Origin of the sequence: Nostoc sp. (assembly GCF_036917315.1) — a bacterium.
Taxonomy (GTDB): Bacteria; Cyanobacteriota; Cyanobacteriia; order Cyanobacteriales; family Nostocaceae; genus Nostoc.
The window spans coordinates 115,343-346,028 of record NZ_JBALDR010000013.1 but is presented as its reverse complement, the minus strand read 5'-3'; the positions used below and the strand labels follow the sequence as shown (position 1 = coordinate 346,028).

Below are 230,686 nucleotides of genomic sequence, written 5' to 3'. Positions count from 1 at the left end.
AACAACGGAACACCGTCGAACCTCTGCTGCTGTTAGAAACAGAGCATCAATACCTGTGTTTGCAAGTCGATCAGATTTTAGTCGAGCAGGAATTAGTAATTAAATCCCTCGGCAGAGTCTTGACTTTACCTAGTTACATCCAAGGCTACAGCGTGTTAGGCAATGGTAGTCTGACCCTAATCGTTGACCCGTTAGAGTTAGTTCGGCAAACTTGGGAGACAGATATGATGCCGACTTCCCCAGCATCAAGTCTTGCAATATTGCCCACGTCTGAGCCTGTTCTTGCTCTAGAGGCGCAGCAATCCGCAACTATAACGCAACCGCAGCAACAGCCGATAGAAGTCAATACAGCCGTTGCTCAACCTAACCGACTGACAGTGTTAGTCGTGGAAGATTCGGTTGTCCAAAGGCAAAGTTTGGTGCAGACGCTCCAAAAAGCCGATTATCAAGTGTTGCAAGCAGGCGATGGTCGAGAGGCGATCGCGCAATTGGTGCAACACAGTGATGTCGATCTAGTGATTTGTGACATTGAAATGCCACGTATGAATGGATTTGAGTTTTTAGAACACCATCGCCAAGACGAGCGTTTGTCCGGCATTCCTGTGGTGATGCTGACTACTCGTAGCGGACAGAAGCACCGCCAATTAGCTTTAGCTCTAGGGGCGAAAGCTTACATGACCAAACCCTATTCAGAACAGAGCTTTCTAGCGGCGATCGCTGAACTGGTTAATACGTGAGATAAGGCAGGGAGCAGAGGGGCAGGGGAGCAGAGGGGCAGAGGGGCAGGGGAGCAGAGGAGCAGAGGGGCAGAGGAGCAGAGGGGCAGGGGGGCAGAGGGGCAGAGGAGCAGAGGAGTAGAGGAGTAGATGAAGATGGAAAAAGAACCAATTAAAAATCATCAAGACTTGAAAGTTTATCAAATGGCATTTGATGCAGCCATGAAAATCTTTGAACTCTCTAAAAAGTTTCCTGTCGAGGAGCGGTATTCATTAACTGATCAGATTCGTAGATCGTCACGTTCTGTTTGTGCAAATCTAGCTGAAGCTTGGAGAAAGCGTAGATATGAAGCAGCTTTTGTGGCTAAACTCAATGACTCTGAAGCAGAGGCAGCAGAAACACAAACATGGATTGAATTTGCTGTTAAGTGCAATTATTTGGATGTTGAATTAGGCAGAGAATTATATGGAATCTACAATCGGATCTTAGGTGGTTTGGTAAATATGATTACCGACCCCTCACCTTGGCTAATGAAACGTTAATATTCTTTCTCCCCCGCTCCCCTGCCCCCCTGCTCCCCTGCCCCCCTGCTCCCCTGCCCCTCTGCCCCCCTGCTCCCCTGCTCCCCCGCTCCCCTGCCCCCCTGCTCCCCTGCCCCCCTGCCCCCCTGCTCCCCTGCCCCTCTGCCCCTCTGCCCCCCTGCCCCCCTGCCCCCCTGCCCCCCTGCCCCCTAACCACAGTTTTCAACACCGACCGACTTATGCTTAACACTCCCTTTCCGTTTAAGCGATTATCTGGCGCTGTGAGCGAACGCGACTCATTACGAGTCGTTGTTTTTGCGATCGCAGACTATTTATTTGCCCTGCCAGTTGGTGCAGTTCTCAAGGTGATGGCTTGTCCCCCTATTAGCAGTACGGTTGAAAGTGGTATTGGGATGGTTGATTTGGGAGCGCAAACCATTACGATTGTGGACTTGCGCCAGAAGTTCATTCAGCAAGTACAAGGCCAACAGGCGCATCAAGTTCCCTCTGCGGTTGACACTTCAGGGCGCTTCTTACTTCTGACTCAAACGCGGACTGGGGAAATTTGTGGCATTCCTGTGGACAAGCCCCCTGCCTTAATCGATATTCCTTTAGAAGCAGTGCGTCCGGTGCCGTGGTCTTATCGGCAAGTAGCGGAGTTAAGCTGTGTTAGCCACATGGCTGTTTTGCCTGTAGCACCGAACGAGGAACCACTCAAAGTACTTCTTTTTGGTATGAGCCAGATATTGGCTGATAAGTTGGGGTTGCCCGGAACAACTCCAACCTTGGCTCCTGGGCTGACATCAGGCGAACAACGGCAAAGATTTCTCCGTTTTTCCTTGGGGAATCAAGGAAGTGGATTGCTACCATTTGACTCAATAGTGGACATTATTCATCTTGCTAGCCAAGAAATTTCCCCAGCCCCGGCCTTACCAAGTTGGATTTTAGGTTTCTATAATTGGCAAGGACAGATGCTGCGGCTGGTTGACTTGGAACATTTGCTGGGTTATGCGCCGCTTTTGAAGCGGCAGTCACGACCAGAAAAGCCAATGGTTCTGGTTATCGAGCTGCAAAATCAGGTAATCGGGTTTTTGGTGGCTCATGTCTACGATGTAGAGTGGCAGGATTTACAGCAAGCACAATCGGCACCAACCGACTTTTCCCCAAACAAACTGCTAAATTTTGTTCGAGGTATTCTGCCAGGCGATCGCTGGATTTTAGACACCAGAGCGATCGCCCAGACATTGCAATGGCAAACCCACTGATTTAACTTGATGCTGCCAAGGAGTTTTCTGTGACGATCGCAACTTTAGACCCTAATTCTGAAACCCAGCCTGTTGAAAATGAAATCCAGATAGAAGAAATTTTGGCTAATGTGGCTCTAATCAAAGCAGTCTTTCAATCTGCTAAGGGGCCAAAGGTCGCTCAATTGCAGCAGAAGGTAAGTCAAATCGAAGCTTTTATCCAAGCTTTGGCTAAGGATTCGCCCAGTGACAATGATGAAAATGTTCGAGGGGTTTTTCAACTCCAGCGAGAACAACTTGCGGCCATCGATCGGCAAATGCAGCAGACAAAAGGTCAAACTGCACTTTTGGAGGTTACAGTCACCGCCCTGCGAGATGTTCTCAACGCCGATCGCGTCCTGATTTATCGTTTTGAGGAAGATAATCGCAGTCGGGCGATCGCTGAAGCTATACAAGCGGGTTGGACATCCTTGCTCAACCAATCCCTACCGATAAATTTGTTTGTTACTATCGGTGTTGGCGACGGACAAAACTCGCAGGGCAACCTCACTGAAGTATTAGAACTAACTCCCCGCCAACAGCAATTTTGGCAACGCTTTCAGGTACAAGCTAGCCTGTGTTTGCCCTTGATTGTCAAACAACAGCCTTGGGGTTTTTTAGTTATTCATCATTGCCTTCAACCCCGACAATGGCAGGAAGCAGAGCGCAGTTTGCTACAACAAGTAGGAATGATGTTGACAATTAACTTGCGCTGGGCTGAAATAGTAGCTCCACCTGCTCAACAGCTTGAATCCCTCGATCGCTCACAGTTACTAGTGCCATTGCAGCAGGTGAACCAGGCTGTACAAGAAGGAGCCAGAATCGCCGAGCTTGCCAACGAGCATTTAATGTCTATTCAAGATACTGTTGCTATTACTAATAAACAGCTGCAATACCTTGGTGAATTTTGTCAGCAAGCTTCTGGCTTTGTTCGCCTTGTGGAAGGCTTGAGTACCAAAATTCAGGTTTTGTCCCTGAATACAGCCATTGAAGCCACAAAAGCTAACGACCAGGAACAAGTTTTGTTGGCTGCTGCCGAACAGGTGGAAATTCTCGCCCGTCAAGCCCGCGACAGCACCCTAAATATAGAGGAATGGTTCCAAGAACTCCAGGTGGCAGCAGCAGACGTTGCTTCTGCTATCGAACCGTGCGATCGCCAAATCAATGCGGGGCTGGAGTCAATCGCGCAAATCCAAGAGCAATTTAGAGCGATCGCCGACATCGCTGCTTGTACCCTCAAATCAATGTCGAAGCCATAGAATTGTCACAAACCCATAGAAACTGAGAGTTGTTTTCATGAGTACCGATTTTGTCCCCCAACCGCAGAACGACGATCGCTTTCTAGAAGAAGCGATCGATCTGTTACTGTTCTTGGAGCAGGAGTTGCCTAACTATACAAAAGACAGTAACCCTGGTACAGCTTTGGCTCTCATGGAAGCTGCTCGCTCTCTGCATTCAATTGCCATAACAGCCGAGCTAGATGCCATTGCCATAGTTGCGGCTGCACTAGAAGAGATTTTTCAGCTTCTGCATCAGTATCGAGCAACTGTCAACGTCCCCATCGCCTCCCTGTTGTCAGAAGGATTAGATTGCCTACAGATGCTGTTGATGGCATTTTTAACAGCCTCGCAAATTGACGAAGTAGAAATTCTAGAGCGGATGTCTGCCATTGTTGCTAGTCTACAAGCAGAGTTTGGCGATTCCCAGGAAACAAACCTTGAGACATCGCTAGAGCAACCGCAGGAACATCAACCAGTTATTCAGTTTGGCGATCGCTTGCCCAAGGTAGAATCTTCTGCGGAGCAAGTTATCGTTAAAGACAAGGAAAGTCTTGACAGAGAACTAATAGATGAAACTAGCCCCCAGTCTGGCAGCCTTGTTCACGTAGATACCGAGCAGCTTCCCATCAAGGTAGGGGAACTAACAAACCTGGAGGAGTATGGGGAAGAAGATTTTCATGCTTGGTTGGGGGATTTTTCCCTGCCTAATGAAATATCTGAAGCATCCCTAGTTAAATCTGTTCGCGATCGCCATCCACTCTCTTTGCAAGAATCCATTTCTACCATTCTTGCAACAAATATTCCAACCGCCACACCCATCAATCTTAAGCATCTCGAACAACTAAACGCGCTAATTGCAACATTATTAACTACATATAATCAGCAAGCCTGTCAGGAAGAACAACAGCAACATACGATCGGGCGGTTGCTCCGACAAGTTAAACGATTACAACACCTGCTGGATAATCTACAGGAATGGTCAGGACGTTTAGCAGCAATTTCAGATACCCTTTCTCCCCTAGCTGCTTCTCGCTCTCAGCAATTATACAGTACTCTGCAATCTGTTTTGGCTGAAGCGTCTCAGGTGGCATCAACTGTTCATTCACTTAATAACAATCATCATCAACTCCAACAAGAACTGATACAGCAGGAAAAGTTGCTTAACCAGTCTTCCAATTTAGTCAAAAAAGTTACAACTATTCCTTTAAAAGCAGCCTTAGAACCGTTGCATCGGCTTTGGTCTCAGTTACAAGCTCTACAAGATAAGTCTGCTAGACTACATTTACAAGTTAGCGATATCCAAGTCGATCGGGCATTTAGCGATCGCCTCCATGCTCTCCTGTTACATATAAGTTGCTATTTACTAGAGCAAAGTATTGAGTCTTCCCAAACACGCCAACAGCTAGGTAAAAATAGCAACGGTATTATTGAAATTCAGGTTTACCAGCAAGGAAATCAACTGATTATTGATGGCTGTGATGATGGCGCAGGACTTAACTTATCTCAAATCTATCAACAAGCTTTAGCCCAAGGACTCGCCCTGACAAAACCAGGGGATATCTTACAAGAACTGGTAATTGAACCAGAGGTTTCATCTGTTTTATGCGATCGTGCTGCCTTAGAGTTAGGAGTAGAATTAACTGAAGTTTGCAAGCAATTAACAGCTATTCAGGGAAGAATAGTATTGAAGTCTAAAGCTGGACATGGTACAGCCTTCTCGCTCCAAATTCCCCTCGATCAAAAAATTGCTCAACTTATCGTCTGTCAAGCTAACTCCAGAGTCTATGCATTTATTGCCGATTCTGTAGAGCAGATTTATCTATCCCAGTCCGAACAAATCATCCAAACTCAAGCGGGACGCATGTTATTATTGCAGTCTTCTGGCAGATCCAGTGGCTTCCTTAGTTATGCTGATGAGCATCTAACAACAGAAATACTCGTCCCTATCCACTTATTGACTGATGTGCTGATTTGTCCTAACTACCTTCCCGCCTCAGTTACCACTTACAGCACAGATACACTAAATGCTTTCAAGCTGGATAAACCTTTATTAGTATTTCGTTACTTAGACAAACGATGTGCTTTAGAAGTAGATTGCATCATCGGCAAGCAATCCGCTGCGATCCATCCTCTGGGGGAAGCAATCCCAGTTGCTGCTTATATCCAAGGAAATAGCATTCTTGCTAATGGGCAACTTAGCCTGGTTTTGGATGGTCATCTTCTCACAAAATCTCTAACTTGAACTCAATAGACCTCTTGCATAAATCAAAAATAAGAAAGAACCCCAACCCCTCCCCGCTCTTCGGGAGGGTTTGGGGGTGGGGTGTTAGGGACTTTTGCAAGAGGTCTAATACCTGCCGAAAAAAACTAGAATCGCAAAGTTTGCTAGAGAAGTTGTTGCTCAAGAGTAGCCAAGTAAGCTTCGGGAGCAAAGCAGTCATTGTAATTTTCCTGTTCAAAAAATTCGGTTTTTTACATTTCTGCTAGATAAGTTGTGCAGTTCTGTGTTGGCTTGCGATCGCCTTTGACGCTGCGCGCGATCGCTAAAAATGTTTGCTGTGAAACACCACTTGCGGCTTAGTAATAGTGAGGAGAGTCGAAACACTGCCTCCTACCTTCCTCGATAGCGTATTTGCCCTAGCTGGGTTGACAAAAAGTGCGTCATAACACGCGTTAGAAGATTCAACTTTTTCTACAAGCTTGCTTCATCAAGATACGCTTGTTTTTATACACTTCTAAAGTTCCAGACTGCGGGTTATCTAACGTGCCATCCCACACCCAATATTCATAAATTCCATTCCGAAACTTATACACTCGAACCCCTTCTGTCGCTTGGCTAGTTCCTTTACCCAAACTTAAATTACCGTTGCGATGGGTCGCGCGATAGAGCAGTTCACCGTTCGTATAATTCTGCCAAATATTGATGTTATAACCATTCTGGCATTTTGTACTCAGGATGATGCCAGCAGTAGAATCAGCAGCCGCTCTTAAGGAGAAATTAGCTAATATACTGATTGGCAAAGCAAGGAGTAACGCGGATCTGTTCAGTAGTGTTTTCATTATTTTCAAGAGTGTTGTGAAATTAATACTTGTTTAGCATTCCAGCAAGCCTTTATTTCACATCCTGACGACGACTTTGCTCCTGAAAGTAGTCGCGCCAGCTTTCAGGTAAGGCTTCAAGTTGAGCAGCTTGGTGAAGTAACTCTGGATTGTTCTGCTCACGAGTATAAAGCTGAGTGATATTAGCAACAGTAATATTGTTGTCATCCCGGCTCACCAACTCTAAAGTGTCTCCGGCTCCGACTTCGCCCTCTTGCAAAACACGAAAGTAAAATCCGGTGCGGCGACTTGCAAGAAATCGTTTTACCATATCAGGTCGTCCAAACCGAATGCCCAGTTTGTAGCAGGGTAGGCGAGGTTGTGTCACCATCAGTTTTACAGTGCCGATACGAAAGCGATCGCCAATATTCACGTCTTCTTCTCTGAGTCCAGCCATCGTGAAATTTTCACCAAAGATGCCTAACGGTAGCTCTGTGTCAGGCAATTCATTTCGCCAATAATCGTAATGCTCGAATGGGTATACATAGACTGCTTTATCTACTCCGCCATGAACGGTGAGATCGGCTTGTCCATCACCGTCTAAATTGAGTACGCGCACCATGACGCGATCGCTAACTGGCTCTTTAAAAATCCCAGTGCTAACTGTTTTCCCTTTCCAGGTTACTTCACGCGGTAGTCCCACGTTTACAGAAATAAGTTTCATCTTTGGCTTAGTTGTTGCAGCCATAAGTTCTACTCCCAATTGTTGGCAATTCCAAAGTCAATAATTTTGACAACACCAATAAATAAGCGGATATTCGTGAATCATACAGCTTTCTGAAATGAGGCGATCGCGTTTGTGCATTCTCCAGTTATGAATACTGCACCCAAACAAGCAGAAAACGTGGATGTGTGCCATGAATATGTCGGATATTGTGTAATTCATCGGCAACAGTAAAACTACTGACTGCTTATTAGTCCCTTGATTTTCAGCTAAGTAATTACACATTGCATATTTTAGGAGGATGTGAAAACGATGATTATCGTCATGAAATCCGGTTGTCCTCGACAAGAAATTGAATTACTATTCACAGAACTTTCGCGCTGGAAGATTGTCCCAGAAATCTCTGTAGGTAAACACAAAGTAGCAATTGGTTTGGTTGGCGATACAGCAGAAATTGATGTGCAGCAAGTGCAAAATTTAAGCCCTTTTATTGAGCAAGTACTGCGAGTAAAGAAGCCATTCAAACGAGCTAGTTTAGAATTTCGTTATGGTGAACCCAGCGATGTAAAGGTGTCTACACCCTCCGAAACGATCGCCTTTGGTCAAAACCATCCTGTAGTCGTAATTGCAGGCCCCTGTTCTGTCGAAAGCGAAGAGATGATTGTAGAAACTGCGTTGCGAGTCAAAGCCGCAGGTGCAAAGTTTCTCAGAGGAGGTGCTTACAAACCACGAACTTCACCCTATGCTTTCCAGGGACATGGAGAAAGTGCTTTAGACTGGTTAGCAACAGCTAGATCGGTTTCTGGCTTGGGTATTATTACTGAGGTGATGGATGGGGCGGAATTAGAAATGGTGGCATCAATCGCAGATATCGTGCAAGTTGGTGCCCGCAATATGCAAAACTTTTCCCTTTTGAAAAAAGTCGGTGCAACAGGTAAACCTGTCTTACTCAAACGTGGTTTGTCTGCCACTATTGAAGATTGGTTGATGTCAGCTGAGTATATTTTGGCAGCAGGAAATCCCAATGTGATTTTATGCGAACGGGGAATTAGGACTTTTGACAGAGAGTATACACGCAATACTTTAGATATATCTGCAATTCCTGTTTTGCGTAGTTTGACTCACCTGCCAATTGCTGTCGATCCCAGTCACGGTACTGGGAAATCGGAATTGGTGACACCAATGGCAATGGCTGCTTTAGCAGCTGGTTGTGATTCGCTAATGGTCGAGGTTCACCCTAATCCTCAAAAAGCCCTTTCAGATGGGCCTCAGTCGCTCAATTTTGCCAGCTTTGAAGAATTTATGAGAGAAATGGCTCCCTTGGGCAAATTTTTTGGTCGCTGGCAAGAACAGAAATATACAAAAAGTATCGAAACTAATTCTCTACTCCCCTTAACAAATTGGAAGATTGGGGTTCTTTAATAATTGTCAACTCGTCGGTCAAGGTTAAAAACTTTAGTCATAAACTCTCAAAAACATGGATACACTTCGCTTAAATAAAAACACTGCCAACAAAACTGTCTTTCCTTTTGTATATGGTTCTGATGAGGCTGTAATTGTAGGCGATCGCAATCTCACTGTTGAAGAAGTAACTAGTGTAGCGCGCTATGGCAAACAAGTACGTTTAACTGACGATCTAGAAAAATTGGCTAATATCCAAGCATCCTGTGATTTTATTCGCCATGCAGTTGAATCTGGCGAACCTATTTATGGGGTGACAACTGGTTTTGGTGGTATGGCAAATGTGGTGATTTCTCCTGAATCTGCGGCTTTACTACAAAATAATTTGATGTGGTATCACAAAGTAGGTGCAGGAAAAAAATTACCTTTGGCTGATGTTCGGGCTGCAATGCTTCTACGTGCAAACTCCCACATTAGTGGTGCATCAGGGATTCGTTTGGAAATCATCAAGCGGATGCTGATATTCCTCAATGCTGGTGTTACACCTCATGTCTGCGAATATGGTTCAATTGGTGCTAGTGGTGATTTAACACCTTTAGCATATATTACCGGAGCATTGATTGGTTTAAATTCTAGCTATACCGTTGACTTTAACGGTGAAGAAATGAATGCACTAACAGCACTGAAGAAACTCGGTTTAGAACCATTACAACTACTACCGAAAGAAGGGTTGGCGATGATGAATGGCACATCAGTGATGACGGGTATTGCCGCCAATTGCGTCTATGACACTAAGAATATTTTAGCATTAGCAATGGGCGCTCACGCCTTAGCTATTCAAGGTTTAAATGGGACTAATCAATCATTTCACCCATTTATCCATCAGCTTAAACCACATTCAGGACAAAAATGGGCTGCTAACCAAATGCTCAACCTGTTGGAAGGTTCACAGTTAGTTCGAGAAGAGTTAAATGGTTCTCACAACTATCGCGGTGAAGATCCGATTCAAGACCGTTATTCACTACGTTGTTTGCCTCAATACATGGGGCCAATTGTCGATGGAATTGAGCAAATTCAAAAACAAATTGAAGTAGAAATTAACTCTGTAACTGATAACCCACTTATTGATGTAGAAAACCAAGCCACTTATCATGGTGGCAATTTCTTAGGGCAGTATATTGGCGTAGGCATGGATCAATTACGTTACTACATTGGGTTGTTAGCTAAACATTTGGATGTTCAAATAGCCTACTTGGTAGCACCAGAATTTAACAATGGACTTTCTCCATCTTTAGTTGGTAATAAAGAGCGGAGTGTAAACATGGGTTTGAAGGGATTGCAAATTACTGGCAACTCGATTATGCCTCTGTTAACCTTCTATGGAAATTCCATAGCCGATCGCTTTCCTACCCACGCAGAACAATATAACCAAAATATCAATAGTCAAGGTTTTGCTTCGGCAAATTTAGCGCGTCAATCAGTAGAAATCTTTCAACAATATATAGCGATCGCCTTAATGTTTGGCGTGCAAGCAGTTGATTTACGCACATATAAAACTGTAGGACATTATGATGCCCGCATCACCCTCTCGCCAGCAACCAGAAATTTATATCTAGCAATCCGCAATGTCGTCGGACAAGCACCTTCTCCCGACAAACCTTACATCTGGAACGACCACGAACAAGCCCTAGACGAGCACATCGCCAGAATAGCCAGTGATATCGCCAATGGTGGACAGATTGTGCAAGCAGTTAAGGATCTTTTGTTGACTTTGCACTCTTAATACCAATGATGGACGCGCTAAACCATATTTAAGTACAAGAAATAAGAAAGAAGTTAAAAAAGTTTAGCGCAGCCTCATAAAGAAATAGTATAAGTTTCAATTTAGCCATACTTGTACCAATTCGTAATTCAGTAAATCAAATTTATTTAGGGTTTTAAGATTTGCATCTCTAGGGGCACAAAATCTTGCATCTTTGCTTTTAAAGAATTGGTATTGATTTAAAAGCAATAGTCTATGTCATTAAATTTGAGGGATAAGATAACGAACCGCAAAGGCGCGAAGTACACGTTCGCGGAGCGTCTCGTAGAGAAGGAAGAAGGAGAGAAGAGAGTTTGAAATTTGATTCACCTATCAGAATTAATGCGATAGACCACTAGATGCAATCTCAATCTCTAATTAACAATCATAATTTTTTCAAATTGGAGACAAAATACAATGATTAAACAAAGTATCTACCAAAATGCACCTAAAAAACCTCCTGGCCCACCCGGTTTTCCAATTATTGGCTGCTTTCCCCAAATGTCAACAAATCCGCTGCAATTCCTCATCAATGCAGCGCGTGAGTATGGTGGCGTTGTCCATCTAGGGTCAATCGGCCCGCAACAACTTTACTTGGTTGCCGATCCCGATTGTATAAAATATGTCCTGCAAGAAAATCCTCAGAACTATACAAAAGGTGAAAATTTCCAGGACATAAAACTAGTAATTGGCGAAGGCTTGGTAATTAGCGAGGGTGACTCATGGCGTTCCCAACGTCGCCTCATGCAACCATCTTTTCACCGCCAGCAAATCGCCGCGATGGTCAATGACATGACCCAGCTTACCGCCGAGATGGTAGAACGCTGGCAAAAAATTCCACCTGGTGCAACCCTCAATATCTCTGCGGAAATGCTAGTGCTGACACAGAAGATTCTCCTGAAGACGACTTTGAGTATCGATGCTGATAGCGACACCAGCGAACTAATTCAGGCTTGGAATACTATCTACAACTTCCTGAGCGATCGCTTGTGGGCTATCATTAAGCCACCGATTAACTTTCCCACGCCAAAAAACCGCCAGTTTCAACAAGCAATCAACACTCTCCGTACAATTGCCAACAGTATCATCCAACAACGCAAACAAGGCAATCGTACCACTCATGACATACTTTCAATGTTCATGAATACTCAGGATGAGTCTGGCGAGGGCTTGAGTGACCAGCAATTACATGACCAGATAGTTGGACTCTTTTCGGCTGGATTTGAGACTTCAGCAGCAACACTTGGCTGGATCTGGTACTTGCTTTCTAAGTATCCCACTGTAGAACGCCAGCTACAGACCGAACTGACTACGGTATTGGCTGGTAGAACTCCGACCTTCGAGGATTTGCCCCAGCTGAAATATACCAAAATGGTTGTCCAAGAGGCAATGCGACTTTATCCGGGTGCTTGGGTTTATGCCCGTAACAATTTGGGCGATGATTTAATCGGCAGCTATCATATCCCAGCTGGTTCCATGCTTTTGCTCAGTCCCTTTGTTACGCACCGCCTCCCTGCTTATTGGGATAATCCTGAAGGCTTTGATCCTGAACGATTCACCCCAGAACGCTCTGTCGATCGTCCCCGTTATGCATACTTTCCTTTTGGTGGCGGCCAACGCCAATGCTTAGGTGACATCTTTGCATTAACAGAAATTCAGTTGATTGTAGCAATGGTGTGTCAACGTTTCCGCCTCAATCTACTGCCGGAACATCCAGTTGAGCCGCAGCCATTGCTAACTCTGCAAACACGCAAAGGCATCCTAATGACATTGCAGCCACGAACTGAACTCGATAACATCAGTCAGCTAAATACTCAAAAGACATTATTAACAGCGAATTCTTCTGAGCAATGACTGTGAAAGTAGACAAAGCTAATGAAGTTAAGTGAATCTTTTTAGCCATGAATATTACCCAACACATCGAGCGGGGTTGTCAACTATTTCCTGACAAAATCGCTCTGATATTTGAAGATAAATTTTTTACTTACAAACAGCTTAACCAACTAGCAAATCGTCTAGCTAATAGTTTAAGTGGATTAGGAATTAAACAAGGCGATCGCGTGGCTTTGTTTTTGCCAAATATTCCTGAATTTATCATTTCTTATCTTGGCATTCTCAAAATTGGTGCGATTGTCGTCTCAATCAATGTCATGCTGAAAAGTAATGAAGTTAGCTACATTCTCAACGATTGTGCCGCTAAGGTAATAATTACCACAGAGTCACTCGTTGAAAATGTACCAGAGGCAGATTTACCCGAACTGCAACACATTTTGATTGCAGAAGGTAGCGCCAAAAAGGGAATTGATTTAGCAAAACTGATGGAAAGTGCTTCTAGCAATGCATACGCTATTGAAATAGAACGCCATACTCCTGCTAGCATCATCTATACATCGGGAACAACAGGTTTTCCTAAAGGAGCAACACTTTCTCACGGCAATATAATTTCTAATATGTATTCCCAAAACCGTTGTTGTGGAATGCAACCGAATGACCGATTACTGCTTTACTTACCGTTATTTCATTGCTTTGGTCAAAATGCTATTCTCAACGCAGCCTTAAACGTCTGCGCCACAATTATCCTAAAACGTCGATTTGATCTTGAGCAAATACTTAACGCGATCGCGACTCATCAAGTAACAATGTTTTTCGGAGTACCAACGGTATTTATCAATCTTCTAAATAGTGATTTATCTGGCTACAATCTCAATAGTATACGTTACTACTTTTCAGCCGCCGCACCGATGCCAATTGAAGTTGCCCAAACTTGGCAGGATAAGTATGGAAAAGTCATTAATGAAGGATATGGTTTAACTGAAACATCACCATGTGCATCTTATAATCACGATTTGAAATACAAACTTGGTTCCATTGGCGCTCCAATTGAGAATGTCGAAATGAAAGTGATTGACGATAATGGTAATCAGGTAGAGCTTGGTGAATTAGGTCAGATAGTAATCCGAGGGCCTAACGTCATGCTTGGTTATTGGAATCGCCCATTGGAAACTGCGGAAGTAATTAAAAATGGCTGGTTTCATACTGGCGATATTGGTCTGGTAGATGAAGACGGTTTTTTCTACATCGTTGACCGCATGAAAGACATGATTAATGTGTCTGGATTTAAGGTATATCCGACTGAAGTTGAAAATGTCATTTATCAACATTCATCTGTTGCTGAGGTAGCTGTATATGGCGTTAAAGATGCTATCAAAGGTGAGATAGTTCAGGCAAATATTATCCTCAAGCAGGGTTACAGAATTAGTGAAGAACAAATCCTCAAATTTTGTGCTGAAAGAATGGCAAAATACAAACTTCCTTGTGCCATTACTTTTGTAGATTCCCTGCCAAAAAACCCCAGCGGTAAAATTATCAAACGATTTTTGCGCCAGCAATCAAGCTCTGAATTAGCTGTTGTAAACAACTGAATGCTAAGTGGATCTAAATATTCAAGAAAGATAGGAAAACAAAAAATAGAAATTAAGGTTGGCAATTGTGAATACTAAATCTATCAACAAAAATACTAATTCTTCTCAAGCTTTGGGAACAAAAATTAACCTCTCATCTAATCAAATTCCATTTGAAACTTCAACTGGATCTTCCATTTTCTCTCCTGCATCGCTGCATGAAAAATCTCTAGAGTCAGAATTAACCCCTACGGTTGCAGAGGCTCTAGTTGAGATCCTGGAAAATTTAGGAGTTAACTACGCATTTGGTGTTTCAGGAGGCGGTATTGGGCCGTTATGGGCAACATTAAACCGTAGCCGCATCGAATTGCTTCACTTTCGCCATGAATCAGGAGCAGCTTTTGCCGCTACCGAGGCTTATTTTGCCAGCGATCGCCCCGTCGTGGTATTCACTACTACAGGCCCCGGTATCACTAATGCTCTGACTGGGCTTTTTGCTGCCCAAGGGGAAGGAGCAAAGGTAATTTTCTTATCGGCTGCAACCTCAACCGGAAATCGCGGGCGCGGAGCTTGTCAAGAAACTAGCGCCCACACAATGCCTTTCTCAGGAATTTTTACATCAGGCCCGCTATTCAATTACGCAACCATATTAGAGTCTGGAGATCAACTACCAGAAATTTCTCGCAGACTTGCCCAAGGTTTAGCACAACCAGGGAGTTTTGTAGCTCATATTAGTGTTCCCACGCCAATACAGACGACGCCATTAAAAGTACAGTTACCTCAATCAGCATTTTCTCAATCTGTACCAACTGCCAGCGAAGAAGCGATCGCTGAATGTGTAAAGTTGTTATCAGCAGAATCCTTTGCTATCTGGGTTGGCTTTGGGGCGCGACACGCCGCAGAGGAAATCCGCCAGTTGGCAGAAAAAACTGGGGCGGCGGTGATGACATCACCTCGCGCCAAAGGGATTTTTCCAGAAGATCATCCCCAATTTATCGGTGTCACAGGCTTTAGTGGGCATCTATCTGTCCTGAAATATATGCAGGAACAACGACCACAACGCATACTAGTGTTGGGAACGCGCCTTGGTGAGCCGACTTCATTCTGGAGTCCGGCGATGATTCCTGTTAATGGGTTTGTGCATATTGATATCGACCCACAAGTTCCAGGAGTGGCTTATCCATCAGTAGAGACTCTCGCTGTTCACTCGGAAATCAAAGAATTCCTCAAAGCTTTATTAAAACACCTTCCAGAGCGTCTTAATTGGTTTCCCACTTCCTCACTACCGCGTCCTGAAGCCTACACAAATACTCAGCGCCCAAATGGCTTAGTGCGACCCGAAGTACTGATGGATGCAATTCAACGGCTGATTATTGAGGGCAGTGATGCCTCAATCTTAGCTGAAGCAGGTAACTCTTTTGCTTGGGCAACTAATTTACTGCGATTTAACCAACCAAATCGTTACCGGATTAGTACTGGTTTTGGGTCTATGGGTCATGCTGCCACGGGAGTAGTTGGTACGGCATTAGGGCGAAAAAGTAAAGCCGTGGCGATTGTTGGGGACGGAGCAATGCTAATGAACAACGAAGTTAGCACAGCCGTGAAATTCCAGATTCCAGCTGTCTGGATTGTCCTCAACGATGGACGCTACAATATGTGCGCCCAAGGAATGGCATTGCAGGGGTTAAGTGGGAACGTCCCTATAGATACGGAGATACCGAGTACTAATTTTGCGGCGATCGCTAGAGCTATGGGAGCTGACGGTATCTGTGTTAATACTGAGTCTGACTTGGAAGCAGCCTTAAAAAAAGCACTTACCTCTACTCTTCCATTCATTGTTGATGTGAAGATTGACCCAACCCGACCCGCGCCTATTGGAGGTCGCATTCAGAGTCTGATTAAGCAAGGAGCCATAGAAGCCAAAACAGGGCGTTCTTAAGTCTGTGCATCTATGTAAATCATTTTCCAATTCCATTGTGTAACACCACAAAATCAAAAGGAGATTTGTCATGACAATATTAGAACCAGTAGGTATTCGCGCAGTCTCAGTTAACTTTCCTAGCATCATCCGCACCAACGATTACTACAGAGAGAATTTCCCCAAGATGGTTGCTGAGGCTGAACAAAAAACCCTAGCTAAACTTTTTGTACCCGATAATGCCACAGTCGATAGTGACGATGATATCTGGTCGCAAGAGGTAGCACCATATATGTCAGACCCCTTCCGTGGTACTGTCGAGCGAAGGGTGTTAGCTGCTGATGAAACTTCCCTTTCACTAGAGTATCGTGCCGCTCTCGATGCCCTCGAAGCCGCAAAGCTATCTCCTGAAGACATCGATCTCATGCTCGTTACTTCACTGTTTCCAGAGCAAATCACACCTGGTAATGCTGCCTTTCTCGCTGGAAAACTGGGACTACAAGGTGCGGCGTGGAATATAGAATCAACTTGCACTTCAGTGTTAGTTTCGCTTCAAACAGCCTGTTCTTTGGTGCAAACAGGACAGTATCGCAATGTGTTAGTGGTTGTCTCAACTACGTATTCACGCTATACCGACGAAAATGATACTCTAGCATTTTTATCGGGTGATGGTGCTGGAGCCTTTGTAGTTGGTAAGCTGAAACCAAACCAAGGTATTCTCGGTACGAAAATTGCCAATACCTCTGCTACCTGTGGAGCCTTCTATAATGAATTCACCACCGATGAGCATGGCAACGTCAAAATGTTCATCCGAGGCGGCAAGGGTGCAAGTAAGATGTTTAACGAGACGACGGTGAAGTTTATTCGTCTATGTTGCCACGGTGCGATCGCAGATGCTGGACTCACCTTAGATCGAATCAACTTTTTTGTTTTTAATACACCCAGTGCTTGGTATTCACGAGTTTGCATCCGCGCTCTAGATATTGAACCAGAGCGCACAATCAACATCAATCCTCTATATGCGAATATTGGGCCAACCTTTCCCGTTGCTAATCTCTATCATGCCGCCCATGCAGGTAAAATTCGTGAAAACGATTTAGTTCTTGTCTACACAATGGGTTCGTCATCTAATGCTGGTGGTTGTGTGATGCGTTGGGGCGATGTCGCGCTAGGCCCTGCTCCTGCTCCCTCAGTCAGCCTTTCTCAACTAGAGGATAGAATTCCGATCCGTCACTAGAATTCTAGTTATATATCAATTTGAGATTGTGCATAAAACTGTATTGCTATTCCTTTCACAATACAAGGATTATACACTTACAGATGGTATTTTTTGAACCGCGTAGGCGTAGCCCGCCGTAGGCATCGCTTACCAAACAATGAAATTCCCAGCATTCAAGTATAGCTATATTGCGAGATAACTAAAATGGCTTTGTTGAAGAAATTCTCGATGGCTTCTGCTATCAGCGTCGCAGTATTTTTAGTTTTAGAAATGGTTAGCATAAATCGAGTCGAAGCTGCTCTTTTTAAATTTACTTTCGAGGGTAAAGGAGCAAATGGTTACTTCATTTATGATGATTCAGCTAATAAGATAGAACCTCTTGGTCTAAACTTTCCTCTTGCTGAGTATGATGGCTCAGTGGAAAAGTATTTTGTTAATGCAGGGGATATTCTGGCTCAGGGAACAAAAGGATCGCAGCAAGATATACATGATGAGGCCAGAAATATTGTTTATCTTGGACGTGCTGGTAACTTGGGCTACGATGGTGCCATTGATGACTTTATTCTTTACGTTCCTCCGGCTGCTCGTGGGCAGCAATACGGTTTGTCAATTCGCTTTAGTTACCCAGAGGAAAGCTTTTCAGATTCTGTTGCCTTACGAACGAGCGTACCTGATACCGCTAGGCTCAGAGTTTACCCATACTGGGACTTTCCTAATACGACGGGAGACTACACCTTTGAAGGAACTGTTAAAACAAAAATCGAGCAAATACCCGAACCTGCATCAGTGTCTGCATTACTGGGAGTGGGTGCTTGGTTTGTCTTCCGTCGTCAGCGCCGACAATTATTATCTGCACAAGATTAATTACACTGAGCCAGTTTACTATATTTAGGTCTTTTTCTATTAGTTTCTTCGGTTTTGTACCATAAATTTCAGGGGTAAATTCGGCTCTTAATATGTGAGCTTTTCTAAAACCGGATTTACAGCAGATTTCAAATTGGTGAGGTACACGACGATTCCTCTGCTACCCAGGTATAAAGAGTGTTTTACTCTTGAATTCTGAATTCTGAATTCTGCTGTATGAAATGGCGGAAACTAACGCTAACAGTTTTCACAATGAGGCTTTTCTGGTTAGTTTCAGGAACTAATTTAGCAATCAATTTTTTAGAAAGGTAATAAAAATGGCTCTATTGAATAAATTATCGCTTTCTGCTATTCCAAGTGCAGCAGCATTACTCATGTCAGTAACATTAAACGTCAATCCTGCTCAAGCATTGTATAAATTCAGCTTCGAGGGTGAGGGAGCGAACGGTTACTTTACTTACGATGATACTACTATAGGAACTCCGAATTCACCGAACGCTACTACATATTTGGAAGGTGGATATGATTATAAATTTGATTTAGGCGAGAAGGGAGTTTTTCGAGGAACTGTTGGTAATCCGATTGTTTTTTTACCTCGTCTTGAAGATGGTATTACAGCACCTGAAACTGACGATTTTCTTTGGGAGGTACGCGCTCCTCAACGAGAACCAGCATCCCCCTTCGCTTTGGTGAACTATTTTCATTACCCAAAGGGTTCATTTGAGGGATCTACCGCTATACGAACAACAGTCCCAGGTACTGCAATCCTTGATGTCTATCCAAATGTGGACTTTCCTAATTCAATAGGTAACTTGCTGTATACAGGAACTGTCCAAACCCGAATTGAGAAAGTTCCTGAACCTGCATTGTTACCCGCATTGTTGGGAGTAGGTGCTTGGTTTATCTTTCGTCGTAGACAAAAATTAAGTATTTAAGGGCCAAATCAATATGGATCAGATCGCATTTCTTACACATACATATCAACAAACTAATATGTCAGCGACACTCGGAGAATGGAGAGTGCGGGGACTCCGGGGTGCAACTACAGTTAGCCACAACTCACCACAAGCGATCGCAGAAGCTGTGGATGAGTTATTGAATGCCTTAGAAGTCAACAATCCGCTAGATCCTGCCGAAATCGTTAGTGTCACTTTTTCCGCCACTCCTGACTTAGATGCAATATTTCCCGCGGCGGTGGCGCGTCGTCGTTCGGGGTGGGAGCAAGTTCCTCTATTGGATGTGCAACAAATGCAGGTAAACAGTAGCCTTAAATGTTGTATTCGAGTCCTAATTCACTTCAATACCCCTATACCTCAGAATGCATTACGCCCGATCTATTTGCGCGGCGCTGCACAGTTACGCCCAGATTTAGCGATATTCAGCCTGCCCTTAGACATCGCTCTTTGATGCGGCAAACAAATTAATCATATATTTGAAAAGTCTTATGCTTCCAGAAAAGCTGAAAAAAATTGACCAACAACTCATTGATTTACTAGGTAAAAGAATTGCCGTTTTAGCCGAATCACAATCGATTTCTTTAGAGGAGCAAATTACTAATTTTGCATTTTCCTTAGTGCAAGCTGGTGTTCCAGAGCCAATGTGGAAAAATCTAGTTACAGGTTGTACCTCTGTCGTTGCTAGTAGATTTTCGCCTCCAGCTAACACTAAGCCACGACGGGTTACTCTAGTTGGCGGACGGGGGATGATGGGGCACTTCTTCCAGCAGAAGTTATCAGATGACGGTCACTACGTCAGTATTCTCGATCGCGGTGATTGGGAACAAGCAGAATTGCTGCTAGAAAAAGCAGATTTAGTTTTAGTCTGCGTTCCGATTGAACATACAATAGAGGTTATTCATAAACTTAGTAAATACCTTTCTTCAACTACTGCTTTAGCTGACATTGCTAGTATTAAAACTCCAATATTACAGACTATGCTTGAAGAGCATAGTGGGCCTGTAATGAGTTTGCATCCAATGTTTGGCCCAGGTATCAAATCTTTCTTGTCTCAAAAAGTTATAGTCTGTTCTGGTCGTAGAGACGATGCCTTCCAATGGCTTCTAGATTTGATTCAAAATGATGGTGGCAAACTTATTGTATCTACACCAGAAGAACACGACCAAATGATGATTGCTGTTCAAGCAATCCGTAACTTTAAAAGCTTTAGCCTTGGGGTTTTTCTAGCAGAAGAAGAGATTGACATCCGTCGAAGCTTAGATTTTTCTAGCCCAATTTTCCGTCTAGAAATTGACATAGTTGGCCGCTTGTTTGCTCAGTCTGCACCTCTGATAGTAGATATTATGCTTGCTACATCAGAACGTCGTGAAGCCATTAAACGACTAGCAGCCACTTATAATCGGTTGGCGCAATTAGTTCTTCAGAACGATCGAGATAGCCTGATTCGGGAGTTCAAAACAACCCATAGCATTTTGGGAGAAGAAATGAACTCGGCTGTAGAGGAAAGTACACGGATGATTAACACCCTGAGTACACTTTTAGCAACTAGGGATGTCGAACAAAAACAACCATATTTTCTTAGTAAACAAAGTGCGATGCCTTCTCTGCGTTCGCGCAGCGTGTCGTAGACAGACGCTACGCGTAGCTTGCTTCCCCGTAGGGGTACGGCGGGCGTAGCCATCGCTAATCAACCTATAGCATTAGCCGATAAGAGTTTCAGAGAGTTATTGCATAAGTCCAAGACCTTGTAGACTCAACGCTAATTTCTACAATACAACCAAAAATGTTAACCAGAAAGCAATTTTTAACGATGAGCGCAGGTTTAGGAGTAGGAATTCTGCTTCCCGAAGTACTTAAAGCCAAGAGAACCTATGCAACTTCGCCTCGATTCTCAAAATTTACCGAGTCTCTGCCCATTTTCTACCCGATTTCACCACCTAGTACCTTAGATATTGCACCAGGTAAACACTCGTTCCACAGCAGCTTAGGGTCTTTTACCACCTGGGGTTACGGCGGATTGTCTTATCTTGGCCCCACTTTTGAAGTAACAAGGGGAACGCCAGTTAGGATTCGGGCATTCAACAAACTCGGTACTCATCCATTAGCTGGGTCAGTTGATACAAGCTTACATGGTGTCAATGCGTCTGACATCACTAACCCACGGACAGTCATACACTTACACGGCAGCAATACCGAGCCTGACAGCGACGGTTATCCAGAAGACACGTACCTGCCCGGACAGAGCAATGTGTATAACTACAACAACAATCAAGAAGCCGGGACACTCTGGTATCATGACCATTCCCTTGGCATGACTGCATTGAACCTCCAAGCTGGGCTGGCTGGGATGTATCTGATTCGGGATGAGGACGATCCTATAGGTGGCAATGGCCCTCTTGGTATCCCTGCTGGAGCGCCCTATGAAGTACCTTTGATACTACAAGATCATTCATTCAATTCTGATGGTTCGATGTCGTTTCCAGCTAAATGGGATCATGAGTTTTACGGTGATGTTGCTGTCGTCAACGGTAAGGCTTGGCCAAACCTCAATGTTGACCGAACTTTGTACCGCTTTCGCATCGTCAACGCTTCAAACTCCCGATTCTTCAGACTGAAGCTGTCGTCAAATCAGCAATTAATTCAAATTGGCTGTGACGGAGGATTCTTGAACGCTCCAGTATATTTGTCTAAGTTACTGCTGGGGCCTGGTGAACGAGCTGATGTGCTAATCGATTTTTCTACAAGTCTGCCAGGAGATAAGATTGTATTGCAAAATGACGCTGCTGCACCGTATCCCAAGGGCTTGGCTACGGTTATTGACCAGGGTTACTTTAGAATGCCAGAAATCATGCAGTTTACGGTGAGTCGTGGTGCTGCTGTTCCTAAAGCGATTCCCATACGGCTGCGAGTAAACAATCCATTGATAACAAAGATTGCTACCAAACCAGTAAGACAGCGCAACTTGGTTTTAACAGATATTTTGAACTCTAACTTTCAGGTGTTAGCGATGATGCTCAACGCGGTTTACTGGCATGAAGCAGCCAACCACCCAGAATTGAGAGAGCAACCAAAAGTAGACACAGTAGAGCAGTGGAATTTCATCAATCTACAGCCATTCGCTCACACAATGCATCTGCATCTAGTGCCATTTAAAATCCTCAACCGTCAATCAATTAATGATACTGCCTACTCCGCAGCATACAGGGCTACTGGGCCGCGTAAAGTACTTATGCACCATGCACCTGGTGGAGATACAGTGCCTTATGGTTATCCACCACTCGACCCTACTCCCTATTTAAAAGGTTTAGCAAAACCACCAGCAGCGAACGAAGCTGGTTGGAAGGATACTGTGGTAGTTAATCCATTTGAGGTTGTTCGTCTGATAGTTCCCTTCGGTGCTAAAGCCACAGCGAATTTACCTTTTGGCAATTCATTTACTGGACGCTTCGTGTGGCACTGCCACATGCTTAATCACGAGGATAACGACATGATGCTACCTTTTGACGTGCTGCCGTAGCTCCTACCAATAGCTATTTGTTACACAAATAAGTAGTCATAAAAAATCCTTGTTAATAGTGGTTTGAAATAAAAGGGAAAATGGAATGAATTTTGATAAAAAGCTCGCAGTTACCATCACTAGTACAGTCTGCCTTTTAACAACTATGATGGCTCCTGTTTCAGCCGCAATTTTTAATTTTTCCTACTCTGGTACGAGCGTACTTGACCCAAATGATATTATTACAGTTGCAGGAAAATTCACAACTAACCCCTACGATTCAGCCACAAATAGTTATGAAATTGTAGATATTACTGGCACAAGAAATGGCAACCCAATAGAGTCTTCATTATCTCCAGGATCATTCCTTGACAATGACAATCTCTTATTAGCTGAAACTCAGACTTTGGATGAATTCGGATTTGCTTACACCGTAGCAGGAGCGTCATATAATGTGTTTTACAGTTATGACTACTTAGAAATAGGAGAGCAAGGTTATTATACAGGTTATCCCCTCACTTCTTTTTCTATAACACCTGTCCCTGAGTCTTCGTTAATGTTAGGTATATTAAGTATAACTGTTTTAATGGCTATCAAAAAAAACAAACGGTAGGTTTGCTCATTTGAAAAACTCGATAATCCCAACTCAGACGTTGCTGATTAGGGTCAAATGATAGAGACAATTCATCAGCAACAGTATCACCTAATTCACTAAAATCAACCAGATGGCAAACAAACTTTGGAGGCTACTTCATATAGTTGTATCTAGAAGTTTAAAATATCTAACGATTCTTCTATTTCTAAATCTAATATTATTTCTCGCGTATCTTTGAGTGCTTCTAGTTTACCTTCTTTACGATAGATGTCTGCCGCTTTTTGAAAATCTTCAATTGCTCCCTGTTTATCTGCAATTTCTAAACGAGTATTACCACGGTTATAATAAGCATCAGCATAATTAAAATTAATCTCGATTGCCTGAGTATAATCTTCAATTGCGCCCTCAAAGTCTCCTAAATCTGAACGAGCATTCCCACGGTTGTAGTAAGCATCAGCATAACTAGGATTAATCTGGATTGCCTGAGTATAATCTTCAATTGCACCTTCAAAATCTCCTAAATCTGAACGAGCATTCCCACGTTTTTTATAAGCTATGGCATCTTGAGGATTAATCTTGATTGCTTGAGGAAATCCTGGCTGAGAGCCTAATAAATAACGAGTAATTCCACGGTTTTTATAAGCATCAGCATAATGAGGATTAATTTTAATAGCCTGGGTATAATCCTCAATTGCTCCTTGGTTATCTCCAATATGAGAACGAGCTTCAGCCCGATTTTTATAGGTTACGGCAACATTAGGATTAATTCTAATAGCTTGAGTATAATCATTAATCGCTTCCTCTAATCGCCCCAATTGATAGAGAGCTAAACCTCGCTTATTGTAAGATTTAGCATCATGAAGGTTTACCTGAACTGCCTGTGAATAATCTGCGATCGCAGCTTCATAATCTCCTATTTGATAGTGAGCTAAACCTCGTTTATAATATAAGTCAACATCACCATGATTAACTTCTAAAGCTTGATTGTACTTGGTAATTGCATTCGGATATTCTCCTTTTTGAAAATATTCATCACCCAATTTTATGTAAAATCTATTTAAATCTTCATCACGATATTCAGGTTGAAAAGAAGATTTGATTACCTGATGAATAGTTGGTTTCGATGAAATTTCCTGTTTTGGGAGATATTTATAAATAGGTGGTTGTTGCCGAGAAGAATTATTTAGAGAAGATTGTAACTGTTCTAGATAACACCATAAACCACCACCATACAGTAATTGTTCAATCCCAAAAGAAATTTTACCAGTTTTCAACTTAATCATTTTGGTTGGGAGAAAGCCAGCCAAAAAAAGGTGATACTCAGATTGTGCTTCACTCACATCTTCTTGAATTAAAATGCAAACTACAACTGCATTTTTTTCAACCTCTTCAGAACTAATTGACCATCTAACTCTGTCAATGCGACCATGACGAGATTTAACTTCGATACCAATAGATGGGTCAGAAGTCAAGGTAAAATCTATATTACCATCGCCGCCAAATCGTTTTTCATAATCGACTTCGGTAATAAAATCAGCTAAACGTTCTTTGACAACTTCCTCACCCAACTTCCCTTTGAGATAGCTAAGAAAAACATCACGCACTGGTAAAACACGCTTATATTTTTCAGCCATCTGCCAGCAAAATTCCCGTAGTGCCTTTAATCTCTCTCCAGAAATTATAGTTAATTCACTATATTGACCTTCTGTTTCACAATGAAGCAGACAACCAGATGCTAACCTTTTAATAAAATCAGACTGTAGCGATCGCAGTAGTGTAATCCAGTCCATTTATATTTCTGCGAATCTTTTGATGAGATTATTCTATTAAAATATCCATTCGGCGTAAAGCTTTTAATTAGCTCTTTAGGCGCAGGCATGTCTAATTATGCCAGAGTTTTGAAGAGTTGGGAGAGTGCGATCGCTGGGAATAATACATGAAATATTAATTACCTAACCACCAAGATCGCAAATGACCCAAAATCAAAACCCCAAGCCTTTCACCGACTCCAGTCCCCCCTCCTCGCTTGCGGGCTATGCGTTACCCACATCTTTCTTTACAATCTTGAAACCCATGTTCTATAACCTTCTTAGACATTGAGAATTTAGGTATACTTGACAAATTCGCTTTTAATCTTCTCGCTAAAACTGCGTTTTTATTGAGAATGAACAACGAACGAATCAGGGTTAGAAAAACCTGAGTCAATACTCTCGCAAATGTTAAGAAAGATCCGGGTAATGGATAGGCTTGCGGGGAGGGGGTTAGGTTGAACAGCAGGTGTAGCTACAGCTATATTCGGTATTTTAGGATTTATTGCTGTCTGTGAATTTTGTACTACTACATCAGGAATACCAACCAAAAGTTTATCATCGCCAGTAGTTTGGTAAATTCGTTCTTCAATGGCGACAAAATATTTCGGACGTAATTGAGGAGAGAGATAATCTGCGTAGATGCGAAGCAGCTTGTCGTCAGACATCGCAACTATTAGTCTCCCATGTACTCCTAGCCATAATTCAGGATCTTCTAAATACGGGTTCATTCCTGGAAATGGATAAGCCATAACAAATATCCCAAAACCAAAATTTTAAAAGTAATTCTCATAGCCCCCTCTCCTCGCAAGCCTATCCATTAGTCACATCTTTCTTTACAATCTTGAAACGCTTATTTTGTAAGCATCTTGAACACTGAGGTGTCAAACATACTTGACAGATTGGCTCTTAGTCTTCTCGCTAAAATTAGGTTTTTATTGAGAATTGACGACGAACGAATCAGGGTTAGAAAAAGCGTGAGTGAATACTCTCGTAAATGTTGAGAAAGATCCGGGTAATGGATAGCCTCGCAAGCGGGGAGGGGGTTGGGGGTGGGGTTCTAAGAACAACTAGTAAGGGCTGCACCACATTGTTCTTCCCTTGTCAACCAACCCTTAACACCTTGATATTCTACCTGCGCCCAATCTCCCTGACAGCCTAACAATTTGACGGGCGTATTAGCAGGAATTCTTCTCAGTTTTTGGCTTTTTTGACTGCTACTAGCATAGAAATCTACGCCATTAGTACCGTAGCCTCGCGTTGTTAAGCCTAACTTTGGCACGAATACCCATCCAGTTCCTTGAAAACCATTGCTAGCATTAGTAATCTGCACCCAATTTCCAGCAGCACCAATAACCTGAACTGTTTCCTTAATGGGTATTTGTCCTATAATGACGTTATTTGTACTTGCACCACTCCGCACATTTAACCCTTGGGAATCTGTATCGGTGACGTAGGCAAAAATATCGCACTTTTGAGAATTACTTGATTTTGCTAAACTTATTTCACTAGCTATACCGATATTGAGTATCACACTAATACAACTGAATGCCAATCCGATCGCTAACTTTGATGCTGGATTTTTCACTTTTTTTGTCATAATTTCTTCAAGTTTCTGGCATCAGTACTCAAGGCTGGAGTCTTATTGATATCTCCGAATCTACATAAACTTCAAGACGCGATTTATCGCGTCTCTACATTAGGGTTTTGTTGCTCTATCTAAACTGTATTGATCTATAGTTACTTCATATCATAGCCAAACAAATTCGGGTCTACTTCTCCTAACTGCAACTCTGCCAAACCATACTCCGCCCATCGTCTCTCTACCATCGCCGCCACATCTGGGTCAGATTCTAAAGGCGAACCCCATTCATGGTTTGTTTCCGGCGGAATCTTTGTAGTCGCATCAATTCCCATCCGTCCACCTAAGCCAATTTTCTCACTAGCAAAATCCAAGGTATCAAAAGGTGTATTCGGCAAAATAAAGACATCCCGCACTGGGTCAACTTTGGAACTAATCGCCCAGACAACTTGACGCGGATCGCGAATATTTATGTCTTTATCCACCACAATTACAAATTTGGTGTATGTAAATTGTGGTAAAGCACTCCAAAACGCTAAAGCCGCCCGTCGCGCTTGTCCCGGATATGCCTTATCAATGGAAATAATCGCCGCTTTGTAACTCAAAGCTTCCATTGGTAGGAAGAAATCGACAATTTCTGATACTTGTTGCCGCAGTATGGGCGTATAAATACGATTTAGCGCGATCGCCATCATCGCTTCTTCTTTGGGTGGACGACCGCTAAATGTTGTTAAGTAAATCGGATTTTTCCGGTGCGTCATACACTCAAAGCGTACCAACGGCGAATCTTCCACGCCGCCGTAATAACCCATGTGGTCGCCAAAAGGCCCATCTGGTAACACTTCCCCTGGTGTAATCGTTCCTTCTAAGACAAATTCTGAATCTGCGGGAACTTCCAAATCTACAGTTTTACACTTCGCCAGCTGCACGCCAGAACCGCCGTAAAGTCCGGCAAACAGCCATTCTGATAAATCTACAGGGATGGGTGTAGCTGCTGCCATGATAATTAGAGGATCTACACCAAGTGCGATCGCAACTTCTAATTTCTTCCCACGTTCCGCTGCTTTTCGCAAATGCCTCGCCCCACCCCGCACCGATAACCAGTGAACCGTCATCGTATTTTTAGATTGTAGTTGCAAGCGATACACACCTACATTTGGAGTACCAGTCTCACAATCCTTGGTAATTACCAGTCCCAGCGTGATAATCTTGCCAGCATCACCAATATAAGGACGTATCAAAGGCAACTTATTTAAATCTAAATCATTACCTTGAAGCACAACTTGCTGACAAGCGGGGAAAAAGTCTCGTCCTGGTTTCGCTTTCACCACATCAAACAGCACTTTACCAAAATCTATCGCCTGGGAAATTTTCTTCGGCGGTTTTGGCTGTTGCAGCATACTCAATTTTTTCCCCAGAGTTTCCAACTCCTCTGGATGCTGCATATTCATCGCCCAGCAAATCCTTTCCACAGTTCCCATCAAATTCACTGCTACCGGGAAGGAAGCACCTTTGACGTTTTCAAACAACAATCCTGGGCCACCTTTTTGCAGCATCCGGTTGGAAATCTCAGCAATTTCCAAGTCTGGGTCAACTAAAGCAGAAATTCGCCGTAATTGTCCTCTTTCTTCCAAAATTTTAATGAATCCCCGCAAGTCTCTCGCCATTGTTCTAATAAAGCTGATTATTTAAGAAGTGTGAAGCGCTTTCTTATATTATGGGGCATTGGGGATTGGGCATTGGGAAGAGGCAAACAAGAAATTTGTTCAATCATTCTCCCTTGTCTTCCCTGTCTCCCCATTCGGGAAATTGTTGATTTTAATTCAATACAGTTCAGATAGAGCAACAAAACCTTTATGTAGAGACGCGATTTATCGCGTCTTGAAAGACCAATTATCTAGGTCGAATAACTCTTAACCCAAGCCTATTGGGTTTTAATTAGAAATTAACCTATTTAGTAACTTTTCTTAACTGTGTTTTCCGAAGCATTTAGTTATTCTATTTAGGGATACGCAATTATTTTTTACAAATAAGCGCTAACCAATCAAACATGGCCAGAATATACTATACCTTCCTGGCAGGCGGCCTTGTTATATAGTCCCTGCTGGGTTTATTTGTTATAAGCTTTAAGTTTATTTCTAAATTTTCGTGAGTTTGCGTTAGCGTAGATCGACTCAAACATTTTTCCAACATCATTGAACGAAGAATCTTACACTTAAAAAGTGTGAGATATTCAAGTAATAATGTTGACTTTACCAGTATCAATATCGTAACAAGCACCAACAATTTTTAGTTTACCTTCACCGAGCAATTTAGCTAAAATAGTTGAGCTTTCCTGCAATTTTTCAGTCTGATACTGAATGTTGGCTATAACTGCATCTTGCATATGATCGCCAGTTCTGAACTTTACCCTTTCTACAGATGGTTTGATACCCTCAATAATCAAACCAATTCTACCAGGAAGTGGTTCGTTTTTGATTGCTTCTGCGACTGCACCACATCTCCTATGACCCAAAACCATAATCAACTGCGAACCCAATACTGCTGTAGAATATTCCAGACTACCTATAACCGTGTCACTGACAACATTACCAGCAACTCGTACAACAAATAAATCTCCAAGTCCTCGATCGAAGACAATTTCCGCAGGTACTCTAGAATCTGCACAGCCTAATATGGCGGCAAAGGGATACTGAGCTTTCGCAACTAATCGTAAGCGTTCTAGTGATTGATCGGGATATTGACGTTTTTGATGGATAAATCTTTGATTACCATCAAGCAATCGTTTGATGGCTTCATTCGGACTGATTGAATTAGGGTTAATTGGGTGAATATCAGCAACAGCAGTTTGCTCTGTATTCCAAAAGCTATCACCAAAAGTAGTAGCTGCAATACCTACGACACTGGCGAATTTCAAGAAATTACGTCGCCCGACAAATCCATTAATTCGACTCATCAATCTACCTGACAACAATAAAGCTGTTCTCAAGAAGATATCAGATTTAACTAAGATGCAAGAGTACTTGATTACACGGTTTAAGAGTCATTTAATATTCGTGTGTTTTAGAGTGGTTATAATCCAGTCCCTCTTAGCGATGAAAGCAGATGAACAAGCGAGCAAAGATAGTCGTTAAAGCTGCTTGTATCGCTCCTTGTCTAAATTCTAATAATCAATAAGATCGGAATTTATTTAAAATCTTTCTGTGGATAAATTTTAGATAGAGTATAATTCATAATCCATGAATAAAAATGGGCTATACCTCGCTCTAGCAACAGAAGTAAAACAGTCTTGACACTTAGTTTTTAGACTTATATTTTGTATTTAACTCACTTTAATATTCTGTAAATATAGGGATATTATCTTTTAAGATATTAGTCAGTATTCAGACGATACATCTAGCTATTTAAGAGGATGTTTGAAAAGTATTGGGCGAATATAATTCGGTAATACACAAACTCTCGTCCACTTCCGTAGACTAATAAAAAACAAGGGTTTTGCCTGTGTAGCCGAGATTTACAATTGCCGAGTTAGTAATAAATTAGACTTTTCAAACAACCTCTAAAAGCGTAAGCGTAGCTCGTTTGGTGTTTGCTTCCTGATTCACTCAAGCACAAAGCTCTGTTCTGACGTTCATTTTCAAAAGTTTGTGGTTGACTGAAATTGGTTCTCTGACTAATGATGTATTTTTTCTAGTCAAATTTAAAGCACTTTTATCTAAACTGAGGTTAGGCATCTCTTGCCAGCAGTGACGGCAGAACCAGTAGGTTTCTTGTAAACGAATGTGACGAAGCATTTGGTTAGAACAGCAAGGACAGTTTGTCATAGTATTGTTGTTTTATTAAAAAAGTTAAACACAAATAAGTAGTTTGCTCTTGGCTTAACTACCAATAGCTTTAATTTATAAACAGAAAATAAAGAACTAATAAAGAAATGACAGTAGTTAAAAAACTTTAGAAAATATTAACAATTACTTGATTAGCGTCGGGTAGCAAGAACCGCAGGCATCACTCACTCTCTAAGAGGTTGTTTTAAAAGTGTTTGGCTGTGATTTTAATTGCGTTGTTACCCCCCTTAATCCCCCCTTATAAAGGGGGGAAACCGGAAAATCTAGTTCCCTCCCCTTAGAAAGGGGAGGGTTAGGGTGGGGTAAACAAATATTTGATACACTACTACAGACTTTTCAAACATTCTCTAAGACAGTCTATTTATACAAGAACGATTACGCCCGTTTGCTTTGGCTTGATAAAGGGCTCGATCTGCTGCCTGAATCAAATCCAAAGGAACCATATTAGATGTGGGAATCACTGTGGCAATTCCGATACTCAAAGTGACGTGGTGCTTTACAGGCGATGCCATATGGGGAATATTTAGCTGTTGGATAGCTTTATGAATTTCTTGGGCAACGTGAAAAGCCCCATCACTAGCAGTGTTAGGTAAGATGACAACAAACTCTTCTCCGCCATAACGAGCAGCTAAATCTCTAGAACGTTTGACACTTTGTTTTAAAGCTTGGGCAATAAAGCGCAAACAATCATCTCCGGTCGCATGACCATAAGTATCGTTATATTGTTTAAAATAATCAATGTCGCATAAAAGTAGTGAGACAAAACCTTGTTCTCGTAAAAGATATTGCCAGACAGAATTAAGCTTAAGATCAAAACATCGGCGATTGGCGATTTGAGTTAATTCATCTACCATTACCATATTTTCAAGCTGCTGGTTGGCACGCTGCAATTGTTGATAAAGTTCTGATTGCTGAATAGCGATCGCTACCTGTGTTGCCAATTGCTGAAGCAGTTCGCTTGCCCAAGGTTGCCACTGACGCGGGGCGCTGCAATGATGAGCAACCAAAAGACCCCAAAGGCGATCGCCTTGTAAAATTGGTACAACTAGCTTGGCTCTGACTTGCAACTGTTCCAATAACTCTACATGACAAGAGGCAAATCCGGCGGTGTAGATGTCTGGAGTAACTCTGAGCGTAGTTTCTTGATAAGACTGTCCCTGTATTTTTACAAAATAGCTGTCTGTAATTTCCATATTCAAAATCGATTGCCAACCTGCTGCTATAGACTCCGTGACAATCACACCACTCCAATCACGGTTAAAGCGATAGATGATGACGCGATCGGTTTGCAGAAAATGTCGAACTTCAGCAACTGTTGTGTTTAAGATTTCATCCAAGTCCAAAGATTTACGGATATGTTGAGCGATCGCATAAACCATGCGTTCCCGTTCTGTTTGCTGTTGCAGGGCAATTTGTGCCTGTTTGCGGTCTGTGATATCTGTAAATGATGTCACCACCGCAGATGGTTTTGATTCATTGGATTCAAACAGTGGCTGAGAATTGATTGAAATCCAAGTCAAGCTGCCATCAGGTTTATGAACTCCCATAATCACATGAAATTGAGGTTTTCCAGTGCGTAAGGTGACAATGGCGGGGTGAGTTTCATCTGGAAAAGAAGTACCATCTTCATGAATCGCTCGCCATCGCGGATCGATGGAAGTTCGTCCCATCATTTGATCGGCTGTTAACCCTAAAATTCTTTCGGCACTGTCATTACAGGCGGTAATTCGCCTATCGGATTGCTGTAGGACAATACCTTCTGCCATCACTGTAATTACAGAACGATAGCGTTGTTCGCTTTCTCGCAGCGCTTCTTCCATACGCTTGCGTTCAGTAATATCAGTATGAGTTCCTAGCATCCGTAGGGGAAAACCATTCTTTGCGCGACTCGAAACTTGACCCCGATCTAAAATCCACTTGTAGGTTCCATCCTTGCACTTAATCCGATATTCGCTGACATATTGTTGGGTTTCACTGGACAAATGCTTGATAATCTCCTCGTAAACCCTCGCCTTATCATCGGAGTGAACGCGTTGTTCCCATTCACTGAGGGTAGTTCCAATTTCATGCTCTGCAAACCCTAACATTTCTTTCCATCGTCGGGAAAAAAAGACTTCGTTAGTTTCAGCATTCAAATCCCAAACTCCGTCGCCATTTCCTTCCAAGGCATACTGCCATCTTTCTTCACTGGTTTTGAGTGCGGCTTCGATTTGTTTACGTGAGGTGATGTCTTCAAAAATGTATAACCGCCCAAAGTATCGATCCTGAATATCCCGAATTTGACTGGAAAAGCGGCGAATCGTTCGCCCATCGACAAATAAAATCTCATCCTCAATCGTGCAACGATTTTCTTCAGACTGCAACGGTTTATAGGATTCGACAAATGCCGATGCATCGACAATTGAAGATATACAATTAGGAATGATATCATTATTTTTTAAAGCACCCAAACGCATTTGGTCTTCTAGATGTTCGATGCCCCAAATTTTACAGAAGTGGTGATTGAAATAGAGGATTTTATCGGTACGATTGTCAACAACAAAAAATCCCAGCAAAGAAGTTTCAGTCATAGAACGCAGCAAAGCTTCCCGCCAGCGCAATTCTGATTCTGTACGCTGGTGTTCTTCTAGTGCAGCTTGTTGCTTGGTAATATTGTTTTCGTTGACGAGGATGATGGAGTTACCCGTTACGGGATCGCGGGTGCATCGTATATCCATCCCATGCCATTGAATTCCCTCAGTAGTAAACACCTGAGCCTCTATGCTGAACGCCTCACCGAAATTAATCGCTTTCATCGCTTGTTGTCCAACACTCTTGTCAACAAAGTGACTCAGGAAAATATTCTCAGATGACGAGTTAGGGTACAGGGTATCCCGATAACAGCGCAGGGCTGCCGGGTTTTGCATCAAAGGTACACCATCCATCGTGTAAAGGGAGACGATCGCTGTGGTGTGACGTAGGGCTTCAATCGATCTGAGTGTTTCTCGATCGATCTGATTGATAATTTCTGTCGATCCTTCAACCAGCATCGCCATTCGCCCTTCTTCAATTTGAATTCCAGAAAAGATGCAGCGCAGAGAAACAGGTTTTCCTTCTGGGTAAAATGTCCAGTTTTCAGTGATGGCTTTCCCTTGCTGAAATTCTTGCAAATAGCTTTGCATTCGAGTCTGAGTAGACACAGAAACATCACTGAAGTTGCGACTGAGCAATTCTTCTCGACTTTGAGCATTCCAAATAGGCAGAGCGGATTGATTCGCCCACCACATCTGCAAGTTTTGAATATCATAAATCCAAACTGGAGTTTGTAATCGGTCAAATGCAATCAAGTCTGCAACTGATATATTCTTTGGCAATGCTGTTCTTGTGATAATGGAACCTCTAAAATTCTGATACAGAGTTCTTTTGATTGACTTCAACTTTGGCTGAACTGTCAAATTTTTCAGGTTTTGATTGAGTTGCAGCGTTAGTTTTTGGCAGGATGTAGCCCTTTGCTGATGGCGTTCTGTTTCCCCAAGAGCGATTCCTAGCTCTGCGCCTATCAGTTGGAAATACTCAATTTCTAAAGAACTCCATTGACGCGAGCCACTGCACTGGTGAGCAATTACTAAGCCCCATAAATGAGGATATGTACTAGAAACTCCATCAATTTCTTGATTGTTTACTAAAATTGGTACTACTAAATTAGCTCGAATCTGCAAGTCTGTTAAGAGTTTTTTGTAACAAGGGTCAAGGGTTGTAGTATGAATGTCTTCAATGACACCAACGCTTCCATCTCGATATCGCTCTACCCATGTCGTATTGAAGCAAGGATCGTAAATTAATTGCCCTAGAATCGGTTTCCATCCATTACTTACAGACTCTTCTGCGATAACTCCATCTCCATCGGAAAAAAAGCGATAGATAATGGCGCGTAGGCGTAGCCCGTCGTAGACATCGCTTTCTAAAGTTGTTCTAACTTCGCTGACAATAATCTTGAGAATTTCACTCACTTCAAGTGACTGATGAATTTGATCGACCAGCATCCTAATTCGATCGAGGATTTGCTTTAAATCAATTTCAGAACCCGATAGACGATTGAAGAGCATAGTAATAATCTATGTATATGCACTTAGTTAGCTGTAAAATTTTTCTCTGGTATTTAATTTTATGCCAAATTCCCTAAAACGTTAAGTTCAATTCAACCTTAAACTTGATATAGCAATCCGAATTGAAACGTGAGAAAATGTATAGGCAGAAAGTAAGTATCTATAAGTGTTTCAGCGATTTTCTTTCTGACTAATGATTTAGGATTGCTGTAGTTGGTAATAACTTCAAAATCCAACCAATTGCTCAAAGGCTAAACCTCGATCTTCGGACTGCAATTTATAGCAATTGTCATTTGCATGAGATACATGCTAGGGACGCAAGGCGGAATTAAAAATTAAAAATTAAAAATTAAAAATTAAAAATCAATACAGCCTAAGCATTTCATTGATTTGGAATAGGTGGTTTATTTACGCCGTGCTGTACTAGGGACACACAGCTAGTTATGCGTCTCTAGGAATTTTTTGTACTCCAAGTAATTGCAAATCCTGTTATATATTGGATGTTTTACCCATTCTTGTTTAATCTTTTAGTCAAGTAAAATCCCAACCCAGCAATTGAGCAACTTGAGCCGGGAGGGTAACTGGATTAAAGGGTTTGAGAATTACACCTGCGACTTGATACTGTCGCAAAATTTGCGAATCCAACCATCGCGCTTTCGCACTGAGCAACACTACAGGAATAGCTTGAGTTTCTGGATGATCTCTTAGTTTATTCATAAACTCAAAACTAGCCAGATCGCGGATTGAGATATCTAATACAATCGCATCAGGAGTATGGTGTACTGCATTCTGCAATCCTTCTAATGGAGAATCTGCTGTCACCACATTCCAACCAGCTAAATCTTGGAGGCAAAATTTTACTATCTCACGGACATGCAGTTCATCATCAATGAGCAATATCGTTTTACCGATTATATTTACCTCCTCTAGCATGTTCATTTGATTTCATATACCTTTCTTAGTTACAGATAAAAGGTTTTTATCTCTAACCAAAAAAAATACATTACAAAAATAAAAAACTAATAAAGATATAGATTTTGTTACAAAAATTAACTATTAATTGTCCCACCCCAGAATCTCACTAACTTCGTTGCAAATAGAGGTGGGTTCAAAAGGTTTGGTGATAATCCCGGCAATTCCCATCTGGGCAAAACGGGCGCGATCGCTCCCTTGGACTTTCGCTGTTAACAGAATCACTGGAATTCCTTGGGTTACTGAATTTACCTGAAGTTTTTCGTAGACTGCAAAGCCATCCATGTCAGGCATAGAGACATCAAGTAGAATCGCATCAATAGGTTCTGTCTGGGCGATTTTTAGTCCTTCTGACCCTGATGCAGCAGTCAGGGTGTCCCATCCTCCCAAGTCTTCTAAACAAGCTTGTACTAATTCGCGGATTCGTTCTTCATCATCCACAATTAACAATTTTTTAGTCATTTGTCATTTGTCATTTGTCATTGGTTATTCTCCCCTGCTCCCCTGCTCCCCTGCTCCCCTGCCCCTCTGCCTAATTTCCCGGCATTGGTAGAGTGAAGAAAAACGTGCTGCCAACACCAAGAATGCTTTCAGCCCAGATTTGCCCACCGTGCCGATCAATAATACTACGGCAGATTGCCAATCCCAAACCTGTGCCGCCTTTGGTGCGAGAATCAGAGGCATCTACTTGCTGAAATCTTCCAAAAATTGCTTCTAACTTATCTGCTGGAATACCTCGTCCTCGATCCGTTATTTGGAATAGTACGCGGTCTGTTTGCTGTTGGACACTGAGAGTAATAGTAGAATCGGCAGGCGAGAATTTAATCGCATTACCTAACAAATTGGTGAGTGTTTGCACAATAGCATCAGCAGCCGCCCAAACTTGAGCATTGGTAGGGTGGATCTCAAAAGTAATATTTTGCTGATTGGCGATCGCTTGCACTACGGCTACTGCTTGTTGAACTAAATCAGCCGCATTGCAGGTGGTTTTTTCTAAGACAGCTCGATCCGATTCTAAGCGTTCCAAATCGAGAATATCGTTGACAAGACGCACTAGGCGATCGCTATCGATGGCTGCAATCTCAATCATCCGCTTGAATTTATCTGGTTTTTTGTCGTAGATACCAGTTTGTAGTAAACCCAATGCTGCGCGAATAGCAGTTAAGGGAGTGCGGAGTTCGTGACTAACGATGCCAATAAACTCACTCTTGATCAGATTAATCTGTTCTAGTTCGGTGATATCTTCCGCAATCCCAGCAATCCGAACTAACTCGCCTAGTTCATTTTTGATCGGAAATGCGCGATCGCGAATCCAACGAATTGAACCATCAGGGCGAATAATGCGATATTTGTTATCATAGTGCCCTGTTCTGAATTTTTCAATGAATTCAATTTCGACGCGCTGACGATCTTCTGGGTGAATTGCATCTAACCAATTTGAATGGTTATGATACAAGTTTTCACAACTGTTTTGCCAGATCGTTTCATAGGCATTACTCACGTATAGAACTTGTTGATTGCGAATATCTTTGATCCAAAATATTGCTTGGATGTTTTCTGCCATCTGACGAAACTTTTCTTGGCTCTCGCGTAAAGCTTCTTCGATGCCTTTGCGCTCAGTGATATCTTGGTGAACCGCAACCAGAACGTCGCCGTAGTCGGGATGCCTGAATACAGAAGCGGTCACACTACACCAAAATGGCGTACCATCTTTTTTAAGATTCTGGACTTCGTAGGTAGCTTCAGTATTTTGTAAGATGGCAGACAGAGTGGCTTGATTTACATTTTGAGTAGTTACCGATTTGGTGACACAGTTCACAATCGAAACGTGTTGACCGTTGAGTTCACCAGAGTCATAGCCAAACATCTGCTCAAATTTCGGATTGGCATAGACAATGATTGCATTATCAATTTTCACTAAGCAAATGCCTTCCCCCATATTTCGGGTGATTACAGCCTGAAGCTCCAGCATTTGCGACTGTTCTAAAAGTGTGAGTTGGGTTTGTTGCTGCTCTATAACTGTTTTTCGCAGGCGATCGTTCGTCTCTGTCAGTTGGGCAGTGCGTTCTTGCACCCGTTGCTCAAGTTCGGCATTCAGTTGTTGTAGGTCAATTTCTGCCTGTTTGCGCTCTGTTAGTTCTGTCTGTAACTGTTTGAACAAAGCTGCTTGCTGGATAGCAATGCTTACCTGCGCTCCCAACTGCCGCAACAGAGTAATTTCTGAAGATTGCCACTCACGAGGAGTCTTACATTGATGAGCTGCCAGTAATCCCCACAATTCATCTCCTAAGGAAACGGGAACGACTAGATTTGCCCTCACTTGGAGACTTTCCAAAAATGCAACGTGACAGGGACTAATTCCGGCAGTATAAATATCAGTTTTCGCAGTGACTAAGCCTTGTTTAAAGGGTTCGACGTTCTCTTCACCAATGCAAGGGTCATGAATTTGGAGTGGTAAAAGAGCCATCCATTCTGGTGCAACAGACTCAATAACAATCGTTCCACCCCAACCTGGATAAAATTGGAAGATAGTGACGCGATCGCACTCCAGAAATTGCCGCACTTCATCAACAGTAGTTTGCAAGATATCTTGTAAATTGAGCGATCGCCGGATACGCTGGGTCATCTCCATCACTAAGCGCTGTTGCTCAAATTGCTGTTGCAGCGTTTCTTGTGCCTGTTTGCGTTCGTCAAGAGTCATCCGCAATTGCTCGGCATTTTCCTGAGACAATTGTTGGTTGAGTTGGTGAATCTTCTGTCTGCTGTACTGAAGATTGCCTGTCACCAAGTTAATTATCAAGGCAACCAGTAGGAAAAGACCTAGCCGCAATATATCTTCTGGTTGATTAATCGCCAGCTGATATCGAGGGGGAATCAAGTAATAATCAATTGCCAGTGTGGAAAGGACAACTGTAACGATCCCCGATCGAAAGCCACCATACCAAGTACTTGCAACGATTGCTATGTAGAAAAATGCCCCAATAGTTCGAGAAATCAGCGGTTCTAGCCAGAGTGACAGCAAAAGGGCGATCGCTGTGGAGCCAATAGCAACACCATACTTCAATAATCGTGGATAATTCCTCATCATGCTTAACTTCTACCTGCCTGAGAGCGCCAGCGCGTTCTTTGAATGCGGCTCAGTACCCGTGTCACAAGTTCTGGCCCTAGCACTGGCTTGCTGATAAAATCATCGGCTCCGGCAGCAAAAGCTTGCTGAAGGAATTCTGCTTCGGTATGGGCTGTAACTACTAAAATCGGTAAATCTCCCCACTGGGCATCTTGGCGCACGACTTTGCACAACTCTAATCCGTTCACTATCGGCATTTCTAAATCTAACACTACCAAATCAGGAGATGTTGCAATCAGCACCTGCCAAAATTGTTGTGATTGGGAAAGAGTTGTTACTTCCAGCCCCCAAGGAGTTAACAACGCCGATAATCCAGCCAGTATTACAGGGTCATCATCTACGATTAAAACTTTGGCTTCAGAAGTTTGAGGTTGAGGTAAGACACGAGCGATTGCCTGAAAAATCTCCTCGGTTGTCGCCGGTTTATGCAAAAATTGTCTAGCTCCTAAACGCGAGACTGCCAGTCGATCTGCTAGGGTATCTCGTCCTGTAAAAACAATTACTGGGATATTTGGCGATCGCTCTACTATCTCGCTCAATAATATTAATCCATCTTCCTCTGGTGTTGTAAAACTTAAATCTAGTAAAACTGCGTCAGGAGTTTTTAAAGAAAATAGCGATCGGGCTGTTGCTAAGTTTGGTGCAACCTTCATCCTGATGCCCCATGAGTCGGCTTCTGCTTGTAACTGCTCCGTCAGCGTCGTATCATCATCTATTACTAACAGACGATAACTTTGCTCGATCGGGAATTTTTGAGCGGTGGAAGTGATAGCAGGCTTGGTTAACTCTTGCTGTAATGCTGTTACCAGTTGCGAGAAATCAGAGATTTGATCGGAAGATAACGAGAAATCTCCAAGCAGCAAATGCTCTATTTTCCGTGCTAGCCGGGAACCCTCTGGATAACCAAACGACCCCATTGAACCTGCTAGCTTATGGGCTTCACGTAATGCCTGCTGATGTAACTCTTCATTTAAATTCCCGGCTAAGAGTGCAGTTTTTGCCCGATCCAGTACCACAACCTGTCCGGCAAAGGAATTACGAAAGCGCTCCAGCACCCGATTTACAGAAGTCATATCTTTGGGGCCGGGTTTTTTCTTTCCATCTTGATTCGTTTCCCCAACAGAGATGGAGCGATTAGGTGCAGGCTTGATCCGATAGCCCATACCATATACCGTTTCTAGAAAATCTTCTGCTAGACCTACTGTTTTCAGTTTCTTTCGCAAGTCTTTAATATGAGTCGTAACTGCATTTTCAGTCGGTGTATCATCAAATCCCCAAAGCCGATCTATAATCACTGCACGACTAAAGATCCGGTCTGGGTTTTGCAAAAACAACTCCAGCAGTTTGTATTCTTTTGCTGTCAGGGGAATTTCCTGCTCATTACAAGTTACTCTGCCGGCACTTGGATCTAAACAAAGATTTCCCCAGGTTAAGGTGGATGATGAGATTGCCTCATTGCGTCGTAATAAAGAGCGAATTCTGGCTAATAATGCTTCTGGGTTGAATGGCTTAATGACGTAATCATCTGCTCCAGCATCTAACCCTGCCACAATATCTGCATTAGAATTTTTCCCTGTTAACAACAGAATAGATTTACGGTAGCCTTGCTTTCGCAGTTGCCGACACAAGGTAATCCCATCCAGTTTCGGAATTAGCCAGTCCAGCAAAATCAACTCATATTCAGTCGATAGCGCTAGTTCTAATCCAGCTTGGCCATTGCTGGCGATGTCGATAGTATAACGATTTGCACTCAACAACTCGAAGAGCGCTGTACTTAGTAATACGTCATCCTCTACCAACAAAATTTTCATAAGTTCTATCAAAAGAAGATGCTTATGGCATCTTCGCGATCGCAGGATACACCCTCTGCGCGGTCAAACTTTTATATAATTTTAATATATTGTTACAAACAACACAATCAAGTTAATTTAGATTTTGCAATCTGACATAATTGCAATGGACTATGGTAACGCTGCCTAACGGACCGACGTTCAGCGGCCGGTTAGCCGCAGCAAGTCAGGCCACCTGATAGAACTCCTGCGCCTGTCGGAGGGCGCGCCCGACCGAGAAGTCGGCGAAGTCGGAGTCACATCGGGTGATGTACTCCAATGCATCGTGTGCCGGGTCACTGCCGTGGGCGCGGAGGAACTCCTTGGTCCGCTCCAAACCCGCTCCACATAGGAACTGCACGTCAATCCCGCAGTGTGTATCGAAGTTGCACGACTTTGCCTCCCAAACCAAGAGGGAGTCTTCGACCACACCCAGCGAGAAAAGCTGGGCGCACAGGAGGCGCATCAGAAACTGGTCGCCGACCTCATTGGCCTCAAGTCGGATCTGCTCACGCAGTGCCGCGACAATCGCCGAGCGGTCGGCTTGCTTCGCCGGGAGCCCAAAGCGCCTCAGCGCCTCGTCGACACCTTCCCAACCGTCATCCATCACTGCTATCCCCGACTTATATCTGTGTCAGTGTATTTGTACTATATATTTTCTGTTTGATTTCTAGCCAGTTGTGGTGAAGCGGTGACGCTTGTGCTACATCCACCTTAAGGTGGTTGGGAGAGCGTGAACGTCAACAACTGGCCATTGGGTGGGATTTTGAGACGGGAATTGACCCCTTGTAGAATTTTCTCAATGTCCCTGTAACCCTGTTGATATATAAATTAAAACTGCAACAGAAAAATTTTGGATGCCAATTTGCCGAAAGCACTCAACACAATAAACTTCTTACATAAACGCTATATATATTTAGAAGGATCGGCTAGATTTGCAATCATACCTTGTATGGTAGTTCTGCACGCACTTTCAGATTTCATCGACTGCGATTTTGCGATCGCTGACTCATTTTGTAGCTATTGGTACGAAGGGCGTTGTCCGCAAAGTGGCGTTCGCCTAAAATTACCCCGCACTTCAATGTCAGAAGCGATCGCCCACGGACTAATACAATATCTTGCCAACAATGACTGTTATTCTCGTGAAGGGAAGATGTATGGAATCCTATTGGTTGAACTGCCTAATGGCGAACAACGGGTACTAAAAGCTTTTTCCGGTCTTTTGAATGGTTGCAGTGTGGTTGAGGGCTGGGTGCCGCCAATTCCCGGACGAGATGAAGTTGCTTTCGAGGAAAGCCGTACTTTGGCACAGTTGGACGCGATTAAGCAAGAAATTATTACCTTGAAGCAACTAACCGAACGCCAGCAGTATGAAATCCTGTTTAATGACTTTGAGCAGCAGTTGCAAACAATGAGCGATCGCCATCGCCATTGCAAACACCAACGACAGGAAAAACGTCAGCAAATCTGCAATACACTCACTCCCGAAGCGCTTACTATTGCCCTTGAACAACTTGACGAAGAGAGTCGTCAGCAGGGAATTGAGCGACGACAACTTAAACGCCAGCAAAATGCCGTATTACAGCCCCTACAACAGCTAATTGCAGCGACGGATGCGCGAATTAGTGAACTGAAACAACGGCGCAAAGCGCTTTCCCGTCAATTGCAAGCTCAGATGCACGCTAGCTACAGCCTGACTAATTTTTCCGGGCGATCGCAATCTTTACAACAATTGATGCCAGGAGGTTTGCCCACTGGCACAGGAGACTGTTGTGCCCCAAAGCTGCTTCATTATGCGGCAACACATAATCTCAAACCCCTAGCAATGGCAGAATTTTGGTGGGGTGAGTCTTCTGTAAATCAGGATAAAATTCCGGGAGAATTTTATGGAGCCTGTGCCGAGCGATGTCAGCCATTGATGGGGTTTTTGCTCTCAGGGTTAAGACCTAACCCCCCAGCCCCCTTCCCTATCAAGGAAGGGGGAGTAAGAAGCCCCTCCCCTGATAGGGGAGGGGTTTGGGGAGAGGTCACTTTACCGATTATTTATGAAGACGAATGGTTGATTGCTGTCAACAAACCTGCTGGACTACTTTCGGTACCTGGGCGTTATCGCGATCGCCAAGATAGTGTCTTGAGTCGCTTACGTCATTTGTTACCTGATGGGATGGCGCTTATATCTGTGCATCGCTTAGATCGAGAAACTTCTGGGATTTTGTTGTTGGCACGCGATCGCCAAACCCATCGGCAACTCAGCCAGCAGTTTCAGCTACGCCAGGTTCACAAGGTTTATGAAGCCATACTTTCGGGTGTTTTGACAGTCAAGCAAGGTGTGATTGACTTGCCATTGTGGGGAGATCCTGAAAATCGCCCTGAGCAAAAAGTTGATTGGCAGCACGGTAAACCCAGCTTGACACACTTCCAAGTAATAGCGAGAGAAGGGGACTATACCCGCGTAGAATTTACACCACTAACAGGACGCACTCATCAGTTGAGAGTTCATGCAGCTGATGCGCGAGGACTTGGGATAACTATTTTAGGCGATCGCCTTTATGGATGCAGTGCAGTTACTAGTCGGTTACATCTACACGCCAGAGAACTTCGCTTCGAGCATCCGCAGTTGGAAAAAACCTTGCATTTACAAGCAATTACGCCATTTTGACGAGTCATATTACAGCAGATTTCAAGTTGGTGAGGTACACAAGCTAAATCTGTTACCCGTTTTACTCCTGAATTCTGCTGTATATCAGCTTGATTCCTTGAAATCCCAAGAACCCCAAAGAGATAAAGCGTAGCTTTATCTCCCCTAACAGCTAGCCTATTGCTTTTTAAATTTGTATGTGATAATTTCTGGTTGTAGTAAATTCAACGGTTATCCGACCGACTTATAGTACTTACAGAAATTAATATAACTGCTAAGAGGCTTCCCAATAAAAATATCCAACTACAAATGATTGTGAGACACCTCGCAAAAGTGGATGATTTATTCCTTGGAAATACCCGAATGAGCGTAAAAAAAAGACGAGAGTGCTGGAGTTGACCTCTAGATTCTCATTCTTGTCTTCTCCTTTTATAAAAGGAGCAGAGGAAAAGTTGCATACAGTACGTTTTTCCCCTCTGCCCCTCTGCTCCCTGCCTCCTGTGCCCAGTCCCCAATCTGGCGATCGCAAATTTAAAATTTAAAATTGTATGACTAAAGTATTCATTCTCGATGCCAACAAACAACCGTTACATCCAGTACGCATCAGCCATGCTAGGCTGCTATTGTCGCAAGGTAAAGCTACTGTATTCCAGCGATATCCTTTTACTATCATTCTGAAGGAGTCTCTTTCCCATCTAAAACTTGAGCAACTTGGCTTTAAAATTCATCCTGGTATTAAAATAAATCGTAATTAAATTACGAATTACGAATTAGTTAATCTTAGTCGCCTCCTAAACAGAGGTATATAGATGACGAACCACACTATTTTAGAACCGTTACCAAAAGACCAATGGTTTATTGAGAGCCAGAAACTACGATCCTTTGTCGCAACAGCGCGGGAAATTAGCGCTAGCACTGTTGACGATCGCACCCAAACTCTCGCTAGACTAGAACCCTATTTTCAAGAACTCCTTGCCCAACAGCAATGGCTACCCCAAAAGTTTGCCCAAGTCAATCCCGAAAGCCGGATGGGTGGCGGTATTGGTCAGTGGCTGCTTTATCGCGCTAAAGACCGTTCCCTGTCAGTATTCAGTTTGGTGATTCCCCCAGGCTCAACGACTCCCGTCCACGATCATCTAGCCTGGGGATTGATTGGTTTATACAAGGGTAATCAAGAAGAAACAGTCTATCGCCGTGTAGATAGCGGTGATGCCGAAGGACACGCACAATTACAAGTAACTGAAGTGCGTAGCCTTCAACCAGGGGATATCTACCGTCTCTTACCCCCAGATGGTGATATCCACGCCGTCAAAACCACATCCCAGAGCGCATCTGTATCCATTCATATCTTGGGTAATGATACTGGTTGCGTCTTGCGTCACCAGTTCATCCCAGAATCTCACAGCGTCAAATCCTTTCGCTCTGGATATTCCAACGCTCCCTGTAAAGAAGAGGAGGAAAAAGAACATGGCCAACTATATTAGACCAAAACCCCCAGTTTTCGAGCGAGTTGAAGACGAACGCCTGCACCGCAAGCAACGCCTCGCCGCTGCCTTTCGCCTGTTTGGTAAATTTGGCTTCAGCGAGGGAATTGCAGGCCATATTACGGCTCGCGATCCTGAGTTTACAGACCATTTTTGGGTCAATCCATTCGGGGCATACTTCGGTCATATCCGAGTTTCTGACCTGATTCTAGTTAACAAAGAAGGTGAGGTGGTTAAAGGCGATGCTGAGGTAAATCAAGCTGCTTTCGCCATCCATTCTCAGATTCATGAATCTCGACCTGATGTCATCGCAGCAGCTCACGCCCATTCACTTTATGGTAAAGCCTGGTCTAGTTTGGGGCGTCTCCTTGACCCCTTAACTCAAGATTCTTGTGCTTTTTATGAAGATCATGCCCTGTTTGACGATTTTACAGGTGTTGTTTTAGAAACTTCTGAAGGGCACCGACTAGCGCAAACCTTGGGGCCAAAGAAAGCCATAATCTTACGTAACCATAGTATTTTAACTGTGGGACATACAGTCGATGAAGCTGCCTTTTGGTACATTAGCTTAGAGCGATCGTGCCAAGGCCAACTGTTGGCTGAAGCTGCGGGTAGACCTACTACTATCAAACACGAAACAGCCCGTTTAACACAAACTCAAGTGGGGTCACATGTAAGTGGGTGGTTCAGTTTCCAGCCCCTTTACGACCGAATTGTGCGCGAAGAACCTGATTTGCTAAATTAGTACTGGGTTTTTTGGCATTGGGATAATAGGCGGGGAAGTATCAAGTTAAGCCACTTCCCGCTATTGTGATGTCAATTTGATCTAAATTTATTTATATACTCCGGTAAACCTATAAGTTTATAGTATTGCTATAGTTCAGAGAAATCATTTTGATGATTAACCAAATCTTTCGCCGCTTAATTCCCAAGTGGATATCGTTGATAGAATTCAGAAATATCCCGTTTAACAACCAACATAAATTATTCTTTTCTTTTCCTTTGCCAATAGTGGGGGCTTTTGTTACAGGTCTTTGTCTGAGCTTGCTATTTGCTGCTTGTTCATCGACATCTACTGTTAATACCTCTAATCCCAGTGCCACATCTCAGGGTAATCCTGCTTCTAGTAAAGCAACAGTAGTCAGATTTGGCTATCAAAAAACGACCGTTTTGTTGAGAGCTAAGGGTGTTTTAGAAAAGCGTTTAGCACCACAAGGTATTACTGTACAGTGGACTGAATTTCAAGCGGGGCCACAACTACTAGAAGCGATGAATGTGGGTAGTATTGACATTGGCCCTGTGGGAGAATCACCGCCAATATTTGCCCAAGCAGCGGGGACATCACTAACTTATGTTGTTGGTACTGCGGCTACTCCGGCTAGTTCCGCAATTCTTGTTCCTCAAAATTCGCAAATTCAAAAAGTTACTGACTTGAAGGGCAAAAGAGTTGCCTTTCAAAAAGGATCTAGTGCCCACTTATTGTTAGTCCAAGCTTTAGAAAAATCTGGATTAAAATATACAGATATTGAACCTAAATATTTGGCTCCGGCTGATGCCCGTGCTGCATTTGTAAAAGGGAGTGTAGATGCTTGGGTAATTTGGGACCCCTTTTATGCAGCGGCTCAAGAGGCGACTAAAGCCAGAGTCTTAATTGATGGCACAGGAATTAATAAACAGGGAGGATATTATTTGATGACCCGCAAATTTGTCACTGAAAATACTCAAACTGTCAAGGCAATAGTGGAGGAAATTAAAAATCTTGAAGAATGGTCTAAACAGAATCGAGAAGAGGTAGCAAAAACTCTTGCACCTGTGTTAGGAATTGACTTGGAAACGATGAAAAAAGCAACTAATAGGCGGACTTTTGGGGTTGTACCAATTGACGACAATTTGATAAATCTACAACAAGGTGTTGCAGATACATATTACAAATTGAAGTTAATTCCCAAAGAGGTAAATGTAAAGGATGCAATGTTGACAAAAGAAGAATATGCTGCGTTTTCACCAAAAACTTAAATTAGTACAATGAATCGGCTGTAGGTGCATAGAGATGTATCCCGGATTTCTCACGCATAGTGTAGGCTTCAGGAGAAGAGGAGTGTGGGGAGTGTGGGGAGTGTGGGGGGTGTGGGGGGTAAGACTTCTTCCCCATCCTCCCACACCTCCCACACCTCCCCTCCTACACCTCCTACACCTCCCACACCTCCCCACCCCTTGGATTTCTCACAAGTGAGAAATCCAGGGTATGCCCCTACAGATGAAATTGGTATTAGTAGCAAATTTGGAAATGTAAATCTTGGAATTGATTATGACTAATCCTACAGAACTACTGCGATCGCGCTACGGTGAAATTCCCTTCAATCCCGAAATTGCATGGAATGATTCGCTAACAGCACTACTATCTCACCGTTCAATTCGGTCTTATCTAGCCGATCCTTTACCACCGGGAACTCTGGAGTTGCTAATTGCAGCCGCCCAATCTGCATCTACTTCCTCGAATTTGCAAACCTGGAGTGTGGTAGCAGTCGAAGATCCACAGCGCAAAGAGGAGTTATCCAGGCTGGCGGGAAACCAAGCACATATTAAGCAGGTTCCTTTATTCTTGGTTTGGTTAGCAGATTTGGCGCGTCTAAGTCATGTTGCTGACAGTCGCGGTATATCTCACGATGCGCTGGAATATTTGGAAATGTTTGTGATGGCGACAATCGATTCAACGTTGGCGGCGCAAAATGCCGCAGTTGCAGCCGAGTCACTTGGTTTAGGAACAGTCTATATCGGTGGAATCAGGAACCATCCGCAAGAGGTAGCACAGATATTGAATTTGCCCTCCTCTGTATATGCTGTATTTGGGCTGTGTGTGGGTTATCCGAATCCGGAAGTAGAAGCGGCGATTAAGCCAAGGTTGCCCCAGTCAGCTGTGCTGCATCGTGAAACTTATAAATTGGCAGAGCAAGAAGAAGCGATCGCTCACTACAACGACATCATCAAAGAATTCTATACTGAACAAAAGATGAATGTTCCTGGCGATTGGTCAGAACACTCAGCCCAACGCATCGCCACTGTAGAATCATTGAGAGGACGCGATCGCTTGCGTGAAGCTCTCAATAACCTTGGCTTCAAGTTACTGTAAACAACAAGAATCAAGATTATGGATTTGCAACTCCGTGGCAAAGTCGCCTTAGTGACAGCTGCTAGTAAAGGTTTGGGCAAAGCTACAGCGAGGCAATTTGCCCGTGAGGGTGCAAAAGTTGCCATCTGCGCCCGCAGTGAGTTAATTGACAAAACTGCTGCGGAGATTGCAAGCGAAACAGGAACAGAAGTGCTATCTCTGCGTGCGGACGTTACTAGTCAAAAAGATATTGAACGTGTAAGAGAATTCCAGAAAATAAAATATACAAATCATAAATATGCATCCTGTATATCTTGAAGAGCCTGGGTTCATTACTAGTCAAGTTGAATACACTTCCGGCCGGCTTCTGCTGCTGCTTGGGGGGTATAGTACAGTCTTTGTTCGCCAAATACTGCGCCATCAGCACTAACTAACCGAAACTCCCAGAAATATCTCTGTGTGTTAAACACAACTAAAGTAAAGCTTTGAATGCCAACCACAGAGTAAATTTTGATGATAGACATAATGGTATTTAATCTATCTCTTTCAAGATGTTATGTGATGGGCTGATTTATTTGGTTAAGAGAATTACAACATTTTTAACAGAAGCAAAGTTAGTGATGATTAATAGTATTGCTCCTCTCATTCAATAAGAAATGTTAAAAGATGAGTTTATTTAAAAACTAGACGTAAGTTAACGTGGGGAATTACCAATGATGATCTAGTCACACAAGGAAGTACCAAAAGCAAAACGTTGTTAGGGTTGTTTGCTGTAATTGTAGGTAATCGCTCAACTCACAGGTTGCAAAATTTTTCTCCCACCAGTCCAGCATTGCTCGTCACCTTTAGCACCCGATTTTTCTTACTGTACCGTATATGCTGTGCTGTTACTTAAATCCTTTGCTAGTAAGCTTTTCAAGACTTAACGGGAAAAGTCAGATTGATAAACTGCTTCATAGCCATCTACCATTTTTGGCACACTAAAACAATTCTCGACATGCTTACGACAAGCATGACGATCTAGTTCTGCCACTTTGTTAACGGCATTAACACATTCAGAAATGCTGTTACAGATGAAGCCAGTTTTTCCGTGGACAATTACTTCGGGAACTGAACCCAAATTCATGGCGATGACTGGTGTTCCTGCTGCCATTGATTCTGTCATTACCAAACCAAATGGTTCTCGCCAAGTAATCGTAAATAAAGTTGCTACTGCACCCCCCATCAAAGCATTCTTTTGAACATGGTTAGCTTCACCCAAATACTGAATTTGCTGACCATCAATTAAGGGCTGAATTTCTCGCTCAAAATACTCGACATCAACGACATCCACCTTAGCTGCCATCTTTAAACGCCAACCAGCCTCTTTTGCAATCTGTATTGCTAAGTGCGTTCCCTTTTCTGGTGCAATTCTTCCCAAAAAAGCCAGATAAGGTGGTTCGTCCGGCTGAGGATGAAACTTATGACTACTGATATCAATGCCATTGTAGACAGTTGCTACATAATTCAACCCTAACCTAGATTCACGTTGGGAATTGGAAATACTTACATAGGGCTGGTTTTTGGCATATTGAAACATCTTTTCGTTATCAGGGGTAAAGATACCATGTAATGTGGTAACTGTCGGTGTCTTTACTAAATTCGCATAGGGCAACGCACTACAGCCTATATGTGAATGAATTATGTCAAAGGTTTCTGCTTGCTCATATACCAAAGCCAGTTCCAACATTTCATAGATGTTACACTCTTTGATGCTTGAATCTAGTCTCAAAGCATAAGGATGAACTGATTGCAGCTTTGCCAAAGTTATTGAATCTCCCGATGCAAATAGCGTTACTTCATGCCCTCGCCTAACTAATTCATCGGTCAATAAGCCCACAACTAATTCTATTCCACCATAACCAGGAGGTGGAACTCTCTCCCAAAGAGGAGCAATTTGAGCAATCCGCATAGAAACTCCTAAAAACTTAAGACTAGATGTCACTCAGCAGAATGGCTGGCAACAGTCAATTCCTACTTGGGTAGGAAAAGCGAATGCCTCCGGCACGCTACGCGATCGCAGTTGATAGATTAGATGCAGCTTTACAAGAGATAGACAAGGGAGAAGTAGGTAAACTCCCCCATCAAGGAAGCTTAACTAGCTAACGATGTCAACCTCCTCAATGGTGGGCGGCTAGGCAAAAAGCTCGGAAGTCTTCTCCTCCAGTGGGTATTGACCGCGCCAGTGCAACAGATAAGAGTCCAGCCGATCGGTATGAAGTCGAGCGAGCGATTTCTCGCAGGCTACGATCGTCCCTCTCCGAGAAGCATTTCCAGGAAGAACCTGGAAACCAGGAAAGCCCGATCGCGCCGAGGTGGTGGTCGCCTCTGCGACCACCACCTCGGCGCGATCACCGTTATCGATGTACCAGGTTCCTTGACCGATCGCTGCCACCTCGCGCTGCGTGGAACCAAATCGATGTTGTTCCATACCTGTCCTCCTGATTAACGCTCCGAGTCGAATGGCACTAAGAAAAGGGAAAATCATTGAGGCAGCAGGGGTGCAGTGTTTCGACTACGCTCAACAACCGGAGCGGAGGAGCAGGGGAGAAAGAAGAAATTTTAGGCATTGCGTTCAGATATTTAGAAATTCCCCTCTGCAATCCCTACGCTGCTTACCTTTCAGCTTAACTTAGTGCCATTCCGCTCCGAGTCCTCACGCCATCTGCGGTACCTGCCCTGCATGGCTGAACAGCTCGATCATTTCCCGATTGAAGGCTGGGATGTCGTCTGGCTTGCGGCTCGACACGAGGTTGCTATCAACTACAACTTCCCGATCTACCCACTGGGCACCTGCGTTCTGGAGATCGGTCTTGAGCGACGGCCATGAGGTGATCTGCCGTCCGCGCACCACATCTGCCTCGATCAGAGTCCAAGGTCCGTGGCAGATCACCGCTACCGGCTTGTCAGTATCGAAGAAGGACTTTATAAACTCGATCGCCTTAGCTTTAGTCCGAAGTTGATCTGGATTGGCAACACCACCGGGAAGCAGGAGGGCATCATAGTCGGCTGGATTTACTTGATCGAGGGGGACATCTACCGGGAAAAAATCCCCTTTGTCATAATGGTTCCAGCCCTGAACGCGATCGCTCTTAGGTGAAATGATGTGGGTTTGAGCACCTGCTGACTCAAGGGCTTGCTTGGGTTGAGCCATTTCAACTTGCTCAAAGCCATCTGTAACCAGAATGGCAACTTTCTTATTTGTGAGTTCTTCTGTCATCTCTACCTCCTAAAGTATTGGCTAGTAGTCTGCCAAGGTAACTTTGCGTGGTGGCAAGCAGAGGTGCGGAGGGGCAAGGGGGAAAGAACTTGTACAAATCTCTCCTCTGCTCCCCTGCTCCCTTGCTCCTCTGCCGACCTCCACAAGCGCAATTTTGGGTTGGCGAACTACTAGACTTGGTTTTTTCATGTTCTTGTGGGGTTTTAGGCAGCCTGACCTGGCTTGAGCACGATCTTGATACAGTTGTCCTTCTTGTGCTTGAAAATTTCGTAGCCGTGCGGTGCTTGTTCTAGCGGCAGACGATGGGTGATTACAAAAGATGGGTCGATATCGCCATTTTGGACGCGATCGAGTAACGGGCGCAAGTACCTATGAACGTGCGTTTGTCCCGTTTTAAATGTTAAGGCTTTGTTCATGGCAGCACCCATCGGTATCTTGTCTACGAAGCCACCATATACGCCGGGAATCGACACAGTGCCACCTTTGCGACAAGCCACGATCGCTTGCCGTAGCACAGGGGGGCGATCGGTTTCTAACCGCACTGCCTGTTTTGCTTTGTCATAGAGTCCCTCTAGACCCATACCATGTGCTTCCATTCCCACAGCGTCAATGCAAGCGTCAGGACCACGCCCTCCTGTCATTTCCTTCAGGGCTTCGCCCACATCGACTTCCTCGTAATTAAGGACTTCTGCCTTGCCATCTTTCGCCATTTGCAGGCGTTCGGGAACTCGATCGATCGCAATGACACGTTCAGCACCTAACATGTAAGCACTCCGAATGGTGAATTGAGCCACGGGTCCACAGCCCCAGATAGCGACAATATCACCGGGCTGAATATTGGCGTTTTCCGCTGCCATGTATCCAGTGGGGAAGATATCTGTTAGAAACACGACTTGTTCGTCTGCTAGTCCATCAGGAATCTTGAGAAGGCCGACATCAGCAAAGGGAACGCGGGCGTATTCTGCTTGCCCTCCAGCGTAGCCACCCATCATGTGGGAGTAGCCAAAAAGACCAGATGGGGAATGACCCATGAGTTTTTCAGCTATCCAAGCATTCGGGTTAGAGTTATCGCACAGTGATGTTAACTGGCGTTGGCAGAAGAAGCAGTTGCCACAGGCAATGGGGAATGGAACAACTACGCGATCGCCTATCTTGATATTTTTGACGGCACTGCCCAATTCAACGACTTCACCCATAAATTCATGACCCAGGATGTCTCCCTTTTCCATTGTGGGAATGTAGCCGTCATAAAGATGTAAATCAGAACCGCAAATCGCCGTTGTCGTGATTTTGACAATAGCATCACGCGGATTAATGATTTTCGGCTCGGGTACGGTTTCGACCCGCACGTCGTTGGTACCTTGCCAGCAAACAGCTTTCATTGCGTTATTCTCCTTTTTTTATCTGGCACTAAGATGTAAAGGGGAAGAGATAACAAGCTTTCTTAACATCTTGGCGCACATTAAAGTTCGCTCACTGGTCAGGGTTTGAGTAAGACCTTGACGCAGTTGTCTTTTTTATGCTTAAACAGTTCAAAGCCTTGCGGTGCTTCTGCTAGAGGTAAGTGATGCGAGAACACAGCCGATGGATCGACTTCGCCCTTCAAAACATGCTCTACCAACCGAGGAATATACTTCTGACCGTGCATTTGTCCGGTTTTGAGTGTCAAGCCTTTGTTCATGAAAGCACCCATCGGTACCTTGTCGATAAAGCCAGCGTAAACACCCATGACTGATAGGGTGCCGCCTTTGCGACAAGCTAACATCATTTGCCGTAGCACATGGGGACGATCTGTTTCTAGACCCACTGCCTGCTTGGCTTTGTCATAGAATCCTTCCGGCCCCATCCCGTGGGATTCCATGCCCACAGCATCAATACAGGCATCAGGACCACGACCACCAGTCATTTCTTTGAGGGCTTCCCCCGCATCGACTTCTTCGTAGTTAATGGTTTCCGCTTTCGCAAAGTCCTTAGCCACTTGCAGGCGGTAGGAAAAGCGGTCAATCCCAATCACGCGCTCCGCACCCAGTAGATAAGCGCTACGCATGGCGAATTGTCCGACCGGGCCACAACCCCAGACTGCTACTGTGTCACCGGGCTGAATATCACATAAATCTGCCCCCATGTAGCCTGTGGGAAAGGCATCGCTGATCGGCAGCAGTTTTTCATCGGGGATGTCTTTGGGCACTTTGAATGCGCCAAAATCAGCAAATGGCACGCGGACGTATTCCGCGTCGCTACCAGCATAGCCGCCGAATAAGTGGGAATAACCATAAATTCCCGATGTCCCAAAGCCAAACAACTTCTCCTGCATCCAAGCGTTGGGATTTGAGTTGTCGCACAGCGACCACAACTGCTGATTGCAGAAGAAACAATGACCGCAACCGATCATAGAAGAGACAACTACGCGATCGCCCTTTTGCAATTTCTTGACTTCACTGCCCGTTTCGACGATTTCCCCCATGAACTCGTGACCGAGAATGTCACCTGGTTGCATGGTTGGGATGTAGCCATCGTAAAGGTGCAAGTCAGAACCGCAGATGGTGGTTGATGTAACTTTGACAATGGCATCACGCGGGTTGAGGATTTTTGGATCGGGAACTGTTTCGACCCGCACATCGTTAGTACCGTGCCAGCAGACTGCTTTCATATTAACTAACCTCCCTTTGGTTGACCTTCGGTTGTGGCAATTTCGCCAGCTTCCGCTATCATTTTGAAGCGACGCAGATCGTCACCGATTTGCTGTTCTGGTTCTTTGCCAAAGAGTTTGGCGATTGCGTCTCCAATCGCTCCACCAGGCGGGTTATATTTCGTGACAACTTTTACCTCAGTACCGCGATCGCCGGGTGCTGGCTGGAAGCGTACAAAACCAGAGTTGTCAACATCTGCACCTTCAACCGAAGCCCAAGCAATCAATTCGTTTTCCCGATCTTCAATGATGTCTGCATCCCATTCAATACTTCCACCTAACACCCCACTGGTCGTCCAGTGCGATCGCTTCTCGTCGTCTACCCTCACCTCTTTGAGATGCTTCATGAAGCGTGGCAAGTTATCAAAGTTACGCCAAAAGCGATAAAGTTCCTCTACTGGTTTGTTAATGGTTAAAGTCTTTTCAACTTTGACCTGTTGGTTCATGACTGTACTCATGACCATTACCTCTTGTGGTTGGTATATGTGTTTTAATTATCAAACTTGGAGTTATCAAACTTGGGACAAATTGATTTGTCCTAACTCTTCTCTTGCTTAGAGTTGTAGTTAAAAAAAAATTACTTTTACTCTTTCAATAGTCTTAGTTTTTCAATAAATTGATACTTCAAAAGTAGTAATTGGCATTTACAATATTTGTATACAAAAATACTTAGTTAATTTACAAAACAGTATTTTACTAGGCTGGACATATACAGAACGGGTAGAAGAATTGATCGATGCCCGCATTGCTAAAAGTGGTGAAACGAAAGAAGCAGAAATTGCTAGAATCAATAGGACAGTCCCTCTGGACCGTATGGGGACACCAGAAGAGTTTGCCAATGTTGCGGTATTTCTGATTTCACCAGCAGCCTCATTTGTGAACGGAGTCATGCTGCAAGTAGATGGCGGAATCATTCAAAGCACATTTTGAGCGGCTTGATTGAGCGAACAGAATTCAGGAGTCAGGAGTCAGAATTCAGAATTCAGAATAAATTATCTACGACTGGCGGCTAGCGAGTCATCGTACCCTTACGCAGTTTTCGTCCTGCTCCCTGCCCGGTTGTTGAGTTTCGACTACGCGGCAGTTGAGCGTAGTCGAAACTCAACTGCCGCTGTAGTCGAAACACTGCCCCCTGCCTTCCTCGACAAACTAACTTTGACTACTTTCATCATTTCTTCAAATGTTCTAAATAGACAGCAACCAGTATCATAATGCTGTTACATCTTTGTTAAGAATAGTTACAACTTCTTAACACAAGGAAATATTTCTGATGGAAGTCTCACTTGAAAAGAATGCACCACATCGGGTTGTTATCGTTGGTGGCGGCTTTGGTGGACTGTATACAGCAAAAGCTTTGAAGAAAGCAAATGTAAATGTTACTCTCATTGATAAACGTAACTTTCACCTATTTCAGCCGCTTTTATATCAAGTTGCCACAGGTACGCTATCACCTGCTGATATTTCTGCACCATTGCGATCTGTATTCAGCAAAAGCAAGAATACAAAAGTGCTGTTGGGAGAGGTAAATGATATCGATCCAAAAGCGCAACAAGTTATTCTGGGTGATGAAGTAGTACCTTATGACACATTAATTGTTGCCACAGGCGCTAACCATTCCTATTTTGGCAAAGATAACTGGAAAGAATTTGCTCCTGGTTTGAAAACTGTTGAAGATGCCATAGAAATGCGTCGCCAGATATTTTCGGCATTTGAAGCGGCAGAAAAAGAAACCGATCCCGAAAAACGCCGTGCTTTGTTGACTTTTGTGATTGTCGGGGGTGGGCCCACCGGTGTAGAATTATCCGGGGCGATCGCAGAATTGGCATACCAAACTCTCACAGAAGATTTCCGCAGCATCAACACCTCAGAAGCGAGTATTTTACTATTGCAAGGGGGCGAGCGCATCCTCCCACACATTTCACCAGAATTATCGAAAGTAGCAGCAGAATCTTTGCAAAAGTTGGGTGTGGCTGTCTACACTAACACCAGAGTGACAAAGATTGAAGATAACATCGTTACTTTCAAACAAGGCGATGAATTGACAGAAATTAACTCAAAAACTATTTTGTGGGCAGCTGGTGTTCAAGGTTCGCCTATAGGGAAAGCCCTAGCAAAAAGTACAGATGTAGAGTGCGATCGCTCTGGACGTGTGATTGTAGAACCGGACTTGTCTATCAAGGGTTATAAAAACATTTTTGTAGTGGGAGATTTAAGCAACTTTTCCCATCAAAATGGTAAACCCTTACCTGGTGTTGCACCTGTAGCCAAACAACAAGGAGAGTATGTAGCTAAACTGATTAAACGCAGGCTTAAAGGTGAGACTTTGCCACAATTTCGTTACAATGACGTAGGTACTTTGGCGATGATTGGGCAAAATTTAGCTGTTGTAGATTTAGGCTTAGTCCAACTCAAAGGTTTCATTGCTTGGCTCTTTTGGCTAGTAATTCACATCTACTTCTTAATCGAGTTTGACACTAAAATAGTAGTAGCAATTCAATGGGGATGGAATTATATTACTCGTAATCGTCGCTCTAGATTGATTACAGGTAGAGATGGTTTTGTAGAAGGAAAAACTGTTAACAAGAGGGTGCAACAGCCTTCTGGCACACCTCTTTAACTTCAGCGATGACACCCGATAGGACTCGTATTGTGTCCTGCTAAAGACTTATCATTTAGACCGCAGGGGGCAGGGGAGCAGAGGAGCAGAGGAGCAGAGGGGCAGGGGAGCAGAGGGGCAGGGGAGCAGGGGAGACAGGGGAGCAGGGGGAAAGAGGCTGTGTAGCGAACGCTATAAACCCTTTAAATTATTTACTGTCATAGCTGGCGATCGCCACAATCGTAGATAAGGGAACTTCTGCAAAATACTGTTGCTGAAATTGTTCTTCTCGAACAGCAGCTAAAAATCGTGCAACTGCTTCGTCAGCAAGATTTTCGGAACTATCGTTTGGATTCCAGGTAATTTGTAAAGAACGGTCTTGTCGTTGAACTGTGAACCCTAAGTATTTTAAAGCTTTGATGCCGACAAGTAAAGTTTGGTCGCTGATGCCGATTTTCTCTAAAAGTTGTCCGCGGGTAACTAGTTGATTTGTGCGACTGAGATATTTGGCAATTCCGACAAGAGTCAGCCAAATTTGATTAGGTGGTTGATGCTTAGGTTTAGACCAAGCGATCGCTAATTGTTGCTGATTCTCAAGCCCAGACGTAGAGCGACTTATCGCCAAACATCGCCGCAACCACATACGTAAATCATCCCAATTCGTGGGACAATCTTCAATAATTAGTCCTGAGTGCTGAGTGCTGAGTGCTGAGTGTTCCTGATTCCGTAAGTCTAGGATGTAGGGTGGATGCTGAGTAGTGAGTGCTGAGTTAGCAGAAGAACGCACGGCAATTAATCTGATTTCATAACGTTTTTTGAAGGTGTTGTAGTCTAATTCTGCTATGCAATCACACCTTCCTATGGGCAATTCATCTTTGTAGTGTCCCCACCATAAGCCAGGAAAAGCACTTCTGCTAGAGTCATCCCGAATATCAAACTCAGCTTTAATGTACTGTACCTTTTTCCCTTGCCAATCCTGCTGATTGCGATGCCAAGAATTTTCAAACCAGCAGTTTTGAATTAGCAATTTCGGAACAGGATTACCCATTCCACAAGGTTCTAGCAGTTTCAGTTCCAAAAATAACTCTTTCCCCAAGTCTGCTACCGTTACCGTCAAGTCTGCTTGCACGGTTGGCGTTAGAGTTGTACTACCTAAAGATTGCCGCAACTGCTGATTAATCGCCGCTGTAAATAAAGGAATATTTTCCACCAACAAACTCAAACCAGCTGCAAAGGGATGTCCCCCAAAGCGGTGTAACAAATGTGCTTGCTCTTTCACCAGCTGATATAAATCGACAGAATTCACCGAACGAGCGGAACCCCTTGCAAGCAAAGAAGAAGAATTGCTCCCCTGCTCCTCTGCTCCCCTGCTCCTCTGCTCCCCTGCTCCCCGGTCACTGAGCGTAGCCGAAGTGCTGCTCCCCTGCTCCCCTGCTCCTTCCGTACTCAACAAAATCGTCGGGCGTCCTGTTTCCTGTGCTATCTGTCCGGCGACTAAGCCCAATACACCCGCAGGCCATTGGGCATCTTCTAGGACAATAACGCTGGTGGTTGATAAATCTAGTTGAGTAAGTTTCTGCGCCACTTGTGCTTGCACATCTTTTTGTAAAGATTTGCGGCGGGCGTTGGCGAGTTCTGTGACTTCGGCGAGTTCGTTACAACGTTTGACATCCCGACTAGTTAATAATTCCACGCAAAAACTGGCATCACCTTGGATGCGACTAACGGCGTTAATTCTTGGCCCCAAACCAAAGGAAATATCTGTGGGGCGATCGCCACTTTTCTGGCACAATTCTAATAATCTTCCTACCCCTGGCCGCCGCCGTGCTGCTGCTGGCTGTTTAAAATCTTCTTGCAGTCGTTGAATTCCCATCTGTGCTAAGTAGCGACAATCTCCACTTAACTGCACTAAGTCGGCAATTAATCCAACTGCAACTAAATCTAATAAATCCTCCAACGGATATTTTGCAACATTGGGCAGACTTTGATATACTCCTTCCACCAACTTATAAGCTACCGCCACTCCAGAAAGATTAAATAACTGATGTTCCTTTGGAAAATAGCGAGGATTGATAATCGCTGCAACCGGTGGGCGTTCGGCTGGTAAAGTGTGATGGTCTGTAACTATTACATCTATACCTAGCTGTTTGGCATAAATAATTTCTTCAACATTTGTGCTACCTGTATCGCAAGTAACTATTAATTTGCAACCTTGTTTTGCTAAGTTATCAATCCCTTGATTATTAAGTCCGTGGGATTCTTTCAGGCGATTGGGAATGTAGTAAACTAACTGAGTATTTTGAGCGAAAAACTGCCCCAATCCATCCCAAAGTACCGATGTAGAGGTAATACCGTCGGCATCGAAGTCTCCCCAAATGGCAATTTTCTCTTTAGTATTATATGCTTGTTGCAAGCGTGCGATCGCCAGATGCATTTCTTGCCCAAACTCAAAGGGACTTGCTGGTTGATAAGTTTTATAGTTAATAAAAGCTGTTAATTGTTGGCGATCTTTAATACCCCGTTGCCACAACAACTGCGCTGCATACAGTCCACTTGATGCAGGTGTATACTGTTTTACTGCTTGGATAAACCACTCTGGTGGTTGTTCAGTTGCTGTTATAGTCCACTGCTGTTGTTCTGGCATATAAATAAAGTTAGGAGTGAAAACTTTTAAAATACAAGGCTGTGTTAAAGCATTAAAGATGGCTAATACAAAATCAAAAATATTTTCAGAAAGTCAAGTCCCTAAAATCATACGACTTAAATCTCATCGTATCTATAGGATTCCTTCTTTTCTATTCCCTCCAGAAATAGATTCAATAATCAAATCGAATTACTATACCTGCAAAGATTCAGCAGACGGCGGAATAATTTCAAGACCATATTTTGAAGCAGCAGCCAAAGCTTTTTCCATGTCTGCGGGATTAACGCTAGGTAATTGCGTCCTCTCTGAGACTGGCACACCTATTTCCCTAAAAAACTTTTCTAACCCTGCTGGTGTGAACCAGCAAAGTAATTTTGCTGGCTTTGTACCGATATTTGTAAACCTGTGGAGTTGACCTTTAGGAGAGTGAAGAAAGGTTCCAGGAATTGCTAAGATAATCTTCTCATCAAGCTGAAATTCCAATTCTCCCTCTTGAATATAGAAAGCTTCATCTTCATGACTATGAATGTGGGGAGGTGTACCGTTTTGTGGTTGAACGGCGATTTCAATTAGAGCATAAGCTTGACTAGTTTCTTCACCTACCGCCTTAAAGGTATACAAATCTCCAAGCACCCAGTACGAAGAACCTTGTCCTGGTTGCTGTAATATTCCTTGTAAATTGACTGTCATAGTGATTTACTTGTGAGATGCTTTCTAGTAATTAGGTAATTTGTCGCTCAATAGCCATTGCCTATTATCTACTTCTGAATTACCGAAAAATTGCTAATTTATAATTCATAACCACTTTTCAAGTAATTTTACTACATTACTCCCCACTCTCCACTCCCGTTGTATGCAAATAGGAGTTGTCTCTAGTAAAATCTTTCTATCAACTCACATCTTGTATTTCAACGATTAAAATCGCGGCTACCCAAACCAAGCTTGCGGAAACAGGCTGCAAAACCCATGCAATAGGCATCCATGAGCAAAACCAGTGATGACGAAATTTTGTTGCACAAGCAAACTTGGCATCGTGAGCGGCAAATAATATCACGTTTATCTTCTTTGAACTATCGAACTGGCGAACTGGGTAGTTATTTACACAACATTGCTTGCGGAGTCAGCGAACTCATTGGAGTTGACTGGACGGTTGTTACCTTTTGCCAAGAGGGCTTTGAAACTGTTCTAGCCAGTAGCCTTGAAATGGGCGAAGGCGAACATATTTATTCATTACATGGTTTACTAACTGGTACTGTTATCAAAATGGGTGAATCATTAGCAATAAAAGATGCTCAAAAACACCCAGAATATGGACAGGCTCCAGAAGGTTATTGTGCATATTTAGGGATACCATTGCGGACTGCTGAAAGTGAAGTGATTGGTACTATCTGTTCTTTTAATCGTCTACCACGTGATTTTACAAAAGAAGACATCCAGATTGTGGAATTGTTTGCTGAACGAGCTGCAACAGCAATTGAAAACTATCATCTCTATCAACAACAGTGCAAATTTAATCATATTCTAGAAGCTGAGGTAGAAAAACGTACCGCAGAATTACAAGCAGCCCAAGCAAAGCTTTTAGAACAAGAAAGACTGGTAGCAATTGGTGAATTTGCTGCGATGATTGTGCATGAAATTCGTAATCCTTTGACTACAATGCTCATGGGATTGAAATATTTCCGAAAAACCATTTTAACTGAATCTGCTCAAGAACGATTAGGATTGGCACTGAGCGAAGCTAGTCGTTTAGAACGTCTATTAAGTGAAATTTTGCTCTATGCCAAACCTCAAGTGTTACAACTTTGTGAATTGAACGTGAATGAATTTATTCATGAGTTGCTTGTATGCATTCGTGAAATGCCAGAAGCTCTAGAACGACAAATTGAATTTATTCCGGCATTGCCTACGGTAAAAATATTGGGAGATAAGGACAAACTTAAACAAGTATTTATCAACATTGTTCGCAATGCTTGCGAAGCAGTTGCAGCAGAAGATATCATTAAATTGAAAGTAAATTGTTCCAATATAGATAAAGTTTGTATTAATGTCCACAATAGCGGTGAGCCAATTCCATCAGAAGTTATCACCAAACTTTTTCAGCCATTCTTCTCTACAAAACCTTGTGGCACTGGGCTAGGACTTGCTATTACCAAAAGCATCGTCAATGCTCATAATGGGGAACTGTTAATCTCTTCTGACCTCTTGACAGGAACTACTGTGAGTGTTCAATTACCTGTAGTTCTTAAATGAAATTTTAATTGATATAAACACCAAGTTTTGGCAATGATAATATTTATTATTTTTATTTGCAACTTGTGAGCTAAATCACACTAGTAACCTAAGCACCGAAATAAAATTCTATGTGTGCATAAAATATTACATATAAAATGATGGAATTACTTCAACTAATGTTGGTGTTAGGTACAGTAGTTGGTGTTACAGATGGTAACACAATTTTGGTTAAAGATAATACAGGACAAACAACTATAGTCAAGTTAGCGTGTATTAACGCACCAGAGGCAACTGACAAGCGCTATGGTTTAGCAGCAACACAAAGGCTAAAACAGCTATTACCACCTCAAACTCCTGTTGTGATTAGAAGCACAGAACAAATTAAAAGTGGTCGTCCAGCGGGTGAAGTGTTTGTAGATAATCGGTCAGTAAATCTACTTTTGGTAGAGTCAGGTAATGCCGTCGTTGACCAAGAATCTTTACAAAATTGCTATGAGAGCAAAACCCAATTTTTAATTGCAGAAGCTAATGCTAAAAATAAGCATTTGGGTTTGTGGCAACAATCAAAATTATTGAAGTTACATACCAAGTAAGTGCTGACATATTAAGAGATGGGGTGCAATTACTGTGGTAATCATAACTAATTGTTTATGCGGACATAATATAAGTGGGTAAAATCGATTACTTTGCTGCGTTTTTAATATCATCAATCAACTCATCAATCCTTGATTTAGTAGTGTTCCAAGAACACATAAAACGTACTCCTCCCACACCAATAAATGTATAAAACTGCCAGTTTTTGGCTTTTAAGCTGTGAATGACTTCTTCAGGTAATTTTACAAATACGGCATTGGCTTCTCTAGGAAACATCAAGTCAACACCTTCTATATTTAATAGTTGATTTTCTAAGTATTCAGCACATTGATTGGCATGTCTGGCATTTTTTAACCAAGCACCAGTTTCTAATAAACCCAACCAAGGAGCCGAAATAAATCGCATTTTTGAAGCTAGCTGGCCTGCTTGCTTGCATCGATAATCAAAATCTTCTGCTAGCGCTTTATTGAAGAAAAGAATGGCTTCACCTAATGCCATTCCATTCTTGGTACCACAAAAACACAATACATCCACTCCACTTTTCCAAGTAATTTCAGCAGGGCTTTTATTCATAGCGGCAACTGCATTTGCAAAACGAGCGCCATCCATGTGAATCTTTAAGTTATATTTGTTTGCAACTTCTTTAATACTTAAAAGTTCTTCAATAGAATATAAAGTTCCTAATTCAGTTGATTGCGTAATGCTAATAACTTTAGGTTTGGGATAATGAATGTCAGTACGTCTGGTGACAATTGACTCTATAGACTCTGATGTTAATTTGCCATTTTTACCGTGAGCAAGTAGCAGTTTAGAGCCATTAGATGCAAATTCAGGTGCGCCACATTCATCTGTTTCTATGTGAGATGTTTCATGGCAAATGACACTGTGATATGACTGGCAAAGAGCAGCTAAAGATAAAGAATTTGCGGCTGTACCGTTAAAGGTAAAAAATACTTCACAATCAATTTCAAAGAGTTCCCGAAAATAATCTGCTGCTTTTTGAGTCCATTCATCATTTCCATAAGCTGGAACACTACCTTGATTTGCCCTAATCATATATTCCACTGCTTCAGGACAAATACCAGAAGAATTATCACTTGCAAACTGCTCTAATTGGCTACTCATAATTTCTACTTTGATTTTTAACAGTAATTTTTACAATACTAGTAAATAATTTTTGACTTTGCCAATTCTCAGATTGGCAGATAATGCTATTAACCTTTATAATTAATCATTTATGAAAAACCGATTTTTGGCTTACATAAAATTTGGAAGTCTGAATTTTTTGATTTTTACAACTTAAACCGGATTTTTATATCTTGTATCAACCTACTTAATTAGCTTTTTTGGCTGTAACTTTTCTCTGAATTAGTTATAACTTTAAGTAGTATAGTAATACTATTAAATGACTTTGCTTATGTCTACATAAAACTGGAATATTATTTTCACACCACTGAGATGTTTAATTACTACGGTGTCTTCGTCAGCCTTGGGTTGAGCGTATTTTGAGACGTTAAACATCGCAAATAACTAAATATTATGCTAAAAAAATAAAGTTTGCTAATCAGAATGCTAATTGTCTACTTATAATATACTATACAATAATTTCCTACTAATAAGTATGAAATCACTATTGGGCATATTTGTCCATTGTTAGTTCTCAGTAGTCATTTATTTATTTTCTACTGACTAATGATCGATGACCAGCGATCAATACTTCGGCTGCGCTCAGTACAAGTGACTAATAACTAATGACTGAACCATTGATTGAACTGAAAGGTGTTTCTAAGTCCTTTGGTAGCCATAAAGTTCTAGATAATGTAGACTTGACCGTTTACCGGGGAGAAGCACTGGGAATTATTGGGCCATCAGGGACTGGGAAATCAACTATCTTACGAGTAATAGCGGGGTTACTTAGTCCTGATGAAGGAGAAATTTATGTGCAAGGAGTGCGGCGAGAGGGTTTGATTGAGGATGGCGGCCAGCAGGTTGGCATTGGTATGGTGTTTCAGCAGGCGGCGCTATTTGATTCGCTGACAGTAGAGGAAAATGTGGGATTTTTACTTTATCAAAATTCAAAGCTGTCGCGATCGCGCATCCGAGATTTGGTAGAAGAAAAGTTGGAGATGGTAGGTTTACCAGCAATAGGCCACCTCTACCCAGCCGAACTTTCCGGGGGAATGCGCAAACGGGTAAGTTTTGCCCGTGCGGTTATGTCTAACCCTGATAATCCCAATGAAGGGCCAGAAGTTCTACTATACGACGAACCAACGGCTGGACTCGATCCCATTGCCTCAACAGTCATCGAAGATTTAATCCGCCACTTGCAATGTTTACATGGAGTTTGTAGTACATACGCCGTTGTTACCCACCAGGACAGCACTATCCGCCGTACATCTGATAGACTTATATTTCTCTATGAAGGTAAAGTGCAGTGGCAAGGTACAGTTAGTGAAATATACAACACAGAACATCCCTTGATCAGACAATTTATCAGTGGAAGTGTTCAAGGCCCGATTAAAGTCGCCGGCTAGAAACTTAAAAGCCAGGAGTAAAGAGTTAAATTTAACTACTAACTCCTAACTTTTAACTCCTAATTGGTTATTGGTTGTTGGTGGAGGCAAAAAAATGCGAGGTCTTATGACAAGTCGCTTCGCGTCTGGGCGAACATTTAGAGAAGGTTCTGTGGGGTTATTACTCCTGCTAGGACTAGGGGTATTTGGATTACTCTTTCTGTGGTTAAATAGATTCACCGCTGCTGGCCGTTCATACAAAATTATTGTAGAATTTGCTAACGCTGGCGGAATGCAAAAGGGAGCAGCAGTTCGCTATCGTGGCGTTAAGGTAGGAACTATTTCCCATGTTCGACCAGGCCCAAATGCCATTGATGTAGAGATTGAAATTGCCCAAACTGACCTCATTATCCCCCGTAATGTAGTAGTGGAAGCTAATCAAAGCGGATTAATTAGCGAAAGTATTATCGACATCACACCAAAAGCAACTTTGCCTGCTGGGGTTGTGACTGCTAAACCCCTAGATAAAAGTTGCGATACCAGTCTCATAGTCTGTAATGGCTCGCGCTTAAAAGGTCAGGTTGGCATCAGTGTCGATCAACTAATTCGCAGTTCAACTGAGCTAGCTGGTGCATACAACGATCCAAAATTTTATAGAAATGTCAATAGGGTTCTAGAAACTACCACAGGCGCAGCATCCAGTTTTAGTGAGCTAAGTCAGGATTTACAAGGTTTGACCAAAAGCCTACAACTACAACTTAATACCTTTTCCGCTACGGCTAATTCAGTGCAACGGGCGACAAACCAACTTAATGCATCTGCAAATCAAACAGTAAATAAATTCGGTGCAACTGCAACTCAAGCAAATCGGTTGCTAAACAACCTGGATAATTTGTTGACAACAAATCGTTCGACGCTGGTTGGTGCGTTGAATAATATCACCGAAACCAGCAACCAATTGCGTGTTACAGTCAGTAGCTTATCACCGTCTGTCAATCGATTGACTCAAGGAGAATTACTCAATAATTTAGAAACGCTTTCAGCAAATGCAGCCCAAGCCTCAGCTAATTTACGCGATGCTTCTAAAACCTTAAACGATCCAAAAAATGCGGTGTTGCTGCAACAAACTTTAGATTCAGCACGAGTAACCTTTGAAAATACCCAAAAAATTACATCTGATTTAGATGAATTGACAGGCGATCCTAATTTCCGTAAAAATCTGCGGCAATTGGTGAATGGTTTAAGTGGTTTAGTATCTTCTACACAACAGATGCAGCAACAAGTGCAGGTTGCTACTACTCTAGATTCGGTAAAAGCTGCTGTGAGCAAACCAAAGAATCTAATTCCTACCCCAGCACCAACCCAACAGGCGATGTTTAATGACAAATCGCTATCAGTCTACGAAATTAATCCCTCAGCGGCTAATTTTGCAAGTACCGACACCGACCTTCAACCAAGTCCCAGTCCGTCTATCCCAAACTCATCCCAAGAAAACCTTTTGAAGCAGCTGCGGGAGTATGGCAAGCAACGGGAGCAACTGGAGACGGAGAAAGAGGCTATACAGGTTGACCCTTCAGCTTCGCTCACTGCTGACCCTGAGCAAAGCCAAACTGTTGAGAATTTTAAGTAAGGTATTTTACTGTCAGGTGAATGTGTTGAAGCTCATCGACACCACTCGGTATAACCTTGAAAGGTGTCGATTGTCTGCATAGTAGAGTTTTCAGGCTGCAAAACCCATTGCTTAGTGATACAGCAGATTTCAAGTTGGCGAGGTACACAAGCTAAATCTGTTACCCAGATATAAAGCGTATTTTAATCCTGTTAGCGCAGCGGGGCGTAACCCATTCTGAATTCTGCTGTATCTGCCAAAACTTAAATAAGTTTGCTCCCATTCATGACAGCACCCGCTTTTAAGAGCGAATTAACATTGGATCATAAATTTGAGACTCTTGCACCCCATAATTACCCAGAATAGACCTAGCTATATCTTGCTCGCGATCTGTGCCGCTAACAATAAGTATGTAATTGCCTTGCTCTATTTGCTCGTTATAAAAGCGTGCCCACTCATCTGCTATTCCTAACCTCATAGCGTCAAAGCGTTCACTTAAATTAATGCCTGTTGGCACAACCAATTGAGAAAAGTCTTTACAAATCAAGGAAATCTGGTTTACTGAAAAACCTGCGATACACATATCCTTAATTGCCGCTTCAGCATTATCTATGCTATTAAAGCAACTAACACTATACTTAGACATCATCCCACTTTTATTAGGAATTGCACTAGCAGAAGTCGTTGTGGTCAGAGAATTTGTAGTTTCAGATTCACTGTTGAGATGCTCGTAAATACCAAACTCTTCAATACCCCAACGCTGTAGTATTTCTTGTACTTTAGCAATTTCAAAAGATGTACAATCCACGATTATTAAATAGTGTCCGTCCTCTACTCGCTCGTTATATGCTCTAGCTTGCTCTGACGACATTCCCCAACCAACTAATGCACCAGCAAAAGTCCCAGTGGCAGCACCAATACTCGCCCCAACAAGGGTTGTAACCAAAGCAGTTGCCGCTGCCCCAGCCAGCATTATTGGGCCAACTCCAGGGATTGCTAAAGTCCCAAGACCCACTAATAAACCAGTTAACCCACCAACAGCGCCCCCTGAAAGTCCTCCTACTGTTGCACCTTCGTCAGCTTTATCATTAGTGTCCTCTTTAACTTCATTACCAGTAATCTCATGATTGCGATCTGAATTTTGTACAACTACAGATACTTTCTCCATCGCCAAGCCAGAATCTCTCAACTCATGTATTGCCCGTTCTGCATCTATCCGATGAGTAAATACGCCTACAGCACGTTGATATTGACTTAAAACCATAATTACTCCTTGGTCGCAGGGGAAAGATTAATCACTGACAAAGTTGATTCTTCAGTACTTGTTATATTAAATACGAGTTGGTTCAATTCAAAACTATCCTTAGTAATAAAATACATTCTCTCGCTCATTAGGTAGGCAGTAACAGCCTCAACGGTGCGAGTCAAAAAGTAAATACACCAAGATGGAAAAACCTCTAACTGATGCAGAATTATTATTAGTGAGTGGCACGGAACAGCCTTAACTACATGTGTATATCCAACGCAGACATAACAACATTCCCCTGTGTTGATATTTTAAATTCTCACAGCTTGGTCATGGAATGCAAATTACGTCTTTGAAATTCCGCTTCCGTCCTAACTGTGGTGTTTTTTATAACGAGTCCGGGAATTCTGTGTGATTTGATGGACAACCTGTTTAACAAAACCTTTCTAAAGGCTGACTGTCCTTTATTTATTGTTTGTCCGTAGGCAGAAGAGATCGATACATAGAATAAGTAATATTAATTTGTATAGCTAAAAGGCTTGTGTAGATTTCATCCTACCTAGTTCAAGCCGTATTTCTTTATGAGTTTGGTAAGCAGTAATTATGCGTTGGCAAATAGGTCGTCGGAGTACAAATGTTGAAGATCGGCGTGGGATGAAGATTTCCGCTCCTGTCGTGGGTGGGGGCGTAGGAGCAGTACTCATATCGCTAGTGGTTTTACTATTGGGTGGCGATCCCAGTGCCCTTTGGCAACAAGATTCCCCGCCAACTGATAGCCCGATACCTGAGTCACCTCAAACAACAGGATCTCAAACTCAAGATCGAATGGCGGATTTTGTATCTGTTGTACTGGCTGATACAGAAGATACATGGAGTGAGCAGTTTCGGCAAGACGGAAAAACTTATGTAGAACCAAAGTTAGTTCTTTACTCAGGAGCGGTAGAGTCTGCTTGTGGATTTGCACGTTCAGCAGTTGGGCCGTTTTATTGTCCGCGCGATCAAAAGGTGTATATTGACTTGAGTTTTTACCGCGATTTGAAGACTCGATATCAGGCACCGGGAGATTTTGCTCAAGCATACGTGATTGCTCATGAAATTGGACATCATGTCCAAAATCTACTGGGGATTTCGCAGCAAGTTCAAACCTTGCAGAACCAAGTGAGTCAGACGCAAGCAAATCAGCTTTCTGTGCGATTAGAATTACAAGCAGACTGTTTTGCAGGCGTTTGGGCAAATCATGCTCAACGCTCACGGCAAATTCTGGAAACAGGTGATATTGAAGAAGCATTGAACGCAGCTAGCAGTATTGGAGATGACCGCTTGCAAAAACAAGCTAAAGGCTATGCTGTGCCAGAATCTTTTACACATGGTAGTTCCGCCCAAAGGGTTCGTTGGTTTAAACAAGGTATCCAAACGGGCGATCCTCAGAAATGTAATACTTTTGCCAAAACAAATTCCTAACATATTTCAAGTTTTACGATTCTCTGGCAGATATCAAGCTTTATTGGCAAAACTTTCCCGATCGCAGGAGCAGAAATTGAGGAAGCGATCGCCACAATCGATTTAGACTATTTCCAAGAAGACTTGTCTAAACTCGTCTCGTTCTGGAAACAAGGTAGCGATCGCAAACGACTACGCTCAGGGCAAGTCGCTCAATAGCTGGGCAATTTTCCTCCTGCCTCCTGCCCTCTGCCTCCTGCCTTCCTTGATAACTAATTCCAATCCTGTTCATCTTTCTTGCCACGGCTTTTGTAAATTCCACCCAAATCGTGAATTTGACGAGTTTTCTCAAAAAGCTCGGTCTCGCTCAAACCCCACTGTTGCAAGACTTTATCTAGGTCTTTTTGGATGTCTCTCGCCCCTGGAAACCCTTGATAGCGCATTCGCAGTCTAGCCAATTCTGCTAAGTTATAGTCTGTCGCCTCTTGAGCGAGTAAAATATCAATAAGGGGGCGATCGCGGTTATAAAGTGGATGTTGTTGATCTTTACCGGCCGTTGCTTCAGTCATTGTCAGTCCTGAGTTTAGAGTGCTAAGTCCTGAATTTTAAGTTTAGCTGACAGTGGAAAACAGAACAGACAAAAGAAAATTGTCAAATACCGAAAGTTTAACTGTCAACTTTGCCACTTCTGACTTTCTCCGTACTCTACTCAACACTTTTAGTAGACGGCAAGTACACCTGATGTCTTACGGCTCTCACCACTGCCACTTAACTTTAAATAAAGTTACATTAGTCCTTAAGAAAATACAAAAAACTTTAGATGAGGGTGAATTTTATCTCACCCAAAGTCCAAGCAGCGAGGGAGCAATAACCCATTATGTTTGAACACTTCACTTCCGAAGCCATTAGAGTAATTATGTTAGCTCAGGAGGAAGCACGTCGCCTGGGACATAACTTCGTAGGAACTGAGCAAATTCTCCTGGGTTTAATGGGAGAAGGAACTGGGGTTGCTGCTAAAGTGCTAGCTGAATTAGGCGTTACCCTCAAAGATGCACGTCGCGAGGTAGAAAAAATTATTGGTAGGGGTTCTGGCTTTGTACCACCAGAAATTCCTTTTACTCCTAAAGTAAAAAGCCTCTTCGAGCAATCGTTTAAAGAAGCTCATAGTTTGGGACAGAATTACATTAACACTGAACACTTACTCTTAGGATTAACCGAGGCTGGTGAAGGTGTCGCCGCCAAAGTACTGCAAAATCTAGGTGTTGACTTCAAGAGTGTCCGCAGTGCCATAGTTCGCCGTTTGGGTGAAAATGCACCGGCTTTTGCTGGTAGTGGTAATCAAAAGCGCACCCAACCGCTAACAATGGAAGAATTTGGCAGAAATTTGACCAAATTAGCCCAAGAAGGCAGACTCGACCCCGTAGTTGGTCGCCAGAAGGAAATTGAGCGGGCAATCCAAATTCTCGGTCGCCGGACTAAGAATAACCCAGTGTTGATTGGGGAACCAGGAGTTGGTAAAACTGCGATCGCCGAAGGTCTAGCTCAACGAATTATCAACCAGGATGTTCCTGAAAGTTTGCAAGACAAACAAGTTATCAGCCTCGATATGGGGTCATTGGTAGCTGGAACTCGCTTCCGTGGCGATTTTGAAGAACGCATCAAAAAAGTTGTGGAAGAAGTTCGCACTGTCGGCAATATCATCTTGGTGATTGACGAAATTCACACCTTGGTTGGCGCTGGTGGTACAGAAGGTGGCTTGGATGCAGCCAACATCCTGAAACCTGCCTTAGCACGGGGTGAACTCCAGTGCATCGGCGCAACTACCCTCGATGAGTATCGGAAGCATATTGAGCGCGATGCCGCCCTAGAGCGTCGTTTCCAACCGATTAAGGTCGGGGAACCCTCAGTAGAGGAAACCGTACAAATTCTCTACGGCTTGCGCGGTGCTTACGAACAGCACCACAAAGTCACAATTTTGGATTCAGCACTTGTAGCAGCAGCAGAATTATCAGACCGCTATATTAGCGATCGCTTCTTGCCCGATAAGGCAATTGACTTGATTGATGAAGCTGGTTCTCGCGTTCGTCTGCGGAACTCCCAAAGTTCTCCCAATAAAGAACTTAAGCGGGAACTCGCTGGCGTTACCAAAGAAAAAGAAGCAGCAGTCAGAGTCCAAGATTTTGACAAAGCTACAGAACTGCGCGACCAAGAGTTAAAACTCGCAGAACAACTGCAAGCAACGTTTACACCAAACGAGCAACCTGTCAACTCAACTGTAGTTGACGAAGAAGACATTGCTCAAATCGTTGCCTCTTGGACTGGCGTACCAGTCAACAAGCTGACTGAATCTGAGTCAGAGTTGCTCCTACATCTAGAAGACACTCTGCATCAGCGGCTCATCGGTCAAGAGCAAGCAGTTACGGCAGTGTCTCGCGGTATCCGTCGCGCCCGCGTTGGCTTGAAAAATCCCAATCGTCCCATTGCTAGCTTTATCTTCTCTGGTCCTACTGGAGTTGGTAAAACAGAATTGGCGAAGGCACTAGCTGCCTACTTCTTTGGTGCGGAAGATTCGATGATTCGGCTAGATATGTCCGAATACATGGAAAGCCACACCGTCGCCAAGCTAATTGGTTCGCCTCCTGGTTATGTCGGATACGACGAAGGCGGACAACTTACAGAAGCCGTGCGGCGGAAACCATACTCAGTGCTGCTATTCGACGAAATCGAAAAAGCACACCCCGATGTATTCAATATGCTGCTGCAACTCTTGGATGACGGCCATCTTACCGATGCCAAAGGTCGGAAAGTGGACTTCAAGAATACGCTGATCATTTTGACTTCTAACATCGGTTCCAAGGTGATTGAAAAAGGTGGTAGTGGCTTAGGCTTTGACTTCGACACTCAAGCCGACGCTAGTTATAACCGCATCCGCACCTTGGTAAATGAAGAATTGAAAGCTTACTTCCGTCCAGAGTTCCTGAACCGTCTCGATGAGATTATCGTCTTCACCCAGCTTTCCAAGGATGAAGTTAAGCAAATCGCCGAAATTATGCTTCGCGATGTTGCTAGCCGCTTGACAGAAAAGGGAATTATCTTAGAAGTTAGCGATCGCTTCAAAGAGCTTGTGGTACAAGAGGGTTATAACCCCAGCTACGGCGCTAGGCCATTACGCCGGGCAATTATGCGCCTCCTAGAAGATTCTCTCGCCGAAGCAATGCTGTCTGGTGAAATTACAGATGGAGACACAGCTCTCATCGATGTTGATGATGACTCTCAAGTGAGAGTTAAAAAATCAGAAAAACGAGAATTGCTCTTGGCAAATGTTGGCTAATTTTATACCCGATCGCTTTTTACTGTAATATTTGAGAAACACTCCAGCCTCTTGCCTAGAGCAGAGGCATAAACAGGGTCATCTCAGACAAACATCAAGTGAAATGGTATTATTTCTCACCCCTAGTAGAAATGCTAGGGGTTTTTTTATGCGATTTATTTTGAGTGGGCAATACCCGTCTACACACTGTAGCAAATAGAGGATTGAGGAGGGCGATCGCGGACATGAAATAACTTAACTTATGGTCTTTTTATAGTCTTCTCGGTTAACTTATGGCTCTTGACTCCTGCCCAAACAGTAAGTGGCTGCCCAACTTGCTTATACAGTAAGCTTTCCAGAATTACACCATTATTGTTAGCGGTGAGAGTTTTATTCGGCTGACGCAAAGACTCATAAAAGCCGTTGTACCAGCCTTCTTGAGACTTAAGATTGCCTTGAACGAAATCAAATAACTGACGGGTATAAGTAGTGTTATAAAGCACATGCCAGCCGATCGCAGCTTTGGCACTGAGGAATCGCAAATCGTTGTGCTGTTCTCTGGTATCCGCGATGGTTGCCCAAGGTTCTCCATTGACAAATAAGCTGCTGTAAACAAAGTATGGCGCGCGATCTAAGTTATCTTCGGTGACGGCAGTTAATTGTTTTGTCGCTTCATAACGCGCTGCTTGAGCAGCTAAAATCCGATCGGCATAAGCTTTAGGCAAAGCTTGAAACCCAGTTTCGATACCATCCAAGATATAGGGTTCGCTAAGAACGTAGTTATTGGCTCCAGAGTTTTTATAGTCTCGTTTGTCGTAAGGAATTCCCTGTCCGTAAAGATCGACAAAGGCAGTATGGGACTGATAATCTAAAGCTTGATTAACATTCAAGCCCCAAAGCTTCAAACCATAAGCAGCATAATTCTCATAGCCCAAGCGACCTTCTTGATTGTATTGTTCTTTGCCTTTGATGACAGCAGTACCATACATTTGACCGTTTGCGGTCAGACGCTTGACTTGCCAGTGTTTCCAAACTGCTGCTGTTTGCGATCGCATTTCTGGATACTTTGCTTCGACAATCTTCAACCAGATTGCCATTCTCCCCAAATCAATGGCTGACCAGCCAATTTCTTCCCGTTTTTCTAGTTGACCATAATTAACAGGTACGAGAGTTTTCGCATTGTAAACTTTGTTGGGTAGTTCTCCTTTATACAAAGGCATTGACGCCAGTGTATTCAACATTTTGCTCATTTTGGCTTCAAATTCAGCCGCAGGCACGATATTGAGTTCTCTAGCACTGACTAAGGCGGCGATCGCTGCTGCCTGATCCCACATACTTACAGCAGCAAAGCCATCAACAGAACTAATCAAGCCAGTTTCATCGTTCCAGTTACGCTGGAAGTATGACCAAGCTTGACGGGCCGTTGTCATTTCTTCTGGGGTTAGTTTTCCAACTCCAGGAGCAACGTATGGAATTATGGCTACTGTTAATTGATTCTTAGGAATCGGTTGACCTGGCAAAACTACGGATTTAGCATCAAGGCTAGCAACTATTTCAGCTTGTTCTGCACTAAAGACAGGGTTTTGGGGCTTCTCTGGTTGGGAAGCAGTTGGGGATGTTGATATTTCAGGTTTTTTTATAGAAGTATTGGAAAGCTGCTTAGACCAACCATTTAAAAGTGCGATCGCGATCGCAGCGGTAACGACTCCTCCTACAGTAGCTAGTATGGACAAGCTCTTAGGTGGTGGTTGAAAGTCAGAACTCATACTGATTAAAGCCTTATTTTGTAAGTCAGGGTTATTTGCGTAGTTTCACTAAATACATTCTTCCCAACTTTGAAATCTAACTAACACCCAGAAGTCCATCTGACCACTACAATAAAATAGGCACGCACCCGATCTCTGGAGTTCTAGCAGTGGGCTTATTTGATGATTTGAGTCGGTTTTTAGAAAACCGTTTAGAAGAATTCTTGCGTAACAATCCACATTTGGAGTTAGAGGCGCTGCTAGAACAGCTGCGTGAGCAAGAAGAAGACACATTAAAGCTAATCGCAGATTTAAGATTACAAGAGAAGCGATCGGAAGAAGAAATTCTCTCCACCGCGCAAGAAATTCAGCGTTGGCATATCCGCATTCAAAAAGCCAAAAACGCTAATAGAGAGGATTTGGCGGCAGCAGCGGGCGAGCGAGAAGCAGCCCTGTTGCGCGAAGGAAATCAGCGCTGGGGACACATGCAAGGGCTGAAAGAACGCATTAACCAATCTCAAGAATTACTGAAAAAAATTCAGCAACGGCGGCAGGAAGTGCAAGCTAAAGCAGCCGAAGCACAGACAGCCCGTGCTAAAGCGCAAACCCAGCAGCGTTCGGAAACCATTGGCTGGTCAAATAAAACTAGCACTTTTTCTAGTGGTTTTGATGACTTAGAAGAGAAGTTCCGTAGCTGGGAAACTCAGGATGAGTTAGAGCAAATGAAGCGGAATATGCAGAAGTAGCGCCTATTGGCTAAAATACGCCGAAATAACAAATGCGAACGCAAAAGTGACAAATGCGAATTCAAAAGTAACAAATGAGTTCGCCAAAGCAACAAATGCGAACGCAAAAGTAACAAATGCGATCGCAAAAGTAACAAATGCGAACGCAAAAGTAACAAATGCGATCGCCAAAGCAACAAATGCGATCGCAAAAGCAGCAAATGCGAACGCCGAATCAACAAATGCGATCGCCGAATCAACAAATGCGAACGCCGAATTAACAAATGCGATCGCAAAAGTAACAAATGCGATCGCCAAAGCAACAAATGCGAACGCCAAAGCAACAAATGCGATCGCCAAAGTAACAAATGCGAACGCCGAAATAACACATGAGTACGCCAGAAATAGCTTACTCACTTGGTTTTTAGCGTCAGTTTTACTCCACCCTAACCCTCCCCAATCCATTGGGGCTAAGGTGTACACACAAGTATAGTCCGCAAGGGTTTTAAACCTTTTAGCCCCATTAATACCCCACTTTTGGGCAACTGGAAACTCAATTTCTCCCCCTTATTTTAGGGCTAGGGAAACGAAACCAAGTTTTAGGTGGGATTTCAAGACTTCTGTGTACACGGTAGATCCATTGGGGAGGGAACAAGATTTCTTATTTCCCCCCTCTACAAGGGCAGGGCTGTTTCATTCCCTAAAAGATGTAAAGTGATAATATTCAGCTTCAACATTTTTGGTCAGGATAAAGACAAATTTCTTGTGGCGAACTTCGGGCAACGATATATTCCATCACTTCCTGCCCGCAATTAACCGGACAATGCACGACACCAGTTTTAATATAGAGAAAATCGCCTGCTTTTATATCTACAAATGTATCATTCTCAACACCTAGCAAAACTCTGCACGTTCCCGTAATAATGTATATCGCAGTCTCAAAAGGATGGTAGTGTGGGGTTGCACCTGCTCCTGGAGGAATTATGCCGTGAGCCATACTAAGGTGCTTCGATCCAACAGTTTCTTCAGTTACACCCCAGCCTCGAACATAGCCATGATCTGTATCACAAATTCTTTCTGGCTCCTGAACAACTACAACACTACTCACTTGCTGTGAGATGCAAGTATCTAAAATTTCAGAACTCATAAACTATCAACCTAAAGACTATACTATTCAAAATAAATCAGTTCTTAACATCTCAGACTCTAAATAAGAATACAAGGACAGTTAAGACAGTTAAAAAAATATTTATTTAGGAGCGATATTCTAGTTATTCATTGCCTAAAAGGGAAGCTGATACCTCATCAGAGAAATGCCCAAAACCCTGATGATTGCAAAGAATAGTTATTAAAAATTGTCTAAATTGGCTCAAACTAGGCAATGTTGATTCATAACTAATAAGTACCATATAGCTAAAAGCTGAAAACCTTTTCAGATAAGGATTTTTAACTATATGGCATAATTTTTTGTGAATCGTTGCACTACCTAAGCTTGGGTCGCATCAGTCTGGCAACGACGCTTGAGTAGGTCATCTTGTCTTGCTGCCGACAACCACCGTATTGTCCCAAACGTCGCCGTACAGCCAGTTGCCTCCCGCATTTTGGTCGCTACTGGTGTAGTATTCCTGCCACGCGATCAGGAGTTCATCGACCGTAAGCTGTCCGTTGCCGTTGCTGTCGAGCTTCTGGAAAGCTAGCTGGCTGTTCGCCGCCTTACAGCCAAAAGCTTGGTGGAATTTGGCGAACTCACTTTGTTCGAGGAAACCGTTGTCGTCTCGATCGCAGATTGTGAAAATCGCTTTTGCAAGGGGATGGAAGGCTGATTTATAGGCTTCTGAATCTTCGGCGAAGGACTTTAAGCCATTGCGCCATTCCTCTGGAGTCACTTGGCCATCGTTATCAACATCCATCTTGGCTTGTACATGAGTCCAAAAGTGTTCAAACGTTTGGAACAGTTTCTGTGTTTTGGGACTGCCCATAGGCTCGCCGAGATAAGTAGCAACGCGAGCGGCGAGAGCGAGTACATCGGCTTGTTCTAGAATGCCGTTACCGTTCACATCAGCATGAGTAAAACAAACATCGAATTTTCGATCCAACAAATCTTGAGTTTCAACAAGAGGCATATTTAATCTCCGTTATATGAAATGTTATATCAACTTTGCTGTTAAACTATCCCGCACAGATGAATTTAGTTGACAGTATTTCACAATATTTTATTTAAAACAAGGACAGTTAAGACAGTTAAGACAGTTAAGAAAAAATATAAAATAAATCGTAACCGCTCAGGCAGGGCTAATTCATTCCCCAAAGAGCTTTAAAAATCAAAAACTCCAGCAATGTTACTGCTACTGTCGCCGAATGGATTTCACAAAACCACGATTCAAAATATGTAGGAAATGGGATTGATGTGCTGTGGAATTTGGTAGTAACAGAAGAATAGTTTTTGTTTTTTCACTGGAAGTTCTTAAAGAGTGCTGAGTATTCAGCACTCTGTTGACAAGCAAACCATTGACATTCAGTTAAAAATCGAAGGTTGTGCGAAGCACACCCACATACTGCGTATCATTCCTGCTGTCGTTTTCCGGGTTGAGAATCACCCAAAAACCAGGAGTAACTGAGATGTTGTCATTTAGCCGATAACGATAAAATGCTTCGATATGGTAAGCGTTGTCTCGGTCTTGACGGACATCACTGTTAGAGACATGGGGTGGTATACCAAAGAGAATTCCTGGGAGATTGCCTCTACCACCCACATCGGGAAACGACACACCAACAGCCCCAAACCAGACATTGGCATTGGCACCATTGTTCACAAATAGAGAATCCGTTCCACCCCTACCATTGGAAATATCACTCAAACCAGAACTCTTGGCATTTGCCCAAATATATCCACCCCAAGCGTGGACTTGGAAATTCGGGGAGAAGCGATAGTATCCCTGTGTGCCGACAATATCGTTGGAAGTAGCAATGTTGTTGCCAAAGGGAGCGTTTGACAAGACGCTACCCGTTCCAGCGGAGATATCAGGTATTCCACCAGGGCTATAGCCATGAGAGTAGGCAACACCAATTGCTCCTTCCTTACCGTAATAGGCTAAGTGCGCCAGGGCATTGTAGCCGCCATCAAACAAGCCGTTGCTCCCCGATGGCACATTGGGAGTGTTTGCTAAATAGCCCAAGGTAAGAACCAAGTCTTTAGTAATGTTCCAGTTAGCGGCTGCACCACCGCCACCTCGCCGGAATAAGGGACTGTACGATCCAAAAAGTGAGGGAACCCCATTGCCGTCATCAGCGATTGTGGGGGGAGTGACGGTGGTGGAAATGTCGGTGTAACCAATGCCTGTAGGCCCAACAACGAAGTTAAGGGATTCACTGACTGGGAAGTAATAACGGATGTGGGGGACAAAAAGTGTCTCGTTGCTGTCATAATCGAAGTTCAGGCGTGTCATCCCTGTGCCTGTGGCTGCGGCAATTTGGCTTGCACCATTGGAATTCGCAAAGTTACCAAATTCTAACCGGACTCGCAATAAATCTTTGCCAGTGAAACTGCTCTCAAAGTTGAGACGACCCCGATTTGAAAAGTAGAGATTGGATTCATCGCGATCGCCACCTACCCGATCGCCAAAGGTATCACTAATAGCGGTAATAATTTGAGCATTCAACCTAGTAGTAGTAGAAAACTGCTGCGCCTCCAATGTTGCTGTATGTGCTTCTAAGGTATCTACTCGTCCGCGCAGAGTTGTCAGTTCTGCGGCAAAGTCTTGCTGCAACTTTTGCATCACTGCCAAATCTTGCTTATTAACTAAATCGCTAGTAGCTGTAGAAATTAACTCATTAATCCGATCCAAACAAGCATTTAAACCTGCGGCAAACTCATAACGGGTTAAGGCACGGTTGCCGCGATAGGTAGAATTGGGATAACCTGCAATACAACCGTAGCGTTCTACCAGCGATTGCAATGCACCAAATGCCCAATCGGTTGGTTGTACATCAGAAAACTGGGAAACAGAAGTGACTTGTCCCTGCAAACTCCGATTAGCATCTGCTGTATTCGGATCGTCTTCTGGAGGTGCTGCCCAAACTGCTGGAATTGCCAAAAATAAAATAAAAAAGCTAGGAAAAATAGTTTTTAGCATTGATTTATTAATTGAAAATGGTTGAATTATGAGCTTGTAATCGAAATAAATTATCCTCGAACCAAAGTATGAGCTAATCAACATTAAAATTACATATTTTAAGTTGGAGTTTTAGCTCACTTCAAGCAACGTTATGACTTTTTGCTCGTTGCTGCTTTTAATAGCTGCTTCTATAATTTTCATTACATTAATTCCGTCTTCGGCGGTAACAGCAATTGGCTGATTACTAACAATAGATTTATAGACTGCATCGTAATAACCTAAATAGCTTCCCTGTGAGCTTTTGACTTTTTCTCGAATGACTTTTGTGTCTTTTTCTGTATGCAGCAAGCCATATTCACTTTCCGGCTCTGTATACCAATCAAGTGTGTTAGGCTTCATACCCGCCACTAAATACTCTTCTTGCTTATCGGCTCTACTTTTGAGAAAAGAACCCTTAGTGCCATGTATGATATAGGCAGGTGCAGGCTCACGCACAAGAAAACTTGCTTTTAATTTGACGCGCAGTTTGTCGTAGTATAGTATCAACTCAAAACAATCATCTACCTGCGATCGCAGCCTAGTGATACGGATGTCTGCAAAAATAGCATCAGGCATCCCAAATAGATGCAAAGCTTGGTCTATTAAGTGCGGCCCTAAATTGTTTAATGTTCCTGCCCCCGGACTGGGAACTTCAACATGTTGTTTATGACTGAGGGTTGGCTTATATTTTTGAAATTGAAATTCTGCTTCAACAATATCACCTAATAAGCCTGCTTGAACAATTTTTTTGACTGTTTGAAAATCACTATCCCACCTCCGATTTTGATATACAGATAATTTTTTCCCCTGTTTTTGTGCCAATTCTTTGAGATGTTTTGCTTCTGCTACCGTTGTGGTGAATGCTTTTTCTACCACTACATGTTTATCTGCCAGCAATGCTTGTTTAGCATAATCGTAATGGGTATAAGTGGGTGTATTTACTACCACTAAGATTACTCGCTCGTCTGCTAGCAATGCTTCCAAAGAAGGATAGCTTTTGACATCAGGATATTGTTGTTGTATCAGCTTTTTGCTTCTTTCCCAAGAACCTGCTAATTTAAATCCGGGATGTAAATCAATAAACGGCGCATGAAATACCATGCCGGATAAACCAGAAGAACAAAGAGCCGTATTGATAGTTTCCATCTTTTTACTGATTGACTGAAGCGAGAGTTTGTATCTATTTCACCAAATTAACTTTGATAAGTTCGTAGTGGGTGGCTCTAACTCTCATCTCAGCACTAAAGTGCTTACTACAAACTTTCTTAACCTGTCATAATACTTGTGGCAAAATCAGACTTGATGGGGAGCATCCCAAATGTGCAAGTTTATCTTTATAGGGTATTTGGACTTAGGTGGAGAATGAAATAACGAACCGCAAAGGAAAGAGGTTTCTAGAGAGATTCTGTACCAGCCCTGTGTTTTTTGGCAAAATTGGGATGCTCCCGACTTGATGAGACTACGAATTACATATCCTCTAACTCAATCCCTTTGGTTTCCTTAATAAAAAAGAGAATGAAAAAGAATGAGGTAGCTGCTGCAACTGTATAGAGTCCATAGGCAGAACCTAGACCGAAATATTGCAGTATAGGAGGAAATGTTGTGGAAATGATGAAATTCGCAACCCATTGCATAGCAGCAGCAATTGAAAGTGCAGCGGCTCGAATTTTGTTATTAAACATTTCTCCCAACAGTACCCAAACCACTGGCCCCCAGGAGAAACCGAAGCAAAATACATAGAGGTTGGCTGCGATGAGAGCCATAGTCCCGGCACTTCCGGTAAGATTGGGGTTCCCAGCAGCATCGAGGGGAGCATGGCCAAAAAGATAAGCCATCGTCCCCAAGGTCAAGGTCATGCCAACCGACCCTATTATCAGTAAGGGCTTGCGACCAAATTTATCTACAAAGGCGATCGCAATCAGTGTTGTAATAATGTTGACGGCTCCTGTAATCACGGTGATTGATAGGGAATCTTTTTCGGAAAACCCGACTGCCCGCCACAAAACGCTGCTGTAGTAAAAGATTACATTAATCCCAACAAATTGCTGTAATACAGATAAGCCTATTCCTATCCAAACAATGGGGAGGAGTCCGCCACTTCTGCTTAAGAGGTCAGAAAACCTGGGTTGGCGTTCGCGAAGCACTGTCTGCCGAATTTCTTCGATTTTTGGCAGTACGTCACCCCCTAAAATCTTGGTCAGAACGTTAGCAGCTTCTGATTCTCGTCCTTTAGCAACCAAGTAACGGGGAGATTCAGGAATTGTTAAAGCTACCATCCCGTAGAATACTGCTGGTGGGACTGCTGTCCAAAACATCCAGCGCCAAGCTGCAACCCCAAACAAAAACGGCGAGTCTGCTGAACCTGCTGACGTAGCGATAAAGTAGTCGCTCAATAAGGCAACGAAAATTCCGACTACGATCGCTAATTGTTGCAGAGATCCTAACCTTCCCCGCAAATGGGTGGGAGAACATTCGGCAATGTAAGCTGGTGCGATGACGCTAGCAACGCCGATGCCAATCCCACCTAATACTCGCCAAAAGATAAAATCCCAGATAGTGAAGGCAAACCCAGAGCCAATGGCACTGATAGTAAACAACGCCGAAGCGACCACCATTGCATTGACTCGACCATAACGGTCTGCAATCTGTCCAGCAAAGAAGGCTCCTACGGCAGAACCCAGTAATGCTAGGGACACTGCTAGCCCTGTTATCCAACTACTGGTGTTAAAAGCTTTTGCTAGAGATAAAACCGCACCGTTGATTACAGCAGTGTCAAAACCGAATAAAAACCCGCCGAGTGCCGCAGCACCAGCAATCAAAATTACATAAAACGTGTTGGCTTTACGACGAACAGTAGTGGTAGACATAAGTTTATATATTATTGGGAATTGGGTATAGGAGGCAGAGGGGCGGAGGGGCGGAGGAGCAGAGGGGCGGAGGGGCAGAGGAGCAGAGGGGCAGAGGGGCGGAGGGGCAGAGGGGCAGAGGGGCGGAGGGGCAGAGGGGAAAGACTTACTGCAACTTCTCCTCTGCTCCCCAGCTCCCCTGCCTTTTGTTCAACGTCTAGAACGTCTGCGTAACCGATCGATCATTACTGCCAAAATAATTACTAGTCCTTTGACGACTAGTTGCCAGAAGTAAGAGAGGTTCAACAAGGTTAAACCGTTGTTGAGAATAGCAATGATTAATGCACCTAAAAGTGTGCCGCCAATAGTACCAATACCACCTGTAAAGCTGGTTCCACCTAGAATAACAGCTGCGATCGCATCTAATTCATAACCCTGACCTAATACGCCACTGGCACTATAAAGACGGCTGGCGCTCATGATTCCTCCTAAGCCTGCCAATAATCCGCTAATACCATAGACAAATAACAACACCCGATTAACTTTAATCCCTGTTAATCTGGCTGCCCGTTCGTTACCACCAACGGCATATATCTGCACTCCTAAAACAGTTTGCCGCAACACAAACCAGCTAGCTATTACAGTCAGTAGCGCAATTATCACTAGCCAAGGAAAGGGACCGACGTATGTATTACCCACCCAAGCAAAATTTATGTCCCGATTAATCAAGGTTGTACCTTTGGCAATCAAGAAGCCCACACCCCGCAAGGCGGTAAGTGAACCCAAGGTGACAATAAAAGGTGGCACATCCAAAAAGGTGATCAGAGCGCCGTTGAGTAAGCCTAAAAGCAATCCTGCTAGCAATGCAGCAGGTACAGCCGCCCAACTTAAAGCCGGTAGTAGCGATACCAGCAATGCAACTACCGCAGAAACAGCTAAGATTGACCCAACCGAAAGGTCAATACCTCCGGTGAGAATTACAAAGGTCATTCCTGTCGCTAGCACAATATTGATTGATGCCTGACGCAAGATATTGACGATGTTACCGCCGGTGAGGAAGTTGGGAGAAAGGAATGCAAATAAGATGCAGATAATTACTAAGATTGGCAAAATACCCGCAACTTCCAACAGGGTGCTGATTGATTTCCGGTTGCGAGCTGCGGGATTGTTGGCTGATTTATTGATAGGCGGTCTGACTGTCTGACTCATAATGCTGATACCTCCGATGCTCCAGTTGCGTAGTGCATAATCTTTTCTTGGGTGATTTCTTTGCCAAGACTGCCATCCAGTTCGCCTACCAGTTGTCCTTCTCGCATCACTAAGACGCGATCGCTCATGCCGACAATCTCTGATAGTTCGCTGGAAACCATTAAAATAGCAACACCTTGTGCTGCTAATTCGCTCATAATTCGGTAAATTTCACTTTTAGCACCGATATCTACGCCGCGTGTCGGTTCATCTAACATCAACACTCTCGGTTTAATGGCTAACCAACGCGCTAGCAGTAGCTTCTGTTGATTACCACCAGAAAGATCGAGCGCTCTAATTTCCAAATTGGCTAGGCGGATATTAAAGTTTTCCACCGCGTCTGTTGACAGGCGATTCACTGAAGGCCAGTTAACAATTCCACCTTTGGCATCTTGCTTGAGTGTGTTGATGGCAATATTCTTGCGGGCGCTCATCTCCAGAAATAAACCTTGGTCTTTGCGGTCTTCTGGAACGTAGCCAATTCCCGCTTCAATGGCATCACTGGGGGTATTAATTTCCAGTTTTTTGCCATTCAAGAATACTTCACCACTAGCTTTACGGTCTGCACCAAAAATCAGCCGGGATAGTTCTGTGCGTCCGGCACCAACCAACCCAGCTAAACCGAGAATTTCTCCAGCATGAAGTTCAAAACTAGCCGGCTCAATCTTCTTGCGGGCGTCGCTCATATTTCTGACTGACAGTACCACTGGGCCAGGATTCATTTGCCGTTGATGTTCGTAAAAGTCTTGCATGGAGCGACCAACCATCATCTGCACCAATCGCTGCGGAGAAATTTCGCTGCGTGTGAGACTGCCAATATATTGACCATCACGCAACACGCTAATCCGGTCAGCTAGGGCATAGATTTCTTCCATGCGATGGCTGATGTAAATAATCGCAATACCATCACGCCGCAGTTTGCGAATGACCTCAAATAAATGGTCGCTCTCGCGGTCAGACAATGCTGCTGTTGGTTCATCCATCACCAAAACGCGGCTTTTATCCTTCAGCGCCCTGGCAATTTCCACTTGCTGCTGTTCGGCAATGGACAAAGTACCAACTATAGTTTGGGCGGTAAAATTAGCTCCCAGGCTTTCCAGCACTTCTTCTGCTTCCAGTTGCATCGCTTTGCGGTCTAAAAGCTGACCTCGCCGCAACTCGCTACCCATAAACATATTTTCGGTAACGGTTAAATTCGGTGCAACATTCAGTTCTTGATAAATGAGATTAATACCCGCCTTCCGTGCTGTCGCTGGGTCGGTAATTTTTAGGGGTTGACCATTGATCCGAATTTCTCCTTCATCGGCAATGTAAGCCCCAGCCAGGATTTTCATCAATGTGCTTTTGCCTGCGCCGTTTTCACCCATCAGGGCGTGAACTTCTCCCGGATAAATCGTGAGATTAACATTTTGGAGCGCAGAGACACCATGAAATCGTTTTGTAATTCCTTGCATTTCTAACACTGGAGTGCTAGTTGGTGTATCAGAACGTGAGGTTTCAATATTGGTTGTCATGAGCAAAACCTGTAAAAACTATTTAAAATTTGCGAACCTGAATTAGAAATTAATAAATTCATATTTGATCGATCGCAAAATCATGTTTTAAAAGCTGACTACTAGTTTGAAAATAGGAAATGGGGAAGAGATATTTTCATACTTGCTTGTTAACGTTACTTAAAGAAGTTGTTGGGAAAGTCTGAGTGCTATAAAAAGACACGCAAACTTTCCCCTGATGCACATACATAGCGGTTCTCAATTAGGTGCAGCAGAGTTTTAACCTCTTGATAAACCCATCTTTCTATTAAAGAAAAGACAGGAACAAAGATGAGGTTTGGTATTAATTTAAGTGAAAACCGCCAGACATTCTAGGTATGTGCAAAAACTTTACAAATGCACCAAAAGATTGATATCAAAAGACATATTTTTCAATTGCAAATTCACAATTTCTATTACTTCCAGCCTTTTTCTGTGCTGACGTTATCTTTTGTAATCAACTTAACTGGAATCAAAATGGTAGAACTGCTAGGTTTTTTCCCATTTAAAATGTCGTTGCCAACTTGAACTGCTTTTTCGGCCATTCCTCGCGGATTTTGAGTAGCAGTTGCTGCATATATACCATCTTTCGCTGCGATCGCAGTTATTGCTTCTGGCGCACCATCAACCCCGACAATAAAGAAATCTTTACGTTGTGCTTGGTTCGCCGCTAGTTCTGCACCGACTCCACTGGGATCGTTGATGGCAAAAACCGCATCAATCTTTGGAAAGGTTGTCAGCAAATCAGTCATCACTCTGAGTCCTCCATCCCGACTACCCTCGGCATTTTGGTTTTTGGAGAGTATTTTGATGTCGGGATATTTAGACAATACGTTCTCGCAGCCAGTAACTCGCTGAATCACCGAATCCACTGGCGGCCCGTTAACTATGACAACATTGCCTTTACCCTTGAGGCGGTCAGCAATATACTTGCAACTAACTTCTCCAGCTTGGACATTATTAGTTGTAATAGTGGCATCTACACCTCCTTCCGCACCTGTATCTACCGCAATGACAATTCTACCTGCTTGCTTCGCTTTTTCAATTGCTGGCTTAATACCACTTTTATCAGCAGCATTGACAATAATGATGTCAGTATTGGAAGCTGTGAAATTTTCAATTTGATTGGCTTGTTGGTTGAGATCATAGGCACTGGAAACTACGGTAACATTGACATCCTTACCGCCGATTTTCTTCGCTTCTGCCTCAGTTGCTTGTCCCATGAGAACGAAGAAAGGATTACTTAAATCACCAACCGTAAAGGCAACTGATTTTAATTTTCCATTGCTAGTAGCAGTTTGAGTCTCTGCACTGGTATTGGTAGCAGGTTTAGTATCAGTGTTAGTAGCTGTGTTGCCATCGGGAGAACCATTTGTACAGCCGACAAGACTGCCACTGATGATACCAAGTAAGCTAGCTGCGATCGCAATCTTTTTCACATTCATATATTTCCTACAAGTGATTCTTAGTTACACAAAATTTGGAACCGATGTATTTAAAAACCGGGTCAAATATACTAACCTTACGCCGTGTGCAACTTTCTCTCAGACCTAACCCCCAACCCCTTCCCTACAGGGGAAGGGGAGCAAGAATCAAAGCCTCTCTCCCTGTGGGGGAGAGGTTTGGAGAGGGGTTCTAAGGATAAGTTGTACATCGCGTAACCTTCCTTTACCAAGCCTTTTTCTGTCTGTTGTAATTTACGAATTACAAATTACCAGCCTTGATAGTTGCTGAGGTTCTCTCTAGTAACCAACTTGACTGGAATCAGAATATTTGGTGACTCAGGTTTTTTACCCTGGATGATATCGTTGCCAATCTGAACCGCTTTTTCAGCCATCCCTGCGGGATTTTGAGCAGCAGTTGCAGCAAATACACCATCCTTATCTTCCATTGCTTTGGTTGCATCTGGCGATCCATCAACCCCAACAATAAAAAATTCTTTACGTCTTGCTTGTTTAGCTGCTAAATCTGCGCCGACACCGCTTTGGTCGTTAGTGGCAAAAACAGCATCAATTTTCGGAAAGGTTGTCAGCAAATCGCTCATGACTCTTAGTCCTCCATCCCTTGTCCCTTCAGCATTTTGCTCTTTAGAGATGAGTTTAATATTCGGATATTTAGACAATGATTTCTCACAGCCACTGACTCGCTGATTGATTGAGTCCATCGGAGTACCGTTGAGAATGACTACACTACCTTGACCTTTGAGGCGATCGGCAATATATTGACAAGCAACCTCACCAGCTTGGGTATTGTTGGAACTAATCATTGCATCCACATCGGCATCAACGGCTGAATCTAATGCAATCACAACCCTACCTGCAAGCCTTGCTTGGTCAATAACTGGCTTAACTCCTTTTTTATCAACAGCGCTGAGGATAATTAGGTCAGTATTTGCAGCCGTAAAGTTTTCGATTTGGTTGGTTTGTTGGTTTAGGTCAAAGGCACTGGAAACTGCATTAACTCTGATATTACCGCCGATTTTCTGGGCTTCTGTCTCAGCCCCCTTCTGGACTGCATTATAGAAAGGATTGCCTAAGTCACCCAAGGCGACGCCGATTGTTTGCAATTTTTTATCTGGAGTACTAAGATTTTCTGCACTTATATTAGTAGCCTTGTTAGTAGTATTAGTAGCAGCGTTGTTATTTTGAGCGCCATTTGTACAACCAACAACCGCGAAACCTAATATGCCAACTATGAGCGAAATTCTCTTCATATTCATCTATTTCTAACAATGGATTTAAATTTGAGAAAGGTCAACAGAATATAAATCTGCACAGTCATCACAATCTGAACTAGGTCTGAAACCTTTAGACCTAACCTAGTGATACTAGTAGCTTTTGTAATTCTGACTCCAAAGGTCTTATGAATTGACGGAATTGGAGTTACTGCTATTAGTTCCACAAAACTAGATGTTTTATTATTTAAAGCAAAACTATGAACACCACACTAATTAAAATTAATTAGATTATTTATTAGTGAATTACTTTGGTAGTACATAGTTTGAAAAGAGCTTTTGAGTGAAACTTCCAGAAATTAGTTTTCTTAAAATTGTAAAAATTTATTTTGTTTTTACTTTTTTAATTTTATCTTACTCCCTAGTAAAAATTATTTTTCTTTATCGAACTTTACAAACAAAAAAGCGTTTATATTTCCTTGCACATCATCTAAAGTCTTCATAGTAAAGCATTTGCAGTAATCAGGAAATTTCAGATTTATAGAAGATTTAAAATCGGTAACATTTCGCAATCAATCTACTTCAGAAAAGAGCGAATTATGAGAAGAGCTTTTTATTTAGAATGCTAGATTTTGAAAAGTGTAAACATCCTTTGGTTAGATTTTAGAAATTAACTCAAATCTGCTTGTCAAGCGAACTTATTTGTTATTACTCCTCTATTACTTGAAAACAATAGAGGAGTAAACAAGATAATATTTCTATGCTTGATTGGGAATAAAAAACACTTGTTACCTGTTTTATGCTTTCACATCTGAATTTTGACTCCTCAATTGATATATTTTTATGCAGTTTAAAACTTTAATGTTGCGGGTAAATATTTAGCCACCAAATCTTCATAGTATGATTTTAATTTCTGCCACTCAGGAGGAATAGGGTTTTTTGAATACAAATCGTAGGGATTGAACAAACGTACCCATTTAAACATTTCTCGATCGTGTTTATCCATCAAATGTTCATAGGCATTGTCACGATGTTGAGGATAAAATGAGTGATAGCGAAGCATATATAATGCAGGTTCGGGCAAATAGTTTTTCATCATCTGATAAAAATACTCATCATGCCCCCATGACATATGTACATTACTCAATCCACAGTTAGGCTCATAAATGCCATATTTAGTGTTGTAATCGGGGTTATGATAATCGGGATTTTCTTTAAAGAATTCTGAGAAAACAATCTTATCAGAAAATGCACAACCGACAGGATAAGTATCGCCTACGGTAGCCCATTGCGGTTCACCAAACAGACAAAGCACTTTCCCCATATCGTGAAAGAAGCCAGTAAGTACCATCCAGTCAGGATGACCATCGGCGCGAATGGCTTCTGATGTTTGCAATAGATGCTGTAACTGATCCATGTCTGTATCAGGATCGGAATCATCAACTAATTGATTCAAAAATTCGACCGCATCCCAAACAGACATTTCTTTTTTATCAAACTTCAAAAATTCTTTTTCTTTTTGAAGTACAAAATTATATGTTTGATTAATATGATTTAACCGATAAAACTCTTTCACCGTATCTCTAATAGTCGTTTCGTAATTCCTATACTCTTCGGTGGTTTTACCTTCTTTAACTATGCTGTCTGGATCGGGATAACGATTAAGTAAGTCTTCTTCCCATTCTTCTAGCGAACGTAAGGGATTGTTTTGAACTTGAAGAGTGGCATTATTTAGAGTTTGAGACATATCTTCCTACTTGTCGATATTGTATTTGTTAAATGGTACTTTCGCACTCTATTATGCACAGGTGTGCAAAACCTGTATTCGACTTATTATTTATTTTTGCACACGTGTGCAAAAATGCGTGTTAAGTTTCATTTCGCCCTTGCATATTTATACACGCTTTACTTCGCCAAGTGTTTTATCCAAATCTGTTTGGTTCAGAATAAAAAAGGTGCTTTTGTTTTTTGCATATCTGTGCATGAATTTAGTAAATATAAGCTAATCTTTTATTTTGCACACGTGTGCAAAATATGTTATTAATTTTTATGTCTGACTCAACCAGCCTAGTATCAATTTGTCAATTGTACAGTAGTGCAATACTTAACAAGATTAGCCAACTCTTGTAGCTGGTTGATCGCTTCTGCACCCTCCAACTTCATTAATTCGCGATCGTCCCACAATTCCATCCAAGTAATTCCGTAATCAGATACTAAAAACCGAATCAGGTGCTTTTCTCTTAGGCTAACCATAAATGAAGCACTGTTCATTTGGTCGCCGCATGTATAACATGAGGCAGTATAGCCACGCCGCTCAAGTATAATTGTCAAGGCTTGTAGGTTCATTACCAAGTCTTGGACGAATTGCTGATGCTGTTGCGCTAATCTTATAAACATTAGTTTTCTCCTACCATTACAGTTATCTGCTTGCTTTAATATTTCTTTAGACTTACATGTGATGTGATTTAGTTGCCAAAAGTTCGTGTTTTCCTAGATACGTGATTAATCTTAATATTACGGTTGCCATCACTCAGCTAAATTTCCAGAGCAGTTCTAATGTTTTGGACAATTATCTGGGGTGGCTGTGCAACATCCATGCATAGAGTATCTACTGGTTCTTCAAGGGTATAAAACTGGCTGTCGAGTAGTTTATCGCTCATGTAATGATTGCTACGCTCTTGTAACCGCATTTGAATCAACTCGTAAGACCCTTTGAGGTAAACTAGCTTGATGCGTTCGCTATCCAATACCAAAAATTTCCGATAGCTATCTTTTAAAGCCGAACACGCCAGCACCACATTTTTATTTTCTTGCAGCCAATGTTTTATAGCTGTTTGCAAATCTTGTAACCAAGGCATCCTGTCATCTTCACTCAGAGGGATACCGCGCCGCATTTTCTCAACATTCTCTGGCGAGTGGAAAGTATCAGCGTCGCTAAATTCCCATTCTAAGGAGTCTGCTAGTAGTTTTCCGATGGTGGTTTTTCCAGAACCAGATACACCCATGACGATAATAATCATTTTTTTCTTAATAAAAGTTCAACTAATTCGGAATTCGGAATTTGTAACTTGTAACTTGTAGTTGTAATCATTGACGGAGGTGAAAGTAAGGACTTTTAACTCCTTGCCATGCAAAATGTGAGTTGTACTAAATTCTCTTGACAAATCACGATTATTTTCTATAATACATACAAATGCACACGTGTGCAATATTTAAAAGCTAAGATAAAATAATGAATAAACGAAGAATTTCAATTGAAGATATTGCCCGCAGAGCAGGCGTTTCTCATTCTACAGTTTCACGCGCTTTGCGAGATAACGCTCTCATTAGCCCGAAAGTGCGAGAAGAAATTAAGCGACTAGCAGAGGAGATGAGCTATGTGCCAAATGCTATTGCTCAAAGCTTGCAAAATAAACGTACTAATACTATTGGTGTAGTAGTAACTTCAATTTCAGATCCCTTTTACGCTGAGGTGGTAGAAGGAATCGAGAAGATAGCCAAACCAGCGGGTTTGAGTGTTTTATTGAGTGCTTCACACCGAGATTTTGAGCAGGAAATGGCAGCTATTGATACTTTTCATCGCCGTAGGGTGGATGGAATTTTAATAGCTGACTCGCGAATTAGTAAACAGCATACTAAACAACTCACACAAATTGCTGTGCCAACAGTTCTAATTAATAGTCAGACTGAAGACCAATCAGAAATATTTCATTCAGTTGCAATAGACGATCGCTTAGGTGCTAAATTAGCCACAGAGCATCTAATTAGTCTGGGACACACTGCCATTGGTTATCTCGGTGTAGGCGATCGCAGTAGGTCGAACCAGCAGCGCCTAGAAGGATATCAAATGGCCCTTGCGGAAGCTGGTATTCCACAAAATACTGATTGGGTTTCAATTAGTGACGAATATGATACCAGAACCAGCGATGTGAACACCGGACAAAATATGCTGTCTAAACTATTGACTGCGGAAGTAACAGGCATATTTTGTTACAACGATATGGTGGCAATTGGCGCTCTGTTAGCTTGCCAAGAATTAGGTATTTTAGTACCGCGAAATTTAAGTATCGTCGGATTTGATGGTATTGCTTTGGGCGGTTACGTTACGCCTGCACTGACCACAATCAGCCAGCCAATGTTGGAAATTGGTGGCTATGCCATGCAAATGTTACTCGATTTAATAGAGGAAAAAACTGTGGAAAACCGTGTTTTATCTCCTTTTCTATTAAAGCGTGGTAGCAGTGCAGCATTATTAACAATTTAAAATTCAAAACAATTTATACAAAAATTATGTTAACTAAAAAACCGAGTTTATCTCCCGATCGCTGCTTCTCTCCAGAACCAGTTCAAAGACGATTAGCTCATCAATTTTTTGATAGCATATCTGCGTTACCTCTAGTTTGCCCACACGGACACGTAGATCCAGCTTTGTTAGCTAATCCCGCAGCCCGTTTTGGTTCACCGACGGAATTACTGATTATCCCTGACCACTACCTGCTAAGGATGCTCTATAGTCGGAGCGTATCTCTGCAAGCTTTGGGCATACCAAGCAATGATGGTTCGCCAGGAGAAACCGACCACCGTAAAATCTGGCAATTGTTCGCCGACCATTTTTATCTATTCCAGGGTACTCCGTCTGGATTGTGGCTGAAAGAGGAACTAACTAACGTTTTTGGGATGGATGAACCTTTAAACTCTCGCAACGCCGGATATATCTATGATTGTCTAGAAGGTTTGTTAGCTTTACCGGAGTTTTCCCCTCGCGCTTTATTCAAACGCTTTAATATCGAAGTGCTTTGTACTACCGATGCCGCCAGTGATAACCTGGAGAATCAGCGATCGCTCCACGAAGAAGGTTTTACTCAAATTAGACCGACTTTTCGTCCTGATGCAGTAGTTAACCTGGATGCTCCTGGTTGGCGCGAAAATCTTAGCAAGTTGGAAAGCACTATCGGTAGAGAAATTAGCACTTACGCCAATTTTGTGCAAGCTCTCGAAGAACGTCGAGCTTTCTTTAAAAAAATGGGCGCGACGGCTACCGACCAAGGTGCAGCTACACCTTATACCACACGCCTTTCTGACCAAGAAGCTGAAGCTATCTTTGCGAGAGCATTAGTCGGCAAGTTGAATCCAGGTGATGTAGAACATTTTACCGGTCATATCTTCATGGAAATGGCGCGGATGAGTGTGGAAGATGGGTTGGTAATGCAAATGCATTGTGGTGTGATGCGTAACCATAACCCTGGATTATTTGAGAGATTTGGAGCTGATAAAGGTGCTGATATTCCCGTAAAAATAGAGTGGACTCACAATCTGCACCCGTTGTTGTCAGCTTACGGTAGCGATCTGCGCTTCCGCTTAATCATTTTTGGCATGGATGAAAGCGCTTATAGCCGCGAAATGGCTCCGTTAGCTGGTCATTATCCCAGTGTATTGCTTGGGCCGCCTTGGTGGTTTCACGACAGCGTAAATGGTATGGAGCGTTATTTCAATCAGGTAATGGAAACTGCGGGAATTTATAATACTGCTGGATTTAATGATGATACGCGGGCTTTTGTTTCGATTCCGGCTCGTCATAATGTGTGGCGGCGGGTAGCTTGTAATTGGTTGGCTGGATTGGTTGCACGGGGATTGGTGGAGGAGGAGGAAGGGTATGAGATGGCTCGTGCTTTGGCTTATGACCTCGCTAAGGTTGCTTATAAGTTGGACTAATACTAATTTTCCGAAATCAAGCTATTAGAACTAAAGCGTGTTTTCAAAGTTTTAGATCCCCCCAACCCCCCTTAAAAGGGGGACTTTAAGAAACTCTTAGTCCCCCTTTTTAAGGGGGATTTAGGGGGATCTAAAAACTTATAGGCTAAACGAGTAGTTTGAAAACAAGCCCTATTCCTAGCTACAGAGGAAATCTGCAAACCCAGATAAAATATTGACTTTTTTAATTACGAATTACGAACTTGTACTGAGCGTAGTCAAAGTATTACGAATTTAAATCAGCGGGGGAATGGTTGATGCCAGATTTGATTTTAAGTAAACTTTTTAGCTTGAAGGAGCGGGTTGCGGTAGTTACTGGTGGTTCTGGTGTGCTTGGTGGGGCTATGGCAAGGGGTTTGGCTCTAGCTGGAGCGCGAGTAGTGGTTCTGGGTCGCAATGAAGTCAGGGCGGGGGCGGTGGTTGCTGAGATTACTGCTAATGGTGGAGAAAGTATGGCTGTGGTTGCAGATGTTAGCGATCGCTCTCAATTAGAAATCGCTAGGGATGTTATTATACAGCGTTGGGGTGAGATAGATATCTTGGTAAATATGGCTGGCGGTAATATTCCGGCTGCCACGATTAATGCTGATGCGACTATTTTTGATATGCCACATACAGCCTTTGAGGAAGTAGTTAGCCTCAACTTAGTTGGCACTTTACTACCTTGTCAGGTTTTTGGTCAAGCAATGGTGGAAAGAAATCAACCCCACGGTTGCATTGTCAATATTTCTTCTATGTCTGCCATTCGAGCGATTAGCCGCGTGGTTGGCTACTCAGCTGCGAAAGCGGGGATAGATAACTTTACTCGCTGGCTAGCTGTAGAACTCGCCCAAAAGTATGGTGATGGAATGCGAGTAAATGCGATCGCACCAGGTTTTTTTATTGGCGAACAAAATCGAGATTTACTCTTAAATGCAGATGGTAGTTTGACCGTTCGCGGGCAAAAAATCATTGACCATACTCCCGCCGGACGTTTCGGAAAACCAGATGAATTACTCAGCACCTTGATTTGGTTATGTAGTGCTGGTTCTAGTTTTGTTAACGGGGTAGTTGTGCCGGTAGATGGTGGATTTAGTATCTACAGTGGAGTTTAATAATGTCATGTATTCACTGGCTGTAAATAACGGGACACTTTCAGATGAGCAAGTTTCCGAGTTAGTTCATCAAGCTTTCGCAGACCCTAAGTTGGATGGACAGCGCATCTTGGTGTTAATTCCAGATAGCACCCGCACTGCTCCCATCCCGCAAATGTTTCGATTGCTTCATCAGGAGTTGGGTCAAAGAGTAGCGGCTCTGGATTTTTTAATTGCTCTGGGTACACACAATCCCATGAGTGAAGAACAAATCAATCACTTAGTAGGAGTGACATCAGAGGAGCGAGAGACAACTTTTAAAAAAATTCGCATATTTAACCATCTTTGGAATGAGCCAGATACCTTTATTTCTTGTGGAGTAATTTCGGCAGACGAAATAGCAGAAATTAGCAGTGGTATGCTGCATCAGTCAGTTGATGTGCGTATTAATAAGCTTGTAACAGAATACGATTTAATCGCGATCTGCGGCCCAGTTTTTCCTCACGAAGTTGTCGGTTTTTCTGGTGGCAATAAATATTTTTTCCCTGGTATTGGTGGTCAAGAAGTAATTAATCTCTCCCACTGGTTAGGTGCTTTAATTACTTGTTACGAAATTATTGGTACGCTGGGAATCACACCAGTCCGGCGTTTGATTAACCGAGCCGCTAACCTGATTTCTACCCCAAAGCTCTGTTTGGCGATGGTGGTCGCACCGAAAACAAATCAGCTAGCTGGACTTTATATAGATCGACCAGAGTCAGCTTGGGAAGCTGCTGCAAAACTATCAGCTAAACTGCATATTAAATATGTAGATCGACCTTTTAAACAAGTGCTTTCAGTGATGCCCCAAATGTATGATGACATTTGGACAGCAGCAAAAGGAATGTACAAGCTAGAGCCAGTAGTGGCCGATGGAGGCGAGGTAATTATATATGCGCCTCACATTACCGAGTTTAGCTATACACACGGCGAAATTTTATCCGAAGTTGGCTATCATGTCCGGGATTACTTTCTCAAACAGTGGGATAAATTCCAAGAGTATCCTGCTGGAGTGCTAGCTCATAGTACTCACTTAAAAGGGATGGGTACTTTCGATCCGATAAAAGGAGAACAAGCACGAATTCGCGTGACTTTAGCGACTGGCATTTCTGCTGAACGCTGTGCTGCTCATAATTTAAACTATCGCGATCCGGCGACCATTCAACCCACTGAATGGGCGAATCGACAGGATGAAGGTATATTGCTTGTGCCAAAGGCTGGCGAAATACTGTACCGTCTAAGTGATGGTAATTTTCAGGTAACTAAATCGTAGTTTTCGAGACGCGATAAATCGCCGTCTCTACAAGTGTTTTGGTCTTATCTGAACTGTATTGAATCATAAACTGCGATATCTACGATGGGCTACGCCTACGCAATTGCAGGTTAATTTTCCACTTCGCGCTATTCTTGATCTGATAAAACGTCAGCGAATCAGTTTATAGCAGCGAACAAAAAAGCATGGGTGGGAAATTAATTGTATTTGAAGGGGTGGAAGGCTGTGGCAAAACCAGCCAAATGCAGCTTTGTTCTGAGTGGTTGGAAAGTCTCGGTGTTTCTGTGGTGGTAACTCGCGAACCTGGGGGAACAGAGTTAGGTTTACATCTTCGGCGCTTGCTACTAGAAAAGTCAGAAGATAAACCAGTTGCAGAAGTGACAGAACTCTTATTGTATGCTGCTGACCGATCGCAACACGTTGAACAAGAACTTAAACCAAATCTCGCAGCTGGGAAATATATTTTATGCGATCGCTACACTGACTCTACCATTGCCTACCAAGGATATGGTCGCGGTCTGAACATCAGTTTAATCAATCAGCTTAATAATATTGCCACTGGTGGTTTAGAAAGCGATCTAACTATTTGGCTAGATGTCGATGTTGAAGTGGGACTGTCCCGCAAACGGGGAGATGGAGTAGGATTAGACCGCATTGAACAAGAAGCGATCGCTTTTCATCGCCGCGTTCAGCAAGGATACGCAGAGTTAGCAGCATCCTATCCCTCAAGAATTGTGCGGGTAGATGGCAGCTTAAGTAAGGAAGCTGTACAAGAGGTAATTCAAGGAATTTTGCGCGTACATCTGCACTTGGCGAGGTAAGGCAAAAATAAACCTCAAAGTTTTTTATGAGAGTTTGGGCAAACTAGATATGGAAAAAGGTCTAGTTACTACAAAGCAGTAGTAAGAAATAATGGATTGTAATCGTTTGGATTATATCAAAAGTGTCACTGATAAAGGTAATGAGAGAGAGTGGGCGTATTCTGATGAATCTATCGGATCTGAATTTAAGTTGAACTTTAAAAGAGGTAAAGGAGTAGAATCTCACGCCCGTAAATTACCAAAAGGATCTCTTATCATCCTTTCTCAAATACCGCATGAGTGCAAAGACAATCTCACAGGAGAGAAAAAGAAAATACCAGATGAGTGCAAAAAGAGATACCTGACACACGTAGTTGAACTGGTGAATGATGGAAATTACGATGAACAGCAGCTTAAATGGGGAGAAGATCCGTGGGGGATTTTTCGATTAGTTAAGGTTCATTGGATTACTGATTTCAGTAACTGCCGCAAAATTCCTGTTGAGTTAGATGTAATTAAAGTCAAGTGGAGTCGTCGTAACACTTACGCTATATCGTTGGAAAGTAAAACACTGAAAGCTCATTGGAATGATGTCCATGATTTAAGAGAACACTTAAAAAAAGAATTGAATTTGTGTTGCACTAAAGTCCAAGAATGCGACACTACTTCCCTTTTTTCTCATCCAGTGCTTTCTGAATAGCTTCTCTACAAAACTCAGGAGGGTCGTCTTGTGCCTTTACCTCTTCCTTCATTTTTTCGGTGACACGAAAATTAAGATTTTGTGTTAGCGGTTCTTCTCTATCAGACTTAAGTGGTTTTAAATTTTCTGGATTACCTTTAGGGTTAGGCATTGTTGAGAGATGTAAATATAGCTTGAACGATACGTGAACATATAGATAGAGTTTTAATCGGTGGTGTTCGCGTCTGTCAAAACAGTTCACCACCGATACCACTTTTACAAATGGGTAATTCTATTTTATGTTCACAAGGTCAGAACTCGAAATCAAAACCACTGCTGAGTTGAGAGACTTATGTAGGCGTTACGGATTAAAGCCTACTGGGAATGGAGGTTACAAGACTAGTTGGATTGTCACCTTGATGGCATTCCCACAGATAGCACTCTCTCAATTAAGGCAAGGAAAAGGTTTAAAATCACCAGGCTTTAGTGTTATTCAATTCCTCGAAGGGGTCGTAGATGAGATTAACTCCCCCACTGATGAACAAGCGGCACTAATTCGGATAACTTTAGAGCGCAAGGCTATGAGCTATCCTGACCGATACGACCAAGAGAGTTTACTAAACTTGCACAAAGCTAAGATGCACCTTGAGATGGCTATCGGACTGCTAAATCAGTAAATCAGTTTACAAGCCGAAAGTAGTTAGTCCCTAGCAACCTAAAGCTGGGGACTTTTCTATATCCTATATACCCAAAGGGTTTGCTGTCGCTATTAAACCTTATGCTGAAAAGGAAAATAAAAACAACAGCTATGAAATTTTTACAAAATCTCATTTTCCGCCAAGGCTTACTGAAAGCCCTGGCTCTAGCTTTCCTCGTATTGGCATCCGTAATGCCCCCAACTGTTCTAGCCAACGAGAGCGAAAAAGCGACATTCAACGGCACAACCACACTCCAAACTATACTCACCAGCAGTCATCGTTCAGAGCAGAATCGCCTTCGAGACAAGTACCGCCACCCAGCCCAGACTCTCGAATTCTTCGGTCTGCGCCCAAATATGACGGTGGTTGAATTGTGGCCAGGAAGCGGCTGGTATACTGAGATATTAGCCCCCTTTTTAGCGCCCAAAGGACAACTGATAGTTACTAACTTTGCTCCAAGCACAAGTAAACCTGCTTTGGCATTGCAAGAGAAACTGGTAGCGAATCCAGAGATTTTTGGTAAAGTCACAGTAGCCCAAATCAATCCCCCAAATGAACTTACTCTAGCCCCAGAAAACTCTGTGGACATAGTTGTTACCTTCCGCAATATTCACAACTGGGTGAAAGCTGGCTATGCAGAGCAGGTTTACGCGGCGGCTTACAAAGCATTGAAGCCAGGGGGCATTTTAGGAGTGGAAGAACACCGCGCCCTTGGGGGGACTTTTTTACAAGAGAGTATCAAAACAGGCTATATGTCTGAAGATGGGGTAATTGCTGCTGTGGAGAAGGCTGGCTTTAAATTAGTAGGCAAATCAGAGATTAATGCCAACGCAAAAGATACTAAAGACTATCCGGGCGGAGTTTGGACACTACCACCAACCTTGAGCCAAGGTGAAAAGGATAGGGAACGCTTCCTTACTATTGGGGAAAGCGATCGCATGACCCTTAAGTTTATCAAACCCAAAGCTTTGTAAGAGGGAGATAATTGAATGGGAAGACAACTTGCCTTCTGATAATTGCACAAATGGCAGCTTTTTAGCGATCGCTACTTTCTTCTCCGTCACTCTGAATGTACAAGTAGTTCTTGTCAAAATTGCAACATTTCTCCCAAACATTGCAATATTCCTCATCAAAATTGCAACATTTCTCCCAAATATTGCAATATTCCTCATCAACATTGCAATGTTTCTCCCAAATATTGCAATATTCCTCATCAACATTGCAATCTTTCTCCCAAATACTGCAATATTTCTCATCAACATTAGAATATTTCGGTATAACCTATTTCCCAATCGGACACACTGACTGCACTTTTTGGGGAAGTTGCCGACACATCTGCTGGAATCCTTGAGGATTAATTTGCCACCAAGCAAATAATCCCAGACTTGTACCCCCCACAAGTAACGCCAACACTCCCCCCAGCATTACCAAACGTTTATCCCACTTCGGTTTTGTAATTAAAGTTGGTGGAATTTCTGGGTTAAGAGGTGGTTCCTCTGAAAGATCCAAATCTAAATCCAAATTTAGATCCAAATCTAGCAAAGCTTGCGAACTTTCTGTAAAAGAAGTTGGTTCTTCTAGTTCCTCTAGTTCTTTTAGTTCCTCCAATTCCTCTTCCTGTATTTCTGCTTCTATAATCTCTTCTGGCAACGCCGGAGTCACAGGTACTAAGTATTCTGGAGAGACACGGCAATAAGTGAGAACAACCGAAGTATTATCATGCCCATTTTTTTCGTTTGCCAAGTTAATCCAATTGCGGACAGCATCTTCAACTGTCATTTGCCCTGTTAACACGGGTATTGCATAATCCTGCCAAGAATGTTCCACCCAGTTACGATCGCTTAAACCATCAGAACACAGCAGCAAAATGCCATCTTCTTCCACAATAAATCGCTGAACCTTGAGACGCAAAGATTCTGAATCTCTTGTCCCCAATGCTTGAGTTAAGGCACTCGCATCTGGTCTAAAAAGTGCCTTTCGATACAAGCTTTTAGCCAAGCGTACTTCTCGCGTTGCCACATCATCATCTACTGTTAATTGCTGACAATAATTGCGAGTAATCCAATAGGCCCGGCTATCGCCAACATTAGCCAAATAAAGCTCATGGGTATTATTTGATTGCCACCCAGTACTTGTCTGGACTCGTTGTGGAACTTGCAACGCCATGACAATAGTTGTAGCCATGCGTTCTTTGCCCTGGCGTTTTTGTTCGTTATTGCGGGCACAAATTACATTATTTACCACCCGTAAGCTTGCTTCTAATTGTTCCTGCAACAACTCAGGTGAAAAAAGTGCAGTTTGTTCTGTCACCTCAGTTAGTAAAGCGCGAATTTGCAACTTTACAGACTGCACTGCCAACTGACTGGCAACCTCACCGCCTTCATGCCCGCCAATGCCATCGCAAACAATCGACAAATGGCGCAATAAAGGTTCATCTAAATCACTCAAACTATTGGGATAGCAAGCATCTTCATTTTGCGCCATCATTGGGCCAATATCTGTAGAGCCTGCCACGTTCAAGACTAATGGCAATTCTGCCGCAGCTGCTAGTAGTAAATTATTGAGTTGAATATTAATTTCCTCTAACTCAATCTCAGTTTCACACATCTCCTGCACAATGTTCTGTAACCCCTTAGCTACTGATGCCTTTGCAGAAGCTACCCAAAACTGCCAACACTCCCCCAGATTTTGTAAACTCAGCTTTTCATCAGCTGGTGTTTGGTAGAGTTCCAACAGTTGCACACACCAACCTTCGACTCTCAAGTTGTCTATTACTAATAAACTGCGGCTAAGTCCCAATTCTGCTAGAGGTGTCCAAAGTTGGAGAATTTGCCACAACCAATAAACTTGTCGTACTGCCGTGGCTTCCTCCCAAGCCTCAACAATAGTTGGATAGATATTTCCTGTCTTATCTATTGGCGCATTTTCCAATAAGAGGATATCAGTTGTATCTTGCTCAAGATTACTAGCAAACCCATAAGCCTGGGGCAGATGCAACCGCTCTTGATATAACTGTAAATAAGGAAGTACTTCCGTTGGCAATTCTTCAGGTACATCTGGCGGCAGCCCCGGTTGAGTATCTAGCCAAATCTGTTGTTTAATTACCTCATACCTATCTGCTACCTTTGTGCCTGCTGGGATGTAAGCAGACAATGAGCCAGTCGCCCAAAGATAGCGGTGAACTAAAGGAGTTTGGCAACTAGCACAAACGTTATCTCCCATCGGATTAATGGGGCTATTACAGCGTGGATTTATACAAAAAATTATCAGTTGAGTAGAAATCATAAATATAGGAGTCAGAATTCAGAATTCAGGAGTCAGAATTCAGGAGTCAGAATTTAGAATACTCTACCCAAAAAAGGATAGAGTTTGGGAATGGTAATATCTAATACTTATTTTTGCCTACAAGAGACAAGGTTTTAAACCAATATTTACTTACTAAACCCCAATAACCCCACTACGCTTCGTCTCCCCTCCCGAAGAGCGGGGAGGAGCTGGGGGTGGGGTGCAATGATTGTGGAAATCATAACTAATTACCCGGACTTGATATCACTGGTTCCCTGCAACCCTTTTCATTCCTGAATTCTGAGTTCTGAATTCTTCTTTATACATAAACTTCGATTAACTTTAGCTGGCAATGAATTGAAGGCTAGAATAAACTGGACTTCTGTACCGCTAGCTACACCTTGTTACTGAAATTAATCAAAGTTGTTGGTATAAATACCCAGTTTTGTTTTCTGTAAATAACTTATGTCTGGCTGTATCTAATTGTAGAAATGCATTTACGTCAATCGTAGAGACTAGGATGGCGCTATGCCAAGTTTTACCTTAATCTGGCTTCTGGCAGGAGCAGTTTTGTGTTTAACAGAACTGTTTTTACCATCGGCGTTTGTCGCCTTCATGATGGGAATTAGCGCTTTTGTGGTGGCGCTGCTGTCTGGAGTGGGTATGGGAAGTGTATGGTTGCAAATTGTGGTTTGGCTCTTGCTTTCCACAGTATTAATCGTGCTTTCTCGTCGGTTTTTGCAACCAAGACAACGCAAATCAAAAATTCGGGATGCAGTCATAGCTGAAACCCTAACAGAAATTCTGCCTGGAAAAACAGGGCGGGTGCGGTATGAGGGAAATTCTTGGCAAGCAAGATGTGACGATGACAAATTTACCATACCACCGCATCAAAGAGTTTATGTGGTTAGAAGGGAAGGTACTACTTTGATTGTTGTACCGGAAAATTTGTTGAATTCTTAGTTGATGGGCATTGGGCATGGAGAAGAGGCAGAGGGGCAGAGGGGCAGAGGAGATAAATTCACTGCAACTTCTCCCCTGCTCCCCTGCTCCCTCTTTCATATTTAAAATTAGGAGATTCACAATGGAACAGTTTTTTTTACTAGTATTTTTAGCTCTTGGTGGTTCTGCTGTGGCAGGTTCGGTGAAAGTCATCAATCAGGGCAATCAAGCTTTGGTTGAAAGATTGGGTAGCTATAACAAAAAACTGGAACCAGGACTAAACTTTGTCGTTCCTTTCCTAGATAAAGTTGTCTACCGAGAAACTATCAAAGAAAAAGTCTTAGATATTCCTCCTCAACAGTGCATCACCCGTGACAACGTTGGCATTGAAGTAGATGCAGTGTTTTACTGGCGCATTGTGGATATGGAAAAAGCCTGGTATAGGGTAGAAAATCTCCAGTCGGCAATGGTAAATATGGTGCTGACTCAAATTCGCGCCGAAATGGGACAACTAGAGTTGGATCAAACCTTTACTGCTCGTTCCCACATCAGTGAACTTCTATTACAAGATTTGGATGTTGCTACCGATCCTTGGGGTGTAAAAGTGACACGGGTAGAACTGCGAGATATTATTCCGTCTCAAGCAGTGCGTGAATCAATGGAATTGCAAATGTCGGCAGAACGACGCAAACGGGCAGCAATTTTAACTTCTGAGGGTGAACGCGAAGCTGCTGTTAATAGCGCCAGAGGTAAAGCTGAGGCGCAAATATTGGATGCGGAAGCTCGTCAAAAATCGACAATTCTGCAAGCAGAAGCTGAACAAAAGTCGCTTGTTCTAAAAGCTCAAGCAGAACGTCAGCAACAAGTTTTAAAAGCCCAAGCGATCGCAGAATCAACAGAAATTATTGCCCAAAAGCTCCATACTAACCCCAATGCCAATAAAGCAGTGGAAGTTCTGTTTGCCTTGGGCTATTTGGATATGGGTGCGACAATTGGTAAAAGCGATAGCAGCAAGGTATTATTTATAGATCCGCGCACTATTCCTGCTGCTTTCGAGGGTATGCGTTCAGTTATCTCAAATGGTCAGATTGATTCTAACGAGTTGTTTTCCAAGCAAATCCCAGGATTAGAAAATAACCGCCCTAGTTAGAAGTAAAAATAGAGAGTGGGGACAAAGAGACAAGGAAGAAACTTGTCTCTTTGTTTTTTCCAATGCCCAATACTTCGACTTCGCTCAGTACAAGTGCCCAATGCCCAATGACTAATGATAATTAACCCAGAACAGGTCATCAACGCTATTATTGCGATCGCAAATCCTTTAATTAAGGAAAAAATTCAGCGCAATGAGACTGTAATTAAATTACTTCAACAGTTTCACCTCGATCCAGAGCATCCACCAGCAGATTTTGGTGGCGTTTATGCATACACACTGGTAGAGTATGGTGTTGGAAAACCTAAGCCTTTTTTAGAACTTTTTCGCCAAGAAGCAATCAAACAGGCTTTCCGCAAAGCATTTGACCATAATAACCCCTCAATTTTGCTTTCTGAGGTTGATGCTTGGCTTGATGCCTATGCTTTGGGTGATGACATTAGAAGTTTGGGAATTGACATAAGACGGGAAATTGCCGCGTTTTATATTGTGTTTGCCGAAGTTGCTAAACGCACGCGTAACCCAGCAGATACACTTATGAGTCAACAAATTGGCTCTTTGCAAAAACGCATTGTAAATATCCAAGAAGTACTTGACAGATTGCCGACGCTGGAAGGTATTCGGACAGAAATAGCGAGGTTGGCACAGAATTCCCCCGCACTGCTTGAGGCCGGAACATCTAGCGAAAATCAATGTCGAGCCATAGCTTTAGCTCAACAAATGCGCGGCTGGTTTGAAACTTTGGGCTACCGCTTTGAAAAGTATGAAGTTTGGGGTGATTCATATTTTGAGTGGATTATCAATGTACCAACCCGGCGTAACCGATATGACCGCATCTTAATTAGGGGAATTGAAGGCGAAGTTGGACTCAAGGATGTTGCTGTTTTACGTTCTTCTGTGGAGCAGCAAAGAACTGATGAAGGTTGGTTAGTAACAACCAGACGCATTGCCCGCGCGGCGCGGAATGAGGTAGAAAAGGAGGAAAATCGCCATTTAGGTTGTTATACTTTTGACGAACTCATTGACCAAGATGCTGATTTTAGCGATTATCTCGATTGGTTAGAAGCAGAAATTATCCGGCGGCAAATAGATACAAAATACGTTCCCTTAGCTTGTACAAAAGAGGAAATTGACCCCGATACTAAACAGCGTATCGGCATCAGTCACTATAGCGATCGCGATGGTTGGATTGATGGTTATATTGATATGTGGCTGGACGATCCCGCCAAAGAGCATATTTCTATACTAGGAGAATTTGGTACGGGGAAAACTTGGTTTTCCTTTCATTATGCTTGGGTGGCATTACAACGTTACCGAGATGCCCAAAAACGCGGTGTTGAGCGTCCTCGCTTGCCTTTGGTAATTACGCTACGAGATTTTGCCAAAGCAATAAATGTCGAGAACGTTTTGGCAGGGTTCTTTTTTACACAACATAATATCCGTTTAACGAGCGAAGTATTTGAGCAGTTAAACGGTATGGGGAAATTGCTGCTAATTTTCGATGGTTTTGACGAAATGGCAGCAAAAGTTGACCGTCAGCAGATGATTAATAACTTTTGGGAACTGGCAAAAGTGGTGGTTCCCGGTGCTAAGGTTATCCTGACTTGTCGCACCGAACATTTTCCTGAAGCTAAAGAAGGACGTGCTTTACTCAATGCCGAGTTGCAAGCTTCTACCAAGCAACTGACAGGGGAAACACCGCAATTTGAAGTGCTGGAACTGGAGAAATTTAACGACGAGCAAATTCGACTGGTGTTGTCGCATCAAACGGAAGTTGCAACGGTTGAACAAGTAATGGGTAATCCGCAATTATTGGATTTAGCCCGTCGTCCGGTGATGACAGAGTTAATTTTGGAAGCTTTGCCAGATATTGAGGCGGGTAAACCTGTAGATATGTCGCGGGTTTACTTGTATGCAGTGCGGCGGAAAATGGAACGGGATATTAAGAGCGATCGCACTTTTACTTCTTTGGCAGAAAAGCTATACTTTTTGTGCGAACTTTCTTGGGAAATGCTGTCTACAGACGAAATGAGCCTCAATTATCGGCTTTTCCCTGACAGAATTCGGCGGTTATTTGGTTCAGTAGTGCAAGAAGAGAAGGATTTAGACCACTGGCATTACGACATGATGGGGCAAACAATGCTCATCCGCAATGCTGATGGTGATTATACTCCAGCACATCGGTCGCTATTAGAGTTTTTTGTAGCGTATAAATTTGCAGCAGAATTGGGAGCGTTGGCTAGTGATTTTACAGATTTAGCACGGGTTCAATTCCATATAAATCATGATGCCGCACCTGTTGATTATAATTGGTCTGCTTATTTCAGTCGTCAGGTAGATGCAACCGGGGAGATTTTGCCAGCTGCTGCACTGAAGGGATTTATAAGTGAATCGTTAGAAAAATTGAGGGTGACTTTTGGTAAAGCACCTTTGACGAAAGCCGTGATGGATTTGTTGATGGGGATGGTTGATATTGGCGCTAAGGAGTCAGTTATCAAGATTATTGAGGGGACACGGGGAAAAAGTGAGGATGAAGTCGGTTATGTCGGGGGGAATGCTGCAACAGTCTTGGTAAAAGTAAATAAATTTGCTTTGAATGGAAGAGATTTAAGCGGTGCTGTGCTTAAAGGTGCTGATTTTACTGACGCTAGCTTGCGTGATGTTAATTTTGCACAAGCAAATTTGGTTAACAGCATTTTTACTAAACTATTTGGTGCAATTTTCTCAGTTGCGTATAGTTTTGATAGTCAATTTGTAGTTACTGGTGATGGTGAAGGCATTGTTCGTGTATGGAAAGTTGCTACTGGCGAAGAGATTTTGACTTTTAGTGGACATACTAACGCAATACTTTCGGTTGACTTTAGTCACGATAGTAATAAAGTTGCTAGCAGTAGTCACGATAGGACTATTAGGCTATGGGATACCCGCACTGGTAGATGCTTAACAATTTTACAAGGACACAATAATTCTGTAAATTCAGTTGCTTTCTGTCCTAAAGGTAAGATTCTTGCTAGTGGCAGTTCTGATAATACAGTGAGATTATGGGATATTCAAACTGGTAAATGCTTGCAGATTTTGCAGGGCCATACTAATTCAGTATACTCAATTGCATTCAGTCCAGATGGTGAGATGTTAGCTAGTAGTGGTTCTGATTACACAATAAAATTATGGAATATTCAAACTAGTCAATGTTTAAAAACATTAGAAGGACATATAAATTCTGTAAAATCAGTTATTTTTAGTCCAGACGGTAAGATGCTCGCAAGTGGTGGTTATGATGAGACTGTAAGATTATGGAACGTAAACACAGGCCAATGTAAGTTAACCTTGCAAGGGGATAATATCTCATCATTAGTACATAATATCTCATCATTGGTAGTTGCTTTTAGCCCCGATAGTAAGACAATTGCTAGTAGCGGCGACCAAAATATCAGATTTTGGGATATAGAAACAGGTGAATGTCTCAAAACATTAAAGGGACACTTCAATTCAGTACGTTCAATTGCTTTTAGTCCAGATGGAGATACTCTTGTTAGCGGTAGCTATGACAAGACAGTAAGATTTTGGAGTGTTGCTACAGGTGAATGCCAAAAAGTTTTACAAGGACACAGCATTTGGGTAAACTCTGTCGTTTTTAGTTTAAATGGTGAAATGATTGTTAGTGCAGATGATGAGACAACAGTCAAATTATGGAATGTTGGCACTGGTAAATCTGTAAAAATTCTACAAGGTCACACCAATTGGGTGCAATCAGTTGCTCTTGATAGAGATGGTGAAATACTTGCTAGCGGTAGTGCTGATACAACAGTCAGATTATGGAATTTCCGCACAGGAGAATGCTTAAACATTTTGCGGGGACACAGTGATTGGGTACAATCAATCGTTTTCTCCCCAAATGGTCAGATACTTGCAAGTGTTAGTGGTGACGGAAGTGTAAGATTATGGGATGTAAAACTGGGAGAATGCTGGAAAATTTTTGAAGACAATCACTCAATACGCTCAGTTGCTTTCAGTCCCGATGCTGAAACATTAGCTATTAGTAATTATGGCGGAGAGATAAAGCTATGGAATATCTATACAAGCGAATGTCTTAAAACATTAGAAATCGGAAGGGGCCCTTGGACACGCTCAATTGCTTTCAGTGCGGATGGTAAACTTTTAGCCAGTGGTACTCTTAATGAAAGCGTTGGGTTATGGTGTACTTTAACGGGTAAATGCTGGAAAACTTTACAAGGTCACACCAAATCAGTATCCGCAGTTGCTTTTAGTCCAGATGGTAAAACTTTAGCGAGTGGTGCAGACGACCAAACTGTAATACTTTGGGATATAAACAGTAGTAAATGTCTGAAAATTTTACAAGGTCATTCTCTTTGGATTCGTTCAGTTGCTTTTAGTCTGGATAGTAAAATGCTTGCTAGTTGTAGTTGTGATGGCACAATAATGCTTTGGGAGACTAGCACAGGTAATTGCATAAGAACCCTTAGGTCAAAAAGACCTTACGAAGATATGAATATTACAGGCGTTACAGGTTTAACCGAATCTAAAAAAGCAACTCTCAAAGCATTAGGTGCTATGGAAGATGGAGCTTAATAATTTCAACCTGAAGACTTGTAAAAGAAAGTTGATTTACCGCAGTAACAAAACCTCAACTCCTAAAACCTCAGCACTTGTTGCTAAAGCTTCATCAGCCGTTACCAATTGGATATTATTTTGAAATGTGATTGTCAAATGTAGAGCATCAAGTGTACGCAATGATGTATCAAATCGACTAATCCACTCACGCGCTAAATTATAATGAACTATTTCTACCGCAATTTGAGTATAAAATCCACTATCCAAATCTGCTTGGAACCTTTCTACAACGGCTATTGCATTCTGCTGAGATATTTCTCTCTGACTCGACGCGATACCTAGCAGTAAGTTCGCGCGATGTCTACGACGGGCTATGCCTACGCACTACTTGTCTAATTATTTTCATGATGAAATAATCAAGTTTTGATAAGTTGTAAATTATGACATTATCTATTCAGCCAACCACAGTACTAAGTGTGGAAGAGTTCTTAAAACTACCAGAGACAAAACCAGCAAGCGAGTATTTTAACGGGCAAATATACCAAAAGCCTATGCTCCAATGAGAACACAGTACTTTAAAAATTGAATTAGCTTCTGCCATAAATCAAGTTGCAAAACTACAAAAATTAGCTTATGCCTTTCCTGAATTACGCTGTACATTTAAAGGTCGTTCAATAGTACCAAATATTGCAGTTTTTGAATGGCAAAGAATTCCATTGCTTCCTAATGGAAAAATTACAAATAAATTTGAGATTCCCCCAGATTGGATAATTGAAATTCTCTCACCAGAACAATCGCCTAACCGAGTTATCAGCAAAATTACATTTTCTATTCAAAATGGAGCAAAGCTAGGTTGGTTGCTCGATTCTGCTGATGAGTCAATCATGATTTTTGAACCCAATAAATTACCAGAATTAAAAGAACAGCAAGATATCCTACCCGTTTTGAGTGTTTTGGAAAATTGGCAATTAACAGTTGCAGATGTATTTAGTTGGTTGAGTTTTATTTGAATAAAGCAGCTTCTGTCCAATACCAAGGAGCAATAACGCTTGTATCTAAATAAATCAACAACGTTCCTCTGTACGTGCATTTATGACATTGGTTTGATTATTGACCAATCTCAGTAGCTTGATTTACTTGGCATTGACTGCACAACCCAAAAAACTCTAGGGTGTGGTAAAAAACTTTAAATTTATGGCTTGATTCTAACTGGTTTTCTAAGTCATGAACTGGGCATTGATTAATCGGAATTGAGACACCACATTGCAAGCAAGTAAGGTGGTGTTTATCTTGCTGTGCTAGGCTATAGAGGGCTTCACCGTTAGCCAAATTCCGCACTTGTACTATGCCTTCTAGTTTTAAGGCTTCTAGAGAACGGTAAACTGTTGCTAAACCCATACTCTGATTTGTATTACGTAGTTCTACGTAAATATCTTGGGCGGAAATGCCTTTTTTGATATCTTTCAGTAGGTTGAAAATACGCTCTTGACTGCGGGTGCGTATAGCTCTCATAGACAATTATTTAAGTATGCCACTGTAGTTTGAAGCTGTTAGGTGAGCTAATCGATCGATTAACTTTAACCACTTCGTAATCTTATTTTCACTCAGTTGGAACAGAAAGTTATAGTATAGCGATCGCAGCATTCAGCAAAAGCCCGTGCAAACCAAGTATCTAGCCAAAATTTTCGTGACCCTTCGTCCTTCAGTTTTAGACCCCGCCGGTGTGGCAGTACAATCCGGTCTTAAGCAACTGGGATACGATAACGTTGACCAGGTGCGGATTGGCAAGTACATTGAACTCACCATTACCTCAACTGAAGAGAAAAAAGCGCGTAAAGACCTTGATACCATTTGTGACCAAATGCTATCAAATCCCGTAATTGAAAATTACCGCTTTGAATTAATTGAGGTCGAAACTCAAACTGGGGTATTTTAAGGATTGGGCATGGGGCATGGGGCATCAATAGTACTTCTTCCCCTGCCTCCCCTGCCTCCCCTGCCTCCCCTGCCCCCCTGCCCCCCTGCTCCCCTACCTCCCCGCTCCCCCTCCCCTAACTAATCATGAAATTCGGTGTTGTTGTTTTTCCCGGTTCTAATTGCGATCGCGATGTTGCTTATGTAACCAGAGATTTACTGGGGCAGCCAACGTGCATGGTTTGGCATCAAGAAACAGATATTGCTGATTTAGATGTCGTGATTATTCCTGGTGGCTTTAGTTACGGGGATTATCTGCGCTGTGGTGCGATCGCACGTTTTTCACCCGTGATGCAGCAGGTTGTAGAACACGCTCAAAAGGGTAAGTTTGTCCTCGGTATTTGCAACGGCTTTCAGGTATTAACGGAAGCTGGACTTTTACCAGGAGTGTTAACCAGAAATCGGGATTTGCATTTTATTTGCGATCGCGTCCCCTTGAAAGTTGAACGTACTAATCTATGGACGCACGCTTATACAACTGGTGAAGTTATCACTTTGCCCATTGCCCACGGAGAGGGGCGATTCTACGCTGATGCAGCCACTCTTGCAGAAATTGAAGATAACGGGCAAGTCATATTTCGCTATGAAGGGGAGAATCCCAACGGTTCACTGAACAACATTGCCGGGATTAGCGATCGCCGGGGCAATGTGTTGGGAATGATGCCGCACCCAGAAAGGGCATCAGACGCAATGTTAGGGGGTAGTGATGGCTTGAGGTTGTTTCAAGGCTTACTAGAGAAAGTAGCGGCATTAGCGTAGAGCAAATAAGTTGTGCATTTTGCGATCGCTGTCTGCAAGATAGACGAACATTCTTCTACAGACAGCGATTTATTTTTTTTAGTGGGAACTTTGAAGTATTTTTTACAACGAAATCACGACATATTAAGGGTTTAAGGCTAGCGATTCCTGCGGAGGGCTTACACCTAATACCGTTTCTTTGTGAAACTGCGCCAAATCTCTTAATTTCTTACTTCTTCTTGGCGTACTTGGCGCTCTTGGCGGTTCGTTCTTTATTTCTTACACCATAAGCGCATCTTCATACAGAATTGGTATAAGCATCTTAGATTGTGATAAAAACATCTAAATAAAATTACTTACCAATCTAAGTTAAATCGAGGCACAGAATTTGCGTTGGCTTTGCCCACCACAAGTATCGCTCGATCGATTTCTCATACTTGAGCTAGTTGTTAAAATTTAGAGGTAGCGTGTTTTAATCTTTTATTAGACTTACAAAAAAAAGTCCGCGTACACAAAAAACTTCAAGCCAGTTTTGGCAAGTTTTTGAGAACAAAGAGAGAAACAAACTTATGGGACTTTTCGATCAAATTCTTGGTGCTGTCACTAATCCCAATCAACAGGGCAGCTTAGGTCAAATAGGAAGCATTGTTAACACTGTACAGCAGTTCAGCGATCGCACAGGCGCAGACCCTTCTGCCATCCAATCAGTTTTGTCAATTGTGGGTGGTCAAGTGCGTTCTGCTTTACAAGACAAACAAGCCACAGATGGTAATGAAGCCACACAAAATTTAGTCAGTCAATATGCTGGTACTTCTGCCAACCCCCAAGCCGTCAATTCGTTGTTTTCTCCTCAGATACAACAGCAAGTAGCTGAAGTTGCTGCCCAACGCACTGGGTTGGATGCTGGTATCGTTCAACAATTGCTGCCTTTGGCAGTACCTTTGGTGCTAAAGTTTTTGCAATCAGGAGCCAATGCTCAAAATCCCCAAGCTGGCGGAAATCCTGTCTTAAATTCCTTCTTGGATGCTGATGGTGATGGTGATGTCGATATTGCTGATGCCATCCAAATGGCTAGTCGGTATATGAAACAGTAACAGTTTTCTCCCAACTCCCCACTCCTTTCCGATAAACCAGACATCGGTAATTATACCTTGCTAGATTTTTAGCTAAGACATAGGCTGAGAACACGATCAATTTGTAAATATAAATCAGACAGTCTATGTCTAAATTATTTGACTGTATTACTGAAGAACTGCAAGACTTTATTGCTGCCCAACACCTTTTTTTTGTTGGCTCTGCACCTTTGAGTCCTACGGGTCATGTTAACCTGTCTCCTAAAGGTCAAGACTGCTTTCGTATCTTGTCTCCCAACCGAGTCGGTTATATAGACCTTACAGGTAGTGGTAACGAAACATCCGCCCATTTGCAAGAAAATGGGCGGATAACCTTCATGTTTTGTGCCTTTCAAGAACCCGCGTGTATCTTGCGTCTTTACGGTCAAGGAACCACGATTTTACCGAGTTCTCCAGAGTGGGACTCGCTCTATTCTCTATTTTTGCCGATACCTGGAACTCGTCAAATTATCGTCGCTGATATTGAAAAAATCCAGACTTCTTGTGGTTTTGGCGTACCACTCTATGAATATCAAGGTCAGCGTCAGACTCTAGTAAACTGGGCTACTAAAAAAGGCGAAGAGGGAGTTCGAGAATATCAACAGAAGAAAAATCTTGTCAGCATTGACGGTTTAGCGACACCACTGAGTAAATTACCCTAACTTGGTCTGATTGATTATTCTATTCATCCATATATTAGCAATTAAAGTAAAGGAGTCAGCAATCGAGAGACTCTCACAGCTAACTTGAACCAAAAAGGTTTTTTATCGTACTCATTAAGATCGACAGCAACACAGACAGCTAAATCATCTTCTAACATCTTTTTCACACTTTGGACAAACCCACACTCGGTAACAAAACCCATAACTTCAAAATTTAGAGAAAACGAGCGATTATCTAAGTTAACAGTTCCTACACCTGCTAGATCCTCATCAATGACTATAACTTTCTGGTGCATAAACCCATTTTTGTAACGATACAACTTGATACCGATTTTTTCCATTTCGGTGTAGTAAGAAAAGGAACATAAATAAACAAATAAATGATCGGGTCGATTTGGTAAGAGAATTCGCACATCGACACCTCGCATTGCTGCCAGTTTTAAGGCTGACAATGTTGCCTCATCCGGCACAAAGTATGGACTAGCAATCCAGAGGTGAGTTTGAGCTTGATTAATTAGTTCGACAAAAAAAAGCTTACAAGCTGGCAGATGATCTGCTGGGCCTGTAGGAAGTATGAATACAGTTTGATTAGTTTCCCGATTAATTTTTACCTGCCAGTTAACTTCGATAAGTTTTCGAGTTGCCCAATACCAATCTCGCACAAAGGAGTTTTGTAGGCTTTGTACACTTGGCCCTTCAAGCATGATATGGGTGTCGCGCCAAGGACTCAAGCGAGGATTTTTTCCTAAATATTCATCACCAATATTTAGTCCACCTACAAATGCGATTTCTCCATCCACTACCAAAATTTTTCGATGATTGCGAAAATTAAATTGGAACCGATTACCCTGACCTTTAGTGGTGTTAAATGCACTCACTGCAATTCCATGTTGTTGTAGAGATTGGATATAAGGGCGAGATAGTTTCTTGGAACCAATTTCATCGTAGAGAAAATAGATGCTTATTCCTTGCTTGGCTTTAGCAATTAACGCTTCTCTAAACTCATTAGCTGATTGGTCATCGTTAACAGTATAAAATTGAAACAAAATATAATTTGTCGCCGATGCAATCTTTTTCAGCATCGCTTCATAAGTTTGCTGACCATTAATCAGTAATTCGGCAGCATTACCTGATGTGAAAGAAATGTCTGTAAAAGCCTCCGCTAAGGGTTGCAACTGGGCTAGATTATCTGGCGGCGCAACCTGAAATTTAATCAGTTCGCTATAAGTCGAATGAAAAATCTTATAGTGTTGTGCATAGACTGAGCGCAGTGTTTCAGCATATCCATGAAATTTAGTTCTTCCTAAAATCCAATACAATGGAATCGCTAGCCAGGGAAAGGTAATTAGAGAAATGCTCCAGGCAATTGCCCCTTGGGAAGAACGCACATTCATCACTGCATGGGCTGCATGTATAACTCCCACGCAATGAACAACAACTGTAGCTGTGCTAAAAATAGCTAGAACACCAGCATCTACAAGCATCTTAATTTTTTTGAGTATTGGTATAAGTAAATTCTGCCAGCAATGGCTTATGATCGGATGAACAAATTTGGTCTAGCACCTTAGCACTGGCTTTCTTCAAACTTATATCTCGATAAAAGATGTGATCTAAAGGGGGTGATAACAGGAAGCGTTTAATTTTCTCCTTCTCATCAGGTGCGAAAATTACAGGCGTTAATCCTAATTGAGTTGTTATTTGATTGAGGATAACTGCTCTTTTTCGACTCCAAGTATTGAAATCTCCTGAAAATATTAGTGGCCCCCGATGTATATATAACGCTTGTTCCAATTCATTTAGTTGGATTTTAAATTTGTTTATATCTACAAAATTGATCAGATGAGTATTGATTGTCATGAGAGTTATGCTTTGCTCAGATAGCAGATACTCAGTGATTAAAGAAATTTTAGGAGTTTTAACAATCGGTTCATAATGTTTAGTAGTTATAACTTTTTTCGTAATTGGGTTGATTGTCGAGGCTGTAAAAATTCCTGAATAAGTTTGATGATGAATATCTACGAAATTAGGAGCAAAACTCCAATTCATTTTCAACCATTTTGCCCATTCTTCTGCCTCTAACTTTAAAGAAAACTCTTGTAAAAATATGAGGTTTGGTTGATAAGTTGCAATTATTTGTGAAAAATCTTCTAGCCAAGCCTTATTATAGTTTTGTTTAGCAATATTCCAACTAAGAACTTTAATTGATTGACTATCAATTTCTGTTTGAATTGAATTATTTTTATCAATTGTGAGTTCTTGTAAACGAAAAAATCTATAACCCGGAACAAATTTCGTAACTAGAGTGTTTACGTGTTCTTGAATATTAGGCATTACTAATATTAAAATGAATTTATTCTAGCTTAACGCTATTAAACAGTCGTTAGAGAAGAATAGCAGGTTTGTAAAGCTATAATCTATGCTCCATAAGCACTAGAGCTTGAACAGTGTCGGCATGGATCGGGCGATTTTCCTGGATAGACCTTACAGTTTACCAGAGTGGCTTAAGAGAGCGATCGCAATCCTAAATGATTTGTAAAAAAATTCACGTCCTAGCTAACGTCATCTCCCCAAAGCATCAAAGGGACTATAGGAAGGTCATAACTCTTTCAAATTATCAATATCTAATAGGACTTACGCAAAACTATGATAAAACGAACCGCGTTCGCGCAGCGTCTGGTTAGAGAAGGACGCAAAGGACACGAAGGAATAAGAGTTTGAGAGAGTTTTTGCGTAAGTCCTGTCTAAAAAAGAATCTAGAGACATAGCAATGCTATGTCTCGGCATAAGGGTTCTAGATAACACATATTTAATTTCTGGAAATGTCTAGTAGCAATATCTCTTTGATTTGTATCTAAAATTGAAGTTTTTATTATTTCCTATTTCCCTAAAACTCATATTGGGGAATAACTTCTGTCTCATTCTTTGCTGCATTTATCCACTCTTGCATTGCTGGAAGTGCCAGAACTGACTCCACATAGTCTTTAGAAATACTATCTAACTGCACATCATAGGCGATAAAGCGTAGGACAACTGGAGCAAAAAATGCATCGGCAATCGTGAAATTGCCAAACAAAAAATTGCCACCAGTTCCAAACTTTTGACGTGATTCTTGCCAAATACTAGTAATACGGTCAATGTCTTGTTGTACGCCGGGTTCTAAACCTTTACCAGGATATTTAGTACGGCAGTTCATTGGCATATTCTGACGCAAGTTTTGAAATCCTGAGTGCATTTCTGCACTGATAGAACGGGCTAATGCTCTTGCGGCCTTATTCTCTGGCCACCATTGCAGGGTTGGAAAAGTTTCAGCTAGATATTCACAAATAGCGAGAGAATCCCACACTGTTTGCGTATCGTGCAATAACACAGGTACTTTTCCTGATGATGAATATTGCCGAATTTTTGATGAACAATCTGGGTCGTTATAGAGAGGAATCCGAATTTCATTGAATTCCAAACGAAATTGCTTCATCGCTAACCAAGGACGAAGTGACCAAGATGAATAATTTTTGTTGCCGATTACTAAAGTAAGTTGTGTCATGTTTTTAATACCGATAAAGTTGTTCAATCCACATAGACACATCAGTTTCAGAACCGGAAGAGAAAGATTTTCCGGTTGCCGGATCGTAAGCTTGCCAATAGATATTACCGTGGCGGTCAACCTTTTGCCAAACTTGTAATTCATTAGGATCTACTAGGAGTTTTTTGACAAAACTTTCCCAAATTCTATGCAGAGATTTCCAGAAGTTTGAGCGGATTTTTTTCTGGAATGTCGGACTACAATTTATTTCTATATCTTCTTTTGGTAGACACTTAATGTTATTGTTCATAAAATTATTCCTGAAATTTGCTCAGTAAATAAAACAGTAACAACATCTCAGTTAGGAATCAAATCATAGCTTGCATAGGTTCTATAAATAGGATTTATAGATATTAAAAATCACTAATACAACCTTTTTGCCACAATAAAGTCAGGATGTGTATACCCTTGTTCTCATCAATTGCCTATGAAACTCTCCCAACTCCGAGCCATAGTTGCAGTAGCAGATCGTGGTAACTTTAGTGAAGCAGCCTTAGAATTGCAGCTTTCTCAGCCTGCAATTAGTCATGCGATCGCTACCCTAGAAGAAGAATTGGGTGTGCCCTTATTTGCGAGAGGTCGTCACGGTGCTGTGCTGACACCTGCTGGAGAGCGCATTTTGTATCATGCGCGTCAAGCAATGCAGCATCTAAAAATGATGCAACACGAAGCAAACCTGCATAAAGGTTTACACGGTGGTCATGTGCGAATTGCGGCTTTTCGGAGCGTCGCTACTCATCTATTACCAAAAGCGATCGCCCAATTTCACAATCAATTCCCAGAAATTGCTGTCACAATCATAGAGTGTGGTGCTTTCACGGATGTAGAGCAGTGTTTGCATGATGGACGTGCCGATATTGGTATTACCTGTCTGCCAACTGGCGAAGAATTTGAAACCTGGGAAATTTTTCGGGATGAGTATGTAGCTTTACTACCACCAGATACCAAGATTAGCAGTCCGCAAATTACTTGGGAAGACATCGCAGCCTATCCGCCGGTTTTGCTTCCTTGTACGTCTTGTGGACGCATTCTTCACAACCACCTGAAGACTTTGGCAATTCCAATTCATACTGCTAGCGACATTCAAGAAGATTCCACAGTCGTTAGTATGGTGAATCAAGGATTAAGAGCAGCTATTATGCCTCGTTTAGCAGCTGTACCCATTCCCCCAAAGGTGCAAGTATACAGTTTACCTGCACCGCTAGAAAGAGTCATTGCAACGGCAACTTTATCTAATGCCCTGCAAGTACCTGCGGTATTCACATTTTTGGAGATGTTGAGTAAATTTGATTTTTATAGTTTAGCTAAATTCACTTGTTGAACGCATCCAAATTACGAACTTGTACTGAGCGTCTTGCCTTGAGCGTTCGCGTAGCGTCTCGTAGAGAAGTCGAAAGGAGCCGAAGTATTACGAATTACTTAAACCGATGCCTCCTTTAGCGAATTCTTCAACAGTTTTTTGGGAGAATTCATGAGTTGCGATCGCCTGCAACATTGCCAATGGTAAAGTTAAATGATTCGCTCCGGCTTGCAACGATGCGGCTGCTTCTTCAGGAGATTTGATACTAGCTGCCAAGATTTCTGTATCACTACCTTTGAGTACGCTAGCCATATCCCGCACTAAGGCAATACCGTCACCTAACAATCGGGTAGCTCGATTTACATAAGCTATGGCAATTTTAGCTCCTGCTTCCCGTGCTACTGCTGCTTGTGCTGCACTATAAATCGCTGTCACCGAACAGGTAATTTCTGGCGATAAACTCGCCACCACTTCAAACCCTAACGGTGTTGCGGGAATCTTCAAAATTGTTTGCGAACCAATAATCTCGAAAGCTTTTCTACCTTCAGCTAGCATCCCAGCTTTATCGGATGCCATAAGTTGATAGTATAACGGCCCATTTGTCAAGGCAACCAGTTTTTTGAGCGTGGTTTCTGGTGGAGTATCGCTTTGAGATAACAACGTGGGATTTGTGGTGATACCTTTTACCCATCCCCAAAGCTTAACAACTTCAGCTTCCGATGCGATCGCTGAATCTAGATATAGTGCCATACTTAATTCCTCACTTTTCCTATCTGCATTTCTCCTGCTACCCTACATCGTTCAGAAGCTCTGCCCCTATCAGATAAGCATTTTACCTGTTTATTCTATGCTTTTTTAAATACCTACCCTTGAAAACCACTATTCATTCCCCTTTCCTGAAGAAATGCATCAAATGTAAACCTATCCGGTAGCGAAGTTTGTGCGCCTGGTTTTGTCGCTGTCAAAGCACCTGCTGCTGCACCCCAAACAACTGCTTGATGTAAGGAAAGTCCTTCAAAAAGTGCCGCCGCTAAACCACCATTAAAAGCATCGCCGGCGGCTACTGTGTCAACTGCATGAACTGAAAACGCGGGTACAAAAAACTTTTCTTCAGCAGTTGCACAAAAAACACCCTTAGCACCCAGTTTGACGATCGCACATTTCACACCCCGTTGTAATAAAACCGCAGCTGCTTTGGCTGCTTGTTCTTCTCCATTCACAGAAAAACCCACCAACTGCGCTGCTTCAACTTCATTCGGTGTAATAATATCTACCAATGGATACAGTTCATCTGGTAAATTAGATTGTGCGGGTGCGGGGTCAAAAATTACTTTTATATTTGCACTTTTTGCGGCTTTAGCAGCAGCAATCACGGCAGTAATAGGAATTTCTAGTTGTAAAAGTAGTGCTGTAGCTTCTGGTAATAAGTGGGATAATCGCTCTACATCTTCTTGATTGACGCGCCCATTTGCACCAGGAATGACAACAATTTGATTTTCACCAGTCTGACTCACGGTGATAATTGCGACTCCAGAACTAACAGTTTTATCGACAAAAATGTTATCAGTCTGCACGCCAGATGCTTGCAAATTGTTAACAAGTTCCTTACCAAAATCGTCTGCACCTACACGCCCTACTATCTGAGTAGGAATGCCCAATTTTGCTAATGCTACGGCTTGATTGGCTCCTTTGCCTCCCGAAACTTTAAAAAAATCTTCTCCTAGTAACGTTTCTCCTGCAACTGGCAACCGGGGTGTTGTTGCTACCAAGTCTATATTGATGCTGCCGAAGACGATAATACTCATGATGCCGATCTTAAAGTTATTTTGATTGATATTACAGGATGCGATGTCTACGATGGTCACTGAGCTTGCTGAAGTGCGGGCTACGCATACGCTATGTAAGTAAATTAGGGTTACGTGAAACGCCCGAAACGACCAATTATCATAATTTACATCATGCTTAGTTTGTACAGTGCTTAAGTGGTAAACTCCTTTAACCCCTTCGGTGGTGTTGCTGATTAGATGTATGAATTTTTTTGTAGAAAGGTAAAATCATTGTGGTAAAAGCGTAAACACTACGGACACTTGCTTCTCTTTTCCGGCACGCCGTGAAATTTTTCACCAATAACTGGGAACCATATAACCATCGTTTTAATGGTTGTCTTGTTAGGAGTGGGTTATGACATTCAAAATTCTCAGTTTAGATGGTGGTGGAATTCGTGGTGTAGTTTCGCTACAAATGCTCAAAGAGGTTGAAAGTCGAATCCAAGCAACTTACGGCTTAGAATTACACCAATACTTTGACATGATTACTGGTACTTCTACTGGTTCAATTATTGCTGCGGGACTGGCGAAAGGCTTAAACACCACTCAACTGCTGAAACTATATGAAACAAAAGCCAAGCAAATCTTCCCGCAGCCAACGAATTTTCAAAAACCCTGGCGATTTGTCAGAAATATATTTTCACCCAAATATTCTCATGATGGATTAGAAAAAGCCCTGGAAGATAAATCTGCTTTGGGCGAAACTAAAATTGGCGAAATTACCAACACTATATTGTTGATTCTCGCCTATGATATGCGTTATCGCAACACAACTTTTTTCACCAATTTACATCCTGATTTGGGCGCTCGCTGGTACGATGGACTTCCACTCAAAGATATATGTATTAGTTCAGCATCAGCGCCAACTTTCTTCCCACCACGCGAGTTAAAAGCATCTGACGAAGACAAATTTGGTAAATGGTCATTTCCTCATATTGATGGCGGAGTTTGTGCTAATAATCCATCCTTGGCAGCAATGAGTCAAGCTTTAAAAGTGAGTCGTTCTCGTGAACTATCAACAGAGGATAAGAAAAAATATAATTTAGATAATCTCAAACTAGAGGATATTTCTGTACTCTCTATCGGTACGGGTAAAAGCGCCAACCCATTTGAATATGAAGAAATAAAAAAATGGCACACATTAAACTGGGTAGAACGGCTTGTGGATGTGTTCATGGAGCCAACAGGTGAAATAAATGCTACGATTTGTCAAAATATCCTTGGAGGTTTTGAGTTAGGGCATTATCTCCGATTGGATTTTGATTTGAATGAGAGATACAAACCCTTAGTAAATGAAGATTATAAAATGACTCGTACTCTCATAGAAAAAAAATATGAAAGGAAAAATCAGTATTTAGTTCAAGCTGTAAATACAAACCTCAAAGAATACAATGATGATTGCATAGTTAAGAATATCCGTGTAAATGAAGAGATGGATGATTCCACAGATAAAAATATTACCACTTTGATTGCTGCGGCTCAAGCCTTCATTGACTATGGTCTGATTTTTGAGTCCAGAGTATATGGTAAAGGGCCTCAAGTAAAAGAGGCAATTAGACAATTCATTGACAAGAATTGTGTTACTCATACAATTCCTAATCAGACCGAGGCGCAACCAGCTTCACATCGTTGCTAAACAACTCTAGCAATCCTGAATCATTCCTGAAAAACAAGATATCCGACCTCTTTTAGAAATCGGATATCTGCGGCTGACAATTCTCACAAATCAAATCGGATTGCGATAAAAACAGAATTTGTTATTAGGCGATCGCAGCAACAGTTGGCTCACTGTTATAAGACTCCTATTTGATTTTTGAAATATACTTAGTTTGCGCACTAAAAACTGGTGTTAGCCTTTGCAAAACTTGCTTCAACACCATTACCGTCCAATCCACATCAGCTTCAGTCGTATCCCGCCCCAATGTGATGCGAATTCCGCCCAAGGCAGCTTTTTCGGAATAACCCATCGCTAACAATATCGGACTAGGGCTAAGTTTACCACTGTGACAGGCAGCACCAGCACTGATGCCGATACCTGCAAGATTTAGCTGCCGTACCAAGGCTTTACCGCTCAATTTTTCCCCATCGGCGTTTTCTAAGCACATACTGATATGGTGAGGTAAACGATCGCAGCCATCCCCTGTAGGAATTAAACCAGGAATCTCAGCTAATTGGGCAAAGGCGCGATCGCGTAACTCAATTAATCGTGGTGTTTCTGTAGCCAATTCTTCGGCTGCTAATTCTGCTGCGACACCAAACCCCGCAATTATCGGTACTGCTTGCGTACCAGAACGCAGTCCCATTTCTTGTCCACCACCACCCAGTAAGGGCATCAATTCCACACCAGGACGCACATACAGCGCCCCTACACCTTGCGGCCCATATATTTTATGACTGGAAAGACTAAGTAAGTCTACAGGTAGTTGTTGCACATCTATGGGTAAGCGTCCCGCAACTTGCACCGCATCTGTATGGAACAAAGCACCATGCGATCGCACAATTTTACCTAGTTCTGCGATCGGTTGCACAGTCCCAACTTCACTTTGACCGTAAATTATGGAAACTAAGGCTGTGTTATGTCGCAACGCCGCCTTTAAATCCAAGGGATTGACTCTACCTTTAACATCTACAGACAAGCGCGTAACTTCCCAACCCCACATTTCTAGCAACCTTACTGTTTCCGAAATTGCGGAATGCTCGACGCTGGAAATAATTAGATGTTGAGGAACAGCATACAACCGAGCCACACCCATAATTGCTAGATTATCTGCCTCAGTGCCACCAGAGGTAAAAACGATCGATTCAGGGGTAGCGGCGTTAATTAAACCAGCAACTTGGACTCTGGCTTGTTCTACAACCGTTGCCGCCCGTTGTCCCCACTCATGTAAGCTGGAAGGATTGCCCCACTCTTGAGTGAGGATTGTTTGCATAACTGCGATCGCTTCTTTTCGAGTCGGAGTAGTGGCGCTGTAATCTAGATAAATTTGCATAAAACCGATAATAGTGAGAACACACGTTAGTGATAGACTGCGGATTTGTCAGCATATACAGTTTTAGTGGACAAATCCTGAAAAAAATATCTGTAATTTTACATCTAATAGTGGATTTTTCCCTTTACTTGGAAAGCTATTTCTCTACTTAATTCAGAACACAAAATTTTGGGAATGATAAATATATCCACTCCCAATCCACTTTTAACAGATTACAGTGCAACTTATCTCTAGACAAAGATATTTTTTATATATCTTTTTACTGATATTCTCCCTCGCTGGTTGTCAACGAGTCCAGTCCTACAATCAGCGTCCAGCACCCTTACCACAAGACCCGTTAATTCAAGCTTACTTTAACCATTCTGAGTCTTCAGAATACCAAGAAGCTTACCGTCAGCAAACTCGCCTGGGGGATGATTTAGAAAAACAGATTGTGGATGCGATTACACAAGCTAAATCTACAGTAGATGTAGCGGTGCAAGAATTACGTTTACCCAAAGTTGCTCAAGCACTGGTTGATAGACAAAAAGCTGGGGTAAAAGTCAGGATAATTTTAGAAAATCTCTATAGCCGACCTTGGAGTAGCTTAACATCTGCTGAAATAGGTAAGTTAGATAAAAGAGAACAAGAACGCTACAACGAATTTCGCCAATTTATTGATATTAACCACGACAATCAACTCAGTCCAACCGAAATCAATCAAAGAGATGCTTTGATAATTTTGCAGAATGCCAAAATTCCCTGGCTAGACGATCGAGCAGATGGTTCCGCGGGTAGCAGCTTGATGCATCATAAATTTGTGATTGTGGACAATCGCGTCGTAATTATCACTTCAGCTAATTTTACATTAAGTGATACTTCGGGTGATTTTACAAATCCTAGCAGTTTAGGCAATGCCAATAACTTATTGCAGATTGACAGCCCAGAATTAGCATCTTTATTTACAGAAGAATTTAACATTATGTGGGGTGACGGGCCGGGAGGTCAACCAAATAGTCGATTTGGTTTGCAAAAGCCGATACGTTTACCTAAACAAATAACTTTGGGTAATAGCAAAATTACTGTGCAATTTTCCCCTACTTCTCCAACTCAACCTTGGAATAATAGTAGTAATGGTTTAATTGGTAAAACTTTAGGTTCAGCAACCAAGTCTATTGATATGGCATTATTTGTCTTTTCCGAACAGCCTCTTGCCAATATTTTAGAAAAACGCCATCAACAAAGCGTGCAAATTCGCGCTTTAATTGAACCACAATTCGCCTACCGTCCTTACAGCGAAGCCTTAGATATGATGGGGGTTGCTCTGAGTAACAAATGTAAATATGAAATTGACAATCATCCTTGGTCAAATCCAATTACTACCGTAGGTGTACCTGTATTACCCAAAGGCGATTTATTGCATCACAAATTTGGTGTTATTGATAGTCAAACAGTAATTACAGGTTCTCATAATTGGTCAGATGCGGCCAATAATGGTAACGATGAGACTCTTCTAGTGATGGAAAATCCGATAGTTGCTGCCCATTATGTGCGAGAATTCGCTCGTCTTTATACCAAAGTTAAACCCGGTTTGCCACCAGCAATTCAAGAAAAAATCAAATTAGAACAAACACGGTGTCCTCAGATAAAAACTTCTTCATCAACTGAGTTACAAGCAATTCCAAAAGTCAATATCAACACTGCAAGTTTAGAAGAATTAGCAACTCTCCCTGGCGTGGGTAAGAAGTTAGCACAACGAATAATTATTAGTCGTCAACAGCAAAAATTTACATCTTTACAAGACTTAGAACGAGTGCCAGGAGTGAGCGCTAGAACTTTAGAAAAATGGAGCGAACGCGTGACTTGGTAGGTAGCACAGTTGTGCTACCCGACGATAGTCTGTATTCTACTTAGTTAAAAAGATGTAAGATTACATAAATGCGATATTTAAATGCGATCGCTAGCTAGCTAAATCAACCAAACTGCGGAAATGCCCATTCTGAGAAAATCGTTCTGCGATTATTTGTTGATAAACCGCCTCATAGCCATCAGTCATGTGCTTAACACTGAAAAGATTTTCGACATACTGACGACAAGCATAACGGTCTAACTCTACGACGCGATCGATTGCACTAATGCACTCTTGAATATTATTGCAGAGGAAACCCGTCTTGCCGTGGGAAATTACCTCTTCAGTAGACCCCAATTTCATCGCAATCACTGGCGTACCCGAAGCCATTGACTCAATCATCACCAATCCAAAGGGTTCTCGCCAAGTAATGGGGAACAGAGTTGCTACTGCACCACCCATCAGGGCATTTTTTTGAGCATGGTTAGCTTCACCCAGATACTCAATTTGCTCTCCGTCAATGTGTGGTTTAATTTCCTTCTCAAAGTATTCCACATCAACGACATCTATCTTACCTGCCATTTTTAAATGCCAACCGGCTTTTTTGGCAATTTCTATAGCTAAGTGCGCTCCCTTCTCTGGAGACATCCGACCTAAAAACGCTAAATAAGGAGAATCTTCTGGTTGGGAGTGAAATTCATAGCTGCTAACATCAATTCCGTTGTAAACCGTTGCTATAGAGTTTAAACCTAACCTTGGTTCTCGTTGTGCATTAGAAATATTGACGTAGGGTTGTTTTTTACCAAAACTAAACATCTTTTCGTTGTCAGGGGTAAAAGTACCGTGCAACGTGTGAACTGTAGGAGTTTTTACTAGATTTGCATAAGGCAGTGCCCCATACCCGATATGGGAGTGAATAATATCAAACTCTTCTGCGCGTTCATACACCGAAGCTAGATTTAGCATCTCGTAAATGCCGTAATCTTTGATAGTAGGATCGAGTCTGAGGGCACGGGGATGAACTGACGTTAGTTTTGCCAGACTAATAGAATCTCCCGATGCAAATAAGGTTACTTCGTGTCCGCGTCGGACTAATTCATCAGTCAGTAACCCCACTACTAACTCTACGCCACCATAAGCCGGAGGCGGAACTCTTTCCCACAGTGGAGCTAATTGAGCAATTTTCATCACAAACCTCCTAAAAAATAAAACTTGAATTAGAAGTTTTTTATTTCTGTTGTTTTAGTGCTTGTAATTGATCCACTTTGGCATCAATAAAGTAGCTTCAGATACTAAACTTCTTAACAATTCCTTTTAAATCTTATGCCGCTATTTCTATATTTTTCATCTATCTTAGTACGGAAATTACCCACTCCTCAAGACGTAAATACACTCTGTCTGATTATTTTTTGGTGATTTGGTGCAATTTTAAATATAGATTTTTTTACAACCAAGAATTTCTTAAAATCGTCAAAATTCAAGTTAAATCCTGATAATAGGCAGAAAAACTCGGTTATTGCTTATCAATTATCTGATTTACAAATATTAATTAAAAAATAATTCATCTAGGTACTCTTTGGGCGGCTTTCCGTACTCTCAATAATAATCTGTAGCCGCCCAAAGGATAAAGTCGGTAGCTTGAAATCAAAAGCAGCAATTTTTCTTATAAGTTCTATCCAAGTTCTTAAAGGTAGCAATTAGAATTAACTGTTAGACATCTGCAAAAATTAAATATGCGTTATCCAGAACCGTTATAGAGACATAGCAGTGCTACCCCGGATTTCTCACCACACCTCGAATGGAGGAGTAATGAGTAGTGAGTAAGGAGTAATGAGTAAGAATCTACAAGTTCTTGCACTGGTATTGCACCTGTTGCAATATGCTTATTACTCATTACTCATTACTCATCATCAAACGCCTGAAGTTTGTGAGAAATGCGGGCTACGCGTCTTTTTCACCAGATGCCTAGGGCGAAAGTTTACCTACTTTAGAACCAGTTTCTCAAAGCAATTTATCTGATTAATAGACCTCTTGCATAAGTCGAATTGACCCCCCTTAATCCCGCCGATATATTGGGGGGAAACTTGAAATTTTGCTCCCTCCCCAATACATACGGGGAGGGTTGGGGAGGGGTGATTCAACGATTTTTGCAAGAGGTCTAATTGAGATGCTATTGGATTCTCCACTAGTCAAAAGGGAGAAAAGATAGCTTAACTATTGACTTATTACATGAAATATGATATTTTGTATTGCTATCTAAGAAAAATCATATATAAACGTGAATATCTCTCCATCTCTCAAAAAACCGCGTGTCTCATGGCAGGCGGTTTTCTCACTGCTGATATTTGTGTTCATGTACCTGCCCATACTGGTACTTGGCTTTTATAGCTTCAATCAGTCGCCCTACAGTGCAACTTGGCAAGGATTCACTTTCGATTGGTATCGCAAGTTGTTTAGTGACGATCGCATCTTATCAGCTTTGCAAAATAGTATGATCGTTGCTGGTTGTGCCGTGGCAATTTCCGCAGTGCTGGGAACCTTGATGGCGGTTGGGTTGGCGCGTTACGAATTTCCTGGTAAGAAATTGTATCGGGGTATTGCTTACCTACCATTGATTATTCCCGATATTGCGATCGCAGTGGCTACCCTAGTATGTTTAGCAGCCTTTGCAATACCTTTGAGTTTGTGGACGATAGTTGCAGCCCATGTGGTATTTTGTCTGGCTTATGTCGGCCTTGTGGTTGCTTCCCGACTGACTAATTTAGATCCCCACTTAGAAGAAGCAGCACTAGATTTAGGCGCGACACCAACCCAAGCTTTCATCAAAGTATTGCTACCTCAATTAATGCCTGGAATTGTCGCTGGTTGTCTCTTGGCTTTTGTTCTTAGCTTAGATGACTTTCTTATTGCTAGTTTTACTGCTGGTAGTGGTTCTAACACCCTGCCAATGGAGATTTTTAGCCGCATTAGAAGCGGAGTTAAACCTGATATTAATGCTCTCAGTGTAATGTTAATTTTAGTATCTGCGATCGTTGCCCTTGTAGCGGAATTAATTCGCGCTTCTGGAGAGAATAAAACTTTTAAATAATAGTCGCAATTCGCAATAAAAGTTATAGGTAGGTGATTTCGTTCTTCGTGAACTTTTTTAGATAGCGAACAACAGTTATATTAAAATTTAGGGTGCATTACGGCAAGCCTAACGCCCGAATCTTATGGCAATATGCCATACTTTCTGCTAACACAACGTCATAGTATAGATAAGTAATACCAATTGTAAAAAAGAATGCGACAAATACACCATTTGTAGAGACGCGATGAATCGCGTCTTAACCCAAGGATGTGTTGCAATCATTAATTGAATTGGTATAAATAAATATAATTTATTCATTCTTATGCCCTCGTGTGAAAGATAGTTTTAAGCACATGAATAAACTTCCGTGTTCGCTTCTCTACATAACTGTTTTCAATTAGATAATATTGGGGCTAACTTTGGAGAAGATGCTATTTCCCCCTCATTATGCAAATCTGCCAAAATCCCAATTGCTCAAATCCATTCAACTCTGATAGCAATAGATTTTGCGTGAGTTGCGGACAAAGCAACTTTGGCAAACTTCTCAGAAACCGTTATCGCGTATTAAGACTCTTAGGCGAAGGTGGATTTAGTAGAACCTATGCTACAGAGGATGTAGACAGACTAAACGCCCCTTGCGTCATCAAGCAATTTTTCCCGCAGTTTCAGGGAACAGGACAACGCACTAAAGCCGCCGAATTTTTCAAAGAAGAGGCTTTTCGGTTGTATGAACTGGGAGAAAATCATACCCAAATTCCCAGATTACTAGCTTATTTTGAACAAGGTACTAGCTTGTATCTCGTACAAGAATTTATTCAAGGAAAAACTCTCTTACAAGAAGTTCAGCAGCAAATTTATGGCGAACAACAAATTTGGGAACTTTTAGCTGATTTATTGCCAGTTCTGCAATTCATTCATACTCATAACGTCATTCATCGCGATATCAAACCAGAAAATATCATCCGCCGTGCAAGTGATGAAAAACCCGTATTAATTGACTTTGGCGGTGCTAAACAGGTAACACAAACCAGTATCGGAAGACAAGCTACAGTAATTTATACCCTTGGCTATGCCCCAACAGAACAAATGGCTGGATTTGCTTGTCACGGCAGTGATTTGTATGCTTTGGGTGTAACTTGTGTGCGTCTTTTAACTCAATGTTTGCCCTTACAGGATTCTTCTGGACAGATTAATGACCCTATTTATGATGCCATGAGTGCTAAATGGTTGTGGCGCGAACGTTTACAAAAAAAAGGTATTACTATCAGCGACGAATTAGGAAAAATTTTAGATAAATTACTCAAACATCTACCGAGTGAAAGGTATCAAACAGCAGTAGAAGTCATCAACGATGTAAAGTTTGCCACATCAAACATTGAACCTGTTGCCTTAAAAATTGTTTCGATGCCTCAACCTATATTACCGCCGCTACCACAAAAAGTAATCGTCCCATTACCCCCCTTAGAAACCTTTGAATTTGACGTAGTGACAGTAGACACAGGTGGTAGAGAAGTAAACCGCATGAACTGTAATGCAAATTTCTTTGCTGAAGAATTAGGTAAGTCTGTCACATTAGAAATGGTATCGATTCCTGGTGGTACTTACATGATGGGTTCACCAGAATTTGAAGGAGATGCTGACGAACGTCCTCAGCATCAAGTTACCGTCGAACCATTTTTTATGGGGAAATTTCCTGTAACTCAAGCACAGTGGAGAGTAGTAGCAGCTTTACCCAAAGTCAAACAAGCTTTAAATCCTCATCCATCGAAATTCAAAGGTCTAGATAGACCAGTAGAAAATGTATCTTGGTATGAGGCTGTAGAATTTTGTCTCAGGCTATCAGAAAAAACTGGACGCGACTATCGTTTACCGAGTGAAGCTGAATGGGAATATGCTTGCCGTGCTGGAACTACAACATCCTTCCACTTTGGCGAAACCATTACCTCTGAGTTAGTCAGCTGCACAATGGAACCAAAAAGCAAATTCCGTAAAGAAACAACAAACGTCGGTACTTTTGAAGTCGCCAACGCCTTTGGATTGTACGATATGCACGGGTTAGTTTGGGAATGGTGTGCTGATTCCTGGCATAACAATTACAATGACGCACCCTTAGATGGAACAGCTTGGGAAGTTGGCGGCGATATAAATCGCCGGGTATTACGCGGTGGTTCTTGGAGTTTTAGTGCAGAACTGTGTCGCAGTGCTAGCCGTAGCTGGAATGAGTCAGACGGTGGACTGAGGGTTTGTGGCTTTAGAGTAGTATTTTCTATAGAGGAGATTATTTAGTAATTTAATTACAAGGCTGTATAAAGTATGAACAACAAAATTGAGAAAGGTGACATAGTAGTTATAAATAAAAGTGGAAAACATTATCAGCAAGTAGGTGAAGTTAGTCAGGTAGATTACAATATTTTCTTTGTCAAAATAGTTTTAGTAAAGTTAGGTAATCAAGAAGAAGCCTTTGAAGAAAAAGATTTACAATTAAAAACTAAAAAGCCGAGTCTGCAAGAAGTTATTACATCAATAGATAAAATTTTAGAACAAGTTACTCAGATTCCTCACTTGCCGACACAAGAGAAAATAGAGTTACCCAATCGTTTGAAATATCTGAAATTAGATATTCCTAAACTAGATAAGCAATTGATTCAAAAAAACTTCGACAGTATAGATAAAATACTTGCAGCAACAAGAGAATTAGACTCTTCAGCCAGATTTTGGCAGGAAATAGATCCTAATTTGGAAAACATAAGCTGGTGGATTAGAACAAGTCTGTGAACTAAGAAGTAAATCGGCGAGAATAAATCAGCTTTCTCTAGTTCTCAGCTAGAATCTGCGAATACCTAATTAGACTTATTGCATGAATCAATGAGCTTTCACCCGTAAATCCCTCTCCTTAGCTTGGGAGAGAGATTTTGAAATTGGCTCCTAAATCAATACAGTTCAGTTAAGAAAAATTGTAGGTTGGGTTAAGCAAAGCGCAACCCAACAAAGTACTGCAAATGTTGGGTTTTTACGTAGTTTAAGGTTTTTGGGGCGAACTCAACCGTATTGGCTCTTAAATAGTTGGCATTAGACATAATTAAACCTAACTATATTTTTTTCATTTTCTATCCTTAATGCTTTATACCTTATACTTTACGCCTCATTATGAATAGTGATTTTTATTTGTACCTGCTTCCTTAACATTGTATTTGTAACTAGATGGCTTAAATTTTGTTATTAACTGTACGTTTACATAAACTTAACTTTTTTGAATATTTTTTTAGAGTAAAGTTTGACTTTATAGATTAATAAAAGAGATTTTATTATTTAAAATAAAATTACGAAGATCATCAGAAATATATATGCATTTTTTTCAGTTTGCAGGGATTCTTAGTTGTACTACAGCAGCTTTCATCTCAATAGCACCCATACAGGTAGAAGCTGCAACTTTTAAAGTGATATCTGGAGTCACCAGCATCGATCGCGATCACGGAAAGATTCTTAGTAGTATTGGGCTAAACTTGACAGGTACTAATCAGACAGTTGCACCAATTCCTAGCAATTATTTAGTTGGCTTTAACATCGACTCACTTACTAACTTCACCTTCAGTGACGAGGGCGGTTTTACTCCGCTCTCAGGTACAATCGAGCATACTGGTACTGTTACATTCAACAATCAAATTACTGTTGGTGACTTTTCAATCGGTTTTGCTCCAGGACGTACTGTCACAGGTGCCAGCGGACTTGTTTTAAGAGACACATTTTCTTTAAATACAATTTTGTTTGATTTGAGCGCTCCGGGACTTGTGGCATTTGATGGCCACAATTTAACCATCCCTGATGTGAAATTGTTGATTTCTCCAGAGTTTGCTAATGCATTAGGCGACTCTAAATTGACCGGTTTGTTTGCTGGAACTGCACGAATTGATGCTCAAGTTGCTGCCGTACCTGAACCTGATAGTGTACTAGCAACTTTAGTAGCAGGTGCGGCTCTTTTAGCAACTAGGTTTTATACTCAAAAAATTAAATGCACCTGATATTTTGAAGCATAGCCAATCAAAAGTTCGCTCTACAACCAACGCTTAATCCTTTTCAAATCTCGTTCCTAGTCTCCCCTGGAACGAGATAACCCAATTATCAAAAGTGCTGAGTGGGGAATCTCACTTCTTTACTCAGCACAGGCTAAACGTCCCGCTAACGCTCAGTAAAAGTGCCCTATGACCAAATACTTTCCGCTCTCATATTGATGCAATAGCTAACTATGTTCCCGTGAACAGCCTCAACGTTCTTTTCTGGCAACTAATATCTAACTAAAATACTAGTGATAGTTTTGAAACTCATACTGGCAATAATGAAACATGGGCTGAAACCACCTTCCATCCTTCGGTAAACCTGTACCAAGTCTGGCTTTGTCGCCCGAAACGTTCTACACCATTAATAATCCGACGAAACTCTAGATTCACTGTTGCTGCATCTTTCCCAAAGGTTACAACCTTGAGATTCGAGATTTCTCGCTCTATTTTTGGGCTTGGTCGATTCTGGCGAAAGTTACGAATTTCATCACCGCCATAGAGGTTTTCTGTAATTCCAAACCGCACTACTTCGGGCGCATCCCAAAACAAGCTATCCATCACATCCAAATTGTTATTACAAAGGGCTTCTTCATACTTGAGGTACAAATCAGTTACTTCAGTTACAACAGTAGGATCATTTATAGTAGTCATTGTTGTTAGCAATTTTTGGTGTTATGGCTGATTGTGTAATCTTTCAAATAGCCAGAGCTATTTTTCTTTTAAGCTCCTTCAGTACGTAGATTCAAACGAACCAGATCGCGGAAGGTGGAGATTTGCTGCATAAATAAAATAGAACCTGCAATACAAATACTTGCACCAAGGATGACAGTATTGCTACTACCAATTTTACTTGCTAATGCGCCAGCTATTAAGTTGCCTATAGGTACTGCGCCTGTAGATGTCATAACGTAAAGGCTGGTAATCTGTCCGCGATTTTCATCAGTAACCAACAACTGAAGCAAAGTGCGTCCGGCAATTATCTGCAAAATAAAGCCGAAACCAGCTGCAAATAATGAGAGCAGTGAAAGCCAGAACATGCGGGATAGGGCAAAGATAATCAAGCTTACTCCCATAAAACCTATACCCAATGCTAGAACTTTACCCGATTCCAGTATATTGCTATGCTTAGTTAAATAGATACCACCTGCTAAGGTTCCCAAACTGGAAGCTGTCATCAAGAAGCCGAAAGTGTTAGGGCGCCCTGCAAAATCTCTTTGGCAAAAATCGGCCCCAAAGCTAAATAAAATCCCCACACGCAGCAAACTAAAGCCGAACCAATCAAGACTGAGCGAATTGGCAAAAACCCAAAAGCATATTTAAAACTAGTTTTTAATTCTTCTAAAGGTTTGCGTTTGGAAATAACGGCTTTTCTGGATGTCAGCCGTATTGCTAGCAGGGCAATAATTACAGCGATGTAACTGATGCTATCAATTAGGAAACATAGCCCCGATCCCAGCGCTACAATTAATAAACCTGCGTAGCTTGCCGCCGTAGGCATCGCAGGGCCTACCATACTCGTCACACTCACCAGGGAAGAGTATAAGGCAAAGGCATTACCGAGATTTTCCTTACCAACTGTTTCTGGAAGAAATGCTTGCCGAGTCGGAATATCGAAGGCGTTGATCGTCCCTTGCAGCACACCAAGAATTGCAATGTACTCGATATTAATCGTACCGCTTAGGGCTAGCCACGTTAGAGCTAAAGACTGAAGCATTCCTAGAATTTGGGCAACTAGTAGAATTTGGTGACGATTCCAGCGATCGGCGATGATTCCACCCAGAGGAATCAATAGAAGCGTGGGAATTTGGCTAGCAAAGCCCACTAAACCTAGTAACCAAGCGGAATCGGTGAGGCGATATACTAACCAACTAGTAGCCACTTGAGTCATGGACGTACCAATTAGAGAAATTGCCTGACCTGTGTAGTACAGGCGAAAATTTCTGGAACTAAAAGCACGCAGCATGACCTGTGATTTTTTTGATGCTTCCATACGTCACTCCGTAAGAGTTATGAGTCCTTGTAACAGTTCGTATTAGGACTTAAGTACAAGAAAAAAAACGAACCGCCAAGGACGCAAAGAACACAAAGAAAGAAGTTAAAAGGGCTTGGTGCAACTTCACTAAAAAATGGTTTTAACCGTGAATAAAAAAGTAGGCAGTCATGCTGAAGGCAACAATCATCACAAATTTCCGAATTAAGTGCGGTTCAAGTTTACGAGCATAATGGGCGCTTAAGTAACCACCAAGAGAACCACCGACTGCCATCAAAATAGCTTGATGCCAAGCAATCACACCTGCAAAAAGAAATGGAACGATCGCAATACCATTGATACAACTCCCTAAAAATGTCTTAAAAGCATTCATTTTATGGATACTTTTGATACCTAAAAATGTCAGAGTTGCCAGCATTAAAATCCCTAAACCTGCGCCAAAGAAACCGCCATAGATGGCGATCGCTAGTTGAGCCAGTACCAAATTAAACAACGGTACAGATTCTGGTAAGGTGTTCTGATTTCGACGCTGCAACCACTTTTTGAACGGTTCGCCAAAGGTAAACACAACTGTTGCTAGCAGCAATAGATAGGGAATCAGCTTTTTAAAGACATCTGGCGATGTATACAACAAGGCGATGGAGCCAATCATGCCACCAACTAAACTGACGCCACATAAAAGTAAAAAATCTCGCCGCTCGATGCCCAAATCTTGACGATATGCTCCAGCACTGGCTAGGGAAGCCACCCAAATCGCAGTATTATTGGTGGCGTTAGCTGCGATCGGGGCGACACCTGTAAAGATGAGAGTTGGAAACGTGATAAAGCTTCCACCACCTGCTACAGCATTTAAGCCGCCTGCAATAAAAGCGGTACTAAAGAGAAGTAAGCTATGGAAAAGTGTTAAAGATGGTGGCATTATTTACGAATTATTAATTTGGGAATATCACTTGGAGAATGAGCAATCAAGTCAGCACCATGAGCTTTTAATTCCTCCTCAGTTCCATAGCCATAGGTAACACCAATTGAAGCGATGTGATTGTGCTTGGCTCCGATGATGTCATGTGAGCGATCGCCTACCATCACCACAGTAGAGGGTAAAAGTTTTTTTGTTAATAAAATATGGTGAATTAAGTCCCCTTTTATGCTCCGCGTTCCGTCAAGTTCGCTACCATAAACACCATCAAAAAGCAATGATAAGCTAAAATATTCAATAATTTGTATTGCATAAATATATGGTTTAGAAGTCGCCACAAAAGTTTTACAACCAGCAAAACGAATGGCTTTTAAAACTTCTGTAATCTGTGGATAAAGGGAGTTTTCAAATAATCCAATGGTGGCAAAGCGACGACGATAATGTAAAATAGCTTGTTCAATTACTGTACTATCCAAGGTATTGAGTAATTGCGAAAAGCTATCTTTCAGTGGTGGGCCAATACACCAATTTAATTCATCAGCATTCGGTGGTTTGTAACCGAGTTCAGAGAGTGCATACTGAATACAACCAGTGATGCCAGGTTTCGGATCTGTCAAAGTTCCGTCTAAATCAAAAAGGATAGCGGAGAAAGGCATATCTTAATTTCCAATTCAACCCCTAATTTTGAGCGATTTCACAAAACCTTCTGCACTAAGTAACGCAATACCCAATGTGACAACACCAATCCCTACACTCTGAATCAAGTTTAAAGTTTCGTTAATGGTTATCCATGCAACTAACGCTGTCAATGCTGGACTGCTAGAGCCGATTATGGAAGCGGTAGATGCACCAACCATCCGAATCCCCACATTGTTTAATGTGTGTCCAAGAAAGCTGACAAGACCGGAAAATATGCTACCAATCCATAGGGGTGTCCAGTCAAGTTGAGCGCTTTTACCTGGCCAGAACACTAAGCTAATACCAGAGAGCAGTAGAGTACAGGCAAAACTGATCCAGGTAAAGGGAATTGGATGGAATTTTTCTAAACATTTTTGAGCAATGATGCCATAAAAGGCGTAAACGATCCCAGCGCCAAAACTAGCGAAAATGCCGATCGCAATGGTATGGCTGCTGTAGGTAGCAGAAGATTGGGGAATGGTGAGAGCGCTTCCCACCAGAATAATAGCCATTACTAGCCAACGGAACAATGTGGGGCGATCGCCAAAAAACCTCCAAGACAACAGTGCTGTAAATACGGGATAGGTGAAGAAAAGGGTCAAGGCAATGCCTGTGGGAATCAAGCCAATAGCAATGTAGAGTGAAGCAATATACACAAACATCAGCACCCCACAGCCAAGAGCTTGAATCAAAACATCCTTACCGTTGCGGGTGAACAAGTATTGGAGTTCTGTCCAAGCAGATGGATATAGCTTAAATGATAGAGATGCCATGAGTGGAACTACCAGCAGCATTCGCATGAACATCAGCAAGAAGGAATTCTGCAAATCCGGTTTAACGTATCCACCGAGTAAAAATAAACCTAGTACGAGATGTTCTGAAAACAAAACTCGGACAGTAACGTTGTGAAACGTCAAAACAAAGGAGGATAGAAGAACCGTCAGGATGCCCAACACGATAAAAAGTTTCCTTAGAGACGACTTGATTGTATTGTTAAAACCACTGGAATAACAAACCAGATGAAGTTTGAGGAAATCAAAGCCGTCGCTTCAAAAACGCTGCCAGACGGTTAAAGAGACGCGATAAATCGCCGTCTCTACTCTTAATTTATCTATCAATTATTCATTGACAGACTACTATGTAAAGGAACCGACGCCCACAGGTTCAGGAGCAGTTTTTGTGGTAAACTGGTTCACCGGACGGGGCAAACCAAGATTTTCACGCAAAGTACTACCTTCATACTCAGTACGAAATATTCCTCGGCGTTGCAGTTCGGGAATTACCAAGTCCACGAATTCCTCTAAACCCCCAGGTAGCCAGGGCGGCATGATGTTAAATCCATCAGCCCCACCATTAACAAACCAATCTTCTAACTGATCGGCAATGTGTTCTGGTGTTCCGAGAATCGTTCGATGTCCCCGCGCTCCTGCAATCCACAAATACAGTTGCCGGATTGTTAAATTCTCTCTACGAGCAAGATCGGTGATTAGTTGCAAGCGGCTTTTGCCACCGTTGGTATCAGGCAGATCCGGCAGCGGCCCATCTAGAGGATATTTGGACAAATCATGGCCACCCACTAGCCCAGAAAGCAGCCCTAATCCGACCAAGGGATGAATCAACTCCTGAAGTTGCTCATATTTATCCTTAGCTTCCTGCTCAGTCTTACCAATTACTGGGAATACCCCTGGCATAATTTTGAGATGGTCAGGTGAACGTCCGTATTTAGCCAATCTCCCCTTGACGCTGGTGTAGAAGGCTTGAGCTTCTACCAATGTTTGTTGTGCAGTGAAAATCACCTCTGCTGTTTGGGCAGCTAAATCCTGTCCAGCCTCAGAAGATCCAGCTTGTACGATTACTGGATATCCCTGTGGTGGACGCGCCACATTGAGCGGACCGCGCACCGAGAAATGTTTGCCCTTGTGGTGGGGAACATGCAACTTTTGTGCATCAAAGTAAATACCTGACTCCTTATCGTGGAGGAAAGCATCGTCTTCCCAACTGTCCCAAAGTTTGGTGACAACATCCACAAATTCCCTCGCCCGTTCATAGCGTAGCGAGTGTTCTCGGCTGCGGAAAACCGAGGGCATTGGGCATACGATGTTGCCCAATGCCTCATACCTCATGCCCAATGCCCAAGTATTACGCAGTCACCGCCTGACGACGGTTGTACTCAGAAGCATCTCCTTTGATAGCCTCACTTTGTTTACCATCAATGCCCACTGGGAGGTCGCCGACAATTGTGACTCGTTGAACGTGGCGGGGCTGGTCGCCGTAATCTGCGATCGCATAATGTTGAGTAGCCCGATTATCCCAAAAAGCAACATCACCAACTTGCCAACGCCACCGGACTGTGTTCTCAGGACGTGTTACATACGCTTGCAACAGCCGCAGAATATCATCTGATTCAGTTGTTGATAAGCCACGGAACTGGCGCACAAATCCGCCGATGAATAGCCCACGCTCCCCAGATTCAGGATGGACGCGTACAACTGGGTGCAGAGTCTCGTACACAGTCGAGGTGAAGACAGCGCGGTAAGCCTTGGCATCTTCAGGTAGGTCAAATGCAGTAGCATAATCGTATTTGTTGCTATGTACTGCCCAAAGTTGGTCTGCAAGATTACGCAGATGGATAGGTAAATCTTGGTATGCAGTCACGGAGTTTGCCCAGATTGTATCGCCACCAGTTGGAGGAATATCAAGCGCTCGTAAGACGGAACCGAGAGGTGGACGGTCTACAAATGTCACATCGGTATGCCAGCTATTGGCGCGGGAAGTGGTGCGGCCATAATTCAGGTCTAAGACTTCTGGATTTTCTGGCAGCGATGGTACGGTGGGGTGGGCTGTAGTGAGTTCACCGAAACGACGAGCGAAAGCAACCTGTCCATCAGCATCAAGCTGTTGCTGACCACGGAAAAAGATAACTTTGTATTTGACTAAAGTCTTGCGAATATCGCTGATGATGTCATCACTGAGGTTAGAACTCAGATTAACACCGATGATTTCAGCACCGATACGTCCTGCAACTGGTTTGATATCAAAGTATTGAGAACCCATGTTTTTATCTCCAAGAAGTTTATGTTTTGACAAATTGTAGAGACGCGATTCATCGCGTCTGATTCTGATTCATCGCGTCTGCTAAACACCAGGGGTAGATCCGCCATCAACGATAATCTCTGTTCCTGTAATCGATGCAGCAAGATCGGACACCAAAAATAGCGCCAGCGCGGCAATTTCTTCTGGCTGGGCGATTCTTTTTAAAGGAATACTCTGGATATTTTGTGCCTTCACTTCCTCAACGGTGATGCCTTGCGCTTGGGCGTTTTGCCGAGCTAAAGTCTCGGCACGCTCTGTAGCAGTAGCGCCAGGTGAGATAGCGTTAATGCGAATCTTGTACTCAGCTAGCTCTTTAGAAATGCCCTTTGTGAAATTCAGCAAAGCAGCATTGCTTGTACCGCCAGCTAGGAAGTTCGGACGAGGTGTCCGTCCTGCACCACCAACGATATTGACAATCCGCCCATCACCGCGACTTTTTTGATGGGGAACGACGGCTCTAACTAAGCGGATATAGCCCAATAATTTTAAGTTCCAAGCATCCAAAAATAAATCATCAGTGGATTCTAGGAAAGACCCAGCACGGGCTGAACCTGCATTGTTAATCAAAATATCAATCTGATTAAATTGGGACAATGTTGTGGAGACAACTTTCTCAACATCCTCTGCTTTAGTTAAATCAGCGCTGATGGCAATAACTTTAGCGCCAGAAGTTGGTAAAGACTGGATGGCAGCTACTGCATTTTCTAGTCTTTCTTGATTGCGGGCTGCGATCGCAACATTCACGCCCTCACTATAAAGTGCTTTGGCGGTAGCTAATCCAATGCCCGCACTTCCTCCTGTAACGATCGCTGTTTTACCTGATAGTTTTAGTTCTAAACTCATACAAACTTACCCTCAAAAATGTAAGTAATTTAATTGCGAACCAATAATATTGCTGATTGAGAGCCTATATTGTGGATGTCCAAGATGACTCGGCTTTCCTCAGATGTACAACCTAGAAGTATCTTGATTTCTGTATCTCGTTTTTCCAGATCAACACTACAAATAACGGCAGTTACTGTTTGACTAGACAAACTACATATCCAGACATCAATATCAGATCCATCTCCAGAGCGAGTGTCTTGTAAATATCCATAGTCCAGGGGATAAACGAAAGATGGATAACGTGGATGTGATGTCCCTTTTGGGCGATCTATCTTGAGATTACTAAGGGCTACAAGCCGATCTAGTTTGAACCAGAAGTCAGTACTATCCCTCATAACCATCTGCGATCGCTCAATTTGAAATGTGCAACACAGCTTTGCCAGGAAAACGCCTATCGAGTAGTTGTTGTGCTACATCAGCTATTTGTGTCCAAGAAGCTTCTAAATCAATGTGAGGATGCAACTTACCTGCTTCTACTAGACTCAAAAGCCGTTTTAGACCGACTGCTGCTGATTCAAATCTCAATTCATCAAACAGACGTAGACCATACAGGCTCACGCTACCAGTCCCATAAAATTGAGCCGCGTTGAATGTCACTTCAGCTCCCCCAGATACTCCATACAGCACAGTTTTTCCATCCTGTGCCAGTAAGCCAAGGGCTACCCCCAAAGTCTTGCCACCCACTGACTCTACAATTAGGTCATAAGGGCCGTACTCGCTGGCGGGTGAGAGGTCTTCACCAATCACTACCGATTGCGCCCCTGCTTCTCTAACTAGAGTTTCATAGCCAGCTTGACGAATATGTGCCACGACTTGCGCTCCTGACAGTTGCGCCAATTGAATAGCGAAGTAACCTACGCCTCCTGATGCGCCTGTAACCAAAACTGTCCGACCCAAAAGTGAACCACCTTTTAACACCGCATGGTATGCAGTTAAACCCGCTACAGGCAATGTGGCAGCTTGAGCAAAAGATACCGATGACGGCACTACTGCTAAGGCGTTAGTAGGAACAGACACGAGTTCTGCCCAAGCACCGGCACGGCGCAAGCCAACTACACGCGCCCCTTGGGAAGGCCCCGAACCATCGGCAGCGGGGATTTCCACTACACCTGCTAAATCCCAACCAGGCTGCCAACCAGCCTCAGCAGTGGTTGAACGTTTTATCTCTCCCCGATTGAGGGAAATTGCCGCTACCCGCACTAGAGCTTCATCTGGGGCAGGCTTGGGTGCAGTCACTTCACTCAGTGCCAAACGCCCCGGCACATTGGGATCGACAATCACAGCACGTATTTTGCTCATAAGGTTGCCCTGGCTTAGAGATTAATTTCTAGTTCGTTGGTTCGCAATGTTATACCTGCAATAAACAATCTCGATAGATTAGCTATTTTTTCTTAACTCCAAATCCATGCAACTAGGTTAACGAGATTTAAAAACAACGGTAACTTGATAAGATTACAGTATTTTGTGGTTTGTAAAAAGAAAACTATCACAGACAGCCAGAAGAATCAAGCCCTTGTGAATAAATTCGCCGTTGACACTTGCACTGTAGTCAAACCAAATGGCTTCCGTATCGTTCGGCGTTCTTTTTATAATTTCTCAATTTGACTCCAAACAGTAGACCTCTTGCAAAAGTCCCTAACACCCCACCCCCAACTCCTCCCCGCTCTTCAGGCTACGGTGTATACACAAGTCTTCTAGAGTTGCGCCACAGGCTTTTGATCCCCCCAACCCCCCTTTTCAAGGGGGGCAAAAAGCTCTCAAAGTCCCCCTTTTTAAGGGGGATTTAGGGGGATCTAGGACGATTTTGGTTTTCTAGAAAGATGTGTGTACACCGTAGGCTCTTCGGGAGGGGAGACAAAGCGTAGCTTTGGCGGGGTTGGGGTTCTTTCTTATTTTTGATTTATGCAAGAGGTCTAGGGTAAACGCGAAAATAATTATTAACCGATTTGCGTTGTTATGGTGTTTTCGCCTCTATTTTTGAGTTTGAACCTCTACCTTTGCATCCGATTCATCTCCACTTTGAGCAACTTTTTCTGGGCCGCACTGTACCGGAGTTACTCCTGTACCTTGAGTGAGTCCGTGTTTCGTTGTGGCGTCATAAGCATTGTTATCAGTATTCGTTTGGGCGTAAGTATCGTTAAAAATCTTGTCAGATGCTGAGGTTGTTTTGCCAAGAAGCTTTTTGTGTAAATCTTTAAAAGCCTTCTCGTCAATAGTAATGTGCCCATTTTCGTGCGTATCAAGAGCGCTATAAAACCTTGCCCATTCTTTTTTAACAGGTTCGCACTGTTGGTCGAGTTCCGTCCAGACGGGCATTGCCTTAGTTTCTGTTACTAAGACATCTGCCTCGTAAACAATTTCATCGGATTTATCTTCTGCTTGGTAAGTTTTGACATCTTTTGCGGGGGCACAAGTAACACTGCCCGCTTCGCCCTTTCCTTGTGATGTTAAGTTTGTAATTGCTTCGGTAATATTTTTTCCCGAAGCAGTAATTGTGGCATTCTTTTTGTCAATTTTAGTTGTCCCTTTTTTGGGCGGCATACCATTAGATGTCTGTTCAACAGGGGCTGATGCTGTAGAAGTATCGCTTTGTTTCTGCACTTTGCCTGTCTGCTGTACCACATGGGTTAACTCATGGGCTGTCAACTCGTTATTACCAAGTGATTTCTCGGCGCTAAAGTAAACATCACTACCATGAGTAAAGGCCTGCGCTCCCAACGACTTACTCATCTGCGTAGCATTGGAGTCAGTATGTACTCGTACATCGTCGAATTTACTACCAAAGCGTGGTTCCATAAAGTCTCGCACTTCGGGAGATAACGGGCTTCCTCCACCCTTACTATTGCTTAACTGACTCTCAATATTGTCTTGGGTTTGAACGGTGCGATCGCTAACCTTTTGTAGCGACAACTCGGTTTGTACTTGCTCTTTTTCATGCTCACAATCTGCACATTCTCGTTGTACTATATGTGAATCTATTCCACCAATATTTATATTTGACTTAGGTCTAGGTAGAAGCATAATCTGGTCAGATGACTGCTCATACTGGTCTTTTGGCTGGCTACCTATAAGTTGCGGCTGTGGACGATGCAAAGATATGCGACTAATGTCGTGAACAAAAGGTTTTTCTTTGATAGCTTCTGGTTCTAATAATTGCTCATTAGCAGACGGGGCTTCTTGAAGGTCGCCATTGAGTGGAGTATTATTATTTGTTGGTAAACCAAAACCGCGTGTTGGATTGGCCAATGTGGGAATATTGGATGAGACAAGCGATGGATTCGTAAAATTTGATGTCCCTATGTGGGGCCGCTTCCATGTGGTTAAAGGCAAAGCGGCTTGTCTTTTAATGTCGCTCATCTCTCAATTCCTACATTTTCTAGATTAATTAGTAACCTCTTATCTATTGCATTCCAGTATCTTCTATACAAAAATATAACTATTTTATTGACATATTTGTATATCAATACAGTTCAGTTAAACCTAAAACGAAACTTCTACGTAGGTTGGTTTGAGGAACGAAACCCAACACTCCTTGACTTTGTTGGGTTTCACTTCGTTCTACCCAACCTACAATTTTCTTAACTATTTTATAGCAATCCTATTGGAGTTGTGAAAAATATAGATTATAAAACGAACCGCCAAGGACGCCATCGCGTAGCGTCTCGTTAGAGAAGGACGCCAAGGCAAGAAAGAAGAAAGAGAGATATAATTTTCACGAATGATTTAGAACTGCTATATATATACAAAATTTTAACTATTTTATTGACATCATTATGTATAGATTTTAATCTAGTTTTGTCATTATTCAGCTACCCGAATATTCAAGAATTGACATCTGGTGAAATTAACTATGCGTTATTCAGAACGCATAGTTAATTTCACCAGATGTCTAATAAATAACTAACGAACCGTTCCCCGCAGGGCTTCAGTATCAATTGGTTTGATGAGGTAAATTAACAGCAGATTCCAAACAATTGCTGCAATCAAAGGTAGTTTGCGAATTAGCTTTACCAATTTCGGATGATAACTGCCTTCAATCTCTGCAATTTTCAAGTTGTAACCTGCACAGCGTTGCAGACGTGGGAAAAACTTGGGATGTTCGGTATTCAACATTACAGGAAAAGCCCGTCCTGCGGTTTCATTGGTGTTGCGGACAACTTGGATATCAAATTCTGTGGCATCAAGTCCCAATGATTTGTAGAAGCCGGAACGTTCATGAACTGTCAGGGTGTGAGTAGCAAATACTGATAGCAAGAAAAAGCGACTCCACAGCCTAGATTTCCAGGTGTTCCAAAGTTGCGGTTGAGAACGCAATAATGCCTTGAATATATCTCCGTGGCGGTTTTCGTCCTGACACCAACTCTCAAAGTAGCGGAAGATGGGGTAAAACTGGTTTTCTGGGTGCTTTTCTAGATGCCTGAAAATAATAATGTAACGCCAGTAGCCGATTTTTTCTGAGAGGTAGACAGTGTAAAGTACCCATTCAATCGGGAAAAATGTATAAGTGCGGGTTTTGGTAACAGTGCCTAAATCAAGGGAGAGTTTAAAATCGGCCATGGCTTTGTTGAGAAATCCAGCATGGCGGGCTTCATCACGTGCCATCATTTGAAATATTTCCGCTAGCACTGGACTGCGATTTTTTAGCTTGCGGGATAATTCCTTGAATAGCAAGAAGCCGGAAAACTCAGAAATGCAAGAGCGTTCCAAATACTCTATAAACGCCTGCCTTGCTTCACCGTCAATGTGTTCCCAAGACTGCTCAAACGCTTCATCCCGAACAAAATGGTGGCGGTTGTAGTCTGTCCGCATTTCTGTCAACATCGCCTGCAACTCCGTTTCCTGGGCAGACAAATCCAGTTTGGCTGCGGTTTCAAAATCTGTAGTGTAAAACCGGGGGGTGAGTACGGTTTCTTTGCTGGGGGTTTTGATTTCTGGCTTGGGTAGGGTGTTAACCATGAGTAATGAGGCGATCGAATCAATAGTTCTATAACTATAAAGTTATGACAAATGCAATTATTTTGCTAGACCTATTTACAATCCTTCAGTAAAGTCGGAATTTCTGAATTTTTCTTCAACGGGTCGCGCCCAGGATTCCCCAATTAGCCAAGCATGAAGGTGAGTAATGGGCGCTCTGGGACTGGTTATTGGGTACTGGGGAAGAAATTTTTTAATTGGTTGGGGTCTGAATCCCCATTCCAATCTTCCCAATCCCCAGTCCCTAACTCAATCATAATTCTTTCCTTCTGCCCTCTGCCCCCTGCCTCCTTCACCGCAGTAATTCTTCAACTTGATGCTGGCTCCACAAAGTTCTGTATAAGCCCTGTTGTTGTAAAAGTTCTAAGTGATTTCCGACCTGAACAATTTTTCCCTTTTCCATGACAAAAATTCGGTCAGCCGCTGCCGCCGCTGATAATTGGTGCGTAATAAAAATTACTGTTTTACGTTCAGTACCACTGGAGAGATTTTTGAGAATTTTCGTAGCTGTTTGATTATCGACGCTAGAGAGAGCGTCATCCAAAATTAATACTGGAGCATTGACCAACATTGCACGAGCTAAAGCAGTACGTTGCCGTTGACCGCCAGAAAGATTAATACCGCGTTCGCCAACAATAGTTTCATATTGCTGCGGAAAATTCTGAATTTCCGATTCAATTTGGGCAAGTTTAGCGACAGATTCTACCTGCTGTTGTTCGCTAACTGGATCGCCATAGCGAATATTATTTTTGATTGTAGTGCTAAATAGAAAGCTATCTTGAGGAACGTAGGCGATCGCACCTCGTAAATCTGTCAAAGCGATCTTAGTAATATCTACCCCATCTAAAAACAATTGTCCTGATTCAATATCCAACAAGCGCGGTAAAGCATTGGCCAAAGTAGATTTCCCCGAACCAATTGCCCCAACAATCGCGACAGTTTCTCCAGGAGCAATGGTAAAGTTAACATTTGCTAAAGCTGGAGTAGTGGAACCAGGGTAATTGTAGGTGAGATTTTTCGCTGTCAGTTCGCCTTTGAGTTCAGCCACAGGCAGATGTATGGCATCGGCTGCATCTTTAATTTTTGGTGTGACAGAAAGAATAGCTTCAAGCCTATCGATACTAACTTCACCGCGTTGGTAGGCGGTAATTGTGAATCCTAAAAGGGCAGTGGGGAAAACTAGACGCTCTACATAAATTAACAGTGCTAAAAAATCGCCAACCTGAAGTGTACCAGCAGACATCCGTGCCGATCCCAGCCAGATGATTACCAGCGAACTAATATTAGCTAGCCCACCAATTAGCGGAAACAGTGTATTGCGGATTTTTGCCAATTCTAGATTAGCAGTCAATAGCTGCTGATTTTTCTTGGCAAAAGCTCGACGCTCGTTTGCTTCTTGAGCATAGATTTTAATTAAGGCAATGCCACTAATATCTTCCTGGATGAGTTCGCTGATGTCAGAGAGTTGCTCTTGGACTGCTGCTTGTTGTTTGCGTAAGCGATCGCTAAACAGACTCACCAACAAGAGCATAAAAGGATACACTGCTAGGGCGGCTAGGGTGAGATCCACACTAATCGCCAGCATTACTGGCAATGTCAGGGCGTAAGCAAACACCGTATTTGCCAAACTCAAAACCGCAAAACCCAATAAGCGCTTGATATTGTCCACATCACTAGTAGCCCGACTAATCAAATCGCCAGCAGTATTACTAGCAAAATAACCAGGCTCCAGCTTCAGTAAGTGTTCAAAAATCCGTTGTTTCAGGTCAAATTCCACCTGACGCCCCACCCCAAATAGCCAAATGCGTGATGCCATCCGCATTAGCCACATCGCCGAACTGAGCAAGATAATCACTACTACGTAATGTAGTATTTGGTTCCAGCTGAAGGTTGTTGAGAGTTTATCAACACCAGCACGAATCAACCAAGGGATATAAACACCCAGTGCATTGACAGACAACAAAGCGAGAATACCCAAGGAGGCTTCCCGCCAATGGGGTCGTAGGTAAGCACTGAGTTTAGCGATTCGTCGAGATTTTGCCATTAAAGCAATTGTGCAACTTTATCATCTAGATTAACTGCTAGTCCCAGAAGGCAGCTATGCAGAGGAAATACCGCTTGTGATAAATTTAGCTTTTGTTACCTCTTTTAACTGGATAGTTATGGCCGTTTGGTACTAGTAGTCCACCACAGCAACTTTAATGAAGAAATAAGTTCGTAGTCAGGACTTTAGCTCTTAAATTAAGCGCTCAAGCGCTCACTACGAACCAAGTATTGTTCTCTTGCCTGATTACCGCTGAACACGCATGAACCTGTAAACTTCAAGGAGATAACTTTCCCAAGTTCTTGTTGTCAATTGCAACGTTTGTGAATCTGGTACAAAGTCTTCAAGTCGTAAACCGCGTGTGCGAATATCTTGAGGATTTCCTTGTAACAGGTACGGAGGCACTCTCAAATTATAAGAAAGAATGCGATCGCCCGTTACATCTGAGATGTTCGCTGTGGTGGGTTGCCCTAATGCCACCAGTGTCCCAGATGTTGGTGTAGCAGTTGCGACAGATGTTTCACCTGTCATTGCTAGTGGCGCTCTATAAAGGAAATAAGCGACTGCTGGTGTACTTGCCAACAGCAAAATCGTCAGTGCCCAACCGATTAAGTATCCTCCTGGTTTGTCTATTCCACCTCCTTTGATTTTCTGAGCGGCAAGAATCATCAGTAAAACAGAGGCTCCTAGTGGCTTGAGTGGAAAAGATAGCATCCTCCACAACGACGCCACAGCAGGTTCATTGGGGTTAAGAAATGATAGGGCTACGATTACCAAGATCACGACTAAGATTAATCGTCCGACAAAACTTCCAGAGGGATAAAATCGCTGGAACAGAGAATAAACGATAGTGCCAATCAGCAGCCACAGCAGTACCCGGCTTAACAATAGAAACATAGACTAACTCTCAAATTTTCTGGTGCAGTGAGCCAGTGTGGTGGTGTTCGCGTAGCATCTCCGTCAGGAGAGGCAGTCCGTTTCGATCGGGGTTGCCCCCAGAAAAGACTGCCATGCCGGGAAACCATGCATGAAACAACTGGCGACTTCTTACTGATAGCGACGTTAGAAGCGTCACCCGTAAGGCTCAACCTAGAGGTTTCGGGAAATGGATTTATTTTATTGTCAAATTGTAATCGTACTGTTTGACTTAAAATTTCTCAAACCTCACACCCAATGACTACCGTCGTAGTGATTTTAGTGCAATTTTTTGACACTGCGTCTATTATTTATAATTTTCCAGAAGAGTAATCTCATACCGGTAAACTAAATTAATTAAGTAATCGACTCAAAAGGAAAAACTATGTCGCCTGGAAAGCCTACTATTCTGGTAACAGGGGGAGCTGGATATATTGGTTCCCATACAGTGCTTGCTTTGAAGAAAGCGGGTTATGGCGTTGTCATACTTGATAATCTGGTTTATGGACATAGCGATCTAGTAGAAAAGGTTTTACAGGTAGAACTGATAATTGGGGACACAAGCGATCGCGCCTTGCTAGATCATGTATTTAAAACCCACGATATTGCCGCAGTGATGCATTTTTCGGCTTATGCCTACGTAGGAGAGTCGGTGAGCGATCCGGCCAAATATTACCGCAATAATGTCCTTGGTACTTTGACCCTGTTAGAAGCGATGCTGACAGCATCTGTAAAGAAATTTGTCTTTTCTTCTACCTGTGCTACCTACGGGGTACCGGAATTCGTCCCCATTCCAGAAACCCATCCCCAAAATCCGATTAATCCCTATGGCGCTACAAAGCTGATGGTAGAAAGGATTCTCTCTGATTTTGATGTCGCTTACGGTTTGCAATCAGTACGTTTTCGCTACTTCAATGCTGCTGGTGCTAATCCAGATGGCTTACTGGGCGAGGATCACAACCCAGAAACTCATTTGATTCCCTTGGTGCTAATGACAGCTTTAGGCAAACGAGAATCCATTTCAATTTTCGGCACTGATTACCCCACACCCGATGGTACGTGTATTCGCGATTATATTCACGTTAACGACTTAGCAGATGCCCATATTTTGGGCTTGGAATATTTATTAAAAGGTGGCGATAGCGAAGTTTTTAATTTGAGCAATGGCAGCGGTTTCTCCGTCAAAGAAGTCATTGCCGCAGTCGAAGAGGTGACAGGAATTAGCATACCAGTAGAAGAACGCGATCGCCGTCCTGGCGATCCCCCAGTTCTCATTGGCACCAGCGAGAAAGCCAGAACAATCTTAGGCTGGCAACCTCACTATCCATCCATCAAAGATATCGTCGCTGACGCGTGGCAGTGGCATCAGAAGCGACATAAGTAATGCAGGGGGGCAGGGGAGCAGAGGGGCAGAGGGGCAGAGGGGCACAGAGGCAGCACTTCGGCTACGCTGAGTGACCGAGGAGCAGAGGGAAAAGACTTACTGTAAAAACTTCCCCTGCTCCCCTGCTCCCCTGCTCCCCTGCCCCCCTGCTCCCCTGCCCCTCTGCTTCCTCCCTACTCCCCACCCCTCCTCATACTTTGCATGACGACAACTAAGATGCCGATAAATCCGAGAATTGGCAGTGCGATCGCCCAAGTTGGTAATTGTTGAGATTGACCCTCTACTAGATCGCCATTGACATTTCGCAGATTTTGTGTATTCTGTGTAGACCCGCCTCCTGCCACAGTCACTTCAAATTTGAATTCAAAGGGTTTGAATCTTGCCCCAGAGACAGGTTTTCCATTTAGTTGCAACTCATAAAGACCTGGTTTGGGAAAGACAACTTCTGCACCTGGGATGCCTTGATAACGTTCGGCTGCCACAGGTTTTAACTGTGGTTCTAACAGCGGTGGCTCTCCGGCTGCATAAGGTTCGGCATAAACAGCCAACTGACAATTACACTGTGATAGGGGAATCACCTTTCCACCTCTGCGGGTAAGTGCAAACCAGGCTTGGCTTGCTTCTCCAGCACGGGGATTATCATTTGGTTCAATGTGGAGAGTACCGCCAACATCTGAGGCTACTTCCACCTTATGAGCAAAAGCAGGGTAAAGATTAGTTATTGATATAACTAAGCAACTCAGGAATAATAAATACTTTATTGTTCTTTGATTCTTCCAGAAAATGCCTTTGAGGGGATAACGCCTCTGTTTTTGACTCTTTGGAATGGAATCTGAAAATAAAGATGATTTACCGCGATTTGGTTGGGGGAACATAAAACTTTTCTACGGCTAACTTTGACCAGAAAAAGCGCGATCGCACTAGCAAAACACTGAGAGTAACAATTACCATCAGTACTGCCGCTAATTTATTTCCCCAAGTTGATTGCAAGGAACCCAGGTAATGGGAACCAATCAACACAGTATGAATGGCACTCAAGAGCAAGGCTGGCACACCCAATAGATGAATCTGTCGCCAACGCTTGCCCAAAGATTTTTGCAACGATTCCCAACTTGTAAAAGCGGCGGGGGACATTAATACCAATGCTACAGCACCCGCAGCCATCCCCCACTGAAATTCTGGTGGCAGAAACGAAAAGGCGGCAAAATTCCATTGCAATGAGTGTTCTATCATGTGGACGGTGTGAACCACAGAAAGCACAAAAGCTCCCACTCCCAAGCCGCGGCGGTAACGCAGTGGTGAAGCCCACAAGCCACTAATCGGACGGGCAATTAACGCCAAAATTAAGCAGATTAAGGCGGCGTGTCCGGTGTAATCTACCATTGTGTCACCAGTCCGCAGCAAGGTGATAACGCCAATGGTGAGTGTTACCCAACCGCCCAATCGAAACAACTGACTGCGCCTGTCTTTACTTACCAAAGATGTGGAAACGCCTACACCTAGCATCGTGGGCAAGGTTCCCAAGCCAAAAGCCAGCATAGTAGCTGTACTCATCCATAAATTGCCAGTTTCAGCGGCTTTAATTTGGGCAGCATACAGGAAACCACAGGGCATTAAACCCCAAGTCATCCCCAAAAGCATTGGCGTCCACCATTTGGTTTTTAAAGAAAGTTTAACCATTCCGCTGCTGAGGCGATCGTGTAAACTACCTTGCAATAGGGGATGTAATACGGGAATGCGCGGTAGTAAATCGGGTTTTAGTTGTCCTAAGCCAAACCAAATCAACATCACACCAGTCAGAATTGCCATCCAGCGCCGGAAGTCGCTGCCAATACCCGCTAGCTGTCCACCTTGCAGCAATACCGAACCTAGCGCCCCAATGCCAGCACCGACTAGAGCATAGCTCAACATCCGCCCCAGGTTTAGCAGGATATGAAATTTTAATTGCTGTTGCCAAGTATCGGGCTTTTCTAAGGTTGATGTCCGTCCCAAAGAGACTGTTTGTGGAATTTTCGGCTGATGAGACAGAGAAAATGCCACTGTTAGCGGGCCACACATCCCAAAGCAGTGTCCAAAACTCCCCAGGAACCCCAGGACTGCAATCAGCAAAAAATCTACCATAAAAAAAGTTCCGAGTTCTGAGTCATGAGTCCTGAGTGTAAGAATAAAGATTTTGAAGAAGTAATTAAGAAATTCTTTTCTTCTTTGCTCAGTACTCAGCACTCCTCTAGTGGGGCACTTTACGTGAAGTTGCGATCGCTGTCAAAAGACAAAGCGTCAAACTTGATGTTTTCTCTAGGAAATGTAATTTATCTAAACTTTTGCTGACAATTGGCTAAATTCTATTATCAAGCGCTAAGTAGGTAAGCAAAATAAAATCAAACTATGTTGACAAAAATAAATGAGGCTAAAACCCTCTTATTTCCTGATTTTTGCCTTCTGCTTCCTGCCTTATCCCAACAACAAATATTTATGCCCACTACTGATTAAGCCGTAAAAAAATAATACGAAATAATCTTTTTGGAGATGTTTTATGTTTTTCTTTCCTAAGGATTACTACTAGCGATCGCTACATTAATAATGTTGTACCGAAAGCCAATAAACAATTTGCAAAAATTCATTCAAAAACAAAATTACCTACATATAGGGGTTTTTCTGGCAACTCTCTTAAGCATCATATTATTTAGTTGGATAGCGCTCTCGCAGCAACCAGTTACCCTCAATCTGTTAATGACTGCCCCTGATGCCCAACCTTGGAGGCAGGGTTTAATTAGAGACTTCGAGGCTGAAAACCCTGGTATTCGCATTAACTTAGTTGAAGGGCCGAATGCCACAAATTTGCTCGAAGACCTGTACACCTCATCTTTTATCTTGGGTGAATCACCTTATGACCTGATTAATATGGATGTCATCTGGACATCCAAGTTTGCTGCTGCTGGATGGTTGCTACCTTTAGGCGATCGCATTTCTAAAGAGGAGTTGGCAGCATTTTCATCCCAGGATGTAGAAGGGGGACGTTATCAAAACCAGCTGTACCGCATTCCAGTGCGTTCTGACGTGGGAATGCTCTACTACCGGGAAGATTTAATCAAACAAGCAGGATTGCAACCGCCAGAAACCTTTGATGATTTGATCCGAATTTCCCAAGTCTTGCAGAAGAAAAACCAGGTGAAGTGGGGCTATGTTTGGCAGGGTCGCCAATATGAAGGACTTGTGGCGATGTTTGCAGAAATCCTTGGTGGCTTTGGTGGCTTCTGGGTTAAACCTGACACCCTGGAAGTTGGACTAGATCGACCAGAAACATTACAAGCCATTGAGTTTCTGCGTAGTACTATCAGGGAAGGCGTTTCTCCTCCTGGAGTCACGACCTATCAAGAAGAAGATACCCGCCGCTTGTTTCAAAGTGGTCAAGTAGCGTTTTTACGTAGTTGGCCATACGCGTGGCCTTTAGCACAGGCAGATAATTCACCAATCCGGGGCAAAATTGCGATTAAACCGATGGTTCATGCTCCTGGTAAGACAGGAGCGGCAAGTCTTGGGGGCTGGGGTTTAGGGATTTCTAAAACCTCTAGACATCCTGAAGAAGCTTGGAAAGCAATTAAGTATTTTACCAGTCGAGAAGCACAGCGCCGATTCATTTTCAGTGCAGGTTATGTACCCAGTCGGCGGGAACTGTTTACAGACCCAGGGATTGTTGCTAAATACCCCCACTATCCGCAGTTATTGCAGGTCGTAGACAATGCCGTTTTACGTCCACCGATCGCCCAATATGCTCAGACATCAGATATTTTACAGCGTTATCTCAGCGCCGCATTATCCGGTCGGATGAATCCTGAACGAGCAATGCAAGCTGCTGCTGCGGAAACGCGCCGACTATTGGCGGCAGGGGGCAAAGGGGGCAAAGGGGGCAAAGGGAGCAGAGGGGCAGGCGAGCAGAGGGGCAGGGGGGCAGGGGGGCAGGGGAGAAGAATTACATAGCCAGTTTCCAATCCCCAATGCCTAATGACAAATGACAAATGACAAATGACAAATGACAAATTTACATACACTAAGAAATCGAGAACAACAGACAGCCTGGATCTTACTAACACCAGCATTGCTGCTGTTGTTGTTTGTATTTGCCTACCCGATTTTACGAGCATTTTGGTTAAGCGTATTTACTAGAAATTTGGGAACAGAGTTACAACCCGTATTCTCTGGTTTGGAGAATTATGTGCGGATGGCGGGTGATGGTCGTTTTTGGCAGAGTTTGTGGGCGACAACCGTGTTCACAACAGCATCAGTCATCTCAGAACTGCTGCTAGGACTGGGGATTGCCCTAGTTCTCAATCAGGCGTTTGTTGGGCGGGGCATAGTGCGTACAACCGCCATTATCCCTTGGGCTTTGCCTACTTCTCTTATTGGTTTGGCGTGGGCTTGGATTTTTAACGACCAGTTTGGGGTTGTGAATGATATTCTGCTGCGCTTGGGGCTGATTAAGACTGGGATTAATTGGTTAGGAGAGCCAACGCTGGCGACGATCGCACTGGTTTTTGCTGATGTTTGGAAAACTACGCCGTTTATCAGTATCCTGTTGCTAGCTGGGTTGCAGTCGATATCAAAAGACCTCCATGAAGCTTACTCAGTTGATGGGGCAACTGCTTGGCAAAGTTTCCGCAATATTACCCTGCCATTGCTGCTGCCGCAGATATTAATTGCAGTGCTATTTCGGTTTGCTCAAGCTTTCGGGATTTTTGACTTGGTTGCTGTGATGACTGGGGGTGGCCCTGGTGGCGCTACGGAAGTGGTGTCATTGTACATTTACTCCACGGTGATGCGCTACTTAGATTTTGGTTATGGAGCAGCCCTGGTAGTAGTGACATTTTTAATATTAATTGCGGCGGTGGCGATCGCTAGTTTCTTGCTTAACAAATACCGTGCCAAAACATCAGGAGCCATTTAAGCCATGAGTGTAACTCCCCAAGCAGTTCCAACGACTCCAAAACGAACAGGGGAAACCAAGTTTTCTCTGAAAAAAATCTTGCTGTTCATCATAGTTGTATTAATAGTAGTATTTAGCCTAGCGCCAGCTCTATGGCAATTGCTGACCTCATTTAAAGTGAATGAGGATATTGCCGCTGTTCCTACTGTCTATTTCCCCACACGATTCACTTTCAATCACTACATTGAGTTATTCACCCGTCGTCCATTTTGGCGCTACATCTTCAACAGCGCTTTTGTGTCGATTACTTCTACCGCTGTAGCTTTAGCGATCGGCGCACCTGCGGCTTATGCTCTAGCACGGTTACGCCCTTGGGGTGAAAAAGTTATCCTCGCCAGCATTTTAATTGTTACCTTATTTCCTGGAATTCTCTTGTTCTTAGGACTATTAGAAATTATCCAAGCGCTGAAATTGGGCAATAATTATCTGGCGCTGATTATACCCTATACTGCGATCAATTTGCCGCTAACAATCTTAGTACTTAAAAGCTTTTTTGAAAAATTACCAAAAGACTTGGAAGATTCTGCTAGGGTCGATGGCTACAACACCTTTCAACTACTGTGGCAAATTGTGCTACCCATGACCCTTCCCGCCTTAGTAACTACTGGAATCCTTACCTTTATTTTTGCTTGGAACGAGTTTATTTTCGCTCTCACGTTTATGACGCGTGAAGAGTTGAAGACAATTCCCGTTGCTGCGGCTCAGTTGGGTGGTGCGACAATATATGAAATTCCCTATGGCCCGATCGCTGCTGCAACTGTCATCGGGACATTACCCCTGATTTTACTAGTTTTGTTTTTCCAGCGCCGGATTGTCCAAGGTCTTACCGCTGGTGCTGTCAAGGGATAAGGGGGAGCAGGGGAGCAGGGGAGCAGGGGAGCAGGGGAAGCAGAGGGGAGAATAATAATTTCTGACTAATGACCAATGACCAATGACAAATGACAAATGAAAAATGGCTAAACTCGAACTTAAAAACTTGAATAAAACCTACAGTCCTAAAGTCGTTCCTGTCAAAGACGTTAGTTTAACTGTAGATAACCATGAGTTTCTCACTTTACTTGGCCCTTCTGGCTGTGGCAAATCCACCGTCCTACGGATGATTGCGGGTCTTGAAGAACCGACTCGCGGTCAAATCGAGATTGGTGAGGTGGATGTCACCTATAAACGAGCAAGCGATCGCAATATTGCAATGGTATTTCAAAGCTATGCACTCTATCCTCACATGACGGTGTACGAAAACCTCGCTTCTGGACTCAAGCTGAAAAAAGTACCACCGACAGAAATTAAACAGCGAGTGGCAGAAGTGGCAGAAGTTTTAGGATTAGCAGAGTTAATGAACCGTAAGCCTGGTCAAATGTCTGGAGGTCAACGGCAACGGGTTGCTGTCGGTCGTGCTTTGGTGCGTAATGCCGATGTCTACCTGCTGGATGAACCTTTAAGTAACCTGGATGCACTATTGCGGGAACGAGTCCGAGCCGATATTAAGCAAATTTTTGCCGCCCAAAAAGTGCCAGTTGTTTACGTCACCCACGACCAAACAGAAGCAATGACGCTCTCCACGAAAGTTGCCTTGCTCAATGATGGCTATGTCCAGCAACTTGACCCACCTGACCGCATTTATAACCATCCAGCTAATCTATTTGTGGCTGGATTTGTTGGTAGTCCGCAAATGAATTTGCTGACTCTACCTTGTAAGGGACAATACGCGCTCCTGGGTAACTTCCAAATACTTCTCCCAGATATACCAACTGTACCACCGCAGATTGTTCTGGGAATCCGCCCAGAAAATGTCCGCATTGCTCAACCAGGTGATACCCAAACTATTCAAGGGCGAGTGTTTTTAGTGGAAAATTTGGGTATGCACTATTTGGTCAGTGTCAGGGTTGAGGGTTCACAAACCGGAGCGATTACGGTACGTGCTTTGTTGCCAACAGACCAAAATTGGAGTAATGAGGATATTACACTAGCATTGCCCCCTGAAGATATTCACTGGTTTGATGTGCAATCTGGCCATGCTCTTGTTAAAAGACAAATGTTAGGTTAACGCAAGCAAGAGACGCGATGAATCGCTGTCTCTACAATAATCAGATTTATTGCGTCATTGCGATCTAGAATTTTCATCAAAAACCTTAACCGAAGCAATCTTGGAAAGTGATGCTTGGGGATTTGCGCTACCCTAAGTCTGGAAGCCAAGGATAAATCAGATGAGAAAATGGATTTGGCTGATGCTGTTGGTGCTGATGACAGTTGCCGTGTTGGGTAGCAGAGGTAGCACGTTTTTTGAACAGCGTCCCTCACCGACAATTGTTGAGCGGATTCCAGTAAAAGCACCCGAACCACAGCCATCAAGGGAAGTTGATATTACTCCCCAAGTGTCTACTGACAAGCTGTTAAACCATATCCAAAAGTTGAATTTTCAGCGCTACACAACAAAAGAGCGATCGCTTACTCGCACTTATATTACAACTGAACTGAAAAAATTCGGCTGGAAACCTAAATTAGAAAAGTTCTCTGACGGTGTAAATATTTTTGCCGAACGCCCAGGAACTAACAAAGCCGCTAAAGCAATTCTCGTAGCAGCGCATTACGATACTGTTGCCTCTTCTCCTGGTGCTGATGATAATGCCAGTGGCGTAGCTGTAGTGCTGGAAGTAGCTCGGTTGCTCGGTTCTCGTCCTACGCCACGAACGTTACAGCTAGCTTTTTTTGACCAAGAGGAAGCAGGACTTTTGGGTAGTCAGGCTTTTGTGAGTAAGACAGGACGCTTGCAAAATTTAGGCGGAGCGATCGTTATGGATATGGTAGGTTACGCTTGTTATACTCCTGGGTGTCAGAAATACCCTGCTGGATTGCCTGTTACGCCACCTAGCGACAAGGGCGACTTTTTGGCAGTAGTCGGTGATACAGAACATTTGTCTTTACTGAATGCCTTTCAAAACTCACAAAATATCCCCTCAACCGCGCTGAATAAACAGGAATCAATGCCAGCAGTTCTAACATTACCAATTCCTTTTAAAGGTTTACTGACACCAGATACCCTACGCAGCGACCATGCACCGTTTTGGTATCAGGGGGTGGGCGCTGTGCTGGTGACAGATACCGCAAATTTACGCACTCCGCACTATCATAAACCTAGCGATGTGCCAGCGACGATCGAGCGATCGTTCTTCACCGGAGCAGCACAAATTGTAGTTAATGCGACTAGTGCCTTGTTAGAGAAAGACCAGGTTTTGGAAACTCAACCACCAAGCTAACTGATGAATTATGAGTTATCTTGACTAGCTTTTGGTTCCGGGAAAGTCAACGTCCAATTATTTTTATCATTGACCTGAGAATACAAACCTTGGAGAATGAGCCGTAGAGTTTTTCGAGTTCTAATAGGCTTCTTTACCAGATAAGTTCCTGGTTCAGCAAAGATATCATCAAAGTTTTGTTTATGACCAAATTGTTTTGAACAGTAACTACCAGCACCTTGGACTGTTAACACAAAAAATGGAGCTTGTTTGTATTCATCAGGAATCATAAATATTCCATATACATGGTGACGACCACGCCACGGCTGAACACTAACCTTAGTAGCATGTACTTGGAATTTTGTAGTTTTTGATGCGATAAAAGCCTCGAAATTGCAATCAGAATCATTCACAGGCCACCACAGTGCAATAATACTCAGAGAGAGCAGAAAAATTAAAATATAGGGTAGTCTGCGACGCATAAAGCCAAGAAAAATTGTTGATGCGGTTGGGGGGATTTGATGAGTAACGATCGTGCAGCTACAGCAATCAGACTATTCACTTGCAATACCTCTGCAAGATGTTTTAAAGAGAAAAGACAAAACATTAAGCAGTCGGTAAAATTTTCCTGTCAAAAAAAATTGCAGATTGTAGATGCGTAGTTTACCGCCGCAGGCATCGCTTTCCCTGTTCTAGTAGCTCCGTTACAGTCTTAAACCTAGCTGAGAAACAATCGAGCTTTTGTGGCTGTTAACACTGATTTATGCTCAAATTTTTAACTGTGATGAATTCTACAATTCGTTACTTTTGTTATGCTTGTAATATGGCTCTGTTTGCATCAGCAGATGCTTTCAGGAGATTAGAGCGTAGGCGTAGCACTTCGACAAGCTCAGTGACCATCGTAGACATCGCCATCAAGTTAAGAAAAAATTTACTTTTATTTCTAAGCAATTATTGGGGTAGTCAAATACACAAATATCCGTTATATTCCCGTAAGTAACAGTTGGTATAAAAGTTTATGGGAAAAATTTGGAGAGGTCTTAAGACAGTTGCGGGTTTCTTTGGCGCCATCGCACTTACACAGTTTGGTGCAAATACTTCGGCCATTGCTGCTGACACTGTTGTTGTGCGTTTGGGTTTATTTACAGAATCCATCTCTCTTACTGAGTTGCAAAAGGCTGTAAAAACAGGAAAATTGCCTGGGAGTTTACAGTCTTTATCTGAAGAACAACGCCGCTTCTTCTTGGGGGCGCTGGGTATGAATATACCTATGAATGTTGTCACACTTGATAGGTTAATTAATACCCAGATTGGTACAACTATTCTCAATGATTTCGCTACAGCCTTAGCCCGAAAGGACAAAGCTGGGGTACAAGCACTGAGAGCAGGATTGGTATTAGGTTCTAATGCACCGCAAGGTCTTTCTATACTGAGTTTTATTGCTGCTTATCCCAGTAAACGCTTAGAAATTGATTTGCCAAAGGCTTTCGCTGTTGCAGGGAATTTAAATACAGCTTTTTGGCGCACCCAGCAATTCATGTTAGCGATCGCTCCCCAACTCGATCCCATAACAGCACATCCGAGAACACCGCAGATTGCTTTCCCTTTCGATCCCAGCCAACCAGGAAGCGCCCAAGTAAAAATACTCAACTTAAGCCTAAATGACCAAAAGCGCGATCGCCAAATCCCAGTTGATATTTACTGGTCAACTGCTGCAACTCCCGACAAACCCGTAATTGTCTTTTCTCACGGCTTCGGGTCAGTCCGCACGGACTTGCGTTATCTAGCAGAACATTTAGCATCCCACGGTTACGTAGTGGCAGCTTTAGAACATCCTGGTAGTAATCAGGCAAATGCTAACTTAGCATTTCAAGGCAAAACCAGGGTCATGAAGCCTCAAGAGTTTTTGTATCGTCCTCAAGATATTAGTTTTGTCCTTGACGAATTGGAAAAGCTCAACCAAACAGCTAATCATCCTCTGCAAGGGAAACTTGCAACCACAAACGCGATGGTTGTTGGCTATTCTTTTGGTGGTGGTACAGCTTTAGCACTGGCTGGGGCCGAGTTGCAACTAGAACATCTCAAACAACGCTGTAAAAAGAACCTGACTATCTTGAGTTTGGGAGAAAATATGCAGTGTATCGCTCAAGAACTACCAGAAAATAGCTACCAACTACGAGATCCCAGAATCAAACAAGCGATCGCTCTCAATCCGACAACTTCTCTAATTTTTGGCGAAACTGGGTTAACTAAGATACAAGTTCCTACCATAGTGTTAGCAGGTTCCGCCGATAAAACCACCCCAGCTTTAACTGAACAGATTGTCGGATTTGAAAAAATCCCATCCCCAAAATGGCTAGTTGGTATAATTGGGAGTACTCATCTCAGTGTAAAAGACCCCAGCACCACATTAGATCAGATCGGACAACCAAATACACCGATTAGTGGCGGTGAAGTTGTCGGCGAACAAGCAGCAGATGTTCGCAAGTACGTTAAAGCTCTAACCTTGGCTTTTGCTGCACAGATGACTCCAGAAGCTAAAAACTATGCTATCTTCCTGACACCAGACTATGCTCAGTTTGCTTCAACTGCCGCATTTCCATTTCGTCTAATTACGCAGATTCCTCCTGAAGCTATGGCAGTGGTGAAAGAATTTGTTGAGAAATAAGAGACTTCCAATTAAACAAATATAGGACTTACGTATCATACATATTGACTATACTAATTTTGGGCTTTGGAGCCATGTCTAAGAGGATGTTTGAAAAGTCATGATTGATATGCCAAATATTGTTTACCCCACCCTAACCCTCCCCGATATATTGGGGAGGGAACCGGATTTTTCTTGTTTCCCCCCTTTATAAGGGGGGACTAAGGAGGGTAACAACGTAATTAAAATCACAGCCAACCACTTTTCAAACATCCTCTAACACCCAGAACAGTAAATATGCAACAAAATCGGGGTTGCAATCAGCACCTGAAATATAAAGTTGACTCAATGCATATTATGGTTAATTGGTATAGTACTGTAAGTCCTAAAATATTTAATTTTGTGAGTAGCTTACTTAAGAATAGGGATATGAACGGTAGAAGTCGCGCTCATTCTGCCTCCCCTTTTGATTTTTATTTTTAGACCAAATATGCTGTGATTAATATACAGCTTATACAATTGGCTTTATACCAATTCTGTGTAAAATTTTTATTTACTACAAGTGTATTGCCTTGATAGTAGCCCTAAAGTTGCTGTTAAATCTACACCAAATTTTCACAGTAAAAATAACTATTTACACATAAAATTTATAATGTATTCATAAAAATAACAGAAGCTTAAGAGTGTAAAAAACTAGGAGTAGATGCCGAATGATGATGATACATACGTATCCTATAGAAATCGTAAATTCTTTTTGAAAAGCTCTGTCAATTAATTGTAGAGTATATTAGCAAGTGTAACACGACCTACACGTGTTTCAAGATTTAAATATTAGTTCTGAGGCTAACATATTACAAACTAATTTCAAAACAAATGAAAACAAGTTATTTGATGCGAAATATGTTTGTGTATGTATTGAGGTAACTTACTTTAAGTTCACAAAACCAAATGAGAGATCATTGTTATCTTCTGCAAGCCAAAGATTAACCAAAAATCAACAACAAAGGGCTTGTTTTATTTACTTAAATAATTAGTTTTACAATACACATGTAGGTAAAACTAATTTGGGATTCAGAATTAAACAATTATTCCATTCCACTCAAGCTTATGCAACTCTATACAACTCGTGAAATTGAACAACTCCAGCAACACGAAGACCTTTCTGTCTTAATTGAAATTATGGAGTGGGTGAAAAATTTTTTAGGAAGGTCTCATCCTAACTTAGGTAGACCCGGCGTAGTTTGCCCCTTTGTACCTTACTCCCTCAAATCAAATAGTATTCGTCTAGCAGTTATTCACACAAAAGATTTGTATCCAGAACAATTAGAAGAAATTGTTGGACGCTATCGAGATATATTTCTGCAAATAGATGTTAAAGAGCAGGAATTAGCAATTAATAAAGCATTTTTACTTATTTTTCCTGACATCCATATAGAAGACGCTTCTAAAGTAGTAGATAGTGTCCAACAAAAACTTAAACCTTTGTTTGTTGAGTCAGGACTGATGATAGGAGAATTTCATAAACGTAATGAAAGTCCTGGTCTGCACAACCCAAGCTTTCGCCCACTTCGTAGCCCCATCCCCTTGTTGGCTATTCGGTTCATGGTTGAAGCTGACCTCCCTTTTCTTCAGAATCCGGCCGATCCGCACTTACGTATTCGGTATCTGGAAGCTTATTTAAAGAATTTTGAGCATAAATTTACAGATGAAACAAAGTTTAAAAATGCTCATGAAGCATTGGCTTTAGCAAAAGAACAAATTAAACAAGAAATTTTGGTGAGTTCTTGTATATAACAAACGTTTGAATTCAGGGCTAGTAATTGAGCATAGGTATGGAGGATTAAAAGTCTTTTCGATTCGCTGCACCTTGAAATAAGTGGGATAAAATGACGAATTTACTGCTACTTGCAATCGCTTAGTGCAGATAGCATCAAATTGTCATCAGTATGCAAATTATCGTACTACAGTAGAAGCGATCGCTAATTATCAATTAGTCAATATCAATACTTCAACAACTTCACTCTGATTTGTAATAATTGCGCACACATTTTTGTGAAGAGATTTAGGATTGCTATATTATTTGTGATATAAAAAAGCAAATAATTTGGTAAATAAAATGGCGAAGGAAATAGAGCGTAAATATTTAGTGAGAGGAGATAGCTGGAGAGGATTAGCTGAAGGTAGTGTATATCGTCAAGGATACATTGCTACAGAAGACAAAGCAACTGTACGTATACGTATAGTAGGGGAAAAAAGTTATTTGACCATTAAAGGCCCCAATATTAAATATTCAAGATTAGAGTTTGAATATCCTATTCCTGTTAAAGATGCTCAAGAAATACTTGAGACATTATGTCAACGTCCCTTTATAGAAAAAACCAGATATAAAATAGAGTCTGGTGGTTTGATTTGGGAAATAGATGAGTTTGATGGTGTTAATAAAGGACTGATATTAGCAGAAGTTGAACTCACTGATGAAAATCAGCAAATTGAATTACCGAACTGGATTGGACAAGAAGTTTCTGATGACTCCAGATATTTCAACAGCAATTTAGTAAAATACCCTTTTTCAGAATGGTAATAGCCTGATTCTGACTCCTGAGTTCTGACTTCTGACTCCTCACTTATTCTTCAACAAATATTGATTTTAACTGCTTCTTGACAACAGGATGCTTATTTCGTTGCGTAATTGATTCCTTGGGAGTCTCATTAGGAAATACCGTATCTACTGACGTGTAATTACTTGGTTAGCAAATCAAGAAAGTATAAAAATTCTAGTATATTTTCGCCTATCAATTCAGCATTAGTCCCAATAGGATGTAGCGGAATACATATCACTCGCCAGATTAACAGGTGCGTTCTTAGCTAAATGACAATTAAGAAACCTTTGCTAATCAAGCAACCGGAAGTTGGAAAGCTCATCCGTAAACTTCGTGGCACAACTAGTCTTACCCAAGAACAGTTTGTAGCATCTTTAGGTATAACTTATTCGACGGTAAACCGTTGGGAGAAAGAACATGCCAAGCCTTCATCTCTAGCTATGCAAAAGATTGAGGGGATGTTAAAGCAGATGGGTGAGCTAGGGCAGAAAGTCTCGGTGAAGTATTTGTCGAATTAGAAAGCAGGCTCAGAGGCAAATTAATTGAAGTTACTTCCCCCCAATTAACAGGTTATCGCTACGACATAACCACAAACAACTCAATTCTAATTTTACCGATGTTTGCAGATATGCATATTTTGCGGATTACTCAACCTTTGAGTTTGAGTTTACCGTAGCCGATATTTTTTGCATTTTTGAAGACGAGTTTAGGTTAAAAACGCGCAAAAACTCCCAAAATTTTTTTCTTAATTGAGCGCCAATATTTTTCAGTCCACTTTATCGGAACTGTACAATGTTTGATTACTCTACCCCCGCTTTAGCTACATATCTTAATATTTCTTCGCCAAGAGCAGCTTGCACTAACGGCAGCAAAGTTGCAGTCATCAATACTGAAGGTATATGGGAAGTAGAAAGTAATGGGACGAAAAAACTAATCCCAAACTCTAATTACGATGCTCGTGACATTGTAGCAATTGACGGCAAAACTTATGTCTTAGCTGTTCCAACAGGACTAGTAAAAATAAAAACTGACGGAACTAGGCAAAAAATAGTTAGCAATACAGCTAATTCAAAGACACGAGTAAAATTTTTGCAAAATTGGATTATTTACCAGTCTGCAAATACTCTATCAATTTATGACAAAAACCTCAACTTTAAAGCCAAACAGAGCTATGGGGTAACTGAGGTAATGGATTTTGAGTATAAAAACGGCTATCTGTACACTAGTGGCTACCAGCAACAAAAGAGGTTAGGTATTCCCGTTCAGGTAGCTTTTCTTTACCGGATGGTTTTCGACGGAGCGAAAATATTTGCTTTGGCAAATTCAGCAGGAAATAACCAAGGTAAGCTTTGGGGCTACAATTCTGCCGCTCTTGCTCACGATATGGCAGACACAAGACTTAACCGATTACAGATTGTTGAAGACAAGCTTTATGTTCTTGGTTCAGTTTATGGGGGTAACTCAATCTACAGGTGGAATGGCAAAGACTTATTAACAAAGACTTTAATCACCACAGACAGCTATACCAATGCTGCGCAAACCCGTGATGAGACAAAGGTTTATATAGGAACTGTTAATCTGACTAATTTTACTGTCGAGCGTGGACAGCTAAGTATTCCAAGAAGGCCTACAACTGCGGGGATGGGAGACGGTGCTAGCAATTTCCCTAAAACTATTTACTCAGATGGCAGTAAAATTTTTGTGGGTTCCTCTGCTGCTTATGCGATCGCCAATAGAGATAATCAAACCTTCATGGGTAAACCCATCTCGCCTTACCGTGGAGATGCGTCTCTTTTAGTTGTCTCCAAAAACCTAATGACTCGCCACGCTTGGGTAACACCGGGAAATGGTGAAGTATTGCTATTTACTGATAAGTTTGCAGTCATCAAAACAGATAATAAAATAAATGACTTGGCTACAAATGTAGGAGCTGCCCAAACATTACCAACAAATACTTATTTCGTTAAGTTTTAATTGAGCAACTAGATTGTAGAGAATCTCGTTGCTCAATTCTTTTTTGCAGAAAACTATAAGTCAATACAGTTTAGATAAACCCAAAACCCGCATGTAGAGACGCGATTTATCGCGTCTGGAAAGATCAATTATCTACACCAATAACCCTTAAACCAAGCGTATTGAACTATAATCAAGATTAATTATTAGTTTTGTTCGTGTAGGGTTATATGCCAACAATTTAGTTTTTTATCCCAAGTCTAATACGTACTTTATATATAGGACTCATATTTGATTTTTGAACAAAATTCAGTACACTTTTTTTCCTTCTTCCCAGTCCCCAGTAAAGAGTCTCTTACCTCTACGAGTGATTCAGAAATCAAATCGGATTGCTATATCAATACAGTTCAGTTAAGGTTAAAAACTAAAACTGGCGTAGGTTGGGTTGAGGAACGAAACCCAACTTACTATTCTTCTTAACCCAAGCGTATTGCTTTATATATTAACTATAATATGCATAGCAAGCTTGTTAAGCTAAAAGTTTTGCCCTGTCTCATTTAACTCTTATTCGATGCAGAATATCTTATTTTAACCATTGAGGACAAGTATAGTTATTGTCCTTCACTTTTTTGAGAAAGTTTTCGCCACAGGCTGCATTTTATTCAAGAGTAATATCAATAAATTTTAATAGCCTCTTGTTTTTTAGCACAATCTATGTAAATCTCATAATTGCATACTACGGTAAATTGATGCATTTATCGTATTTTGCCAGGAAATTAGGTGGGTTAGCCAATAAACTCAAAAATTAGTGCCAAGTAAACTTTTTAGGAGATGTAATCGTGAGTACATATCAATCTGAGTCAGGTAATAGTTCGACTTCGCAACTGAATTTAGAGACTGATGTTCTAGTCATAAGCGGTAGCCCATCAGCAACTTGGGCAACTTGGAATGCTGCTGCTCAAGGGGTAAGAGTGATACTCGTAGATAAAGGCTACTGCGGTACCAGTGGAGCAACAGCACCTTCTAAGCTGCTAGTCAGGCAACTTTGCTGATTTCTAACCCTGGATTTGCATTTAATTTTGAGTAGACAAATTGGTAACGATCGCGCTCATCCAATCGCCTTTTTCAACGGATTATTGCCCTTTCAGGACGCGATACCATCGACACTATCCGTAATGAAAAGTTACTTAACGATGCACAAGTTAGAGATTTTCTTAACAAGCAGTATTAAGGGCGAATAGTGCCTGTATTTTAAAGATAGCGAAAGAATGAAGAATGACAATTTTGTTACTTCGTCTTTCCTAAATGAGGAGTTACTAAACTTAAAACTGAACATTCATGGAGGTCAAATCATGTTTTCTGGAAAAATTGAAAAAGAATTATTTGGTGAAGAGATTTGGTCAATTTGGCAAACGACTAAATTACCAGATCATCTACAGTTATTAGTGGATCGAGAACTAGGAAAACGCGATATCTGGGAATTGCAGTCTCAAAAGCCTGACGATCGGCCTATTTATCCAAATCTCTATGATGACTCTAGTCATTCAACAAATATTTAACAAAAGAGGTAGTTCTTGCGTAAGGCAGGATAGCGAGTCCGCGTACTCTTACAGAGAAGCAAGCTCGCAGCGTCTCGTAGAGAGCGTCGCTGGAGGAATACTGCCCTACGCAAGAACTACTGCTACACCTACGGTGGTAAATTCGGCTCTGAGAGTAAGGGTTTAAGTCTCCCAGCAAATTCAAAATTTGGTGGGAAACTATCAAGTGGTGGATCTAAATTCCCCACTGATTGCATTCTGAATTTTGACTTCTCTATTTAATTAATGCAAAATAATGCGAAATCGAATTCATGCTGCAAATCCCTGCCCGATTTATTTTACGTAGCAAGAGAAGGAATTAAGATTAATGGCACATCTATTTGAACCATTCAAGATTCGTGAAGTTGTTTTTCGCAACCGCATCGCCGTTTCACCGATGTGTCAATATTCCAGTACAAATGGATATGCTAATGATTGGCACGTTATTCATCTAGCTTCTCGCGCAGTTGGCGGTGCAGGTATAGTGTTCACAGAAGCCGCAGCTGTAGAGCCGCGTGGGCGCATTAGCCCGCAAGATTTGGGAATTTGGTCGGATTCACATATCGAAACTTTAGCTAAGACTGTGGCATTGATCCATAACTTTGGCGCCATTGCAGGTATTCAACTTGCTCATGCAGGTAGAAAAGCCAGCACAGCCAAACCGAGTAAAGGAGGGAAAACACTAGATGAATCTCAGGAAGGTTGGCGTCCCTTAGTTTCGAGTAGTGCGATCGCTTTTAGCCAAGATAGCCCAGTTCCAGAAGCCCTAAATCTTCAGGGAATTCAAGAAATTATTGAGGCCTTTGTTCAAGCAGCCAAACGTTCTCTCCAAGCTGGTTTCAAGGTAGTGGAAATCCATGCTGCCCACGGTTATCTACTGCACCAATTTCTCTCACCCCTTTCTAACCACCGTGAAGATGATTATGGTGGCAGCTTTGAAAACCGGACTCGTCTGCTTAGAGAAATAGTTCAAGCAGTCCGAGAGGTTTGGCCTCAAACACATCCACTCTGGGTACGCATTTCCGCCACCGATTGGGTAGATAATGATGGCTGGGACATTGAGCAAAGTATTGCTTTAAGCGACAAACTCAAGTCTTTAGGAGTCGATCTGATCGATACTTCATCAGGCGGGATCATACCGGGCGTTCATATCCCAATTAAACCTGGTTATCAGACTGAGTTTGCCGAACGCATCCGCCGCGAAGCTAATATTCATACAGGAGCCGTGGGTTTAATTACATCCCCTGAACAAGCTGACGAGATTATTCGTACAGAAGTCGCTGATATAGTGCTGTTAGGACGCGAACTACTCCGCAATCCTTACTGGCCGCATCTGGCAGCCAAACAACTGGGACACGATAAACTCTGGCCTGTTCAATACGATCGCGCTTGGCTGTAAGCTTTCTTTGTTCCTATGCTCTGTATATTGGTGACAACTTAAAGCAATGTCTACGACATTCTACACCTATGCCAAAATGTCAAGCTGAGTGTGGACATAAGTCTAAATAAAGTGCTTCGGTGTCTGGATTTGGGTTGATATTTAACAAGGCCCAAATCCCGAATTAAAAAAAGCATAAGTACGAAAAAAACCAAAACCTAGACTAGGTAAGATGTACATATAAGGTGAATTGATTGGAGCAATTGTTTGATGTTCTAGTAGAGTTTTACCCCTTGTTTATAAGCATCTACAAAACTCCTGTAGTCATATTCGACTTGAATTGCATAGTCCACTGCAAAGTTAAAAATTTCGTCTTTGAATACAGCTTTATTACCACTCACAATATCAGTCACTTCTTTGTCAACGCTGACAGGAATAATCGCAGCATCATAGTCTCGATCGGAGATTGCATGGTTTTTGGCAACCACCTTCCCTGCGTATCCCATCGCATCCATGAATTTTGACTTACTGGTTAACAACTTATAGTCAAAGTCCACTTGGTAGGGTGATTTTTCACGCACCATAAAGGGGATGCTACTGACAGTAGTATAGCCAACCAAGGGATCGAGATTGGATAACATCGCTTTCGTAGCGATCGTCACCCTTGCCCCTTCTTGGTTCCCGTAGACTGAACTCGGCAGCAAACCTGGAACTGCGATCGCAACTGCGCTACCGCCTTCCTGCTTCATCTCTAAAATGCGATCGTCGTCGGTTGCTGAACTTGGCCCCTCAATCAGCAAGTAATATCGGTACTTCCCAAGGCTACCAACACCTGAACCTAATTTAAGCCGAATGTCTTTGAGAGTATAGTAATTGTCGTTGTAGCGCTTACTGATAGGAATTGAGGCGATATAGCTGCTCATAGCCCCAGCAATGTCAGAATAGGTACTGCTGGATACAGGCTGGAGTTGTGAGGCTGTCTTGAAGAGGCGATTGTTACTGTTATTTAGTACTGTATACTTTTTTAAAAACTTAGAACGGCTCTTCTCTGATGCCTTTTGAATTAAATCTTTGACCACACCGTTCGTATTGCTAGATTCTAAACGGTATGACAGTTCATCATTGCTTCCCTTAAAGTCATTCATCTTATTGAAGTAAGCATCCAAGAAATTTCGCACAACATCCTCAGCATCAGTTGAGTTAAGACCATTCTCTTTAGCTACCAACAGAATGGAGATTGCCATCCGTCGCAAGTCCCAAACGTAAGGGCCAAGATAGCCTTCATCAAAGTCGGTGGTGTCAAAAACGTTGTTGTCTTTGCTATCTCTTATCGCTCCAAGATTTTGCAGATGCATATCTCCTTCTAACCAGATGGCTGAGGTTGAAGAATTTACAAATCGTGAACCTGGTAAGGTCTGCATATCACGATAAAAAATGTGAGCCGTCCCCCGATAAAAGGAGAAAAAGCTATCTTTAGCTGTCATCTTTTGCATTTTCGTTGCCAGTTCTTGAGGCAATTGAGAAGCAAAGGGATGATTATATTGGTAAATTTCATTCACCACCCAAGTTGAACGGAGAGTTGCAGCTTGAACTGGAGATGCAAATCCCAAAATTAAAATTAAGACAAATACGACGATTGCAGATATGTGTTTAGGCATGATACTTTCTTAGGCGTAAAAAACTCTTGTGTAGAGAGAATCATTCAACGAAGAGGCAGGGAGCGGAGGGGAATGACACCTGACTCCTGCCTAGTTTGCGGAGCGGAACATGTTCTTACCCTGGATTTCTCACAAGAGAGAAATCCAAAGGGTGTGGGAGGTGTGGGAGGTGTGGGAGGTGTGGGAGGATGGAGAAGAAGTCTTACCCCCCATACTCCCCACACTCCCCACACTCCCCACACTCCCCACACTCCTCTTCCCCTGAAGCCTACACTATGCGTGAGAAATCCGGGTTACGTCCCCCACTTCTTACAAGTGGTTCTCGAATTGATTGGGTCGAATCCCAATTCTTTTCTATCTCCCTTGCTCCCCGCTCCCTGCTCCCCTGCCTCTTTTTCAACAACAGTTTTTTACCACCGTTGAGCCATATTTAACAAAGTGATTTAAAGCACAATGCAACAACTATTCACTTTAAAGTATTGAAGGGCTTCAAAAAGGTAAAATTATAAAGAATCGTTACAACATAATCATGCCAGCTATCCAAACAACTTTGGTTCTTGCGATGACGGCCGATGGAAAAATTAGTGCCGTAGATCCGAAAGCGCCCCGTGAACCTAATGTAGTCGATTATGCACACCTGGAGTATCAAGTCTCCCTTGCCGATCTAATTCTGGTAGGAGCAGGGACAATTAGGGCTGAGGGGGGAACCTTTGCAATTAGCGATCGCGAACTGTTGGCAGCGCGTGAGGTTCGCGGCCAGTCTCCCCAGCCGATTACTTGTGTTGTTTCAGGTTCCCTAGACCTATCGCCGGACTTACCTTTTTTGAGTCAGGACATTGAGCGATGGATATTTACCACACGGACTGCTTTAGAGCGCAGTTCTGATACAACAACTTTGCAAAAACTGGCCGAATTAATTGATTTGGGAGATACAGACCTGGACTGGGATCGGGCCTACACCTTGATGGCAGAGCGAGGTATTCGCAAAGTCGTTGCTTTGGGAGGTGGCTCTTTAACAGCTGCTCTAGTTCAGGCAGGGCGAATTGACGATTGGTGGTTGACCATTTGGCCGGTCATTTTTGGAGGAAAGCACGCCCCTAGCCCAGTGGCAGGAGAGGGTTTTCTTCCCAATGCTGCTCCTCATCTAGAACTCATAGAAACTCGTCAGGTTGGAAGCGATTTGTTTTTACATTACCGCACAGTCAAGTGAAAACGCGCTGCCAGAATTAAGCACTATGAGCGTTGATATTAACAAGCAGGGGAGTAGGGGTACTTCCGCTCACAATTCCACTCAGCTTGTACGTTTTACCCTACCCCTTGCCTCCTGTCTCCGATCAACCAGGGGGCCAATCCAACTGCCGTCCTCCCAAAATATGCAAATGTAAGTGATGGACTGTTTGACCGCCGTCATCACCAGCATTGATGACGACTCGATAACCATTTTTTAGTCCAGCCTCTTCTGCAACACGTTTAGCAGTTAACAAAAGATGCCCCAACACAGCATGATCCTCAGATTCAGCCTCAGCTAGTGTCGCAATGGTTTTTTTGGGAATGACGAGGATGTGAACGGGCGCTTGGGGATGGATGTCTTTGAATGCCAGGGCTAAATTATCCTCGTAAACAATATCAGCGGGAATTTCCCGACGAATGATTTTGCTGAAAATCGTTTCTGTACTTTCACTCATGCCAATCTACCTACTAATCTGCTAGAGATTTTATATTAAGTCCGCCTAATTACTTATCATTGACAAAATTTGATTGTGCGGGTAATACCATTTTGGATTTGAGACTTCGGCTTACCTCGGCTCCGGTTCCATCGAGCGAAGTCGAGATGCTCGGCACAAGTCGCTCAGTCGAACGATTTTAGATTTTGGATTGTGAAACATCTATTGGATAAGTGTTTCAGTTTTCCATCTGTCGCAATCATTTTTCAAATTGGTATAACATCCCTATTTACTGTTCGGTTAGGTTTTTTCAGGAAAAAGCTATGAAAAAACCTGCTAATCTTTTAAAAAGACTAGCAGGTATGGCTTATCATCAATCGGAGCGGCGGGATTCGAACCCACGACCTCCACTACCCCAAAGTGGCGCGCTACCAAGCTGCGCTACGCCCCGGTCAGAATCCCTATCATATAGCAAAACTGTAGGATAATCAAGAGGCAATTTTAAAAAACCTTAAGCATCCCACTAGCTTGCAGTAAATCTGGAACAGCAGAACCATTCCATTTACCTTCTACACATCGCCCTGTATTCAAGATGAAGCGCAGACTGTAATCATCAGGATAGCCTTCCACTTCCATCCATAATAAATCGCTTTCGGCTTCACAAGTAATTTTTTCCTCTTCCATCAATTCAGTTGCGAGTTGCTTCATGGTGTCTGCTAGCTGTGCTAGTAGACGACAAAAATCATTTAACTCGGCTTCGGTTAACTCAATTGCCCAATCATCTGTACCAACTAAACCTTTAAATTCGGGTGTATCGGGGTTCCAGCCAATACGCCAACCCGATCCGGTTTTGACAACGCGTTCCATAGTTTAGTTTTTTAAACGCAGAGGTACACAGAGGTTTAACGCAGAGGGGCGCAAAGGAAATTTTATCATTTTAGTAGTTCGGCACCTCCTCGTTGCGGTGGCTGTGGGGTAGTTGATGTAGTTGGACTGGGCGCGGTGTTGGAGTTAGGGGTTACGGTGTTTTGGGAAGTAGGATTAAATATATTGACTAAGACTTGTACTAGGGCATCTCGTTGGCTGCGGGTGAGACTTTTTATAGCTTTGCGATCGCCTTCTATCGGATTTTTCTGTAGTGCATCATTTCCTGGATAGGTAGTATCATACATAATTTCGTTCGCACCCAGGTAATCAGCTAAAGTCAGCTTCCAATCTAAGCGATAAATGGGGGCACGCCCTTTGGTATAAATGTGATATCTAATTAGGCGATTTGCTAAGGTGTTGCTTTCGGCAACTTTCCCATTTTCTTTGCTGATATACTTATTTTCCCGTGGAAAATCTGGCAATTGCTGATACACTAGCTGCCAAACATCGCTAGGGGTGATTCTCTGGGCAGAAGCAGGTTGGATAGTAAATAAATTTCTATGTATTGATTTATCCGCGCCTGAACCCAAAACAATTACACCTATTACCATTAAGGTAAGGAGTAGTGGTGTTAGGGGATAGCTCAGATTGAGCCAGTGCTTAGTTGCGAGTTTTGAGAAAATTGATTTAAACAGAAATTTTGTCTTTTTCATAGAACAATATTTTGGGCGTTGCTGAGTGAAAATATGAATTTGCCTGATTCAGAATTCAGAACTTCCCACTCAGCACTCAATCTTATAGTTCGCCGATAATTTCTGGTTGAGTCAATTCATCGGACATTTCGATTATTGCTCTTAGCACTGGCTTCATCATCGCATCTTCGTTACTTTCAAAGTCTTCGTAACGCCGACGTTTAGCACGATTTGCCACCTGAACCGTAATGCGGTACCGATTTGAGGCTGCACTAATCAGATCCTCAGCACGGTGCATAATCTGAGATTGAGTTGTCTCGAACTTAGAACGCTTTAGCATAATCAGTGGTTCTTGGGGTCATTCTCCAGTGTAACAGTACTAAATCAGTCTACTGCTGTCTGTTAAATCGCCAGCAACCTCTCTATTGATAGAGGCTAAGATATTTTAGTCACTTTATAAGTAACTTGTAGTATTAAATAACGCACCTCATGGCTGACCTTGTGGAAACTGCGATCGCAGCAGGTAATTTCAATACCCTAATAGAGGCTGCTAAAGCTGTAAATTTCATAGAAACTTTGAAAAGCCCTGGTTCTTTCACGCTCTTTGCACCAACTGACGAAGCTTTTGCCAATCTGCCAGAGGGAACTTTAGACTCGCTACTACAAGATATCCCCAAGCTCCAGAAAATTGTGGCATATCATATCGCTAGTGGGGATGTTAGGTCTGATGATTTGGTACAGATTAACGAGGCAGAGACGCTTGAAGGGTCAATTGTCGCCATTGAATCTGCCGACGGTAAATTTAAGGTAAATAACGCCAATGTCATCAAAACAGATATTCTGGCAGACAATGGCGTGATCCATATTATTGATGCGGTGTTGATGCCTGCAATGGTGGCGGGGAAGTAAGGCAGAGGGGCAGAGGGGCAGAGGGGAAAGACTTACTGCAAGTTCTCCCCTGCTCCCCTCATTCCCCTACTCCCAGGATGCACCCACTCCGTGTGGGAACAGTCAATGACAACTGCTGAGTTTCTCCTTCAGCATTCCACTCAACTTCAGCAGTGCCATATAAAAGTTTGTTGGGTTGAGTACGCAGAGTGGGGACATCTGCATTCGCTGTTGCCGAACTTGTACCAGCGTTGATGGCAATTATTAATTCCTCTGTCCCCAAAGTTCGCGCAAAGATATAAAGTTGCCCTTGAGCATGGAGGACTTGGTAATCACCTGTACGCAAGGCTGGGTAAGTATGCCGGAGGGCAATTAACTGGCGGTGAGTATTGAAAATTTCTTGATTCCACTTAGTCTCTAGAGGAAAACCACGACGTGAGTCTGGGTCTATTCCTCCAGGTAAGCCAACTTCGTCACCATAGTATATGCTGGCAGCACCGGGAAAGGTGAGTAGCAATAAAGTTGACAATTCTATACTGGCTATATCACCGCCTGCAATGGTCATTAATCGGGCTGTATCGTGACTTGCAAGCAAATTGAGTTGAGTTAGCTGAATTTCCCAAGGGTAGAGTTGCAGTACTTCTTGGATTTTGGTGGCGTACTCGGCAGCAAATAAGGGTGGGTAGGGTTGATAGTCGCGGCTTTGGACTTGTTCTAAGACTACGCGATCGCCTGCTGCAAAGGCAATTGTTGGCCCAGCAAATAGATAATTCATCACGCCGTCAAATTGCGTCCCATCCAACCACTGACGGGAATCTCCCCAGACTTCGCCCACAATATAAGCTTCGGGATTGATGGCTTTGACGCGATCGCGAAATTCCTGCCAAAAACCAGGAGTTTTGATTTCAAATGGTACATCCAATCGCCAACCGTCGATGCCGAATTTAATCCAATATTCGGCAATTTCCATAATGTATTCTCGTACTTCTGGATTGTCGTGGTTAAATTCTGGTAAGGCGCGATTTCCCGCCCAACCCACGTAGTTGGCAGGGAAGTCCCCATTATATGCTGAAAGGGGCCAGCCTTCTATTTTGAACCAATTTACCCAAGGTGAATGAGGGCCATTTTCTAAAACGTCGTGGAAAAAGAAAAAGCCCCGGCTGGAATGGTTAAACACCCCATCCAGAACAACTTTGATATTCCGTTGATGGGCTGCATCGAGCAATTCTTTAAAAGCTTCGTTGCCGCCTAACATCGGGTCAACTTGATAATAATCGTGGGTATGATAGCGGTGATTGCTGGCGGATTGAAAAATGGGTGTGAAGTAAATCGCGTTAATCCCTAAATTCTGAATGTAGTCTAAATCCTCCATAATGCCCCATAAATCGCCACCTTTATAGCCTTGGAGTGTTGGCATAGAGTCCCAATCTTCCCAACGGGCTTCTTGCAATAACCGTTTGCGCGGCTGTTTGCTTCTGGCAAAACGATCTGGGAAAATTTGGTAGAAAATAGCGTGCTTCACCCAGTCTGGTGTTTGAATTTGCATGAATAACTTTTTGTATGTTTAGAAGCGATCGTTGCAAATATTAGCTTCTTTATGGCTCTTACTTATGATAGAGAATCTGTCATTTGTCAGTATTCATTAGTGATTTAGCCTTTTCCATGCTTTCTTATACACAAATGTTATCAGTCTTAACTATTTTGTTTTAGTTTTTAACAGGTCAACTAGATAGACTTGTCACTGATTGCATTCTGATTCCTGAATACTTTTTTAAGAAATTTATTTATTACTTAATTATTCTTAATTTTATTTTGCTCACTTTGTCCGTAATTATTTCGGCAGACAATGGATTAGTTTAATAGCTTCATAAAAATTACCTGTTACCTCAGATTTCGGTAATTCTTAGATGCAACCGATCAAAGATGTCTCAGGAACGACAGAAAATCACTATGAGGGATACGTAATTCCAGAATATGAGTTATGAATTAGCAATTGTTTTAGGAATAACTCTTACCTCCTAAGCTTATTTGATGTTATCTATAAAATAAATAGATAACTATAGTCGCATCAAATAATTGAAGCGAAAAAACTACATAGTCTGCGTTAATCCTAGAGCGACTTATCCTGCTAGAACCACTACTTTGTTCACGGTAACTCAATTTAATTTAAGGTAAAAATGAGACACGAAAAACTTTCTCCTGGACTACTTTTGGCATATCAAGACTATCAAAATGAAGGAGATCGAGCTTTAGTTACACACAAGCGATCGCTAGGCATCATTGCTCACAAAAGCCCGGTCAAGCCCACTAAAAGCGTCGTTTTTATTTACTGCGACCCTGATGCAGACTTAAGTTATTTATCACAATATAATATTGAAGTCAATCAAAACTCTGGGAGTGTGCGGACAGCTTTCTTACCCATAGAGAGTTTAGATGTCTTATCTGAAGAAGATGTGATTCAGCGGATTAAGCCATCACGCAAACTTCATTTGAGGATGGATACTGCAATGGGCACAGTCAAACTGCCGGAATTTAAGAATCAAACCGGATTGACTGGTAAAGGAGTAATCATCGGCATTATAGACAGTGGCATCGATCCGAAACACCCCGCCTTTGCTGGACGAATTTTACACATTTGGGATCAAACATTGCCAGGGCCAGGAGTCACCGAGGGCGGCTATGGAGCTGAATTTAGCGGAGCGCAACTGACAGTTTCTCAGGATACTGGCGGTCATGGTACTCACGTCGCTGGCATTGCTGCTGGTGCCGATGCGAGTTATGGCGGTGTCGCACCAGAAGCAGAATTAGTTGTCGTCAGGTCTGATTTACAAGATGCCCACATTGCAGATGGCGTGCGTTATATTTTCCGAGTTGCTAGGGAGTTGGGACGCCCAGCAGTGGTAAATCTCAGCTTGGGCGGACACGCTGATGCCCATGATGGTAGCGATTCTTTATCCAAAGTTATCGATGCCGAAACTGGCCCTGGAAGAATAGTTTGCTGTGCTGCGGGTAACGAAGGAAACGATAACATTCATGGACAAGCAACCATACCCAGTGGACGCACTCGTGGTATGCGCTTCAACGTTCCTTTGAATCAAGTAGGCATAGTTTGGTTAAACGCTTGGTATGCCAAAGATAGCGAATTAGAAGTATCTGTGCGGAGTCCTAACGGTTTTGTCACCCCCTTTCAAAAAATCATTACTAAAGGTAATGCCGCCCAAGATTACCAATTACCAGATGCACGGGTACAATTAGCGACACCAGCGCCAGACCAAGCTAACGGCGACCATAATTTCTTTGTGCAAATACGCGGTATCGGCCCCTCGCAAGTTATGGGAGGTGTTTGGCAGCTGCGAGTCCGCAACACTTCTTCAACTGACACATGTTTAAATGTGTGGACACTAGATGATACTTCGTCAGTGTTTTTCACTGGTAAAAGTGTGAAAGATGCGTTAAAAATTGGTTCGCCGGGAGCCGCCAGCAGTGCAATTACAGTTGCTGCCTATACTACTAAAACCAAGTACACAGATATTGATGGCCAAGTGCGAGAAATGGGCTTAGAATTGGATACTATTTCGGAATTTAGTAGTGAAGGACCTCTACGCACTGATGGGAAGAAGCCGGATGTAGCAGCACCAGGAGCAATGATTATTTCCACACTTTCCGCCGATGCTAATTTTGACCGTTCATCGATGATTAATTCCAAGTTTGTGGTGCAGGCTGGAACGAGTATGGCGACACCGTTTATAAGCGGGTTAGTAGCACTACTGTTGCAGCGAGATCCTCAACTCGATCCGGCTGCTGTGAAAGACTTGCTACGTAAAAATAGTGCAATTCCCGGAAAACCCGCAGGCACATTTGATGATAAATGGGGTTATGGAGTGATTAATGCAGCTAATCTGTAATTAGACTGAGAAAGGTGGATATTATTTCTGTACAAGGATAGGTAACAACAACCTATAAATTTGATAAATTAGGGTAGGCATAAATGTCTGCCCTCTTTACCAAGGAATTGCTGATGAATTATCAGAAACTAGATGCCGCTCTTGCTACAGCGCTAAATGATATTCAAGATTCAGAAGAAACTAGTTTGGCAGTTTTTATCCATACCGAACCAATTTTAAACTCTGCTGCAACTACTGTTTTAGAAAGCTTTGGTGTCAGTGGTGTTAGCAGTGGCAAAGATATTTTCACGGCAACACTTTCACCAAATGCCATTTCCCAGTTATCAGAGGAACCTTGGGTGAAGTATTTGAAGCGATCGCAGCAATTAGGTTTGGTTAATAGGAGAATAAATACACCCAAGTTGGGCGTTTAATGAGTAAATAAGAGCGATCGCATTTCTCAACCAAGAATCTGTGTTCTTTAAAGCCAATGAATTTAGACTAAATTTGCTTTTTTAGTTAGAGTTAAGAATTAATATTAATATTTTCTATATAATCGTCTTGATACAAAGCGGTTATTACCGTTTTATTATATAAAATATTTCTAAGTAACAAAAAAGACTTACACTTACCAATAGTAGTTTTACTTGTACTATTGGTAAGCATAATTTGTAATTACTATACTCCAAGCGTTTCATTGATTTGGAAAGCGTGGTTTATTTATGCCTAGTTATAGATCCCCGACTTCTTCAAGAAGTCGGGGATCTAAACACCCTTGAATAGTCAAAATCAGACTTTGTGGACTACTAGCAGGAATAACAAAGTTCAGCAGTCAGTGGTTTAACAATCAACATCAGAGGTTTTATCTGTGAAACGTCTAATTCAATTTCCCTTAGAAGACGGTAGCTACATCTTATACCAATTTGAAAAAAGAATGCGACAAATGGTAAATGTATAGAAGCAGCATTTAGGTGGTGTGATGGCAGGTATAACCCGGATAGAGATCAAAGAGAGTGCAGAGGAACTAGAGGCACTGCTACGTCAACAGCGTAATGCACGACTCAAAGAGCGCGTACAAGCGCTTTATATGATAAAAGATCAAGAAACGAGCGTGTGTGCGATCGCTAAAATACTAGGAAAGCATCGAAGCACAGTACAAAGGTGGTTGGCAGAGTATCGTGAAACTGGAATCGAGACTATGCTTGAATTTGGTGTAAGTCCAGGTCGAACAAGAGTAATACCAAATTGGGCAGTTGAAAGTCTCAAGAAACAATTAGAACAGCCAGAAATTGGTTTTGCAGGGTATAAACAAATTCAGCATTGGCTTGGTACTATCTTAGGAGTAGAAGCTGAATACGCCACGGTACATCATTTAGTACGTTATCAACTCAAAGCAAAACTAAAGGTTCCACGTCCTCGTAATCGTAAACAAGATACACAAAAACTTGAAGCTTTTAAAAAAACCTTGGTGATGACTTACAACTGATTTCCCAATACGCGGCTATTGTATTACCAACTTATAAAAACATCCGTTATTTTGTACAGGATGAAAGTCGGTTTGGTCTCAAAACAATTGATGTTGAAGAATTACCCTTAAAGGCGTTAAGCCGACTGGTGACTGGCAGTGGCAATTTAAAGCATTCTGGCTTTATGGGGCAGTTGAGCCTCTGACTGGTGAAAGTTTTTTTTTGGCAATTCTCTCATGTTGATACTGAATGTTATCAACAATTTTTAAACGAATTTGCCGCTTGTAATCATGATAGTCTCAATATTCTTCAAGTTGACAATGGGTTATTCCATAAAGCCAAGAAGTTGCAAATTCCAGAAAATATTATTTTATTGTTTCAACCACCTCATTCCCCAGAACTGAACCCTATAGAACGAGTTTGGGAACATCTTAAACAGGATTTGAAGTGGGAGTTATTCGATAATCTAGAACATTTGCGAACTAAGGTTGCTGAACTTCTTGCTCAACTAACTTCTCAAGTGGCTGCTTCTCTGACTGGCTATGATTTCATTTTGAATGCCCTATCTGTCGCAAACATTTTTTGAATTGGTATAATTAATATTTTAGAAACATAACTCAATTTTTCTATTGCACAAATTTAGGCTTGACACGTTACTACGTATCTGTTTAGCAATCTCAACAGAGATTCAGTAATTCGGTATGTGAGGGATGGTCTAGCGATCGCCTCCCCATTCTTCATCCCAATTAATACAAATGTTCTATCTTTCTACTTATCAGCCGCACCATTCATACAATACCAACATTCTCTAAAATTCATCCCAAAGAATCAGACGATCCCCCTTACCTGTGGTGGCAGACAGTCCTAAACTGAAGATGAGAGTTGAAAGGCAGTCGGGAGAAATTTTGTGAAGAAAGTATTATCAATCATTCTTGGTGGTGGCGCGGGTACTCGACTTTACCCGCTAACCAAACTCCGCGCTAAACCAGCAGTACCAGTAGCAGGGAAGTATCGCCTAATCGATATCCCTGTTAGTAACTGCATAAATTCCGAAATATTCAAAATCTACGTCCTGACACAATTCAACTCAGCTTCCCTGAATCGTCACATCGCCCGTACCTATAACTTTACTGGTTTCAATGAAGGGTTTGTAGAAGTGCTAGCTGCACAACAAACACCAGAAAACCCTAACTGGTTCCAAGGTACAGCCGATGCTGTACGTCAGTACCTGTGGTTAATGGAAGAATGGAATGCAGACGAATATCTAATTCTCTCAGGCGATCACCTCTACCGCATGGATTATCGCCAGTTTATCCAGCGCCATAGAGAAACGGGGGCTGATATTACTCTCTCAGTCATCCCCATTGATGAGCGCCGCGCCTCAGATTTTGGCTTGATGAAAATCGATGATTCTGGTAGGATAATCGATTTTAGCGAAAAACCCAAAGGTGAAGCGTTAATCAAAATGCGTGTTGATACAAGCGTACTGGGATTATCAAAAGAACAAGCCCAAGAGCAGCCTTACATCGCTTCAATGGGGATTTATGTCTTTAAAAAAGAGGTTTTGTTCAAGTTATTGAGAGAAGGTACAGAAAGGACTGATTTCGGCAAAGAAATTATTCCTGATGCCTCTAAAGATTACAACGTTCAAGCTTATCTTTTTGATGACTACTGGGAAGATATTGGAACAATCGAAGCATTTTATCATGCCAATTTAGCCCTAACTCAGCAGCCTCAGCCACCCTTTAGTTTCTACGATGAAAAAGCGCCAATTTATACCCGTGCTCGCTACTTACCTCCAAGTAAACTTTTAGATTGCCAGGTAACAGAATCAATGATCGGCGAAGGTTGTATTTTGAAAAATTGCCGCATTCAACATTCAGTGTTGGGAGTGCGATCGCGAATTGAATCTGGTTGTGTCATCGAAGATTCCCTACTCATGGGTGCAGATTTTTATCAAGCTTTTGTAGAACGTCAATGTAATGTAGAAAAAGGTGACATTCCTGTAGGTATTGGTACTGACTCGATTATTCGCGGTGCCATCATTGATAAAAACGCCAGTATCGGGCACGATGTCAAAATCATCAATAAAGATAACGTGCAAGAAGCTGACCGAGAAAGTCAAGGTTTTTATATCCGTAGTGGCATCGTTGTCGTGATGAAAAATGCTGTAATTCCTGATGGAACCATCATTTAATAGTTAGTCATTAGTCATTAGTCATTAGTCATTAGTCATTAGTCATTAGTCACTTGTACTGAGTTTCGACTGCGCTCAACTACCGCGAAGCCGAAGTATTAGTCATTGGTTAATAGTTACAAGCAACAAAAGACAAAGGACAAAGGACTAATGACTAAACTAATTTTACTGATTGGTCTTCCAGGTAGTGGAAAGTCAACTTTGGCAAAACAATTACTGACACAATTCCCCCCAATGGCGTTAATTTCTACCGATGCCATTCGGGGGAAATTGTTCGGTTCCCAAGCCGTTCAAGGGTCGTGGCTACTGATTTGGCACGAAATTGAGCGGCAATTTCAGCAAGCTATTTCCACAACTAATACAGCTATTTTTGATGCCACCAATGCCCAGCGCCGCCATCGTCGTGAAGTCATTGCTTTAGCCCGTAACTTGGGCTTTAACGACATTAGGGGAATTTGGGTGGATACACCAGTTTGGCTGTGTTTGGCACGAAATAAAAGGCGATCGCGCCAAGTTCCAGAAGAAATTATTTTGCGGATGCATCGTCAACTCCGGGATGCTCCCCCAAGTCGGGAAGAAGGATTAGACAGCCTCAGCCGCTTATCAGAAAAATCGGAGTACGGGAATTGCGATTCCTTGGTGAGCGAGAACCACACTTGATTTTCTATATTTTTTGTTAATTTGAAATCATATTCTTTTTGTTTGGCACTATACCAGGCAAATTAAACATCTCTCTTCTTCAAAAAAAACATAACGGGAATTTCTATAGGAGGCTGGTAGATGGCTGCAACCGACTTCAAAGACTATTACGCTATTTTGGGAGTCAGCAAGACTGCCAGTTCGGAGGAAATTAAACAAGCCTTTCGTAAACTAGCCCGGAAATACCATCCTGATGTCAACCCAAACAACAAACAGGCAGAGGCACGCTTCAAAGAAGTTAGCGAAGCCTACGAAGTTGTGTCAGATCCAGATAAACGCAAAAAGTACGACCAATTCGGTCAATATTGGAAACAAGCTGGTGAAGGTTTCCCATCTGGCGGCGCTGCTCCCGATATGGGTAACTTTGACTTCAGTCAATATGGCAATTTTGATGAGTTCATTAATGAGTTGCTAGGACGCTTTGGTGGTCCTCCCCCTCGTGGTGCGGGTACGGGGCGCCAAAGTCAGGCACGAAGTCACTCTTACCGCACTTCTCCGGGTACCTCAACCCATTTTAGCAGCAGCTTTAACGATTTTGGGTTTCAAGATGGAGGTGCGGCTGGTACCCAGGATAGTGAAGCTGCGATCGCTCTAACTTTTGCTGAAGCATTTAATGGTGTGAAAAAGCGCTTCAGTTTAGGTAATGAAACAATAGATGTCAACATCCCATCTGGGGCTAAAACTGGTACTCGCCTACGGGTGCGGGGCAAAGGTCAAATTAACCCCATGACTCAACAACGGGGAGATTTATACTTAAAAGTTGAACTTCAGCCGCACACCTTCTTCCAAATGGAAGGCGATAACTTGGTATGCGAAGTGCCAATCACACCAGATGAAGCGACTCTGGGAGCGTCTATTGATGTACCCACTCCCGATGGTTCAGTGAATGTCAAACTACCAGCAGGAGTGCGTTCTGGTCAATCTCTACGTTTACGTGGCAAAGGTTGGCCCCTCCCCAAAGGTGGACGCGGCGATCAGTTGGTGAAAGTGGCGATCGTTCCACCAAAAGACCTCAGCCAACAAGAGCGGGAATATTATGAAAAAATCCGGGCTATACGTACTTATAATCCCCGTAGTCATTTGAACCAATTCAAGCTTTAATAAGCAAAAAAAGAATCGCCATAATTAAAATCTCGTCATTACCCACATTTTGGTAACAGTCAAAGTGTTATGCGAAACCACATCCTGTCTAGAACTTAAGTTCTGCGGCTCAGAGCTACCGTTCACTCAACTGGACTCAATCGTGTTCGGGTGAGTGTTTAACCGAACTTCAGATCAATTGTTGTTTAGTCCAGTTAAGAGAACTTGAACTATTCGCCTTGGAATTGTATTTCGAGGCACAATAGTTCTACTTGGTATTCAAAAGCCCACTGATTCCTTATTTTAAGTAGTTCGATTTTATATAAAAATTGTATTTTTATATTGCCAGAAATCTGGTGATTAAATTGCTAAAAACAAAGCTAAATGACATCCTCACCGCCGTGAACGGTCGGGGAAGAAGGAGTAATGAGTAATAAGTAATAAGTAATGAGTAAATACCCGTTTTTCATCCACTCATTACTCATTACTCCTTACTCATTACTTTAAAGCCGTGCTGGAAGCACAGGGTTTTAGACCCATTTTTCGGATAATGTTGTTAGGGACTTGCATGAAAATAAAGTACCAATAAACCGAGTTTCGACTGCGCTCAACTCTCGACATTTGGGGGTTGAGCGCAGTCGAAACCCGCCTGGTTGGGACACTATTAACCCGCAGATCCCTTATCTTTTAATTCTTAAATTTTTTGATACCGCATACCTGGTAGTTGCGAAATAAAACCCATAAGTTCCAACTGTAACAAAGCACCGGAAACTGAGCCAGCAGCCATACCGGTTTGTTGGACAATAAAATCAAAGGGTAAAGCATCACTTGCGATCGCATTCATTACCCTTTGCAATTCTGGTGATAAAGTTGGTAAACTTAACTGTTCTGGTGCTGTAGAAGCCTCAATTGCATCAATTTGTGGTATTGCTCCTAGCATTGTTAACAGTTCGTCTAGTTCTTTAAGAATGAAAGAAGCTCCCTGACTCAGTAACTTTAAGCACCCTTGGGATGGATAATCGTCTAGTCTTCCAGGTAATGCATAGACATCTCTACCAAATTCATTTGCGTAGGTAGCAGTAATTAACGCACCAGATTTTAAAGGCGCTTCCATTACGAGAATGGCGCGGCTTAAACCTGCAATAATGCGGTTGCGACGGGGAAAGTGAGTCCGATCGGGTGGGGTTTTTGTGGGGTACTCACTTACAACTAGCCCAGCCGTCAAAATTTGCTTGTACAAATCCCGATTTTTATGCGGATAGATGACATCTACACCAGTTCCCAAAACTGCGATCGTTCGTCCACCTGCTTTCATCGCGGCGATGTGGCTTTCGGTGTCAATTCCCTCTGCCATACCAGAAACGACTGTAAAGCCATTTTTAGCCAAAGCTGTACTAATTTGGCGAGTCCAACGGATACCATATTCTGAAGGTTGGCGGGTTCCGACAATCCCAACCATTGGTTTCTGTCCGAGATTTTCTTGGAGTTCGACTTCACCGCGATAGTACAAAATTGGCGGTGGACTGGGAGTTTCTAGCAGTAAACGGGGATAATCTGCATCTGCTGGCGTCCAGAAATGAGAATTTTCCTGCTGGTGCTTGGTGAAGAGTTGTTCTGGGTGCAAACGCGATCGCTGTTGTACTACTTTTTCTAGTGTCTGAAAACCAAAACCCTCTACTTCTCCTAACTGTACCTTAGTAGCGTTCCAAGCTGTTGCCAGCGTGCCAAAATGCTGTTGCAGCCGTCGCAGTAATACTGGCCCAATTCCCGAAATTTGCGCCCAAGCTAGCCAATATGCGCCTTCTTCTACCACCGTTCTATCCTCACGCCTACTGGATTGAGTATTCCCAAATTCGGGTTCGCTGTTGATGGAGTAGGGGCGATACTGTGCGGTTAAGGCAAGAGACGCGATGAATCGCCGTCTCTACAAAGACCTCTTTCCTAATCCCCCTTGACTTTTGACTCTTGACTCTTGACTATTAACTATTGACTATCTATCTTCTTATCTTCTGTGATGAAATATTTTTATCGTCTTCTAATAAGCCTATCTGGGTGCTTAATATTTTTACTGGTGCATAGTGGCCTTGGTTTATTACCTAGTTTGGCAGCCGAAAAAGTTACCGTCAGGTACGGATTGTTTGAGCAATCAATTCCGGTGGCAGATATACGCAACTATGGCGAGACTCAAAAGGCTTCTAGCGATCTGCAATCTTTCCTAAATTACCTCAGCGTTAAAGAGAAACAGAAGTTCCAAGAAGCCCTGCAAGTGAAAATGTCGCTTGATATTGTGGCTTTAGATAAGCTGATAAACACAGGAATGGGCAAGCAAATTTTATCTTTTGCTTCCCAAGCGATCGCTCGTCGCGATAAAGCCAGTATACAAGCACTACGATCTGCCCTGATCGTCGGAGCAAGATCGCCAGAAGGTCTAGGAATAACCAGCTTTCTCCAAGCCTATCCCAGCGATCAACTAGTTATTGAGGTGTCAAAGATTAAGAAGTTAGTCGGTATGGCAAATTCCTCTGCTAGTTCTGCTGATGCGCCGCCGAAAGATGACGTAAGTTCTTCACCTTTAGGAAGAGTTGCCCTACAATATCAAACACTCGCCGCCCAGGATAAACAGTTCTCAGGTTGCTTATTTGGCGATTCTATTTCGGCTGGACTTGGCAATACCCTTGGGAGTGGTACTTTTAATTTTGGGTTAAATGGTCTGAGTACAATCTCTTTACTAGAACAACTGAAAAGTTTAATTCCTACCAAGGTGAAATGCGAAAAAGCCATTATTGCCATAGGTGGAAACGATGCTTTGTATAAAATTAGTGATGAGTTATTTAGCAAAAATCTCCAAGAGGCGATCGCACTTCTGCGCACAATGGCAACTAAAGAGATTTTTCTGATTCCGGCTTTTTATTCGACAGTGGCAGCAAGCTCAGATCCAACTGTAGCAGCTCCAAATTCTAGAGTTGAACAAATTAATGTTCTGATTGATCGAGTGGCTGAAACAGAAAAAGTACCAGTTGCCGCAGCCGGACTAGCACCATTATATGAAAATAATGTTTTGAAAGCAAATTTAACCAGCGATGGCGACCACCTGAATGCAGAGGGTCTGAAAATTTATCGGCAAGCATTATTACAAATCCTGGGTAAGTAATACCATTTTTAATTTTGGATTTTGGATTTTTCAGTAAATCCAAAATCCAAAATTAAATGGCTGCCCAAGCCAATATTTCTACTCCCGCATTTCTCACAAGCTTCAGGCGTTTGATGATGAGTAATGAGTAATGAGTAATGAGTAAGGAGTAATGAGTAATGAGTAATGAGTAATAAGCATATTGCAACAGGTGCAATACCAGTGCAAGAACTTGTAGATTCTTACTCATTACTCCTTACTCACTACTCACTACTCCTCCATTCGAGGTGTGGTGAGAAATCCGGGTACTGTATTAATGTTAGGTTTTCCAATTCAGAAAACGTGCATAAAGATAAGCTATACCTTCATCAAGAACCGTCCGCACACCTTCGCTAGAACCCCACCATTTGTTTGGATTATAATCTTGCGTTGTAGCAGCAATCACCCCAACGTTAATGTGAGGGGTAAGTATTTTTTTAAAAAGAAACCAACTCCTACGGGCATGAACGTCCAAGGAAAAAAGATTAATCGATTCTATTTTTAAATTTGAATTGGATAGCCAACGCTCAAATTCAGCAGCAGATGCATAACTACGATCCTTAACTACAAAAGGTGTCGGAACAGCTACTACTTTTTCTGCTTCTAAACCGAGTTTTATGAAAGTGTCAGCCGACACGTCTGCAAAGTTCTTGTATCCGGTAAGATAACTTCCTTTTCCTAATGTGCCTCCGGTAGTAATTATTTGATGATAAGAACCGTTTTTAAATTCAGTCAAAGCTTTTTCTATAGCGTAATCTGGTAGCCATCCTTCAACAACTAATACTTCTGCCGATTGGATCGGGGAAGTTACCGCAAGAAATGAGTGTACATGAGTAAAAATGAAAAATATTAAATAAATAATCAAAGCGATCGCAATCGCCCACCCTTGAGCCGTAAGTGTCCACATTTCTTGGCGTTTGATTAGTTTGATTTTAGGAAATTTTTGACACCGACGATTTTTTATCCGCATTAAACCTTTGCTAAACGTTGTTCTTTCAAGTAGGTAAACACAGATTTATCTCCAATATCAGCAGGAATGGCTTGGACTGTCTTGCGCAGGGCAAACACTAAAAATAATATCGCCCAAGTTCCTAATAAAATGCTTTCTCCCTGAGTTGGTAAAATTCCTACCAAATGTCCTAACAACAGTAGCGGTACAATTGGGGTTAATACTTTGGTTTCTAGGCGATTGAAGCAAAAAGCCTCTTTAAAATAAATACCTGTCAAAGCTACGAAGATAAAACCAACCCCAAATAAGGTAATTGGCTGATTGTAAACAGTAAGAGCTAAAGGTTCACTACTAGCGATCGCCAGAATCACTGATGCGATATTACCAATCGCCCAAAAAACTTGCAACGTTCGGTGCAGTGATGCCATGTAGATATGGATGGTAAATAAACTTACACCAAGCGCGAGACTAAAACAAGCATATAGAGGTGTCAGTAAAGTTACAACAGTTGGGTTATTGTTGAGTAAAATCAAGGCGCTGCCGATGGCAAAGCTCAGTGCTGCTACCATTAATCCAGCGCGATAGATAATTACGCCAGTGCGATCGCTCTGAGTAATTGTAAATTCCCCAAACTGACCTTGATAAACTTCTGGTGCAGAGAGTGTTTGTGTAGTCATAGCTAAGAATATAATTATGATTTTCTAGTAGAGTACAACAGGAAATTGCTCAAGGGTTACTTTTATTATTATGAGCAATAAGGCAACTTCATGTCACCATTCCTAAACTTACATCTTTTAGCAGTTGCTTTCTGGAAATTTTTGTCGAATTGGCACTGCCTACGGTGAATGAAAATGCTTGTTTTTAAGTGGTGTGTAGTTGCCCATCCTCCTTTTTATATCTAGAATTTTCCCTTTTCTTTGACTTCCCCACAAATCAGCAACAGGCACTTTGCAGGCTGGTGATTTTTCACTGTCTTAACTTTAACAATATTCACTAGTCTGATTTTCTAAAAAAAACAAGACTTCTACCACATCTTGTAAATTAATCTGTAATTGTGAGTGAGCATCTCCGCAATTAATGGCAATTTCTACCCAGCCGTGACTGCCAACTAAAGCTATTATCTCTCCCACTTTCACCTCACTGTAAGTTTCACAGCCTGCTACACTCAATCCGGCAACTTGCACATACCAACTTTTGCCTTGCACGTAACTCGCTGGAATGTTACTCACTAGGTTGCCAAAGCGGTCAATATATTGAATGCAACCCACTACACTGGTGGTTGTCTGCTTGCAGTTGCCTATATCCAGATTTACCAAACTTACTGGATCGATTTCTTGTCCTAGCTGTTTGAGGGGGACACCACTAGCAAGATTAGCTGCCACTGGTGCAAAGATATCCCTACCGTGAAAAGTCTTGCTTGGTTGAGGAGTGCGCCAATAATTAAGATTTGTAAGTTCGACCGCTGCGATCGCGGGGTTTTGACTGAGTACCCCGCTAAAGATACCATTATCTGGCCCGACCAAAAACCCTTGAGCAAATTCTACTGCGATCGCTCGTCGCTTGCTTCCCACACCTGGATCTACTACTGCCAGATGCACTGTCCCAATGGGGAAATGAGCATAAGCATTCATCAAGCTAAACCTGGCTGCGACAATACCTTGCGGCGGAATTTGGTGCGTTAAGTCTACCACCGTCAGTCTAGGGTTGATTTGGGCTATGACTCCCTTCATTATGCCTACATAAACATCGCGATCGCCGAAATCGCTCAGTAAAGTCACAAGTGGTTGTTCATCTATCTGGTTATTAGACATATTTTGGTAAAATTATATAAAAAATATATTTTCTGTAGCAACAGCTACAAAATGTGTGCTATGTTAAGAATACAAGACATAAATTGAAAAATTAAAGCAGGTAATCACTATGAGTCAAAATAGACTACAAAGTTTGAGCAAATCACGAGAAACTCACAGAGCGAATATTCAAAGAAGCCTAGAGCATCGCTTGGAAATAGCTAGAGCAAAAGGCGACGAACAGCTAATTCGTCAACTGGAAGCTGAAATGAGGTATTCCAGCTAAATCAAGTTTTCATTGTTCATAGTTTTGTTGTGCAACCCGCTACGGCGGGTTTTTTTTGTTTTTAGGGGGGTTTTCTGGCAATTCTGGTAAAAGCTCATCATCCATACTTAAGCGACGAGATTGATTCCACTAAGCGAAAGTTCGTTCAACAATTTCTCAAAAGTATTGGTGAAGCGATGTCTACGATGGTCACTGAGCGGCTGGTGAGCATCTCGGCTTCGCTCGATGGAGCCGGAGTCGAACCATGCCGTACCACTTTGTGGAAGCAAGCTACGCGCAGCGTCTCGTAGAGAAGTGTGGGCTGCGCCTACGCTCCTGTATCCGAATAATTAGCAGAACTTGAAACACCGCAATTAGTGAGTAATGTTGCAAAGTAGACTGCTCCCGTCATGAATTAGACCGCTCCCATAAGTTCGGGAGCCACTCCCATAAGTTCGGGAACTGCTCCCATAAATTCGGGAGCCACTCCCATAAGTTCGGGAACTGCTCCCATAAGTTTAGGAGCCACTCCCATAAGTTCGGGAACTGCTCCCATAAGTTCAGGAGCCACTCCCATAAATTGGGGAGCTACTCCCATAAATTGGGGAGCCGCTCCCGTAAGTTCTGAGACTGCTACAGTTGCCATATTGATAACTACAGGTTAAGTATGGTTACACCAACTTCAATATTGCTGATGATAACTTAAGCATTTAAAGGTAAGGATGCACAGTTATGCTCTTATACTGCGTGTTGCATCCAAAATTTTTGTATTTTCTTTATTTTCCCAAAATCCGAAATATTGCAGAGTAAAGTTGTATAAAATCTCTGTAAAAATTTCTTGCTGACGCGATTATGCCGCCAGACTACTCCGGTCAAAATTTCCGAGGTTGCTCTTTTAAAGGTCAAAATCTGACTGGGGCTAACTTTAGCGGTAAGGATATTAGAGGAGCAAATTTTACCAATGCGATTCTTAAAGATGCTGATTTTACAGGTGCTAAAGCTGGACTACAGCTTCATTGGCTAATTGTCTTGCTCATAGTCGCATTCGTGCTGTTAGCACAAGGAGTGATTTATTCAATTAGTCTTGGTTTATCAGCAGCATCTATTTTTGACACTAGATACACTGGAAACCTATTCATTGGTTTAGTCTGCAATATTGTTGTAGTAGTTTTTTATATTGTCACTTTTCGCAAAAATTTAATAACAGGTTTAGGAGTTATAGCCGTCATTCTTGTCTTTGTCTCACCCGTAGTCGTTATTTTAGTTGTTACCTTTCCCAAAGCCTTTCCTGTAATTAGAACATTACCCAAAGGTTTAGCCATTGTCTTTGGTTTAACCATCAGCGTTGCGTCTATATTATTTAATATTTTGATTGGATGGAGGATTCAAAGTAGAGATGATCAAGACGCTTGGTTTGATTCAGTTGTTAATACCTTTGCTGCTACAGGCGGTACAAGTTTTTATGGTGCTAACTTGATTAATGCTGATTTTACTGGTGCAATTCTCGAAAACACAGACTTTAGGAAAACAAACCTAACACTTACTCGTTTTTATGAAGCCAAAAACCTAGACTTTGCCAGAGTAGACGACACTATACTAGCTAACCGCGCTGTTCTCAACTTGCTTGTTACCTGCAATGGTAGGGGAAAATCTTATGCTGGTGCTAACCTAAGAGGTGCAAATCTGAAAGATGCAGACCTGAATAAGGCTAATCTTAAAGGTGCTGATATTATTGCAGCCACCTTTGAGGGAGCTTGTTTAGAATGGGCAAACCTAACTATTACTCAAGCTATAAATACTAATTTTACCAGTGCCCACATGACTGGTGCTTGTATAGAAGCATGGAATATTGACAGTACAACCAAGTTACATAACGTAGATTGTCGCTTTATCTATCTTCTCGAATATCCCAGGCTAGGAACCGATGACCGCGAACGCCGTCCCAGTAGTGGCGAATTTCAACCAGGAGAATTTACTAAACTCTTTGAAGAGGTTTTAAATACTGTTGATTTAATTTTTCGCAACGGTATTGATTGGAAAGCTTTTATTAATGCTTTCCAACAAGTGCAAGTTGAAAATGAAGATACGGAACTAGCTATCCAGAGTATTGTAAACAAAGATGGCGTATTTGTTATTAGAATAAAAGTGCCTGTTGATGCTGATAAAGAAAAGATTCATAGTGATTTGAAGCAAATGTATCAACTGGCGCTGCAAGAAGTGGAAAAATATAAAGCACTATCACAAGCTCGATATGATGAGATAATCCGCAAAAGTACAGAAATGACAAATATTGTTAGATTTTTAGCGGCTGAAAGCGGCAATGTTCAAAACTTCCAATTTGGAGATAATGCAGGGAATATATTTATGACTAACAGTAATGATGCCAGCCGCAATATTAATGTCGGCAGAGATTTTAATGCAACGGGAACAATTAATTTAGGTGAAATCAGTGGTGCGGTAACAAATACCATCAACGACTTACCAACGTCTCCCGAACCAGAAAAACCGGGAATTAAGGAATTGTTGACGCAATTGCAAGCAGCAATTGAGGCTGATACAAACTTACTGCAAGAAGATAAAGCTGAGGCATTAGAGCAAGTGAAAGCTTTAGCAGAAGCCGGGAAAAGTCCTCAAGAGGGGGCGATGAAAAAGGCGGCGAAAACAGCTATAAAGATTTTAAAAGGGACAATTTCTAGTTTACCCACTGCTACAAAGTTGGTTGAACAATGCAGCAATCTATTACCGTTGATTTCAAACTTTTTGGGTTTAGGTTGATCCGCCGGTGATTCAAATCGCGGGATAATATAGCGCTTCTTTGACCTTTCTCCAAACCTCTCTCCTAAGAGGAGAGAGGCTTTGAATCTTACTCCCCTTCCCTTATAGGCTATGCGTTACCCACATCTTTCTTTACAATCTTGAAACCCATGTTCTATAACCTTCTTAGACATTGAGAATTTAGGTATACTTGACAAATTCGCTTTTAATCTTCTCGCTAAAACTGCGTTTTTATTGAGAATGAACAACGAACGAATCAGGGTTATAAAAACCTGAGTCAATACTCTCGCAAATGTTAAGAAAGATCCGGGTAATGGATAGCCTTATAGGGAAGGGGTTGCGGGTTAGGTCTGTATTGGACTCAACTGATAAATCGCACCCTTCGACCCTATTGAAGTCAGAGATTAAGGTAAAATTATAAGTAAAAGTATTAAGAATTTTAAAGAAAGTAATCAATGTCCAGCATTTTTCTTGACAAAAGTAACTCTCATGTCACTGTTATTGGTGCGGGAATAGGTGGACTGACTGCTGGGGCATTATTAGCTCATAGAGGTTACAGTGTCTTAATTTTAGATCAAGCCCTCGTACCAGGAGGCTGTGCTTCAACGTTTAAACGCCAGGGATTTACCTTTGATGTGGGAGCAACTCAAGTGGCGGGGTTGGAACCAGGGGGAATTCACCACCGGATTTTCTCAGAATTGTCAATAGATTTGCCACAAGCAACGCCTTGCGACCCTGCTTGTGCGGTGTATTTACCTGGGGAAACCACACCTATCAACGTTTGGCGCGACCAAGAGAAATGGCAAGAGGAACGACAAAAACAGTTTCCTGGTAGCGAACCATTTTGGCAGTTGATGGCAACTTTATTTGATGCTAGTTGGGAATTTCAAGGACGCGACCCGGTACTACCACCGCGTAATTTATGGGATTTGTGGCAGCTAACTCAGGCGGTGCGTCCGAGTACATTAATTACCGTACCCTTCACCTTGTTTACCGTAGGAGATGCTTTACGGTTATGTGGATTGGGAAATAACCGACGACTGAGAACTTTTTTAGATTTGCAACTGAAGCTATACTCCCAGGTGGATGCAGACGAGACAGCATTACTTTATGCCGCCACAGCGTTGAGTGTATCTCAACTGCCCCAAGGATTATTTCACCTCCAGGGAAGTATGCAAGTATTAAGCGATCGCTTGGTACAATCCTTAGAAAGAGATGGCGGCAAATTATTGATGCGCCACACTGTTGAAGAAATCAAAGTAGAAAACGGCAAAGCTACTGCTGTTGTCATTAGAAATCAGAAAACTGGCGAAGTCTGGACAGAAGTCGCCGACCACATAGTTAGCAATGTCACCGTGCAAAACTTGGTGCAATTATTGGGAGAACAAGCGCCATCTGGTTATAAAAACCGGGTGGAAAAACTGCCCCAAGCATCGGGTGCTTTTGTGGTTTATTTGGGTGTAGATGCCAGCGCGATTCCGCCTGAATGCCCTCCCCACTTACAATTTCTGTACGATGCTGATGGCCCCATTGGCGAGAATAATTCCCTGTTTGTTTCCGTCAGTCATCCTGGAGATGGTCGCGCACCGGAGGGGAAAGCGACAATTATCGCTTCTTCGTTTGTCGATCCTGCACAGTGGTGGCAGACTGATGATTATGAAGGACTAAAAGAAAAGTTTACCCAAGAAGCGATCGCTCGTCTTGCCCAATACTTTTATCTCAAACCAGAAACTATTATTTATCAAGAAGCGGCAACACCCCGCACCTTTGCCCATTTCACAGCCCGCGATCGCGGTATAGTTGGCGGTATTGGTCAAAGAATTCCCACTTTTGGCCCCTTTGGGTTCGCCAATCGGACACCAATCCCGCATCTGTGGTTAGTTGGTGACTCCACCCATCCAGGGGAAGGTACGGCTGGGGTGAGTTACTCGGCGCTAACGGTAGTTAGGCAAATTGAAGCGCAAATGTAGTATTTTGTAAAGTTAGTAATGAAGAGTTTGTAGTAAGCACTTTAGTGCTTAGAAAATAAGGACTAAAGTCCTTAGTACAAACTTATTTACAACTATTTAGATAGAGTAGAAATTTTATTAAATACTATAAATCATACTTATAACCGATGCCAGACAGGACGCAAAACTGATGAAATAAGGTTAGTGTTGCGAATTTGGAGTAATGACAGACAGCGTTTTAATTCTTGGAGGAAGAGGGCGGATTGGTAGCAGTGTTGCCGAGGATCTAGCTACCCATACGCAAGCACAAATTACGATTACTGGACGTTCTGCGGAGTTTGGAAAGGCTGTGAGCTTATCTTCCGGGGGACAAGTGCAGTTTTTGATATTAGATTTGACAGAAGTTGACAAACTGCGAGATGCGATCGCAAACTCTAATTTAGTCATCCATTGTGCCGGGCCATTCCACTATCGAGATACTAATGTTCTCGAAACCTGTATTGCTGAAGGCGTTAATTATCTAGATGTCAGCGACCATCGTTCTTATACCAGCAAAGCTCTCCAGTATAATGAACAAGCTGCTGCTGCTGGCGTGACGGCAATTATTAATACTGGCATTTTCCCTGGTATTTCTAACAGCATGGTACGTCAAGGCGTTGAACAATTTGATAAACCAGAAAAGATCCATTTAAGTTATTTAGTTTCCGGTTCTGGCGGTGCTGGCATTACAGTGATGCGGACAACTTTTCTTGGGTTGCAGTATCCTTTTGAGACTTGGATAGATGGAAAGTGGAAGATAATTAAGCCTTATAGTGAAAGAGAATTAGTTGAGTTTCCACCGCCTTATGGACGCACCGGAGTTTACTGGTTTGATATGCCAGAAACCTTTACACTGCCCCATGCATTCCCATCAGTGAAAACTGTAATTACTAAGTTTGGTTCCGTTCCAGATTTTTACAATCACCTAACTTGGATTGCTGCACATATTTTTCCCAAGTGGTTAATGCAGCGTCGTTACATGATTGAATTTCTGTCTCATGTCAGCCATTCAATGACAGATGTCACTAATAATTTTAGTGGAATTGGAGTAGCAGTTCGTTCTGAGGTTACAGGGCAGAAAAATGGTGAAACAGCCGTTTATTGCTCAACTGTAGTGCATGAAAATACAGCTGTGGCTTCTGGTTGTGGCACAGGTAGTATTGCCCAGTTATTGCTAGAAGGTAAACTCAAAAAACCTGGAGTTTTTCCTGTAGAAGAAGCATTACCAACAAATTTATTTGAAGAGGTAATGCAAAGCCGAGGAATTAAAATTAATCGCAGTTGGTCATAAGTGTCTATCCGATCGGAAAGTAAAAATATCAGTCTACTTGAGTAGACTGGAACTATTAGTCCAGAAGTTGAATTCTAGATGGTATGTTAGTAAGCACGACAATCTTTGACTATAGCGATTATCATTTTAAAGAGGTACGCGGGTAAGGTGGCACAATTTTGTCCTACTACTAAATCATTTGTGAACAACGAGATCCCCGACTTCTTAGAGAAGTCGGGGATTTTAGTCTTGTGAATAAGATTACCCTAGCTAAAAATTAATATACCTTGAGATAGAAGAAAGAACTGTACCTAAACACTTAGGATGCCTGTGAGCCTAAGATATATAACATATCTTCTATCTAAAAAAAGCTCATCACCAAAGATTAGGAGATTTTTTCATGCAAAAAATTCTATTAAGTTTAAAACAAGCATTACGTTCAAGCTTTTTGGTTGTTGGCTTGATGGTTTTCATCAGCTTGACAGGTTCCTTCATTTTTGTTCAGCAAAGTAGTTATGCAACTACTCTTGAAGAATTAAAACTAGTACCTCCAGAGTATAAACCAAATTCTGAAGAAAAAATTAATCGTGCTAACGAATACGATCCAGGTGTTGGTATTCAAGAAGAAGACAGAGAAAAAGCTTATGAGCAAGCAATAAAAGATTCAAAAAATCTTAATACTATAGAGAAGACTTACGAAAGAAATTTGAAGGCTGAACAAAAACAAAATCCCCCAGAAAGTTTTGGCGAAAAAGCGAAAGAAGTTATTGAAAAAGTGACAGGTAAATAGGGAATATAGACCTAATATAAACCCCTTTCCTATAAAGAAAGGGGAATTAAGACTCAAAGCAACTCTTAGGTTTGAAGTAAGGTTCAGACAATTAAACTGTCGCCACTATCTAAAAGTGACTGCAAAAATTAATTGCTTTCACTCAAATTCGTCTATTGTGGTGGAAGAAGTATTTTTTCTGTTGTTAGCAAAATTGCGCTCATACCACTTCATTAATGGAGTTGCACTAATTCCATGTACAATTACCGAAGCGACAATGGTAGTGTAAGTTATCCAAGCAATTTGTTCGGCTGCTTCACCTTTCAAGCCATGACCAAAGGCATAAGCTAGATAATATAAAGAACCAACACCGCGAATACCAAACCATCCAAATAACCACCGAGTTCCTGGGTGAAAGGTTCGGCGGCGTGAATCTAGAGGACGTTTACCTATTGTGCTAATCCAAACTCCTAAAGGTCTGACGATCAAGAATAACAAAATTATTACTAACAGAGATTGCATAGCATAATTAAGCATTGGTTTCAATAATAATATTGAACCTAATAGTAAAATTGTCCCAACTTCTAGCAGCTTTTCTACTTGCTCAACAAATTCTAATTGTTCTATCGGTTTTTCAGAATTTCTGTAACTGCGTTGGACAACTAACCCAGCAACAAATACCGCCAAAAATCCATAGCCATTAACCATTTCTGTTAATGAATAAGTTATGAGAATTGTGCTGATAGCAATAAAATCTTCCATTAACTCATCGGCAGGACGGCGTTTTTGAACCTTTTTTTCAATCCAAACTATAGATTTGGCAACAACAATTCCCATAATAATGCCAGATGCGATCGCCCATATTAAATCAACTGTAACCCACTGTTGAAACCAGTTACCCCAGTTGTCATCTTCTAAGGCATGAATGCCAAAATAAACGAAGGGAAAAGCTAAAGCATCATTTAATCCACCTTCAGAAGTTAAACCAAATCTCAACTCATCTTGGTCATTTGCACTGGTTAGTTGTACTTCTGATGCTAATACTGGATCGGTAGGTGCGAGAATTGCTCCTAATAAAATTGCTTCTCCCCAATTCATGCCTAAAAAGAATTTACCCACAACAGCCAGAGCAAAAATTGAAATTGGCATCAAAAATACAATCAATCGCACCGTAATATCCCAAACCCCCAACTTTAGAGGCCGAACAATTCTTAAGCCGCAACTAAATACAGAAATAATTACGACAAGTTCTGTTATTTTCTCCAGCAGTTCGGTGTTAAAAACGTCATCCCGACGTAATTGAATCAGTCCTAAGCCATAAGGGCCTAGAAAAATACCAACCACTAGGTAGATGATGGCAAAAGAAAGGGGTAAGCGAGTAATCCAACCCGATCCTAACGTTACCATTAGCAAAAGTAGACCAATGACAAATAGGTCAATAATATAGATATCTACCATATAGCGATTTACATAAATATAAGGTGTTGCTTTGTAAGCTTAGTTGCAATACCTTTGTATTAGAATTTACCTATAGGCAGATTTTCTGGGATTAAGAATTCAGAGACACTACCAAATTGAAGAAGAAAGGAATAGATAAATTTGGCGTTGGCTTTACCCATCGTAGAAATCGTACTTTGATTATTTGTTAGAAGTCCTTTAACTAATCGGATGTAGCACGGGAATATAGCTAAGACACACCTATACGCTTTTAGGAATGGTTTATAAGCTAAACGACATCTAATTCAAAATTTATATAACTCTTGTGGCATAGATTGAAAAGCCTACGCTAATTATGCAATTTAAATGTGGAACAGCTTAATCGTGTCCGGTTAAAGGGATTTTTGGGCTTTCTGCATAGATTAGGGAATATAGCCAATTGGACGGACATGATATATTTCCTACTTTCTGATTCAGATATCGGCCAATTTAGTACAAATATACTATAATAGATATAGCGTCCACAAAGCCTAGCCAAATGCATAATGGCTCTGTGAAAACCTTCTGGAAGATGGATTCAAGGGTTAGTTCGATGATGAAGCATTATATTCTCAACCTCAATCCGACTGCCAAGCATGAATGGGATCGGTGTATTTTACGTGACCCGCTGACTGCCAAACGCCCAGACATTGCTAAACTAATTGCCGAAGCAGTTGGTGCTGATACAGGTAGTTATTTGGTCAGCGTGAATATTGAAGTTCAAGTTTTGCAGCAAGCGGCAGTACCTCAAGCCGAACAACTCTCGCTTTCATTTCCAGAGGTGAGTGTGCCCTCACAACCACAACTGCGGGAAGCAGCTTGAGCTACAGTGCAGAATTTAGCAGAAAATAATTAGCCTGCTTATGCAGGCTTACTTTGTTAGCCGCAGACTTCAGTCTGACGGCTAAATAAGTCATGGGTATATGAGCGGACTTAATCTTAAAATCAGCTTTATCTTTAAAAATTTTTGAGAGTTTATTTGAACTTTATTTTAGCTCGCTCATTTGGAATATCTGCGTAACCAGTTTAGTGTGGCTAAGTTGGAAGCAAGATTAGCGTAGCTTGCCGCCATAGGCATCGCTCAACAACTCTCTGATTTTGAGTCTCGTGAATTAGTTGGTTTGTAATTACAACCATAAACCCCAGATGTGAATCTGGGGTTATCCAAACAAAATCGGCGATCGTAAGATTCGGAAAGTAATTATAATCTGTGGGACAGCAGTTGGAAAATTTGCTGATTAATAGTTGCAACATCAAAACGCTGACTAGCAGCAGTTCGGGCATTATTGGCTATAGTCGCAGTTATTTCTGTCTCCTGTAAACAAGTGATAATTACTTGTGCAAGTTCCTGGGGTTCTCCTGGTGTCACTAAAAAACCATTAAGGCCATGTTCTACTAATTCCATCGCACCCCCAGCTTTGGCTGCAACTACAGGTTTTTCGCATAGCATTGCCTCTACAATCACTCTACCAAAGGGTTCTGGCGAAGTAGAGGTATGTGCCACTAAGTCACAAGCTGCCATTAACTGGGGAATATCAGAACGAAATCCTAAAAATTTGACGCGGTTTTCTAATCCTAGTTCACTAACTTGTTGGTGTAACTTTTGGACATAATCTTGTTCGCCAAACAATGCATCACCCACTAAAATTGCTATCACATTATGCGGACATTTAGCCAGGGCATCAATTAAAATATGCTGGCCTTTCCAAGGTGCAAGACGGCTAAAGTGTCCAACGATAAATTTTCCTTCTAATCCTAAGTGTTGCTGTAATTGTTTAATATCAGACTCATCAGTTTGATAATTTTTTGGATTAAAGCCGTTATAAACAACTTCGATGATATCTGGGCGTCCTCCTGCTTGTACAAAGGCAGTTTGACTAGCTTGAGAATTAGCAATTACTAATGATGCAAAACGATTAGCTAAGTTAACAGCAATACGAAGATTAGTTTGGCTAAAATGTTCTTTGGAAAGAATATCATGTAAATGATAAACCAGAGGGCGACGACTGAAAAAACTTGCTAATGCTCCGACAACTAATGCTTTTTGGGTGTTGGCATAGATTAAATCGTATTCACGCGCTTTTTTTACTACCTTAGTAATCAGAGGTGCAAGTTGTCCCAAACTCTTGAATCCTTGTAGCAAACTGCTTTCTTTGCGAACTTGGATTGCTTGAGTTGCGAGAACTTCTACTGGGATATGATTTTGTTGTAGTAAATCTTTGAACGATCCATCTGCAAATAAACCCACTAAAGCGCGATCGCCATAAGGTTTAGCAATATCTATTAAACATAATTCGGCACCGCCTGGTTTACCGCTTTGGTCTAAAAAAAGAATTTTCATAAAACCTCTAATTTATCTAATTTGACCCACGCAGCAACCATAAAATCTATTACAATCACTTGTTTAAGCTAATAAAACATTCCGTACTTGTTGGGCGATTTGATTCCAGTCGTAATGTGTGGTGGCGTACTGGCGACAGGCCGATCGCGAAGGTATGAGGATATTACCCAAAAGCACTTGCTCTAATTTTTCAGCAATAGCTAAGGCGTCTGTTGAAGTCGTAATTAAATCGGGTGAAAATTCTGATAAAATTTCTGGCATTCCCCCAATTGGAGTACATAAAACAGGAGTACCACAGGCTAGAGACTCAACTATTACTAATCCAAATCCCTCAAAAGATTGACTAGGCATAATAGTCAATTCAGCCGCTTGATAAGCTATAGGCAATTGCTCATCAGGGAGAAAACCTAAAAATTTAACGTTGTCATCTAGTCCTAATTCTGTAGCTTCTTGTTGTAGTGCAGCTTGGATGTGACCACGACCTGCGATCGCTAGCCAAACATCTGGTATTCTGGGCTTAATTATAGCCAGAGCTTGCAATAATTTGTCAACTCCCGTTCGATGCACTAAACGGCGTGATGTAAATATAATCCGGCGATTACTAGGCCAGCCTAGCTTTGCACAAGCCTCCTGGGGTGATAAATTTGGTTGAAACCAATTAATATCAACTCCACCGGGAATAACATGAATTTTGCTCCACGGTACTTGATATTGATCGTGTAAAATCTTACCAAAAGCTTTGCTCAAAACAATGAAGCGATCGCAGCGATTATAAGTATTTTGTTCGATTAGCCAATGCTTGATTAAAAGACTGAGGTTTTTGTTAACAACTTCCTGCTGACTCTCAGAAGCCCAAGGGCCATGAAAGTTAAAAGTAACTGGTACTCCCTTTGGCAAAATATCTAAAATCGGAAAGCTGTATAATGCAAAGTGTAAATTAATAGCATCTGGTTTGCTAGTTCTTGTTTTCTGAAAATTCGTGCGAATCGACCATAATCTTTGCCAAATAGCACTATCGGGACTCGCCAAGTTAGTCAGCTTAATCGGCGAATTTAGTTCAGTTTCTGGTAAACCAACTCCGCATAATTCAATCCGATCGTGATTTGCAGCTAATTTATGAGTTAGTTCGTAAATATACCTTTCTAATCCTCCGGGACTTTTGGGAAACCAGCCTAATCCTAGGGTAATAATAGATGCAGAGGATGAAGTAAAACTTCTTTCTTTATTAGCTTCCATCGATATTTCTCCTATAAATATATTAAAACAGTAGGGGCACATACCTGTGTCCCTCTACAGCGTGTTGTATCCAAACCCGAATCACTATAATTTCGGAATACACATTACTAATAAGAGTTTTTTTACGGAACACCAATTTATAAGCTATTTATATACCAACGTCAATAATGAGTTTAAACCTGTATTTTTATTAACTAAATAACACTTACTACATATCTACTCTATCTACGGAAAAACAAGCTGTATAGTATATATACCAAGGAACAAGCCACTAGCGAACAATTAATTTTGTATCAGAAATCACAATAAAAAAGTAATAATAAATACTTTTAAAAATGTTCTTCAGTATTTTATAGAATAATGTGATTTTGATAAAACTTATATAAATAGTAGATTTTTAATCCTGATAGCTTTTTATTGATATGTAATCAGATATCTTGCTTCCAAAAAAAATGTATATTAGTGAGTTTAAAAACAGTTACCTTTTGTGCGGATTTCATAAAAGGTAATTGTATATAAATAATTAAAAGATGAAAAATATATATATGATAAATAAATTACTGGCGAAGTTAGTAAAACTTCGTCATGAACTCAATCAGCAAGTAAAAAAATTATCTAAGACTAGATATTTACAAAGAAGTAAAACTTTAAATTTATTACTCAGTATGACTGTTGCAGTCATTGTTACTAGTATTGGAATTACAACAGACTGGGCAACAACAGAAACACCGACAATTACATACAAAGCATCATCAATAAGTAATACTATTAACAGTGCCAATTTGCGGGTAAAAAACAATACTAAAACACCCACGCTTAACTACAAAACATCGTGGATAGGTAATACTATTGGCAGTGGAAATCTGCGGGTACAAAACAATATTGAGGGCATGTATGTAGCCGCTGATGGCACAGTTTATACTAACAGCCATTGGGATGAGGCGGCAATGGAAGCAGGAATATATAAAGATGGTAAAGTTATTGCTGCCCTTGGGGATACTCACGGCTGGAGTCGTGGCGGTGGCAAAGCTGTAACCGCAAATAGTAAATATGTTTACATTGCCATGACTCAAGGTTCGAGGGGCGATACAAAAGAAGATTACCCATCAGAAGGAACAACTTGGTATAGCGTTAGACGCTATGACTTATCAGGAAAACCTGCGCCGTTTCCGAATGGGCGTGGCTGGGATAAAAGTATGTTGATTACCAGTACAAAAAGTGAAGTGACTGGATTAGCAACTGTGGAAAACGAGTTGTATGTGAGTGATTTTGCGGCTAACCGGATTCGTGTTTATGATACTGAGACGATGAAGGAACTCCGCAGCTTTGCCGTTGTTAATCCGGGAGCAATAACTATCGATCCACAAAAAAATCTGTGGATTATTCAAAGTAAAAGTGGTGGTAAGCCTGCAAAAATTTTACATTATTCCCAAACTGGAAAGCAATTGCCCCAACAGATTGCAGATATCGTCGAACCAACAGCGATCGCTATTAATCATCAAGGTAAGCTGTTAGTAGCAGAAAATGGCCCGCGTCAGCAAATGTTGACTTATGACATCAAAGATCGGCCAGTGCAAGTGAGTAGTTTTGGTTCTAAAGGTGGTATCTATGCAGGAGTTGCTGGTGAAGTTCGAGATTTGAAACTTTACGGACTTACCGGAGTCGGTACAGATGCTTCCGGCAATATCTATATAAATAGTAATGGTTTCAACAAATCAGGAACAGATTTGCGGAAATTTTCGCCATCGGGAAAACTAATGTGGCGATCGCTGGGATTGATATTCGTCGATAATGCAGATGCCGATCCTAAAACTGATGGTGTAGATTTATTCACCAAACAAGAACACTATCTGATGGATTACAGTAAGGCTGCTGGTAAGCAATGGAATTACAAAGCCTACACCTTAAATCCTTTCAAATATCCTCAAGATCCACGTCTGCATACATCCCCAGATGGAACCTTTGTTCGCCGCATCCAAGGGAAGCCATTTTTGTTTCTCACAGATATGTATAACAGCTTTCTGCAAATCTATCGTTTTAATCCTGCCACTGATGGTAAAGTTGCCATCCCCGCCGGCATGTTTGTTGCTACTAATGGCGCAGATAAACCATTTATTGCCGGAAATTGGCCACCGCATCAACCAGAACAAGGGGAATGGATCTGGCGCGATCGCAACAGTAATGGCAAATTTGAAAAGAACGAATACGATCGCAGCAAAGATTATCCTCATCTCGGTGGCTGGTGGGTAGACAGCAAAGGAGATGTTTGGAAAGCTTTGCGAACAGAAGATGGCATTCGACACTATCCTTTACAGGGAATAGATCCTAAAGGCAACCCCATCTACAGCTATGGTTCGATGGAAAAGCAAGCTACTCCCAAAATATTTAACGACTTGCGGCGGATCGAATATTTCCCTGAAACAGATAGTATGTTTTTGTCAGGCTTTACGGTAGATCGCCCCGCATTTGGTGACGATGCTGGAGTTGCTGGATCTGAGATTGCCCGTTTTGACAATTGGAGTAAAGGAAATCGTACTCCCAAATGGCGGATTGTAATTCCCTACGACAGCACCGGGAAGCGTGAAGTGTCTACAGCAGCAATCAGTGTGGCGGGAGACTATGTATTTGCCGTGACAGTTAAAACCGCAGAGGTATATGTCTACAATGCCAAGACGGGAGCGCAAGTACAACAGTTAAAACCAGGCCCAGAAGTTGGCAGCGAAAGTGGCTGGATTGATATACCCTACGGTATTCGCGCTTTTCGGCGTTCCAATGGTGAGCATCTGGTATTTGTGGAAGAAAATTGGAAAGGAAAAGTGATTATGTATCGGCTGGCGGGGTGAGTATTTACAGCAATTACGACATAACACAGCTTTCAATACTGCTCGGTTAAGAATTTTGGCGTTGCTGAATCAAGGGATGATTCTTGTAGGGTGGGCATCTTGCCCGCCTCGAAATATAAGGGACGGGCAAGATGCGCATCCCATAAAACAAACAAAATCATCCCGCAAATATGCAACGCCAGAATTTTAAACTGGAATTTGGTTTGGGGAAAAGGGAAAGGGGGAAGGGGTAAAGCTATGGAATTTTCCCTTCCCCTTTAACCTTTCCCCAGCCTAGTATTGCTATATGTACAAAAATATGTGATTAAATGTATCGCAGATTTAGTGTCAATTATTTTGTCATTTCCTATTTAGCCTTTACCCGCGCTTGCTTCACCATTGCAATCAAAGTTTGATGAGCATCTTCCGCATCTACTAAAACACGATCGAATTGAATGCGAACTGGTACAGCTTCCCCATTGACTTGCGCTGTTAAATCCATACCCTGTGCATCAATTGACAGCATTTCGGCTGCGATCGCATCTGTTAAACCACCAAAAGCTTTAGCATAAATAACTACAGCATCAGCATGATCGTCATTCATGTGCTTGCAGATGCGCGAACTAATTTCAGCAGAAAAACCATTAGACATTGTGAAGTTAAAAGTGATGAATATGGCAAGAGCCTAAATTCTCAGCTAACCTAAATTCTCGACTAAACAGTTCAAGTTAGCAGAAAAAGCTAGTCTTACGCCATCGTTATTATAAGTTATATCTAAAAAACAATTGTCGTTGTATATATTTGATAAGTTAAGTTTATTAATCGTACAAAAATTAAATTAAAATAAGCATTATCCAGTATTTTTACCTTTCATTGCGGAAAGCAGACAGCGTAAACTGTAGCAGAAGTATTAGCCAAAACTATTGCAGCTAAGAGACAATGAGCGAAACTAGCCCCAGACGAATTGTAATTGGGGATGTGCATGGACACTATGAAGGTTTAATGACACTGTTGGAGGCGATCGCCCCCACGTCAGAAGATCGAGTCTATTTTTTGGGAGACTTAATCGATCGCGGCCCTCACAGTGCGCAAGTAGTTAATTTTGTCAAGCAAAGTAACTACTCATGTTTGTTGGGAAATCATGAGCAGATGTTACTAAACATTCTGACCAATGAAAGGACTTCCTCCTCGACGATGCAAGCATGGCTGTTTGGTGGAGGGCAAGCTACCGTGGCCAGTTACCAAGAGGCTCCAATTCCTGATGACCATCTGGATTGGTTAAAAGCTTTGCCTACATACCTTGACTTAGGAGATATTTGGTTAACTCATGCTGGCGTTGACCCTTCCAAGTCGGTGGCAGAACAAACTGCCGATGAACTGTGCTGGATACGAGAGGAATTTCACAGCATTGAAAAACCCTACTTTCCAGATAAACAAATTATCATCGGTCACACCATTACCTTTACCCTACCGGGTGTTTCTCCTGGTAAACTGGCGCAAGGAAAGGGATGGCTAGACATAGATACTGGCGCTTATCATCCCCGGAGTGGCTGGTTGACTGGGCTAGATGTCACAAATCAGTTGGTTTATCAAGTTAATATCTTTAAAAACTATATCCGTATCCTGCCTTTAGAAGAGGTTGTAATTAACGTTGATCCAGCCAAAATTAAAGTCGATCGCCGCAATCGGAATTGAGGAATATTTGAAATGAGGGGGAGAAATCAATTAAAAAATTAAAAATTAAAAATTAAAAATTAAAGAACTTCTGCCCCCTACCTGGTTGTTGAGCGGCTTGCCCTGACTTGTACTGAGCGTAGTCGAAGTAGCGTAGTCGTTGGCGCAGCCTCTCGTAGAGAAGGGAGTCGAAACACTGCCTCCTGCCTCCTCTTTCTCAATTCCCTCAAGACTTCGCTAATGGTCGAATATTTGCTTTATAACTAGCATTATCCAAGCCAGATTTTCCATTACTAGGTTGAGAGTTAATTGCACGTCTGAGGGCATCAATGCGATCGCTGGTTCCGGGGTGTGTACTCAAAAATGTTGGACTAGAACCACCCTTTTTCAGCAGCTTTTGCATAAAAGAGACCATTGCTGACTGGGCATAACCAGTACGTGTCAAAGTTCGTAGTCCTCTTTGATCGGCTTCAAATTCGTTTTTACGACTGCGTGGTAAGTCTCGCGCTAACTGTACACCAATTTGCACTGCGGAATTTCGATCTAAGCCAGCCGCCGTTAATAGACCACTTTCGAGGGCTTTTTGCTGCATCTGCTTGACTACGTGTTTCCCACCAATGTGACCAATTTCATGGGCGAGTACACTTGCCAGTTCCGCTTCATTGTCTGCGGTTTTCAGCAAACCCGTGTGGACATATACATAGCCGCCCAAGGTCGCAAAGGCGTTAATAGCGTCATCCTCAACTATTTGAAAAGTATAGGGGAGATCGGGGCGATCGCTATTCGCTGCTAAACGCCGACCAACTTGTTCTACATAACGATTCACTTCGGGATTGCGGTAAAGTCGGACTTGACTGCCGACCAATTCCTGATTAATCTGCTTACCAAGATCAACTTCTTGATTAGGGGATATATTAGAAAGCTGAAATGCCTGAACTCCTTGGAGTAAAAGAGGCAAGAAATCTAAAGTTCTTCCAGGCAAGGGTGTACTCAGGCACAGACTCAGGGCGACTACCACTGAAATTAGGGGATAAAACCAGCGACGCCGCCATACACGGTAATTTGCAGCAAAACCTTTCCAATTGAACATAATACACTCTGAAGATTATTTCGGAAGAACATAAAATGAGGGGACAAATTATGAGACGGATTTAGAGTATTCTAAGTTGCATTCTTAACTCAAGACCAAAGGAGTTGTCATACAGATAATCTTGATGCAAATCTACCGAATTGCGGGAGGCTAGGGATTCTCTCTAGAGATAGGCTTAAACACTAGATTTTACTTTCTAGGTGCGTCAGTATTAACTGGTAAAAGTTTGAGGGTTAGCTGCCGTGCCTCGGAAATTACGAACTCGTGATAAACTGTCGCATAACCGCAACCCCCGAATACTTTGAGTTATTACCAAATAGGGAAAATTACCGTTTCCATCGAAAACTTTCTGGCTACAATCCATTACTTCGCTATTACCTTGGAAAACTTTTTATGGCTATTTTAGATTCAAAAGGTCGCTTGTTTGGCAAAATCAATCTTCTAGATTTAGGTGCTGCGCTGGTAATTCTACTAGTTATCTTTGGCATCTTTGTTTTTCCTGGCACTTCTGGTTCTGTTGCCCAAGTTGGGGCGAAAACAGTACCCATAGAAGTAGACTTAGTAGTTCGTGGTTTGAATGTACGCGACCCGGAGAAATTAATCGACAATGGTTTAAAAAAAGGTGGAAAAACCAATGTGATTATCCGCAATCAACCCTATGGACAGATTGAAATTAAATCTATTCAACAGCTACCTAGAACAGTCAATGTTTTTCAACCTGATGGCACTGTTAAAGAACTGCCAGATCCCAAGAGCAACAATTACAGTGCAGATTTTCTTTTGACTTTAGATGGCAAAGCTCAAGTTACTGAAAATGGGCCAGTTTTGGGTAACAGTAAAGTTAAAATTGGGATGCCATTTGAGCTAGAAGGCTTTAACTACAACTTCAATGCAACTGTCATTGATATCAGATTGAAAGACAAATAGTATTATCACTTTTGTGGATAATTTTCTCTAGCAATCTTATTAAACATCTGCTGAAAAAGAATGTAGAGACGCGTTAGCACAGCGGGGCAAAGCCCAGTCCAATTTTGCGTCTCTACTACTCATGTTAATTAAGCAAAGGTAAAAATTTGCGAATTAATCCGATTGTCACTGCTGGTAATTCCAACTGTGGTGTTAATCCCACATCTTCCAACTGTTGAAAAAATCGGATTGCTAAAGGATTGATTTCAGCAAGGCGGCGACCAATTGAGGGGCCTGTAAATTCCGACTTTTGTCCCCAAATAATGGCGGTGGGAGTGGTTAATTGTTGAATATAAAGGGATAAATCAAAGCACAAATCGCCACGGACAAAGGACAGTGCTGCATACTCAGCATTAGGCTGTAGAGCAGATTCTAGATAAGCATCTACAATTTCTTGGTAGACTCGATTGGATTGAGCAAATTGCCGTTGTTCTAAAAAGCTGCGAATGCCACCACTAGTAGCAATTCCAGTGCTGTAAAGTAAACGATCGACAATGGGAACGCTAACTAATTGGGCAAAAAAACTCCTAGAGTAGTCTTCGCCAAAGTCAGAAAGTCCGGCTGGGGTAGTAAGAATTAAAGACTTGAATAAATCAGGACGATCTGCTGCTACCCGAATTGTAAATGCTCCGGTCAAAGAAGAAGCGATCGCTGTTACTGGCCCAGTACAAGTTTGCTCGAAAAACTCCCGAATCGCGATCAAATAATCCTCAACTTTATAACTCCGTGCTGGATGTTCAGACCTACCCCAACCGAGTAAATCTGGCGCAATGACCCGATATTCAGCCGCAAAAGCCGGATAAACTTTCGACCACTCATAAGCAGAAGACCCACCACCAAAGCCGTGCAGGAATACCAAAGTTTCCCGATCGTCTTTGGCAGTCACATCATCCTCCCAAGGCGCTCCAGCAGCAGTATAATATACCATTCTACCTAGTGAGGTATCTATAGAGCGTTGTTCAAATCCTAGTGGTTGAAACATAAGTTTTTTTTGTTGACTGTAGTGATTCGTTGGCACAAGTAAGACAAGAGACCTGGGACGCAAGCACACAAAGAGAAGATTTGATAATTTATCCGCCTCCCCTTTCGTCACCTAGATGTTTACCGCACTCAGTGCTGAGTAAATTAACAAGCACTTAATATTTGTGTACTTAGTAAGAGCAACGTCCCTTGTAGGCAGTCTTTTAACTCAGCACTCTTCATGTGTCTAGTTCAAACTCGCCACACATTGTAATTATCAGCGAACCAATCACTCTCAGACTTCTCGCTAGCGTCAGATTAAGTAGATATAAAATTACTGGATTACTTGTAAAGATTTGGTGCTTTTTTTCATAAAAATAAAGTAACTGAACGTTGAAATTACTGTTCTATAAGGGTTTCTCCTGGTAGCGAGGCTCGCTCCAGCGTGAATCCAGCATAAGTTTTTATGGTAGTCTATCAAAAAACCGATAAATAATTTTGAGCGTCAACACGTCAAAAATAGTTAAAACGCTTATTTTAATAAGCTGTTAATTCTACTTGTATATGTAGAAAACACAGATTTTGATGTATAACTAATCTAAATTTTATCTAAGTAATAGTAAGGCGGGATGTCATGGTAAAGCAGGCTACTCTTCAATCAAATAAACTACCAACGATTGAAGATGCTAAATTTGCGCTTGACAACTTGAATATACAAAACGAAATTAAAGCTTCAGCTAGGCGGGGTCAGGTCGAGCCAGTTCTTGATGCTGCCAAACTTACTGTACCTACTTGTATTTGTTTAGACTTAGAAGACTTGAAGTGTTTTGAAGCGGTAGAGCGCCAATATGAACGTTGGGGAGTCATTTTTCACAATTGTCTAGCAATACAGCCATCAAATCCAGCATTTCCAACCTATTCAGGGCTAATAGTCTTAATGGGAGCGCCCAAAAGCGGATTTTTAGAAGCTACTTTCTTGCGTCCAGTTAATTCGGTTAGTGCCTTTGTCACTAGTTCGCAACGGCTAGTGCTTTCCGCCTACGATCGCGATCGGCAACTACTCGCTCAAACTGCACTACCAAGCTCTAATCTTGCCAATTCCGACTCGCCAATTTCCCCCAATACCTTATTATCTATAAATGTGAATAACATTCACAGCGTTACCTTTTGTACTTTTGATGGTCAATTCACCCTTGATAACTTTCGTTTTTGTCTTTAATTAAGACTTACGTACAAGATGCTCTTGCTCTTAGCAATTGAAAATGGTATCTTATGCGCTGTGCTGTATTAGTCTACTATCCCTCTATAAAATCGGGCATTTTGTGATTTAAGCCTTCATCTTTCCTTTATCCATAGTAAAACTTATACAATAGGTAATTTCGTAATCAAGTAGGTAAACACTGTGGCACAGGCTTCGTCTTCTTGGCAGCAATTGATCAACCAAATCCCCAACTGGAACTGGTCGCTTCCAAAATTCAAGACAAAGGGAGCCATAAAGCAGCAAACATTTAAACGTTTTTCTGGCCCTGGGGGCTTTCTTGGGTTCCTGACAATTATCATTGCCATGTTGTTGTGGAACTGGAAACTGCTACTGGCTCTCTTAATCGGCATTGGAGTAATGGTATTGGTTTACTCAATGCAGGAATGGGACTGGCAATTGCGCTGGTCAAAAATACGTAATTTCTTAAATAGTTCAAATCGTCGGTTAGTTTTAGCAGTCATCAGCGGTGGTATTGCTACTGTCAGCACTTACATGGCAGCGGCGATATGGGTTGACTCTCACAGTCACTGGATTGCTGCTGGTGCGATCGCGCAAGGTGTGGGAACCCTGTTAACTTTAATTTTATTGGTATGGCAAATTGTCAACTTCTATGAAAATCGAGAAGAAGACCACCTCGATCGGTTGTTGATGAATTTAACAGAAAAAGATCCATTGAAGCGGTTGATTGCTCTAGGTCAACTCAGTAAATTCATCAGCCGTAAGCGAGTTGACTCTTCAGTGCAGCAAGATATTGTCCAATGCTTGCAACTCCTACTCAGTCGAGAGGAAGAAGTTGTAGTGCGAGAGGCAGCTTTTAAGAGTTTACAAGCCTGCGATCGCCTACAGGTGCTACCCCTGAAAACAGCAATACCTTTCGTACCCGTATCATCAAAAGTCAAACACCACGTTTATTAGTTATTTGTCCTTTGTCATTTGTCCTTTGTCCTTTGCAAATGACTAATGACCAATGACTAATGACAAATAACTATTTTCGAGACAACGTTCCATTGCGAACTTGCACTATCGGATGATTGCAGCGCCGTACCAATTGTTCATCGTGGGTGGTAACAATCACCGTAGCCCCAAAGGAATTTAACTTCTGGAGAATCTGGATTACTTGCCAGGAATTATCTGGATCGAGATTTCCAGTCGGCTCATCGGCCAACAGTAGGGGTGGTGTACCAACGATCGCACGGGCAATACTCACCCGTTGCTGTTCTCCTCCAGACAGTTGATCTGGAAAACAATCAGCTTTACTCAGCAAACCTACCAGCTTTAAGGTTGGTTCTAAACGTCGTTGAATTTCTTTACGGGTATACCCTTGAGCTTGCAGCACAAAAGTGACATTTTCTGCTACTGTTCGTTGGGTAATCAATTTGTAGTCTTGAAACACAATACCAATTCGTCGCCGCAATAATGACAAGCGATCGCCCCGCAAATCCGCTACATTACATTCATCAACAATTACTTCTCCCTGTGTAGGCAACTCCTGGCCATACAGCAGTTTCAAGAGCGTTGATTTACCAGAACCACTTGGCCCCGTGATAAACAGAAATTCTCCCTTTTTTACCTCAAGGTTTGCATTCAATAAGGCGTGAGTGCCGTTAGCATAAGTCTTGCTTACAGATTGCAATTGTACCTTTGTAGTAGTATTGCTACCGTGCTGTTGAGTTTCACTGTCCTCTCCATGAACAGAAAAGTCTTTCTTAACTTGAGTTGTTAATACTGGCATTGTTAAATTTTCCTCATACCCACAACCAAACAGTTTGCCTGCTTAAATGTGACATTCTCCCCAAAATAAGGATTCCCAGGTTTTGCCTGGGAATTTAAATTTCAACAAAGAAAATTTAAAATTTTTTCAAGACTTTAATATTAACTAAGTAAGAACACTCAGCACTCAGCACTGTTAACTAATTGCACCCTTGGCTGTCAAACGATAAACACACGCTTTCACCGCAAACGCTGGCAAAGCCAACATCCGCCGCCAGCGCCAAGGTTCTTGATAAAGGCGATACAACCATTCCAAATTATTATTTCCTAACCAGGCGGGAGCGCGAGTTTTAGTTCCCGACCAAATATCAAAACTGCCACCAACGCCAATCCAAATTGCTTGGGGACACAAATGGCGGTTTTCGGCAATCCATAACTCTTGACGCGGCACTCCCAAACCAACAAAAATCACTTGTGGCTGCAATTGAGCAAAAGTTTGTCGCAATTGTGCTTCTTCTTCTGGAGAATGGTAGCCTGAGTGAGTGCCGACTATATTCAAACCTGGAATTTGCTGCTGCCAAAAATCTGCCGCATTTGCTGCTACTCCAGGCGCTCCTCCATAGAAAAATATTTTTGTCCCTGTCTTTTGTTGCCCAAGTGCTTGCAAAAGTTTTTCTGCTAATTCAATCCCTGGAAAACGCTGCACTTTTTGCCATAACAGCCATCGTAAATACAGAACAACCCCAGCTCCATCTGGAATCACCAGTTCAGCATTTTTAATCACCTGAGCTAATAATTGATTTCGCTCTGCCTGCATAGTCATTTCTGCATTGAGCGTTACGACATGAGTTCCTCTGCCTGTGTGCAGGCATTCTAACAACCAGCCTGGATAGTCAGCCATCACATGAACTGGTATTCCCAACACTGAAAATGCTTGATTGCCGTTAGACATAGCCTATTCTTAAGTAATACTCACACCAGATTTTGCATGAATGTTAAGTTTATCAAATTTTTTTATATTAGAACTTAGGCAAAAGAGATTCCCCTTTACCCTGCAACGAGAGAAAGCATAATTAAACTAAATAGACATAAGAGTGAACAAGAATGTATATACATAGCACTGCTACGTATATCTAAGGGTTTTAGATAACACATAATTAATTTCACTCCTCTGTCTATTAATTTTGGGCGCTTGTACTTGGGCTGAACCAGTCCAACTTTTATTGTTAAAGTGTAATATTCACTCAGTATAAAACGCTCAACTCGCAACTCTGGTTTCGGGAATAGAAACCCCCACTATACTGCTTGTAGATAGTGTGGGAGTATGTCACGAAACTCGACTTTATGGTTATAGTGTAACGGGCTGAAGTTGGCTATGAGTAAAATTCGTATCGCTCTGATTGAAGATCATGACCTAACTCGTGTGGGTATTCGTACAGCACTACAGCAAAAGGATGAAATTGAAGTTGTAGGTGAAGCTGCTAATGCTGCTGATGGTCTAAAAATGTTAAAAATGCTACAACCAGATATTGCCATTGTCGATATTGGTTTACCAGATAAGGATGGCATTGAGTTAACACGGGAGGTAAAATCTACTACTAACGGCCAGCAGCTACTTACAAAAGTATTAATTTTGACGCTGCGGGATAACAAAGAAGCGGTGTTGGCAGCTTTTGCCGCTGGTGCAGACTCTTACTGTATGAAAGATATCAAATTTGATAATTTGCTGGAAGCAGTACGAGTAACTTACAATGGCAACGCCTGGATCGATCCAGCGATCGCTCGGATTGTATTACAACAAGCGCAACAAAATCCTCAAAAGTTGGAATCGGTTTTGGTCGATTCCAAGACTATTGCTCCTAACCCAGATTCTTTTGAGAATCTGGAAGGAATTCAACCTTACACCCTGACAGAAAGGGAATTGGAAGTGTTACAGTTGATTGTCGAAGGTTGTAGTAATGCAGTAATTGCGGAAAGACTTTACATCACAGTTGGCACTGTTAAAACTCACGTTCGCAATATTTTGAATAAGCTATGTGCCGATGACCGTACCCAAGCAGCAGTCCGCGCCTTGCGTTCTGGGTTAGTTGGATAAATTTAATTTTGGTGTGGATCGATTGAGGATAATCAAGGGGAACTCACAACTTTGAAAAGTTATATTTTCAAAGTGAATGGCTTCTCTGATTTTCTCTTATTTATTAGGTGGGATAAAGATCATATTATCTCGCCATTCAAATATATGAAAACAAAAGTCAAATATGGCTGAGATTGGGACGGAAAAACTTAAGCTCATGGTGGTAGATGATGAGCCAGATAACCTAGATTTACTCTACCGCACTTTTAGGCGAGATTTTCAAGTATATAAAGCCAATCATGCCTTTGGTGCTATGGAAATCTTGGATCAATTTGGCGAGATGGCGGTAATTATTTCTGACCAAAGAATGCCAGAAATGAATGGGACTGAATTTTTTAGTCGCACCGTAGAGCGCTTTCCAGATACGATTCGGATTTTGTTAACTGGTTTTACTGATGTTGAAGATTTGGTAGATGCGATTAACTCCGGTCAAGTATTCAAGTACATTACCAAACCCTGGAATCCAGAACGGCTGAGAGGGTTAGTTGAGCAAGCCACTGATACATATCGCCTAGTTAAGAAGCGCACCCAAGAGTTGCGTCGGGCCCTACGGCGAGAATCTTTGTTTAATGCGGTAACAACAGCAATTCGGGAATCTTTAGACTACGATAGTATGCTGCAAAAAATTGTCGCAACTATTGGAGAAACATTTGAAGCTACCAGTTGCTTGCTCAAACCAGTGGAGGGCGATCGCCTCACACAAGATGAGTTCTTCTACCGCGATCCGAAATCTGATGTATTAGATTCCTTCTTCGACTCCAGTGTTTTAATCGAAAAAGTGCTGGAAACCCGTCATTATCAACTCGCTCAAGATATATATGACGGTAATCCTGGTCATCACCTAGTTGTGCCACTTAGCTACCATCAGCATCTGTTGGCTGTGCTAACTCTCCACCAATGGGGACGCGATCGCCCTTGGGAAGACGAAGACATCCAACTAATTGCAGGTGTTGCCGAACAAGCAGCCTTAGCCCTCTCTCAAGCAAAACTCTACCAACGCCTCCAAGAAAAGCAACAGCAGATTCACACTGAGTTAGAGGTGGCTCGCCAAATTCAATACAATCTGCTACGCCAAAGTTTACCTGACATTAAAGGTGTGAAGGTACAAGCTTGCTGCTATCCGGCACGTGAAGTAGGAGGCGATTTTTTTGAAGTTTTTGTCCATCCTAAAGGCGACTTGTGGTTGGCAGTGGGTGACGTTTCTGGCAAGGGCGTCCCAGCAGCTTTATTTATGGCTAGTATTATTTCAGTTTTACGCCGAGAATTATCTCAAGAGACACCAGCAGAGCCGAATGTGGTCATGCAGAACCTCAACCACGCTCTCAGTGAAGATTTAATTAGCAACAATTATTTTGTCACTCTTGTGTTAGCTTGTTATACCCCTAACACTAAAGAACTGGTCTACACTAATGCCGGTCATATTTATCCAATATTATGGTCACGCCAAGGTGCTTTAGCCGAAAATCCCAATTACCTGAAAGTTCGCAGCGTTCCTTTGGGGATTTTGCCTAAGTGGCAGGCACAGTCTGGTCGCTTGGTTCTGGCTGCTGGAGACACATTGTTACTAGCCAGCGATGGGATTACAGAAGCAATGGTATCAAATAATCCCGATGCAACAGGAAAAACTGAGGCTGGGGTTGAGTCAGCAAACCGTTCGATGCTGAATCAAGATGGTCTTTGGCAACTCTTACAACAAGAGCAACAACCACTTTCTCTTAACCATTTACTAGCTCGCATCCAGGCAGATAATCACGTTCAAGAAGACGATCAAACTATACTTTCACTGGAGATTTTGTAAGTCATGAAAAGTGAGCTTCATGTACCAAGCGACTTGAATTTTCTGAATATTGTTGAAAACTGGTTGTTGGGATGTTTGAAAATTCAGCTAGGAGAATCTGTGGATTGGTCGCGGCAATCAAGTCGTTTGAGACTGGCTTTAGTGGAAGCCTACTCTAATGCAGTCCGTCATGCCCACAAAGACCAACCAAATTTACCCATATTACTGCGTTTAGAAGTGAAAGACCGGGATTTTGCCCTAGAAATTTGGGACTACGGCGAAGGCTTTGATATGTCTAACTACTACGCTCCAAACCCGATGGAAAAGCAAGAAGGTGGTTATGGTTGGCTGATTATGAATCGTCTCATGGATAAAGTAGATTACAAGTTGCAGGTTAATGGTGCCAACTGTCTGAAGTTAGAAGCTACTTTACCCGAATTAGTCCAATAGACAAAAGTGACTATTTTTCAAGTCATGCTATTTATGAGGAAGAATTCAGGAGTCGGAATAAAGCTATGAATCCTGCGTGAGTAGGTAATAAATATTGGTTTAAAACTTTGCCCTTGCTAGTTATTTGCTACTTAATTTTCACGACGTAAAGTAAGTAACTCTTTGGGGGAAGCTAAAAGTTTAATTCTAGTATAAGAAATTTGCCGTTGTTGGTTGAGGATAAATAGCCACAAGACATTGACACTACACCACGAAGTTTGTGCTTTGCCTGTTACCTGGACTTGGATATCACCATTTTCCAAAGTCTCGACTATTCCTGTATTCGGGTAAGCTTTGATGTTTTGACCTTCTTGTTTTAAGTAGGCTGCGATCGCATCTGTCCCGACAAAATCGGATTCAAATGGCGGACGCATCACACCATCTATCGCAAATAAGGCAGCAGTTGCCTCAAATTCTCCTGCATTTAAGGTTTCAAAATAACGCAGTACGCTTGATTCTGTAATTCCCTCAATCTGGAATTCTTCTTTCAACTGCGCTGGCGATATAAATTCAGTAGAGGTCATAAAATTACCTGTATTATGCTATCTGAATATTAATTTCAATACAAAAATAAGTAAAAAAAAAGCTGCTATTGAGATAGATTGCTACATTTTAATAAATCTTCCTAACGATGGAAGTTTTGAACTACTATGCAGTTTAAGACAGGCTATATATTGGGCAATTAACAAATCTTAATTAAAGGTATTGGCTACATCATATATAATTAAAACGCCTTTATTTGGGCAAAATCCAGATAAAAAAATGAATCAGTATTCTGTAACGAGCAGCAGTCTGGTGAAAGAAAAAGCCAGCGAGTTGGGCTTTCACAAAGTTGGAATTACTGCTGTAGATCGGGTAAATGCCACAGAAGCGCAGAGGTTGCAAGCATGGATTGAACTGGGTTATCACGCTGATATGAAATGGATGGCTAATCCCAAGCGTCAGGATATCCGCTTAGTGATGCCAGAGGCGCGATCGCTAGTGTGTGTAGCCCTGAATTACTACACACCACATCAACGTCCTGAAGGTGAGGAATACGCCAAAATTTCCCGTTATGGTTGGGGAAGGGATTATCACAAGGTAATGCATGGAAAACTCAAGCAGCTATCTATATGGCTAAAATCACTCGATCCAGGCGTATTGGCTCTTTATTATGCAGATACTGGCCCAGTGCCAGATAAAGTGTTGGCTCAACTTGCTGGAATTGGTTGGATTGCCAAGAATGGTAATGTGATTACACGGGAATATGGCTCTTGGGTATTTTTGGGAGAAGTGTTGACCAATTTAGAATTAGAGAGCGATCGCCCGCATACAGAACACTGCGGTAGCTGTACTCGTTGTCTTCAAGCTTGTCCCACAGGTGCAATTACTCAGCCTTTTGTTGTCGATGCTAATCGCTGCATTGCTTATCATACAATTGAAAATCGTGACAAGGAATTGCCAGAGGCGATCGCATCTAATTTGCAAGGCTGGGTTGCTGGTTGCGATATTTGCCAAGATGTTTGTCCTTGGAATCAACGTTTTGCCCAAACAACAGATATTGAAGAGTTTCAGCCTTATCCTGGGAATATTGCTCCCCACCTGCTAGAATTAGCCCAAATCTCAGATCGGGAGTGGGATAAACGATTTCCAGCATCTGCCTTGCGGCGGATTAAGCCAGAAATGTTACGACGCAACGCCCTAGCTAATCTTGACGCATCCAGGCAGAAGAATGACCCAGAAAGTAATTATTTTTGATTTTGATGGCACAATTGCTGATACAGTAGATGCCCTTGTAAGTATTGCTAATCGTTTAGCTATAGACTTTGGTTATAAACAAATAAGCCCAGAACAATTAGCCTTTCTCAAGAACTTAACATCTAGGGAAATCATTAAGTACTCAGGAGTTTCTCTATTTAAGATCCCTTTTCTAGTTAAACAAGTTAAAGGGGAATTAAAAAACAAAATACCAGAATTAAAGCCAATTGTGGGAATTAAGGAAGCATTAACAGAACTCCAAAATCAAGGATATAAACTGGGTATTATCACTTCTAATTCTAAAGAAAATGTTACCCAATTCCTCACAATCAATGATTTAAATCACCTATTTGATTTTATTTACTCAGGAATTACAATTTTTGGCAAAACAACTATTATAAATAATGTCTTGAGGCAAAAGCAACTCAAACCTCAAGAAGTTATTTATGTTGGAGATGAAACCAGAGATATAGAAGCATCAAAAAAAGCAAATATCCAAGTGATTGCAGTCACTTGGGGCTTTAACTCATCGGAAGTACTAGCCAAGCAAAATCCAGATTATTTAATTCAGCAACCTAGCGAACTACTAGAAGTGATGAACAGTCGTTAATTAATAAATAGTCAAAAGTGGATTAACAATCGACCGAAATAGTAGAGTGGGCAATGTCTACTAATACCGAGAACCTCAATTTTCATATTGGTGACATTGCCCATCTGACAAAATAGCAAGATATCAGGAAAAATTAATTTTTCCGTTCGCCCTTTTCTAAAGCTTGTTTTACTAAATCATCACTGACATTAGTTGCATCCCCAGTCTCAGAATTCCCAACTTCTTTTGCTGACTCTAGAAAATCATCAGGATTGCCAGTTGACTGTGTTTGAGTTTTTGTCTCTTGTGGCTTAGAGGTTTGATAGTTAGGTGCAGTAGCTGATTCGGCTGCTGCTGCACCTTTACCTGTGCGATCGACTTCGCTCACGCTAAATTTTTGTGCAGCTGCATAATCAGCATCAAAATTCACCGTTGGCGCTTTTTCTTCACCACTAGCTATGCTTTCGGCAGCTAATTGCGCATCCTGGGTGGAAGCTTCATTTAAATTGGGCTTTACTTCTTGATCGGGCATAATTAAAACCTTTAGGTAAATTTTTTATTGTTTACTTGAGCAATCATAGCAAAGCAATTGGTTACTTTCTTGCTTCCTATAGAGAGACTTTTACCTCTATTAAAAGGTAGATTAAAGCTGCAAATTTACATAAATTTAACTCTTTCTATCGATAGTAGAATCTGATTGCCGAACTCTGGTAACAATTAGTTTGGCCTATTAAATTATTTTGGGACAAATAATAATGACTGCAAGTTACGATAAAACTATTTCTCAAGCCCAGAGCAATGAAACTCAAGAATTGGTGGATCGGTTTAACGCCTTAGATACCGATGCCAAATTAGCTTGGTTCTATTTTGTTTATAAAAAAATGGGTGATTCGATCACGCCAGCTGCGCCCGCTGCGGCTGAACCAGAGTTAGCACCACTTCTGCTCGGAGATTATTTTAAATTATCCGATGAGCAGCAACTAGATATTATGCGGGATATCGTTAACCGCAAAGACACAGAATATTCTCGTGCTTATGGGGCGATCAAAGAAAACAACCAGTTGTTAGTTTGGTATGCTTGGGCGGTAGCTATGGGGGATACAGTGGTTGGAATACCGTCTAGTTACCAGCCAAGTAAGGCAGTTAACGATCTGCTTTCCGAAATTGAAGGACTAGATTTTGAAGAGCAAATGTCAGTGTTTCGGACAATAGCTGGTGAAGTGGGTTACACCGATGTTAAACCAATCGAAACGCAAGCAGAAACTGGAAAAACGTCAAGTTTGTAATCAGCTTTGGCGATTAGAAGTCGCGACTACCCAAACTAAAGTCCGCAGAGGCGGACTTTAAGAACCTACGAGACAGCTAACTGACTCAAGTCGGCTGGGGTGAGGTTGGAGTGTACTACTTGACCATCACGGAACCAAACGATGCGCTGGGTTTGACGGGCGACTTCTGGTTCATGTGTTACCATGACAACTGTGATTCCACTGGCATTGAGTTCGCCAAAAATATCTAAGACTTCTTGGGTTGTGCGCGAATCAAGTGCGCCTGTAGGTTCGTCGGCGAGGAGTACCACGGGACGATTGACGATCGCCCGCGCGATCGCTACTCTTTGTTGTTGTCCACCAGATAGTTGAGTTGGTTTGTTGTTGAGGCGATTTGCTAAACCTACTCGCGTCAAGGCTTCTGTTGCGCGATCGCTTCTTTCTTTCGGACTCACACTAGCATAAACCATTGGCAACATCACATTTTCTAATGCTGTGAGTTGGGGTAATAAATGGAATTGTTGGAAGACAAAACCCAGCTTTTTATTACGGATATGTGCCAGAGATTTATCATCCATTTGCGCCACATCAATATTATCTAAGTAATAATGTCCGCCTGTGGGTCGGTCTAGACAGCCGATAATATTCATCGCTGTGGATTTACCTGAACCAGAAGGCCCCATAATTGAACAATATTCGCCCTCGTTGATAGTTAAATTAACATCGTTAAGTGCTTTGACTTCAGTTTCGCCACTGCCATATATTTTAAAGATATTTTCCAAACGAATAATTGTTGATTTAGGAACGGGATTAGGAACTAGAGAATCGGTAATTGAAATAGTGTTTGCCATAAGGATTTATTATTAGTTGGTAGAGATGCAATTATTATAAAAATTTTGTTAGGCTAACTAAGGAATCATGGCCACCTTAATTACTTTACGCGCCTTCATATCAGAAAACACCTGTTCTAAATCTTTTAATGGTCGTTGTTCGCTAATAAGTAACTCAAAGGGAATTTTGCGACTAGCTATGAGTGCAAGGGCCGATCGCACATACTCTGGTGTATTATGAAACACGCCTTTGATGGTAAGTTCGCTATAGTGTAGCTGTTCTGTATTCACAGTAATACTGGTATCCCGCGGACATCCACCAAATAAGTTGACTGTTGCACCAGGACGAGCGCAGGCGATCGCAGTTTCCCAAACACTTGGGACACCAGTAGCTTCAATTACTACATCTGCGCCCCATCCTTGGGTAAGTTCTTTCACCACACTGGTAATCTCTGGAATTTGATGATAATTAAAGGTCTGGGTTGCACCCAATTTCTGACCAATTTCTAGTCTGTGGTTATTACCTCCCCACAGCAAAACCTCAGCTTTCTCACTCAACGCCGCCACAAACATCAGCCCGATCGCCCCATCTCCCAAGACGACTACTTTATCTTTGGGCTTAATATTAGAACGCGCTACACCATGCAACACACAAGCTAAAGGTTCCGTCATCGCTGCCAATTCCCACGGCAACTCATCGGGAATCTGCAACAAATTATGTTCTACTATCGGTGCAGGAATTTTTAAGTATTGGGCAAAAGTCCCATTATTCCAGGTCAAATTTGGACATAAGGAATATTCTTGGCGTTGACAAAAAAAGCACTTCATGCATGGAGCAGAATTATTAGCGACGACGCGATCGCCTACTTGCCAATTTGTCACCCCAGCACCCAAGGCAACAATTCGTCCAGCCGCTTCGTGACCAAACAGGGTTGGCGGTATCAGCATTCTGGCATGACCACCACGCCGCCAGACTTTCAAATCTGTACCACAAGTTGTTGCTGTCCCCACTTGCATCACAACTTCGCCAGCCGCCGGAGTGGGGTCAGAAACTTCCTCTAGGCGTAAATCTTCTTGACCATGAAGTAACGCTGCTAGCAAAACTTTAAACCTATCAATTAGCTTCATCTGATTTTACCAGTTGAAGTTGGTTGATAGGTTTAAACAAATTAGCCTTGATTTATAGTAAGCTTTTATGAATACGAAAATGGCGAAAAACTAGTACAGCGCGGCGTAAATCAAGCTACCATTTGAAAACTTGCAAAAGCCTTGATATACAAAACTTTTGAATGCGTAACTTTTGACTTCCGCCTTGCGATACTAGGTATTCACCGCTGGCTGGGCGACCACTCCGGTGTTCCGGGTTTCCACATTAGGCAGGCGAGTAGTATTTAATAGCGGTACAGTTAACAGCGGTACTTCTTGTCGGCACGACAGGCAAAACCAATATAGTTCACCATGACGGGCATGACGTAGGAGGGAACCACCGCAGCATGGGCAAGTGTTGGCTCTCGTACTCATACCAATGTCCTCCTTAAAAAAATTGTTGTTTTAAACTAAGTCAAAAAAGCAGTTGATTAAAACTGAATGTTAGCTGCATGAATGCGGCCATTCGATTCTATGCGGTCTTTAATAATTTGTCTGTAAACAGCTTCATATCCGTTAACCATCTGGCTAACGCTAAAGTTGTTTTCTACGTGTTTTCGACAGGTTTGACGATTGAGTTCCAAAGCTGGTGGAATCATTGCCACCATTTCTGCATAGCTATTGCAGATAAAACCTGTTTTATCGTGGGCAATAACTTCAGGTACGGAGCCGAAATTCATGGCAATTACTGGCGTACCAGTTGCCATTGATTCAATCATTACTAAACCAAAAGGTTCTTGCCAGCTAATGGGGAAAAGAGTTATCGCAGCATTACCCAGAAGTTCAGTTTTTCGGGCGTGGTTAATTTCACCGAGATATTCAATTTGCTCACCATCTATGTAGGGAGCAATCTCTTGTTCAAAAAACTCTGAGTGTACTGCATCAACCTTTCCTGCCATCTTCAAGCGCCAACCACTTTGTTTAGCAATGGCGATCGCATGGTGCGGGCCTTTATCTGGCGAAAAACGGCCTAAAAATGCTAAATATGGAGGTTCTAAGGGTTGAGCTACAAATGGGTAATCTGCTAGCTCAATTCCGTTATAAACCGTGCCAACATAATTGAGATCGATTTGACGCTGGGAATTACTAATGCTGATGTATGGTTGCTTTTGGTAGTAGCTAAATGCGTGACGGTTGTCAGTTGTAAAATTATTGTGCAGGGTGTGGACTGTAGCAGTTGCTGTTATCAAACTCGCTAAAGGTAATGCCGAAATTCCTACATGAGAATGGATGATATCGAATTGGTCGGCACGCTGGTAAACTTGGCTTAGTTCTAGCATTTCGTACACTGCATACTCTTTCACATTTGGGTCTAAGCGTAATGCACGTGGATAAACTGCTTCTAAATGAGCCAAAGTTTGAGAATCACCAGAGGCAAATAAAGTTACCTCATGACCGCGACGAACAAGTTCATCAGTCAAGCGACTCACTACCAGTTCTATTCCTCCATAATTAGGAGGTGGAACCCTTTCCCATAAGGGGGCAACCTGAGCGATTTTCATAAGTTTTTCTGGTTCAGTCTATGAAATTGTCCTCAATAATGATCTAGTTCATTATTTTATGAGTAAAGAGCATTTGTACTTACTCTTTTGACATTTAAATTAACCTAACAGGCTATTAAAAGCGCAATAACGGTTAACCGTACCGCAAATTTTTTACCAACAAATCTAACTGACTATCGGCAAAAGTCAACTTTCAGCTACACTTCTAACCGTATCGCTAATCTATTAGTTGTTGCATCTGTCTTGGGGATCATAAAGAGGTAGAATGTTTTGTAGCAGAACTTACAAAATTGAATGTTTTGTAGCTGACAATACTAATATCTTCAATGGGATCAAGTCATTAAAGCTTCATTTAAAGGTAATTGGGAAATGGAAAAGAAATTATAAATATTAAGTAATTGTACAATAATTACATAATTTGTAATTAGTAATTTACAAAAATCCTGATAATTAACTAATGAAAATCGCTACTTGGAACGTCAACTCAATTCGCACTCGCCTTGAACAGGTTATCGATTGGTTAACCCTAAATCCCGTTGATGTTCTCTGCTTGCAAGAAACCAAAGTTGTGGATGTGGAATTTCCGCGATCGCCTTTTGAGGAGTTAGGGTATAACCTTTATATGTCAGGACAAAAATCTTATAATGGTGTAGCCCTGATTAGCCGCCAGCCACTCGTAAATGTCAGTAGCGGGTTTAGGGCGATTTTGCCAGATTTACATCACGAATGGGACGAGCAAAAGCGCGTGATTACTGGTGTAATTGAGGGTGTGCGGATTGTAAACTTATATGTTCCTAATGGCGCAGCGGTAGGAACTGAGAAATACGAATACAAACTGCGCTGGTTGACAGCGCTACACGAGTATTTGCGATTGCTGGTGTTGTCAGAATCCACAATTTGTGTGTGCGGCGACTTCAATATCGCCCTAGAAGATAAGGATATTCACGAGCAAGTGAGTACAGAAAATCACATTATGGCAACAGAAACAGAGCGTCAAGCCTTACGGGATATTCTGAAATTGGGATTTGCCGATGCTTTTCGCAAATTCACTACAGAGGGTGGAAATTATAGCTGGTGGGATTATCGCTCTGCCGCTTTTCGTCGTAACTTAGGTTGGCGAATTGACCACCACTATCTCACGCCCATCCTATATGAGCGTGCTACAAGTTGCATTATTGATGTCGCACCGAGAAAGTTAACTCAACCTAGCGACCATGTGCCGATAATTGTGGAATTTTGAATTGGGTATAGAGAGGAGGCAGAGGGGCAGAGGGGCAGAGGGGCAGAGGGGCAGAGGAGGAAAAGACCTTTTACCCCTGCCGTGAATCAGAGCGGAAAATGGGTCTGAGTACATCCACTTATATATAAGTTATAAGTAGTTCTCGTACCCTACGGGAAGCTAGCCCAACAGGTGGGGTTAATCCCTTTTCTGTTTTTATTTTCTCCCCCCTGCTCCCCTGCTCCCCTGCCTCTTTCACACTCTCCATCAATTTAACGGCTTATATATATCCTCAGAACTGGGATTAAGATAAGGACGCTGCAAATCAATTAGGTGTCGCGCAAAGTGTTGATCAATAACCCTCATCCGTTCCTCCATCGCATTTTTACCTTTTTGCCAAGCTTCTAACAAAGCATTTGCAACGATTTGGCAACGGTTCATCCCAAAACTTTCTTGTGCGGCAAATTTTTGGGTTGGTTCTTCGGCTAAACCTAACCCTGGAGCTAAAAATTTGGTAAACAAAGGAATTTCGGGCTGGAAATGGGATTGATTTTCGATATAAACAGTCTGAAGGATTGTGCGGATTGCTGGATAATCGGGGAGTTCAAAGTAGAGTAGCCCCGAATCATAGCGTCCGTATGCACTGGGGTTGTGGAGAACCTGAAAACTAAAGGGAATCGAGGCTGCATTTAGTTGCAGCGTCAAGCTTTCCATGAGAGCGATCGCACCAGATGCCGTAAAGTTAAAGTAGATTCGCCCTGCTCCTAAATCGGCGTCTGGGTTGCTTTGCCGTTCCTGCCCAACATTGCTAACTGCTAAGTAACAGCCATTTTGCAGTCTATTTTTGGGCATCCAGATTGCTACCATATCACCAACTTTGGTAGATTTCTTACTGGATTCTAAATGGCAATCTGGCTCAACATAAAGTGTTAAACCGCCTTTAGTCACAGCCATAGTCCCATCAGGTTCTTTCCGCAACACCTGCCATCGAGGGTCAAAGTAACCTATGCCGTGATTACTGGCGTGCAATTGTTCGTAAAAGTCCCAGTCAATCTCCAAAATAGAATTATCTGCTAAATTATGCTTTTGCGGGCAATTAGTATTATCAGTATTGACTGCCAAAGTACTTTGTAGGGAGCCATTATAATAGATTCCGTAGAGGAAATTTCGCAGCAGGAGAGTGAGATACTTCTGTTGTAAATCTACGGAATTTTGCTGAAATCTATCGGCTATTTTAGTTGGCAGAGCGAAGGGTTGATAATTGGGATGGTAAATACAAAAATTAGACTCAATCTGGATATTTTGAGCAATATCAAATAGGGAATTTAGCGATTGATTGATAGAGGAATTTAGCATTAATCCATTCAGAAATCAAACTTTAATAAAATAGAATTCAGGAGTCAGAATACAGAATACAAAATTGTATGTTCTTTTTGAACTTTTCTGCTACCTATTACTAACAACCACGTAGCCGAGTTTTCTCGTAATAAATCCGAAGTAACTGCTGCTCTTTCACAGGCTGAGGAAATTTATGAATCTTTGCCACAGGATTCAGGATTTCTGACTCTGACATCCCGAAAATGGTCAATACAGCTTGCTCTGGCATTACAAGTAAACTTTTAGCTACTTGCAGCATACAGAGTTCAACATTATTAAAGTGTTTCCGGCACGTAATCATCTCCTGAATTTGATGAATTAGTACCAGCCCCGCAAACTGGATAACGCGCGAAATAAAGTCACTGCGGTATTCCAAAATCATCGGGAAAGCATTTATATAAGCCCTAATTAAGGCAATAATTGAAGGTTGTAAAATCTCTAACGGTGTTAACGCCAAATGTAGAGATTCTTCTAACTCAATGGTGGGGTCTACTACCAGACTCTTAAGCCAAATTCCTAGATAGCTTGCCAGTAAAGTTCCTAAATCAAAGGCTGGGTCTCCCCAAGAACAAGCTTCCCAGTCAATTAGTCGTATAAGACAATTGTCTAGTTGCTCCCACCTGGAATGAACCAAAATGTTGTTCAATTTTAGGTCGTTGTGAGTTAAGCAGCAAGGATTCCAGCTATATGCCAAATCTGCGATCGCAGATTCCAAACTCTCGTATTGTTGATAAAGAACATAGAATTTTAGTGCATCCGTGGGAACAGTCCCAAAAATCTCTGGCCCAATCGACCCTACCCCTTGAGCTGGATTGTAAAACCCGTAGCGAAACTCTCCTTGGGGAGCAGTTGCCATAAAATCCTGATATTCTCGGCGGTTGTAGGTGGCGCGATGCAGTCCCGCCAAAGTTGTGCCGATGGCAGAGGCAATTTCTTGTGGAAAAATTTCATTGTTGTGGTACAATTTCGCAAGCTCTTGATATTCATTCAAGTAGCTACGGACAAGAATTGAATTTTCTTCGTCAAAATGCACTACCAATGGGGCAATTGCTGAAGTATTACCTAGAACTGGAAACTGTTGTAGCAATTGGTGAAACAGCCACTCCTGAAACAATTCATGAGGCGCGCCGTCATTGTTGTTAACGTTACGTTCTTGTTTTACGAGCAGTTGGCGATTATTTGCTAAAGTCACTAGTAAATTGAAATTGTTCTGACTACTTCCTGGCAACTCAGATTTGTCTGATGGGCCATCTTCTGAGCTACACAGACCCGCGTCTTGCAGATACTGGATAACGTTATGAGAAGACAGTGATAATACCATGTATTATTTCCTACTTCATTAAATTACTTAAACTTATCGTGTCAAATTTGCTTGGTCTTAAGAGTTTTTAGTAGATAGGAACTAATGCAAGAAGAGAGATGTGAATAACAATAAAGATTTCTACAATCTACTAATATCTCATATTTGGGAGAAAAACCTGCCAAAATGGCACCAAGTCCTTTGCAATTCCTTTAAAATTGGCTCCCAGATACCGTGACATCTTTACACTTGATCGGCATAGTTACTTAGATACATCTAGAGTAAGTTTTGTGGTAGAGCCTTTTTTTGTGGCAAAGAAGCATCCCCAGCAAAAAAACTGATTGGTAGCAGATGTTGTTTGATGTTCAGTAGTCATCCTCAAAGCAGCGAAGAATTTGAGTAATCCTTCGCGATCCGAAGCATGACATTCAACACTATTACTTTTATTTATCATCACAAAGCCAAAAAAACCGGAGTTTTTTAGCAATTAGTAATTATTTTTTGATTTAATTTTCAGAATTGATGTCTGGAAACCCTGTTGTCACGTTATTTTTGTCACCTACATATTGTAGATGACTATGGGCGATCGCAAACAAAGCCTACATGAGCACACCTTATGTAAGTGTACTTTTGTCAAGCTTGAAACAGGGTATTTTTCAAAGGCAAGGGTAATACCAATTCAAAATTTAAAATGACGCTCTCTACGAGACGCTGCGCGTAGCTTGCTTCTCTGTAAGAGTACGCGGCTCGCTCTAAGCAAAGCCATACCGTTGGCGTTCGCGTTAGCGTCTCTGAAAGAGAAGCCTCTCGAAGAGAAGGCTTTACGCTGCGCTAACAAAATTCAAAATTAAGAAAGTAAGACGTAGCATAGGTTTGGGCATTTGCATCTGTATCATATTTTTTGTGAAATGGTATAACAACCCACAGTAATATAAATGTACTAATATAATTCAAAGCAGAGAAAGTCATGCCATACCAAAAAAAACAGGAGGGTGGTTATTGCTGAGAGACTAATGCTACCTTAAAGCCACAAATTGATTCACCATTACCGCCAATGCCAGCATACCCAAAATCGTCATTAATCCCGCAGGCATAAACTTGCGTGTTTTTGCCAGTCTAAATGCAAAGAAAACTACTAAAACAGCAGTAACTAACACTGCTAAAATCGCACCCCAAGTTTGTCCTTGGAGTTGAAAGTAAGCGGCAAGTATTAGTAATAAACCGCTAATGCTACCACTTAGGAGTGAAACTCTACTTGTAGCTTGAATATAGCCAATAACGCCACCAACAATCGCTAATATGCCGTAGGCAAAAGCAGCAACTATACCTAAATTCATTGTTAAAACCTATGTAGACTTTGACTTTACTGCCAGGGTCAGCAGACAATTTACCATAGCTCTTTAGCTATACCACACAGTTGATTGATAAATAATCTAGCGATACCAATGGCAAGTACTTCCTTATATACAAAGGTTCAATATCTCCAGCGCCAAGCAGCCTCACTTTTACTGTACCAGTCTGTTCTCCAAGGCGAAGTCGGGATGGCGTTTCTGGAACTGTTGCAAGCTATACGTTACACTAACACCGATGCACGAGGTTGTCTCCAAGCCTACGGCAGTTACTTCCACGCTTTAGCTGCTAAAAATCAAAACTGGGAAGACTATTTAATTACTCAACTTCTCTTCTGTGAGAATCCCTTTACAAGGCTGGCGGGAGTGCGAGAATTTGAAGATTTGCCCTCAGCTTTAGTAACAGCAGTTCAGCATGATTTACAAATATTGCAAAGTCTCTATGAATGTAGCAGCGCTTCTTTGAGCGAGTGGGTACAAGACGTAGCTTATATGCCGATTTCACCAGTAGTGTGGTATAAAGAGCAAGAATTGCTAGGAGTAGAGACAAAATTCACTACATATCTACAAGAGTTAGATAATTGGGGTGATGCTGTAGAAGAGTTAGCAGCTTATTATCGGCAATGTGGCTCTGGTTTATTTGCAGAATATCGCGCTTTACGCTGGCAATCTGGGCAGTTTATCGGTATCCGGTATTCTGACCAAATTGAGCTGAGTGCCCTTGTCGGTTATGAATCTCAAAAAGATGCTTTGCTGAAAAATACAGAGTTTTTATTATCAGGAGAGATGGCACTGCATGTATTACTTTACGGTAGTCGCGGTTCTGGCAAATCTTCTTTAGTGAAATCTTTGTTGAACGAATATAGCAATCGCAGCCTCCGCTTATTAGAAGTGGCAAAATCTGATTTAAAAGACTTACCAGAAATCGTGGAACATTTACGAGGTGTGTCACAAAAATTTATTATCTTTGTCGATGACCTTTCATTTGAAGAAGATGATGATGCTTTTAAAGCTCTCAAGGTAGTTTTAGAAGGTAATTTAACCGCGCGGCCGCAAAATGTAGTTGTGTACGCTACTTCCAATCGCCGCCACCTGATTCGGGAGTTTTTTGTGGATAGACCTACCCCTAAGGATAACGAAGAAATCCATGCCTGGGATACGATGCAGGAGAAGCTTTCGTTTAGCGATCGCTTTGGTTTAACCTTAACTTTTGAACCAGCTAATCAGAAAACTTATTTAAAAATTGTACAACATCTAGTGGCACAAGCTGAAATTAATATTACCCAAGAAGATTTGGAATTTCAGGCATTACAATGGGCAACTCGTCATAATGGTCGTTCTGGACGTACAGCACGGCAGTTTGTTGATTTTTTAAAAGCAGATTTAACACTTTTTCATGCAAATAAAAATATATCCAACACTTAATATTAAAATTGTTTCATTAATGATTGCGCTTTTTTGTAACTTACAAAAAAATATTATGTACCATTAACTAAAATTAGAGATTTCATAACAATTCTGATACCAAATCTGGGAAAAATATCTTGAATAACCAAACAGAACAATGAATTACAAACCACTTGCATTAAGTATTTTATGTATATGTGTTGTTTAATTACGAATTACGAATTACGAATTATAAATTACTATGAGAGCTACTTATTCAGATAATTTTACTACGCTAAAAACCAGCAATATGCAATCAGTAACGATCGGCAATAGATTTATACTAGTGATAGTTGCCTTTAGTGTGAGTTTTGGTCTTAGCCTTGTCCCAAGCTGGGATTTTAATAAAGCCTTTCTCACAGGTGTAATTACTGCCGTTACTATCCATACAACAGCATTATTCATAGACAAGCGGCGCAGAAATTATGAAATGTATGTTTTAGGTTCTCTACGCAAGCGAATTAAAGATATGGAGGGATTAAAGGCTCGCGTTGTCAGAGAAATAAATCAAATTGAAGAACATCATAATTTATTATATGCTGAATCACAACAGCTGCAAAATCAAGTCATAGAAAGCCGTAGCCAAAGAGATAGTCTACATAGAGAATTAAGAACATTTGCCGGACAAAAGAAGCAATTAGAAACAGAAGTTAGTAGCCTGCAAACTGAAATTCATAATTTGCAGAATAATCAAAATGAATTGAACAATGCCTTTTCTATCCTCACAGCAGAGAAGCGCCGTTTAGAGTCCAATTGTAATGTATCTCGTGCTGAAATCACTCAATTGCAAAGTCAAATTTCCGAGCTACAACACGAAAAACAGGAAGTCGAAAGTAATTTAACTCTTTTAGGCAGACTCAAACCCCAATTAGAAGAAAAATTATACGAACTGAGAATTGCAATTCAAGAGCTAGAAGTTGAGACAACCCAAAATAATCAATTGCTTGTAGCAACGAAAACCGAAAGAGAAAATATCCAAGCTATTCTTGATTCTTCACAAACCCAACTAGCAGAACACAAAGCTGAATTACAGCAATTACAAGGACAAGTTTCATTATTGCAAGAAGAACGAGACTCATTACAAAATCAAGTATGGGAATTACTACAACAAGTAGAAACATTGAATCCAGAGCCTTTCTCTGATAATTCCCAAGATGATGATATTGAGTTATTTCCATTTTCGGAAATAATGGAATCTTCAGATGTAATTGAAAATTCAAAAGTTGAGACATCGGTAAATATCCCCGAAGAATGGACTAATTTTCTCGAAAATCTTCCAGGACATGAGTTACAAGTATTAAAAGCTATAGTTGAACAAGATAATCCCAATAGTGCTATTAAAAAAATTGCCGAAGCAAATATCACTATGCCAAATTTATTAATCGATTCTATAAATGAACGGGCAAATGATACTATTGGTGAATTAATAATTAATTCTGATTCCGAAAGTCCAAAAGTTTATCAGGAGCATATAACAGATGTCAAAAAAATGATTGCGATATATGAAGGTCTCATGGCCAGACATACTTCGTCAATTTAAATTGTTATTGCCGTCGTAAGATTTAGTAGTAAGATGATATCCCTTACCTACTTACTGCGTGCTTCTGCGTTTAGAATAAAGTGAAGTGTAATACATGGCAAAGCTCAAAATCTCGAAGAAAATATCCACTGCTTTAATCAATTCCCTTGGTGCGGGAGTAGTACCAAGAGTGGGAGTTGAATATATCGCAGTAGGTCGAGAAAAAGAACTCAAAAGCCTATTACAAAATCTCGATGATATTGCAGAAGGTGTCGCAGCATTCCGCTTCATAATTGGTAACTACGGTTCAGGGAAAAGTTTTTTATTACAACTAATTCGTAACCGGGCTATGGAGCAAGGTTTTGTAGTAGCTGATGCTGATTTATCCCCTGAACGGCGATTAGCTGGAAGCAACCATGAAGGTGTAGCTACCTATCGAGAATTAATGAGCCATCTAGCTACAAAAACTCGTCCTGATGGTGGTGCTTTAGTCTCAATTTTAGAAGGATGGATTAATAAAATTCAACAAGAAGTGGTTAAAGAAACTGAAATGCGTCCGAATGACGATGGTTTTGATGACCAAGTTGAATCGAAAATTAGGGAAGTAGTTCAGTATATTGAAGATTTAGTTCACGGTTTTGATTTTGGTAGCGTGATTATCGCTTATTGGCGTGGCTATAGATTGGATGATGATAATTTAAAAAATGCAGCAATGCGCTGGTTGCGGGGAGAATTTACTACTAAAGTTGAGGCGAAAGCAGCTTTAGGAGTGCGGGTAATTATTGATGATGATAGTTGGTATGACTATATAAAACTGTTTGCGAAATTTGTAGCCGAGATTGGTTATAAAGGACTGTTAATTTTAGTTGATGAAGCCGTACATTTATATCAAATATCTACCACTGTTACACGAGAAAAAAATTATAATCGACTCCTGGCAATGTTTAACGATACTATGCAGTGCAAAGCAGAACATCTTGGCATTGTTGTTGGTGGAACAACTAAATTTTTAGAAGACCCCAAACGGGGACTTTTTGCAGACCAAGCTTGGCAAAGACGTACAAAAGAAAGTCGTTTTGTTGCACAAGCTAATGTTCAGGAACATTTAGGGCCAGTGATTCGGCTAAATCCGTTGAGTGAAGCAGAAATTTTGACGCTTTTGCAACGTTTAGCTGAGATTCATGCACTAAATTTTGGGTATGAACAGATTTTGACAAATCGGGAGTTGAAGGAGTTTGTGCAAGAAATTATTAATCGCTTGGGTGCAGAAGCATTAATGACACCAGGGGAGATTGTGCGAGATTTTATGAGTGTGTTGAATATTCTTCATCAAAATCCAGGAATTGCGTTTGGTGAATTAATTCATTGCTCTAAATTTAAGCCTACTGCTATGGGTAAGGATGCAGATGTGGATGAGGATGGCGCAGCCGAATTTAGTTTGTAGTTTACTCTCTAGTAATTGGTAAGCCTAGCCAATCGCTAAGTTCATAAGCTAGCCAATCAAGTTCTGGAGGAGTAGCAGGAAAAAAATAAAATTCACCACTTAAAATATCATACTTTTTTATTCCTGCCCAGATTGTCAAGCAAGGTTGATTATATGTATCCTTACCGCGTTCTAGACGTAGAATATCTTGTCTCAAACTTGGAGATGGATGAAACCGTTTAATTCCGAACAATTCATAAATCAAGATAATTTTTTGATGATTAATACAAAGCTTCTTTTTACCAAAAATACCTATCAAAATAAAAATAAATAATAAAATTATCAGGGATAAAAATAATATAAAAGATGCCAAAGATCCCAAGTTAACAATGTTACCATCAATAAAAATTGGCAATACAGGGATAAATAAAATAATTGGTATAAATATAACTAAATTCATAATAGTTCTTTGGCTAAGGAAACCTTTAGGTGGGATGAGAATTTCTAAAGAGTTAGCATTCTTAGTCAAGACAATTTTACTGTCAGCAGGTTTTCTAGGGGATGAATTACTTTGTATCCTGGG

The 230,686-nt window shown here is 42.1% G+C and carries 202 protein-coding genes, 1 tRNA gene and 3 pseudogenes (2 of these 206 cut by a window edge); 103 read left to right on the top strand and 103 right to left on the bottom strand.

The window, feature by feature from the left end:
• From V7K84_RS07825 to V7K84_RS07805, 5 genes are all read left to right on the top strand, one after another.
• Positions 1 to 737, top strand: partial view of a hybrid sensor histidine kinase/response regulator gene (locus tag V7K84_RS07825; RefSeq protein ID WP_334837235.1) — the 3' portion only. Its footprint begins 2,392 nt before the window's first position; only the last 737 of its 3,129 coding nucleotides appear in the window; its start codon lies off the left edge, out of view; the stop codon is at positions 735 to 737.
• Between the two features lie 135 nt (positions 738 to 872).
• Positions 873 to 1,259, top strand: coding sequence for a four helix bundle protein (locus V7K84_RS07820; RefSeq protein WP_190960305.1), 387 nt, complete (start codon positions 873 to 875; stop codon positions 1,257 to 1,259).
• A 218-nt stretch (positions 1,260 to 1,477) separates the two neighbouring features.
• Positions 1,478 to 2,503, top strand: a complete 1,026-nt coding sequence (locus V7K84_RS07815; RefSeq protein WP_334837234.1) for a chemotaxis protein CheW — start codon at positions 1,478 to 1,480, stop codon at positions 2,501 to 2,503.
• Positions 2,504 to 2,532: 29 nt separating this feature from the next.
• Positions 2,533 to 3,780, top strand: coding sequence for a GAF domain-containing protein (locus V7K84_RS07810; protein WP_334837233.1), 1,248 nt, complete (start codon positions 2,533 to 2,535; stop codon positions 3,778 to 3,780).
• A 37-nt stretch (positions 3,781 to 3,817) separates the two neighbouring features.
• A complete protein-coding gene (locus V7K84_RS07805) occupies positions 3,818 to 6,043 on the top strand; it encodes a hypothetical protein (protein ID WP_334837232.1) in 2,226 nt (741 codons plus the stop codon).
• Between the two features lie 213 nt (positions 6,044 to 6,256).
• Here the strand turns inward: V7K84_RS07805 and V7K84_RS07800 are convergent, their stop codons facing one another.
• From V7K84_RS07800 to V7K84_RS07790, 3 genes are all read right to left on the bottom strand, one after another.
• On the bottom strand, positions 6,257 to 6,406 hold the full coding sequence (locus tag V7K84_RS07800; protein WP_334837231.1) for a hypothetical protein: 150 nt from the start codon (positions 6,404 to 6,406) through the stop codon (positions 6,257 to 6,259).
• Positions 6,407 to 6,483: 77 nt separating this feature from the next.
• A complete protein-coding gene (locus V7K84_RS07795) occupies positions 6,484 to 6,861 on the bottom strand; it encodes a hypothetical protein (RefSeq protein ID WP_334837230.1) in 378 nt (125 codons plus the stop codon).
• Between the two features lie 52 nt (positions 6,862 to 6,913).
• Entirely contained in the window at positions 6,914 to 7,588 is a 675-nt protein-coding gene (locus tag V7K84_RS07790) for an MOSC domain-containing protein (RefSeq protein WP_334837229.1), read from the bottom strand.
• A 288-nt stretch (positions 7,589 to 7,876) separates the two neighbouring features.
• On the opposite strand from V7K84_RS07790, the gene aroF reads away from it, so the two are divergent.
• The 12 genes from aroF to V7K84_RS07730 all read left to right on the top strand — a co-directional run bounded on the left by aroF (position 7,877) and on the right by V7K84_RS07730 (position 23,233).
• A complete protein-coding gene (aroF, locus tag V7K84_RS07785; protein WP_334837228.1) occupies positions 7,877 to 8,986 on the top strand; it encodes a 3-deoxy-7-phosphoheptulonate synthase in 1,110 nt (369 codons plus the stop codon).
• A gap of 55 nt (positions 8,987 to 9,041) precedes the next feature.
• A complete protein-coding gene (locus V7K84_RS07780; RefSeq protein ID WP_334837227.1) occupies positions 9,042 to 10,748 on the top strand; it encodes an HAL/PAL/TAL family ammonia-lyase in 1,707 nt (568 codons plus the stop codon).
• 435 nt (positions 10,749 to 11,183) lie between these two features.
• Positions 11,184 to 12,620 carry a cytochrome P450 gene (locus V7K84_RS07775; protein ID WP_334837226.1) on the top strand — a complete coding sequence of 479 codons (1,437 nt, stop codon included), beginning with the start codon at positions 11,184 to 11,186 and terminating at the stop codon, positions 12,618 to 12,620.
• Between the two features lie 47 nt (positions 12,621 to 12,667).
• The gene (locus V7K84_RS07770; protein WP_334837225.1) at positions 12,668 to 14,188 is read left to right on the top strand and encodes a long-chain-fatty-acid--CoA ligase; all 1,521 of its coding nucleotides are present in this window, start codon (positions 12,668 to 12,670) and stop codon (positions 14,186 to 14,188) included.
• Between the two features lie 67 nt (positions 14,189 to 14,255).
• Positions 14,256 to 16,106, top strand: coding sequence for a ScyA-related TPP-binding enzyme (locus tag V7K84_RS07765; protein WP_442940931.1), 1,851 nt, complete (start codon positions 14,256 to 14,258; stop codon positions 16,104 to 16,106).
• Between the two features lie 70 nt (positions 16,107 to 16,176).
• Positions 16,177 to 17,322: a 3-oxoacyl-ACP synthase III family protein gene (locus V7K84_RS07760; RefSeq protein ID WP_334837224.1), complete on the top strand. Its 1,146-nt coding sequence runs from the start codon at positions 16,177 to 16,179 to the stop codon at positions 17,320 to 17,322.
• A gap of 210 nt (positions 17,323 to 17,532) precedes the next feature.
• A complete protein-coding gene (locus V7K84_RS07755; RefSeq protein WP_334837223.1) occupies positions 17,533 to 18,168 on the top strand; it encodes a PEP-CTERM sorting domain-containing protein in 636 nt (211 codons plus the stop codon).
• Positions 18,169 to 18,485: 317 nt separating this feature from the next.
• Positions 18,486 to 19,103, top strand: coding sequence for a PEP-CTERM sorting domain-containing protein (locus V7K84_RS07750; RefSeq protein ID WP_334837222.1), 618 nt, complete (start codon positions 18,486 to 18,488; stop codon positions 19,101 to 19,103).
• A gap of 58 nt (positions 19,104 to 19,161) precedes the next feature.
• Positions 19,162 to 19,575 carry a chorismate mutase gene (gene aroH / locus V7K84_RS07745; protein WP_334837221.1) on the top strand — a complete coding sequence of 138 codons (414 nt, stop codon included), beginning with the start codon at positions 19,162 to 19,164 and terminating at the stop codon, positions 19,573 to 19,575.
• Positions 19,576 to 19,612: 37 nt separating this feature from the next.
• Positions 19,613 to 20,752 carry a bifunctional chorismate mutase/prephenate dehydrogenase gene (tyrA, locus tag V7K84_RS07740; RefSeq protein ID WP_334837220.1) on the top strand — a complete coding sequence of 380 codons (1,140 nt, stop codon included), beginning with the start codon at positions 19,613 to 19,615 and terminating at the stop codon, positions 20,750 to 20,752.
• A gap of 182 nt (positions 20,753 to 20,934) precedes the next feature.
• Positions 20,935 to 22,641, top strand: coding sequence for a multicopper oxidase family protein (locus V7K84_RS07735; RefSeq protein ID WP_334837219.1), 1,707 nt, complete (start codon positions 20,935 to 20,937; stop codon positions 22,639 to 22,641).
• Positions 22,642 to 22,726: 85 nt separating this feature from the next.
• Positions 22,727 to 23,233, top strand: coding sequence for a hypothetical protein (locus tag V7K84_RS07730; RefSeq protein WP_334837218.1), 507 nt, complete (start codon positions 22,727 to 22,729; stop codon positions 23,231 to 23,233).
• A gap of 152 nt (positions 23,234 to 23,385) precedes the next feature.
• Here V7K84_RS07730 and V7K84_RS07725 read toward each other — a convergent pair whose 3' ends face one another.
• The 12 genes from V7K84_RS07725 to V7K84_RS07670 form a co-directional block, all read right to left on the bottom strand.
• Complete coding sequence (locus V7K84_RS07725) at positions 23,386 to 25,005, bottom strand: tetratricopeptide repeat protein (protein WP_334837217.1); 1,620 nt, start codon at positions 25,003 to 25,005, stop codon at positions 23,386 to 23,388.
• Positions 25,006 to 25,370: 365 nt separating this feature from the next.
• Positions 25,371 to 25,775, bottom strand: a complete 405-nt coding sequence (locus V7K84_RS07720) for a DUF4058 family protein (protein WP_334837216.1) — start codon at positions 25,773 to 25,775, stop codon at positions 25,371 to 25,373.
• A 308-nt stretch (positions 25,776 to 26,083) separates the two neighbouring features.
• Complete coding sequence (locus V7K84_RS07715) at positions 26,084 to 26,623, bottom strand: SH3 domain-containing protein (protein WP_334837215.1); 540 nt, start codon at positions 26,621 to 26,623, stop codon at positions 26,084 to 26,086.
• A 140-nt stretch (positions 26,624 to 26,763) separates the two neighbouring features.
• Positions 26,764 to 28,272 carry a UbiD family decarboxylase gene (locus tag V7K84_RS07710; RefSeq protein WP_094353519.1) on the bottom strand — a complete coding sequence of 503 codons (1,509 nt, stop codon included), beginning with the start codon at positions 28,270 to 28,272 and terminating at the stop codon, positions 26,764 to 26,766.
• Positions 28,273 to 28,838: 566 nt separating this feature from the next.
• Positions 28,839 to 29,561, bottom strand: a complete 723-nt coding sequence (locus V7K84_RS07705) for a carbonic anhydrase (protein WP_334837214.1) — start codon at positions 29,559 to 29,561, stop codon at positions 28,839 to 28,841.
• Positions 29,562 to 30,210: 649 nt separating this feature from the next.
• Entirely contained in the window at positions 30,211 to 30,429 is a 219-nt protein-coding gene (locus V7K84_RS07700) for a hypothetical protein (RefSeq protein WP_334837213.1), read from the bottom strand.
• A 368-nt stretch (positions 30,430 to 30,797) separates the two neighbouring features.
• On the bottom strand, positions 30,798 to 34,535 hold the full coding sequence (locus V7K84_RS07695) for a diguanylate cyclase domain-containing protein (protein ID WP_334837212.1): 3,738 nt from the start codon (positions 34,533 to 34,535) through the stop codon (positions 30,798 to 30,800).
• 531 nt (positions 34,536 to 35,066) lie between these two features.
• Positions 35,067 to 35,474, bottom strand: coding sequence for a response regulator (locus V7K84_RS07690; protein ID WP_334837211.1), 408 nt, complete (start codon positions 35,472 to 35,474; stop codon positions 35,067 to 35,069).
• Between the two features lie 117 nt (positions 35,475 to 35,591).
• Positions 35,592 to 35,969, bottom strand: a complete 378-nt coding sequence (locus V7K84_RS07685; RefSeq protein ID WP_334837210.1) for a response regulator — start codon at positions 35,967 to 35,969, stop codon at positions 35,592 to 35,594.
• A 70-nt stretch (positions 35,970 to 36,039) separates the two neighbouring features.
• On the bottom strand, positions 36,040 to 38,595 hold the full coding sequence (locus V7K84_RS07680) for an ATP-binding protein (protein WP_334837209.1): 2,556 nt from the start codon (positions 38,593 to 38,595) through the stop codon (positions 36,040 to 36,042).
• Between the two features lie 2 nt (positions 38,596 to 38,597).
• Entirely contained in the window at positions 38,598 to 40,445 is a 1,848-nt protein-coding gene (locus V7K84_RS07675; RefSeq protein WP_334837208.1) for a response regulator, read from the bottom strand.
• A gap of 205 nt (positions 40,446 to 40,650) precedes the next feature.
• On the bottom strand, positions 40,651 to 41,070 hold the full coding sequence (locus V7K84_RS07670; protein ID WP_334837207.1) for a hypothetical protein: 420 nt from the start codon (positions 41,068 to 41,070) through the stop codon (positions 40,651 to 40,653).
• Positions 41,071 to 41,415: 345 nt separating this feature from the next.
• On the opposite strand from V7K84_RS07670, the gene V7K84_RS07665 reads away from it, so the two are divergent.
• The 7 genes from V7K84_RS07665 (at position 41,416) to V7K84_RS07635 (ending at position 48,012) form a co-directional block, all read left to right on the top strand.
• A complete protein-coding gene (locus V7K84_RS07665) occupies positions 41,416 to 43,122 on the top strand; it encodes an RluA family pseudouridine synthase (protein ID WP_334837206.1) in 1,707 nt (568 codons plus the stop codon).
• Positions 43,123 to 43,649: 527 nt separating this feature from the next.
• Positions 43,650 to 43,856 carry an RRXRR domain-containing protein gene (locus V7K84_RS07660; RefSeq protein WP_334837205.1) on the top strand — a complete coding sequence of 69 codons (207 nt, stop codon included), beginning with the start codon at positions 43,650 to 43,652 and terminating at the stop codon, positions 43,854 to 43,856.
• Positions 43,857 to 43,910: 54 nt separating this feature from the next.
• The gene (locus V7K84_RS07655; protein WP_334837204.1) at positions 43,911 to 44,585 is read left to right on the top strand and encodes a cysteine dioxygenase family protein; all 675 of its coding nucleotides are present in this window, start codon (positions 43,911 to 43,913) and stop codon (positions 44,583 to 44,585) included.
• Positions 44,569 to 45,330: a class II aldolase/adducin family protein gene (locus V7K84_RS07650; protein WP_334837203.1), complete on the top strand. Its 762-nt coding sequence runs from the start codon at positions 44,569 to 44,571 to the stop codon at positions 45,328 to 45,330. The genes V7K84_RS07655 and V7K84_RS07650 overlap by 17 nt, the downstream gene beginning before the upstream one ends.
• A gap of 152 nt (positions 45,331 to 45,482) precedes the next feature.
• A complete protein-coding gene (locus V7K84_RS07645; protein WP_334837202.1) occupies positions 45,483 to 46,601 on the top strand; it encodes a sulfonate ABC transporter substrate-binding protein in 1,119 nt (372 codons plus the stop codon).
• Between the two features lie 292 nt (positions 46,602 to 46,893).
• On the top strand, positions 46,894 to 47,715 hold the full coding sequence (locus V7K84_RS07640) for an NADPH-dependent oxidoreductase (RefSeq protein ID WP_334837201.1): 822 nt from the start codon (positions 46,894 to 46,896) through the stop codon (positions 47,713 to 47,715).
• 18 nt (positions 47,716 to 47,733) lie between these two features.
• Positions 47,734 to 48,012 carry an SDR family NAD(P)-dependent oxidoreductase gene (locus V7K84_RS07635; RefSeq protein WP_334837200.1) on the top strand — a complete coding sequence of 93 codons (279 nt, stop codon included), beginning with the start codon at positions 47,734 to 47,736 and terminating at the stop codon, positions 48,010 to 48,012.
• 17 nt (positions 48,013 to 48,029) lie between these two features.
• On the opposite strand, the gene V7K84_RS07630 is transcribed toward V7K84_RS07635, so the two are convergent.
• The 8 genes from V7K84_RS07630 to V7K84_RS07595 all read right to left on the bottom strand — a co-directional run bounded on the left by V7K84_RS07630 (position 48,030) and on the right by V7K84_RS07595 (position 54,100).
• On the bottom strand, positions 48,030 to 48,218 hold the full coding sequence (locus V7K84_RS07630) for a hypothetical protein (RefSeq protein ID WP_334837199.1): 189 nt from the start codon (positions 48,216 to 48,218) through the stop codon (positions 48,030 to 48,032).
• Positions 48,219 to 48,616: 398 nt separating this feature from the next.
• On the bottom strand, positions 48,617 to 49,645 hold the full coding sequence (locus V7K84_RS07625) for a glycosyltransferase family 4 protein (protein WP_334837198.1): 1,029 nt from the start codon (positions 49,643 to 49,645) through the stop codon (positions 48,617 to 48,619).
• A gap of 222 nt (positions 49,646 to 49,867) precedes the next feature.
• Entirely contained in the window at positions 49,868 to 50,164 is a 297-nt protein-coding gene (locus V7K84_RS07620; protein ID WP_334837197.1) for a hypothetical protein, read from the bottom strand.
• Positions 50,165 to 50,389: 225 nt separating this feature from the next.
• Positions 50,390 to 50,953, bottom strand: coding sequence for a type 1 glutamine amidotransferase domain-containing protein (locus tag V7K84_RS07615; RefSeq protein ID WP_334837196.1), 564 nt, complete (start codon positions 50,951 to 50,953; stop codon positions 50,390 to 50,392).
• 21 nt (positions 50,954 to 50,974) lie between these two features.
• Positions 50,975 to 51,142, bottom strand: coding sequence for a hypothetical protein (locus tag V7K84_RS07610; protein WP_334837195.1), 168 nt, complete (start codon positions 51,140 to 51,142; stop codon positions 50,975 to 50,977).
• 14 nt (positions 51,143 to 51,156) lie between these two features.
• Positions 51,157 to 52,335, bottom strand: coding sequence for a zinc-dependent alcohol dehydrogenase (locus V7K84_RS07605; protein WP_334837194.1), 1,179 nt, complete (start codon positions 52,333 to 52,335; stop codon positions 51,157 to 51,159).
• 98 nt (positions 52,336 to 52,433) lie between these two features.
• Positions 52,434 to 53,603, bottom strand: coding sequence for a zinc-dependent alcohol dehydrogenase (locus tag V7K84_RS07600; RefSeq protein WP_334837193.1), 1,170 nt, complete (start codon positions 53,601 to 53,603; stop codon positions 52,434 to 52,436).
• A 5-nt stretch (positions 53,604 to 53,608) separates the two neighbouring features.
• A complete protein-coding gene (locus V7K84_RS07595) occupies positions 53,609 to 54,100 on the bottom strand; it encodes an SRPBCC family protein (protein WP_334837192.1) in 492 nt (163 codons plus the stop codon).
• 271 nt (positions 54,101 to 54,371) lie between these two features.
• On the opposite strand from V7K84_RS07595, the gene V7K84_RS07590 reads away from it, so the two are divergent.
• Both V7K84_RS07590 and V7K84_RS07585 read left to right on the top strand, forming a co-directional pair.
• Positions 54,372 to 54,572 (top strand): SDR family oxidoreductase, encoded by a 201-nt coding sequence (locus tag V7K84_RS07590; protein WP_334837191.1) that lies wholly within the window; start codon positions 54,372 to 54,374, stop codon positions 54,570 to 54,572.
• A 340-nt stretch (positions 54,573 to 54,912) separates the two neighbouring features.
• A complete protein-coding gene (locus tag V7K84_RS07585) occupies positions 54,913 to 56,259 on the top strand; it encodes an NAD(P)/FAD-dependent oxidoreductase (RefSeq protein WP_334837190.1) in 1,347 nt (448 codons plus the stop codon).
• Positions 56,260 to 56,446: 187 nt separating this feature from the next.
• Here V7K84_RS07585 and V7K84_RS07580 read toward each other — a convergent pair whose 3' ends face one another.
• Together V7K84_RS07580 and V7K84_RS07575 are read right to left on the bottom strand one after the other, a co-directional pair.
• On the bottom strand, positions 56,447 to 58,882 hold the full coding sequence (locus tag V7K84_RS07580) for a single-stranded-DNA-specific exonuclease RecJ (RefSeq protein ID WP_334837189.1): 2,436 nt from the start codon (positions 58,880 to 58,882) through the stop codon (positions 56,447 to 56,449).
• A gap of 192 nt (positions 58,883 to 59,074) precedes the next feature.
• Entirely contained in the window at positions 59,075 to 59,572 is a 498-nt protein-coding gene (locus tag V7K84_RS07575) for a quercetin 2,3-dioxygenase (protein WP_334837188.1), read from the bottom strand.
• 291 nt (positions 59,573 to 59,863) lie between these two features.
• On the opposite strand from V7K84_RS07575, the gene V7K84_RS07570 reads away from it, so the two are divergent.
• Both V7K84_RS07570 and V7K84_RS07565 read left to right on the top strand, forming a co-directional pair.
• Positions 59,864 to 61,132, top strand: coding sequence for an ATP-binding protein (locus V7K84_RS07570; protein WP_334837187.1), 1,269 nt, complete (start codon positions 59,864 to 59,866; stop codon positions 61,130 to 61,132).
• Positions 61,133 to 61,269: 137 nt separating this feature from the next.
• The gene (locus V7K84_RS07565) at positions 61,270 to 61,707 is read left to right on the top strand and encodes a thermonuclease family protein (RefSeq protein ID WP_334837186.1); all 438 of its coding nucleotides are present in this window, start codon (positions 61,270 to 61,272) and stop codon (positions 61,705 to 61,707) included.
• An 88-nt stretch (positions 61,708 to 61,795) separates the two neighbouring features.
• On the opposite strand, the gene V7K84_RS07560 is transcribed toward V7K84_RS07565, so the two are convergent.
• Positions 61,796 to 62,833, bottom strand: coding sequence for a threonine aldolase family protein (locus V7K84_RS07560; RefSeq protein WP_334837185.1), 1,038 nt, complete (start codon positions 62,831 to 62,833; stop codon positions 61,796 to 61,798).
• A 626-nt stretch (positions 62,834 to 63,459) separates the two neighbouring features.
• Here V7K84_RS07560 and V7K84_RS07555 point away from each other — a divergent pair.
• The gene (locus V7K84_RS07555; RefSeq protein WP_334837184.1) at positions 63,460 to 64,242 is read left to right on the top strand and encodes an ABC transporter ATP-binding protein; all 783 of its coding nucleotides are present in this window, start codon (positions 63,460 to 63,462) and stop codon (positions 64,240 to 64,242) included.
• Positions 64,243 to 64,336: 94 nt separating this feature from the next.
• A complete protein-coding gene (locus V7K84_RS07550; RefSeq protein WP_334837183.1) occupies positions 64,337 to 65,851 on the top strand; it encodes an MlaD family protein in 1,515 nt (504 codons plus the stop codon).
• 280 nt (positions 65,852 to 66,131) lie between these two features.
• Here V7K84_RS07550 and V7K84_RS07545 read toward each other — a convergent pair whose 3' ends face one another.
• A complete protein-coding gene (locus tag V7K84_RS07545; protein WP_334837182.1) occupies positions 66,132 to 67,094 on the bottom strand; it encodes a general stress protein in 963 nt (320 codons plus the stop codon).
• A 585-nt stretch (positions 67,095 to 67,679) separates the two neighbouring features.
• On the opposite strand from V7K84_RS07545, the gene ypfJ reads away from it, so the two are divergent.
• Positions 67,680 to 68,537 carry a KPN_02809 family neutral zinc metallopeptidase gene (ypfJ, locus tag V7K84_RS07540; RefSeq protein ID WP_334837181.1) on the top strand — a complete coding sequence of 286 codons (858 nt, stop codon included), beginning with the start codon at positions 67,680 to 67,682 and terminating at the stop codon, positions 68,535 to 68,537.
• 251 nt (positions 68,538 to 68,788) lie between these two features.
• On the opposite strand, the gene V7K84_RS07535 is transcribed toward ypfJ, so the two are convergent.
• On the bottom strand, positions 68,789 to 69,085 hold the full coding sequence (locus tag V7K84_RS07535) for a DUF3288 family protein (RefSeq protein ID WP_334837180.1): 297 nt from the start codon (positions 69,083 to 69,085) through the stop codon (positions 68,789 to 68,791).
• A gap of 79 nt (positions 69,086 to 69,164) precedes the next feature.
• On the opposite strand from V7K84_RS07535, the gene V7K84_RS07530 reads away from it, so the two are divergent.
• Both V7K84_RS07530 and V7K84_RS07525 read left to right on the top strand, forming a co-directional pair.
• The gene (locus V7K84_RS07530; protein WP_334837179.1) at positions 69,165 to 69,401 is read left to right on the top strand and encodes a hypothetical protein; all 237 of its coding nucleotides are present in this window, start codon (positions 69,165 to 69,167) and stop codon (positions 69,399 to 69,401) included.
• The gene (locus V7K84_RS07525; RefSeq protein ID WP_334837178.1) at positions 69,394 to 71,847 is read left to right on the top strand and encodes an ATP-dependent Clp protease ATP-binding subunit; all 2,454 of its coding nucleotides are present in this window, start codon (positions 69,394 to 69,396) and stop codon (positions 71,845 to 71,847) included. The genes V7K84_RS07530 and V7K84_RS07525 overlap by 8 nt, the downstream gene beginning before the upstream one ends.
• 239 nt (positions 71,848 to 72,086) lie before the next feature.
• On the opposite strand, the gene V7K84_RS07520 is transcribed toward V7K84_RS07525, so the two are convergent.
• Positions 72,087 to 73,592, bottom strand: coding sequence for a DUF3131 domain-containing protein (locus tag V7K84_RS07520; RefSeq protein ID WP_334837177.1), 1,506 nt, complete (start codon positions 73,590 to 73,592; stop codon positions 72,087 to 72,089).
• Between the two features lie 149 nt (positions 73,593 to 73,741).
• On the opposite strand from V7K84_RS07520, the gene V7K84_RS07515 reads away from it, so the two are divergent.
• Together V7K84_RS07515 and V7K84_RS07510 are read left to right on the top strand one after the other, a co-directional pair.
• Positions 73,742 to 74,317: a TIGR04376 family protein gene (locus V7K84_RS07515; RefSeq protein WP_334837176.1), complete on the top strand. Its 576-nt coding sequence runs from the start codon at positions 73,742 to 73,744 to the stop codon at positions 74,315 to 74,317.
• Between the two features lie 46 nt (positions 74,318 to 74,363).
• Complete coding sequence (locus tag V7K84_RS07510; protein WP_334837175.1) at positions 74,364 to 74,789, top strand: hypothetical protein; 426 nt, start codon at positions 74,364 to 74,366, stop codon at positions 74,787 to 74,789.
• Positions 74,790 to 75,026: 237 nt separating this feature from the next.
• Here the strand turns inward: V7K84_RS07510 and V7K84_RS07505 are convergent, their stop codons facing one another.
• The 12 genes from V7K84_RS07505 to V7K84_RS07450 all read right to left on the bottom strand — a co-directional run bounded on the left by V7K84_RS07505 (position 75,027) and on the right by V7K84_RS07450 (position 89,770).
• Positions 75,027 to 75,443, bottom strand: coding sequence for a cupin domain-containing protein (locus V7K84_RS07505; RefSeq protein ID WP_162400179.1), 417 nt, complete (start codon positions 75,441 to 75,443; stop codon positions 75,027 to 75,029).
• Positions 75,444 to 75,825: 382 nt separating this feature from the next.
• On the bottom strand, positions 75,826 to 76,419 hold the full coding sequence (locus tag V7K84_RS07500) for an EF-hand domain-containing protein (protein ID WP_334837174.1): 594 nt from the start codon (positions 76,417 to 76,419) through the stop codon (positions 75,826 to 75,828).
• Between the two features lie 396 nt (positions 76,420 to 76,815).
• Positions 76,816 to 78,429 (bottom strand): iron uptake porin, encoded by a 1,614-nt coding sequence (locus V7K84_RS07495; RefSeq protein ID WP_334837173.1) that lies wholly within the window; start codon positions 78,427 to 78,429, stop codon positions 76,816 to 76,818.
• A 111-nt stretch (positions 78,430 to 78,540) separates the two neighbouring features.
• Positions 78,541 to 79,596 carry a Gfo/Idh/MocA family oxidoreductase gene (locus V7K84_RS07490; protein WP_334837172.1) on the bottom strand — a complete coding sequence of 352 codons (1,056 nt, stop codon included), beginning with the start codon at positions 79,594 to 79,596 and terminating at the stop codon, positions 78,541 to 78,543.
• Positions 79,597 to 79,916: 320 nt separating this feature from the next.
• Positions 79,917 to 81,317, bottom strand: coding sequence for a sugar porter family MFS transporter (locus V7K84_RS07485; RefSeq protein WP_334837171.1), 1,401 nt, complete (start codon positions 81,315 to 81,317; stop codon positions 79,917 to 79,919).
• 189 nt (positions 81,318 to 81,506) lie between these two features.
• Positions 81,507 to 82,505, bottom strand: coding sequence for an ABC transporter permease subunit (locus tag V7K84_RS07480; protein ID WP_334837170.1), 999 nt, complete (start codon positions 82,503 to 82,505; stop codon positions 81,507 to 81,509).
• On the bottom strand, positions 82,502 to 84,058 hold the full coding sequence (locus V7K84_RS07475) for a sugar ABC transporter ATP-binding protein (RefSeq protein ID WP_334837169.1): 1,557 nt from the start codon (positions 84,056 to 84,058) through the stop codon (positions 82,502 to 82,504). The genes V7K84_RS07480 and V7K84_RS07475 overlap by 4 nt, the downstream gene beginning before the upstream one ends.
• Positions 84,059 to 84,492: 434 nt before the next feature.
• Complete coding sequence (locus tag V7K84_RS07470; protein WP_334837168.1) at positions 84,493 to 85,521, bottom strand: ABC transporter substrate-binding protein; 1,029 nt, start codon at positions 85,519 to 85,521, stop codon at positions 84,493 to 84,495.
• 266 nt (positions 85,522 to 85,787) lie between these two features.
• Positions 85,788 to 86,789, bottom strand: a complete 1,002-nt coding sequence (locus tag V7K84_RS07465) for a substrate-binding domain-containing protein (RefSeq protein WP_334837167.1) — start codon at positions 86,787 to 86,789, stop codon at positions 85,788 to 85,790.
• A gap of 811 nt (positions 86,790 to 87,600) precedes the next feature.
• Positions 87,601 to 88,497: an inositol oxygenase family protein gene (locus V7K84_RS07460; protein ID WP_334837166.1), complete on the bottom strand. Its 897-nt coding sequence runs from the start codon at positions 88,495 to 88,497 to the stop codon at positions 87,601 to 87,603.
• Positions 88,498 to 88,823: 326 nt separating this feature from the next.
• The gene (locus V7K84_RS07455; RefSeq protein ID WP_334837165.1) at positions 88,824 to 89,147 is read right to left on the bottom strand and encodes a DUF1815 family protein; all 324 of its coding nucleotides are present in this window, start codon (positions 89,145 to 89,147) and stop codon (positions 88,824 to 88,826) included.
• A gap of 137 nt (positions 89,148 to 89,284) precedes the next feature.
• Entirely contained in the window at positions 89,285 to 89,770 is a 486-nt protein-coding gene (locus tag V7K84_RS07450) for a gluconokinase (protein WP_334837164.1), read from the bottom strand.
• Positions 89,771 to 89,982: 212 nt separating this feature from the next.
• Between V7K84_RS07450 and V7K84_RS07445 the strand changes: the two genes are divergently transcribed.
• The 6 genes from V7K84_RS07445 (at position 89,983) to V7K84_RS07420 (ending at position 96,386) form a co-directional block, all read left to right on the top strand.
• Complete coding sequence (locus tag V7K84_RS07445) at positions 89,983 to 91,014, top strand: LacI family DNA-binding transcriptional regulator (protein WP_334837163.1); 1,032 nt, start codon at positions 89,983 to 89,985, stop codon at positions 91,012 to 91,014.
• 26 nt (positions 91,015 to 91,040) lie between these two features.
• Entirely contained in the window at positions 91,041 to 92,462 is a 1,422-nt protein-coding gene (gene uxaC, locus V7K84_RS07440; protein WP_334837162.1) for a glucuronate isomerase, read from the top strand.
• A gap of 296 nt (positions 92,463 to 92,758) precedes the next feature.
• Positions 92,759 to 93,595: an SDR family oxidoreductase gene (locus V7K84_RS07435; RefSeq protein WP_334837161.1), complete on the top strand. Its 837-nt coding sequence runs from the start codon at positions 92,759 to 92,761 to the stop codon at positions 93,593 to 93,595.
• A complete protein-coding gene (locus tag V7K84_RS07430; RefSeq protein ID WP_334837160.1) occupies positions 93,564 to 94,886 on the top strand; it encodes a lactate racemase domain-containing protein in 1,323 nt (440 codons plus the stop codon). The genes V7K84_RS07435 and V7K84_RS07430 overlap by 32 nt, the downstream gene beginning before the upstream one ends.
• A 185-nt stretch (positions 94,887 to 95,071) precedes the next feature.
• Positions 95,072 to 95,707 (top strand): dTMP kinase, encoded by a 636-nt coding sequence (gene tmk / locus V7K84_RS07425; protein WP_334837159.1) that lies wholly within the window; start codon positions 95,072 to 95,074, stop codon positions 95,705 to 95,707.
• A gap of 91 nt (positions 95,708 to 95,798) precedes the next feature.
• The gene (locus V7K84_RS07420) at positions 95,799 to 96,386 is read left to right on the top strand and encodes a hypothetical protein (protein ID WP_334837158.1); all 588 of its coding nucleotides are present in this window, start codon (positions 95,799 to 95,801) and stop codon (positions 96,384 to 96,386) included.
• On the opposite strand, the gene V7K84_RS07415 is transcribed toward V7K84_RS07420, so the two are convergent.
• A complete protein-coding gene (locus V7K84_RS07415; protein ID WP_094353117.1) occupies positions 96,349 to 96,537 on the bottom strand; it encodes a hypothetical protein in 189 nt (62 codons plus the stop codon). The genes V7K84_RS07420 and V7K84_RS07415 overlap by 38 nt on opposite strands.
• Before the next feature lie 127 nt (positions 96,538 to 96,664).
• Between V7K84_RS07415 and V7K84_RS07410 the strand changes: the two genes are divergently transcribed.
• Together V7K84_RS07410 and V7K84_RS07405 are read left to right on the top strand one after the other, a co-directional pair.
• Positions 96,665 to 97,042 carry a hypothetical protein gene (locus V7K84_RS07410; RefSeq protein ID WP_334837157.1) on the top strand — a complete coding sequence of 126 codons (378 nt, stop codon included), beginning with the start codon at positions 96,665 to 96,667 and terminating at the stop codon, positions 97,040 to 97,042.
• Between the two features lie 131 nt (positions 97,043 to 97,173).
• Positions 97,174 to 98,037 (top strand): class I SAM-dependent methyltransferase, encoded by an 864-nt coding sequence (locus V7K84_RS07405; protein WP_334837156.1) that lies wholly within the window; start codon positions 97,174 to 97,176, stop codon positions 98,035 to 98,037.
• Between the two features lie 307 nt (positions 98,038 to 98,344).
• On the opposite strand, the gene V7K84_RS07400 is transcribed toward V7K84_RS07405, so the two are convergent.
• A complete protein-coding gene (locus V7K84_RS07400) occupies positions 98,345 to 100,348 on the bottom strand; it encodes a protein phosphatase 2C domain-containing protein (protein WP_334837155.1) in 2,004 nt (667 codons plus the stop codon).
• 528 nt (positions 100,349 to 100,876) lie between these two features.
• Here V7K84_RS07400 and V7K84_RS07395 point away from each other — a divergent pair.
• The 3 genes from V7K84_RS07395 to V7K84_RS07385 all read left to right on the top strand — a co-directional run bounded on the left by V7K84_RS07395 (position 100,877) and on the right by V7K84_RS07385 (position 107,030).
• Positions 100,877 to 101,311 carry an NfeD family protein gene (locus tag V7K84_RS07395; protein WP_322638898.1) on the top strand — a complete coding sequence of 145 codons (435 nt, stop codon included), beginning with the start codon at positions 100,877 to 100,879 and terminating at the stop codon, positions 101,309 to 101,311.
• Positions 101,312 to 101,432: 121 nt separating this feature from the next.
• The gene (locus V7K84_RS07390) at positions 101,433 to 102,440 is read left to right on the top strand and encodes an SPFH domain-containing protein (protein ID WP_334837154.1); all 1,008 of its coding nucleotides are present in this window, start codon (positions 101,433 to 101,435) and stop codon (positions 102,438 to 102,440) included.
• Positions 102,441 to 102,554: 114 nt separating this feature from the next.
• Positions 102,555 to 107,030, top strand: a complete 4,476-nt coding sequence (locus V7K84_RS07385) for a pentapeptide repeat-containing protein (RefSeq protein ID WP_334837153.1) — start codon at positions 102,555 to 102,557, stop codon at positions 107,028 to 107,030.
• A 36-nt stretch (positions 107,031 to 107,066) separates the two neighbouring features.
• Here the strand turns inward: V7K84_RS07385 and V7K84_RS07380 are convergent, their stop codons facing one another.
• Positions 107,067 to 107,279 carry a hypothetical protein gene (locus V7K84_RS07380; protein ID WP_334837152.1) on the bottom strand — a complete coding sequence of 71 codons (213 nt, stop codon included), beginning with the start codon at positions 107,277 to 107,279 and terminating at the stop codon, positions 107,067 to 107,069.
• A 173-nt stretch (positions 107,280 to 107,452) separates the two neighbouring features.
• Here V7K84_RS07380 and V7K84_RS07375 point away from each other — a divergent pair.
• Positions 107,453 to 108,022 (top strand): annotated as a pseudogene (locus tag V7K84_RS07375) (Uma2 family endonuclease).
• A 97-nt stretch (positions 108,023 to 108,119) separates the two neighbouring features.
• On the opposite strand, the gene V7K84_RS07370 reads toward V7K84_RS07375, so the two are convergent.
• Positions 108,120 to 108,524, bottom strand: a complete 405-nt coding sequence (locus tag V7K84_RS07370; protein WP_334837151.1) for a Fur family transcriptional regulator — start codon at positions 108,522 to 108,524, stop codon at positions 108,120 to 108,122.
• A 145-nt stretch (positions 108,525 to 108,669) separates the two neighbouring features.
• Between V7K84_RS07370 and purS the strand changes: the two genes are divergently transcribed.
• From purS to V7K84_RS07350, 4 genes are all read left to right on the top strand, one after another.
• Positions 108,670 to 108,948, top strand: a complete 279-nt coding sequence (gene purS, locus V7K84_RS07365; RefSeq protein WP_099102896.1) for a phosphoribosylformylglycinamidine synthase subunit PurS — start codon at positions 108,670 to 108,672, stop codon at positions 108,946 to 108,948.
• Between the two features lie 125 nt (positions 108,949 to 109,073).
• Positions 109,074 to 109,745 (top strand): phosphoribosylformylglycinamidine synthase subunit PurQ, encoded by a 672-nt coding sequence (gene purQ / locus V7K84_RS07360; RefSeq protein ID WP_334837150.1) that lies wholly within the window; start codon positions 109,074 to 109,076, stop codon positions 109,743 to 109,745.
• A 548-nt stretch (positions 109,746 to 110,293) separates the two neighbouring features.
• Complete coding sequence (locus V7K84_RS07355) at positions 110,294 to 110,818, top strand: DUF937 domain-containing protein (RefSeq protein ID WP_334837149.1); 525 nt, start codon at positions 110,294 to 110,296, stop codon at positions 110,816 to 110,818.
• Between the two features lie 125 nt (positions 110,819 to 110,943).
• Complete coding sequence (locus V7K84_RS07350; protein WP_334837148.1) at positions 110,944 to 111,498, top strand: pyridoxamine 5'-phosphate oxidase family protein; 555 nt, start codon at positions 110,944 to 110,946, stop codon at positions 111,496 to 111,498.
• Positions 111,499 to 111,539: 41 nt separating this feature from the next.
• On the opposite strand, the gene cls is transcribed toward V7K84_RS07350, so the two are convergent.
• The 4 genes from cls to V7K84_RS07330 form a co-directional block, all read right to left on the bottom strand.
• A complete protein-coding gene (cls, locus tag V7K84_RS07345; RefSeq protein ID WP_334837147.1) occupies positions 111,540 to 112,982 on the bottom strand; it encodes a cardiolipin synthase in 1,443 nt (480 codons plus the stop codon).
• A 1-nt stretch (position 112,983) separates the two neighbouring features.
• Positions 112,984 to 113,829, bottom strand: a complete 846-nt coding sequence (locus V7K84_RS07340) for an endonuclease/exonuclease/phosphatase family protein (protein WP_334837146.1) — start codon at positions 113,827 to 113,829, stop codon at positions 112,984 to 112,986.
• A gap of 553 nt (positions 113,830 to 114,382) precedes the next feature.
• Positions 114,383 to 115,039, bottom strand: a complete 657-nt coding sequence (locus V7K84_RS07335) for a glutathione S-transferase family protein (RefSeq protein ID WP_334837145.1) — start codon at positions 115,037 to 115,039, stop codon at positions 114,383 to 114,385.
• Positions 115,040 to 115,043: 4 nt separating this feature from the next.
• Positions 115,044 to 115,328 carry a hypothetical protein gene (locus tag V7K84_RS07330; protein ID WP_334837144.1) on the bottom strand — a complete coding sequence of 95 codons (285 nt, stop codon included), beginning with the start codon at positions 115,326 to 115,328 and terminating at the stop codon, positions 115,044 to 115,046.
• A 177-nt stretch (positions 115,329 to 115,505) separates the two neighbouring features.
• On the opposite strand from V7K84_RS07330, the gene V7K84_RS07325 reads away from it, so the two are divergent.
• Positions 115,506 to 116,399, top strand: coding sequence for a LysR family transcriptional regulator (locus V7K84_RS07325; protein ID WP_334837143.1), 894 nt, complete (start codon positions 115,506 to 115,508; stop codon positions 116,397 to 116,399).
• Positions 116,400 to 116,486: 87 nt separating this feature from the next.
• Here the strand turns inward: V7K84_RS07325 and V7K84_RS07320 are convergent, their stop codons facing one another.
• On the bottom strand, positions 116,487 to 117,128 hold the full coding sequence (locus V7K84_RS07320; RefSeq protein WP_194044069.1) for a transaldolase family protein: 642 nt from the start codon (positions 117,126 to 117,128) through the stop codon (positions 116,487 to 116,489).
• 113 nt (positions 117,129 to 117,241) lie between these two features.
• The gene (gene rbsK / locus V7K84_RS07315) at positions 117,242 to 118,183 is read right to left on the bottom strand and encodes a ribokinase (protein ID WP_334837142.1); all 942 of its coding nucleotides are present in this window, start codon (positions 118,181 to 118,183) and stop codon (positions 117,242 to 117,244) included.
• A 376-nt stretch (positions 118,184 to 118,559) separates the two neighbouring features.
• Here rbsK and V7K84_RS07310 point away from each other — a divergent pair, with 376 nt between their 5' ends.
• On the top strand, positions 118,560 to 119,840 hold the full coding sequence (locus tag V7K84_RS07310; protein WP_334837141.1) for a patatin-like phospholipase family protein: 1,281 nt from the start codon (positions 118,560 to 118,562) through the stop codon (positions 119,838 to 119,840).
• Positions 119,841 to 120,006: 166 nt separating this feature from the next.
• On the opposite strand, the gene V7K84_RS07305 is transcribed toward V7K84_RS07310, so the two are convergent.
• Positions 120,007 to 121,194 (bottom strand): cysteine desulfurase family protein, encoded by a 1,188-nt coding sequence (locus V7K84_RS07305; protein WP_334837140.1) that lies wholly within the window; start codon positions 121,192 to 121,194, stop codon positions 120,007 to 120,009.
• A gap of 217 nt (positions 121,195 to 121,411) precedes the next feature.
• Here V7K84_RS07305 and V7K84_RS07300 point away from each other — a divergent pair, with 217 nt between their 5' ends.
• Complete coding sequence (locus V7K84_RS07300; protein WP_334837139.1) at positions 121,412 to 123,043, top strand: DUF655 domain-containing protein; 1,632 nt, start codon at positions 121,412 to 121,414, stop codon at positions 123,041 to 123,043.
• 90 nt (positions 123,044 to 123,133) lie between these two features.
• On the opposite strand, the gene V7K84_RS07295 is transcribed toward V7K84_RS07300, so the two are convergent.
• Together V7K84_RS07295 and V7K84_RS07290 are read right to left on the bottom strand one after the other, a co-directional pair.
• Entirely contained in the window at positions 123,134 to 124,210 is a 1,077-nt protein-coding gene (locus V7K84_RS07295) for a glycosyltransferase family 4 protein (protein ID WP_334837138.1), read from the bottom strand.
• Between the two features lie 550 nt (positions 124,211 to 124,760).
• Positions 124,761 to 124,916 carry a hypothetical protein gene (locus V7K84_RS07290; RefSeq protein WP_334837137.1) on the bottom strand — a complete coding sequence of 52 codons (156 nt, stop codon included), beginning with the start codon at positions 124,914 to 124,916 and terminating at the stop codon, positions 124,761 to 124,763.
• A 384-nt stretch (positions 124,917 to 125,300) separates the two neighbouring features.
• On the opposite strand from V7K84_RS07290, the gene V7K84_RS07285 reads away from it, so the two are divergent.
• The 4 genes from V7K84_RS07285 to V7K84_RS07270 all read left to right on the top strand — a co-directional run bounded on the left by V7K84_RS07285 (position 125,301) and on the right by V7K84_RS07270 (position 130,111).
• Complete coding sequence (locus V7K84_RS07285) at positions 125,301 to 126,110, top strand: ABC transporter permease (RefSeq protein WP_334837136.1); 810 nt, start codon at positions 125,301 to 125,303, stop codon at positions 126,108 to 126,110.
• 429 nt (positions 126,111 to 126,539) lie between these two features.
• A complete protein-coding gene (locus tag V7K84_RS07280; protein WP_334837135.1) occupies positions 126,540 to 128,378 on the top strand; it encodes a bifunctional serine/threonine-protein kinase/formylglycine-generating enzyme family protein in 1,839 nt (612 codons plus the stop codon).
• Between the two features lie 27 nt (positions 128,379 to 128,405).
• The gene (locus tag V7K84_RS07275; RefSeq protein ID WP_334837134.1) at positions 128,406 to 128,867 is read left to right on the top strand and encodes a hypothetical protein; all 462 of its coding nucleotides are present in this window, start codon (positions 128,406 to 128,408) and stop codon (positions 128,865 to 128,867) included.
• A gap of 569 nt (positions 128,868 to 129,436) precedes the next feature.
• On the top strand, positions 129,437 to 130,111 hold the full coding sequence (locus V7K84_RS07270) for a hypothetical protein (protein WP_334837133.1): 675 nt from the start codon (positions 129,437 to 129,439) through the stop codon (positions 130,109 to 130,111).
• A 300-nt stretch (positions 130,112 to 130,411) separates the two neighbouring features.
• Here V7K84_RS07270 and hpxZ read toward each other — a convergent pair whose 3' ends face one another.
• The 15 genes and pseudogenes from hpxZ to V7K84_RS07195 all read right to left on the bottom strand — a co-directional run bounded on the left by hpxZ (position 130,412) and on the right by V7K84_RS07195 (position 145,802).
• A complete protein-coding gene (hpxZ, locus tag V7K84_RS07265; RefSeq protein ID WP_334837132.1) occupies positions 130,412 to 130,798 on the bottom strand; it encodes an oxalurate catabolism protein HpxZ in 387 nt (128 codons plus the stop codon).
• Between the two features lie 68 nt (positions 130,799 to 130,866).
• Positions 130,867 to 132,110, bottom strand: a pseudogene (locus V7K84_RS07260) (MFS transporter).
• Positions 132,111 to 132,279: 169 nt separating this feature from the next.
• Positions 132,280 to 133,056, bottom strand: coding sequence for a sulfite exporter TauE/SafE family protein (locus V7K84_RS07255; protein WP_334837131.1), 777 nt, complete (start codon positions 133,054 to 133,056; stop codon positions 132,280 to 132,282).
• Positions 133,056 to 133,709, bottom strand: coding sequence for an HAD family hydrolase (locus tag V7K84_RS07250; RefSeq protein ID WP_334837130.1), 654 nt, complete (start codon positions 133,707 to 133,709; stop codon positions 133,056 to 133,058). Before V7K84_RS07250 ends, V7K84_RS07255 begins: the two co-directional genes overlap by 1 nt.
• 15 nt (positions 133,710 to 133,724) lie before the next feature.
• Entirely contained in the window at positions 133,725 to 134,648 is a 924-nt protein-coding gene (locus tag V7K84_RS07245; RefSeq protein WP_334837129.1) for a DMT family transporter, read from the bottom strand.
• A gap of 219 nt (positions 134,649 to 134,867) precedes the next feature.
• Positions 134,868 to 135,794, bottom strand: a pseudogene (locus V7K84_RS07240) (NtaA/DmoA family FMN-dependent monooxygenase); the annotation flags it as partial.
• A gap of 76 nt (positions 135,795 to 135,870) precedes the next feature.
• The gene (locus V7K84_RS07235) at positions 135,871 to 136,785 is read right to left on the bottom strand and encodes a TauD/TfdA dioxygenase family protein (protein WP_334837128.1); all 915 of its coding nucleotides are present in this window, start codon (positions 136,783 to 136,785) and stop codon (positions 135,871 to 135,873) included.
• A gap of 81 nt (positions 136,786 to 136,866) precedes the next feature.
• Complete coding sequence (locus tag V7K84_RS07230) at positions 136,867 to 137,667, bottom strand: SDR family oxidoreductase (RefSeq protein ID WP_334837127.1); 801 nt, start codon at positions 137,665 to 137,667, stop codon at positions 136,867 to 136,869.
• A gap of 29 nt (positions 137,668 to 137,696) precedes the next feature.
• Complete coding sequence (locus tag V7K84_RS07225) at positions 137,697 to 138,044, bottom strand: inorganic diphosphatase (protein WP_334837126.1); 348 nt, start codon at positions 138,042 to 138,044, stop codon at positions 137,697 to 137,699.
• Between the two features lie 16 nt (positions 138,045 to 138,060).
• On the bottom strand, positions 138,061 to 139,008 hold the full coding sequence (locus V7K84_RS07220) for a zinc-binding dehydrogenase (protein WP_334837125.1): 948 nt from the start codon (positions 139,006 to 139,008) through the stop codon (positions 138,061 to 138,063).
• A 672-nt stretch (positions 139,009 to 139,680) separates the two neighbouring features.
• Entirely contained in the window at positions 139,681 to 141,066 is a 1,386-nt protein-coding gene (locus V7K84_RS07215) for an eCIS core domain-containing protein (protein ID WP_334837124.1), read from the bottom strand.
• Between the two features lie 543 nt (positions 141,067 to 141,609).
• Positions 141,610 to 142,665 carry a magnesium-protoporphyrin IX monomethyl ester (oxidative) cyclase gene (gene acsF / locus V7K84_RS07210; protein WP_099102199.1) on the bottom strand — a complete coding sequence of 352 codons (1,056 nt, stop codon included), beginning with the start codon at positions 142,663 to 142,665 and terminating at the stop codon, positions 141,610 to 141,612.
• A gap of 310 nt (positions 142,666 to 142,975) precedes the next feature.
• Positions 142,976 to 144,727, bottom strand: a complete 1,752-nt coding sequence (locus V7K84_RS07205; protein WP_334837123.1) for an ABC transporter ATP-binding protein — start codon at positions 144,725 to 144,727, stop codon at positions 142,976 to 142,978.
• A 246-nt stretch (positions 144,728 to 144,973) separates the two neighbouring features.
• Positions 144,974 to 145,624 carry a hypothetical protein gene (locus tag V7K84_RS07200; RefSeq protein WP_334837122.1) on the bottom strand — a complete coding sequence of 217 codons (651 nt, stop codon included), beginning with the start codon at positions 145,622 to 145,624 and terminating at the stop codon, positions 144,974 to 144,976.
• Positions 145,625 to 145,634: 10 nt separating this feature from the next.
• On the bottom strand, positions 145,635 to 145,802 hold the full coding sequence (locus V7K84_RS07195; protein ID WP_334837121.1) for a hypothetical protein: 168 nt from the start codon (positions 145,800 to 145,802) through the stop codon (positions 145,635 to 145,637).
• A gap of 225 nt (positions 145,803 to 146,027) precedes the next feature.
• Here V7K84_RS07195 and galE point away from each other — a divergent pair, with 225 nt between their 5' ends.
• Positions 146,028 to 147,026: a UDP-glucose 4-epimerase GalE gene (gene galE / locus V7K84_RS07190; protein ID WP_334837120.1), complete on the top strand. Its 999-nt coding sequence runs from the start codon at positions 146,028 to 146,030 to the stop codon at positions 147,024 to 147,026.
• Positions 147,027 to 147,199: 173 nt separating this feature from the next.
• On the opposite strand, the gene V7K84_RS07185 is transcribed toward galE, so the two are convergent.
• Both V7K84_RS07185 and V7K84_RS07180 read right to left on the bottom strand, forming a co-directional pair.
• On the bottom strand, positions 147,200 to 147,901 hold the full coding sequence (locus tag V7K84_RS07185) for a hypothetical protein (protein ID WP_334837119.1): 702 nt from the start codon (positions 147,899 to 147,901) through the stop codon (positions 147,200 to 147,202).
• The gene (locus V7K84_RS07180) at positions 147,876 to 149,147 is read right to left on the bottom strand and encodes an urease accessory protein UreH domain-containing protein (protein WP_334837118.1); all 1,272 of its coding nucleotides are present in this window, start codon (positions 149,145 to 149,147) and stop codon (positions 147,876 to 147,878) included. The genes V7K84_RS07185 and V7K84_RS07180 overlap by 26 nt, the downstream gene beginning before the upstream one ends.
• A 459-nt stretch (positions 149,148 to 149,606) precedes the next feature.
• Between V7K84_RS07180 and V7K84_RS07175 the strand changes: the two genes are divergently transcribed.
• The 5 genes from V7K84_RS07175 (at position 149,607) to V7K84_RS07155 (ending at position 155,261) form a co-directional block, all read left to right on the top strand.
• Complete coding sequence (locus V7K84_RS07175; RefSeq protein WP_334837117.1) at positions 149,607 to 151,004, top strand: ABC transporter substrate-binding protein; 1,398 nt, start codon at positions 149,607 to 149,609, stop codon at positions 151,002 to 151,004.
• A gap of 52 nt (positions 151,005 to 151,056) precedes the next feature.
• Positions 151,057 to 151,968: a carbohydrate ABC transporter permease gene (locus V7K84_RS07170; RefSeq protein ID WP_334837116.1), complete on the top strand. Its 912-nt coding sequence runs from the start codon at positions 151,057 to 151,059 to the stop codon at positions 151,966 to 151,968.
• 3 nt (positions 151,969 to 151,971) lie between these two features.
• Positions 151,972 to 152,856, top strand: a complete 885-nt coding sequence (locus V7K84_RS07165) for a carbohydrate ABC transporter permease (RefSeq protein ID WP_334837115.1) — start codon at positions 151,972 to 151,974, stop codon at positions 152,854 to 152,856.
• Positions 152,857 to 152,959: 103 nt separating this feature from the next.
• The gene (locus tag V7K84_RS07160; RefSeq protein WP_334837114.1) at positions 152,960 to 154,051 is read left to right on the top strand and encodes an ABC transporter ATP-binding protein; all 1,092 of its coding nucleotides are present in this window, start codon (positions 152,960 to 152,962) and stop codon (positions 154,049 to 154,051) included.
• Between the two features lie 160 nt (positions 154,052 to 154,211).
• Entirely contained in the window at positions 154,212 to 155,261 is a 1,050-nt protein-coding gene (locus V7K84_RS07155; protein ID WP_334837113.1) for a M28 family peptidase, read from the top strand.
• An 8-nt stretch (positions 155,262 to 155,269) separates the two neighbouring features.
• Here the strand turns inward: V7K84_RS07155 and V7K84_RS07150 are convergent, their stop codons facing one another.
• Positions 155,270 to 155,722 (bottom strand): hypothetical protein, encoded by a 453-nt coding sequence (locus V7K84_RS07150; protein WP_334837112.1) that lies wholly within the window; start codon positions 155,720 to 155,722, stop codon positions 155,270 to 155,272.
• 536 nt (positions 155,723 to 156,258) lie between these two features.
• Between V7K84_RS07150 and V7K84_RS07145 the strand changes: the two genes are divergently transcribed.
• The 8 genes from V7K84_RS07145 (at position 156,259) to namA (ending at position 165,416) form a co-directional block, all read left to right on the top strand.
• The gene (locus V7K84_RS07145; RefSeq protein WP_334837111.1) at positions 156,259 to 157,908 is read left to right on the top strand and encodes an alpha/beta hydrolase; all 1,650 of its coding nucleotides are present in this window, start codon (positions 156,259 to 156,261) and stop codon (positions 157,906 to 157,908) included.
• A 1,086-nt stretch (positions 157,909 to 158,994) separates the two neighbouring features.
• On the top strand, positions 158,995 to 159,681 hold the full coding sequence (locus V7K84_RS07140) for a DUF6875 domain-containing protein (RefSeq protein WP_334837110.1): 687 nt from the start codon (positions 158,995 to 158,997) through the stop codon (positions 159,679 to 159,681).
• Between the two features lie 322 nt (positions 159,682 to 160,003).
• On the top strand, positions 160,004 to 160,468 hold the full coding sequence (locus V7K84_RS07135) for a CYTH domain-containing protein (RefSeq protein ID WP_334837109.1): 465 nt from the start codon (positions 160,004 to 160,006) through the stop codon (positions 160,466 to 160,468).
• Between the two features lie 288 nt (positions 160,469 to 160,756).
• Positions 160,757 to 161,005, top strand: a complete 249-nt coding sequence (locus tag V7K84_RS07130) for a helix-turn-helix domain-containing protein (protein ID WP_334837108.1) — start codon at positions 160,757 to 160,759, stop codon at positions 161,003 to 161,005.
• Between the two features lie 274 nt (positions 161,006 to 161,279).
• Positions 161,280 to 162,461, top strand: coding sequence for a hypothetical protein (locus V7K84_RS07125; protein ID WP_334837107.1), 1,182 nt, complete (start codon positions 161,280 to 161,282; stop codon positions 162,459 to 162,461).
• A gap of 818 nt (positions 162,462 to 163,279) precedes the next feature.
• Positions 163,280 to 163,492 carry a hypothetical protein gene (locus V7K84_RS07120; protein ID WP_334837106.1) on the top strand — a complete coding sequence of 71 codons (213 nt, stop codon included), beginning with the start codon at positions 163,280 to 163,282 and terminating at the stop codon, positions 163,490 to 163,492.
• 300 nt (positions 163,493 to 163,792) lie between these two features.
• Positions 163,793 to 163,999 carry a hypothetical protein gene (locus V7K84_RS07115; protein WP_334837105.1) on the top strand — a complete coding sequence of 69 codons (207 nt, stop codon included), beginning with the start codon at positions 163,793 to 163,795 and terminating at the stop codon, positions 163,997 to 163,999.
• A gap of 346 nt (positions 164,000 to 164,345) precedes the next feature.
• Positions 164,346 to 165,416, top strand: a complete 1,071-nt coding sequence (namA, locus tag V7K84_RS07110) for an NADPH dehydrogenase NamA (protein WP_334837104.1) — start codon at positions 164,346 to 164,348, stop codon at positions 165,414 to 165,416.
• A gap of 254 nt (positions 165,417 to 165,670) precedes the next feature.
• Here the strand turns inward: namA and V7K84_RS07105 are convergent, their stop codons facing one another.
• Positions 165,671 to 167,053, bottom strand: coding sequence for a DUF2252 domain-containing protein (locus V7K84_RS07105; protein ID WP_334837103.1), 1,383 nt, complete (start codon positions 167,051 to 167,053; stop codon positions 165,671 to 165,673).
• A 529-nt stretch (positions 167,054 to 167,582) separates the two neighbouring features.
• Between V7K84_RS07105 and V7K84_RS07100 the strand changes: the two genes are divergently transcribed.
• A complete protein-coding gene (locus V7K84_RS07100) occupies positions 167,583 to 168,263 on the top strand; it encodes a RibD family protein (RefSeq protein ID WP_334837102.1) in 681 nt (226 codons plus the stop codon).
• A 124-nt stretch (positions 168,264 to 168,387) separates the two neighbouring features.
• On the opposite strand, the gene V7K84_RS07095 is transcribed toward V7K84_RS07100, so the two are convergent.
• From V7K84_RS07095 to V7K84_RS07075, 5 genes are all read right to left on the bottom strand, one after another.
• Positions 168,388 to 168,738: a histidine triad nucleotide-binding protein gene (locus V7K84_RS07095; protein WP_094351513.1), complete on the bottom strand. Its 351-nt coding sequence runs from the start codon at positions 168,736 to 168,738 to the stop codon at positions 168,388 to 168,390.
• Between the two features lie 356 nt (positions 168,739 to 169,094).
• Positions 169,095 to 169,168: transfer RNA gene (locus tag V7K84_RS07090), tRNA-Pro, on the bottom strand.
• A 50-nt stretch (positions 169,169 to 169,218) separates the two neighbouring features.
• Positions 169,219 to 169,584 (bottom strand): DUF1818 family protein, encoded by a 366-nt coding sequence (locus tag V7K84_RS07085; protein WP_334837101.1) that lies wholly within the window; start codon positions 169,582 to 169,584, stop codon positions 169,219 to 169,221.
• A 65-nt stretch (positions 169,585 to 169,649) separates the two neighbouring features.
• Positions 169,650 to 170,195 (bottom strand): hypothetical protein, encoded by a 546-nt coding sequence (locus V7K84_RS07080; protein WP_334837423.1) that lies wholly within the window; start codon positions 170,193 to 170,195, stop codon positions 169,650 to 169,652.
• A gap of 184 nt (positions 170,196 to 170,379) precedes the next feature.
• Positions 170,380 to 170,616: a DNA-directed RNA polymerase subunit omega gene (locus V7K84_RS07075; RefSeq protein WP_094351515.1), complete on the bottom strand. Its 237-nt coding sequence runs from the start codon at positions 170,614 to 170,616 to the stop codon at positions 170,380 to 170,382.
• Positions 170,617 to 170,765: 149 nt separating this feature from the next.
• On the opposite strand from V7K84_RS07075, the gene V7K84_RS07070 reads away from it, so the two are divergent.
• Positions 170,766 to 171,185 carry a fasciclin domain-containing protein gene (locus tag V7K84_RS07070; protein WP_334837100.1) on the top strand — a complete coding sequence of 140 codons (420 nt, stop codon included), beginning with the start codon at positions 170,766 to 170,768 and terminating at the stop codon, positions 171,183 to 171,185.
• 58 nt (positions 171,186 to 171,243) lie between these two features.
• Here V7K84_RS07070 and V7K84_RS07065 read toward each other — a convergent pair whose 3' ends face one another.
• On the bottom strand, positions 171,244 to 172,710 hold the full coding sequence (locus V7K84_RS07065; protein WP_334837099.1) for a glycoside hydrolase family 13 protein: 1,467 nt from the start codon (positions 172,708 to 172,710) through the stop codon (positions 171,244 to 171,246).
• 631 nt (positions 172,711 to 173,341) lie between these two features.
• On the opposite strand from V7K84_RS07065, the gene V7K84_RS07060 reads away from it, so the two are divergent.
• The 7 genes from V7K84_RS07060 (at position 173,342) to V7K84_RS07030 (ending at position 180,511) form a co-directional block, all read left to right on the top strand.
• A complete protein-coding gene (locus tag V7K84_RS07060) occupies positions 173,342 to 175,069 on the top strand; it encodes a S8 family serine peptidase (RefSeq protein WP_334837098.1) in 1,728 nt (575 codons plus the stop codon).
• A 113-nt stretch (positions 175,070 to 175,182) separates the two neighbouring features.
• The gene (locus V7K84_RS07055; RefSeq protein ID WP_334837422.1) at positions 175,183 to 175,482 is read left to right on the top strand and encodes a hypothetical protein; all 300 of its coding nucleotides are present in this window, start codon (positions 175,183 to 175,185) and stop codon (positions 175,480 to 175,482) included.
• Positions 175,483 to 176,027: 545 nt separating this feature from the next.
• On the top strand, positions 176,028 to 176,534 hold the full coding sequence (locus V7K84_RS07050) for a helix-turn-helix domain-containing protein (RefSeq protein WP_334837097.1): 507 nt from the start codon (positions 176,028 to 176,030) through the stop codon (positions 176,532 to 176,534).
• Between the two features lie 188 nt (positions 176,535 to 176,722).
• Positions 176,723 to 177,100: a transposase gene (locus V7K84_RS07045; protein WP_334837096.1), complete on the top strand. Its 378-nt coding sequence runs from the start codon at positions 176,723 to 176,725 to the stop codon at positions 177,098 to 177,100.
• A gap of 321 nt (positions 177,101 to 177,421) precedes the next feature.
• Positions 177,422 to 178,711, top strand: coding sequence for a glucose-1-phosphate adenylyltransferase (locus V7K84_RS07040; RefSeq protein WP_334837095.1), 1,290 nt, complete (start codon positions 177,422 to 177,424; stop codon positions 178,709 to 178,711).
• Between the two features lie 150 nt (positions 178,712 to 178,861).
• Positions 178,862 to 179,371: an AAA family ATPase gene (locus V7K84_RS07035; protein ID WP_334837094.1), complete on the top strand. Its 510-nt coding sequence runs from the start codon at positions 178,862 to 178,864 to the stop codon at positions 179,369 to 179,371.
• Positions 179,372 to 179,491: 120 nt separating this feature from the next.
• On the top strand, positions 179,492 to 180,511 hold the full coding sequence (locus V7K84_RS07030) for a DnaJ C-terminal domain-containing protein (protein WP_334837093.1): 1,020 nt from the start codon (positions 179,492 to 179,494) through the stop codon (positions 180,509 to 180,511).
• 673 nt (positions 180,512 to 181,184) lie between these two features.
• Here the strand turns inward: V7K84_RS07030 and dprA are convergent.
• Complete coding sequence (dprA, locus tag V7K84_RS07025; RefSeq protein ID WP_334837092.1) at positions 181,185 to 182,303, bottom strand: DNA-processing protein DprA; 1,119 nt, start codon at positions 182,301 to 182,303, stop codon at positions 181,185 to 181,187.
• Positions 182,304 to 182,561: 258 nt separating this feature from the next.
• On the opposite strand from dprA, the gene V7K84_RS07020 reads away from it, so the two are divergent.
• Positions 182,562 to 183,641 (top strand): alpha/beta hydrolase, encoded by a 1,080-nt coding sequence (locus tag V7K84_RS07020; RefSeq protein WP_334837091.1) that lies wholly within the window; start codon positions 182,562 to 182,564, stop codon positions 183,639 to 183,641.
• A gap of 52 nt (positions 183,642 to 183,693) precedes the next feature.
• On the opposite strand, the gene V7K84_RS07015 is transcribed toward V7K84_RS07020, so the two are convergent.
• The 4 genes from V7K84_RS07015 to V7K84_RS07000 all read right to left on the bottom strand — a co-directional run bounded on the left by V7K84_RS07015 (position 183,694) and on the right by V7K84_RS07000 (position 186,419).
• Positions 183,694 to 183,870, bottom strand: a complete 177-nt coding sequence (locus tag V7K84_RS07015) for a hypothetical protein (RefSeq protein WP_334837090.1) — start codon at positions 183,868 to 183,870, stop codon at positions 183,694 to 183,696.
• A gap of 69 nt (positions 183,871 to 183,939) precedes the next feature.
• Positions 183,940 to 184,629: a YdcF family protein gene (locus V7K84_RS07010; RefSeq protein WP_334837089.1), complete on the bottom strand. Its 690-nt coding sequence runs from the start codon at positions 184,627 to 184,629 to the stop codon at positions 183,940 to 183,942.
• Positions 184,629 to 185,285 (bottom strand): DUF2301 domain-containing membrane protein, encoded by a 657-nt coding sequence (locus V7K84_RS07005; protein WP_334837088.1) that lies wholly within the window; start codon positions 185,283 to 185,285, stop codon positions 184,629 to 184,631. The genes V7K84_RS07010 and V7K84_RS07005 overlap by 1 nt, the downstream gene beginning before the upstream one ends.
• A 303-nt stretch (positions 185,286 to 185,588) precedes the next feature.
• Positions 185,589 to 186,419 (bottom strand): SAM hydrolase/SAM-dependent halogenase family protein, encoded by an 831-nt coding sequence (locus V7K84_RS07000; RefSeq protein WP_334837087.1) that lies wholly within the window; start codon positions 186,417 to 186,419, stop codon positions 185,589 to 185,591.
• Between the two features lie 109 nt (positions 186,420 to 186,528).
• Here V7K84_RS07000 and pirA point away from each other — a divergent pair, with 109 nt between their 5' ends.
• Complete coding sequence (gene pirA / locus V7K84_RS06995) at positions 186,529 to 186,684, top strand: arginine synthesis PII-interacting regulator PirA (RefSeq protein ID WP_292738868.1); 156 nt, start codon at positions 186,529 to 186,531, stop codon at positions 186,682 to 186,684.
• Positions 186,685 to 187,078: 394 nt separating this feature from the next.
• On the opposite strand, the gene V7K84_RS06990 is transcribed toward pirA, so the two are convergent.
• The gene (locus tag V7K84_RS06990; RefSeq protein WP_334837086.1) at positions 187,079 to 187,309 is read right to left on the bottom strand and encodes a hypothetical protein; all 231 of its coding nucleotides are present in this window, start codon (positions 187,307 to 187,309) and stop codon (positions 187,079 to 187,081) included.
• A 206-nt stretch (positions 187,310 to 187,515) separates the two neighbouring features.
• Between V7K84_RS06990 and V7K84_RS06985 the strand changes: the two genes are divergently transcribed.
• The 4 genes from V7K84_RS06985 to V7K84_RS06970 all read left to right on the top strand — a co-directional run bounded on the left by V7K84_RS06985 (position 187,516) and on the right by V7K84_RS06970 (position 193,486).
• Entirely contained in the window at positions 187,516 to 189,438 is a 1,923-nt protein-coding gene (locus tag V7K84_RS06985; protein WP_334837085.1) for a pentapeptide repeat-containing protein, read from the top strand.
• Between the two features lie 455 nt (positions 189,439 to 189,893).
• The gene (crtD, locus tag V7K84_RS06980) at positions 189,894 to 191,408 is read left to right on the top strand and encodes a C-3',4' desaturase CrtD (protein WP_334837084.1); all 1,515 of its coding nucleotides are present in this window, start codon (positions 189,894 to 189,896) and stop codon (positions 191,406 to 191,408) included.
• Positions 191,409 to 191,610: 202 nt separating this feature from the next.
• Positions 191,611 to 192,717, top strand: a complete 1,107-nt coding sequence (locus V7K84_RS06975) for a saccharopine dehydrogenase family protein (RefSeq protein ID WP_334837083.1) — start codon at positions 191,611 to 191,613, stop codon at positions 192,715 to 192,717.
• A gap of 379 nt (positions 192,718 to 193,096) precedes the next feature.
• Positions 193,097 to 193,486 carry a hypothetical protein gene (locus V7K84_RS06970; RefSeq protein WP_334837082.1) on the top strand — a complete coding sequence of 130 codons (390 nt, stop codon included), beginning with the start codon at positions 193,097 to 193,099 and terminating at the stop codon, positions 193,484 to 193,486.
• A gap of 138 nt (positions 193,487 to 193,624) precedes the next feature.
• Here the strand turns inward: V7K84_RS06970 and V7K84_RS06965 are convergent, their stop codons facing one another.
• Positions 193,625 to 194,923 carry a cation:proton antiporter gene (locus tag V7K84_RS06965; RefSeq protein ID WP_334837081.1) on the bottom strand — a complete coding sequence of 433 codons (1,299 nt, stop codon included), beginning with the start codon at positions 194,921 to 194,923 and terminating at the stop codon, positions 193,625 to 193,627.
• Positions 194,924 to 195,494: 571 nt separating this feature from the next.
• Between V7K84_RS06965 and V7K84_RS06960 the strand changes: the two genes are divergently transcribed.
• Positions 195,495 to 195,764: a hypothetical protein gene (locus V7K84_RS06960; protein ID WP_069069307.1), complete on the top strand. Its 270-nt coding sequence runs from the start codon at positions 195,495 to 195,497 to the stop codon at positions 195,762 to 195,764.
• 378 nt (positions 195,765 to 196,142) lie between these two features.
• On the opposite strand, the gene V7K84_RS06955 is transcribed toward V7K84_RS06960, so the two are convergent.
• Together V7K84_RS06955 and V7K84_RS06950 are read right to left on the bottom strand one after the other, a co-directional pair.
• A complete protein-coding gene (locus V7K84_RS06955) occupies positions 196,143 to 197,282 on the bottom strand; it encodes a glycosyltransferase (RefSeq protein ID WP_334837080.1) in 1,140 nt (379 codons plus the stop codon).
• A gap of 63 nt (positions 197,283 to 197,345) precedes the next feature.
• Positions 197,346 to 198,518, bottom strand: coding sequence for a glycosyltransferase family 4 protein (locus V7K84_RS06950; protein ID WP_334837079.1), 1,173 nt, complete (start codon positions 198,516 to 198,518; stop codon positions 197,346 to 197,348).
• A 545-nt stretch (positions 198,519 to 199,063) separates the two neighbouring features.
• On the opposite strand from V7K84_RS06950, the gene V7K84_RS06945 reads away from it, so the two are divergent.
• Positions 199,064 to 201,361 carry a hypothetical protein gene (locus tag V7K84_RS06945; RefSeq protein WP_334837078.1) on the top strand — a complete coding sequence of 766 codons (2,298 nt, stop codon included), beginning with the start codon at positions 199,064 to 199,066 and terminating at the stop codon, positions 201,359 to 201,361.
• 346 nt (positions 201,362 to 201,707) lie between these two features.
• On the opposite strand, the gene V7K84_RS06940 is transcribed toward V7K84_RS06945, so the two are convergent.
• A complete protein-coding gene (locus V7K84_RS06940; protein ID WP_334837077.1) occupies positions 201,708 to 201,992 on the bottom strand; it encodes a DUF2470 domain-containing protein in 285 nt (94 codons plus the stop codon).
• Between the two features lie 287 nt (positions 201,993 to 202,279).
• Between V7K84_RS06940 and V7K84_RS06935 the strand changes: the two genes are divergently transcribed.
• Positions 202,280 to 203,035, top strand: a complete 756-nt coding sequence (locus tag V7K84_RS06935) for a metallophosphoesterase family protein (RefSeq protein WP_334837076.1) — start codon at positions 202,280 to 202,282, stop codon at positions 203,033 to 203,035.
• 205 nt (positions 203,036 to 203,240) lie between these two features.
• Here V7K84_RS06935 and V7K84_RS06930 read toward each other — a convergent pair whose 3' ends face one another.
• A complete protein-coding gene (locus tag V7K84_RS06930; RefSeq protein WP_322689344.1) occupies positions 203,241 to 204,104 on the bottom strand; it encodes a M48 family metallopeptidase in 864 nt (287 codons plus the stop codon).
• A gap of 393 nt (positions 204,105 to 204,497) precedes the next feature.
• Between V7K84_RS06930 and V7K84_RS06925 the strand changes: the two genes are divergently transcribed.
• Entirely contained in the window at positions 204,498 to 205,031 is a 534-nt protein-coding gene (locus tag V7K84_RS06925) for a DUF4330 domain-containing protein (protein ID WP_334837075.1), read from the top strand.
• 124 nt (positions 205,032 to 205,155) lie between these two features.
• On the opposite strand, the gene V7K84_RS06920 is transcribed toward V7K84_RS06925, so the two are convergent.
• Positions 205,156 to 206,052, bottom strand: coding sequence for an alpha/beta fold hydrolase (locus V7K84_RS06920; protein ID WP_334837074.1), 897 nt, complete (start codon positions 206,050 to 206,052; stop codon positions 205,156 to 205,158).
• 612 nt (positions 206,053 to 206,664) lie between these two features.
• Between V7K84_RS06920 and V7K84_RS06915 the strand changes: the two genes are divergently transcribed.
• Positions 206,665 to 207,249, top strand: coding sequence for a hypothetical protein (locus V7K84_RS06915; RefSeq protein ID WP_334837073.1), 585 nt, complete (start codon positions 206,665 to 206,667; stop codon positions 207,247 to 207,249).
• A gap of 183 nt (positions 207,250 to 207,432) precedes the next feature.
• Positions 207,433 to 208,206 carry an armadillo-type fold-containing protein gene (locus V7K84_RS06910; protein WP_334837072.1) on the top strand — a complete coding sequence of 258 codons (774 nt, stop codon included), beginning with the start codon at positions 207,433 to 207,435 and terminating at the stop codon, positions 208,204 to 208,206.
• A 70-nt stretch (positions 208,207 to 208,276) separates the two neighbouring features.
• On the opposite strand, the gene ftsE is transcribed toward V7K84_RS06910, so the two are convergent.
• Entirely contained in the window at positions 208,277 to 209,023 is a 747-nt protein-coding gene (ftsE, locus tag V7K84_RS06905; RefSeq protein ID WP_334837071.1) for a cell division ATP-binding protein FtsE, read from the bottom strand.
• Positions 209,024 to 209,197: 174 nt separating this feature from the next.
• Complete coding sequence (locus tag V7K84_RS06900; RefSeq protein WP_334837070.1) at positions 209,198 to 209,953, bottom strand: WecB/TagA/CpsF family glycosyltransferase; 756 nt, start codon at positions 209,951 to 209,953, stop codon at positions 209,198 to 209,200.
• 423 nt (positions 209,954 to 210,376) lie between these two features.
• Here V7K84_RS06900 and V7K84_RS06895 point away from each other — a divergent pair, with 423 nt between their 5' ends.
• From V7K84_RS06895 to V7K84_RS06885, 3 genes are all read left to right on the top strand, one after another.
• Complete coding sequence (locus tag V7K84_RS06895; RefSeq protein WP_334837069.1) at positions 210,377 to 211,096, top strand: response regulator transcription factor; 720 nt, start codon at positions 210,377 to 210,379, stop codon at positions 211,094 to 211,096.
• A gap of 163 nt (positions 211,097 to 211,259) precedes the next feature.
• Complete coding sequence (locus V7K84_RS06890; protein WP_334837068.1) at positions 211,260 to 212,933, top strand: SpoIIE family protein phosphatase; 1,674 nt, start codon at positions 211,260 to 211,262, stop codon at positions 212,931 to 212,933.
• A gap of 3 nt (positions 212,934 to 212,936) precedes the next feature.
• The gene (locus tag V7K84_RS06885; RefSeq protein WP_094351551.1) at positions 212,937 to 213,362 is read left to right on the top strand and encodes an ATP-binding protein; all 426 of its coding nucleotides are present in this window, start codon (positions 212,937 to 212,939) and stop codon (positions 213,360 to 213,362) included.
• A 131-nt stretch (positions 213,363 to 213,493) separates the two neighbouring features.
• Here the strand turns inward: V7K84_RS06885 and V7K84_RS06880 are convergent, their stop codons facing one another.
• Positions 213,494 to 213,925, bottom strand: a complete 432-nt coding sequence (locus tag V7K84_RS06880; protein WP_334837067.1) for a ketosteroid isomerase family protein — start codon at positions 213,923 to 213,925, stop codon at positions 213,494 to 213,496.
• A 238-nt stretch (positions 213,926 to 214,163) separates the two neighbouring features.
• Between V7K84_RS06880 and queG the strand changes: the two genes are divergently transcribed.
• Positions 214,164 to 215,138 (top strand): tRNA epoxyqueuosine(34) reductase QueG, encoded by a 975-nt coding sequence (gene queG, locus V7K84_RS06875; protein WP_334837066.1) that lies wholly within the window; start codon positions 214,164 to 214,166, stop codon positions 215,136 to 215,138.
• The gene (locus V7K84_RS06870) at positions 215,113 to 215,748 is read left to right on the top strand and encodes an HAD-IA family hydrolase (RefSeq protein ID WP_334837065.1); all 636 of its coding nucleotides are present in this window, start codon (positions 215,113 to 215,115) and stop codon (positions 215,746 to 215,748) included. Before queG ends, V7K84_RS06870 begins: the two co-directional genes overlap by 26 nt.
• A 133-nt stretch (positions 215,749 to 215,881) precedes the next feature.
• Here V7K84_RS06870 and V7K84_RS06865 read toward each other — a convergent pair whose 3' ends face one another.
• On the bottom strand, positions 215,882 to 216,259 hold the full coding sequence (locus tag V7K84_RS06865; RefSeq protein WP_334837064.1) for a hypothetical protein: 378 nt from the start codon (positions 216,257 to 216,259) through the stop codon (positions 215,882 to 215,884).
• A gap of 223 nt (positions 216,260 to 216,482) precedes the next feature.
• Here V7K84_RS06865 and V7K84_RS06860 point away from each other — a divergent pair, with 223 nt between their 5' ends.
• On the top strand, positions 216,483 to 217,013 hold the full coding sequence (locus tag V7K84_RS06860) for an orange carotenoid protein N-terminal domain-containing protein (RefSeq protein WP_334837063.1): 531 nt from the start codon (positions 216,483 to 216,485) through the stop codon (positions 217,011 to 217,013).
• A 65-nt stretch (positions 217,014 to 217,078) separates the two neighbouring features.
• On the opposite strand, the gene V7K84_RS06855 is transcribed toward V7K84_RS06860, so the two are convergent.
• The 4 genes from V7K84_RS06855 to V7K84_RS06840 form a co-directional block, all read right to left on the bottom strand.
• Positions 217,079 to 217,843, bottom strand: a complete 765-nt coding sequence (locus V7K84_RS06855; protein ID WP_334837062.1) for an ABC transporter ATP-binding protein — start codon at positions 217,841 to 217,843, stop codon at positions 217,079 to 217,081.
• Positions 217,844 to 217,900: 57 nt separating this feature from the next.
• The gene (locus tag V7K84_RS06850) at positions 217,901 to 218,923 is read right to left on the bottom strand and encodes a zinc-dependent alcohol dehydrogenase (RefSeq protein ID WP_334837421.1); all 1,023 of its coding nucleotides are present in this window, start codon (positions 218,921 to 218,923) and stop codon (positions 217,901 to 217,903) included.
• Positions 218,924 to 219,142: 219 nt separating this feature from the next.
• Complete coding sequence (locus tag V7K84_RS06845; protein WP_334837061.1) at positions 219,143 to 219,343, bottom strand: hypothetical protein; 201 nt, start codon at positions 219,341 to 219,343, stop codon at positions 219,143 to 219,145.
• A 56-nt stretch (positions 219,344 to 219,399) separates the two neighbouring features.
• A complete protein-coding gene (locus V7K84_RS06840; protein WP_334837060.1) occupies positions 219,400 to 220,470 on the bottom strand; it encodes a glycosyltransferase family 4 protein in 1,071 nt (356 codons plus the stop codon).
• A 457-nt stretch (positions 220,471 to 220,927) separates the two neighbouring features.
• Here V7K84_RS06840 and xth point away from each other — a divergent pair, with 457 nt between their 5' ends.
• On the top strand, positions 220,928 to 221,710 hold the full coding sequence (gene xth, locus V7K84_RS06835; protein ID WP_334837059.1) for an exodeoxyribonuclease III: 783 nt from the start codon (positions 220,928 to 220,930) through the stop codon (positions 221,708 to 221,710).
• A 246-nt stretch (positions 221,711 to 221,956) separates the two neighbouring features.
• Here xth and V7K84_RS06830 read toward each other — a convergent pair whose 3' ends face one another.
• From V7K84_RS06830 to V7K84_RS06820, 3 genes are all read right to left on the bottom strand, one after another.
• Positions 221,957 to 223,045, bottom strand: coding sequence for a T3SS effector HopA1 family protein (locus V7K84_RS06830; RefSeq protein ID WP_334837058.1), 1,089 nt, complete (start codon positions 223,043 to 223,045; stop codon positions 221,957 to 221,959).
• 100 nt (positions 223,046 to 223,145) lie between these two features.
• Positions 223,146 to 224,387, bottom strand: coding sequence for a phosphotransferase family protein (locus V7K84_RS06825; protein WP_334837057.1), 1,242 nt, complete (start codon positions 224,385 to 224,387; stop codon positions 223,146 to 223,148).
• 995 nt (positions 224,388 to 225,382) lie between these two features.
• Complete coding sequence (locus V7K84_RS06820) at positions 225,383 to 225,703, bottom strand: TMEM14 family protein (protein WP_334818207.1); 321 nt, start codon at positions 225,701 to 225,703, stop codon at positions 225,383 to 225,385.
• Positions 225,704 to 225,811: 108 nt separating this feature from the next.
• Between V7K84_RS06820 and V7K84_RS06815 the strand changes: the two genes are divergently transcribed.
• The 3 genes from V7K84_RS06815 to V7K84_RS06805 all read left to right on the top strand — a co-directional run bounded on the left by V7K84_RS06815 (position 225,812) and on the right by V7K84_RS06805 (position 230,124).
• A complete protein-coding gene (locus tag V7K84_RS06815) occupies positions 225,812 to 227,140 on the top strand; it encodes an ATP-binding protein (RefSeq protein WP_442940929.1) in 1,329 nt (442 codons plus the stop codon).
• Positions 227,141 to 227,363: 223 nt separating this feature from the next.
• A complete protein-coding gene (locus tag V7K84_RS06810; RefSeq protein WP_334837056.1) occupies positions 227,364 to 228,701 on the top strand; it encodes a tellurite resistance TerB C-terminal domain-containing protein in 1,338 nt (445 codons plus the stop codon).
• Positions 228,702 to 228,795: 94 nt separating this feature from the next.
• On the top strand, positions 228,796 to 230,124 hold the full coding sequence (locus tag V7K84_RS06805) for an ATP-binding protein (RefSeq protein ID WP_334837055.1): 1,329 nt from the start codon (positions 228,796 to 228,798) through the stop codon (positions 230,122 to 230,124).
• Between the two features lies 1 nt (position 230,125).
• On the opposite strand, the gene V7K84_RS06800 is transcribed toward V7K84_RS06805, so the two are convergent.
• Positions 230,126 to 230,686, bottom strand: partial view of a hypothetical protein gene (locus tag V7K84_RS06800; protein WP_334837054.1) — the 3' portion only. It continues 102 nt past the right edge of the window; 561 of the gene's 663 nt are visible here — the last part of the coding sequence; the start codon falls outside the window, past its right edge; the stop codon is at positions 230,126 to 230,128.

Coding starts and splice junctions, on each gene's coding strand:
- V7K84_RS07165 (WP_334837115.1), top strand. CDS start 151,972: ATGAGTGTAACTCCCCAAGCAGTTCCAACGACTCCAAAACGAACAGGG.
- V7K84_RS07480 (WP_334837170.1), bottom strand. CDS start 82,505: ATGAGTCAGACAGTCAGACCGCCTATCAATAAATCAGCCAACAATCCC.
- V7K84_RS07580 (WP_334837189.1), bottom strand. CDS start 58,882: ATGCCAGAACAACAGCAGTGGACTATAACAGCAACTGAACAACCACCA.
- V7K84_RS07770 (WP_334837225.1), top strand. CDS start 12,668: ATGAATATTACCCAACACATCGAGCGGGGTTGTCAACTATTTCCTGAC.
- V7K84_RS07220 (WP_334837125.1), bottom strand. CDS start 139,008: ATGAGCAAAATACGTGCTGTGATTGTCGATCCCAATGTGCCGGGGCGT.
- V7K84_RS06805 (WP_334837055.1), top strand. CDS start 228,796: ATGGCAAAGCTCAAAATCTCGAAGAAAATATCCACTGCTTTAATCAAT.
- V7K84_RS07730 (WP_334837218.1), top strand. CDS start 22,727: ATGAATTTTGATAAAAAGCTCGCAGTTACCATCACTAGTACAGTCTGC.
- V7K84_RS06840 (WP_334837060.1), bottom strand. CDS start 220,470: ATGAAAATCGCTCAGGTTGCCCCCTTATGGGAAAGGGTTCCACCTCCT.
- V7K84_RS07000 (WP_334837087.1), bottom strand. CDS start 186,419: ATGTCTAATAACCAGATAGATGAACAACCACTTGTGACTTTACTGAGC.
- V7K84_RS07715 (WP_334837215.1), bottom strand. CDS start 26,623: ATGACAAAAAAAGTGAAAAATCCAGCATCAAAGTTAGCGATCGGATTG.
- V7K84_RS07410 (WP_334837157.1), top strand. CDS start 96,665: ATGTTCACAAGGTCAGAACTCGAAATCAAAACCACTGCTGAGTTGAGA.
- V7K84_RS07570 (WP_334837187.1), top strand. CDS start 59,864: ATGAGCAAAACCAGTGATGACGAAATTTTGTTGCACAAGCAAACTTGG.
- V7K84_RS07815 (WP_334837234.1), top strand. CDS start 1,478: ATGCTTAACACTCCCTTTCCGTTTAAGCGATTATCTGGCGCTGTGAGC.
- V7K84_RS07310 (WP_334837141.1), top strand. CDS start 118,560: ATGACATTCAAAATTCTCAGTTTAGATGGTGGTGGAATTCGTGGTGTA.
- V7K84_RS07585 (WP_334837190.1), top strand. CDS start 54,913: ATGGAAGTCTCACTTGAAAAGAATGCACCACATCGGGTTGTTATCGTT.
- V7K84_RS07055 (WP_334837422.1), top strand. CDS start 175,183: ATGAATTATCAGAAACTAGATGCCGCTCTTGCTACAGCGCTAAATGAT.
- V7K84_RS07615 (WP_334837196.1), bottom strand. CDS start 50,953: ATGACAGAAGAACTCACAAATAAGAAAGTTGCCATTCTGGTTACAGAT.
- V7K84_RS07125 (WP_334837107.1), top strand. CDS start 161,280: ATGTTTGATTACTCTACCCCCGCTTTAGCTACATATCTTAATATTTCT.
- V7K84_RS07270 (WP_334837133.1), top strand. CDS start 129,437: ATGCATTTTTTTCAGTTTGCAGGGATTCTTAGTTGTACTACAGCAGCT.
- V7K84_RS07490 (WP_334837172.1), bottom strand. CDS start 79,596: ATGGAAACTATCAATACGGCTCTTTGTTCTTCTGGTTTATCCGGCATG.
- V7K84_RS07215 (WP_334837124.1), bottom strand. CDS start 141,066: ATGAGCGACATTAAAAGACAAGCCGCTTTGCCTTTAACCACATGGAAG.
- V7K84_RS07465 (WP_334837167.1), bottom strand. CDS start 86,789: ATGAAGAGAATTTCGCTCATAGTTGGCATATTAGGTTTCGCGGTTGTT.
- V7K84_RS07060 (WP_334837098.1), top strand. CDS start 173,342: ATGAGACACGAAAAACTTTCTCCTGGACTACTTTTGGCATATCAAGAC.
- V7K84_RS07080 (WP_334837423.1), bottom strand. CDS start 170,195: ATGGTAATAGGTGTAATTGTTTTGGGTTCAGGCGCGGATAAATCAATA.
- V7K84_RS07160 (WP_334837114.1), top strand. CDS start 152,960: ATGGCTAAACTCGAACTTAAAAACTTGAATAAAACCTACAGTCCTAAA.
- V7K84_RS06870 (WP_334837065.1), top strand. CDS start 215,113: ATGACCCAGAAAGTAATTATTTTTGATTTTGATGGCACAATTGCTGAT.
- V7K84_RS07350 (WP_334837148.1), top strand. CDS start 110,944: ATGTCTAAATTATTTGACTGTATTACTGAAGAACTGCAAGACTTTATT.
- V7K84_RS07755 (WP_334837223.1), top strand. CDS start 17,533: ATGGCTTCTGCTATCAGCGTCGCAGTATTTTTAGTTTTAGAAATGGTT.
- V7K84_RS06940 (WP_334837077.1), bottom strand. CDS start 201,992: ATGTCTAATGGTTTTTCTGCTGAAATTAGTTCGCGCATCTGCAAGCAC.
- V7K84_RS07675 (WP_334837208.1), bottom strand. CDS start 40,445: ATGAAAATTTTGTTGGTAGAGGATGACGTATTACTAAGTACAGCGCTC.
- V7K84_RS06815 (WP_442940929.1), top strand. CDS start 225,812: ATGGCAAGTACTTCCTTATATACAAAGGTTCAATATCTCCAGCGCCAA.
- V7K84_RS07050 (WP_334837097.1), top strand. CDS start 176,028: ATGGCAGGTATAACCCGGATAGAGATCAAAGAGAGTGCAGAGGAACTA.
- V7K84_RS07710 (WP_094353519.1), bottom strand. CDS start 28,272: ATGGCGAGAGACTTGCGGGGATTCATTAAAATTTTGGAAGAAAGAGGA.
- tmk (WP_334837159.1), top strand. CDS start 95,072: ATGGGTGGGAAATTAATTGTATTTGAAGGGGTGGAAGGCTGTGGCAAA.
- V7K84_RS06925 (WP_334837075.1), top strand. CDS start 204,498: ATGGCTATTTTAGATTCAAAAGGTCGCTTGTTTGGCAAAATCAATCTT.
- V7K84_RS07690 (WP_334837211.1), bottom strand. CDS start 35,474: ATGAACATGCTAGAGGAGGTAAATATAATCGGTAAAACGATATTGCTC.
- aroH (WP_334837221.1), top strand. CDS start 19,162: ATGTCAGCGACACTCGGAGAATGGAGAGTGCGGGGACTCCGGGGTGCA.
- V7K84_RS06890 (WP_334837068.1), top strand. CDS start 211,260: ATGGCTGAGATTGGGACGGAAAAACTTAAGCTCATGGTGGTAGATGAT.
- V7K84_RS07420 (WP_334837158.1), top strand. CDS start 95,799: ATGGATTGTAATCGTTTGGATTATATCAAAAGTGTCACTGATAAAGGT.
- V7K84_RS06820 (WP_334818207.1), bottom strand. CDS start 225,703: ATGAATTTAGGTATAGTTGCTGCTTTTGCCTACGGCATATTAGCGATT.
- V7K84_RS07015 (WP_334837090.1), bottom strand. CDS start 183,870: ATGAGTAAGAATCTACAAGTTCTTGCACTGGTATTGCACCTGTTGCAA.
- queG (WP_334837066.1), top strand. CDS start 214,164: ATGAATCAGTATTCTGTAACGAGCAGCAGTCTGGTGAAAGAAAAAGCC.
- V7K84_RS07095 (WP_094351513.1), bottom strand. CDS start 168,738: ATGAGTGAAAGTACAGAAACGATTTTCAGCAAAATCATTCGTCGGGAA.
- V7K84_RS07255 (WP_334837131.1), bottom strand. CDS start 133,056: ATGCCACCATCTTTAACACTTTTCCATAGCTTACTTCTCTTTAGTACC.
- V7K84_RS07645 (WP_334837202.1), top strand. CDS start 45,483: ATGATTAACCAAATCTTTCGCCGCTTAATTCCCAAGTGGATATCGTTG.
- V7K84_RS07670 (WP_334837207.1), bottom strand. CDS start 41,070: ATGGATGACGGTTGGGAAGGTGTCGACGAGGCGCTGAGGCGCTTTGGG.
- xth (WP_334837059.1), top strand. CDS start 220,928: ATGAAAATCGCTACTTGGAACGTCAACTCAATTCGCACTCGCCTTGAA.
- V7K84_RS07280 (WP_334837135.1), top strand. CDS start 126,540: ATGCAAATCTGCCAAAATCCCAATTGCTCAAATCCATTCAACTCTGAT.
- galE (WP_334837120.1), top strand. CDS start 146,028: ATGTCGCCTGGAAAGCCTACTATTCTGGTAACAGGGGGAGCTGGATAT.
- V7K84_RS06990 (WP_334837086.1), bottom strand. CDS start 187,309: ATGGCAACTGTAGCAGTCTCAGAACTTACGGGAGCGGCTCCCCAATTT.
- V7K84_RS06845 (WP_334837061.1), bottom strand. CDS start 219,343: ATGAGTACGAGAGCCAACACTTGCCCATGCTGCGGTGGTTCCCTCCTA.
- V7K84_RS07735 (WP_334837219.1), top strand. CDS start 20,935: ATGAGCGCAGGTTTAGGAGTAGGAATTCTGCTTCCCGAAGTACTTAAA.
- V7K84_RS07790 (WP_334837229.1), bottom strand. CDS start 7,588: ATGGCTGCAACAACTAAGCCAAAGATGAAACTTATTTCTGTAAACGTG.
- V7K84_RS07140 (WP_334837110.1), top strand. CDS start 158,995: ATGCAACTCTATACAACTCGTGAAATTGAACAACTCCAGCAACACGAA.
- V7K84_RS07805 (WP_334837232.1), top strand. CDS start 3,818: ATGAGTACCGATTTTGTCCCCCAACCGCAGAACGACGATCGCTTTCTA.
- V7K84_RS07200 (WP_334837122.1), bottom strand. CDS start 145,624: ATGTTTCTATTGTTAAGCCGGGTACTGCTGTGGCTGCTGATTGGCACT.
- V7K84_RS07565 (WP_334837186.1), top strand. CDS start 61,270: ATGATGGAATTACTTCAACTAATGTTGGTGTTAGGTACAGTAGTTGGT.
- V7K84_RS07600 (WP_334837193.1), bottom strand. CDS start 53,603: ATGAAAGCAGTCTGCTGGCACGGTACTAACGATGTGCGGGTCGAAACA.
- V7K84_RS07130 (WP_334837108.1), top strand. CDS start 160,757: ATGACAATTAAGAAACCTTTGCTAATCAAGCAACCGGAAGTTGGAAAG.
- V7K84_RS07535 (WP_334837180.1), bottom strand. CDS start 69,085: ATGACTGAAGCAACGGCCGGTAAAGATCAACAACATCCACTTTATAAC.
- V7K84_RS06865 (WP_334837064.1), bottom strand. CDS start 216,259: ATGCCCGATCAAGAAGTAAAGCCCAATTTAAATGAAGCTTCCACCCAG.
- V7K84_RS06810 (WP_334837056.1), top strand. CDS start 227,364: ATGAGAGCTACTTATTCAGATAATTTTACTACGCTAAAAACCAGCAAT.
- V7K84_RS07450 (WP_334837164.1), bottom strand. CDS start 89,770: ATGATTATTATCGTCATGGGTGTATCTGGTTCTGGAAAAACCACCATC.
- V7K84_RS07150 (WP_334837112.1), bottom strand. CDS start 155,722: ATGCGTCGCAGACTACCCTATATTTTAATTTTTCTGCTCTCTCTGAGT.
- V7K84_RS07500 (WP_334837174.1), bottom strand. CDS start 76,419: ATGCCTCTTGTTGAAACTCAAGATTTGTTGGATCGAAAATTCGATGTT.
- V7K84_RS06825 (WP_334837057.1), bottom strand. CDS start 224,387: ATGGTATTATCACTGTCTTCTCATAACGTTATCCAGTATCTGCAAGAC.
- V7K84_RS07335 (WP_334837145.1), bottom strand. CDS start 115,039: ATGACACAACTTACTTTAGTAATCGGCAACAAAAATTATTCATCTTGG.
- V7K84_RS07370 (WP_334837151.1), bottom strand. CDS start 108,524: ATGAGAGCTATACGCACCCGCAGTCAAGAGCGTATTTTCAACCTACTG.
- aroF (WP_334837228.1), top strand. CDS start 7,877: ATGATTATCGTCATGAAATCCGGTTGTCCTCGACAAGAAATTGAATTA.
- V7K84_RS07610 (WP_334837195.1), bottom strand. CDS start 51,142: ATGAAAAAACCAAGTCTAGTAGTTCGCCAACCCAAAATTGCGCTTGTG.
- V7K84_RS07085 (WP_334837101.1), bottom strand. CDS start 169,584: ATGGAACGCGTTGTCAAAACCGGATCGGGTTGGCGTATTGGCTGGAAC.
- V7K84_RS07275 (WP_334837134.1), top strand. CDS start 128,406: ATGAACAACAAAATTGAGAAAGGTGACATAGTAGTTATAAATAAAAGT.
- V7K84_RS07460 (WP_334837166.1), bottom strand. CDS start 88,497: ATGTCTCAAACTCTAAATAATGCCACTCTTCAAGTTCAAAACAATCCC.
- V7K84_RS07115 (WP_334837105.1), top strand. CDS start 163,793: ATGTTTTCTGGAAAAATTGAAAAAGAATTATTTGGTGAAGAGATTTGG.
- V7K84_RS07700 (WP_334837213.1), bottom strand. CDS start 30,429: ATGACAAACTGTCCTTGCTGTTCTAACCAAATGCTTCGTCACATTCGT.
- ypfJ (WP_334837181.1), top strand. CDS start 67,680: ATGCGTTGGCAAATAGGTCGTCGGAGTACAAATGTTGAAGATCGGCGT.
- V7K84_RS07320 (WP_194044069.1), bottom strand. CDS start 117,128: ATGGCACTATATCTAGATTCAGCGATCGCATCGGAAGCTGAAGTTGTT.
- V7K84_RS07235 (WP_334837128.1), bottom strand. CDS start 136,785: ATGGGTTCTCAATACTTTGATATCAAACCAGTTGCAGGACGTATCGGT.
- V7K84_RS06975 (WP_334837083.1), top strand. CDS start 191,611: ATGACAGACAGCGTTTTAATTCTTGGAGGAAGAGGGCGGATTGGTAGC.
- crtD (WP_334837084.1), top strand. CDS start 189,894: ATGTCCAGCATTTTTCTTGACAAAAGTAACTCTCATGTCACTGTTATT.
- V7K84_RS07635 (WP_334837200.1), top strand. CDS start 47,734: ATGGATTTGCAACTCCGTGGCAAAGTCGCCTTAGTGACAGCTGCTAGT.
- V7K84_RS07640 (WP_334837201.1), top strand. CDS start 46,894: ATGACTAATCCTACAGAACTACTGCGATCGCGCTACGGTGAAATTCCC.
- V7K84_RS07070 (WP_334837100.1), top strand. CDS start 170,766: ATGGCTGACCTTGTGGAAACTGCGATCGCAGCAGGTAATTTCAATACC.
- V7K84_RS07685 (WP_334837210.1), bottom strand. CDS start 35,969: ATGACTAAAAAATTGTTAATTGTGGATGATGAAGAACGAATCCGCGAA.
- V7K84_RS06915 (WP_334837073.1), top strand. CDS start 206,665: ATGGTAAAGCAGGCTACTCTTCAATCAAATAAACTACCAACGATTGAA.
- V7K84_RS06955 (WP_334837080.1), bottom strand. CDS start 197,282: ATGAAAATTCTTTTTTTAGACCAAAGCGGTAAACCAGGCGGTGCCGAA.
- V7K84_RS06920 (WP_334837074.1), bottom strand. CDS start 206,052: ATGTTTCAACCACTAGGATTTGAACAACGCTCTATAGATACCTCACTA.
- V7K84_RS07795 (WP_334837230.1), bottom strand. CDS start 6,861: ATGAAAACACTACTGAACAGATCCGCGTTACTCCTTGCTTTGCCAATC.
- V7K84_RS06985 (WP_334837085.1), top strand. CDS start 187,516: ATGCCGCCAGACTACTCCGGTCAAAATTTCCGAGGTTGCTCTTTTAAA.
- V7K84_RS07305 (WP_334837140.1), bottom strand. CDS start 121,194: ATGCAAATTTATCTAGATTACAGCGCCACTACTCCGACTCGAAAAGAA.
- V7K84_RS06930 (WP_322689344.1), bottom strand. CDS start 204,104: ATGTTCAATTGGAAAGGTTTTGCTGCAAATTACCGTGTATGGCGGCGT.
- V7K84_RS07180 (WP_334837118.1), bottom strand. CDS start 149,147: ATGGTAGATTTTTTGCTGATTGCAGTCCTGGGGTTCCTGGGGAGTTTT.
- V7K84_RS07595 (WP_334837192.1), bottom strand. CDS start 54,100: ATGAGTACAGTCATGAACCAACAGGTCAAAGTTGAAAAGACTTTAACC.
- V7K84_RS07680 (WP_334837209.1), bottom strand. CDS start 38,595: ATGATGAGGAATTATCCACGATTATTGAAGTATGGTGTTGCTATTGGC.
- V7K84_RS07390 (WP_334837154.1), top strand. CDS start 101,433: ATGGAACAGTTTTTTTTACTAGTATTTTTAGCTCTTGGTGGTTCTGCT.
- V7K84_RS06900 (WP_334837070.1), bottom strand. CDS start 209,953: ATGTCTAACGGCAATCAAGCATTTTCAGTGTTGGGAATACCAGTTCAT.
- V7K84_RS07400 (WP_334837155.1), bottom strand. CDS start 100,348: ATGATTTCTACTCAACTGATAATTTTTTGTATAAATCCACGCTGTAAT.
- V7K84_RS07455 (WP_334837165.1), bottom strand. CDS start 89,147: ATGTTTATAAGATTAGCGCAACAGCATCAGCAATTCGTCCAAGACTTG.
- V7K84_RS06895 (WP_334837069.1), top strand. CDS start 210,377: ATGAGTAAAATTCGTATCGCTCTGATTGAAGATCATGACCTAACTCGT.
- V7K84_RS07295 (WP_334837138.1), bottom strand. CDS start 124,210: ATGAAAATTGCTCAATTAGCTCCACTGTGGGAAAGAGTTCCGCCTCCG.
- V7K84_RS07405 (WP_334837156.1), top strand. CDS start 97,174: ATGAAATTTTTACAAAATCTCATTTTCCGCCAAGGCTTACTGAAAGCC.
- V7K84_RS07760 (WP_334837224.1), top strand. CDS start 16,177: ATGACAATATTAGAACCAGTAGGTATTCGCGCAGTCTCAGTTAACTTT.
- ftsE (WP_334837071.1), bottom strand. CDS start 209,023: ATGCCAGTATTAACAACTCAAGTTAAGAAAGACTTTTCTGTTCATGGA.
- V7K84_RS07445 (WP_334837163.1), top strand. CDS start 89,983: ATGAATAAACGAAGAATTTCAATTGAAGATATTGCCCGCAGAGCAGGC.
- V7K84_RS07435 (WP_334837161.1), top strand. CDS start 92,759: ATGCCAGATTTGATTTTAAGTAAACTTTTTAGCTTGAAGGAGCGGGTT.
- V7K84_RS07660 (WP_334837205.1), top strand. CDS start 43,650: ATGACTAAAGTATTCATTCTCGATGCCAACAAACAACCGTTACATCCA.
- V7K84_RS07010 (WP_334837089.1), bottom strand. CDS start 184,629: ATGCGGATAAAAAATCGTCGGTGTCAAAAATTTCCTAAAATCAAACTA.
- rbsK (WP_334837142.1), bottom strand. CDS start 118,183: ATGAGTATTATCGTCTTCGGCAGCATCAATATAGACTTGGTAGCAACA.
- V7K84_RS07475 (WP_334837169.1), bottom strand. CDS start 84,058: ATGACAACCAATATTGAAACCTCACGTTCTGATACACCAACTAGCACT.
- V7K84_RS07250 (WP_334837130.1), bottom strand. CDS start 133,709: ATGCCTTTCTCCGCTATCCTTTTTGATTTAGACGGAACTTTGACAGAT.
- V7K84_RS07780 (WP_334837227.1), top strand. CDS start 9,042: ATGGATACACTTCGCTTAAATAAAAACACTGCCAACAAAACTGTCTTT.
- V7K84_RS07550 (WP_334837183.1), top strand. CDS start 64,337: ATGCGAGGTCTTATGACAAGTCGCTTCGCGTCTGGGCGAACATTTAGA.
- V7K84_RS07170 (WP_334837116.1), top strand. CDS start 151,057: ATGACAAATTTACATACACTAAGAAATCGAGAACAACAGACAGCCTGG.
- V7K84_RS07105 (WP_334837103.1), bottom strand. CDS start 167,053: ATGCCTAAACACATATCTGCAATCGTCGTATTTGTCTTAATTTTAATT.
- V7K84_RS07560 (WP_334837185.1), bottom strand. CDS start 62,833: ATGAGTAGCCAATTAGAGCAGTTTGCAAGTGATAATTCTTCTGGTATT.
- V7K84_RS06950 (WP_334837079.1), bottom strand. CDS start 198,518: ATGGAAGCTAATAAAGAAAGAAGTTTTACTTCATCCTCTGCATCTATT.
- V7K84_RS06935 (WP_334837076.1), top strand. CDS start 202,280: ATGAGCGAAACTAGCCCCAGACGAATTGTAATTGGGGATGTGCATGGA.
- V7K84_RS07395 (WP_322638898.1), top strand. CDS start 100,877: ATGCCAAGTTTTACCTTAATCTGGCTTCTGGCAGGAGCAGTTTTGTGT.
- acsF (WP_099102199.1), bottom strand. CDS start 142,665: ATGGTTAACACCCTACCCAAGCCAGAAATCAAAACCCCCAGCAAAGAA.
- pirA (WP_292738868.1), top strand. CDS start 186,529: ATGAGTCAAAATAGACTACAAAGTTTGAGCAAATCACGAGAAACTCAC.
- V7K84_RS06855 (WP_334837062.1), bottom strand. CDS start 217,843: ATGGCAAACACTATTTCAATTACCGATTCTCTAGTTCCTAATCCCGTT.
- V7K84_RS07415 (WP_094353117.1), bottom strand. CDS start 96,537: ATGCCTAACCCTAAAGGTAATCCAGAAAATTTAAAACCACTTAAGTCT.
- V7K84_RS07175 (WP_334837117.1), top strand. CDS start 149,607: ATGTTGTACCGAAAGCCAATAAACAATTTGCAAAAATTCATTCAAAAA.
- V7K84_RS07355 (WP_334837149.1), top strand. CDS start 110,294: ATGGGACTTTTCGATCAAATTCTTGGTGCTGTCACTAATCCCAATCAA.
- V7K84_RS07665 (WP_334837206.1), top strand. CDS start 41,416: ATGGTAGTTCTGCACGCACTTTCAGATTTCATCGACTGCGATTTTGCG.
- hpxZ (WP_334837132.1), bottom strand. CDS start 130,798: ATGACTACTATAAATGATCCTACTGTTGTAACTGAAGTAACTGATTTG.
- V7K84_RS07385 (WP_334837153.1), top strand. CDS start 102,555: ATGATAATTAACCCAGAACAGGTCATCAACGCTATTATTGCGATCGCA.
- V7K84_RS07720 (WP_334837216.1), bottom strand. CDS start 25,775: ATGGCTTATCCATTTCCAGGAATGAACCCGTATTTAGAAGATCCTGAA.
- V7K84_RS06965 (WP_334837081.1), bottom strand. CDS start 194,923: ATGGTAGATATCTATATTATTGACCTATTTGTCATTGGTCTACTTTTG.
- V7K84_RS06945 (WP_334837078.1), top strand. CDS start 199,064: ATGATAAATAAATTACTGGCGAAGTTAGTAAAACTTCGTCATGAACTC.
- V7K84_RS07230 (WP_334837127.1), bottom strand. CDS start 137,667: ATGAGTTTAGAACTAAAACTATCAGGTAAAACAGCGATCGTTACAGGA.
- V7K84_RS07630 (WP_334837199.1), bottom strand. CDS start 48,218: ATGTCTATCATCAAAATTTACTCTGTGGTTGGCATTCAAAGCTTTACT.
- V7K84_RS07065 (WP_334837099.1), bottom strand. CDS start 172,710: ATGCAAATTCAAACACCAGACTGGGTGAAGCACGCTATTTTCTACCAA.
- V7K84_RS07520 (WP_334837177.1), bottom strand. CDS start 73,592: ATGAGTTCTGACTTTCAACCACCACCTAAGAGCTTGTCCATACTAGCT.
- V7K84_RS07545 (WP_334837182.1), bottom strand. CDS start 67,094: ATGGTTTTAAGTCAATATCAACGTGCTGTAGGCGTATTTACTCATCGG.
- uxaC (WP_334837162.1), top strand. CDS start 91,041: ATGTTAACTAAAAAACCGAGTTTATCTCCCGATCGCTGCTTCTCTCCA.
- V7K84_RS07820 (WP_190960305.1), top strand. CDS start 873: ATGGAAAAAGAACCAATTAAAAATCATCAAGACTTGAAAGTTTATCAA.
- namA (WP_334837104.1), top strand. CDS start 164,346: ATGGCACATCTATTTGAACCATTCAAGATTCGTGAAGTTGTTTTTCGC.
- purQ (WP_334837150.1), top strand. CDS start 109,074: ATGAAATTCGGTGTTGTTGTTTTTCCCGGTTCTAATTGCGATCGCGAT.
- V7K84_RS07030 (WP_334837093.1), top strand. CDS start 179,492: ATGGCTGCAACCGACTTCAAAGACTATTACGCTATTTTGGGAGTCAGC.
- V7K84_RS07430 (WP_334837160.1), top strand. CDS start 93,564: ATGGTGGATTTAGTATCTACAGTGGAGTTTAATAATGTCATGTATTCA.
- V7K84_RS07005 (WP_334837088.1), bottom strand. CDS start 185,285: ATGACTACACAAACACTCTCTGCACCAGAAGTTTATCAAGGTCAGTTT.
- V7K84_RS07775 (WP_334837226.1), top strand. CDS start 11,184: ATGATTAAACAAAGTATCTACCAAAATGCACCTAAAAAACCTCCTGGC.
- V7K84_RS07620 (WP_334837197.1), bottom strand. CDS start 50,164: ATGGAACAACATCGATTTGGTTCCACGCAGCGCGAGGTGGCAGCGATC.
- tyrA (WP_334837220.1), top strand. CDS start 19,613: ATGCTTCCAGAAAAGCTGAAAAAAATTGACCAACAACTCATTGATTTA.
- V7K84_RS07225 (WP_334837126.1), bottom strand. CDS start 138,044: ATGAGGGATAGTACTGACTTCTGGTTCAAACTAGATCGGCTTGTAGCC.
- V7K84_RS07135 (WP_334837109.1), top strand. CDS start 160,004: ATGGCGAAGGAAATAGAGCGTAAATATTTAGTGAGAGGAGATAGCTGG.
- V7K84_RS07470 (WP_334837168.1), bottom strand. CDS start 85,521: ATGAATGTGAAAAAGATTGCGATCGCAGCTAGCTTACTTGGTATCATC.
- V7K84_RS07650 (WP_334837203.1), top strand. CDS start 44,569: ATGGCCAACTATATTAGACCAAAACCCCCAGTTTTCGAGCGAGTTGAA.
- V7K84_RS07290 (WP_334837137.1), bottom strand. CDS start 124,916: ATGAGTAATAAGCATATTGCAACAGGTGCAATACCAGTGCAAGAACTT.
- V7K84_RS07705 (WP_334837214.1), bottom strand. CDS start 29,561: ATGAGTCGAATTAATGGATTTGTCGGGCGACGTAATTTCTTGAAATTC.
- V7K84_RS07575 (WP_334837188.1), bottom strand. CDS start 59,572: ATGACAGTCAATTTACAAGGAATATTACAGCAACCAGGACAAGGTTCT.
- V7K84_RS07725 (WP_334837217.1), bottom strand. CDS start 25,005: ATGGACTGGATTACACTACTGCGATCGCTACAGTCTGATTTTATTAAA.
- V7K84_RS06960 (WP_069069307.1), top strand. CDS start 195,495: ATGATGAAGCATTATATTCTCAACCTCAATCCGACTGCCAAGCATGAA.
- V7K84_RS06830 (WP_334837058.1), bottom strand. CDS start 223,045: ATGCTAAATTCCTCTATCAATCAATCGCTAAATTCCCTATTTGATATT.
- V7K84_RS07145 (WP_334837111.1), top strand. CDS start 156,259: ATGGGAAAAATTTGGAGAGGTCTTAAGACAGTTGCGGGTTTCTTTGGC.
- V7K84_RS07035 (WP_334837094.1), top strand. CDS start 178,862: ATGACTAAACTAATTTTACTGATTGGTCTTCCAGGTAGTGGAAAGTCA.
- V7K84_RS06880 (WP_334837067.1), bottom strand. CDS start 213,925: ATGACCTCTACTGAATTTATATCGCCAGCGCAGTTGAAAGAAGAATTC.
- V7K84_RS06885 (WP_094351551.1), top strand. CDS start 212,937: ATGAAAAGTGAGCTTCATGTACCAAGCGACTTGAATTTTCTGAATATT.
- V7K84_RS07155 (WP_334837113.1), top strand. CDS start 154,212: ATGAGAAAATGGATTTGGCTGATGCTGTTGGTGCTGATGACAGTTGCC.
- V7K84_RS07495 (WP_334837173.1), bottom strand. CDS start 78,429: ATGCTAAAAACTATTTTTCCTAGCTTTTTTATTTTATTTTTGGCAATT.
- V7K84_RS07100 (WP_334837102.1), top strand. CDS start 167,583: ATGCCAGCTATCCAAACAACTTTGGTTCTTGCGATGACGGCCGATGGA.
- V7K84_RS07750 (WP_334837222.1), top strand. CDS start 18,486: ATGGCTCTATTGAATAAATTATCGCTTTCTGCTATTCCAAGTGCAGCA.
- V7K84_RS07185 (WP_334837119.1), bottom strand. CDS start 147,901: ATGTTCCCCCAACCAAATCGCGGTAAATCATCTTTATTTTCAGATTCC.
- V7K84_RS06860 (WP_334837063.1), top strand. CDS start 216,483: ATGACTGCAAGTTACGATAAAACTATTTCTCAAGCCCAGAGCAATGAA.
- V7K84_RS07075 (WP_094351515.1), bottom strand. CDS start 170,616: ATGCTAAAGCGTTCTAAGTTCGAGACAACTCAATCTCAGATTATGCAC.
- V7K84_RS07655 (WP_334837204.1), top strand. CDS start 43,911: ATGACGAACCACACTATTTTAGAACCGTTACCAAAAGACCAATGGTTT.
- V7K84_RS07485 (WP_334837171.1), bottom strand. CDS start 81,317: ATGTCTACCACTACTGTTCGTCGTAAAGCCAACACGTTTTATGTAATT.
- V7K84_RS06970 (WP_334837082.1), top strand. CDS start 193,097: ATGCAAAAAATTCTATTAAGTTTAAAACAAGCATTACGTTCAAGCTTT.
- V7K84_RS07205 (WP_334837123.1), bottom strand. CDS start 144,727: ATGGCAAAATCTCGACGAATCGCTAAACTCAGTGCTTACCTACGACCC.
- V7K84_RS07625 (WP_334837198.1), bottom strand. CDS start 49,645: ATGCGGATTGCTCAAATTGCTCCTCTTTGGGAGAGAGTTCCACCTCCT.
- V7K84_RS07325 (WP_334837143.1), top strand. CDS start 115,506: ATGAAACTCTCCCAACTCCGAGCCATAGTTGCAGTAGCAGATCGTGGT.
- V7K84_RS07330 (WP_334837144.1), bottom strand. CDS start 115,328: ATGAACAATAACATTAAGTGTCTACCAAAAGAAGATATAGAAATAAAT.
- V7K84_RS07505 (WP_162400179.1), bottom strand. CDS start 75,443: ATGAGTTCTGAAATTTTAGATACTTGCATCTCACAGCAAGTGAGTAGT.
- V7K84_RS07340 (WP_334837146.1), bottom strand. CDS start 113,829: ATGCCTAATATTCAAGAACACGTAAACACTCTAGTTACGAAATTTGTT.
- V7K84_RS07555 (WP_334837184.1), top strand. CDS start 63,460: ATGACTGAACCATTGATTGAACTGAAAGGTGTTTCTAAGTCCTTTGGT.
- V7K84_RS07525 (WP_334837178.1), top strand. CDS start 69,394: ATGTTTGAACACTTCACTTCCGAAGCCATTAGAGTAATTATGTTAGCT.
- V7K84_RS07605 (WP_334837194.1), bottom strand. CDS start 52,335: ATGAAAGCTGTTTGCTGGCAAGGTACCAACGACGTGCGGGTCGAAACC.
- V7K84_RS07695 (WP_334837212.1), bottom strand. CDS start 34,535: ATGCTCTTCAATCGTCTATCGGGTTCTGAAATTGATTTAAAGCAAATC.
- cls (WP_334837147.1), bottom strand. CDS start 112,982: ATGCTTGTAGATGCTGGTGTTCTAGCTATTTTTAGCACAGCTACAGTT.